Source organism: Wohlfahrtiimonas sp. XWW7, from assembly GCF_056716055.1.
The window spans coordinates 57,672-288,357 of the sequence record NZ_CP168032.1 but is presented as its reverse complement, the minus strand read 5'-3'; the positions used below and the strand labels follow the sequence as shown (position 1 = coordinate 288,357).

Sequence of the window (230,686 nt, the reverse complement as noted above, 5' to 3'; positions counted from 1 at the left end):
GAATTGTTAAATCACAATATCCCAATGTAAAATTTACAGTGCTTGGCAGTATTGATCCTCATAACCAAGGGGCATTGTCTCAAGAACAATTGGATACATTATTAAATGAAAAGTTATTTGAGTATCCAGGTTATGTTTTGAATATTCAGGACTGGATTCATCAATCATCAGTATTTGTTTTACCATCGTATCGTGAAGGTGTGCCAAGAAGTACGCAAGAAGCAATGGCGATTGGTCGTCCTGTAATTACAACGGATGTTCCAGGTTGTAGAGAAACAGTTAGCGATGGCGTGAATGGCTTTTTGGTGCCTAAATGGAATGCTGAAGCTTTAGCAAAAAAAATGATTTATTTCATTGAAAATTCTGAACAAGTTAATCAAATGGGGCAGGAAAGTCATAAAATTGCATTAGAGCTGTTTGATGCTGACAAGGTGAATCATAAATTGTGTAAACTATTGGGCATTGAAATTTCTAAGTCATAATTTTTACGGGAGCATCATGATCAAAAAAGCTATTTTGCCTGTTGCTGGCCTCGGCACACGTTTTTTACCTGCAAGCAAAGCCATTCCAAAAGAGATGGTGACAGTTGTGGATCGCCCTGTGATCGAATATGTGGTGAAAGAAGCTGTCAAGGCTGGCATTACTGAGATTATTTTAGTGACTCATTCTTCCAAAGCTTCGATTGAAAACTATTTTGATCGTAATTTTGAATTAGAGACAACTTTAGGCAATAAGAAAAAATATGATCTATTGGCAGAAATTACCAATATCGTGCCAGACAATGTCAAAATCATAGCAGTGCGCCAACCTGCACCATTGGGACTTGGGCATGCTGTATTGTGTGCGAAAAGCGTTGTGGGTGATGATGATTTTGTAGTGTTATTGCCAGATGTGCTCATTAAAAACAGTGGTGCAGATCATGATCTAACCACGATGATCGAACGCTTTAATGCGTCAAAATTTGCACAAATTATGGTGGAAGCAGTGCCTGATCATTTGGTTGATCAATATGGCATTGTGGATGTTGCGAGCATTCCAAGTGAAGGGCAAAGCATTGTGATGCAAGGCATAGTGGAAAAGCCAGCAGTTGCAGATGCGCCTTCTAATTTATCCGTCGTTGGCCGTTATGTATTGCCTGCAAAGATCATGGCATTATTAGAAAAAACTCCCAAAGGTGCAGGTAATGAAATTCAGCTAACGGATGCGATTGCTATGCTGCAAGCTACAGATATGATCGAAGCCTATCGCATGCAAGGGCAAACATTCGACTGTGGTAGTAAATTAGGTTATCTCAAGGCGGTATTGCATTATGGTATCGAGCATCCAACTTTAGGGGATGATTTTAAAACTATGATCAAGGATCTAGATTTATCATGAAAATAGCGATTTGTGGTGCGACATTGCAAGCAGCCACGATGGTTGCTGTATTTGCAAGATATGGTCACACAATTGTTTGGCATCATGACAACGATGTGGATGATCCTTTGCTTGAAATATCTGATCCATCTTTACAGGCACATTTATCTAATTTGTATGATAAAGGCATCATTCAGTTGTCTGATAGCATAGAAAATCTATCAGAACATACAGAATGTTATCTATTTTGCTATGGGCCAATGGCCATTGAGCAAGCGTTAATGTGCGCCCAACAAATTGCTAAGTTTGACTTAAAGCATCGCTTAATGATCAATGGTTCAACTTTTGGATTACATGGCACAGAGAAGTTGCAAGCAATTTTACCTGATGATCATTGGGCATATTTGCCAGATACCATTCAAGAAGGTAATGCAATTGGTAGCTTTGTGAATGCAACTCAGATGATTGTTGGCTTAATCTCTGATGATACAAAAATGATGATGAAAGAGCTGCTTCGCCCGATGTTTCCATTGGATCATCAAATTTTATTCATGCCAGTTTTAGATGCAGAATTTGCTAAACTCAGCATTTCAGGCATGTTGGCAACGCGCATTAGCTATATGAATGATTTAGCCAATGTGGCTGAAAAATTGGGCGTAGATATTTTGAATGTGAAGCAGGGAATGGCGGCAGATTCTCGAATTGGTGCAACTTATTTATCACCAGGTGCAGGTTTTGGTGGTGAAAATTTTTCACAAGATATTTTAATGCTCTCTAAGGAAGTTTCTAAAATGGGCGGTAAAAGTCGTTTATTGGAACAAGTTTGGGAGATCAACGAGGATCAAAAGGAAGTTTTATTCCGTAAATTATGGCATTACTATCAAACAAATCTCAAAGATAAAACCATTGCCATTTGGGGCGCTGCATTTAAGGAGAATACTGCAAGCATTCATAATTCACCAGTGCATAAAATGATTGATGCACTGTTGGCGCAAGATGTAAAAATTCAATTGTATGATCCACAAGCCAATCACGAGATTTTTGAGCTTTATAATGATTGCATTGAGATCTGCCAAGATGAATATCAAGCATTAAAGAATGCTGATGCGTTGTGCGTTTTAACGCCATGGGCACAATTTTATAATCCTGATTATTCATTGATGAAAACATTAATGAACCATCCATTGATTTTGGATGGCCGAAATATTTATGATCCCGAATTTATGCGCAATCAAGGTTTTATTTATGAAGGAATTGGGCGCATATGACATTACAACAATTAGCAGATCATTTAAAACAGACGAATTTGTCCAAATTATTTAAAAATCCTGAAAGATTTCAGCAGTTTTCACGCAGTTTTGAAGGTTTAACATTTGATTTTAGTAAGCAAAGGTTAGATCACAATGCGCTAGATACATTGATGACGTTGGCAGAAGAGAAAGCTCTGAAATCTTGGATTCAGCGCCTCTTTTCTCAAGAATGTATTAACGATACAGAAAATCGCGCAGCAATGCATTGGGCGCTGCGTTTGCCTGAAAATTGTGAGGAACATGCAGATTTAGCGCGAGAAGTTCATGGGCAATTGCAACGAATGTATCGTTTAGTTGAACAAATTCATAAAGGGCAATATCGTGGTGCAACGGGCGAAGTTGTCACAGATGTTGTGAATATTGGCGTGGGCGGTTCTGATTTAGGGCCGCTGATGGTGACGCATGCGTTATCGGATTTTAAAGTGCCAACAGCTAAGCCTTTAACGATGCATTTTGTATCTACAATGGATGGCAGCCAGTTATCGGATTTATTGCACCAATTACGCCCAGAAACGACATTGTTCATCATTTCATCCAAATCATTTGGCACGATCGATACATTGTCCAATGCAGAAACTGTACGATCATGGTTAATTAAAGCATTGGGGCAAAGTGATGCTGTTTTACATAATCATTTTGTGGCGGTTTCCACTAATGTTAAAAAAATGACAGCTTGGGGCATTCATCCTGATCGACAGTTTTTAATGTGGGATTGGGTGGGTGGTCGTTATTCCTTATGGTCATGCATTGGTTTGCCCATTGCTTTAACAATTGGTGTGGATGGATTCAAAGAGTTTTTAGCTGGTGCGCACAGAATGGATCAACACTTTCAATCTGCTGATTTTGAGGAAAATTTCCCTGTATTATTAGCGATGATCGGTGTTTGGAATGCCAATTATCTGAATATGCAAACCCATGCAGTTTTGCCTTATGATGGCAGAATGAAATATTTTGCTGCGTATTTGCAGCAGTTAGAGATGGAATCCAATGGTAAATCCACTCAACGCAATGGGGAAAATGTTGAATGGACAACGTGCCCGATTGTTTGGGGCGAAGTTGGGCCTAATGCTCAGCATGCATTTTATCAGTTATTGCATCAAGGTACACAAGCGGTGAGTTCTGATTTCATCGCGCCCATTCAGCGTTATACCGCAAAGCAATTCACTTATGCGGATAATGAAGATGAGTTGATTGAGCAACATCATTTGGCTTTAGCGAACTGTTTGGCGCAATCTCGTTTATTGGCATTTGGCAGTCAATCATTATCAAAAGAGGAGTTGGTTAATTTACCTAAATATCAACATTATGAAGGGAATCAGCCAAGCTCTACATTATTAATGGATGAATTAAATCCACATACTTTGGGTATGTTGATTGCTTTGTATGAACACAAAGTATTTGTGCAATCTGTCATTTGGAATATCAATCCTTTTGATCAATGGGGCGTTGAAAAAGGTAAAGCAATTGCTAACCAAATTTTACCGATTTTAAATGGGGAATCATCGAGCATAGATGATTTGGATGCATCAACGCAGGGATTAATACAATTATTAGTGGGGAAATCACATGGCTAGCATTTTAGTAACGGGCGGCGCGGGTTATATTGGTTCGCACACATGTATTGAATTATTGGAAGCAAATCATGAAGTGATTGTACTGGATAATTTATCCAATAGTTCAGAGGAATCTTTGCGCAGAGTGCAGCAATTGACAGGCAAATCATTAACTTTTATTCAAGGTGATATTCGTAGCTCTGATGATCTGGATGCAATTTTTACACAATATAATATTAATGCCGTGATCCATTTTGCAGGTTTAAAAGCTGTAGGTGAGAGCCAGAAAATTCCACTGGCATATTTTGATAATAATATTTCAGGTTCCATCACTTTAGTGAAATCGATGGAAAAAGCTGGCGTATTCAATTTGGTATTCAGTTCATCTGCTACAGTTTATGATGAAGCGAATGTTTCGCCATTGAATGAAGATATGCCAACGGGCATGCCAAGCAATAATTATGGTTATACAAAATTGATTGTAGAGCAAATGCTTGAAAAAACAGCGTTGGCGGATGATCGTTGGTCGATTGCGTTATTGCGTTATTTTAATCCTGTGGGTGCGCATAAAAGCGGTTTAATTGGGGAAGATCCTCAAGGTATTCCTAACAATTTAATGCCGTATATTACGCAAGTTGCCGTTGGCAAGCGTGAAAAATTATCTATCTTTGGTAATGATTATGACACAGTTGATGGTACAGGCGTTCGTGATTATATTCATGTGGTGGATTTAGCTTCAGCGCATTTATGTGCATTGAATAATCGTTTGCAAAATAAAGGTTGCCGAGCTTGGAACATTGGTACGGGCAATGGTAATTCTGTTTTGCAGGTGAAAAATGCTTTTGAAGCGGTGAATAATGTGCCTGTTGCTTTTGAGTTTGCACCGCGCCGTTCAGGTGATGTGGCAGTTTCTTATGCTGATAATACGCGAGCTGTGACAGAATTAGGCTGGCAAGCAAAACATGATTTGAACGATATGCTGGCAGATAGCTGGCATTGGCAGAAGAAAAATCCTAAGGGATATCAAGAATAAATGATCCATAAAAAAGCGCAGAATTCTGCGCTTTTGGGTTTTTTATGCTTGAATAATATGGGTTAACTCATCCACATATTTTTGCATTGGTTTTGGATTTTTATCACTTCTGCTTTCGATGTTTAAGCGTAACAATGGTTCTGTATTGGATGCTCTAACATTTAAGCGCCAAGCACCAAAATCTAAACTAATGCCATCAGTTTTATCAATGAGAGGATTTTGATCAGCAAAATGATCCATAATTTTTTGGATTGTCACTCGAGTATCTTCAACTTTGAAGTTGATTTCTCCGCTGCATGGGAATTTAGCAATCATATTTTCAACGAGTGAAGATAATGATTGTTTTGTGTCTGACATCACAGAAATGGCCAATAACCATGGAATCATGCCACTATCACAATAAGAAAAATCACGGAAATAGTGATGTGCACTCATTTCACCGCCATAAATGGCATTGTGTTCACGCATTTTTTCTTTAATGTAAGAATGGCCTGATTTAGATTGCACTGCGATACCTTTATATTGATCAACAATATCAAAAGTATTCCAAACCAATCGAGGATCATGGACAATTTTTTCACCTGATTGTTTCAATAAAAATGCTTGAGCCAATAAACCTACAATGTAGTAGCCTTCGATGAATTGCCCTTTTTCATCAAATAGGAAACAGCGGTCAAAATCGCCATCCCAAGCAATGCCTGCATCTGCCTGATGCTCAATGACTGCATTGGCGGTTGCGGCACGATTTTCCACCAAAATAGGATTAGGGATGCCATTGGGGAAATTACCATCTGGATCATTATGAATTTTAATCAATTCAACAGGAATATTGAGCGCTTTAAATTTATCTTCAATTGCATCCACAACATGGCCAGCAGCACCATTGCCTGCATTCATCACTAATTTCATTGGGCGAATTTTAGCTGGATCAATGTACGTTAATAAATGCTCAATATATTCAGGCAAAATATTATAGTGTTCTGTTGTGCCTTTAATATTGACTTCATTAAAGTTGCCAGATTCTGCTAATGTTTGAATCGCTTTTAATCCACTTTCTGCACCAATTGGGCGAGCATTTTCACGCACTAACTTCATGCCGTTATAATCCATAGGATTATGGCTGGCTGTGATTTCAATGCCACCTTGAACATCTAAATGGAACGCACCAAAGTAAACTTCTTCAGTACCTGTTAAGCCCAAATCTAAAACGTTGACACCAGCATCATTCAATCCTTGAATCGTTGCTTGCTTGAGTGATTCGCTTGTTAAACGAACATCACAGCCCACAACAATGGTTTTTGGTTGATAAATTTGACCATAAGCACGGCCAATTCTGTAGGCGATCTCTTCGTTGAGTTCTGTACCGAGTTTGCCACGAATGTCGTAGGCTTTGAAGCAGGTTAAGTTCATCATAAATTTTTACTTTGAATAAATGGTTGTGAATAATGTGCCTTGAGGCTTTACGTTGCTAGATGTGATGTTATAGCTGATACTTTGAATATTATTTGGAAGGTTTTTAAACTTAACTCCCATGAGATATTGATTATTGATCGCTAGGGTAATTAATGGACGTGATATTTCGTATAGCTTACCATTTGCCCCCATTATTTTTAGATGTATATATTTATGATCAGAAGTTAAATCCTGTGAGGATGACAGAATCAATGTCGAACCATTGTGATACCACTGTTTGAATATAGATTTTTCTGAATTTATAACTTTAGCAGGATATCTCTTGATAAGAGAATAATCATACTCCATGGGAAGTATTGTGATTTTTGAAGTTTGATAAAAATCTCCCATTGCTTGAGTATCAACATGTTGATCTAAAGCATCTCTTTTTCTGAGTGAAGGAGGATAGTAAAAATCGGGTAGAATGATAGATGTTAGTTTCTTTTCTTTTGTTGTAGAAATTTCTTCTAATATCAATTTTTCTTGATAGTGTAATGATAAATAAGACTTAAATATTAATGAAGCAGAGATTATAAATATACACGATAAAACTATATATAAAGACCATAATAGCTTCCGAAAATATTTAATTTGTGTAGACAATAAGAAATGAATAAGTATGCCATTAGATAATAACAAAAATAGAATCGGACCACTTAAAGATCGTGAGGATAATAGTGGTGACATAACCATTGAAGAAAGGCTTAAAAATGATAATGAAAAAAGAGTTAGACAAATAGTTCTGAGCTGTTTAGGTAAATTGTTTTTACAAGCAATCCAAAATAATAAAGAGGTTGGTAGGATAATCGGGGTCATTTTAGTGAGCCCAGTTGGTAATGTATAGGCTACAAATTGAAAAATTCGTGTAAAAAAGCTTAAGGCATAAAAATCATCAAATGCTCCACTATGAGCTCTGGCTGAGTTACCAGGACTAAATATCATGAAGCTAAAGGAAGTGACAACAAGGACAGAGGATAGCCAAACTTTGTAGTCAGAGTTTTTTTTGTAGATAATGAAAGAAGTACTTAAGGAAAAAAGTAGGACAATCCAAGTCGTATTTTCACTGCTAAATCCGACTATGCTGGAAATTAATATAAGCAGAATGTATGAAATATAATTACGTTTTTGATAATACAGAGTGAGTAGGAATAGATATATAACAATTAATAGGTTGGTATAAAGATAGTTAGCAGCTCCAACAACCCAAAATAAAGTTTGCCCAAGTGTCGGATTAGTTACCCAATAAATAATAAATAGTAAAATAAAAGACAGAATAGAATATTTCTGTTTGAGGATATATGAGGGTAGATAGGATATTAAAAAAATCATCAATATCGCAGAACAAGAGATAATAGAGCTTTGTACGGCTTTATTAGGGATATGTAGTAATGCAACACTGATGTAATCAGCAAAAAATCTGCCACTCCATGTAAGATAATGATTGATATGTTTATCGAGGCTAAGGCCTAAATTGTAATATGAGAAATCATCGGATTGCATAGGGCTTAGATAGGTAATGTACGCAACCAACAAAAAGCCAATGATTATTGGCAAAGAGAATAAGATTTGTAGAGATCTGCTTTTTTGAAATGTATCATTAATCATCGTGTTTTCTACTCTTTAAAATAAACTTAGGGCGCTGTTTGGTTTCAATGTAAATTCTTCCAATATATTCACCAAGTACTCCGATGCCGATTAATTGAATGCCACCTAAAAACAGAATGGATACAAGTAGTGAAGGGTAACCAGGCACAGGGTTTCCAAAGAATAGTTTATTGAGCATCATATAAACACCATACAGAAACGCAAAGCTTGCAACAAAAAATCCTATATAAGTCCAAATGCGAAGTGGTGCAGTTGAAAAACTTGTAATGCCTTCTAAAGCTAGGTTCCATAGTTTCCAACCATTGAATTTTGTATTACCTGCGGATCTTTCTGCGCGTGTATATTCAACAATTGCTGTTTTACCACCAACCCAAGATAAAACGCCTTTCATGAATAGATTGCGTTCTGGCAGTTGTTTGATGTTTTCGACAACTTCGCGAGACATTAAACGAAAGTCACCAACATTCTCTTCAATTTTTGGCTGGCTAATTTTGTTGTGTAACTTATAGAATAGCTCTGCTGATTTTCTTTTGATAGCGCTGTCACTTGAGCGATCGACTCTTTTTGCTAACACGACATCGAAACCTTCTTGCCATTTTTGAATCAACTCAGGAATGATTTCAATAGGATCTTGTAAATCGACATCGATAGGAATCACAGCATCGCCAGTTGCATGTTCTAAACCAGCAAATAACGCAGGTTCTTTACCGAAATTTCTTGTGAAACTTAAAGCTGTTACTGAAGAATCTGATTTTTCTAGCATATTAATGAGATTTTCAGTTTGGTCGCGGCTGCCATCATTAATGAAGACCATTTCTATGTCATAATCTTTTAAAAATTCTGCATCTTTAATTGCGTTATAAAAGATGGGAATGGCTGCTTCTTCATTATAAACAGGGATGATTAGGGAAATTTTCATAATATTTTATTGTCACATTTATTTAAATACGATCCATTTTGAATAGAGATAACCTAACATCAAGCTGATTATTGAAAATGAAATGAGCGTCATAATAGGATGTAGGTTAAATTTATCTGCAATTAACCCAGTAGTATAACTCAACATGCCCATAAATAAGGTGAATAAAATATATCGCAGGCTTGTTGGGCTTTTATTAAATGTAAATTTAGCATTCATAAAAAAAGAAAAAGTAACCGCAACCATAAATCCAATCAAATTGGCTGTAGATTGGCTAAAATCCAGTAGTGCAATACAAACACCAAAAAATAACCAATGCAAGCAGGTATTCAGAACACCAATAGATATATATTTTAAGAACATAATGATTCTAATATTTGATTATTAAGAGTCGCATTGTAAACTTTTGGGGATAATCATGTAAAATCATTCTACTTAATTATCAACATCTGGAAAATCATGTCTAACAAAACTTTCTTAATCATCGATGGTTCTAACTTTTTATTCCGCGCTTATCATGCTTTGCCACCTTTAACGACAAGAGCTGGCCGTCCAACTGGGGCGATTCGCGGTGTGATTACGATGTTTCAAAAGTTATTGGATAGTTTTGATCCTGCATATGTTGCTGTCACTTTCGATGCGAAAAGTAAAAGTTTTAGAAGTGATATTTACGCTGATTACAAAGCGCATCGTCCGCCGATGCCAGATGATCTGCGTGAACAAATTGCACCCTTAATGGATGTTGTGGATTTGATGGGTTTGCCACGTTTAATCATCGATGGCATCGAAGCAGATGATGTGATTGCAACATTATCCATTGAGGCTAAAGAGAAAGGCTTTAATGTGATCATTGCATCGAGCGATAAAGATTTGGCGCAGCTCGTGGATGATCAGATCAAAATGTATGATGGCATGAAAAATCAAATGATTGATCGTGATGGTGTGTTTGATAAACATGGCGTTTATCCTGAATCCATTCGCGATTATTTATCATTAATGGGCGATAAAGCCGATAATATTCCAGGTGTTGAAGGCGTTGGGCCAAAAACAGCGGCCAAATGGTTGGCAGAGTATCAAACGCTGGAAGGCATTATAGAAAATGCTGAAAAAATTAAAGGTAAAGTTGGTGAGCGTTTGCGTAACTCGATGGATCAGTTGGCGCTGTCTAAAAAGCTTACAACTTTGGTGATGGATGCAGAATTGCCATACAAAGTAGAAGAGTTGGAATTGCGTGATGCAAATGTAGAAGGGTTAACAGAGCTTTATACAGAGTTTGAGTTCCACTCTTTATTGAAGCAATTGCTGGCAGGAAAGCCCAATAGTACATTTAAGCCAATGTTGAATACAATTGTGTCAGCACCTAGAACAACAGAATGGATCATGCCTCGCAAGCCTGATTTTCAGGATTACCGTGCGATTACAACATTGAAGGATTTGGATGCTTATATTGCGCGTATTCCTAAAGCTTATCGTTTAGCCATTGATACAGAAACCGATGGATTGGATTTCATGCAAGCGAAATTAGTTGGCATTTCGTTATCGATTGCAGCAGGTGAAGGCATTTATATTCCTGTTCAGCATGATCTATTGGTTGCACCTGAGCAGTTGTCTTTGCAAGATGTCATTGCACGCTTGAAACCAGTGTTAGAAAATCCTGAAATTGCTAAAGTCGGGCAAAACCTCAAGTTTGATTGGCACATTTTGCAACGCTACGGTATTACGTTAAATGGCATTGCAGATGATACGATGCTCGCGAGTTATGTTTGGAATGCCACAGAAAAGCACAACATGGATGATCTTGCGCTGAAATATCTTGATCATACAACAACACCATTTGAAGAGATCGCAGGCAAAGGTCGCGCGCAAAAGACTTTCAATGAAATACCATTAGAAACTGCAACGCACTACGCAGCGGAAGATGCCGATATCACATTGCGTTTATGGCAAGCTCTGAAGCCGAGAGTGGATTCTATTGAATCGTTGAAATCACTGTATGAAACGATCGAAATGCCATTGTTAACGGTTTTAGCGAAAATGGAACATGATGGGATTTTGGTGGATGTAGATCATCTAGAAGCATTCAGTGCAGAGTTGGCAGAGCGTTTAACGAAGTTAGAAAACGAAGTTTATCATTTGGCAGGTGAAGAGTTTAACTTGAGTTCGCCGAAGCAGTTAGGTGAAATTCTATTTGGTAAATTGGGCTTGCCTGTGATTAAGAAAACGGCGAAAGGGCAGCCTTCCACGAATGAAGAGGTGCTTCAAGAATTGGCGCTTGATTTCCCATTGCCAAAGCACATCATTGAATATCGTGAATTATCTAAGTTGAAATCCACTTATACAGATGCTCTAGTTGCAGAAGTGGATGCGACAACCAAACGCATTCATACATCATTTAATCAAGCTTTAACTTCAACTGGGCGATTGTCTTCATCGAAGCCAAATCTACAAAATATTCCTGTGCGTACAGAAGAAGGTCGAAAAATTCGCCAAGCTTTCATTGCGAAAGATGGTTATAAAATGATCTCTGCTGACTATTCACAAATTGAATTGCGTTTGATGGCGCATTTTTCAGGCGATGAAACATTGATTGCGGCGTTTAAAAATGATTTAGATATTCATAGAGCAACAGCTTCAGAAGTTTTCCATACGCCATTAGAGGAAGTTTCAGGTGAATTGCGTCGTTCAGCGAAAGCGATTAACTTTGGTTTGATCTATGGAATGGGCGCATTTGGTTTGGCGAAGCAGTTGGGCATTGCTCGGGCGCAAGCGCAGGATTATATTCAGCGTTATTTCAGCCGTTATCCGAGCATTTTGCAGTTCATGGAAGATGCTAAAGATAAAGCCCGTCAATTGGGTTATGTGGAAACATTGTTAGGTCGCCGTTTGCCATTACCTGATATCAATAGTACGAATCATATGATGAAATCAGGCGCTGAACGTGTTGCGGTGAATGCACCATTGCAAGGCACAGCTGCGGATATTATTAAATTAGCGATGATCGAAGTGGATCAACAATTAGTAGCATCAGGTTTAGATGCAAAAATGTTATTACAAGTGCACGATGAATTGATTCTAGAAGTTGTGGAAAAAGATGCGGAAGCAGCAGCAACATTACTTAAAAATGCGATGGAAAAAGTCATTGAATTAAAAGTGCCATTAAAAGTTGAAGTGGCAATTGGTGATAATTGGGATGAGGTTCATTAAAATATTATGGAAATACCTTTTTTAGCAAAAATGAAAAAAGCTCAGAAAATATTATTGGCTGGTGCGGGTGGTGGCTATGATATTGCTAATGGTGTGTTTTTATATCTTTATTTAAAAGCACAAGGCTGTGAAGTTTATTTAGCCAATTTATCATTTGCAGCTGTGGGTAATAGTGATTGCAAAGAGTTGGTTGCAGGCTGTTATGAGGTTTTAAGAACATCAAAAATTTCTGAAGATGTTCGTTATGGTGATTATTTCCCTGAAAAACATATTCTAAATTGGTTATATGAAGTACATAATGAAACGCCTGTAATGTACGCATTTTCTAATCAAATTGGTGTAATTCCTTTAAAAAATGCATATCAAGCAATTGTGGAAAAATATGAGATTGATACTGTTGTTTTAGTTGATGGTGGCACAGATAGTTTAATGTTTGGGGATGAATCGGGTGTTGCAACTATTGTCGAAGATGCATGTTCAATCTTGGCAGCAACAGAAGCTAAAGTCCCTGATGTGTATTTAATGTCAATAGGTTTTGGCGTAGAAAATTTTCATAAGTTAAATCATTATGCTTGTTTAGAAAATATTTCAACGTTAACTAAATTGGATGCATTTTTAGGTTGCCTATCTTTAACCAAAAATATGAAAGAAGGGCAAGAGTTCTTAGCGTTGACAGATTATTTAAATGATCAGCTAAAACACCAGAGCATTGTTGTGAACTCGATTGCCCATGCTATGAGAGGAGAATATGGTGATTTTCATCACTCTAAACGCACTAAAAATTCTGAACAATATATTAACCCATTGATGCCAATCTGTTGGTTTTTTGAGGCGAGAACTATTGCCCAAAAAATAGTCTTTAGAGATAGAGCACTAGATACTTACACAATGCAAGGTGTTGTTCAAGCATATCGTTTATATTACGCAACGCATACCTTGCGATCAGACATGAAAATACCATTAGTTTAGTAATATAAGCGCGATCCATTGGATGGCGCTTTTTTATTGTATAATTATAAACTTACAAATAATAAGAATAAAATTATGAAAAATTTCACACAACTTTTGCCCGCAAATTGTAGGGAGTTAAAATAAACATATGCAAGATATATCAAAACCCAAGAAGCCAACAATACAAAAATGGAAGAGAGCCCTTGTTATATTTTTAGTTGTTGGGATCATTATTAGTATTGCAAATATGTTTTCGATGTGTGCTTCAAAAGATTATACAAAACGTACTTATGTTGCTGAAGGCATGGTACTGTCGGCAGGTGCGAAAGCTGCAAGTGCTGATTTTTATGAGCAAGAAAAAAGATTTCCGATGAATAATCAAGAAGCAGGTTTAGCTGAGCCGAATCAAATAACAGGACAATCTGTGAAAGCGATAGAGATCTTGCCGCAAGGTAAAATCAAAATTATTTACAATGATAAGTTGGCTGATAATGCGCTTCTGTTTTTAAAGGCGGCGTTTAATGATCATGGTGAAATAATTTGGCAATGCCATGAAGTCCATCGATTAGAAATGAAAATGTTGCCGGGTAATTGCCGTGAACAGGTTGGGCTGTATAGAGAATCATCAGGTTCGACCATTGCTTATTAAAAGTATTGTCTATAATGTTGTGAATATGCTTTATGGGTAAAAGGGAAATTATGAAAATCATTACATGGAATGTGAATTCCGTTAATGTGCGCCAAGCGCATTTAGAAGAGTTATTGAAAGATGTGAAGCCAGCAATCATTGGTTTGCAGGAATTGAAATGCGAAACAGCAATGTTTCCTTTCGATGCTGTAAAAGCCTTAGGTTATCACGCAATTGCAAGTGGGCAAAAAGCTTACAATGGCGTTGCATTGATCAGCCAAATTGAGCCAAAAGATGTGGAGATTCAATTGCCGAATTTTGAAGATGATCAACAGCGTTTGATTGCAGCAACGATTGGTGATTATCGTGTGATTAATGTTTATGTGCCAAATGGCCAAGAAGTTGGCTCTGAAAAATATGAATACAAATTAAAATGGCTTGCAGCTTTTCATGATTATTTAAAAAGTGCTTTAGATCAATATGAAAATGTCGTTGTGATGGGCGATTTTAATATTGTGCCAAAAGATGAAGATGTTTATGCACCTGAATTGTGGCAAGGCAAGATTCTCTGTTCTGATAAAGAACGTGCCGCATTCAATGGCATGTTGGCTTTGGGATTTGTGGATGCATTGCGTGTATTTGCGACACAAGATCCAATGTTCACTTGGTGGGATTATCGTCAAGGCCAATTTGAAAAAGATGAAGGTATGAGAATTGATCATTTCTTATTATCTAAGAATGTTTCCTCACGATTAATGAAATCCGAAGTTTTGCGGGATGTACGAGCAAAAGAGCGACCTTCCGATCATGCGCCTGTGGCTATTTACTTAAAGGATTAAATAAATTATTGTATAAAGAGTTTATCGTATAGAAATACTTGAAATATCAAAGGGGAATTGAATGTTTACGGGAAGTATCGTTGCTATTGTTACACCAATGTATCCAGATGGTCGCGTTGATTATGGAGCTTTAGAGAAATTAGTTGAGTTCCATGTTGTCAACAAGACAGATGCAATTGTAGCAGTGGGCACAACTGGTGAATCAGCAACACTTGATTATGAAGAACATCGTCAAGTTATCCGTAAAGTTGTGGAATTTGCCGATGGTCGTTTACCAGTCATTGCGGGAACAGGCTCAAACTCAACATTAGAAGCGTTGAAATTAACGCATTGGGCAGCGGAAGATGGTGCTCAAGCATGTTTATTGGTGACGCCTTATTACAATAAACCAACACAAGAAGGTTTATATCAGCATTATAAGTTGATTGCTGAATCTGTGGATATTCCGCAAATTTTATACAATGTGCCAGGTCGCACGGGCGTTGATTTGTTACCAGAAACAGTTGAGCGTTTATCGAAAATTGATAACATCATCGGCATCAAAGAAGCTTCAACATTAGAACGTATGGATGTTTTATTGGATAAGCTAGATGAAGGTTTTTCAGTTTGGACAGGCGAAGATGGTTTAGCATGTGAAGCGATTTTACGTGGTGCAAAAGGTGTGATTTCAGTATCCGCAAATGTTGCGCCATTACAAATGCATAAAATGACTCAAGCTGCTATGGCTGGTGATCGTGAAAAAGCTGAAAGCTTGAATGGCGAAATTTCAGAATTGCACCGTTTATTATTCATTGAAGCGAACCCAATTCCTGCGAAGTGGATCTTGAAAGAAATGGGTAAAATCCAAGGCGGAATCCGTTTACCATTGATGAGTTTAGATAAACAATATCATTTAACTATGCAGGATTTGATCGCAAAATTACCGTAAGCGTAATTTATTGCTATAATATCGCACAATTTTATGAAGTTAATATGTTTATCAAAACTATTCGGAAATTTATATGAAATATAACAAAGCGTTAATAGGTGGTCTTGCCGGCTTGATTGTACTTTCAGGTTGTTCTACGAGCTCAATTCAACCTAAAGGTCGATTGGACTATTTACAGGCATCATCTGTTAATCCATTAGAGTTGCCACCAGATTTAGTGGGTCGTAGTGGCAATGTGGATAGCAATAATCGCACAACACAGATGTTAAGCGATTATCAAAAACAAGTGAATAACCGTAATAACTTGTCGAATCGTGTATTGGTTTCATCGGATGCTGTTCGCATTGAGCGTTCAGGCGAAACTCGTTGGATCGCAACAACTTTACCAGCAGAATATGTATGGTCTAGATCTGTTCAGTTATTCCAAGAAGTAGGCTTGCCAATTGAAATTCAAAATCCAGAAGCGGGTATTTTGGAATCTGGTTGGGCTGAAAATAGAGCGGATGTTCCAGATTCATGGATTCGTCAATTGTTGAAATCAACAATGGATAGCGTATTCTCATCGCCAACGCGTGATAAATTTAGAATTCGTTTAGAGCGTGGATCAAAAGGTGAAGTGCTTGTTTATGTAACGCATTATGGTATGAAGGATCAAACTTCAGGTCGTGATAATGAATTCCATAAATGGGTTGATCGTCCAAGAGATTCTGAATTAGAAGCAGAAATGATCTCTCGTTTAGCAGCTAAGTTAGGTGTTGCAAATCCAAAAGAAGTAAAAAATGCCAATTCAATGGTTATGGATGAAACATCAAATGGTGTTGTGATCAACCGTCCTTTAGAGTCTGTTTGGATTCAAGTGGGTAATGTGCTAGATGATGGTGCAACATTCAAGATTGAATCACAAAATAGTCGTGATCATAGTTATATGGTTTTACAGCGTGATCCGAATAAAACTAAAGGCGGCGGCATTAAATTCTGGCAGGAAAAAGAGTCCATTTACTATCGCTTTAAAGTGACAATGAATGCACATGGCAAGAATAGCACAGCGATTAACATTGAATCATTAGATGGTATGCCAAAAGATGAAATCATGCAGCGCTTGAGAACAAGCTTGCATTAATTGAATCAATCATTATTTAAAAAGCGCCTGTTTGACAGGCGTTTCTTTTTTGTGCGATGGAAATTATGAAAAGAATCCAAAAATTATCTCCTCAAGTGATCAATCAAATAGCCGCAGGCGAAGTGATCGAGCGTCCTGTTTCTGTGGTGAAAGAGCTTGTGGAAAATAGTATTGATGCAGGTTCTACTGAAATTCTTGTGGAAATTCATGAGGGCGGCGCTAAGAAAATCACGATTCGGGACAATGGCAGCGGTATTCATGAAGAGGATCTTTTGCTAGCGCTCACAAGCCATGCGACAAGTAAAATTCGTGATTCTAATGATTTGATTCGTGTACAAAGTTTGGGATTTCGAGGGGAAGCTTTAGCAAGCATTGCCTCTGTTTCTGAATTGACATTAACAACGCGAACAGAAGATGCGAATCACGGATTTAAAGTCACAGGTGTTGGCAATGATGAAATTGAAAAGCCAATGCCAGCAGCGCATCCATTCGGTACAACGATTGAAGTTAAAGATCTTTTTTATAATGTTCCCGCACGTAAAAAGTTTTTAAGAACAGAGCGCACAGAATTTAGTCACATTGAAGAGCTCGTGAAGCGTTTGGCCTTGGTGCGTTTCGATGTGGCATTTAAGCTCATGCACAATGATAAAGTTGTCTTTGATACTAAGGTTTGCCAAACTCAAGAAGAGAAAGAGCGGCGGATTGGCACGATTTTCAGCCAAGAGTTTTTAGATCAGAGCTTTTACTTTACGCACACAATTGAAGATTTACGTGGCACATTAACTTTGCATGGTTGGATTGCTAAACCGACATTTTCACGCAATCAAACGGATTGGCAGTTTGTTTACGTGAATGGGCGAATGGTTAAGGATCGATTGATCGCGCATGCCATTAAGCAGGCTTATCAAGATGTTTTGTATGGCCATCGTCATCCTGCATTTATTGTCTATCTAACAATGGATCCTGAAGGTGTGGATGTGAATGCGCACCCTGCCAAGCATGAAGTGCGTTTTCGTGAAGCGCGATTTGTCCATGATTTCTTATTCAGAACGATTCATCAGGTTGTGGCGAAACCACTGTTAGAAATGCAAGGCAGTGCTCAATCTATTGATTCGCCTGCTGAATTTGTTCAGCCAACATTAGAGCCTGTGCAGCAACAGAGTCGCTTGAACTTTAATCCTTCTTATAGTGCTAATCATGCATCTTCAACTTTTCAAGGCTCGCGTAATGATCAGCCTGTGAATGTTTATGCTGCGTTAGGTTTGGATCAAAAGACAGAACAAGTGAATCCTGTACTATCTACGTTTCAGCCGCAATCATTGGCGGGTGAAAATGAACAGGTGGATGATGCGCCGTTAGGTTATGCGCTTGGGCAATTGCATGGTGCATATATCTTGGCGGAAAATCAGCAAGGTTTGGTTTTGGTGGATATGCATGCAGCTCATGAGCGCATTATTTATGAACGATTCAAGCGAAATATTCACGATAATCAAACGCTAGTTCGCCAACCATTATTAATCCCAAAAGTGATGCAGATGCAAGGCAAGCATGTTGCGGCGGTTGCAGAATTTCAAGAGGAATTAGCGCAAGTTGGCATTGTGGCGGAAGTATTTGGGGATCATGAAATTGTGGTGCGTGAAGTACCAGCTGCATTGATCAATGCGGATATTGATCGTTTAATCACGGCGGTGATTGATGACTTTGATCGTTATGGTTCAAGTGAAAAAATTAAAGCAGCAGTGAATGAAATTTTAAGCACAATGGCTTGTCATAGCGCGATTCGTCATCACCGTAAAATGACATTGCCAGAAATGAATGCGCTATTGCGTGATATTGAGCGAACGGAAAGAGCAGATCAATGTAATCATGGTCGACCAACATGGACTTCTATTGGCATGGTGGATTTAGATCGTATGTTTTTGCGCGGACAATAAGGAGATAATATGCAGTTATATGGTGTTTTAGGCAATCCCATTGCCCATTCAAGATCCCCAATGATTCATGCAATGTTTGCACGTAATTGTGGCATTGAGTTGGAGTACAAAGCTTTTTGCTTAGCGAAAGATAACTTTGAAGGTGAATTGGCAGAGTTGATTCATCAAGGCTTGTTGGGCGCAAATGTGACTGTGCCTTTTAAGGAGAATGCTTTTAGATTTGCTCATGAATTAACGATCGAAGCAAAAGAAGCAAGTGCTGTGAATACTTTGCGTTTCTCTGATGATAAATTTATTGGGCACAATACAGATGGCAATGGTTTGCTATGTGATTTAGTGGAGCGCCATCATCTGCAATTGTCCGATCAACGCATTTTAGTGCTAGGTGCTGGCGGTGCAACGAAAGGCATTTTAGGACCTTTATTGCGCGCTCATCCTGCTGAAATTGTGATCAGCAATCGCACGTATGAAAAAGCTGTGCAATTGGCTGAAGATTTTAGCAAAGAAGGCAATATCCATGCGTGTGAATGGCAGAAATTATCAGGCAAATTTGATGTGATCATTAATGCAACGAGCAGTTCATTGAGCAACGAATTTACGCCGCTGCCTTGTGAAATTGATTCGGATACGATTGGCTATGATTTGATGTACGGCACGAAACCAACAGTATTTATGGAATATTTGGCTGATAATGGCGTGGAAAAATCTTTTGATGGTTTAGGAATGCTCGTAGAGCAAGCGGCACTCAGCTTTGAGTTTTGGCACGGTGTGAAGCCAGAAACAGAAATGGTTTATCAAGATTTACGCCAAGTTCTGTTATCATATAACGCAGATTATTGAATGAATAGGATTAAAGATCATGAGCGATAAAGAACAGATCGACTTTGGCTACCAAACCGTTGATAAAGATAAAAAAGAAGAGAAGGTTGCTGAGGTTTTCCATTCAGTTGCATCTAAATATGATGTGATGAATGATGTGATGAGCTTTGGTATTCATCGTTTGTGGAAACGCACGATGATCGAATTAACAGGTGCGCGCAAAGGGCAAAAAGCCTTAGATTTAGCAGGTGGAACAGGCGAGATTGCCATGAAAGTTGCTAAGCGTGTGGGTGATTCTGGTCATGTGGTTTTGTCTGACATTAATTCATCTATGTTAGAAGAAGGTCGCAAACGCGTGATTAATTCAGGATTTATTAATAATATTTCATTTGAATTAATTAATGCGGAAGAGATTCCATTTCCAGATAATACTTTTGATTTAGTGACGATCAGCTTTGGTTTGCGTAATGTTACGGATAAATTGAAAGCATTGAAAGAGATGCAACGCGTGATTAAGCCAGGCGGACGTTTAGTTGTGATGGAGTTTTCTAAAACGAATAATCCAGCATTGACGAAGCTATATGATTTTTATTCATTTTCAGCATTGCCATTCATGGGTAAAATTATTGCAAATGATGAAGAGAGTTATCGCTATTTGGCGGAATCCATTCGTATGCATCCAGATCAAGAAACAATGAAATCAATGATGTTAGAAGCAGGCTTTGATGAAGTTGAATATAAGAATTTAACAGGCGGAATCGTTGCGATTCATCGTGGTTTTGTTTATTAATTGATGTCATAAGGTTGGCTATGTTTTCACGTTGGTTGAGAGTTTTAAGAATTCATTGGATATTGATGCGTCACGGTTTATATGAGCTTGTCTTTTTAATTCCAATATTTAGATTATTTGTTTTTTTAAAGCCTTTGGCCAATCTTTTAAATAAACATAAAAAAACGCCATTACCAGTGCGCATTCGTTTAGCGCTAGAAGCATTGGGGCCAACATTTGTAAAGTTGGGACAAGCCTTGTCCACAAGAAGTGATCTGTTTCCAGATGAATACATCGAAGAATTCTCAAGATTGCAGGATAATGTCCCAGCGTTTGATTCTGCCGTTGCAATTCAAATCATCGAGAAATCATTAAAAAAACCTTTATTAGAAGTTTTTGAAAGTTTTGATGAAGTGCCGATGGCAGCAGCTTCCATTGCGCAAGTTCATAGCGCAGTATTAAAAAATGGCGATGAAGTTGTGGTTAAAGTTGTGCGCCCGAATATTCAGAAAGTCATTTTGCGTGATGTACAATTGATGGAAATGATTGCTTATGCGGTGGAAAATTACATCACAGATGGCGATCGTTTACGTCCCGTTGAAGTTGTGCAAGAGTATAAACGCACGATTTTAAGCGAACTGGATTTAACGAGAGAAGCTGCCAATGGTTTGCAGTTGCAACGTAATTTTGAAGGCTCTACAGAATTGTATGTGCCGAAAATTTATATGCAATATACATTTAAAGACATTATGGTGATGGAAAAAATCTCAGGTATTCCTGTGGATCATGTTGATGCTTTAAAGTCTCTCGGCGTTAATATTCCAAAATTAGCTGAATTAAGTGTAGAAGTATTTTTTAAGCAAGTGTTCGTGGATAGTTTTTTTCACGCGGATATGCATCCAGGAAATATTTTTGTGGATGTTAAAGATCCGCAGAATCCTTCGTACATTGCGCTGGATTATGGCATTATCGGAACATTGGGTGAAGAAGATAAACATTATTTGGCGAGCAATTTCTTGGCGTTTTTCAATCGAGATTACCGTAGAGTTGCGGAATTGCATGTGGAATCAGGTTGGGTACCAGCGGATACTTCGATAGAAGAGTTGGAGTCAGCAATTCGTTCTATTTGTGATCCTATTTTTAATAAGCCTTTGAGTGAAATCTCTTTTGGTGGACTGTTATTGTCACTGTTTCAAACAGGCCGACGTTTTAAAATGGTGGTTCAGCCACAGCTAGTGTTATTGCAAAAGACTCTATTTAATATTGAAGGCATTGGCCGTAAGCTATATCCTGAATTGGATTTATGGAAAACAGCAAAACCTTTTTTAGTGAAGTTTGTAAAATCTCAAAAAGGTGTGAAAACAGTTGCGAAAAAATATCAGCGAGCCATTCCAAACTGGGTTGATAATTTGCCAGAAGCGATGCAAAATGCATTTTTAATCTCACAAGATATGGTGAGAGGCAAACTAAAAGTTGATATTAATGATAGAGTATTAGAAAAATATCAGAAGATTCAGGCAAAACAAACAACAAGAAAAATTTATGCTTTAATAGGTGCTGTGGTATTTGTTTCCACTATTATTGGCTGGGGCAATCTAGAAGAATGGATTGGGGGTTGTTTGATAATATTGTCAATACTGGCATTTTATCAGGCATTGAGGGAGTAAAGAGATTGTAAAGATGCCATGCATCGAAAAAATTTCGTTATAATCATTCGGTGATTTGCATCACAAGTCGTTAAAATTACTAAGATAATGGGAGTTATTTAAAATGAAAAAATTGGCTTTGTTAGCAGCATTGACAGTAGCAACGATGAGTGCGGGTTTTGCTCAAGACATGGAACAAGTTAAAAAAGTTCGTAAGGCAATGTTTCAAGTAGCAGCGTGGGAAATGGGGACTTTAGCAGGTATGGCTAAAGGTGAAATTCCTTTTGATGCAGCAAAAGCAGAGAAAGCGGCAAAAGTCATGAATTCAATGGCAGTTTCTTTGGATGAAGTATTTGTTCCAGGTAGTTATGCTGGCAGTAAAGTGACTAACAACATCAATAGCAACCAAGAGAAATTCCAAAAAGATTTAGCTAACTTTGTAACAGAAAGCAATGCGATGATTGCAGCATCAGCTTCTGAAGATACATTGAAAGCACAAATGGGTAAATTGGGCAGTACTTGTAAGAGCTGTCACGATACTTTCCGTGCAGACTAATTAATCAATTATTATAAAGTGTAAAATGAGGTGGTTTACAGTGTAGCCACCTTGTTTCCATCGTTTTTTGGGGAGAGAGTATTAATGAAAACTATGGTTCGTAAGATTAGCCGCTTGGCGGCCATCACTGGATTACTTGCATTGAGCGCAACAGCTGTCGCAAAAGAAGTTAGAATTTATAATTGGACGGATTATATCGACCCTGATTTAATCACGGAATTTACAGCTAAAACTGGCATAGATGTTGTTTATGATACATTTGATAGTAATGATGTGTTATTAGCAAAGAGTTTAGCAGGTAACTCAGGTTATGACATTGTGGTGCCTTCTGATTATACTGTTGCTTATTTAATTCAAGCGAACAAATTAGATCCCATTAATACTGAAAAATTACCCAATCTTAAAAATGTTTGGCCCTTTGTGAATGAGCGTTTAGCAGAATTTAAAGGCATGAATGAACATTCAGTGCCATATTTCTGGGGAACAACGGGCGTTGCATATGATGCAAAAAAAATTAAAGAGTTGGTGCCAGATGCACCACTAGATTCATTAGAATTAATCATGAATCCTAAGTATGCAGAAAAATTGGCAAGTTGTGGTATTTACATGATTGACAGCCCAAGTGAAATGTTGCCAGTGATCAATATGTATTTGGGGATTCCTGCTGAATCCACAGATAAAGCTGATTTAGCAAAAGCATATGATGCGATGAAACAGATTCGCCCATATATTAAAAAATTCCATTCATCTGAATATATTACAGCGCTTGCCAATGGTGATGCTTGCGTAGCTTTAGGTTGGTCGGGTGATATTTATTTGGCGAAAGCCCGCGCTAAAGAAGCAGGCACGAATGTGGATCTACAATATTTTATTCCGAAAGAAGGGAGTTTAATTTGGTTTGATCAGTTCACAGTATTGCAAGATGCACCGAATAAAGATGAAGCTTATGAATTCATCAATTTTATGTTAGAGCCTGAGAATAATGCGCGTGCTGCAAACTATGTTGAATACGCAACTTCCAATGAAGCTGCTTTTCCTTTTGTGGAAGAACATTTAATTAAGGATCCAATCTTGTATCCAAGTCAAGAAGACTTAAATAAACTACACATCAAGCAACCTTATAAGCACTCTGAGCAGAAAAAGTTGGTAAAATTCTGGCAGGACTTAAAGAATAGAAAATAAAAGGGAAATTGCCATATGGATATACTGCGTCGTGAAGAAATTCTAAGTTCTATCATTAGTCGTCGAGCAACGCTGAATGATCATAGTTTGCGTGTGCAATTTGAATTGAAATATGGCGATTCTGCTAATTTGTCTGGCGCAATATTGGACTATTTTATTGCTTCTGATTTGAGCCATAATATAAAACGTTTGGATATGGTAAAAGAGTGCATGTTTCAATTGAACGACAATTGGTTATTATTCTTTTATGATAATATGGACCAGAAAGTGCTACCAAGTACGCCAATACCAGAAAGTTGTAAAAGTGTATTGACTGAAGATATCCAAGGCACATTTGATTTTATCTCAAATCCTTACTAGATCTTTAATATGACGATAATAATAAAATTAATAGGTGCCGATGCTCGTTTTAGTGCAAGCGTTGAGCAACTTCTAAAATTAAAAACCAAAGGCCGATTTGCCTTGGGTGAGCATGGCGATGTGACATTGATCGATGCAGATTCGATTGATGGAAGAAAAGCGATCGAAAAACAGTTGGATAATCACACAATCATTTTAACGGTATCGCCTGAACATTTTCAGCATAACTTAATTGTGCGTAAACCAATTAAAATTGAAGAGTTGTTAGCCGTATTGGATAGCGTGGTGGCAACGCCGAAGAAGGTCGTGCCGAAGGAAGAACCTGCACAACCCAAGGCTAATGCATCTACAGGTAATCCTTTTGCTAAGTTTATGGATCCTGATTATCTAACAAAGCGTAAGCAACAAGAAGTTGAGCCTGTGATTGAGCCTGTAGAGAAAAAGGTTGAAAAAGAGATTGAGGCGATTGCTGAAATCATTCATCAGGAGCAGTTAGAAGGTAATGATAGCTCTTTCACGCATTGGAAAGAAGAGTTGCGTGAGATTAAGAAAATTACGCCTTATGTTTATGATAATGATTATTTTGCGAGTATAGAAAAATCTCAGTTGCATGAAATGTCTAGCATTTATTCCCATGCAGATGAGATTTACTATGATATGTCCAGTTATGCGTGCCTCAATATTTTTAAGAAAATTTATACAGGGCAGTTAAAAAATCATATTCATTATTTTGAAATTAAGTCTGGCATTACATTTCTTTTTGGTGATGGCGTGATATTATCGAATTTGGAAGTTGAAGATATTGTCGCTTTTTCTACTATGTCTAAAAACGAAGTGACCATTAAGACGATAGATTCTAGAACAGAATTTATGGAATTAATTAACAAATTTGACAGTTATCATTATAGTGATGCTTTGGCAGCATTGAGTCGGGCAATTTTATTAGCAGCTAAAGGTCGCATTATTAATAATAAAAATATCAAAGATCCTTTAGGGTTAATGAGAAAAAAAGAGTCGTACAATATTGCAATGGATGTCCCATTTTCCAAAGAAATGGATAGTATTTGGGGCTTTAGAAATGTTTCTTTAAGAGATACTGCAGAATTATTGCCCGAGGTTAATTTGTATTATATTTTCTCATATTATACTTTATGTGATTTATATGGTTTTTTTGATAATGAATTAGTGGATAATAAATCAAAAAATCAATTAGATTTAAATGCATTATTATCAGAGTTACAAAAGTTGTAAATATAAGAGTCGGATAGGCTCATCGAGTATAAAAAGGTAAAACATAAAATGAACCAGTATAAAATGCTTTTTGTTGGACCAGTTGCGAGTGGTAAAACGACAGCAGTGCGCAGTTTATGTGGTGATAGCATTATCACAACATCTAAAAAAACTAGCGATGAAGTATCATCGATTAAAGGTGATACAACTGTTTCGTTAGATTATGGTGTTTTGCATTTAGATAGTTTGAAATTACATATTTATGCAGCGCCAGGGCAAGAACGCTTTAGTTTTATGCACGATATACTTGTCAAAGGCAGTATTGGTGTTATTCTACTATTGAGCATGCAGCACATCAAAGTCGAGGAAGTCGGGCAAATATTATACGAATATCTACAAGTCATAGAAAAAAATCCTTGTGTCATTGGTGTAACGCAAACTGAGAACTTTGATGCGAATCAGATTGAATTATTTTTAAATGCAATTTTTCAATATCACCCATCTCTTTCTGATACAATAGTTGTGGACGTTAGGAAAAAACATGATGTTCTTAAACTGGTTGAGAAGATGGTTGTAAAGGCTAACGAGCGATGACAGTGAAAAAGTACATTACAGTAACAGCGCAAGGCGCACTCTACGCAGTACAGCAGACAACTACAAATCAAGCGGTTCGTAATGTTCTGTTAAAGTTGTTGAGTTTGGATAAAAGTCCTGAATTGTCAGATGATATGATTTGTCAGTTAACGGGTTTTGAAAATGATCAAATAAAGCTCGCAAAAGCGATATTTTATCAGTTAGAAATCATGCACTTCATCCAATCAGAGACAAAAGAAGTTGCTGTACCAGTGATCAACTTCGAAAATGATCTGCCATCGTTATTATCTATGTTTTCAAGCTTAGATAAAGCGTTATTGTCAGATCAATTGGGTTTCTTGCTAGGAAATGTGGGTTTTCCTGAGGAAGAGTTAAATCAAATAGCAGCAATGAGTACTCGTTTATCGAGTTTATATCAAGACAGTTATGATACAGTTTCTAAAATTGTGAATGGCCACAGCCATATTGGTGTTGGTATTACAAACTATCAAGGTATGACTCAATTGGGTATTTATGCGATGGACGTTTCGGGTAATAAGTTTACCTTGACGATTGCGGGCATACCTTTTTTGAATCAAAAAGCTTTTCGAGATTTGATATGGGTGTTAGTATATCGATATGGCAATGTTAGGTTCAAAAAGAACTAGAGATATAATAAAAGGATAAGTATATGCGTGAAGAAGTGTTGAACTCAATCTTAAGTGAATTGAATGGTACATCAGCGGATATAGAAGCTTCGGCAATTATTTCGACAGATGGTTTGATCATGAGTTCACTCTTGCCTGCAAGTATGGATGAAGATCATGTTGGTGCGATGAGTGCTGCAATGTTGTCATTAGGTGAGCGTATTGCTAAAGAATTAGCGCGTGGTGAGTTGGAGCAAGTACTTGTAAAAGGTGCTTCAGGTTACGTCATTATGACATCAGCGGGAAGCGATGCTGTATTATCAGTAATGTGTAAAGCAAATGCTCGTTTAGGTTTAATTTTCCTAGACATTAAAAGAGCATCTGAAGCAATCAAACCAATGCTGTAAGATTGAATTAAAAAAGCCCACTTGTTTGAGTGGGTTTTTTTATGCCTTTAAAAAATGAAATCTTTTGTATAATGATCCTTTTGGATTAATTTGGATTGATAAGATGATGGAAGAGAGAAAAATTTATCCGCTGATCATTCTAGGATCAGGACCTGCTGGCTATACCGCCGCTTTATATGCCGCACGTGCAAATTTGAAGCCTGTCATCATTACGGGAATTCAGCAAGGTGGCCAGCTGATGACAACGACAGAAATTGATAATTGGCCAGGTGGTGAAGAAGGCTTAACAGGACCTGCTTTAATGAGTAGGCTTTCAGAGCATGCAGAGCGTTTCGGCACAGAAATGATCTGGGATCACATTGAGAAAGTAGATCTTTCGGGTAAAACCTTCATCTTGGAAGGTGGCAGTGAAACTTATGAATGTCAAGCGTTGATCATTGCGACAGGTGCAACCGCTAAATATTTGGGATTGCCATCGGAAGAAGCATATAAAGGTAAAGGTGTTTCTGCTTGTGCAACTTGTGATGGTTTCTTCTATAAAGATCAAGAAGTCGCAGTTGTTGGTGGCGGTAACACAGCAGTAGAAGAAGCGCTGTATTTAAGTGGCATTGCCTCTAAAGTTCATTTGATTCATCGTCGTGATACTTTCCGTGCTGAAAAAATAATGATCGAAAAATTGTATCGTAAGGTTGAAGAAGGCAAAATCGAGCTCCATTTAGAGAGCACGCTAGATGAAGTTGTGGGTGAGAATAATTTAGTCAATGGCATTAAAATTAAACATGTTCAAACAGGTGATATTCAATCAGTATCATTGTTGGGCGTATTTATTGCAATTGGTCATCATCCAAATACAGATATGTTTGCAGGGCAATTAGATATGGTGAATGGTTATATTAAAGTGCGTTCAGGTATCGAAGGCAATGCAACAGCAACAAGTGTGGATGGCGTATTTGCATGTGGCGATGTGATGGATTCTATTTATCGTCAAGCAATTACATCTGCGGGAACAGGTTGTATGGCTGCTTTAGATGTCGAAAAATACTTGGATAAAATTAATTAAGGGGATCAATCATGCGCTATAACAAAATGGAAACATTGGATCTAAAAGGCAAAACAGTATTAATTCGTGAAGATTTAAATGTGCCGATTCATGATGGCAAGATTACATCGGATGCACGTTTAGTGGCATCCATGAAAACAATCGAGCAGGCTTTAAAACAAGGCGCTGGCGTTTTAGTTATGTCTCATTTGGGTCGTCCAGATGAAGGTGTTTACAATGCAGAGTTCAGCTTAGAGCCAGTTGCAGCATGGTTAACGAATGCTTTAGGACAAGAAGTGCCTTTAGTGCGCGATTGGATTGATGGCGTATCAGTTGAATCAGGTAAAGTTAAATTGCTAGAAAATACTCGCTTTTTAGTGGGTGAAAATAAAAATAATGCAGAGTTGGCTGGCAAAATGGCTGCATTGTGTGATGTATTTGTGATGGATGCATTTGCAACGGCGCATAGAGCAGCTGCTTCAACAGTTGGCGTTGGTGATCAAGCTAAAGTTGCATGTGCAGGTTTAGTATTATCAGAAGAATTAGACTCTTTGAAAAAAGGTTTAGTTGCACCTGAAAGCCCGATTGTTGCAATTGTGGGTGGCTCTAAAGTTTCTACAAAATTAACAGTATTGAATCAATTGTTGGATAAAGTAGATGTATTGATCACAGGCGGCGGCATTACGAATACGCTATTATTAGCGCAAGGTTTGCCAGTAGGTAAAAGCTTGGTGGAAGCTGATTTAGTTGAAGATGCAAAAGCATTATTGGCAAAAGCAAAAGCAACGGGAAAAAACATTCCATTGCCAGTGGATGTTGTTGTGGGTAAAGCTTTCGATGCGAATACTGAAGCGACCGTGAAAAAGGTTGCTGATGTAGCAGAAGATGACATGATCATGGATATTGGACCAGAAACAGCTCAATTATATGCTGAGTTGATTTTGAAATCTAAAACAGTTGTATGGAATGGTCCTGTTGGTGTATTTGAGTTTGCAAGCTTTGCAGAAGGCACAAAAGCATTGGGCGAAGCCATCAAGCAAAGTGGTGCATTTTCTATCGCGGGCGGTGGCGATACAGTTGCAGCGATTGAGCAATTTGGTTTAACATCTGACATCTCGTACATTTCAACAGCAGGCGGTGCATTCCTTGAATTCTTGGAAGGTAAAGAATTACCAGCCGTTGCAATGTTGGAAAGAAGAGCAAACTAAAAGGAAAATTATGAGTGATGAAATCTTAATTAATAAAACGCCATATGAAACTCGCGCAGCAGTCATGCGAGATGGCGTCTTGCAAGAAATATTAATTGAGAGGACAGATCGTAACCTTTTAGTGGGCAATATCTATAAAGGCAAGGTTGTCAGGGTATTGCCAGGAATGGAAGCAGCATTTGTTGATATCGGATTAGAGCGTGCTGCTTTCCTTCATGTGAATGATATTCATACAGTGAAAAATTCTTTGGAAATTGAAAAAGAGTTATTGCCTGATGAATGTGATGAAAATGTTGAAAAACCTGTGATCATTCCGCCAAAAGCAGACATCACAGCGATTTTGTATCAAGGACAAGAGATTGTTGTCCAAGTGATCAAAGATCCGCTCGGTACAAAAGGCGCAAGATTAACGACGCAAGTTTCTATTCCTTCCTGTTATTTAGTATATTTGGCGGAAAGCGATGTGATTGGTGTTTCGATCCGCATTGAACAAGAGGAAGAGCGCCAGCGATTAAAGGATCATTTAAGTAATTTTCAAGAAGAATTGGGTGGTGCTTATATTGCGCGCACAGCAGCTGAAGGTGTGGATCCTTGGGTGCTCAAAGCAGATATGCAATTTCTATCTCGTCTTTGGGACAATGTTTCCGTAAAAATGAAAGCATCCAAAGCGGGGGATTTAATTTATGGGAATTTTCCATTAGAACTGCGTATTTTGCGTGATTATGTTGGCCGCGGCATTCAGCAGATTCGTGTGGATGCAACAGAGCCATTTGAGCGCATGTTGGGCTTTGCACAAGATTTCTTGCCTGAAACTTTGGGTAATATGCAGCTCTATAAAGGTTCTCGACCAATTTTTGACTTATATAATATCGAAGAAGAGATCGAAAAAGCATTGTCGAATCATGTGGCTTTGAAATCTGGTGGCTATATTATTATCGAACAAACAGAAGCGATGACGACGATTGATGTCAATACAGGTGCTTATGTTGGTCATCGTAATTTAGAAGAGACAATTTTTAAAACAAATTTAGAAGCCGCGCAAGCCATCGCACATCAGGTACGTTTGCGTAATTTGGGCGGTATGATCATCATTGATTTCATTGATATGATCAATCCAGAGCATCAGCAAAGTGTTTTGGATGAATTGCAGCAGCATTTATCGAATGATAATGCGCGCACAACCATCAGCGCTGTGACAAGTTTGGGCTTAGTGGAAATGACACGCAAGCGCACAAGAGAAAGCTTGGAGCATATTCTTTGTGAAAAATGTCCAACATGCCAAGGCAAGGGTTATATTAAAACAAAAGAAACTATTTGCTATGAGATTTTTAGGGAAGTTGTGCGTGAAGCGAAGCAATATCCGAACATTAATAGTATTTTAATTTTGGCATCTTCAGATGTGATCGAGCAATTACTCGATGAAGAAGCCCATCATTTAGCAGAATTACAAACATTTGCTGGATTGAATATCAAACTACAAGCGGAAGCACTCTATAATATAGAGCAATTCGATATTATTTTATTGTAGGTTAATGCCATGAAAAAAATCGTCGTTGCCATCACAGGCAGTATTGCAGCTTATAAGTCTGCGCATTTGGTGCGTTTGTTTAAAAAGTCAGATTGTGAAGTGCGCGTTGTGATGACGCAAAGTGCGAAAGAGTTCATTACACCGATGACAATGCAAGCTTTGTCTGGCAATGTTGTTGTGGATAATCTATTGGATCCTGCTCATGAAATGGGTATGGGGCACATTGAGTTATCTCGCTGGGCGGATGCGATTGTGATTGCGCCTTGCAGTGCCAATATGTTAGCAAAATTAGCGAATGGCATTGCGGATGATTTAGTGAGCGCAATGTGTTTAGCATCACCTAAGAAAATTCACATCGCGCCAAGCATGAATCGATTCATGTGGGATAACCCAATGACACAAGCTAACGTTCAAAAGTTATTGGCAAGTCATTTGTACTTAATGATTGATCCTGAAAGTGGCGAGCAAGCTTGTGGTGAAGTTGGGCAAGGCAGAATGGCAGAGCCAGAAGCCATTCACGATAGAATTTTAGCGGATTTAAATCCAAAAGATTTGCCATTATCAGGTCAAAAAGTTGTGATCACAGGCGGGCCAACGAGAGAAGCCATAGATCCTGTACGTTACATTAGTAATCATTCCAGCGGGAAAATGGCATGTCGTTTAGCGGATGCGTTTGCTGAGCAAGGTGCGAATGTCACTTTAGTGCTTGGTCCATGTGAAGCAAAGCCAAAGTTACCCATGAATATTGTGCCTGTGGAAAGTGCGCAGAATATGTTGGATGCAGTTTTGATTAACATTAATGATGCTACTGTATTTGTGGGTGCGGCTGCGGTTGCAGATTATCGTGTTGCAAACATTGCTACAGAAAAAATGAAAAAAACAGATGATCAAGATGGCTTAACATTATCATTTGTGAAGAATCCTGATGTATTGGCGACAGTAGCAGCATTGCCGAATAAACCATTTGTGATTGGCTTTGCAGCAGAAACGCAGAATGTCGTTGAATATGCCACAAAAAAATTGAATGCAAAACATCTAGATTTAATTTGTGCCAATGATGTTTCTCAAGGCAAAGTTTTTGGCGCGGATGAGAATAGTATTGTCATTATTGATACAAATAATGAAAAAATCGAGTTGCCACATTCATCAAAGCAAGATCAGGCGAAACAAATCGTCGATTTGGCAATAAAAAAGTTCATGTCTAAAAATTAGTTGTATCTAAAATACAACAATTTAACTAATTGATATTGAATATTTTTTTGTGAATTTAAATTTTTGTTGGAATATTAATACAACAAAATGTATTAAAAATGAAAATAAAAGTTGCATTAAAGTCACAAATAGTATTAAATTAGCCACATGGATAAACATGAGCTGAAACTCATTATCTAATTTATTTTTAATCAATTTGGAGCTTACAAAATGAAAAAGAGCTTAGTTGTAGTAGCATTAGCGGGCGCAATGGCGTTCACAGCAGCATCAGCTGAAACAGTATTATACGGTTCTATCCGTTTAGGTGCTGAAGTTGGTAAAAACCATTATGGTAAAAATCAAGTTAAAACAACACCAGAAAAACGTGGTTTAGAAATGGCTGATTACGGCTCACGTGTTGGTTTGAAAGGTTCTGAAGATTTAGGTAACGGCGCTAAAGTATTGTTCCAAGCTGAGTTCGGCTTTGACGGTATGTCAGGTGGTAAGGGTTTTTCTAACGAATTGCGTTTAGCATGGATTGGTGTTCAAGGCGAATGGGGTACAGTAGCTTTGGGTCGTCAGAACAACCCATTCACAGAATCTTTGAATGCTGGTACAGAAGCTGATAGCTTTAACGGCGACTTAGGTGCGACTTCTGCGTTGCGTTATGCAACTGGTACAGTTTTAACAGCAGCTGGCAACAATGTTAAAGATGGTAAAGTAGTAAGCACTCAAGGTACTTTCTCTTCAATGCCAACTCGCGTAGGTAACTCTATTGCTTACGTTTCTCCTTCATTCTCTGGCTTCAACTTTGTAATCGCTGGTATTGCAGAAGCACCAAAAGGCGAAGTAAAAGATAAAGCAGGTAATGTAATTGTTAGTGCATACAATTCAAATAATAACTCAAGCAAAGGTTTCGACATGTATACTGTTGGCTTGAACTATGAACACGAATCAGGTTTCTATGCTAAAGCAGCATACATGGGTGCTGATTTAGCTGAAAACATGAAACGTGCAAATATGTACGGTTTGAATGTTGGTTTTGAAAATGAGCAGTTCGGCGTGAACGCAGACTTCGGTGCTGGTGAGCGTGGTAAAAAAGGTAATGTTGGTACTAAAGTAACTTCAACTGGTTGGGATATCGGTGGTCACTTCTCGTTTGGTCCTGATTACTTCAGCACAATTCGTGCGACAGTAGGTCAAGCAGAAGTTAAGTATAAAAATAATAGCACTACTAAAGATACAATGACTGTATGGGCTGTTGGTTTCGAGCAAAAATTATCTACTCGTACAAAAGTATGGGCTGAATATGGTAAAGAAAACCGTAAATTTGGCAAAGGTACTACTGAGCAAACTAAACAAAACCGTGATGCATTCTCAGTTGGTATCCGTCACGATTTCTAATCTGACTTTTATCAGAGTATAAATTTGTATTAGATAGAGCCCGCATAGCGGGCTTTATTTTTATCTAAAATTTAAGGGGAAGAAATGATTGGTGTATTAGGCAGCGGTTCTTGGGGCAGTGCATTGGCCATTCACATTGCGCGCGTAGAAAACGTAATGCTGTGGGGACATAATCAGGATGACATTAAAACCATCCAAGAAACTCGTTATAATCCTAAATATTTACCGAATATTCAGTATCCAGAGAATATTATCGCCACAAGTTCCTTGGAACAGTTGGTTGAACAATGTGATCAATTGGTATTTGTTGTGCCTTCTTTTGCTTTATTGGATATTTTGCAGCAAATTAAATCTTTTGGTCAAAAGGATCTAGCATTCATTAATGCGACAAAAGGTTTAGAGCATGATAGTAATCGCTTTTTTTCAGAAATGATTGATGAAATGTTTGATTCACCTGTGCAAGCTGTATTATCTGGCCCAAGTTTTGCATCTGAAGTGGCTCGCCATTTACCAACAGCTATTACGATTGCTTCTAAAAATGAGCGGGATGCGAAAAATTTTTTACCATTGTTTCATCATCATCACATGCGTGTTTATTTGAATTCTGATCCGATTGGTGTTCAATTAGCAGGCACATATAAAAATGTGATTGCGATTGCGGCGGGGATTTCAGAAGGCTTAGGCTTTGGTTGCAATGCAAGGGCAGCACTCATCACGCGTGGTTTAGCAGAAATGACTCGTTTGGGTGTTTCATTGGGAGCATCCTTAGAAACATTTTTAGGCTTGGCTGGCGTTGGTGATTTAACTTTGACGGCCACAAGCACAGAATCACGTAACTATCGTTTTGGTAAATTCATTGGTGAAGGTTTAACAAAAGAGGAAGCCTTTGAAAAAGTCTTTCAAGTGGTGGAAGGTGCGAACAATGTGATCAATATGAAAGCATTGGGGGAAAAACAGAGCATTGAACTGCCGATCGTTGCTGAAGTGTATAAGATTTTGATGGAGAACTTAGATCCAAAAATTGCACTGAGTAATTTATTGGAGCGTTCTGCAAAAAGTGAATAAGAAAAAAGCCTCTGTCATAGAGGCTTTTAGTATTTTGTGGTTATTGTAAAGCTCGATTATTTGTAACGAGTTTTAGCAAAATAACGATCGAATTGCGCTTGAGTGTTTAAAGCAATGCTTTTTGCTTCATTTGCAGTTGTTAAAGCTTCATCAGCAGTTTTTTGTGCATTTGTTGCGCAGCCTGTTGCTACTAAACCTAAAGCGATCAAACTAGTTACTTTTAATAAACCTTTCATGTATAACTCCTTAGTAAGTTAGGTCACAAATTGACATTTATATCATGCCTTTTTTTTAGATATAAATCAATTCTGATGGTAATTATAGTGGATTTATTTCCAACTGGAAGATGCTGTGAAAAATATTTATTTCAAAAATTGAATGATCTCTGGATAGAGCATATCATTTTGAAATATATAGCTACTATGATCATGATTTTCTAATATCAATAAGTTAGATTTTTGAATATTTTCATGAATTTTTTCAAAAGTTCCTGCTTTATAGAGATCATTTTCACCGCCGACGATTAAAGTTTTCGCTTGAATTTTTTGCAAATCTTCGGCTTCAATATTGGGTTCATCCAACATCATTTTATAGAGAGGATTGGGATCATTTCTATATAAGCGCTCCACATAGCGCGTACAAGCATCTGTAAAGTCACTTGGCTTTAAATTAGGGCCAAGAAGAACGGCTTTATCAATCAATTCAGGTTGCTGCATTGCCAATAACATCGTCACGATAGAGCCATCACTGAAGCCAATGATATTCACAGGCGAGAGTTTTAATTCATGAATGAAAGCTAAAAGATCATCCGTCATTGTTTGATAATGGAATTGATCTGTCATTTGGCTTTGGCCATGATTACGGCTATCCAGCGCGTAGCATGTAAATTGGTGAGACAGTTTCTTGATCAGTGGATCAAAAATATGGTGATCTTCACCATTGCCGTGTAAAAAAATTAATGGCAATCCAGAACCTTGCTGTGTATAGAAGATCTGAGTGCCATTAATATTAATGTACGCCATAAAGTCATCCTAGAATATTTTAAAGTATGACTGAGCATCATAATCAATTATGTTATTTTTCCCAAGCAGGCGGTAAATTATAAAAAGCAGGGAAGTTATTTTTCACATAATCTTTATAGCCTTGGCTGTTCACAATGTCTATGATCGCTTTTGCCCAATCGCTTTCTCTGTTTTGATCTGCAACCACAATCCAATTCACAAATGTTTTACCAGGTTCTGTGCGGAGAATATCGCTGTCTGGAATATTGGCATCTTGAGCAAAGTTACCATTGATGATGGCAAATTCAACATCGCTGCGTGCACGAACAACTTGCGGTGCATCGATAGCAAGAATCTTCACACCTTTTGGATTGGCAATGATGTCTTGCTCACCCACAATGATAGGATCAGCATTGGGATCTAATTGAATCCAGCCTAAGGATTCTAAGATTCTTAATCCACGTGCAAAGTTAGTTACATTCGATGGAATAGCAATTTGGCTACCTGCTTTAACATCATCGAGAGATTGAGATTTTGCTTTATAAATCGCTAACGGTGCTGTTGGCACTTGTACTAATGGATATAAATTGGTTTTTGCTTGTGCATTGTATTCGTCTAAATAAGGCTTATGTTGGAATAGGTTTAAGTCAGCAGAACCATCCACAACGCTTTGATTAGGCAAAATACCATTGGTGCTTTCTCGTAATTCATATTTGTAACCACGCTTTTGTAATTCAGGGCCAATATAATTACGAATCATATCGGCAAAATCTCCAGGGGAAGAGATGATTTTAATTGTTTTTTGTTCTGTTGCTGAATTGTTCGTTGCTGTTGTATTGTCAGAACACGCAGTGATAACAAATATGCTGGATAGTAACAATAAGAATTTTTTCATGATATTTACCTTAAAAAAGATGATTATGCTAATTGTGGAAGGTCAGAATAGTGTGCAACGGCAACATCGGGATGTGAGCGCAAGCGGCCTTTTAAGAAGTTCTTGCCAATTTCTGTGAACAACGGATTTTTAGGATCTTGGGTGATTGCAAAATTGCTTGGCTGTAAATGCGCTGGCAATTCTAAAAGAGGCACAGTTGCATTTAATTGTGAGGTTAAAAAGAATGCCAATGAATATCTATCCACATTAATGGGCGGAGTTGTGACTCGATGTTGTGTGGCTTTGAGATAACCTTGGGAAGCAATTTCCAATAATTCACCAATATTGACAATGAATGTGCCTTTAATTGGTGTTGCAGGCACCCATTCATCATCTTTTAACACTTCTAAGCCTGAATGTTCATCTTGTAATAATAGCGTTAAATATCCGCCATCTTTATGCGCACCAACGCCTTGTTCTGCTTGTTCTGTCCCTGGATAATGAATGGCTTTACAAAGCACAGAAGGGTTCGTTGAATAAGTATGTGCGAATACATCAGGCGATTGCCCTAATGATTCTGCAAAAGCTGTGAGTAGAACTTTTGCCAAAGTAACTTTTTGACGCTGTAATTCTAATAATGTCGGTTTTAAATCAGGGATAGATTCAGGCCATTGATTGGGGCCTTGGATGCGAAGCCAAGGTTGATTCTGTGGAATTTGCTCTAAAGGAATGGCTTTATATTCAGGCATATAATCCAGTTGCTCGCGGGAATCAGGTTTTTCCCGTGTGATTTCATCTTTAAGCTTGGTATAACCGCGAAAATGTGGCGATTTCACCATTTGAATGTCTAATTTTTTTTCAATGGGCAAAGCAAAGAACTGCTTAGAAAGTTCTAAAGCACGATCTAATAGTGTTTGTTCAATGCCATGATTTTTAAGATAGAAAAAGCCAATGTTGTGTGTAACATCGCCGAGTGTCTGAATGAATTCAGCTTTTGCACTTCCGCCTTCACGGAATTTAGCAAAGTCCAAAATGGGTAAATTGTGTTGAGTCATGAAATCTCCTTGTCATATCAATTCGGTGTTTGCCGTTGTTGATATTCGCTTGCCTCTGCTATTTAGAGGGTTCTAAACAAGGAGATCCTTGGGTTTAACCATAAGGATGGACGCTTTAGCTGTTATGCCCGCAAGCTGTGTTTCAAATCGGCATGTGTCTATTTTTAATTCACTTAAACATATATGTCAAGTATTTTTTATTTTTGCTGGAGTTTCCATAAAGAAGCATATAATCCTTCTTTAGCGATCAAATCAGTATGTGAGCCAGTTTCTACGACTTTACCGTGGTTGATCACAACTAAACGATCCATCTGTGCGATGGTGGATAATCTATGAGCAATTGCGATGACTGTTTTACCTTTCATTAAAGTTTCTAAATGCTCTTGAATCACAGCTTCTGATTCTGAATCTAAGGCGGATGTTGCTTCATCTAAAATTAATATGGGAGCATTTTTGAGTAAAACACGCGCAATGGCGATTCTTTGGCGTTGTCCGCCTGATAATTTCACACCATTTTCACCCACAATGGCATCTAAACCTTGATTGCCATATTGATCCACTAAATCATAAACAAATTCATGTGCTTTGGTTTGTTTGAGTACTTGAGCAATCATTTCATCAGTGGCTGTTGGATTGCCATATAAAATATTGTCACGAATAGAGCAGTGTAATAAAGCGGTATCTTGTGCCACAACGCCAATATTGCCACGTAAACTTTCTTGTGTAACGTTCTGGATATTTTGCCCATCAATTGCAATGGAACCAGATTGAGTGTCAAATAATCGCAATAAAAGATTAATGAGCGTGGTTTTACCTGCACCAGAAGGGCCCACTAAAGCAACTTTTTCGCCAGATGCAATGTTTAAATTTAAATTGTGATAGATGGGTTTTTCAGGATGATAAGCAAAGTTAATATCAGAAATTATAATCTGACCTTTTGTAACATTGAGCTGCTCCGCATTTTGATGATCCATGATTTCACGATCTGCTGTCATGATTTTGATCCCATCTTGCACGCTGCCAATGTCTTCAAAAATGGCGCTCACTAATTTCATCACCCAAGTGGACATTGTGTTGATGCGAATCACTAAACTCAATGTAAATGCAATCGCACCTGCTGTAATGAGCGCATTTTGCCACAATAAAAGTGAAACCAATACAGTCACAGCGATGAGCAAGCTATTGAGAATCATCAGCGAGAAATCCAATGCTGTGATTAAGCGTGTGGAATACAGTGCCATATTGGTTTGGTGCGCCATTAATTCGCGTGTTTTTTCTTGTTCTCTGGCTGAATGGGAGAATAGTTTCAGCGTCAAAATATTGCTGTAAGTATCCACAATGTGCCCCATTAAACGAGAGCGAGCTTTGGCTGATTGATGAGAGCGTTCGCGGGTTTTCGGTAAGAAATATTTTAATAATAGTATGTAAGCAATGATCCAAGCGATCATGGGTAATGCGAGCCAAACATTCAACTCAATGAATAAGACAACGGTTGTCACTGCATAGATGATGACGCGCCACATGGAATCTGTCAGCATTAAAATAGAGTTACGAATGGATTGCCCTGTGCTCATGACTCGGCTTGCAATGCCGCCAGAAAAGTTACTGTGGAAAAAGTTTAAGCTCTGTTTCACTAAATAGTTATGTTGTTGCCAGCGAATGAGAGAAGTAAAATTTGTAGTGATGATTTGATTGATCAATACATTATGGATGAGCGAAACGATGGGGCGAATCAATGCGATCACAATAAACATCCAGATGAATGTGGATTGATGTTCTGTGAATAAATCCGCAGGTGTTTTGACAGATTGGACGATATCCACAATTTCGCCGATATATTTGAACAGTACGATTTCTAAGATTGCCGTAAAAAATCCTACGACAAATAGAATCATCATAGGGATTTTGACTTGCTTGAGATAAAACCAATAAAAGCCAGATAAGGATTTTGGTGGGGCAATATCGGGAGAAGATCGAAAAGGATTGATGATGCGTTCAAATAGATTGAGTTTTTTCATAAGAGCTTAAGCTATGGCATTAACAAGCATCATAGCTTAAGCTAAATAAGAAGTATTATCAAATGACAATTGAAATGACTAAATATAGATAATATGTTGCGCTATCTGTCGGCAATTAAATGCTGATGAAGATAGAAGCCGTGCCATCAGGACGATATTCCTCATAATCTACATCATAACGTCGATTCAATTCGCCTTTTTCTTCCAGTTGCCAAATGTGTTGCCACATTTCAAATATGCTGCTTGGTTGATTCATCGTGACAATAAATTCACGATATTGTTCTCCTAAAGTAATGGCATGATCTTTCGGCTGTTCTGTCGGAATGGCAATGGAAAGATCATAATCACCTTGATAATTATTGTCATAATTATGATAAACACCATAAACGCTGCCTGTATGATCCTCTAGCTGTTTCAAAGCTTTTGCCCAGAGATCTGTGATTTTTTCAATGATATCTGGATCATTAAAGTTATTGGTGCGCAGTGATAATATTGGTTGAAGCATCATTGTCATCTCTTATAAAAATAATTCGTAAGCAGGATTATCAGTTTCTTCAATATAGTCGTAACCTAATTGTGATAAAAACTCTTGGAAGAACGGTTCTGTTTCAGGTGGTACATTGATGCCCACTAAAGCTCGACCATAATCCGAACCGTGATTACGATAATGGAATAACGTAATGTTGAGTTGAATATTCAATGCAGTTAAGAATTTAAAGAGTGCATTTGGCTGCTGCGGGAAAATGATGCGAAGTAAGCGCTCATGCTTCACGCTGCGTGGTTTTTTACCGCCAACCATATGACGAATATGTAGTTTAGCCAATTCGTTATCACTCAAATCTGTCACTGAAAGATTATGGGATTCCAATGCTTTGATCACTTCCTCTTTTTCAGTTTTGCCATGTTGCAATTGAATGCCAACATAAACGATGGCTTGGCGATCACTAGAATAACGATAGTTAAATTCTGTAATATGTCGCTGACCAATCACATTAACGAAGTTCAAGAAACTTCCTGGCTCTTCTTGAATTGTGACGGCAAATAGTGCTTCTTTGCCTTCGCCCAACTCTGTGCGCTCTGCAACATATTGCAAGCGATCAAAGTTAATATTCGCGCCACTTAATACATTGCCAATATTTTTAAAGTGACAGTCTGGATTTTGTGCCAAATATTTTTTAAGTCCTGCAACACCTAAAGCGCCAGAAGGCTCAGTGATTGCGCGTGTATCTTCAAAAATGTCTTTCATAGCAGCACAAATTTCATCTGTTGTGACACAAATAATGTCATCCACCAGAGTTTTAGCAATTTCAAACGGATTTTCGCCAATCTGTTTAACGGCTGTACCATCTGCAAATGTGCCCACTTGCTTTAATTTGATGCGTTCATTCTTGATCAAAGCTTCTTTCATAGAAGCAGATTCAACAGGTTCAACGCCGATCACTTTGCAATGTGGTGCGATGAATTTTATGTAAGCAGCAACGCCAGCAATTAAACCACCGCCGCCAACAGGCACAAAAATAGCATCTAAATCGGGTTGCTGCTCAATCATCTCTTTACCGATTGTGCCTTGCCCAGCAATCACATTCCAATCATCAAAAGGATGAATCAAAGTTTTGCCGCTCTCACTGGCTAAGCGTAGTGCATATTCGCTGGCATCATCAAAGTTATCGCCATATAGCACAACATTCGCACCGCGAGCTTGGCAAGCTTGTACTTTTAATGCAGGCGCTGTGATTGGCATAACGATGGTTGTACTAATGCCCAATGCTTGGCCACTTAGTGCAACGCCTTGTGCATGATTACCTGCGGAAACACAGATCACGCCTTTATGGCGAGCTTCTGCTGATAATTGATAGATACAGTTGTAAGCACCGCGAATTTTGAAAGAGAAAACAGGTTGAGTATCTTCACGCTTAATCCAGATATTGGTATTGAGATGTTTGGATAAGCGTGGCATGAAATCAAGAGGAGTGCGCTCAGCGACATCATAGACGCGAGCAGTTAAAATATTGCGGATTAAATTATCCATGAGAAACCTTTATGTGTAGTCGAGTAAATTTCTGATGAATCTACGAAGATAGCATTAGTTTATTCAAAAAAATAGGGGTAAACGGAATCTAGCAGATATGCTTTATTGTCTTCGGGGTGATTACGGAGCTTGGTGGCAGAGATATTGATTTGTCCGCGTTCAGGATCAAATAATTCCACGGGTAAATCAAAATACTCTTGATACAATGGCGCATCTTGTGGCTCGCTACTGAATACAATATTGGGTTCTATGTGATGCTTGGCCAATGTCGCTTTAACGCGGTTGGACCATTCTAACCAACCATTAGGATATGTAGGAATGCCATCTTCATTAAAATCAATGGGATGAAGATTTGGATACATTGTTTGTAATGGTTTGAACCAAGCCATTCGATCAGCTCGGCTCGGCATTTTGATCATTTGACTCTGTTCAAAGAGTTTGTGGTCACGTTCTGTATCACTGCAAACAAAAACATAGAGTTCATTGACAGTTTGCAAAGCTTTTTCCATCATAAGGATATGGCCAGGGTGCAAAGGGAAGAATTTGCCGAAAATTAGGCCAGTTTGATATTTTTTCATAGATTTCTATAACCGTTCGCTATACTAATAATATGAATGATTAGTATAACAATTGAATAATAAAGGAAGATAGATGCACGGATTGTTTCTCGATATTATCACAGACTGGGGCACTTTTATGGGGGCGTTTACGATCCTCTATTTTTTAGCCGTTTTGATTGTGACCATCATCATTATCAATAATGAAGAGAGCGCAACAAAGACGCTTGGCTATCTGACATTGATTTGGTTTGTGCCGCTTTTTGGCGTGATCCTTTATTTCTCTTTGGGCGTGAATTATCGAAATAAACAGATGTATTCCAAAAAGCTTGAGATGAATCGCGGGCTTGAACAAGAGGCTGATGATTATATTCAAAGAATTTCAGCAGAAGCATTGAGCAATGATAGTCAGTCTGTCAATCAATTTAAAAGTATTGCGCAATTGGTCGGGCATGATTTTGCTGATCAAATTAGTGTTGGCAATAAAATTGATGTATTGATCGATGGCGAGAATGCTTTTCCTGTCATTATAGAAGCATTGAAGAACGCTAAAGAAACCATTCATTTAGAATATTACATCATTCGTAATGATAATATTGGCAATCAGATCAAAGATATACTGATCGAAAAAGCTAAAGAGGGTGTGAAAATCCGTCTCATCTATGATGACTTTGGTAGCAAAGCCATTCGTGGTACATATGTGGAAGAATTACAAGATGCGGGCGTAGAAGTTTATCCTTTCCGTAAGATTATTCTGGTGGCATTAGCCAACCGATTGAACTACAGAAATCACCGTAAAATCATTGTGATAGATGGTAGAGTTGGATTTGTGGGCGGCATTAATATTGGTGATGATTATATCAATTTACCAACTTCTAAAGTTTATCATCGTGATATGCATATGCGCGTAGAAGGGCCAATGGTTTATTCATTGCAATATATTTTCTTGGGTGATTGGCAATTTTGTGCCAAAGAAAAATTGACGTTAGATACTACGCTGTTTCCCACACATATGCGTCAAGAGAATGGCAAAGTGGCTCAGATTGCAGCAAGTGGACCAGATTCTACATATCCGATGATTATGTACACAATTTTACGTGCGATCATGTTGGCTAAAGAAGAAATTTTGATCACAACGCCATACTTTGTGCCATCGGAAGCTGTGATTGAGGCGATCAAAAATGCGGCATTAAGTGGTGTGAAAGTTAAATTATTAGTGCCTTATGAGACAAATTCATTAGTAACACAGTTGGCATCGAGCTCATATTATTCTGCTTTTATGGCGGCTGGGGTTGAAATTTATCGTTATAAGAAAGGCTTTATTCATGCGAAAACTTCTGTATTTGATGGGCAGTTCAGCATTATTGGTACGGCGAACATGGATAATAGAAGTTTTAACTTAAATTTTGAAGTCAACGGCATGATTTATGATGAAGAGTTGGGTCAACAAATGCGTGATGAATTTGCTAAAGACTTAACGCATTCAGTGCGTTTAGATCCAATGGAATGGGAGAAACGCAGTTCTGTTAAGCGCTTTATTGAAAAAGTGGCTAGGTTAACTTCCTCGTTATTGTAATTTTTGAGTTGTGAAATCAAAGCTCCTTCGGGAGCTTTTTTATGATCTGCTTTAATTTATGACAACTAGGTTGTCATATTTTATTTTGATCAGTAAAATACGCGTTTGCAGTATGCATGAAGTAGGGAGTAAAGATTTTATGTGCGTATTTAGATCAAAATCGACAAATTTATGGCTCTATCCGTTGAGTATGTTGATTCTCAGTCCGATTTTATATCTAGCATTTTCGACATTGGAAAATGGTGTTTTGAGGGTTGAGGAATTTCATATCCTTTTATTATTGGGTGGCGCTTTAGTCAGTGGTTTTTTGGCTTATCAGCAAAAAGATAAGCGAATCTTTTGGCTGTGGGCAATGATGTGGTGGATTGTATTATTTGGCAGGAGTATCAATTGGGGGCGATTGATTTGGCCAGAATATCCACGGGAAATGTATCGCATGATAGCTATTGCGCTTGTTTTAATGCTGTGTGTGCCACTGTTTGTATCACGCACACGTAATTTTATTGTGAATGTGATCCGTGAATATGGCGTGCCTTGCCATATTTTGGCGGTATTAATTGTGATGTTTATGATTGTGGATCAGGTTGAACATATCAGAGTGCCGTTTAGTTATTTATATTCATTATTGAATATTCAGGATTTAGGTTTACTAGAAGAGATCACCGAAACATTTTTCATTGCAGGTTTATTTGAGTACATTCGTTATTATAAATAAATTTAAATCAGCATCTTTTTGTGGAAATCCTTACAGTTTATGTGAGGATTTTTTATTGTCGCTAGAGAAATTTTAAATGCATTTGATTTCATCAGTTGCTTGATGAAAGCATTCATTATAGAGTAGTAAAATCTATTTCATAGAGCATTAGTTTTTAATTTTAGATTGAGCATATAAGTTAATAAAATTATCATGATGTTGTAGATAAAATTATTATTATCATATAGTTATCGCAATAGTTGCTACAATCAAGAATAGATTTCACACAATCATTTTTTAGGATAGGTGCTATAATTGTTTTTCTCGAGATGAATCGAGACAAACATTGAAAAATGTTTAACGCGTGGAAATTGATATTTGTATCTTTGATTTTCTCGCTTTTTTATTTTTGGAAATTCAGAAAAACGTGGGTGAGGGAAAGTAATGATTCGGTACATTGTAAAAAGCAGTGGTGAAAGAGAAGATTTTGACGCTGATAAATTGAATAAATGGGCCGAGTTTGCCGCACATTACGAAGTCGATTGGAGTACGATCGTATTGGAAGCTTATCGTAAATGTTACGATGGCTGCACCACGTTAGAATTGCATAAAGCAATGATTGATGCGTGTGTTGAGCGCGAAGATCATAGACATTTAAAAATGGCGGGCCGTTTCCTAATCGGTTCTATCTATAAAGAAGCTTTTGGCGGTTTTCGTAAAATTCCTTCATTGACAGTGTTCTATAGCCACATGATGCGTTTAGGCCATTGGGAAAGAATGGATTACTCTGAAGAAGAGTTAGTGGATTTAGATCGTATCATTGATCATAGCATCGATATTAACTATAACTACACAACTTTGCGTCAAATGAAAGATAAGTATTTGATCCAAAATCGTGTGACTGGTCATTGTTTAGAATCTCCACAGTTTATGTTCATGGGCATGGCGATGCAGAATATGCAAGGTCAGCCTAAAGAACGCCGTATGGACGATATCAAAAAATTATATCGTTATTTAAATGAATTAAAGATCAACACGCCAACGCCGATGTTGATCAACATGCGTACGCCACATAAAGGTTATGCATCTTGCTGTGTTTATACAACAGCGGACAATGTAGATAGTTTATCAACGGGCGATCACATTGCTTATATGATGACATGTGCATCAGCTGGGATTGGCGCGCATTTGTTAACGCGCTCAAAAGGTGATCCTGTTAAGCAAGGCCGCGTCATTCACCAAGGTAAATTGCCTTATTACCGTATGATTCAAAGTGCTGTGCATGCAAACATGCAATCAAGCCGTGGCGGCAGCGCAACAGTTTATTACAACGTATTAGATCCAGAAATCTTTGATCTATTGGTATTGAAAAACCCAACAACAGTGACACAAAAACGTATTCGTGACATTGATTACGCAATGTTATCTAACCGTTTATTTGTGGAAAAAGTTGCGAAAAACGAAGATTGGATGCTGATCAGCTACCAAGTTGCCCCTGATTTATACGATGCTTTCTATGCTAATGATTATGATCTATTCAAGCGTTTGTATGAGGGTTATGTTGCAAAAGATTGTAAGAAACAGATCGTAAAAGCACGTGATATCGCAGTGAAAGCATTGACAGAATCTGCTGAAACTGGCCGTATTTATATGACATACATTGATGAAATGAATCGTCATACACCATTTAAAGATACAATTTACTCAAGTAACTTGTGCTTGGAAATCGCATTACCAACAAAGCCATTCCGTGATATTCAGGATCTATATTCTGAAAATCCTGAAGGTGAAATCGGCTTATGTAGCTTGGCGTCAATCGTTGTTGGTCGTGTTGAAGCAGATGAATATGAAGATGTTGCGTATTACACAGCATTGATGATTGATAACGTCATTGAGTTGATGGAATATCCATTCCCATCATTGAAAACAACAGCTCAAGCGCGTCGTTCAATCGGTGTTGGTATCACAAATCTTGCGCATGAAATGGCAAGAAAAAAATTAAGCTATGCATCTCATGAAGGTAAAAACTACATTCATCAGATCGCAGAGCGCCACAGCTATTGGTTGCACCGTGCATCTTTACGCTTAGCGAAAGAGAAAGGTAATGCATCTTGGATCAGTAAAACTAAATATCCTGAAGGTTGGTTGCCAGTAGATTCTTACTGTAAAGCGGTGGATGCAGTACATAGTCAAGATTTAATGTTTGATTGGGAAGCATTGCGTGCAGATATTAAAGCGCAAGGCGGTATTCGCCACAGCGTATTGGAAGCGATGATGCCAGTTGAATCATCGAGCCAATTAACAAACACAACGAATGGTGTTTATCCGATCCGTAATTTGCGTGTGATGAAAACATCGAGCAACAATAAAAACTTGTTGCTTGCGCCAGATTTAGAGGATTTAGGCCCATTCTATGACATCGCATGGAACTTAGATTCTAAAGATTTGATTGATATGTATGCGATCATTCAGAAATTTACAGGTCAAGCGATCTCTGCGGACTTGTACTTGAATCTAAAAGACGAAGCGAATATTTCAACGAGTAAACTGCTTAAAGATTACATCTATATGATGAAAATGGGCTGTAAAACTCGTTATTACTTGAATAGTGCGTCAGGTATTGTCCACGAAGCTTTTGTTGAAACAGTTGAAGACAAAGGTTGTGCGGGCGGTGCATGTACTCTGTAGGAGATTATGATGGAAAAAAATGAAATGACTTCTATCTTTAACCAAGATAATACATCATGGCAAACAGGCCGTTATCCTTTGGTTTTAGGTGAGCCATTGGGGTTGTATGACAGCGTGAATGTACCTTATCCAAAGTTATTTGATTTGTATAAGTTACAAAAATCAATGGATTGGACAGAAGATGAAGTGAATCTTGAGCAATCTCGCATGGATTTGATCAACTGTTCTAAAAATAACTATGACATCATGGTTAAAACATTGGCATTCCAATGGGAATTAGACTCTGTCGCATCACGTGCGATTGCGCCATTGTTTGCACCATTTGTGACAAATAGCGAATTGTGGGTTATGTTGTCTAAGCAGTCAGAAATTGAAAATTTGCATGCTTTGACATACTCAGAAATCATTCGCCAGTGTTTGTCTGATCCTAAAGAAGTTTTTGAAGCAGTGATGAAGAATGACGAAGTATTGAATCGTTCAACAACTGTGATCGAAGCGTTCGATAAATTGGCTGAATATGGTGCTTTATATAAATTAGGCAAAATTCAGAAAGATGATTTAGCGTTGAAACAAGTCGTATTGAAAGGCTTTGTAGCTCTATATTGCTTAGAAAAAGTCGAATTCATGAGTTCATTTGCTTGTACTTTTGCATTGGCAGAGCAAAATATCTTCCAAGGCATTGCTAAATTAGTTCAAAAGATTGCACAAGATGAGCAAGTTCACGTGATGATGGATGAAGCAATCTTAGAAATTATGTTAGCAGATGAAGAATGGATTAATGTATTCAACACGATCCGCGATGATGCTGCAAAAATCATTTCAGAAGTGATCGAGCAAGAGTTCTCTTGGAATAAATATTTGTTCAGCGAAAACCGCTCAATCGTTGGTTTGAATGAAACTTTATTGAATGAGTGGGTTTTATATAATGCACAAGATTTGTATCGCTTCTTAGGCATTGATAATCCATATCCTGTGATCAAAAACAAACCATTGGTTTGGATGGATAACTGGTTGGATTTGAATAAAACACAAAATGCTAACCAAGAATCTGATAACACGAATTACCGCTTAAATAGCGTATTAGATGACTCAGAAAATGAAATCTTTGATATTTAATTAAAGAATAAACAGATTAAAAAAGGGCTAATTTTTATTAGCCCTTTTTTATTCTTTTAATATCAAAGGTTTTTATTGCTTTTTATATTTCACCGTATAGTTATCAATAAATTTTTTAGATGATAAGCCAAATTGTTCTAAATATTTTTGTATATTTCTAATTGTTAGATCAGTTGTGGAAAGTTGCATTATATGTGTGTGAAACTTGTTTACTTGTTCAGTTAATTCTGAAAGTTTTTGAGGTGTAATAATTCTAGCGCTTTCATCTAAATATGCATCATATTGTAAGATGGAAGATTGATGAATCATTATCGCTGTAACATGGCAACTATTATCATACTCACCTTTAAACCACTGGATGGCAGTATTTAATTGGCCACAATCTTTTTTACTAATTTCATTAGTAACAGTACCATTTTTACATTCTATTACTAAATAATTCAGTTCTCCTAAAGACCATAGGACATCAGGACCTTTGTTTGTTTCTAGTTCAGGTCTTTGGGCATGGAGTCCTATTAGGAAGGCAAGTTGTTTAAAAGCTTCTTCAAATGAATTTGCAGTTTCTGGTTGAAAACAGAGTTTACTAAGGGTGGCTTGGCTGTCTATGATAAACATGTTTTTATTATCATATGAATGAATTTGTTTTAAGATATTTTCAGGTTGGGTAGAATGATATATATCCTTTTTATATGCAATACCTTGAATAGGTGTCATAACTTGAGGGTTTAGAGATTTTGCGGTTTTCTGTATTTCTTGTGCATTTATTTGGTCTAAAAAATTAATATATTTAGCCTGAATTTGTTTTAAATATCCCTGAGATAATTTATCAAATGCTGCTAAATTGGTATTGAGGAACTGGGAAATGATAAAATTAGATTGTTCATAATTTTTATATAAAGCTTGGTCGTAAGCATATCTAAGCATTGCTGATACTCTATCAACAATAGGTTCTGAATATTTTAATTCTGCTAAAGCACCACGGCTTTGGGTTAGCCACCCAGAATTTTTTTGTAAGCATAGATTTAAAATATCAGTTAAGTTATTTAAATCTAAAGTATCCATTATTTGTTCAGTAATTTGCTCTGATAATTCTAGTTGAACACGTGTTCCTGGTGAAAAATGTTCTATAGCTCCATTGATGTACAACTGTTGTGTTAAATTTTTCCCCATCAGAATAATGGCACAGTAATCATCATTTGATCTGATACCCCGCCCCATTCCTTGTTCTATTTTTTGTATAACTTTGCTAAGCAAATTATTTTTTAATACGAGGGATTGTTCTATTTTATCAATCTCTCTATTTGGTGTAGGTAATTCATCAATAAAGAGTACTCGGCAAGCATCGTGAGGCAGATCTACGCCATCGTATCTATTGACTAAAATAGTTAAGCCATTAGTTCGTTTTTTTATACTATCAATTTCATCATTGATATTAGATTTGTCGATCATATTATCATACAAACCATCCCATAATTTTAGCCTTTGATAAGATGGTACTAAGACCATAACATTATATGTTTCTGATAATTTTTTTGCGTAATTTCTCATGTTATCATCAGTTATATTTGGGTTTATTACTTGGGGTAATAATATGATTCTATCGCCAATATCTCCAGCGGAGTCAGGGAAAATACAGTTTTGAACGTGATTTTCAGAGACGGCAAAGTGACTAGCTAATATAGAATCATCAGCTAACGTTGCAGTCATAAATATTTTTCTTTCAGCATTCATAAATGCAGGTATTTTTTGAATAGGTACATTAAAAGGTGATATTTCTATAGTGTTGCTAGTGATGACACATTCACATAAGTGAAGGCTTTCTTTTAATAACTCCCATTTAAACAATAAATACTCTTCTTCTTTATCTTGTATAAGAATGTCTATTATTTGTTTAATTTTATTTTGCCACTCCCAATAAGGAACTTGTATTGCTTGGCTATTATCACCTTGTTCAATTTCTTGATATTTTGTATAGTTAATTTGCTTTAAGCTCGTAGATAGTAAAGATAATATGGATTTATATCCATTACTAGTACAAGGGATTTTAATGGTAAATTGTTCTTCGACAGAATTAATGCAGGCGTGAGCATCATCTATAATAATACTAGATATATTAAGTTTTATATTACCCTCACCTACTCCAAATTTAGATTTTCCATTCACCAATGTATGTATATTGGTAACCAAAATTGCTTTTCCAGATGTGAATTTATAGTCTTGTGGATCTTTCGTTGTTCTAAGTCCTAATTCACTTGCTGTTTTAATTACTTGTTCAACTAGATAGTTATCTGGGCAAATGTAGACAGCAGGAGACTTTTTCTCATTTAGGCAACTTTTTAAAATTAATAATCCTACAACTGTTTTTCCACTACCTGTATTCATTTTAATTGTTGTACTTGGAATATCTCTGAGATTAAACCATTTTGACCAAACTTGTGACTGAACATCTCTTGGGTATGGATATTTACCGATATTTTTGTCAGGGAGTGCATTAAATATTTCTCTAGGATTAATTAATGTATCTGATTTATTGTTGCCTGTACCAATTTTTGAAAAGTCTATTGAAATCATTATATTTACCTGATTTTATATAAAATATTATCATGTTAGTATATAGAAAAGTTTGAAAGATGGTGAAATGAATGAGTTGTATACATATTGAGAATGAACCTGATGATGTGATTGAGCTATTAGAACAAATTACAGATGCCAATATCCAAGAGTTGAAAGATCGTAATTGCACAACTGAATTATCAAACCTCAAAGCAATGGCACAAGATGTTTTAACTATGCTCCAAACAACGGCTTCAGGTGGATATTTGGTGGATGTTTCTAGAATTCAAAAAATTATAGAGCAAATCTAATATATGAAAGAATTAGAGAACTCCTTATTTAGTATTATTTCAGATGAATCTTGGCAAGAGTTTCTAGTAATTAATCCGATCTTGCATCGAGAGATTAATGAGGCTTTAAAAGCCCAAGCTTATCCTGCAATATACTATGAAAATAATGTGATTTATCCAATTCCTTATAGACTATTTTATGGTGTTAGTTGCCAATTAAAACGCTCGAAATCAATGGATGCAGAATTATTTTGTGTCATAGAGAAAGTACTTTTAACTCGACATCATAATGGTTTTATTAGAGCAGAAGCAGTTATGTATTTATTGCAGAAAAACATATTAGAAAACTATTCTTTTGTTGCAGCTTATTTGATTCGTTTATTAGGTGAATATGTTAAAGAAATTTGGCAAATGATTTATCAATCATAAGAGTTATTTCAGGTGGATTCCGTGAGACAATTTGTATTATCTAATCCTAAATTTATGCAAAAAACTTTAGATCGCACAATCACATATACAAATGAATATTATCGTTATGATTATAAAAATTATAAGGATGCGGAAGGCTATCAGATGATTCAATATTTAAAGGCTATGATTTAAAGTTGCCTCATATTTGAATTTCCACAATAATCAGGCAATATATGTATCAAGTAATAAGTAAGCATTTAATATAAATAGAATAATTTAGAGTCAGGAATAGATATGAGCCAAGATTATATAGAGATAAAAAAAAGTAAAATAGCCTTCTATTTCGGTATATTTTATAAGTTAATAGCTTTGGTTATTGTTGCATTGATTTTGATAAAAGGATTTGAGTTTTCAATAGGTTATATTATTTTGTTTGGTGTGATTTTATCGATTATTGTGATACTTTATGAAGTTATTGTTAATGCTCATCGTAGCATGAGAATTTATAGCGATAGATTAACGATAGCTTTTGGTTTTTTCTCAAAAAAATCTTTTGACATCTCTTTTGAAAATTTGTCAGGCAGCTCTTCGATACAGCCTTATTTTCATAATTTATTAAATTATGGAGCTTTATTGTTAAATCTTAAAGATGGTTCTTCGTATATCATTAATGATATTGTTTCTCCGAGAAAAGTACAGGAACAGCTATGGAATAAATTTGATGCTCATCCTGAAATTAACACAGAAGTTTTAGGTGTTATCAATGTTCAGCTGACAGCAAAATTGATGAAGATTTTATTGGGGATTTTGGATGTATTTATTCTAATCATTGCTCTATTCACAATTACTCGATTAGAGCTTTGGGTTGCTGTAATTGTAATAGTTTGTACAGTGTATTTTTTGACGATGATGACAGTCAATTTGCTAGATAAGAAATTGCAATATAATGGATTTGCTCAATTAACAAATAAAACAGTCATCCTTTTACAGGGGTTTAAGGTAATAGGCTATAGGATAGTTTATTTACAAGATTGCTATAAGATATTGATTGATGAATTGAATAATACTCTGTTGGTACAAACTGAGAATTCTGTGAGTGCAATCCCATCTTTTAATCAATTATCGCTTTATGAAACAGCAAAGTTAATCACGGAATGGCATCCTCATATAGAAATTGATTATGTCCCTCATTTTTCATATTAAAGATTTATGAAGAAGTGGCCAATTGCATTTCCCCAATAATCAGGCAATATATGCTTCGGGAGTAAGTGGTTCATCCATTTATTAAAGGAGCATGATTCATCATGAATCGCTATGATTGTTTATTGGAGAAAATCCAAGAAATCGCGCCATTCCTCGTTCAAAATTCAGCGCAATGTGAGCAAAACCGCATGGTTTCACGTGAAAACATTGAGGCGCTACAAGCCATCGAATTGCATAAGGCATTCATTCCAAAAAAATATGGTGGATATGAATTATCTCTGCCTGAATTTTCCAATTGCATTACAGAATTAGCCAAAGCTTGCGGAAGTACAGCTTGGGTTTATGGCTTATTTTCTGCCAATAATCACACGTTGACGTATTTCTCTGAACAATTACAAGATGAAATCTGGAAAGATGGCACGAATACTTTCACAGCCTGCACAATTGCGCCAATGAACACCGTTGAAGAAGTGGATGGCGGAATCATCATCAATGGTGAAATGGGTTGGAGCAGCGGTATTGATTATGCGGATCGTGTGATCATCGGTTGCAATCGAATTAATTCAGCAGGGCAGAAGGTTTATTCATTGGCAGTTGTGCCAAAAGGCGATTACGAGATCATTGATGATTGGTATGCAATGGGCTTAAAAGGCACAGGATCGAAAACAATCCGCATGACGAATGTGTTTATCCCTGAATATCGCATTGAAGCCATCATGGGCTTAATGAGTGGGAAATCTTCGGGTGCATGTTTGTATCCTGAAAGCATGATCTATTCAGCGCCATTTCGCCCATATTTCTCGAGCGTATTTGCTGCGGTTGGTTTAGGTGTTGCAGAAGCATCGTTGACAGCATTTCAAGATAAAACGAGAAATCGCATTCGTGCTTATACTGGTGCTCATGTTGGCTTATCAACGCCGACATTAATGCGACTGGCAGAATCCACTCACCAAATTACAGCTGCACGATTGCTGTTAGAAACAAGCTTGCAAGAGATTAAAGAGTTTAGTGCACGCAAGGAATATCCAAACCGTACAACTTGGATTAATTGGCGCACGAATCAAGCTTATGCACTGAAAATGTGTCAAGAAGCAGTGGAGCGCTTAATGGATGCAGCAGGTGCTTCTGCATTGTTGGAAAATTGCATTTTACAAAGATTGCTTCGTGATATTACGATCATCACAGCACATGCTTATACGGATTATGATATTTGTGCACAGATTCTCGGGCGAGAATTGATGGGTTTAGAACCTGATCCTGCCATTTATTAGCTGCATCTTCACACAATCTACATATTAATCACATCTTGGCTTTCTATAATTCTCAACATTAGTTTTACAGTGAGTGAGAAAGCCATGAATTCAATAAAATTAAATATTCTAGGGCAATGTGCGGTATTTATTTTAAGTCCGTTGGTTGTGCCTGCATTTTTATCTAGTTGTTTGTTAATTGGGGCGATTTTTGAGCCTAAGTTATTACAAGTATTTTCCATTCCGATGATGTTTTCATTAGTTTTGGGAATGTTGCCTGCGGTTATTGTGGGAATGTTGTCAGGTATTCTTCGTCATTTTCTAAAGTTCAAAAATCATTCCATGAATATGATGATCTGGGTAATTGTTACAATTGTATTAAGTTCATTGATAACAGCAAAATTTATGACAGGCATTAGCATGCATTTTGTGAGTTTAGCTTATGCTGCAGGCGCAATTTCGGCAATGATTGCATGTAGTTCGATTTTGCTTTTGGAGCATTTCAGAAATAGAGTGATTCTGTCTCGTTTTTATCATAAAAATACAGCATATGTGCGTTCAGTAAAAATATAATTCATTGAATTTATTTAAATTTTATAGGTTTTACAGTTGGATATATTCAATTCAAATAAAAGATAATAATTATCATTCTCATTAAATTGGGCTATGATAAGTGAACGATCCACTTTAAATTTTGAGCCATTATGTCTATTTTTGATAAACGAGTGACTTATAAGCCTTTTGAATATCCTGGCATTTACCAATTCACAGATGCCATTAACAATGCATTTTGGGTGCACAGTGAAGTTGACTTCACCGCAGATACTCAGGATTTCCATGCACATTTAAGCAAAGCTGAACAATCAGCCATAAAAAATAGCTTGCTTGCCATTGCACAAATCGAAGTGGCTGTGAAATCATTCTGGGGCAACTTGTATCACCATTTTCCAAAGCCTGAATTCAATGGATTGGGCAGCACATTTGCAGAGTGTGAATTCCGTCATTCAGAAGCGTATTCAAGATTATTGGATGTGCTCGATTATAACGATGAGTTTGAAAGCTTAATGTCTGTACCTGTGATCAAAGCTCGGGTTGAATATTTAACTGAAGCTTTAGAGTTCGCCAATAACAGCACAGATCGTAAGAAATATGTGATTTCTCTGATTCTGTTCTCATTGTTGATTGAGAATGTTTCGTTATTCAGCCAGTTTGCAATCATTTTGTCATTCACGCGCTTTAAAGGTTGGATGAAGAATGTGAGCAATATCATTGCTTGGACTTCGGTGGATGAACAAATTCATGCGAACGCTGGGATTTACATCATCAATATTATTCGTAAAGAATTTCCTGATTTCTTTGATGAAGAGATGACAGAGCATGTGCGAGAAGTTGTGAAGCATTCCTTGCAAATTGAAGGTGAAATCTTGGATTGGATTTTTTCAGAAGGCGAAATCGAAACAGTGAATAAGCATGATTTACTGAACTTCATGAAATTCCGAGTGGATGAAAGCTTAGTGAAAATTGGCATGGATAAGATTTATCACATCAGCCATGAGAATTATCAACCAATGGCTTGGTTTGAAGAGGAAGTTTTTGCCAATAGCTTGGATGACTTCTTTGCTAAGCGCCCAACGGATTACACAAAGCACGATAAAAGCATTACAGCGGATGATCTTTTTTAATGATGACAAATTACTTATTACCGTTTGATACGGAAACTCAAAACATTCAACACGAAAAATTATGGTGGCTCAATTCAGAAAGTGAGCAGATTTTGAATCGTGGTTATTTATTGAAAGGCGAAACTGTGAAAGGGGCGATTCATCGCATCACGAAAGCCGCTGCGGATCATTTAAAACGACCAGAATTGCAATCACAGTTTGAAGAGATCATCGAGCGTGGTTGGATGAGTTTAAGTTCGCCAATTTGGGCAAATATGGGTACAGAGCGCGGTTTGCCAATCTCCTGCTTTAATGTGAGTTTGCCAGATAAGATTGAAGGCATTACGCATAAATTAGGTGAAGTGATCATGCAAACCAAGATTGGTGGCGGTACTTCTGGCTACTTTGGGCATTTGCGTGAGCGTGGCAGTGCAGTGACTGATAATGGTAAAAGTAGTGGTGCTGTGAGCTTTATGAAGCTTTTTGATACTGCGATGGAAACGATTTCTCAAGGCGGTGTTCGCCGTGGTGCATTTGCGGCGTATTTAGACATTGATCATCCTGATTGTGAAGAGTTTTTGCAGATTCGTAACATTGGTAATCCGATTCAGAATCTCTACTTTGGTGTGTGCATTCCTGATTATTGGATGCAAGAGATGATTGATGGCGATCGTGAAAAGCGTACATTGTGGGCAAAAGTGCTCGAAAGTCGCCAAGAAAAAGGTATGCCATATTTATTCTTTTCGGATAACGTGAATCGTCATAAACCACAAGTTTATAAAGATCACAATATGCGCATTTATGGTAGTAATTTATGTACGGAAATTATGTTGCCATCGAGCCAAGATGAATCCTTCATCTGCTGTTTATCTTCTATGAATCTAGAGTTGTATGATGAGTGGAAAGACACAAAAGCTGTGCAATTAGCGATCCATTTCTTGGATGCTGTATTGCAAGAGTTCATTGAAAAAACAGAAGGTGATTACTATTTAGGTGCAGCCAATCGCTTTGCGAAACGTCATCGTGCTTTGGGTTTAGGCGTTTTAGGTTGGCATTCATATTTACAGCGCAATCGTATTCCATTTGAAGGCATGCAAGCGAAGTTGCTCACAGGTTCTATTTTCAAAAATATCTCTGAGAAAGCAGAAGAAGCCACAAAAGAATTAGCGATGTTATATGGCGAGCCTGAACTGTTAAAAGGTTATGGTAGAAGAAATACCACAACAATGGCAATTGCACCGACAACTTCATCATCCGCAATTTTAGGGCAAAGTTCGCCAGGCATTGAGCCATTCAGCAGTAACTATTACAAAGCAGGTTTATCTAAGGGTAATTTCATGCGTAAGAATCGTTACTTGAAAGATTTATTGGCTGAAAAAGGTTTAGATAATGAAGAAACATGGCGCACCATCATGTTGGCAGGCGGTTCTGTTCAGCATTTGACAGAATTAACTGAAGAAGAACGCGCGGTATTCAAAACATTTAAAGAGATTAGCCAGCTAGAGATCATTCAGCAAGCGGCGATTCGCCAAGAGTATATTGATCAAGGGCAGAGCATGAACATTAACATTCCTTCAGCATTGCCGATCAAAGAAGTGAATCAGCTATTGATTGAAGCTTGGCGCTCGGGCGTGAAAACGGTTTATTATCAACGCAGTCAAAGTGTTGCGAAAGAAATGGTGGCAAACTTAGTGGCTTGCACAAGTTGTGAGGCATAACTTGAGCTGAATGTGATACATATCATCACAGAATGATCGAAAAGGCGTTATTGTATTGATTCCAAATGAATAGGGAAGTTTACATGGCAACGATGAAAGTATTAATTGCATATTCTAGTCGGTTCGGTCATTCTTTGAAGATTGCTGAAGAGATGAGCAATGTATTCAAAAATAATCATGTTGCTGTGGATATTTGTAATTTAGAGACAGTGACAACATTGCCTCGTCCTATGAATGAATATAATGCAGTGATCATTGCTGCATCGATTCGTTATGGCAAGTTTCATGAAAAACTCAATGAGTTTATTGTGCAATATCGTAATGAATTAAAAAACACATTGGATGTGTTCATTCCCATTAATCTTGTGGCACGTAAACCCCATAAACGCTTATTAGAAAATAATAATTATGTGAATAAGTTCTTGGCGGAAGTTGGTTGGCAACCTTCTAAGATTAATATCATGCCAGGTGCTTTGGAATATCCTAAATACAACTTTTTAGATCGCTCTATGATCAAATTCATCATGTGGATGACGAAAGGCGAAATGGATACATCGAAAACCATTGATTACACAGATTGGGATGAAGTTCGCGCATTGACAAAAGAGATTCATCAATCTCTATTGAGTAAATCTATTTAATCTATTGGTCAATAGTATGATATTTTCATCATACTTATAAATGAAAATGAATCACCATGCTGGATATTGATATGAAAATGAAAAAAGTATTAACAAGTTTATTCTATGGATTGGGATTAATGACAACGGTATCGATAGCTTATGCAGATAGCAATTTTAATGTTTCTAAAAATAATTTTGTGGAGATTTCTGATTATAGTTTAGAAGCTTTGGATGAAGCCAAATCCATTGAAATTATGACCTATACAATGCCGAGTGTGATGGGAAAAGAGACGAAAGCCACTGCATTGGTTTTGTTTCCTCATGGCGAAAAGCCGAAGGATGGTTGGCGCGTTGTGGTTTGGACGCATGGCACAGTTGGTGTGAGCGATGGTTGTGCGCCGAGTTTAGGGATGTTGAATCAAGGTTTTAAAGTAGCAGCACGAGGATTACTGGATGCAGGCTATGTTGTGATTGCGCCTGATTATGAAGGTTTAGGTATGCCAGGCATTCATCCTTATTTGAACTTAGAAAGTGAAGCAACGGCTGTGATTTATGGCGTTAAAACATTACAAGATAAATATGAGCATGATTTTAATGGTGAATGGATGGTGGCAGGACAGTCGCAAGGTGGTCAAGCTGCTTTAGGTACTGCGGAATATGCTAATGATGATCCATCATTTAAAGGAGCTGTGGCAGGTGCACCAGCATCGAGCTTGGATAAAATCATCGAAGAAGTCGCGCCTGTTGCTTTGAGTCGATTGGAAGCACAAGAGGATCGAGTATCATTAGATTTAGAAGAGCGAAATTCGATCTATTCTTATGCAACATTATTGTCATATGGTGCATTCATTGGCATGAGTATTCGAGCGGAAAATCCTGAGTTTCAGTATTTAGAATTATTCCAAAAACCAGCTCAGAATATTGCGCAGCATGTTGCAGGGACAACAGGTGAAAATGGATTATGTTTGGGGCCATTACGCGAATTGTTTAAAGAGGACATTATCCAGTTTTTAAGAAAAAATCCGAATGCAAAATTGATGTCATATCCTGGATTGGATTTAGAGTCTTTTGAGGATAATGCCGTGTTACAGCAATTTTTTATAGATAACCAACCAGGTACAAAGCGCTTAGATAAACCAGTATTGGTGATACAGGGTGAAATGGATACTAATGTTCCTGCAATTGTGACAGAAGCATTGGTGGAAAATCTTAAAAAGCTAGGTTCTGAAAATGTGGATCTGATTTTGGTGCCAGATGCTGGGCATCGTGATGCGATCATCTGGCGTAATGATGAATTGTTAGAGTTTATTCAGAAGTACATGCCCGCGAAATAATCATCGAGTTTGATTGGCAAGCTTGATCCAATGGCGCAAACCAAAAATGGATACAAGGAAATAGATGCCAAATAGCGCGCTGGATGCATAATCACCTTGATTAAGCAGCAGCGCCGCAGTAATTAAATTGGCTGGGATTAATAAACACCATTGTTCTGCCCACAACTTAGCTGCCATCCATATTGCAACCACGCTTAAAGCTGTGGCGATTGTATCGCCAATGGCAATGTCTTCATGGGTGGATGTAAAGCTTTTTAATAGGAAATAGATGATCACACAAGCCAAAAAGAGAAAGAATGAAACTCTACCCATTTGGTTTTGTGGCATTCGAATAATCGTAATGGTTTGATTTTGATTCCATTTGATCCAACCATTAATAGAGGCTAAAAAGAAATAGATGTAAACAATGCTCATTGCGTACATTTGGCTTTGGTAGAAAATATAAATGTAAAGTGCAGCCATGATGAGACTTGCGATCCACATGGATTTTTTAGCTGTAAATTCTAAATAAAGATAGATTAAACCAATGATTAAGCCACTGAGATCTAAATAGTGGTGATGAATATATTGCAGTAAAGAATCAAGCATAAATTAATTTGTTGAGCAGCCACCAATTTTACCCAAAGTGATTAAGCATAAACCACTCGATAGGAATTGCCAGATGCCTTGAACAGTTCCTGTGATGATTAAAAGGGTGCCAGGCACGATATTGCGAATTGTATCAAAAGGATGGAGAATGATGCCGACAAATATTCCAACAATTGAATAAAGGAGCCCAAAAAAGACTTCGATTAAATCAATCACGATGCCCAATAATGCATCTAATATTTGTGTCTTTTTTCCAGCTGCTAAGAGCGAGATTTGATACATCAAATAATTTAATTCTTTTTGTGGATAATTGATGAGTGATGTCCATGCATATACTAAATGGGAAACAGCATCCCAGCGAAATAAGTTTAATTTGCCAGCGCCATGATGATCATAAGTGACAAAATGAAATCCATTGGCCCAAGTGCCCAGCATGTATGCTCTTTCTAAATTACGGCTGCCGAATAATCGAAACATTGGGCGCTTATTTTTCCAAGGGCGAGCGCTAGAGCGATCTAAGTAATCATGTAAGTGTGTATTGATCCATACGGTATTTAAACGATGCCCGCCGCCTTTTTCTTGTTGTATGAGATGTTGAGATTCACAAGTTGTGTGGCGATTGCCTGTCAAAAGTTCTACTGGATGACGCAATGAGCAGTAACCTTTACCGATATTCTTATTGATGGCATAAGCATTGCTAGGGATTAATAGTAGGATGATGCAACGAATCACCCGAAAAAGGGATTTCATAACGACCTTTGATTAACTTTAACGGCGACAAAGGTTAATGATTATAACAAAGTCATAACCAATAGTTATGATCAAAAAAAAGCCTTGCGATTGCAAGGCTTTTGAGAAAATCAAAAGTTATACTTGTAATGCATAGATCAAGTCGATCATGAAGGCAATTTCTTCTTTGTTTTCTAGGATTTTCCAATCGCTAACACCGATATCATCTAAAATTGATGGGCCATTTGGCAAATCTTTCATATTTCTTAATGCATTCTTAATGGGTTCTGCGTATTCAGCCATTTTTGGTGACAGAACGAAACAGTGTGCAACACTTTCAATATCATAAGGTTCTGTCGATACCAACGGTACAAGATCATTTGCAATTGTTTTACTCAAACCTTTAAAAATGTTCGATGGGATCATCGCAATGTCAGCATTGCCAGATAATAATGATTTAACCGCTAAGATATGGTTGCTCACATCGACAAACGTGAAATCATCTTTTGTTAGGTTTGCAGGTTCTAAAAGAATTGCACCTAGCATACGAAGATCAGCATTATCAGCAGCGGATGCTTTCACGCCCGAAGGAATGTCAGAAACTTGTTTAATGTCTGAATTTGCCTTAGTCACAATCGTTACTTCAGCAACATCACTCATTGGTTGAGCTAAAGCAATAAATTTTTGCTCACGAACTAACCAACCAGCATCGTAAGGGTTTGCGTATAAGAAATCAATTTTACCATCTAGAAGTGCTTGTTTTTGCTTCTCAAATGATGAAAAGTCTGTCGTTGTGATGGGTGCATCAATTTGCTTTTGTAACCATGTTGCAAAGATATACCAACCTGGTAGACGCTGTGGTGCAATGTCTGGTGCTATTGAAAAAGAGATTGTTGACATATAATACTCCATGTTATTTTTTATCGTTTTTGCACTGCTCTGAAGATTTAGTATTAATTCTATCAGAAAGTAGAAAAATTGATCGTTAATTTTGTGCTTTTAAAGGCAATGTAATGTAGTTAGTTACAATTTACATCTAATATGAGGGAAATATGGAACAATTTTTAAAGGTTGCACTTATGGCCGCTGAAGAGTCGAAGAAGCTAATTCGCAAGGCATATGAAGCACAAGGCTTTAACATTACTATTAAGGGTGATTATACACCAGTTACAGAAGTGGATGTTAACGTAGAAACATTAATTAGATCAATCATTATTGAAAATTTTCCTGAGCATGGTATGTGGGGCGAAGAAGGTGGCATGATTAATCCTGAATCTGATTACCAATGGTTGGTTGATCCGATTGATGGCACTAAAGCCTTTATTCGTCGTCGTCCATTTTTCTCAACGCAAATTGCTTTGATGTATAAAGGTGAGATGATTTTGGGCGTATCTTGCGCGCCTTGTTTTGGTGAAGGTGAGATTGCTTATGCAACTAAAGGCAATGGCACATTCATTGATGGTCAAAAAGTTTCTGTGAGTGATATCAGCGAATTGCGTGATGCAGTATTTTCATCGGGCAATATTAAATCATTAACGAAAAGTGATGCAGGTTGGCTGAAATATGGAGAGCTCTTAAGAGCAATCAATAGTACACGTGGTTTTGGTGATTTCTTACATTATCATTATACGGCGGCGGGTAAAGTGGATGTTGTTGTGGAATCAGATGTGACAATTTTAGATGTTGCGGCTTTATCTATAATCGTGGAAGAAGCGGGCGGAAAAGTGACAGATCTTAAAGGTAATCAATTAACACTAGAAAGTACTAGCATCGTGGCAACTAATGGTTTATTACATGATCAAGTTTTAAGCTATCTATCTTAGTCGCCTAAGGATTATATGAAAAATATTTTCATTGCTATATGTTGTTTATTCGTTGTGGCAGGCTGTACCTCGTCGCCACAACGAGCATCTTATATGACAGATGCACCTTTAGAACAGCGTCTTAATAAAGTGCGAGCAAAGCAGGGTGATCCTGTATTTATTCGCATTTTTAAAGAAGAGAGAATGTTGGAAATTTGGTATGGCAAGAAAAATGGGAAGTTTAAGCGTTTTACTGATTACCCAGTTTGCTACTATTCTGGTCCTTTAGGGCCGAAGAAACGACAGGGTGATAAAGTTTCTCCTGAAGGTTTTTATAAAGTTACGCGTAGAGCATTGAATCCATATAGTCGTTATTATCGCTCTTTTGATCTAGGGTTTCCGAATCAATATGATCGTTTTAAGGGCTATACAGGTGATTATTTAATGGTGCATGGTGATTGCGTTTCTGTAGGTTGCTATGCAATGACAGATCAACAAATGGATGAAATTTATAAACTCGTAGAATCTTCATTAAGAAATGGTCAGGATTCAGTTTCGGTTCATGTATTTCCATTTAGAATGACAGATGCACGTTTAAGTCGTGAAAAGAACTCGCCTCATTATCAATTTTGGATGGAATTGAAAGAAGGTTATGACTATTTTGAGAAATATAAACGTGTTCCGAATGTTGGCATGAGCAGTGGAAAATATACTATAGGCCGATAGGTTGCTATTTTATTTAGAATCAGGTATATTTCTGCCCTGCAAAAGAATTGGAAGAGTGGCCGAGTGGCTGAAGGCGTTCGCCTGGAAAGCGGATATACGTTAATAGCGTATCGAGGGTTCGAATCCCTCCTCTTCCGCCAGATTTGAAAGTCCTTAACGAATGTTAAGGACTTTTTTATTGCCTTAAAAAATCAGCAAGAATTTCCATATCTTTAATGTTTATAAAAGTATCAGGAAATAAATACGAACCTTGAAATGGGCCAATATCTATTGTGTGCCATTCTAATTGTATATTAGGGCGGAGCTTTAATAGTGGTTGCTCAATCAATGTTGTGCAATATAGATTATTTTCTTCTCGACTTTTTAATACATAAGGCTCGCCAATTTTGGATTGAATTGTATCTGCTAAAATGATTTTTTCATCATCATTGAGAAAATTTGGGCGAATGATGAGAAATGCATGAGCAAACTTGGGTGATGTGAAAATATCAAAAGATGTTGTGATCACCTGATTGGGGTGATTGGGATCATCATCCGTTGTTGAATGTACCACAATGATTTCAGGCTCAATTTGTGTGATGATGCCAATATGAGAATATTTTACTTTGCCGATTTTTTGAATGGCAAAGCTATCCATTGTTGTGCCAGAACGTAGAATGATATCGCCAATGGCTAAAGTGTTTTGATTGGCAGAAGAAAAAGCGCATAAAAAAAGTGCTGTGATGATGATCACAACACTTTGTGGGATTTTTTTCATAAATTATAGAGCGATTTTCCAACCTTTATCGGTTTTGATTGTATTCATGTCGCCAGCATCTTCAATGCCATCTTTTTTGAATTTCACGATGAAAGTTACTTTTGCACGTGTTTTATCATCATTATATTTAACATCTTTGATATCGATAGAAGATACGCCACCATTAGCTTCAGCTTGTTTTTTTGCTTCGGCTGCTGCCATGCCTAATTTGCCAGTAACCATTTGCTGTACCGCTGGATCTTCAGCATCTTTGCCTAAATCTAAAGTTTTGATTAAAGCTTCTGAATCACCTTTATATGTGCTTTCAACAAAATGTTTAGTGATGCCTTCAGGGCTATCAGTAGAGCCAGAACAAGCAACAATAAATAGCGCAACTAATGTTAAAGCAGGATATAAAAGAATTTTTTTCATACGATACTCTTTAAAGTGTTAAAAATTTGAAGGGCAGGTATAATATCACAGCTGCAAACTTTTCATGCAGCAAATATATCGTTATTCTGTTAAATGATATATAATTAGGAGTTTATTAATTCAGTCAGACCGTGGAGAATTAAATGGTTGTTATTACCCTGCCAGATGGTAGTCAGAGAGAGTATCAAAATCCTGTATCAGGTTTTGATATTGTAGATAGTATTGGTCCAGGCCTTGCAAAAGCAGCAGTGGCAATGGTTGTTGATGGTACGCAAAAAGATCTCTCTACGGTATTGACGACGAACGCTACGGTAAGAATTCTCACGTTAAAAGATGAAGAAGGTTTAGATGTTGTGCGCCACACATTGGCTGCACAAGTTTTAGCGCGTGCAGTTAAAAACTTGTATCCAGATGCGTTATTGGCAATTGGCCCAACAATCGATACAGGTTTTTACTATGATATTGATTTTAAAACGCCTATTACACCTGAGGATCTACCTGCGATTGAAGCGGAAATGCGTAAAATCATCAAGGAAGGCTTGGATGTAACGCGTGAAATGCATCCTCGTGCAGAAGCGATTGCGTATTTTGAAAAGCGTGGTGAAATTTATAAAGCAGATATTATTGCGCGTGCACCAGAAGATCAAACGGAGATTTCGTTGTATCGTCAAGGTAATGATGGGCAGGATGTCTTCACAGATTTATGTGTAGGTCCTCATTTAGCGACAATTAAAAAAGCAAATATCGCGTTTCAGTTAATGAATATTGCGGGCGCTTATTGGCGTGGTGATTCTAATAACAAAATGTTGACGCGTATTTATGCTGCTGCATTTGCAACAGATAAAGAATTGAAAGCACATTTAACTTTCTTGGAAGAAGTATCTAAGCGTGATCACCGCCGTATCGGTAAAACACAAGACTTATTCCATCTGCAAGAAGAAGCACCAGGCATGGTGTTTTGGCATCCTAATGGTTGGCAGTTATGGCAAACCATTGAGCAATACATGAGAAAACGCCAGAAAGAAGAAGGTTATCAAGAAATTAAAACGCCAATGGTCGTGGATCGTACCTTATGGGAAAAATCAGGACATTGGGAAAATTATCGTGAAAATATGTTTACGACATCATCAGAAAATCGTGATTATGCCGTAAAACCAATGAACTGTCCTTGTCATATTCAAGTGTTTAATCATGGTTTGCATTCATATCGTGATTTGCCTTTGCGCTTAGCAGAGTTCGGTTCTTGTCATCGTAATGAGCCTTCTGGTGCATTGCATGGTATAATGCGAGTTCGTGGTTTTGTTCAGGATGATGCTCATATTTTCTGTCGCATTGATCAGGTGGTGAGCGAAGTTTCAAATTTCCACGCATTTGCAATGAGTGTATATGACCGTTTTGGTTTTGAAAATATCTCAATTAAATTAAGCTTGCGTCCTGATGAGCGTGCGGGCTCTGACGAAGTTTGGGATAAAGCAGAAGAAGGGTTGCGTGTTGCTCTACGTGCTGCGGGCGTTGAATGGGAAGAGTTACCTGGTGAAGGTGCTTTCTATGGTCCGAAAGTTGAATATCACATTAAAGATGCTCTAGGTCGTTCATGGCAAGTGGGTACAATTCAGTTGGATTTTGTACTGCCTGAAAGATTAGAAGCAGAATTTGTGGATGAAGATAATACGCGTAAACGTCCTGTAATGTTACATAGAGCAATTTTGGGATCATTTGAACGCTTCATTGGAATTTTGATTGAGCATCATGCTGGATCATTCCCATTCTGGTTAGCGCCAGAGCAAGTGTTTGTTGCAGGCATTACAAGTCATCAAGATGATTATGTGAAAGATATTGAGGCTAAACTTAAAAAAGCAAATATCAGAACGAAAATTGACTTGAGAAATGAAAAGATTGGATATAAAATCCGTGAGGCTACGATTGCGCGAATTCCATACATTTTAGTTGTCGGTAAGCGTGAAGCAGAAGAAGGTTTGGTTTCTGTGAGAACGCGCGAAGGCGAAGATATGGGAACTATGTCGTTAGATGCAGCAATCGAACTAATGAATAAAGATTAATACTTAATTTGGAGATAGAGTTATTAGCACACAGAATGAACATAGATTGAATGATGAAATCACATCACGTGAAGTACGTTTAATCGATGCAGAAGGTGAGCAAAGAGGTGTAGTGCCTCTTGCGGAAGCTCTGGATATGGCTTATGATAGCGATCTTGATTTGGTGGAGGTTTCTCCGACCGCTGTTCCGCCTGTTTGTAGAATTATGAATTATGGAAAATTCAAATTTGAACAACAGAAGAAGCAGCATGAAGCTCGTAAGAAACAAAAGCAGATTCAAGTGAAAGAAATCAAGTTCCGCCCAGGAACTGATGAAGGGGATTATCAGGTAAAACTACGCAACCTGATACGTTTCCTAAGTGATGGTGATAAAACCAAAGTAACGCTACGTTTCCGTGGTCGTGAAATGGCTCACCAAGAGTTGGGAATGAAGCTTCTGAACAGAGTTGAGGAAGATTTAAAAGAATATGGTGTGGTTGAACAGCGTCCTAAATTTGAAGGTCGTCAAATGGTTATGGTTTTAGCACCTGCTAAGAAATAACCCGATCACTGTATACATTCCTATTATTTTTTATTTTTAGAAATGCGAGTTGAATACTATGCCTAAAATGAAGTCAATCAGCGGCGCTAAAAAGCGTTTCCGCAAAACAGGTGCAGGCGGTTTTAAGCGTCACGCATCACACCGTAGCCACATCTTAACTAAGAAATCAACAAAACGTAAACGCCATTTACGTCATGCTACTTTAATCGCTAAAGTAGATACAAAAATGGTTCGTCGTATGTTGCCTTACGCATAATTGAGGGAGTTAGATCATGGCAAGAGTTAAACGTGGTGTTATCGCTCACGCGCGTCACAAAAAAGTTTTAAAGAAAGCAAAAGGTTACTACGGTGCACGTTCACGTGTTTATCGCGTTGCTAACCAAGCGGTTATCAAAGCTGGTCAATACGCATACCGCGATCGTCGCCAGAAAAAACGTGATTTCCGTTCTTTATGGATCGTTCGTATTAATGCTGCTGCACGTGAGTGTGGTTTGTCTTATAGCCGTTTCATCAATGGTTTGAAGAAAGCAAACATCGAAATTGATCGTAAAGTTTTAGCTGATATCGCTGTATTTGAGAAAGAAGCATTTGCAGCTTTAGCAGAACAAGCAAAAGCAGCTTTAGCTTAACTATCAGTAGATTAGTATTTAATACTAATTGACTGAACCTTCAAGATTGATATTATCAAAGGAAAAGTAAGCATAGGCTACTTTTCCTTTTTTTATGGATATAACTATGTCACTAGAAAACATTCTTAAGACAGCATTAAGTTCAATTGCTGAAGCCAAAGATTTATCAGATATCGAAGCCGTTCGTGTGGGGCACTTTGGTAAGAAAGGTGTGATCACTGCGCTAATGCCTGAGCTAGGAAAATTAAGCCCAGAAGAGAAAAAAGTCAGAGGGGCTGAAATCAATGCCGTTCGTCAAGAAATTATTAGTGCGCTCGATAGTAAAAAAGCAGCATTGGAAGATGCGCTTTTATTAGACAAATTAGAATCGGAAAGAGTAGATGTGACTCAACCTGGCCGCGGTCAGGAGCAAGGCGCATCTCACCCAATTACGATTACTTTAAACAGAATTAAATCATTGTTTGGATCGTTAGGATTTGAAGCAGTGGAAGGTCCTGAAATTGAATCAGCTTTCTATAACTTTGAAGCTCTGAATATTCCAGCGCACCATCCTGCGCGTGCAATGTTTGATACATTCTATTTCAATACAGATATGTTGTTAAGAACACACACATCGAATACACAAATTCATGTGATGGAAGCGCAAAAACCACCCATTCAAATGATTGGTTATGGTCGTGTTTATCGTTCTGACTCGGATCAAACACATAGCCCAATGTTCCATCAGGTGGAAGGTTTGGTTGTGAATAAGAATGCAAACTTCAGTGATCTTAAAGGTTTATTGACTGAATTTATGCAAAAATTCTTTGAAGAGGATTTGAAATTACGTTTCCGTCCATCTTTTTTCCCATTTACAGAACCTTCAGCAGAAGTTGATATCGAATGTGTGATGTGTCACGGTGAAGGCTGTCGCGTTTGTAAGCAAACTGGTTGGTTAGAAGTGTTGGGTTGCGGTATGGTTCATCCTAATGTTTTACGCGCGGTGAATATTGATCCGAACGAATACCAAGGCTTTGCATTTGGTATGGGCGTAGAGCGTTTAGCGATGTTACGTTATCGTGTGAATGATCTTCGATTATTCTATGAAAATGATTTAAGATTTTTGAATCAATTTAAATAATCTCCGAATCCTAATTTTAAACAAAGAATTATTGTATGAAAATATCTATTTCGTGGTTAAAAGAGTGGATTGATGAAATTCCACAAAATACATCCAATCATTTGACAATGCTTGGCTTAGAAGTTGACTCAGAAGAGTTAGCAGCACCTGAATTTACAAAAATCGTTGTCGGTGAAGTACTAACGGTTGAGCCGCATCCAGATGCTGATAAATTGCGTGTGACAACAGTGAACGTTGGTGAAGCAGAGCCATTACAGATCGTATGTGGTGCACCTAATGTTGCTGTGGGTATTAAAATTCCAACAGCGGTGATCGGTGCAGTATTGCCAGGCGATTTCAAAATTAAGAAATCTAAGTTGCGTGGTGTTGAATCTATGGGTATGTTGTGTTCAGCACGTGAATTAGGTTTGAGTGATGATCACGCTGGTTTAATGATTTTGGCAGCAGATGCGCCTGTTGGTAAAGATTTCCGTGAATATTACAATCTGAATGATACGATCTATGAAATCGATTTAACGCCGAACCGTGGTGATTGTTTAAGTGTTTATGGTGTTGCACGTGATGTTGCATTGAGCACAGGTACTGCAATTAAGGCACTGCCAGAGCATAAAATTGCAGCAACAATTACTGATAAGATTGATGTTAAGGTTACAGATACGCAAGCTTGTCCTCGTTATTTAGGCCGTATGATTACAGGCTTAAATATGAATGCTGAAACACCATTATGGATGAAAGAGCGTTTAAGAAGAGCAGGTACTCGTCCTCATGGCATTTTAGTGGATATCACTAACTATGTAATGTTGGAATTGGGCCAACCTTTGCATGCGTTTGATGCATCTAAAATCAAAGGTACAATCAAGGTTCGTCAATCGGAAGCGGGTGAAAAAGTTGTCTTGTTGAATGAAGATACTTTGACATTGAAAGCCAATACATTATTGATCACTGATGATGAAAAAACTGTTGCATTGGCAGGGATTATGGGCGCTGCAAATAGTGTTTGTGACGATCAAACAACGTCAGTATTTTTAGAATCAGCATGGTTTAATCCTTTAGCGATTGCAGGCCGTGCGCGTGAATATGGTTTGCATACAGATGCATCTCATCGTTTTGAACGCGGTGTTGATTTCAATTTGCCAATGACAGCTTTGGAATATGCAACGCATTTATTGGTAACATTAGCCAATGGCCAAGCTGGTGATCTTACAGTTGCTGAAGATGCAGCTTTATTGCCTAAGAAAGATGCAATTAAAGTACGTTTTGAGCGCATTAACCAAATCGTTGGGCGTTCATATTTAGTAGAGCGCATCACTGAAATTTTGAGCCGCATTGGCCAAGTAACTGTTGCAGATGATCATGTTGTATTGGTTCCACCATCGCATCGTTTTGACATTGAAATCGAAGAAGATTTGATTGAAGAAATCGCACGTATCGATGGTTATGACAACATTGGTGCATTGTTCAACAATAGCATTTCCACAATGACGCCTTTCACAGAATTCAAAACACCTGTGAACAACTTCAAAAATGTATTGGTGGATCGTGGTTATAACGAAGTGATCACAATGAGCTTTGTTGCACCAAAGTGGCAGTCAATCATTGATCAGTCACAGACGCCAATCGCTTTGAAAAATCCAATCTCAGCAGATTTATCTGTCATGAGAACAACTTTGGCTGCTGGTTTAATCTCAACGATTGATTACAACTTAAAACGCCAACAAAAACGTGTGCGTGTATTTGAATCAGGTTTGACTTTCAAAGGCAATATAGATAATGTTGAGCAGAAAGCATATCTAGGTGGCGCGATCACTGGTGATTTATTGCCAGAACAATGGGGTGAAAAAGCACGTAAAGTTGATTTCTTTGACATTAAAAATGATGTGGAAGCAATGCTTTCATTGTCAACAGATGCCAAAGATGTTGCTTTTGTTGCAAAAGCTTTTGATTTATTGCATCCAGGGCAAAGTGCTGAAATCTTGATTAAAGGTGAATCAGCTGGTTATATTGGTAAAATTCATCCAAAAGTTGCAAAAGCATTGGATGTTTCATCTGAAATTTATCTCTTTGAGTTAAATTTAGCTGTGATGCAAATGACAGTGCCAACAGTATTTAAACCATTATCTAAGTTCCCGTCATCACGTCGTGACTTAACATTGGTGGTGCCACAAGATATGACTGTGGATACTGTGATTAGTGTTATGAAACAGAATCAAGCATCTCTACTTCAATCTGTTCAATTATTTGATATTTATAATTTTGCGAAAGAAGATAGAAATGAAAAAAGCTTCAGCTTTGGCCTTATTTTCCAAAATGATGCGGAAAATATCAAAGATGAAGAAATTGATACTATACTTAATGATATCCTAGAGAATCTTAAGCAGATTCAGGTATTTTTACGTCAATAGAAATAGAATTGTAGGGGGTACAATGGCAACTTTAACTAAGGCTGAAATCGTTGAGCACTTATATCATGATTTTAACCATATTCAGCGCGAAGAAGCGAAGCAATTCGTAGAAGATTTCTTCAACGAAATTCGTGATGCTTTAACAAAAGGTGAATCGGTAAAATTATCAGGTTTCGGTAGTTTTGAATTGCGTGATAAAAGTGAAAGACCAGGTCGTAACCCAAAAACAGGTGAAGATATTCCAGTTTCAGCACGTCGTGTTGTAACATTCCGTGTTGGTCAGAAATTGAAAACACGTTTGGCGAGTATTACAACTGAAGAGTAAGTTACATTTAATCGTATAAAATAGAGATCCCACAGTAATTGATGACTGTGGGATTTTTTTATGAGAACATTTTCATTGCTTCTTGCAAGAATTTGTTGGCAGCGGGCGGTAATTGTCTTCCTAAGCGGCTCATGATTTTCGTTTGTGTTTGATTAAAATATTGATGTTCGAGTTTTTTGAGAATCAAATTTTGATCTTCTTCATAGAGCATGAAATTGGGCAGCAGTGCAATTCCACCATCACTTGCATAGCTCTTTAATAGATGAAGATGATTGCACACTAAGCTAGGTTTTAGGCGAATATTATCATCATTGGCAGCTTTATGAATGATCTGCTGAACACCATGTGAGATGTGACTTAATGCGAGACGATGCTGTTTCAATTCTGAAAGCTTTATGGGATGTTGAGCATTATTCAAAGCATGATTTGGGTGGATGAACATCATTAGTGGATGATTGACTTCAAGATGTGTACGAATATTAGGGTCGAGTTCAGGGTTAAAAGCAATGCCGATATGGGCTTCATTTTCTATGATACTTCTGACAACATTATTACTGCCCACAACATCGACTCGAATTTCAATATTGGGATGCTTATCAGAAAAGCGCGCGATCACCTGTGATAATAAGCGTAGATAACCTTCACCTGTTGTAATGACCAATTTCCCCTGATCTAAGCCCTGTAATGAGGAAAGAGAGGCAACCAGATCTTCTTGTTGCTCTAATGTTTGTTGGAAATATTGTAAAACTAATTTACCAGCTTCAGTTGGTACAGCGCCCCTTAAATTTTTTTCTATGAGGGCAACTTTTAACTCCTTCTCTAATAAGGCAATTTGTCGGCTAACTGCAGAGGGTGCAACATCCATCATGTCTGCTGCATTGCGAATGCCACCATATTTAACAGCTTGATGAAAATAATAAACTCTATGATTTTTAACCATGGAAAACTCTCCTGTTGCTTAAAAAGCAACGAAATACAAAATATGCTCTATTGTTGCATAAAAATACCATGCTTATACTGCTTAAAACAAATAAACAAAATATCTGTAGGAGGATAGTATGAAGAGTGGCATTGTGTCCGTCATTGGCTTAGGTAATATGGGGCGTGGAATGGCAGAAACGTTGTTACGCAATGGCTACAAAGTCATGGGTTATGATTTGTCTGAATCAGCGCGTACGGAAGCTGAAAATATTGGCGTGATCATCGCTCCTTTGGCGCAATTATTAAAGGAGAGCAAGATTGTCGTACTATCTTTGCCAAAAGCCGAACATGTAGAAGCGTTAGCATTGGGCGCAAATGGTATTAATGATTTGGGGCATGAAGGCTTAATCATTATTGATACGACAACATCAACTGCGGAAGTGAGTCGCAAAATTTATGCTGAACTGAAAAATAAAGGCATGACGTTTATTGATGCACCCGTTTCTGGCGGTCCTGCTGGTGCAAAAAGTGGCACGATGACGATGGTTGTCGGTGCAACAGCGCAAAATTTTGAAAATATTCAACCATTTTTGGCGGATTTAAGTGCTGTGCAAGTGAATGTTGGTGAATGTGGCGCAGGTAATGTTGTGAAAATTTGTAATAATTTATTGGCAGCAGCACATTTAATTACTACAGCAGAAGCCGTTGCACTTGCAAATCAATCAGGTGTTTCTCCCGAACAATTATTAGCAGGTTTGAATAAAGGTTCTGGTCGTAGCGCAGTCAGCGAGGTGAATTTTCCACGCTGGGTTTTAAATGGTGCATTTGATTCAGGTTTTACGATGGGCTTAATGCGCAAAGATGTAGGTTTGGCAAAATCTTTGGCTCAGTTGGAAAGCATGAATTTACCTTTGAGCGAGAAGGTTATGGAGTTATGGGAAAAAAGTACAGAAACATTGGGTGATCAAAAAGATTTCAATGCCATTGTTCAAATGACTGATGCAGATTTGTTTGAGGAAAAATAGTATGAACCAAGAAATTTTAAGTTTGTTAAATCAATGGGTACCTGAAGCAAAAGCTGTGGGCAGTTTTATCAATGGTGAATGGATTGAGGGTCACGGTGAAGCGATTACGGTATTTAAAGCACATGATAATACTGTGTTGTATCAATACAATGATGCCGATGTTGCTATGATTCCAACATTGAATGCATGTACAGCTAAGGCGCAAGCTGAATGGATTGCGTTAACAGGTGCACAACGTGGTCGAATGATGTTTGAGATTGGTCGTTTGATTCGTGAGAATGCTGAACAATTAGCATTGTTGGAATCCAAATCATCCAATAAACCCATTCGTGATGCTCGTGGAGAAGTGGCAAAAGTTGCTGAGATGTTTGAATATTATGCAGGATGGACAGATAAATTACATGGTTCTGTGATTCCTGTGCCAACTTCCCATTTAAATTATGTTGTGTATGAACCATTGGGAACAGTTTTACAGATTACTCCATGGAATGCCCCAATTTTTACTTGTGGTTGGCAGATTGCGCCAGCAATCGCAGCAGGCAATGCTGTGATTTTAAAACCCTCTGAGCTTACAGCACTTAGCTCATTGATTGTAGGTGTATTAGTCGAAAAAGCAGGTGTGCCTAAAGGTTTGGTAAATATAGTCTCAGGTTATGGGCATACTATTGGACAAGCATTAATTTCTGATGCTAATATCAAAAAAGTTGTATTTGTAGGTTCACCATTAACAGGTGAGAAAATTGCAGTTGCAGCAGCAAAAAAAGGTGTGCCATCGGTTCTAGAATTAGGTGGTAAATCAGCCAATATTGTATTCGCTGATGCCGATTATGAAAAAGCGCTACGTGGTGCTCAAAATGCGATTTTCGGAAGTGCAGGACAGAGCTGTGTTTCAGGCTCGCGAGTATTGATTGAAAAATCTATTTTTGATCAATTTGTGAGAGATTTAGCACAAACTACAAATCGTTTTGTTGTGGGGAATCCTGAGGATGAGACGACTCAGATTGGCCCAATTCATAATCTCAAACAGTATCAGCATGTGTGTAACATGATAGAAAAAGGCTTGGCAGAAGGCGCTGTAATCCCAGAAAACAGTGCTGAATCCATGCCAGATGTTGACGGCTATTATGTGAATCCAACGGTATTGGTGGGTAACAATGCTATGGCATGTGCACAAGAAGAAATTTTTGGCCCTGTTGTTGTCGCAATTCCATTTGAAACAGAAGCCGAAGCAATTGCGATCGCCAATGATAGTCAATTTGGCTTGGCGGGTGCTGTTTGGTGTCAAGATGTCGCGAAAGCACATCGTGTTGCTGCGAAAGTTAAAGCAGGAACATTCTGGATCAATGGTTACAAAACAATTCATGTTAGTTCACCTTTTGGTGGGTATGACGCAAGTGGTTATGGTCGTTCTTCTGGCTTGGAAGCATTGCATGCTTATAGTCAAGTTAAGAGTATTTGGGTAGAGCGAGCAGAACAGCCATTAGTGAATTTTGGTTACGGCGCACAAGAGGAGTAGTGCAATGTAATTCAAAGTAGGGAAGATTCAAAAGGAGACTGAATTATGAACAAAACAACGGGTTATTCATTGCTGTTAAATTGGCGATTACATTTAATTGTCATTGTAACTTCTGTGATTGCTGAGTTTATTGGAATACTAAAATTTGATATTGGCATTGGAATTGTCGTTTTATTGCCATTATTGTATGCTTTTGTATTCTCTGTTTTTTTCAATGGCAATATCGTTCCAAAAGCAGGAAAAATCATTGGTCCAGCCTCCAGTGTTGCGACTTATTGGGTGTTAATTTGTGTGATGCCATTCATTGCTAAATTTTCTGTAGGCATTGGTCCTAAGATCAATGACATCATTGCAGCAGGGCCTGCTTTGGTGCTTCAGGAATTAGGTAATGTCGCGACAGTATTAGTGGCTTTACCTGTAGCAGTTCTGTTATTTGGTATGGGGCGGGAAGCTATTGGTGCGACACATTCGATAGCACGCGAGCCAAACATCGCATTGATTGCAGATCGTTTTGGGATTAAAAGTCCTGAAGGTATCGGCGTGATGGGTGTTTATGTTATGGGTACGCTGTTTGGTGCGATCTATTTCTCACTATTAGCAGGTTTTATGGCTTCGTGGGATGTGTTTGATATACGTGCTTTAGCAATGGCTTGTGGGGTTGGTAGCGGTAGTATGATGGGTGCATGTTCTGCATCATTGGCCGAGGTTGTGCCTGATCAAGCAGAAGATGTGGTGGCATTTGCAGCAACATCAAACCTATTAACTTATGGTACTGGCTTATTTGTGAGTGTATTCATTGCGCTACCATTGGCTGAATTTTGTTACAAAGTTTTAGCAAAATTCCGTAAGCCTGCAAAAGAAGATTCAAATGTTGAGAAAGCTCTAGAAGATGAAGTGGCGAAAATGCAAGTGAGTGATGATGAAGAAGTACCTTTGTCATTAGCGCAAACATTGGTGGCTCTATTGGCGATGTCTGCGATCTTGTTGATCACAAACTGGGCGGGAACAGGTATTAATCCACTGGAAGCATTGCCTGGAATGTTGATCATTTTTGGATTCTGTGCAGCAGGTGTTTTAGTTGGCAAAGTGATTCCTTTCAAAGTTCCTGCCATTGCTTGGATTTCATTAGTCGCGATTTTCTTTGCTCTGCCATTTATGCCGACAGATAGCTATGTGCTTGAGGCAACAAGTAAATTAGGTTTATTGCCGTTGATTACGCCAGCTTTAGCCTATGCGGGTATTGCGATTTCTAAGCGTGAAGTGACATTGTTTAAGAAGTCAGGCATTAAGATTGCGGTTGTTGCATTATTAACATTTACAGGAACATTCATTGGTTCTGCAATGATTGCGAATGCATTGTTGTAATGCAACAATCCTCTTAGATTACATTCAGTAATTTATGATATGAAAAGGGCTCGATGATTCGAGCCCTTTTTTGATATGTAGTATGAATGTATTAGTTAAGTTGCAGTGATTTCTTAGATTCCATCAAGAGGTCAATGACATCTGGAGCTGTGATGATGATTGATTCGGAGATCAAATCTTCTTCTTTAACACCATTATGAATCATGCATGCTTTACAAACTTTCAATTGACCACCTGCTTTGAGAAATGCAGGTAAAAGTTCGCTTAATGGTTTAAAGGGTGCGCCAATATCAATTTTCTCATCATAATTTTTTTGCGCTAGAGAGACAGCGTGAGAAAGTAATACTATTTCTGCACTATAGCCTTTTGCCAGTGCTTCATTGCCCATTGTGAAAGCAATCGTAACATTATTTGAATCAGCTTCATGCTGGGTTAATGTGATCAGTAAATCTGTCATGGATTATTCCTCATCGTTGATAAGTTTACGCATTAAATGTGTAATATTCTTGATAACGTCTTCTTTAGAAATGAGTTGATTTAAAAACATGTTCCCCACGCAGCATGTTGCTCCAAAAATCATCATCAGTGTAACATCTGGCACCTGACGATTTTTAGGTAAAAATGGTGCTAATGAAGCGGCTAATGTTCGGCAGAAGAAGGCTTGAAGTTCTAAGTCAATTTTTGCATATTCAGGATAAGCTTGAAGTGCGGCAATGACGGAAAAGCAAGATTTACCATGCTCTGAAAAGCAACTCATATATGTTTTAGCAAAGACATCAATGGCATCGTCTAAAGAGTGTGCTTCTTGATTAATGCCTTCTCTCATATTGCGGGACAAGTTTTTTAAAACATCTTGGAAAAGCGTGTACAGCAAAGATTTACGATTGCCAAAATGTCGATAGGGAATTGGCTTAGTGACGCCCGCTTTATCAGCGAGGGAAATCAAGGTTAAAGCATCAGTGCCTTGCTCATCAATGATTTGATGAGCAAGCTCTAATAACTGTTCGTAACGTTCATCTTTGTGTAATCGACTTTTCAAGGGATGATCCTTTATGGTGTAGAAATTAAATCAACTTTTGGGAAATCAATGGTTGGATCAACAATGTTATTGACCCAATTGCTGAAAGTATTCAATGCAGTAAAAATCGCAATTTGAATGACTTGTTCAGGTGTAATTCCATGTTCAGCTGCATCTTTTAAGATCGCTTCATTGAGTTTACCGCTATTTTTCAAAATGTTAAGCGCAATATTTAGGATTATTTGATTTTTGGGATCAGTATTAATGCCTTTTTGAGCATCTAGGCATATTTCAGCAGATAAACCTGCTTTTTTAGCAGAGAAAGTATGTCCGCTAACACAATAATGGCAGCCATTTTGATTGGCAACAGCTAATGATATCAGTTCTTGTTGTTCATTGGTTAAAAACGTGCTCTCCGTAATTTTATTTTCAAATGTTAAATAAGCATCTAAGCTTGTGCCATCAATCCCTAATGCACCAAAAAAGTTAGGAATCATGCCATAATTTTTTTTGAAATTTTCCAAGATTGGTTTTGCGATTTCATCTGCTGTATCTAATGTTGCTAAAGGGAAGTTTGACATAGTTTTCTCCTGTGAATCAATATTAAGTTACTAATGGTTACAATTAATGTTACTGATAGTAACTTTATTGAAATAAAAATGCAAGGCTCGTATAAATAATTTGGTTTTATTGATTGTAAAATTCTCAATTAATTAGGATTGTGGTAGATTAGGAGCACGTTGTAATCACAAGTTTTAGAGAAAATTGAATGAGTAAGAAAAAACCTGCGTTTAATCCGCAAATCGCAGCCAATAAGAAAGCGTTTCACGATTACTTCATCGAAGAGAAGATTGAAGCGGGAGTTAGCTTAGAAGGTTGGGAAGTCAAAAGTATTCGTGCTGGTAAAGCTCAGATAAAAGAGGCTTATGTGACGTTTAAAGATGGTGAAGCATTTTTATTTGGTGCACATATCTCACCATTAATGTCAGCTTCAACACATGTGAAACCTGATCCTATTCGCACGCGTAAATTATTGTTACATAAATACGAAATTGATCGTTTGTTAGGTAGTATTGATCGTAAAGGATACACAATCGTCCCTTTAAGTTTGTATTGGAAAAAAGGTATGGTTAAGGCTGAAATAGGCTTAGCAAAAGGTAAGAAAGAGCACGACAAGCGAGCATCCATTAAAGAGCGTGAATGGAATATTGAAAAACATCGTGTATTGAAAGGAAACTAAGTGAAATCTATTTCTAAAAATCGTTTAGATGAGATCGTTGCTAATGCGCGTAAAGAAGCAGATAAGCGTGCTTCAGGTTATCGCGAGCGAGCATTGGGCATGTATCCTTGGATTTGTGGTCGTTGCACTCGTGAATTCACACGCGCGAATTTGTTTGAATTAACAGTGCATCATAAAGATCATGATCATGACAACAATCCACCAGATGGAAGTAATTGGGAATTGTTGTGTTTGTACTGTCATGATAATGAGCATCAGCGTCAAGAAGAGGCTTTGCGTGCGCAATATGTCATCACAGAAGATCAAAAAGTTGATGTAAAACATAATCCTTTTGCAGGATTAGCAGATATGATCAAAAAATAGGCGCAAATAAGATTTGACAGCTTTATAAATCACGCTATAATGTGCTCCTCTTTTGAGATATGCGCCCATAGCTCAGCTGGATAGAGTACCTGGCTACGAACCAGGCGGTCGGAGGTTCGACTCCTTCTGGGCGCGCCAATTGATAGAAACCCTGAAATTTATTTCAGGGTTTTTTGGTATTTGTGCTTTGAAAAGCTAAGTGATAATTTTTGATCAAAATGTGACAGAAATTTGACAGATTAAAAATACACGCTATAATGAGCACCTCTTTTGAGATATGCGCCCATAGCTCAGCTGGATAGAGTACCTGGCTACGAACCAGGCGGTCGGAGGTTCGACTCCTTCTGGGCGCGCCAATTGATAAAAACCCTGAAATTTATTTCAGGGTTTTTTGGTATTTGTCTTTTATAAAATCATCATAATAAAAAAGCGCTCACAGGGAGCGCTAATCTTTTGCTTAAATTCTATTAAAGAGTCTTGATGGAAGCGATCATATCGTTAACCATCTTCTGAGCATCACCATAAACCATGTTAGTATTATCTAGATAGAATAGGTGGTTTTCAATGCCTGAGAATCCTGCACCTTGTCCACGCTTCACAACGAACACTTGTTTTGCCATATCTGCATTTAAGATCGGCATGCCGTAGATTGGGCTTGATTTATCTGTTCTAGCAACTGGGTTCACAACGTCGTTCGCACCGATCACTAATACAGCATCTGTATCTTTAAACTCTTCATTGATTTCATCTAAATCAAAGATTAAGTCATAAGGAATGCCAGCTTCAGCTAACAATACGTTCATGTGGCCAGGCATACGACCTGCAACAGGGTGAATTGCAAACTTAACATCAACATCTTTATCTTGTAAAAGTTTTGTCAATTCAGCAACTTTATGTTGTGCTTGTGCAACTGCTAAACCATAACCAGGAATGATGATAACTTTTTGAGCATAAGCCATTGTCATTGCTGCATCGCCAGCAGAAACTGGTTTTAAGCTGCCCGCAATTTCTTCTGTGCTTGCTTGTGCTTCACCGAAGTTAGAGAACAATACATTAGACAATGAGCGGTTCATTGCTTTTGCCATTAAGATCGTCAATAACGAACCTGCTGCGCCCACAACCATACCTGATACGACTAAACCGTAGTTATTGGTTGCGATACCTTCAAATGCAACGGCTAAACCTGTTAATGCATTGAATAATGAAATCACAACTGGCATATCTGCGCCACCAATTGGAATCGCAATTAAGATACCTAAAGCAGCCGCAACAATGAATAAAAGAACGATCAGCATATAGCTTGGTGTTGTATCTTGTGCAGATACATTTGCTAGCATGATGACGAATAAGATTGCTGACATTAAAAGAATGCCGTTAATCGCATTACGACCTTTAATGCGCACAACATTGTTCATGCGACCATCTAATTTCATCCATGCAATGATTGAACCTGTGAATGATACTAAACCGATTAATCCACCAATACCAGCTAGCAATAACATTGGCGGTAATTCGCGGAATGTGCCAGCAACATTATGAGATTCAATTAATGTGCCTGTGCGCAACAATGTGATTGCCGCGATACAAGCTGCAGATGCGGAGCCTACGCCATTATAAATCGCGATCATTTGTGGCATATCCGTCATCGCAACATTTTTTGCAGTCACATTAGCGATGATGCCACCAATTAAGATTGCGAAAATCATTAAGAAATAATTGCCATGAATTGCTGGATGGATGAATGTTAGTACTGTTGCAAACGCCATCGCATAACCTGCCCATACAATTCCTGAACGTGCAGTGGATGGATGACTCATGCGTTTTAATGCAAAAATAAATGTCATTGCTGTCGCAAAGTAACCGAGATTAACGATAAATTGTAATAATCCTGTTAATACCATGATTTAGTTCCCCTTTTTATCGCTTGGTTTGAACATTTCTAGCATACGTTCAGTGACAACATAACCGCCCACAGCGTTTGCTGCACCAAATACAACAGCGATAAAGCCTAATGTTGTTTGCCAAAAGCCTTCAGCTTCGCCCAATGCAATCATTGCACCAATTAATACAACACCATGGATGAAGTTAGAGCCTGACATTAAAGGTGTGTGTAGAATTGCAGGTACGCGAGAGATGATCTCAAAGCCCACAATCGCAGCTAAAGCTATTACGAAAAGTGTGATCATAGTTATTTCTCCAAAGTTTGACGAACGCGTTCATGCACAATTTCACCGTCTTTTGTTAAAAGACATTGTGCAATAACTTCATCGTCATAATCTAAAGTTAATTGTCCTTCCGCCATGAATGGTGAGAGTAAATTTAATAAGTTTTTCGCATACATTTCTGAGGCATGTAAAGGAGCGCGTGATGCAACATTAACAGGGCCAGAAATTGTTATGTGATTGTAATGAACAATGCTATCTGCTTTTGTTAATTCGCAGTTACCGCCAGTTTCAGCTGCTAGATCAATGATTACTGCACCTTCTAACATGCCATCCACCATATCTTTGGTGATGATCGTTGGTGCTTTGCGACCAGGAATCGCAGCAGTGCTGATCACCGCATGTGCTTTACTTAAATGTTTTTTCAAGGCTTCAGCTTGCATTGCGACTTCTTCAGCGGTTAATTCACGAGCGTAACCACCTTCGCCTGCGGCATTAACGCCTGTATCAATGAGTTTTGCGCCCAAAGATTCAACTTGCTCTTTAGCATCAGGGCGAATGTCATAAGCTTCTACTTGTGCACCTAAGCGGCGAGCTGTACCGATCGCTTGTAAGCCTGCAACGCCTGCACCAATCACTACAACTTTAGCTGGGCGAATTGTGCCTGCTGCTGTTGTTAACATTGGGAATAAGCGAGGAGATAATGATGCTGCCATCAATACGCCTTCATAACCAACGATTGTTGCTTGTGAGGATAAAGCATCCATACTTTGTGCGCGTGTGATTCTAGGAATCAACTCCATTGCTAAAGATGTGATCTTTTGTGCTTTTAAAGCATTCACAACTTCAGGGCTTTGATATGGATTCAATAAACCTACCAAAATTGTGCCAGGTTTTAAGGATTTGATTGTTTCAATGCTTGGTGATTGCACGCAAAGAACAATGTCATTCTCACTGAATTTAGGTGCTTCTACTGTAATATCTTGATAGCTAGAATCTGGGAAGTAAGCTTCTTTGCCTGCATTCGGCGTTAAAGTTACTGAAAATCCAAGATCTTTAAATTTTTTTGCGACTAAAGGATCAAGCGCAACACGCTTTTCTTTAGCTGCTCCTTCTTTAAGGACAATAATGTTTTGTGTCATGTTTACACCTTAAAAATTGCGATTAATTGTCGGTTTGATAATCCTATCATATTTTTAAATTATCCGTATTTACATGAAATAATTTATTAATTTTGTGCAATCTTTGTACTAATTAGCATTGCTAGGAGTTTGTAAATTAGAAGAAATGATCTTTTGTCTAAAGGTATTGAGACGAATAGAATTGTCTTCCTCTTTTTGAATTTCATAGATGATTTCATAAACCACCGAAGGCTCGTCTAAATTGCTTGGAATATCGGGAGCTTCCACTGAATATTGAGCTAATACACCACAAAGGCGTTTATTTCTTGATTCATCAAAATATAGCTCTTGGTTATTGTCATAAGTTTGTATAGTGAGATTGACATTCGGTGATGAGCGTTGAACCAATTGAGGTAAACCTTGAGCGAGTACTTTATCTAATAATCGCGTGACTTCAGAATGAGTACATTCCTCAATTAATGGAGATGGCAAAGGTGCCTCAGTATTGGTGATATTTTCTTTGGGAATATCTGTGGGCGCTTGATTAGATGTAGATTTTTCGATGTCTTGATTGATAGTTTCTGTGTGATTTGGTTTTGGTGGAGTTATAGCGATAGGCTGCTCAACTGTATTGTTGTCCTTTAAAAAAGGAACTTCTATATAGCCTGATTGCCAAGCATATAGGGTGCCACCTGCAACTATTGATAAGAGTAGTGTGACTGGCAATATTTTGGATTGTTTTTTAGTTTGCTCTGTGGATTCACTATTACTCGAATCTTTAGATTCAGATGATGCCATTTCTTCTTGGGTGTTCAGCTGGCTAGTTTCATTATGAGCATTTTCATAGAGCGCAGGATCGGATTTGGCGATTAAACCAATATCCAAGAGCTGTCCTAAAAAATGAACGCATTCCTGCTCTGTGAGATGTTCTTTCAATACATGCTGTGTGCCATTAAATAAAATGGTTGTTTTATCATCGCTCAGTCTAAAAACGGCTTGTGCGCGTTTTTTGACTTCTTCGGGATTGAAATTGCTGGCTATTTCTCCATCAAAATATATTTTATAGCTCTGTTGCATTGAATACCTCTATTCATCGTTATAGTTTGTATTTCCGTAATCAATAGTTGTGAGATCTGTAAATCTTGAGAACTTACCTTGGAATGCAACTTTGACTGTGCCGATTGGTCCATTACGCTGCTTACCAATAATAATTTCTGCGATGCCTTTTTCAGGACTTTCAGGGTTGTATACTTCATCACGATAAACAAAACAGATCAAATCGGCATCTTGCTCGATTGCGCCTGATTCACGTAAGTCACTCATGATTGGTCGTTTATTTGGGCGTTGCTCCAAACTACGGTTTAACTGTGATAATACAATAACAGGAACTTCTAATTCACGCGCCATTAATTTTAATGAGCGAGAAATCTCCGAAACCTCAGCGACACGCTGATCGCCAAGGCCAGGAACTTTCATTAATTGTAGGTAATCCACCATGATGAGTCCGAGATCTTTATGATCGCGCTTTAATCGGCGGGCGCGAGCACGCATTTCAGAGGGGCTTAATCCACCTGCATCATCAATGAATATTTTAGTCTGATTCAATTGCTTGGTTGCGCTCACTAAGCGTTGCATTTCATGAGCATCCAATTTACCTTTACGCAAATTAGTTTGTTCAATTCGTCCTAATGAAGAGAACATACGCATGACTAACTGTTCTGCTGGCATTTCCAAGCTGAATACAGCGATAGGTTTTTTAGTAGATAGCGCAACGGCTTCGACAATATTCATCGCAAAAGTGGTTTTACCCATTGATGGACGACCTGCAACAACTATCATGTCACCATTTTGCAAGCCAGAAGTCATATTATCAAATTCGGATAATCCTGTTGGTGCACCTGTGATGCCATCTTCAATTTTACCAAGCTCTTCTAAGCGCTGGAGGGATGCTTGTAATACTGTATTAATATCTAATAAGCCTTCACCTGCTTTTGTGCCTTGTTCTGCGATGGCAAAAACGCTTTTTTCAGCCTCTTCTAATAATTCGGCACAAGTTCTGCCTTCTGGATTGAAACCGTTATCGACAATTTTGGAACCAGCGCCAATGAGTTGGCGAACGATGGATCGCTCACGAATGATGTCGGCATAAGCTGTAATATTGGTTGCACCTGTTGTTTCTGATGCAAGCATTGCTAAATATGGGCGGCCGCCAGCATCTTCTAATTTACTTTGTTGCTCTAAATGATCCGCAACAGTAAGAATGTCGATGGGTTTTCCGCTTTCTGCTAATTCTTGAATGGTCGTAAAAATTAGACGATGATCACCACGATAAAAATCGATGGGATTAAGTTTTCCATCAATTCTTTGCCAGCCTTCAATATCGTAGAGTAGGGCACCTAATAGTGCTTGCTCTGCTTCTATAGAATGAGGTGGGATTTTAAGTTGTTGAATTTGTTGATCATCCATGATTGTTCAATGTTCCAAACATAAGGTGAAAATATAAGTGTACTGATTCTAACATAGATCCATTATCTTGCGTCTAATCAGACTTTTTGATATTTATCTTGCATGTAGTATTATATGTCGTTAGAATTATTCTCATCTATTGAATTTTTAGAAGAATTTATCTTGCGGATTCGCAATGTTTTTTGTGAATCAAAGGTGTAGCGTTTAAAATTAAAAGAAAGAGGTAGTATGGATACTCTCGAAAATAAGCAACCGAGTATCATTGAATCGGTTGATGATACCTTATTGTATGAGCAATATATTTCTGCACATAATGAGCTTGTGTGTGAAAATCGTAGAAATTTATTAAAGCTAGCGACAGGGGCGGTTGCAACAACGTCTTTAATGGGACTTTTTGCAATGCAGCCAGCGTTGGCTAAAGAAGCGGTCACTAAAGAACGTGAATTAAGAATTTATACACCTGCTTTGGGTGAAACAAGCCGTATCATTTATTGGATTCCTGGTGAAGGTTATATTCGTGAATCTTTAGATGAAATTTCTTGGGCATTGCGTGATCGCAGAACAAAAACAGCAAAATTATATGATCCGCATGTTTTAGATCAGTTGTATGCGTTGCGTTTACAATTGGATTATCATAAACCAACACATGCATTGAGCGGATATCGTTCACCTCAGACAAATGCTATGTTGAGCCGTACTACTCGCGGTGTAGCTAAAAATAGCTTCCACATGTTGGGCCGTGCAGTTGATATGAGAATGCCTGGTAAATCAACATCTGATATTAGACGAGCTGCACTATCATTGAAAGCTGGCGGTGTTGGTTACTATAGTCGCTCTAACTTCATACACATTGATAGCGGACAAGTGAGAGCTTGGGGTCGTTAATTTTTAAAAAGTATAATCAGCCATGGTAACATGGCTTTTTTTTCGTACATTGTTTATATATTTAGTTTAGGAAACATCATGAAGGATCATCAAAAGGCATTTATTGAGTTAGCCATTCAATACGAAGCATTAAAATTTGGCGAGTTCACTTTGAAATCTGGTCGCATTAGCCCGTACTTTTTTAATGCAGGTGCTTTTAACACAGGTGAAGCATTGGCAAAGTTAGGTGAATTTTATGCTGAAATGATTAATGATCACCAATTATCATTTGATATGATGTTTGGACCTGCTTATAAAGGTATTCCTTTAGTTTCAGCAACAGTTTCTGCACTATATAATAAGTATCATCAAAACTATCCTTGGAGTTTTAATCGTAAAGAAGCAAAAGATCACGGTGAAGGTGGGATGATTGTTGGCTCAGCATTACAAGGTGATGTTTTGTTGATTGATGATGTAATGACAGCAGGTACTGCAATTCGTGAATCTATCGAGTTGATCGAAAAGTCTGGCGCAAAACCAACGTGCGTTGTATTAATGTTGGATCGTCAAGAGCGTGGTCAATCAGAGTTATCAGCAGTTCAAGAAATGCGTCAGAATTATGGATTAACTGTATGTTCTTTGATTTCAATGAATGATTTAATCAGCTATTTAGAAGCATCTAGTGATAATGTTGTAACATTGGAAAAAATGAAAAAATACCGCGATCAGTACGGAGTGTAAAATGACATTGCCTGATGCTCAGAAAATTAAAATTAAAAGCTTAACTCGTAAATATGATGGTTTTTTTAAGATAGATGAATTGATTTTTGATCATCCAACCTTTAACGGTGAAATGATCGAAGATGTTCGTCGTGAAGTATTTGTTAGATTGGATGCAGTTGCTGTTCTGCCTTACGATCCTGTTCATGATTCTGTGTTATTAACACGTCAATTACGCATTGCATCTGCAGGTAAAATGGAGTCGCCATGGATTGTTGAACTCATTGCAGGATTGGTGGACAAAACTGATGAAGCTTTTGTTAATGTTGCTGAGCGTGAGGCTATGGAAGAAGCTGGCTTGAATATCAGTAATTTGACGCCTATTTGTGATTTTTTCCCTTCAGTGGGTGGCAGTAATGAGAAATTATATTTATTTTTAGCGCTGACAGATTTATCTCATGCTGGTGGTTACTTTGGTTTGGCTGACGAACATGAAGATATTGAAGCTTTTGTGGTATCAAGAGAGCAAGCAATGACAATGATTGAACATGGCGAAATTCAAACTGCATCAACAATTATTGCTTTGCAATGGCTTCAATTAAATCATCATAGATATCAACGAAAATAATCATTCGAGGTCATTATGATTTTGTATATGCATCCTGATAATCCACAAACAAGGTCGATTAATCAGGCAGTAGAAATTTTGCGTAAAGATGGAATTTTGGTTTATCCCACAGATTCTAGCTATGCCTTTTGTTGTATGATTGGGAATCAGCAAGGTATGGAGCGTATTCGTCGGATTCGTGAAGTGGATGATGATCATTTTTTTTCATTGGTTTGTCGAGATTTATCTGAATTAGCAACTTATGCTATGGTTGATAATAGTCAATATCGCCTATTAAAGGCTGTGTTGCCAGGTTCATATACTTTTATTTTGAAGGGATCGAAAGATATTCCTAAAAAATTATTAACACCAAAACGTAAAACAATTGGTTTACGTGTGCCAAATCATCAGATTACTCGAGATTTATTGGAAGCATTGGGAGAACCTTTGTTATCAACAACAGTGACGTTGCCTAATTATCAATCGGATGATTTGCGTGAAATTTATCAGATAGAAGATCTGTTAGAAAAACGTGTAGATGCTATAATCGATGCTGGAGATTGTAGTCATTTGCCCACAACTGTCATTGATTTAACATCTGGCGTGCCTGAAATTATCCGAGAAGGTGCGGGGCCAATAGATATTTTTATCTAAAATGATACAAAAAATATGCAATTTAATTTTAAATGGTATACAATACTTTCCTTTTTATGGTTACCAATTAATTGGTTTTGAGCAATAGGTTTATCAATTATGAATATCGTACAGCAATTAGAGCAAGAGATGATGAGCCGTCAACTTCCTGAGTTTTCAACAGGAGATACGGTTGTTGTCAACGTTAAAGTTAAAGAAGGGAACCGTGAGCGTGTGCAAGCATTCGAAGGCGTAGTTATCGCTAAGCGTAATCGCGGTATGGGTTCAGCGTTCACAGTTCGTAAGATTTCTCACGGTGTTGGTGTTGAACGTACGTTCCAAACATTCAGCCCATTAATCGCTTCATTAGATGTTAAACGTCGTGGTGATGTTCGCAAAGCGAAAATTTACTACTTGCGTAATCTTGAAGGTAAAGCGGCTCGTATTAAAGAGAAGCTTACTTATAAAGCTAAATAATTTTAAACAATTATTTTTTAAAAACCCTAGAATACTCTTCTAGGGTTTTTGTGTTTCTGGACTATGAAAAAAATAATTTATTGTATAACAGATGGAAAAATTGGTCACTTTAGGCAGAGTGAAGGTTTGGCAAAAGCATTGCAGCAATTCAAACCGAATGATTATGATATTCAAGTTCTACCAAAATTCTCATTATGGCAATGGTTCAGAAGTTTTGGACAATGTGTCAAGAGTATAGAATCTAATAGTATTGTTATCGGTGCTGGCCATAAAACACATTTTAGTTTGCTGTATTACAAGTGGAAATATGCCTCTAAATCTATTGTGATTATGAAACCATCATTGCCTAAATCTTGGTTTGATTATTGTATTGTGCCAAAGCATGATGGTTTATCTGAGCAAGGTAATGTATTGGTGACAGAAGGTGCTATGAATGCATTATCATTAATGTCGTCAGATAAAGAAGCACAAATTTTAATTCTAATTGGCGGTCCAAGTTCTGCATGTGAGTGGCAAAATGAAGATATTTATGAGCAGCTATTTTATAAACTTCAATGTGTTGATCTCGATACAACAATTATCTTATCGACATCGCGAAGAACGCCTGATGATTTTATTCAGAATTTACCCAAAAAAATTATGGATAAAATTGAATTGATTGATTTTAAAGCTGTTGATGCTTCATGGCTACCCGAGCAATTATTAAAAAGTGCGGAAGCTTGGGTAACCTCAGAATCTATCTCTATGATATATGAAGCATTGAGTGCAGGATGCATAGTAAAAACAATTGATGTAGCAAAGTTAAAAGGTAAAATGATGCAGAATTTAGATCATTTGATTTCTACCAACAAGGTGAACAGTAATGTAGCTCACTTTGAACGATTAAATGAATCAAGTCGCATTGCGGAAAAATTATTAAAATTAGGATTACAAACATGATGAATTACCTAAAAGGAAAAATGACGCAGCAAAATATTGCGTTATTTCTCTTTGTCGCATTTTTTTGGTTATATATAGCAAAAATGGGTGTTTATAACGGTATTGTTATTACAACCACATTGTGGGGGATTTATTTTTTTGTACGTCATAGACAGAGTGTATGGCAATATTTTAAAGATAGTTCTTTTATATATATTTTCGCATTGCTGGTGATTCCGATAGTCATTTCAGCTTGTTTTAGTATTTTGCCAAAAGATAGTTGGAAAACAGTTTTAAATTTTTCTCGATTCTTTTTTATAGGTAGTTTGGTAATTTTATTTAGCATTGCTACTTTAAATAAAATACGTTATGGGGTTTTAGCTTTTATTGTATTAATTACTGTAGATGCAACCATTGAATGGTTGACGGGCTATCATCTTATGGGAGAAAGTAGAGATCGAAATCGTATTATGGGGTTGTTTCAGTTCTATCATTTAGGTTATGTTTTAGCGACATTGACTCCTATCATTTTTTATCAAACGATGATTTCGTTTAGAGAGAAGAAATGTAGCAGATATTTTTGGTCTATCATTTCAATGTGTTCAGTATTGGCTATATTTGTTGCAGGTGCAAGAGCTGGTGTAATTACTCTTTTAGTGAGTATTGGTTTGCTTGTTTTATGGATGATTTTTCAGAAAAAAATATCATTAAAAATAGTTTTGGCATCTTTAGTTATGCTTGTGGTAATGGGGGTTGGAATTTCTCAAATACCGATGGTAAAAAATCGTTATATCAACCCTTATCAAGAAACGGAAAAAGTTGAAATTGGCAGCTATGAATGGTTTGATAAGCTTTCTTCTGCGCGATTAGTGCTTTGGGAATTTGCTTGGAAGCAGTATCGTGAAAACCCAGTTGTCGGTGCAGGAACGGGAACTTTTCATAAAGAATTTTCTTCTCAGCCAAAAGAGTTAAAAAGACAGCATGATGAAGCCTTTTTTCCTCATTTTCATGGGCTTGAAGTATTATCTCAAACGGGAACGATAGGTTTTATTGGCTATTTGCTAGCTGTTTGTACCGTATTGGTGATGCTGTTAACAGCAAAGCAATTTTCAATTTGGTTGGCGGTTGCCTTTTTGGCAATGATGCCTATCAATTTACATGTCGCATTTTATGGTAGTTTCTGGGCTGTGTTGATTTGGATACCATTAATTTTAGGGCTGAGAGAGCGTTATTTATTAATGCAAAAAGATCCAATAAATACTTGAAACCATATAGAATAACACCATTATTGATCTGTAAATTATTGAGGGAATTATTTATATGTTTAAACGTATGATGTTGTGGGCTGTGACGAATATTGCGGTGATTGCGGTTATCACAATTATTTTATCTGTCACTGGTTTAGGTGGCGCTCTGAATGGTGGCCAAGGTTTATTGCCAATGTTACTAGCAGCGGCTGTTGTTGGCTTTACAGGCTCAATCATTTCATTGTTGATGTCAAAAAAAATGGCGATTCATGGAATGGGTGTTCATGTAATCCAACAACCTGAAAATCAAATGGAAGCTTGGTTGGTTGAAACAGTGAGAAAACAAGCGGAAGCAGCTGGTATTGGTATGCCTGATGTGGGTATTTTTGATTCCGCTGATCCTAATGCTTTTGCAACGGGTGCAAATAAAAATGCATCATTGGTTGCCGTGAGCACAGGTTTATTGCACAACATGAACCAAGATGAAGTGGAAGCTGTGCTTGGGCATGAAATTGCACATATTGCGAATGGCGATATGGTGACATTGACATTAATTCAAGGTGTCGTGAACACGTTTGTTATTTTCTTGTCACGTATTGTTGCGGGGATTATTACAAATGCATTGCAAGGCAATAATGATGATGACAGTGATGCGCCAGTAGAAAATAGTGGCACATTCTTTATTGTGTCATTCATCTTACAAATTGTATTTGGCTTCTTGGCATCTATGATTGTTGCTTGGTTTAGTCGTCAAAGAGAGTTTAGAGCAGATGAAGGTGGTGCGCGTTTAGCGGGTAAATCTAAAATGATTGGAGCATTGCAAGCTTTGCAAAATCAACATGCTAATGAAGATTTGCCTGGTAATTTGGCTGCATTTGGTATTTCGGGTAAATTTACAAGTTTATTCAGTAGCCATCCGCCATTAGAAGTAAGAATTGAAGCATTGCGTAGTAATCAGCAATTTTAATTAAATACAGTATATAAAAAAAATAGCTCATCTGTTGATGAGCTATTTTTTTGAGTTAGATTTAATGTTTAATCAATTTCATAAGGATTAGCAATCGAGAGTTTTTCTAGAATTTCGATCTCTAAGCTTTCCATCTCTTCAGCTTCTTCCTCAATAATATGATCATAACCCAATAAATGTAAAACGCCATGCGTTGTCATGTGAGCTAAATGATTATCAAAAGTTTTACCTTGCTCGATAGATTCAGATTCAACGACTGTTAGGCAAATAATTAAATCACCCATGAAATAAACATAAGAATCAGGAATTTCATAATTTGCAGGAAATGATAAAACATTGGTTGGCTTATCTTTGCTGCGATAATCATTATTGAGTGCTTGAATTTCTTCTGAGTCTGCAAAACGAATGGTTAATTCAACATCATCTTCTTCAATATCGATGAAGGATAATGCATTATTCACCCAATGTTCTAATTGCTCTTGTGTTGGGATATTGGGATATTCAGTTGCATTTTGCACGTCTAAAATGAGGTTAGTCATTTTTTGCATCCTCAGCAGCTTGATAAGCATTGATAATTTTTGCAACCAAAGGATGGCGCACAACATCTTTGGAATCAAAGAATGTCATAGTAATGCCATCGACATTATTCAAAACTGTCATGGCATTTTTCAAGCCAGATGTAACATGTTTAGGTAAGTCTATTTGCGAAACATCGCCTGTAATCACTGCTGTAGAGTTAAAGCCTAAACGTGTTAAAAACATTTTCATCTGTTCTACAGTTGTGTTTTGTGCTTCATCTAGGATGATGAAAGCATCATTGAGTGTGCGGCCACGCATGAATGCTAATGGTGCAATTTCAATAACATTACGTTCAATGAGCTTTAACACGGTTTCAAAGCCTAACATTTCATACAAAGCATCATATAAAGGGCGCAAGTATGGATCTACTTTCTGGGTTAAATCACCTGGCAGGAATCCTAGTTTTTCACCTGCTTCAACAGCAGGGCGAACTAAGATGATTCTACGAATATTTTGACGTTCTAAAGCATCCACCGCAGAAGCAACGGCTAGAAATGTTTTCCCTGTGCCAGCAGGTCCGATACCGAAGTTAATTGCGTTGTGTGCGATTTCCGATAAATAATGTTTTTGGTTGGTGCTACGGCCACGAATCAATCCTCGTTTGTTTTTGAGCACAACTTCTTGGCGATTTTCTCTGCTCTCTTCAATAAAATCATCTCGATCAAATTGCGTGCTGTGCAAAGCTAAGCGAACAATATCTTCATCCAAAACTTCTTCAGCAGTTGAATCATATAAATGTTCTAAGATTGTTTTAGCTTCAGATTCAGCAGATGCTTCACCTGTAATTTTGAATTTCGGTCCACGATTGGCAATTTCAACCGCAAAATGCTTTTCAATCAATTGTAAATGTGAATTTAGGTTACCGCATAAATTAGCAAGGCGCTCATTATTGTCGGGAAAAGTTAGCTCAAGCATTAATAATCAATCATCCAAAAATGAGATTCATTATACACGGAGAAGAAAGGGAGTCTAAGCCTATTTCTCTAGTAGAAATAATCAGCTATAATCAAAAGAGTATCAAGCATTCATTTCAAACAAGAGAGAATTTGGCGTGGCAATAAATCCAACACAAACAGATGCAAACCCAAGCACTCAATCACAGAGCCTTACATTAACACGATTATTACAAAACAATCTTGTAAGAGCTTTGATGGCTAAGTCAATTATTACAAGAGAGCATTTAGACCGAGCAGATACCTTAATGCAGGCAGAAAAATACTCTTTAGTCAAAGCGCTATTAGTGATGAATATTTCTGCCAATGAGATTTATAAAGTTGCGCAAGAGATCTCGAATATTCCAAGATTTGATTTACGTGCCTTTGATCAAAGCACTAAACCACCAGAATTTTTGACAACAGAAGAGATGGAAAAGAATCTTGTTTTTCCATTGCGCTTAAATAATGGCGTACTATTTGTTGCTGTTGCTGATCCATCGGACCATAGAATTTTAGAAACACTGCGTTTTAAATCACGAGCGATTATTGAACCGATATTGATTGCGCCTTCTCAATTAGTGGCGCAATTTCAGGCACAAGGCGGAGTGAATCGTGAAAAGCTACAGAACCTTTTCAGTCAAATGGAAAAGCAGAAGCCTGATGATAAAGATTCTGATGCGGCAGTAACTTTTGATCTACTCAGTGAGGCTGATAACTCACCGATTGTGCGATTCATTAATGGTGTATTGGCTGATGCGATTACAAGAGGTGTTTCGGATCTTCACTTTGAACCTTATGAGCATAGTTATCGTATTCGTTTTAGAATTGATGGCGTGTTGCAAGAAGTCTATTCGCCACCTGATGCATTCAGAGAGCAAATTGCAGCGCGTATCAAAGTTATGTCTCAATTGGATATTACAGAAAAACGTGTACCACAAGATGGTCGTATTAAAGTTTCCTTAAAAGGCAAGATCATCGATTTCCGTATCAGTGTCTGTCCAACCCTTTGGGGTGAAAAAGTTGTAATGCGTATTTTGGATAGCTCTGCTGCGAATCTGAATATTGAAATTTTAGGTTTTACAGATATCCAAAAGAAAAATATTTTTGATGCGATTGCAAAACCACAAGGCATGATTTTGGTAACAGGCCCAACGGGTTCGGGTAAAACGGTTACGCTGTACACATGTTTAGGGATTTTGAATAAGCCAACAACAAATATTTCAACCGCGGAAGATCCAGTTGAAATTAACTTGGAAGGGATTAATCAGGTACCTGTTAATCCTAAAGTAGGGTTAGATTTTGCTTCAGCGTTGAAATCATTCTTACGTCAAGATCCAGATATTATCATGGTGGGTGAGATTCGTGACTTAGAAACAGCTGATATTGCGATCAAAGCTGCACAAACTGGTCACTTGGTTTTATCTACCTTGCATACAAACTCCGCGCCAGAGACATTGACACGTTTGATCAATATGGGTGTGGAAACATTTAATATTGCATCTACTGTACATTTGATTATCGCTCAACGATTGGCGAGAAGATTGTGCAGTTACTGTAAAGAGCCTGTGCGTATTGATCCTAGAACTTTAGAAGGATTAGGCTTTACAACGGCGCAATTAACGGGTGAAATTTTTGGGCCTGTGGGTTGTGATATGTGTAATAAAGGTTATAAAGGTCGAGTTGGTATTTATGAAGTGATGCCAATTTCTGATACGATGGAACGCATGATCTTAGATAAAGCGAGTGCTGTTGATATTGCAGACCAAGCAGAGCTAGAAGGCGTTGATAGTATTCGTAAGTCTGCGATTAAAGCAGTTGTTGCGGGCGTCACAAGTGTTGACGAACTATTACGCGTAACGACAGATTAATTAACATTTGGAGATGAAGGATGAAGAAAGTAGTTAATTCACCACGTGCACCAAAGGCTGTAGGGCCTTATTCTCAAGCGCAAATTTTTAAAGATTTATTATTCACATCAGGTCAGATTCCATTGGATCCAGAAACTGGTGCTGTGGTTGGTAATGATGTTAAAACTCAAGCACAACGTGTTTTTGAAAACTTGAAAGCAGTATTGGATGAAGCAGGTGCATCATTTGATACAGTGTTAAAGGCAACATGTTATTTGAAAGATATGGAAGATTTCGTAGCATTTAACGAAATTTATGCACATTATTTGGGTGAAAGCTTACCTGCACGCTCATGTTTTGAAGTTGCACGTTTACCGAAAGATGTTCTATGTGAAGTAGAATTAATTGCATACGTTCAATAAATGCGTTTAGATCAATTTCTTCAAAAAACTTTAGGTGTTTCTAGGCAAGATGCGAGAAGCATCCTAAAGAGTAAAAAAGTGGTAGTGAACGGAGAAATGGTCAAGCAGGCAAAGCATCAACTCGATCTGTCTCAGGATCGAGTTTTTTATTGTGATGATGAGCTTGTTTACCAAGAGTTTTTCTACTTTATGTTGAATAAGCCTAAGGGCTTTGTTTCAAGTCATACGCATGATGGTGGCACGCCCATTTATGATTTATTGGAAGAGTATTCTTTTGTGGATCTACATTGTGCGGGGCGATTGGATGTAGATACGACAGGATTAGTTTTGGTCACAAATGATGGACAATGGTCACATCGTGTCGCGCATCCTAATCAAAATTGCTTTAAGCGTTATTTGGTGACTTTGGCTGAAGAAATCACGCCATTATCCATTCAGCAGCTAGAAGATGGTGCTGAATTGCATGAAGGTAAAGCTTTACCTGCAAAAGTAGAAGTGATTTCACCTCAACAGATTTATTTAGAAATCAGTGAAGGGAAGTTCCATCAAGTTAAACGCATGTTGAAAGCTGTGGGCAATGAAGTGGTGGAGTTGCACCGTGATCGAATTGGTAATATCAATTTAGGTGATCTAGCTGAAGGTGATTATCGTGAACTAACAGAGGCTGAAATTGAGGAGTTTTTATCATGAATGATGCATTCAGCGCTTTATCCAATTATGCACACAAATATTCAGGTTTAAACTCACTGTGGTTTGTGGATGAAAATTATGATGTTTCTGAGAATCCTATTTTGATCTCATCTACAGAAGCAATTACTAATCGCTTTGATATTGCTGAGTATTTAAAACAATATGGTTCTGTGAATTTGTCTGATTATGATTGTGCACAATACGAGAATGCAAGTTTTGATGTTGTATATTTAAGAGTACCTAAAGCTAAAGCATTGTTGAATCATTTGATTTTGGAATCTATGCGAGTTCTCAAACCGAAAGGTAGATTGATTTGTGTGGGATTCAATGATGAAGGTATTAAAACTACTTTCAAAAAAGTGGAAAAAGCATTTGGTGAGTTGGTTGAGCAAGAGTTATTAGGTAAAGGTTTAAGAATTGCAGAGTTTTCTTTGATTAATCCAAAAATCGATTCCATTGAGGATCGAGGCTATCAGATTATTAAAAAGATTCCTAATGAACTTAATTTAGACTTATCTAGTAAAGCTGGTATTTATGGTGCTGAAAAGATAGATCAAGGCAGCTTATTTTTGTGTGATGTTGTGCGTGAGCATTGTGCAGGTCGATCATTTGATAATATTTTGGATATCGGTTGTGGTAATGGTTTAATTTCTTTAGTGTTAGCCCAAAGTTTTCCATCCAGCTCATTCATCGCGACAGATAATAATGTGACAGCAACAACATTGTGTGAGTTAAATTTTTCTCAGAATAATATGAAAGGTTCTATTGTATTGGATGATTGCGCAGATACTTTGACTTCTAAGCAATTTGATTTAATTGTGAGTAATCCGCCATTTCATCAAGGATTTGATACCTCAGAAAACTTAACCATTCGATTTTTAGCAGCAATAGAACGTTTGTTAAATAAAAAAGGAGAGGCTTGGTTTGTGATGAATCGTTTCTTAAAGATTGAATCTTTAGCAAAACGTACTTCTCTACAAATGGATTTAATGAGTGAAAACTCACAGTTTAAAGTGTTAAGATTTAAACGATAATCATTAAAAAATCAGGACATAAAAAATCCCGCAAATACTTGCGGGATTTTTAGTTCATTAGATTATTTGGTTTGCATTAGTCTTTTTGAGGACCTGCTGCAACCAAAGATGCACCTAAATCTGTATCTGTATAGCGTGAGAAGTTTGTGATAAAGCGACCTGCTAGATCTTGTGCTTTACCTTCCCATTCAGATTCAGCCGAATAAGTATTGCGAGGATCTAATAAATTAGTCTCTACATTTGGCAATTCTGTAGGCATTTCTAAATTGAAGATTGGCAATGTTGCTGTTGGTAATTGGTCGATTTCACCGCTCAAAATAGAGTTGATGATTGTGCGTGTATCTTTCAAAGAAATACGCTTGCCAGTACCATTCCAACCAGTATTTACCAAGTATGCTTCTGCGCCTGATTCTTGCATTCTTTTCACTAATACATCTGAGTATTGAGTTGGGTGAAGTAATAAGAATGCTGCACCAAAACATGCGGAGAATGTTGGTGTTGGCTCTGTGATGCCGCGCTCTGTACCTGCAACTTTTGAAGTAAAGCCAGACAAGAAATAGTATTGAGTTTGTTCAGGAGTCAATTTTGAAACAGGTGGGAATACACCAAAAGCATCAGCTGTTAAGAAGATGACTTTCTTAGCTGCACCAGCTTTAGAAATTGGTTCAACAATGTTCTCAATATGATTGATTGGGTAAGAAACACGAGTATTCTCAGTTTTTGAACCATCATTAAAATCAATCGTACCATCTTCTAATACAACAACGTTCTCTAACAATGCATCACGACGGATCGCGCCATAGATTTCAGGTTCAGCAGCACCAGATAAATTGATAGTTTTAGCGTAACAGCCACCTTCAAAGTTAAATACGCCATCATCGTCCCAACCATGTTCATCATCACCGATGAGTTCGCGGTTTGGATCCGTTGATAATGTTGTTTTACCTGTACCAGAAAGACCAAAGAATACTGCAACGTCGCCTTCTTTGCCAACATTGGCAGAACAGTGCATAGATGCAATACCTTTCAATGGCAATAAGTAATTCATTACAGAGAATAAACCTTTCTTCATTTCGCCGCCGTACCAAGTACCACCAATTAACTGAATATTTTCAGTTAAGTTGAATGCAACAAAGTTTTCAGAATGTAAGCCATGTTCTTTCCAGTTTGGATCTGTGCATTTTGCACCATTCATTACTGTGAAGTTTGGTTCAAAAGTTGCTAATTCTTCCGCGTTTGGACGAATAAACATATTTGTTACAAAGTGAGCTTGCCATGCAACTTCAGTGATGAAGCGTACGCTTAAGCGTGTATCTTTGTTTGCGCCACAAAAAGCATCAACAATGTATAGCTTTTTGTTTGTTAATTGGTTTGTTACAACGTCTTTCAAAGCAGACCATGATTCTTGTGACAAAGGATCATTGTCATTCTTTACACCGCCAGTGCCATTCCACCAAACAGTATTTTCAGTTGTTGCATCTTTAACAATAAACTTATCTTTCGGAGAACGGCCAGTAAATTCACCAGTATCCACTGCCAACGCACCTAAGTTTGTTAAGGTTGCTTTTTCAAAACCAGTTAATGATGGATCCATTTCTGCTTCATATAGTGCATCATAGCTAGGATTATGGATAATCTCAGATGCTACAATGTTATGTGATTGCAAAAATGCCTTAATCTTGTCGATCATTTCAATCTCTCCGGGATGATTGTCAGTGTAAAGTAAAAAATATTAAAGTTCGATATTATACTCGAATGCTACTCTTTTACTACAGCTGATTGGATTTAATACTAAAATAACTGAGTTTTAACCTTTTGAAATTTGTATTGGAATTTGTATTTAAACTTATCCCAATAGCGCTTGACAAAGCTAGCTTCTTCGATGGTATTACCTGCATATAACTGAGTTGTTAAAACGGTTTTATTACCATTTTTAACAATATATTTACCAATCGGAGCGCCTTTTTCAATCGGTGCTAATAATGGTTTTTGAACTTCAATCGTTGATGTTAAATTCGCATATTGCCCACGCGGATAAGTCACATAAACGTTTTTATCTGATATTAATTTCACGTAATCAGAAGTGCCTTCATGAACTGGCGATTCTAAGATTACTTGATCTTGATCATATAATTTCTTGTGTTCAAAGTTAAGAAATGCATAGTTAAGTAACTCTGTGGATAGTTGAGCTCTCTCTTTTTCATTATTGGTGCCTAAAACAACAACAATGACCCGAAAACCATTACGAACTGCGCTAGATGCTAAATTATAACCTGCCGAATTGGTGTGGCCAGTTTTAATGCCATCTACGCTTGGATCTGTCCATAATAAAGTGTTACGGTTTTTTTGTGTAATGTTATTCCATGTAAAAGATTTCTGTGAGTAAATCTTATAATGGCTTGGAAAATCATGAATTAAGTGGCGAGAAAGTACAGCTAAATCGTACGCACTGCTGTAGTGATTTGCATGTGGTAAACCCGATGCATTCATGAAATGAGTATCTTTCATGCCAAGTTCTAGTGCTTTTTTATTCATCTCCATCGCAAATGTTGGTTCGCTACCATACAGATATTCCGCGAGTGCAATGGATGAATCATTCCCTGATTGAATCACTAAGCCTAAAACAAGATCATGCACAGTGATTTTTGAGCCTGCTTCAGCAAACATGCGCGAACCTTCTTGAGATTGTGCATAGGGTGAAATTGTTACTTGAGCATCTTCTTGGATCACACCTTTTTCAATAGCTTCAGCCACTAAGTAGCTCGTCATTACTTTAGTGACACTAGCGGGCTCTAGGCGTTGATTACCATTATAATCGGCCAGTACTTCACCTGTATCGTAATCCATGATTACCCATGCTTTTACAGGAACATTGATCGGGATAGGTGGTAATTGTTGTGCAAAACCCGACCCTGTTGTTGAAAGGACGGAAAGACACACTAAAAGAATTTTTTTCATGAACCTACTCTATGCTTTATGGTTGAAGATTAAATGTTTTAGCAGATAGCCCCTGATTCTTCAAAGAAAAAGCAGCTGCTTCTGCATCATGTTGAGTATTATAACGATGAACGATCACTCGGTAAAATTGACCATCGTAATGAACTTCTGCTGGTAATTGATATGTTTGTCGAATTTGATCTTGATAATTGGCTGCATTATATTCGCTACTGTAAGCATTGAGCTGAACAGTGTATGAGCCATTATTTTGATGTATTGGTGGTGGAATGTAGGGGGCTTCATTCGTTACTTCGATTTTATCCCCACGAGAGTCAGAAAAAGATAGCTCAGGCGTATAAGTATGACCATAAGCTGCTTTGTCGCTATTGAGATGTTGATAAGGTTTTAAAGCTTCTACTTTAACCTTAGCAGTGCCTTTTGCAATGACGCCTAAATCTTTTGCCGCTTGATAGGAAAGATCTATGATTCTGCCTTTAGAGAATGGTCCGCGGTCATCGACTCGTAAATTGACTGATTTACCATTCTCCAGATTGGTTACTTTGACATACGTTGGAATTGGTAAAGTTTTATGTGCAGCAGAATAGCTGTACATATTATATGGCGTGCCGCTAGATGTGCGTTTACCATGAAAATCTTTTCCGTACCAAGATGCCATGCCTACTTCGCTGTATCCTTTAGATGTTTCTTTAACTTTATAGGTTTGTCCCATCACTTTATAGCTTTTAGGATTACCATATTTGCTCACAGGCTCTTCTTTTGGGATCGCACCATTTTTAGAAGCTTTATGCGGTGATTTACTACCGCAACCAGCGAGCACTAAAGAGAAAATCAGTATCAGGATAACATTGCGATTAGGCATAAATTATTTCCTTGAGTCAATAGCATTGGCTAGCTGAGAAACGGCAAGTGCATACATATTAGAGTGATTGTATCGTGTAATTACATAAAAATTGTAGAAACCAATCCAATATTCATTATTACCAGGTGAAACTTCAAATTGCATTAATGTCACAGGATTGCTTGTATTAATGGCAGTTTGAACGCCTAATTGTTTTAATGTTGTTAAATTAGTTTTAGGTGGGCGAACTGGGCCACGTTGGAAATAACTGTTAACAGCTTGAGGATTTGAAATGCTTACTTCAGATGCTAACTGTCCATTTCTCTGCCAACCATGTTTTGCCAAATAATTTGCAACAGAGCCAATGGCATCGACAGGGTTGTTCCACAAATCTTTAATGCCATCACCATCGAAATCAACGGCATAAGCCATATAGCTAGATGGCATAAACTGAGGATAACCCATCGCGCCTGCATATGATCCTTTAAAGCTGAAAGGATCACGTTGCATGTTATAAGCGATGGTTAAGAATTTTTGTAACTCATTAGAGAAAAAATCAGCGCGACGAGGATATTCAAAGCTTAACGTTGACAATGCATCAACAACAGCCCAATTACCTCGATTACCACCATAACTTGTTTCTACACCAATGATAGCTGTAATTACAGAAGCAGAAACGCCATATTCAGCTTCTGCACGTTGTAATGCAGATTGATATCGATTGTAAAAATCAACACCGCCATTAATTCTACTTTCTGTGATGAAAATAGGGCGATAACGACCCCAGTTCATTTTTTCTGCTGGGCGATTCATTGCATCGATAATTGTTGGTTTGATGGAAGCTTTATTGAGCGTATCTGTTAACCATTTTTTATCAATGCCTGTTTTATTGTGTGTTTTTTCAATGAAATTTGCTACATCAGAGCGTGATGCTAAATTTGTTTCTGCGCGTACAGAATAGGCAGGTTCACTTTTGGTTTCTGTTTTTTTGATGGGCGCAGTTGTATTGCTCGTACAAGCTGAGATGAATAGGATTGTAGAACTGGCTAAGAGTAAATTTAGTCGTTTCACGTGGTGTATTCCTTTTCTTTTTTAGGCTCTGGGTGTGCGAAAATGCTCATTATTATACCAAACGATAGGAACAAGGTCACAATGGATGTTCCGCCGTAACTAATAAATGGCAACGGTACGCCAACGATTGGTAATAGTCCACTTACCATACCAGCATTGACGAAGATGTAGAAGAAAAAACATGAGGTGATTGCAGCGCCTATTAGTTTATTGAAAGGATCCCGAGCTTTATTGATGAGATAGAATGCTCTCAGAATAATTAATAAATATAAGCTTAATAAAATGGCAATGCCGACAAAACCAAACTCTTCTGCTGTGATGGCATAGATAAAATCTGTTGAAGACTCAGGCAAGAATTTAAGAGATGCTTGAGTACTATTGAACCAGCCTTTGCCGTAGATTCCACCTGAGCCAATTGCTATTTTGGATTGAATGATTTGATAGCCTTTGCCTAAAGGATCAGATTCGGGATCTAATAAAGTTAAAATTCTACCTTTTTGATAGCCTTGTAAGCCAAACTCCCAAATAATGGGTAAGGCAATGCCAACTAAAATTATTGTAATAATAATGTATCGCCACTGTAATCCACTGAAAAATATTGCTGTGACACATGCAAATAGTATTAATAAAGCTGTCCCAAGATCGGGCTGATAAAGCACTAAAGCAAAAGGAGCCACAGTGATGATGAGAGCAGTAATAATGACAAAAAAACTTGGCGGTAAATTGCGATTACTTAAATAATAAGCCACCATCATTGGCGCGGCTAATTTCATTAATTCAGAAGGTTGAAATCTTACGACTTTAAGATCTAACCATCGATGAGAACCGTTGACTTCTATGCCGATAAAATATATCAAAACTAATGCAATGATACTGATGGTAAAGACATAAGGTGTTAAGCTTTTAATGACATAGGGCGGTGTAAATGCAATGATGAGCATGGCAAATATGCCAATGCCCATACGAACAGCTTGGGCTTGCACAACCGCTAAACTACCACCAGAAGCACTGTACAGAATGGTTAAGCCGCAGGCACATACTGCTAATAATAATAAAAATAAGGTTGTATCCAAATGAAAAAAAGCCAATAAGCCCCGAGGCTTTAATGATGGATTTGGATCATAGTAGCTCATTATTCACCCGCTCTAGCATTGGTGGATGGTGTTTTTAATGGTGCTGTAAAATCTGATACCCAAGCATTGATAACTTCTTTGGCAATGGGTGCGGCAACACCTGAACCAGATCCACCATTTTCTAGAAACACAGTCACCACAATGGTTGGGTCTTCTGCGGGAGCAAAAGCGGTAAACCATGCGTGATCGTGATGCTTTTTAGCTAAAGCCTTTTTATTGTATACAGCATTTTGCGCAATAGATTTCACTTGCGCTGTTCCTGATTTTCCTGCAATTTTATAATTGAGTCCTGTGCTAATGCGACGTGCCGTGCCTTGACTGCCATGTACTACGCCAATCATCCCATCAATCACACCAGCCCAATATTCAGGTTTACTGATGAGAACAGGTTCTGCTGGCGTGGGTTGAATATTAGTTAGCGCTTGTGTTGCGGGATTGCGTGTTGCTTTTAGAATATGCGGAGTATAGGCTTTACCTTTTTGAGCAACGATTGCTGTGGCTTGATTGACCTGTAGAGGTGTTGTTAGCCAGTAGCTTTGACCAATGCCTGCTGTCACTGTTTCGCCATCAAACCAAGGTTGATTGAAAGTTTGGCGTTTATAGGCAGGTGTTGGCATTGTTCCGTGACTTTCGCCCAATAAATCAATCCCTGTAGGTTTGCCTAAAGAGAATTGTTTCAAGAAATCAGTCATTGGTGTGATGCCCATTTTGTAAGCGAGATCGTAATAATAGACATCGCAGGATTGTACCAAGGAAAGGTATAAGTTTACTTTACCATGTCCCCATCTTCGCCAGTCTCTAAATTTATGTTTGCTGCCTGGTACTTGGTAAAAGCCTTGGCAAGATACAGTGGATGTAGGTGTGATGATGCCATGCTCAAGCCCAGCTAGGGCGATTTGTGGCTTAATGGTTGATCCAGGAGGGTAGCGACCTTGCATCACACGATTGAGGAACGGTTTGTCAGGATCATTATTCAATTGGTTAAAATCTGTATGACTGATGCCATTAACGAATAAATTAGGATTGTAATCTGGTTTAGACACAAATGCGAGAACCTCGCCAGTTTTTGGATCAAAAGCTACGATGGCGCCAGTGTAACCCGTTAATACTGATTCTGCGACTCGCTGTAATCGCATATCTAATGTTAGATAAATATCTTGGCCAGGAATTGGAAGGGTTTGTTCTAATCTACGGATAATTCTACCGCTTGAATTCGTTTCAACCTCTTCAAATCCCATCGTGCCACGCAGAATATCCTCAAAGCTTTTTTCAGCGCCTTTTTTACCAATATGGGTCAGCGTGAGATATTGATTTTGTATATTTTTAGCCTCAATATCTTTATTGTCATTGGCGTCTATTCGGCCTACATAGCCTAATGCGTGAACTGCACTATTCATTTCAGGATAGTAACGTGTGAGTTGCGATGTAATTTCAACGCCATCCAATTGATAAAGATTGACAGATAAAGTATTGATCTCTTCTTCTGTTAATTGCTCTTTAATGGGCACGGGTGTTTGGCGAGAAGTCACACGGTTAATGCGTTGATATTTTGCGATCTCTTGTTCAGAAATGGGAATCCATTGTTGAAGTTTTTGAATAATTTCTTCCACAGATTGAGATGTATTTTGTTTGGTAATGGTTAAATTGAAGGAGGGTATGTTTGTTGCTAAAACGACACCGTTGCGGTCAAAAATATGTCCGCGTGTTGGTGGAATGGGGATCAGTTGAATTCTATTAGAATCCGATAATGTTGAGTATTTTTTGTGTAGATTGACTTGTAGATTAAAAAGTTGTGCAAGCAATAAACTAAAGCAAATTAAAATTAAAATAATGACAAAAAATGTACGGTTGCGAAAGACACTCTGAAGCTGGGTCTTGCTTCTTTTTTTTCTCTCAATTGTTGCTGAAAAGAAAGACATGGCTATTATCTAGAAGTAATTTTTAGCATATAGCAAAGCTCAAAGAGCAATGTATAAACTAAAGGCCAAACAAGAATGGATGATACAACGGAACCAAAAACCCAAAAATTAAAAGAGGTTGTTTGTCCCAACATGTTGTTAATGATCAAAGATAAGAATATTTGTAATATATAAAAGCCTGCAAAAGCGGCAGATACTTCAGAGATAGAGAGTTTGGTGAGCCATTTTTTATTTCTTTTTGTAATGTAGGCTGTAATTGCAAAAACAAGTGCATTTAAGCCAAGAGGATAAAGCAGGGCGATATCCATGATGAGCCCAATCAGCCAAGCAGATCCGACGCTGAATTGTGTTTTTGTTGAGTAAAGCCAAAAAAGTACCACCATTAAGAGAAAATGTGGACGAAAAGGCTCTAAGTAATTGGATAGCGAGATCAGTTCTAATGTTAAGCCAAATAGGACAGAGATAATTAATGCAATGTAATATTTCATTATTCAACCTCTTTAATGGGTACGATGGGCGGTTGTGCGACGATGGACTTTAGCACAAGAACTTCTCGAATTTTATTCAATTCGGCTGTTGGTTTTGCGGTGATTTTAGCAAAATGATTGGTAGGATCGTGTTCAATGTTGCTAACAATCGCGACAGGATAGCCTTGTGGGAAGCGTTGATCTAATCCTGATGATATTAGCAAGTCGCCAACTTTTATGTCTTCTTCAATGGGAATATTGAGGATATTTAATGACTGATAGCTGCCAGTGCCTTGTGCTAAACCTCTAATGCCATTGCGATTGACTTGTACAGAAAAAATATGTTGGGGATCGGAAATTAAAATGGCTTGGCTAGACATTGGGTTGACATCAATGATTTGCCCAACAACGCCAGATGTATCAATGATGGGTTGATTCACTTTGATAAGATCTTTTGTGCCGCGGTTGAGTTCAACAATGTGACGATAAGGGTTTGTACTTGTTGAAATGATTTCTGAGATGATTGATGGGTATTGTAAGTTGTTGGATGAACGGAGTAGTAATCGTAAGCGGCGATTTTCAGCTAGTAAGGAAGCGTTCTTTTGCACTTCAAATTCCAATGTGTATTGTCGATCTTGCAGTTTATTAATTGTGTCGATGAGTTCAGATTTATCGCTGAACCATATTTTAATATTTTTTCCTGCGGTACTTGGCAATTCCGCTAACAGTTTGATTGGATAAATCGTTGTATTGACTATTGATTTTGTTGGTTTTGTATAATCAGTTCTTGCATCTACATATAATAAGACAATGGAAAGCAGAGCAGCTAATACCATTTTTATGGTTAAGATGCTCTGATTTGGGAGTAATTGTTTCTTTTGTGTAGAGATGTTTTGCATTAAGGTTTATTCAAGTGCAAACGCATTTAAACCATATAATCCTTGCATTTCTAGGGCTTTGCCGCCACCACGAACAACACATGTTAAAGGGTCATCCGCAATGATAGCGTCTAAACCTGTTTCTTCGGCAATTAACTTGTCGATGTTGCGTAATAATGCGCCACCGCCAGTGATCACAATGCCGCGCTCAGAAATGTCTGCTGCTAGCTCAGGAGGTGTTTGTTCTAGAGCCAATCGAACTGCGCTAACGATACCTTGTAGTGGTTCCATTAACGCTTCAAGAATTTCATTTGAAGTCAAAGTAAATGTGCGAGGAATCCCTTCACTTAAATTACGGCCACGAACTTGAGTTTCTAAAACTTCATTGATTGGATAAGCTGTACCAATATCTTGCTTAATGCGCTCAGCTGTTGGTTCACCGATCAACATGCCGTAATTGCGACGAACGTATTGGATGATTGCTTCATCAAAGTGGTCGCCACCGATACGAATTGAGTTCGCGTAAACAATACCTGTCAATGAGATGACAGCAACTTCTGATGTACCGCCGCCAATATCTAAAATCATAGAGCCAGTAGCTTCATGAACAGGAATGCCAGCGCCTAAAGCGGCTGCCATTGGTTCAGGGATCAATTTGACTTCTAATGCGCCTGCCGTTTCTGTTGCTTCTTTAATTGCTCGTTTTTCAACATGTGTAGCACCAGATGGAACGCATACAATAATGCGAGGATTTGGGCGAACAAATGCGCGTTTTTGCAAAACTCGGCCAATAAAATTGCCAAGCATGTCTTCCGTTCTTTCAATGTCTGCAATAACACCATCTTTAAGTGGACGATAAGCCTCGATACCATCAGGTGTTCTGCCTAACATGCGTTTTGCCTCATGGCCAACTGCCGCAACTCTTTCGCGGCCAGTTTTTTTATCTTTTTCCATAGCAACAACTGAAGGTTCATTTAAAACTATGCCTTGTCCGCGAACATAAATCAGAGTGTTAGCTGTCCCTAAGTCGATTGAAAGGTCACATGAAAAAAGAGACTTTAGTCGTTTTGGTATCATAATTAGTCCATCTGTCATAAGAAGGTTAAAGTTAAGGGAGTCATTTTACATGCTTTTATGGGAATATAAACATGTTTGCTATAAAAAAAAGCCACAATGAGTTAGTATACAACACAATTAATATTGCTCGTGAAAGTAAAGGTCGTTTATGAAAAAGAAAATGATTGCTGGTAACTGGAAGATGAATAGTGATAAAACTATGGCGGCAACAATAGTGGCTGGCATTATGGATGCGGCTAATGAAAGTGTTCATGATGTTGTAATTGCGCCATCATTTGTTTATTTATCACAAGTTGCTGAAAAAATTGTCGGGTCAAAAATTCAATTAAGTGCTCAAAATTTAGCTGAGCATGACTCAGGTGCATATACTGGAGAGGTTTCTGGTGCTATGTTGTCAGATATTGGGTGTACTTATGTTTTGGCAGGGCATTCTGAACGTCGTCAATTATTTGGTGAAACCAATGATATTGTTGCTGTAAAGGTTGAGAAAGCACTTGAGAATGGTTTGGTGCCAATTTTCTGTGTTGGTGAAACTTTAGAAGAGCGTGAAAGTGATGAATGGAAAAATGTTATCCTTGCACAAATGTCTGCTGTGATTGAACGCTGTGGAATCGATGCATTTGAGAAAATCATTGTTGCATATGAACCTGTTTGGGCAATAGGAACAGGAAAGTCTGCAAGTGCTGAGATTGCTAACGAAGTTCATGAGTTTATTTACTATACATTAGAATCTAAAAGTGATAAAATTCGCCCTTTGTTAAGAGTTCTTTATGGTGGAAGCGTGACAGCAGAAAACTCTGCTCAGTATATGTCTCAAGCGTATATTGATGGTGTTTTGGTTGGCGGTGCTTCTTTAAAGCCAAGTGTGTTTTCGGAAATTATTCGAAGCGTAGAGTAAATTTGAAGGTCTAATATGGTATTAACAACAATCATTACAGTAATACATGTTTTAGTGGCAATCGCTATTGTTTGTTTGGTTCTAGTGCAACATGGTAAAGGTGCTGATGCTGGTGCTGCATTTGGTAGTGGCGCATCTGGTACAGTATTTGGTGCAGCAGGTAAAAGTAACTTTTTAGCAAAGTTAACTAAATGGATGGTTGTTGTGTTTTTTGTAACAAGTTTTTCAATGATGGTTTTGTATGGTAAAGCAGCAACGAGTGAAACAGAAAGTGTTTTAGATGCGCCAGCAACATCTCTTGTTCCAAATATTGATGGTAGTAAGTAGTTCTAGCACATAAAATGTGCAGACAAAAAAAATAATTAAGATATACTGTTCAAGTTAATTGCCGGCGTGGTGGAATTGGTAGACACGCTACCTTGAGGTGGTAGTGCTGCAAGGCTTCCCGGTTCAAATCCGGGCGTCGGTACCATAATAATAAATATATGGGTGCATCCTTATGGCTTTAGATAATCGAAAAGAAGTCGACTACAATTGGGTTGGTCGAGACAAGCTGGGGAATCGTGTTGAAGGAACATTGAAAGGTTCTTCACCTACTAAAATTAGAGCATTGTTAAATGCTCAAGGCATTCAGCCGTTAAAAATCGTTAAAGCAAAAGTTAAAAAGGGTAAGGGCGGTAAAGTAAAGCCTGAAGATATTATGTTGTTCACGCGACAGTTGGCAACTATGCTTCAAGCAGGTTTACCTTTATCTGAAGCCTTGGCTATGCAGGCTTCGGGAGCTTCTAAGATTGCTTTGAGCGAATTGTTGTATGCAGTAAAAACAGATGTGGATCGTGGTGGTGGTTTGTCTAATGCATTGGCAAAACACCCTTTTGTATTTGATAAGACATATGTTGGGCTTGTTGCGGCGGGTGAGCGCTCGGGTACGCTTGAAAAAATACTCTCTCAATTAGCAGAATTTCTAGAAAAAAATAGTCGAATTAAAAAAACGATTAAGAAAGCTTTGGTTTATCCGATCATTGTTATCTGTATCGCTTTAGGTATTACAGCATTAATTCTTTGGAAAGTTGTGCCTGTATTTGCTGATATGTTTAAAGAACAAGGTCGTGAACTCCCCGCAGCAACGCAGTTCGTTGTGAATATTTCAGAGGGAATTCGTTCTTGGACGTTTGTCTATATTATTATGGGGATTGGTGTCTTTATTTTTCTATTCAAACGACTATTGCGCACTAACGATAAATTTAAACGTAAATTTGATGAGCAAACATTGAAGCTTCCTGTGTTTGGTAACTTAATTGTTTTATCTAACAGTGCTAACTTTGCAAGTACATTGGCAACCATGTATGAAGCAGGTACGCCAATCATTGCATCACTCAATACTGTTGCAAATTCAACAAGTAACTCTGTTTTCCAAGAAGCTATAGAAAAAATTAAAGGTAATGTTGCCATCGGTCAGGAATTGAATTTTGCCATGAGGCAATCGAAAATGTTCCCAGATATGGTGAGTTATATGATTGGTATTGGTGAAAAATCGGGTAACTTATCCGAAATGTTGACAAAAGTATCTGACCTGTATATGGAAGATATTGATAATGCTGTAGGCGCGATGATGTCATTAATTGAACCAATTTTGATTGTGATCTTGGGTTCATTGGTTGGTGGTATTGTTGTTGCAATGTATCTACCACTGTTTAGTATGGCAGAAGGCGCATAATTAGAGATATTAACGAGTGACTTTGATCCAAAACTTAGATCTTTTGATATATATATTGGTGTTTGTATTAGGCGCTGCTATAGGCAGCTTCCTTAATGTTGTGGCTTATCGTTTGCCTAAGATTATTTTTGACCAAAATTATCAGCTCATTTCTGAGTTTTTAATTGAAGAATCTGAAAAGAAACATCGATTTCTGAGTGGTATAAAAATATTAGATAAATTATTGGCTCGTTCAGATGCTAAAGAGCTGCTCAATAAGTCAGATGTTTTGCCGAAAAAAGGATTGCGGTATTTAGCATTTCCGCCATCGTCTTGTCCTAATTGTGATCATAAAATTAAATTCTATGAAAACATTCCTGTTTTAGGTTGGGTCTTTTTAAGAGGGAAATGTTCGGGTTGTCATCAGAAAATTTCTCCTCAATATCCAATCATTGAGTTTGTCACAGGCTTATTGTCAGTGTTTGTTGTCTGTGTTTTGGGTTTAACTGTTGAAGCTCTGTGTTTTTTATTTTTTGTATGGATTTTAATTTCTCTGACATTAATAGATTTGGAATTTAGAATTTTACCAGATGAATTGACGAACCCTATGATTTGGTTGGGGTTGATTTTAAGTTATTTTTCTATTATTACACTCTCATTTAAAGCTGCATTTTTAGGCGCAATTATAGGCTATTTGTCGCTTTGGTTGATTAATCAATTTTCATTGTTGGTATTTAAAAAAGTTGGTGTGGGCGCTGGAGATTTTAAATTATTAGCAATGATTGGTGCATGGCAAGGTGTTGGTAATCTGTTCAATGTCATTCTTATCTCATCCATCGCAGGTGCTATCATTGGTATTCTGATGCTATTTTTACGCAAAGATGAGGACAAATATATTCCTTATGGTCCATTTTTAGCCTTGGGATCTATCATTGTGCTGTTGTTTGATTTACATGCAGAATCTTTCTTTTATTTGGGCTGATGTATAGCTTTATGAAGCGTATAGTTTTATTAACAGGTGGCATTGCTTCTGGTAAAACATTTGTTTCTGATTATTTATCAAAGCTGAATGCTCATGTGATCGATACAGATGTTATTGCGCGCAATCTATTGCTTTCAGGTGCATCTATTTATTCTAATTCGGCTCTGAAAAGCGTGAAAGATTGCTTTGGTAACGAAATATTTGTTAATGACCAATTAGATCGCAAAAAATTACGAAACATTATTTTTAATGATTCTGATGCTAAAAAATCATTAGAAGAGATCATGCATCCTTTGATTTATCGTTCTGTTATTGAACAATTGGATAATGATACTGGGTCCTATCATTTGATTGTCATTCCATTATTAAACAGTCAATCCCCTTATTTGAAATTGGCTCATGATATTTTGGTGATTGAGGTGGATCCTATCACGCAGAGAGACAGAGTGATGATACGTGATGGAATTGATGAGGTTTTATCAGATCGGATAATTAGTTCTCAAGCAAGTAATCAAGAACGGCGAAATTTAGCGAGTACAATTATTGTGAATACGAACGAATCGTACACTCGAAATATATTGAAACAATTAGATAAACAGTATAGTCTAGCTCCATTGTAAGAGGCTATGGTGAAATAGTTTATGATTTATGAGTTTCCTTTGAGCGAAGGGGTTCGTCGCTTATTAAGAGCTGAAATGTTATTCAAACAAAGTAAAGCTCATATTGAATATGATGATCCTTATAGTACGATTGCGGCACTATCTGCATTGGTTGATTTGGTTGAAATTATTTCAAAAAATAATCTAAAAATAGAAATGATTAAACAGCTAGAAAAACTTCAATTTAAAGATGAAGTCAGTGCTGATGAGAAATTAAAAATTAAAGATTTAATTCAAAATCTTGTTTTTGGTAGTGTTAAAACTTTCGATGAAATTAAAGAAAATATTTTTTTAAACGTAATTCGTCAGCGTTTAAAAGTAACAGGTGGAATCGGTAGTTTTGATCTGCCTAATTTGCACCATTGGTTAAGATTTTCTCATGAATTGCGAAGTGAGCATATTGAGCGTTGGTTCTTATTGTTTGGGCCAACGGAAAGTGCTTTGAAGTATTTATTGTCGACATTAAGACAAATCAAAGATGAAGAAGTTTGTGAGTTTAAGCAGGGATTATTTTATAAAACTGTGAAATGGGATGCTGAATTGGTGAGAGTTGATGTTAAAGATGCATTAATTTACCCTGAATTCAGTGGGAATAAACAGCAGTTAAGTATTCGTTTAATGGAACAATCATCACCTTTTGATCCTGTTGTGCAGGTGCAAAGGGATTTGGAGATGATTGTTGAACGTTGTGGTTAAAAGAGGACATTTATGAGTCAAGAAAAGAAAATTGCATTGGTAACAGGTGCAACGCGTGGTATTGGTAAAGCAATTGCAGAATCATTAGTTGCAGCAAATTATTTTGTCATTGGTACAGCAACTTCTGAAAATGGTACAGCAACGATCCAATCTTTCTTGGGTGAAAATGGTGATGCATTTGTATTGAATGTTGCAGATGCAGAGAGCATTGAAACTGTATTAAAAGCGATCTCTGAAAAATATGGTTCTATCTCTGTATTGGTGAATAATGCAGGTATTACTAAAGATCAATTGTTAATGAGAATGAAAGACGAAGATTGGTCAGATGTTATTACTACAAATTTAACAAGTATTTATAAGTTATCTAAAGCGGTAATGCGTGATATGATGAAGGCTCGTTTTGGTCGTATCGTGAATATTACATCCATTGTTGGTGTAACAGGTAATGGTGGTCAGACGAACTACGCGGCAGCAAAAGCAGGTGTGATTGGCTTTACGAAGTCAATGGCAATTGAAGTTGCAAGTCGTGGTATTACAGTGAACTGTGTGGCACCTGGTTTCATTGATACAGATATGACAAAAGATTTACCAGAAGCAGTAAAAGAATCATTACTCAAAAGTATCCCTATGAATACATTGGGTAAGCCTGAAGATATTGCGAATGCTGTTAAGTTTTTAGCAGCTGAAGAAACAAGCTATATCACAGGTGAAACTATCCATGTAAACGGCGGAATGTTTATGCCTTAAGGCAAGATGTTAAAAAGTCTTGGACTTTAGCAAACATTTTTTTTAAAATACATTTTGGTAATTTGATACCTATTTTTTTATTAAGTTAAGGATTTTTAAAATTATGAGCGATATCGAAGCACGTGTTAAGAAGATTGTTATCGAACAACTTCAAGTAAAAGAAGAGCAAGTAAACAATTCATCTTCTTTTATTGATGATCTAAGCGCGGACTCTTTAGATACAGTTGAATTAGTAATGGCTCTTGAAGAAGAGTTTGATTGTGAAATTCCAGATGAAGAAGCTGAAAAAATCACTACAGTTCAACAAGCAATTGACTACGTGACAGCAAACTTAGATAAATAATTTTATTCAATGTCATAATTTGAATAATCTGGTCAGAATTGTCAATAGAGCGGTTTTCATAGACTTCACAAGTTTTATGAAGCCGTTTTATTTTTTATGGAATTAAAATTTAAGGAATTGTTATGAAGCAGCGAGTAGTTGTCACAGGCTTAGGTATCGTTTCTGCATTAGGAAGTTCCGTGGAATCAGCTTGGACGAATATTTTAGCTGGAGTCAGTGGTGCAGCGCCCATTACTGCATTTGATGCTACTGGCTATCCTGTTACTTTTTCAGCATCAACAAAAGATTTTGACGTATCAAAATATATGAATCCAAAAGATGCTAAACGAATGGATCTTTTTATCCAATATGGTATTGGTGCTGCTGTTGATGCAATTAAAGATGCAGGTTTAGAAATCACTGATGAGAATGCTGATCGTATTGGTGCAATGTTAGGTTCAGGCATTGGCGGATTACCTGGTATTGAGGAAAACTGTGAGACTTTATTGAATAAAGGCCCTAATCGTATCAGTCCTTTTTATGTGCCTCGTTCCATTATTAATATGTTGCCAGGGCAATTATCTATATTGACAGGTTTTAAAGGTCCTTCCATTTCACCTGTAACAGCGTGTGCTTCAGGTACACATTCCATCGGCATGGCTGCAAGAATGATTGCTTACGGTGATGCGGATGTTATGATTGCTGGCGGTGCAGAGATGGCAACGACGCCAACAGGTATTGGTGGCTTTGCAGCAGCAAGAGCATTATCAAATCGTAATGATGAACCAACAAAAGCTTCTCGTCCGTGGGATAAGGATCGCAATGGTTTTGTTTTAGGCGATGGCGCAGGTGTAATCATCTTGGAATCTTACGAACATGCAGTAAAGCGTGGTGCACGTATTTATTGTGAGTTGGTTGGTTTTGGTGCTACAAGTGATGCTTACCACATTACCTCGCCCATGGAAAATGGCGAAGGTGCGGGTCGTTGTATGACAATGGCATTGAATGATGCGAAATTAAATGCTGATGCTGTGGACTATATCAATGCTCATGGTACTTCAACAAAACTGGGTGATATGGCTGAGTTAACAGCAGTTAAATCAATTTTTGGTGAGCATGCATACCAATTAGCAATGAGTTCAACAAAATCGATGACAGGGCATTTACTGGGAGCTGCTGGTGGTATTGAAGCTGTATTCTCTGTATTATCCATTCGAGATAATGTTGCGCCACCCACGATTAATTTAGATCATCCAGATGAAGGTTGCGATTTGAACCTTGTGGCACATACAGCGCAAGAGAGAAAAATCGACGTTGCAATCTCAAATTCATTTGGATTTGGTGGTACAAACGGTACATTAATTTTCCAAAGAGCTAAAGATTAATGAAGTTTTTGCACTACATAAAGAAAGTACTATTTTTTATAGTGAAATATGTTCTTTCTCGCGCGATTTTGCTGGTTTTATTCATCGGATTATTCGTTGGTTTGACGCAGTTTGGTTATAATTTTTTAAATTATATGAAATCTCCTATGATTGCCGATAATAAAACTGTATTAATTGACGTAAAATCAGGCATGAATGCAGACTCTGTTTTACGTGCATTGAAAGCAGAGTTGCCAAATACCAATACACAATTTTTAAAAATTTATGGCCGTTTAACAGGCACACTTAATGACGTTAAAGTCGGTGAGTATGAAGTGACTGATAATATGCGTCCTGCTGATTTTTGGGCGATGGTGACGAAAGGTCGTAGTGTTCAATATAGTTTTACAATTGTGGATGGTTGGAGTTTTAAGCAAATGCGAGAGGCTTTGGCTAAATCTCCAGATGTAGTGCATACAATTTCAGATGATCAAACGCCAGAAGAAGTTATGGCGTTGATTGGTTATGAAGGCCAGCCTTATGAAGGTTACTTTATGCCTGAAACTTATCTTTTCCCTCGTGGTTATACAGATGTCGATGTTTTAAAACGCAGTTATGAATCTATGAATCGTTTTGTGGATGAAGTTTGGGATAAACGAGATATAGATTTACCTATTCAAAACAAGCATGAATTATTAACACTTGCGTCTATCATTGAAAAAGAAACTGGTGTTGCCCATGAAAGACCAGAAATTTCAGGTGTATTTGTTCGACGTTTGAATAAAGGTATGCGTTTACAGACAGATCCAACAGTGATTTATGGTTTGGGTGATAAATATCGAGGCACAATTTATCGCAGTGATTTACAAAGAGATACACCGTATAACACTTATACAAGAGATGGCTTGCCACCAACGCCAATCGCAATGCCAAGTGTTGCAGCTGTTTATGCCGCAGCAAATCCCAAAGAAGGCAATAGTTTATATTTTGTAGCGAAAGGCGATGGATCAGGTGAGCATGTGTTCAATGCAACATTGGATGGGCATAATAAATCAGTTCGTGAATATCGTGCACGATTGAATAGTGGAAAATAATCATGTCAAAAAATCTTGGGCGTTTCATTACGTTTGAAGGTACGGAAGGTGCAGGTAAAAGCACGCAAATCCCAATCATTAAAGATTGGTTGATGAATCAAAATATTAGTGTTATCACAACTCGTGAGCCAGGCGGAACAGATCTTTCTGAAAAAATTCGTCATTTATTATTAACAGAAAATATGTGTGCTGAAACAGAGTTGTTGTTGATGTTTGCAGCCCGTAAAGAGCACATTGAGCAAGTGATTAAACCAGCGTTGAATCGTGGCAATTGGGTTTTATGTGATCGTTTTACAGAAGCAACATATGCTTATCAGGCAGCAGGTCGTTCGATTGGAAGAGAGCACATTGTCTATTTAGAGACATGGTTGCAGGAAAGTTTAAGGCCAGACCGCACATTTTGGTTTGATATAGATGTTTCACAAGGCATGGCTCGTGCTAAAAAACGTCAAGCTTTGGATCGCTTTGAGAGCGAGCAGATTGATTTTTTTGAGACTGTTCGTTCAGGTTATTCGGAATTGGCAAAAGAGAGAACCGAACAGTTTGTGAAAGTAGATGCATCATTATCCATTGATGATATTACAATGCAGATTGAAACTGCTTTGCAGAAATTTCTATGAGTAATATTGTGACAAAATTTGCATATTTGCCTTGGTTTGATGATCAATTGACAGAAATGGTCAATCGTTACGATTCAGGGAAATTCCCTCAATCATTGCTCATTACTGGCGAACAAGATATTGGTAAATCTATTTTTGCCAATGATATTGCTAAAAGTATTTTGTGTTTAGATCGGAAAGATCAACGTGCTTGTGGGAAATGTCAAAGCTGTTTATGGATTGACAAAAATAGTCATCCCGATTTATTAAGCATTGCCTCAGAAGAGAAGAGTCACTTTATTAAAGTTGACCAAATTCGTCAGTTGATCCAATTTGCACAGATGACGAGTGAAACTGGCCGCAAAGTGATTGTGATCCATAATGCACATGAGATGAATCTCAATGCAGCCAATGCATTGTTAAAAACATTAGAAGAGCCTGTGGCAAATTGTTATTTGATTTTGGTTTCCAGTTATCCTAAAAAGCTACCCATTACGATTACTAGTCGATGCCAGAGACAATTATTGTCAGTTAATGGGCAGAATGAAACGATCCTGCAATGGTTGGAATCGCAAGGATTAACAGCATCGAGAGAAGTTTTACAGCAATTATTGGCATTGAGTTACGAGCGACCAATTTTGTCGTACAAATTTTTGTCATCCGATGTAATGGTGACAGTGAATGAGCTAGATAAGCTCTTAGTTCGCTATTTGCAGCACAGAAATAATTTGAAAGAGTTATCTGAATTCATTGACAAAAATTGGCAGTTTGCAGCTCATTTGATTTTATATTGGTTGGCGCAGGCTTTAAAAGGTAATCAAGGTGCAGGATTGGTCTCGCAGACTCTGTCAGAGCGCCCAGCAACAGCGCTATTAGAGTATTATGAGGCTTTTATAAAAATCATTGAGTTATCGTCTACAAGTGTTAAACAAGAGTGGATGATTCAAGAATGGTTATTAAAGCTATAAAAAGTATATTTATGTAATTAATTGATGTTATTGGTTATTTATTAGTTGGTATTCTTATTGCTTAAGTCTAGGCATGTAAAAAACAGATAAATAAATTTTACTGAATAATAAATAATAATAGTATCTCCGCTTCTGCCCACATTCTTATGAATGTGGGCTTTTTTTATGTTTAAAATTTTATGGTATAGTGTTTCGCGGAGATAGTATTCTATGGATGACATTTTATGTCATGATTCATTGGAAGAAACTCCGTTTAAACGAGTGATGTTAGTATAATAAAAATATAATTCAATATAAGTAATTGTTTTTATATTAAATTTTAATATTTGGCATGTCTTATGCTTAATGTTAGGCGTCACTAGACAATAATAATTAATTTTTTGGAGAGAAAATTATGTTACAGAAAGGTTTTACATTAATCGAGTTAATGATCGTTGTTGCTATTATCGGTATTTTATCAATGTTCGCATTGCCAGCTTACCAAGATTACACTAAACGTACTTATGTTTCTGAAGGTATTGCATTAGCAACAGGTGCTAAAATGGCAGTTACTGAATACTTTTCTACACAAGGTAAATGGCCTACAGGAAATACTCAAGCAGGTTTGGCTGATGCGGGTGATATTAAAGGACAATCGGTTGCTTCTATTGAGGTTACTGATGGCAGTGCGGCTGATGCAGTAAGTACTATTGTTATTACTTATACTGAAAAAGTAGCAACTGGTGCAACATTGACTTTATCTCCATCAGGTAGTGGTATTGGCGCTAATAATGCTGATGCTGCAGGTTCTGTAAATTGGACATGTACTGCTAAATCTACAGCGATGAAAGATAAATGGTTGCCTGTTAATTGCCGCGATACAATTTCAGGTTCATAATTTCTAATTTAATGTAAATATTAAAGACCCCCGCTTGCGGGGTTTCTTTTTGCCTATAGAATTTGAACAGGAAATTAAAGTTAAATAAAATACTTTTTCAAATAATCAATTTCGTCTCTTACTTTAGCAGCTTCTTCAAACTCTAGGTTTTTAGCATGTTCCATCATCTGCTTTTCTAGCACTGCAATTTTTTGAGTGACAATTTTCGGATCTTTGATTTGATTTAAATCAATGTCATGTGCCTGATTTTGTCGGTCATGATCATTATCCTCAATATCACGCGCATCCTGCATAATATCCGCGACTTTTTTATGGACAGTTTTGGGCACAATGCCATGCAATTCATTGTATTCTTCTTGTTTTGCTCTCCGTCGTTCTGTTTCACCAATCGCTGCTGCCATCGCTTTCGTGATTTTATTGGCATAAAGAATTGCTTTACCTTCTGAGTTACGCGCAGCGCGGCCGATGGTTTGAATTAATGATCTTTCTGATCGTAAGAATCCCTCTTTATCCGCATCTAAAATTGCTACGAGTGAAACCTCAGGAATATCTAAGCCTTCACGCAATAAGTTAATGCCCACTAATACATCAAATACACCTAAACGAAGATCGCGAATGATCTCTGTGCGTTCTACTGTATCAATGTCGGAATGGAGATAACGAACTTTTACTTGATGCTCATTCAAGAAATCTGTGAGATCTTCACTCATGCGTTTGGTTAATGTCGTGATTAATACACGCTCACCTTTAGCAACGCGTTGATAGATTTCGCTTAATACATCATCCACTTGTGTGTCCGCTGGGCGCACTTCTAAGATAGGATCTAATAATCCTGTAGGGCGCACAACTTGTTCTGCAATATTATCTGCATGATCAGCCTCATACGTGCTTGGTGTTGCGGATACAAACACAGATTGTGGCATGAGTTTTTCAAATTCATCAAATCGTAGTGGACGATTATCTAAAGCCGAAGGTAAGCGGAAGCCATAAGTTACTAAATTTTCTTTACGAGAGCGATCACCTTTATACATTGCACCTAATTGCGGAATTGTCACATGTGATTCATCTATGAAAAGTAGTGCATCAGGCGGCAAGTAATCAAACAATGTTGGTGGTGCATCGCCTGCATTTCTGCCAGATAAATAGCGAGAATAGTTTTCGATGCCTTGGCAATAGCCAAGTTCTACGATCATTTCGATATCGAATCTTGTGCGTTGTTCTAATCTTTGTGCTTCCACTAATTTATCGTTAGCACGAAGATATTGCAGTTGCTCAACTAACTCTTCTTTAATTTTTTCGATGGCAGCCAATAATGTTTCTCTTGGCGTGACATAGTGGCTTGAAGGATAAACTGTTAAACGTGGTACTTTACGTTCAACACTTCCAGTTAAAGGATCAAAAAAGCTTAATCGTTCCACTTCATCATCAAATAACTCAATGCGGACTGCGTAACGTTCACTTTCAGCAGGGAATACATCAATGACATCGCCACGAACTCTAAAATTACCACGTTCAAGTACAACATCATTTCTTGTATATTGTAGTTCAGCTAAGCGTTTTAAAATGCTGCGTTGGTCAATTCTTTCACCCACAGTTAGATGAAGGATCATTTTCATGTAATGATCTTTATCGCCTAAACCATAAATGGAAGAAACTGTTGCAACAATAATTGTATCGTTGCGTTCCAAAATAGCTTTGGTTGCAGATAATCGCATCTGTTCAATGTGATCATTCACTGAAGCATCTTTTTCGATATAAGTATCCGATGCTGCAACGTAAGCTTCTGGTTGATAGTAATCATAGTAGGAAACAAAGTATTCCACGGCATTATCAGGAAAGAACTCTTTCATTTCACCATATAACTGTGCCGCTAATGTTTTATTGGGCGCAAGAATGATGGCAGGTCGTTGCGTTTGTGCAATGATGTTTGCCATGGTGAATGTTTTACCTGAGCCTGTTACGCCGAGTAAAGTTTGTGCAGCCAATCCATTATCTAATCCGTTGACTAAACTTTGAATGGCTGTGGGCTGATCACCTGAAGGTTGATAGCTACTTTTTAGATCAAATCGGTTCATTTATATAAATATTTACAAGTAGAGATTGAATTTTAATGGTGGCGTCTCCATTGATAAACAAGTGTGAAATTTTAAATTGTATGATTTAAAAAATCAGTTACGATGGTACAGTTTACCAGTCGTTATCTAAAAATTATTTTGGAGTCGTTATTATATTATGTCACATTCCCAAGAAATTCATCAGCGTCCAATTATTGCGATTCGTGATTTAGTGGTATTTCCTACTTTAACAGTGCCACTTTTGATTGGTCGTCCGCTTTCTATGGGTGCTTTGCAAGCTGCCGAAGATTTTAATAATGAAGTATTGCTCGTGACTCATATCTCTATGGATAGTGAAATTGTAGATATGGAAAGTGTTTATGGCACTGGTGTTGTTGGTCGTATTATTCAAAAAGTACAAATTGAAGATGGTACTTATAAAGTGCTCGTTGAAACAACTGAGCGTATTAAATTACAAGCGATCAACAAAGTTGTGGCAGATGATAGCGAAGAAGATTTGGATTATTGCATTGCTGATTATACGCTTGAACCAATCGAAGAAGATTTGTCAGAAAATTTATCTAAAGTGTATGGCAATGTGATTCGTAATTTATTCAATAATATTTCAACACTCACAAAAATCCCTGAAGATTTATTGAAGAACATCAAACATGAAGATGATTTGAAACAGTTGGCAATTAAAGTCATTAATTATTTGCCTGTTTCAATTGCGAAAAAGCAAGAAGTTCTAGAAGAACCAGCTTTGGGGCAATTGGTGAAAAATTTAGTATCACAATTGACTTACGAAGTGGATGTTTTAGAAACACAAAATCGTATTCAAGCTTCTGTGCAAAAGCAGATGAGTAAGAATCAGCGTGAATATTATTTGAATGAACAGATCAAAGCGATTCGTACAGAATTGGATGATTTGAATGATTCTGGCTTGTCTGAATTGGATCAGTTGGAAGAAAAAATTATTGCAGCAAAAATGCCAAAAGAAGCAGAAGAGAAAGCGTTAACAGAGTTGAAACGCTTGAAATCTATGCCAGCAATGTCATCAGAAGGAACAGTCGCGCGTACTTATATTGATTGGTTGTTGAAAATGCCATGGAATAAGCGTTCACGTTTAAAATATGACATTGTGAAAGCAGAGGATCGTTTGGATAAAGATCATTCTGGCTTAGATAAAGTGAAAGAGCGTATTTTGGAATATTTGGCTGTGACAAATCACACGAAAAGCGTGAAAGGTAATATTTTGTGTTTAATTGGACCGCCTGGCGTTGGTAAAACAACACTGGCTCGTTCAATTGCAGATGCAACAGGCCGTGAATTAGTGCGCATGAGTTTGGGTGGCGTGCATGATGAATCAGAGATTCGTGGCCATCGTCGTACTTATATTGGTGCATTGCCAGGTAAAATCGTACAAATGCTCGCAAAAGCTAAAACTAAGAATCCATTAATGTTGTTGGATGAGATCGACAAAATGGGCTCGGATTATAAAGGTGATCCAGCACATGCGATGTTGGAAGTTTTGGATCCTGAGCAAAATTCTACGTTCAATGATCACTATTTGGATGTGGATGTTGATCTGTCTGAAGTGATGTTCATTGCGACATCTAATAGCTTCAATATTCCAGGGCCATTGCGTGATCGTATGGAAATCATCGAATTATCAAGTTATACAGAGCTTGAGAAATTGGATATTGCTAAGAATTACTTGTTGCCAAAGCAGTTGAAAGAGCACAAGTTAAAAGAAGATGCGATTAAGATTTCAGACAGCATTATGTTAGACATTATTCGTTTATATACGAAAGAAGCTGGTGTTCGCTCTTTGGATCGTGAAATTGCAAAAGTTTGCCGCAAAGTGATCAAAGAGATCATGAAGAAATCTGACGGTAAAAAAGGTAAAGCGATAACTAAAGTGAATGATCATAAGCCTGTAACGCTTACGAAAAAAATGTTGGAGTCATATTTAGGTATGCCTCGCTATCGTTTTGGTGTGAAAGAGAAAGATGATCAAGTGGGTTATGTGAATGGCTTGGCTTGGACGCAATTAGGTGGCGAGCTTTTAGGTATTGAAGTGGAAGTGATGCCAGGCAAAGGCAATTTGATCACAACAGGTAGTTTAGGTGATGTGATGAAAGAATCTATGCGCACCGCGATGAGTTTAATTCGTTCACGTGCTCAATCTTATGGTTTATCACATGATTTTGCAGATAAATTGGATATTCATGTGCATGCACCAGAAGGTGCTGTACCAAAAGATGGACCAAGTGCTGGTGGTGCGATTACTGTAGCCATTTTGTCGGCCTTATTGAATCAAGCAATTCGTTCTGATATTGGGATGACAGGCGAGGTTACGTTGCGTGGAAATATCCTAGCAATTGGTGGTTTGAAAGAAAAACTCTTGGCAGCAGCTCGTGCAGGATTGAAAATAGTTCTGATCCCTGAAGAAAATATCAAAGATTTAGAGGATATTCCTGCTGAAATTAAGAAGCAATTAACGATTATTCCTGTGTCGCATTTCGATGAAGTGATTCAACACTCTTTTGTGAAAAATATCGAAAAAAATGATGAATTTCAAAGATATAATGCATTAGAGGACTTTTCAGTACCTATGAGCAACATCAAAAGTACAGAGAAACACTGCTAAAATTTCTTGACTCGTTAGTAATTGCAACGTATAAAGCATATTGTATCCCTCCAAATGAGGGGGATCAGTATGTTTGAACTTGTATATAATAACTAGGTAGGTATTTTATGAATAAAACAGAACTAATCGCAGCAGTTGCAGAAAAAGCAGACATCAGTAAAGTAGCAGCAGCTAAAACAGTTGATGCAGTAATGGAAACAATCAAAGAAACTTTGAAAGATGGCGATAGCGTTACTTTGATCGGTTTCGGTACGTTTTCTGTACGTGATCGTGCTGCGCGTGTTGGCCGTGACCCACGTAATCCAGAAAAAACAATCCAAATCAAAGCATCTAAAGTACCTGCATTCAAAGCTGGTAAAGGCTTAAAAGATGCTGTAAATGGTCCAGAAGCTAAGAAAGCTAAGAAGAAGTAATTTCTTCTCGGATCGAAGCTCTAAGTCAGAAATGATTTAGAGCTTTTTATTATCTATAATATCTAGCATAACTTAATAATATCTTGATTATATTGGTGGAAGTTGTTAACTTAAACAACTTATAAAACACAGATTATAGGATTATTATAATGAATTTTAAATTAGCGGTTTTAGGCGTGATTGGTGCAGCTGTTTTAGGTGGTTGTACTGCAATTGTTGGCGAGCAAACATTACAAGAACGTGCTGCATTTGCATTGGGTGTTGATAAAAGCAAAGTAACAATTTCAGATGTTAATAAAGGCGCATTAAGAATCGACTTTATCGCTACAGTTGGTAAGAAGAAAACTCCTTGTTATGTAACAACAAGCTATGGCTTTACATCTGATGCGTTGTGTTCAGGTAAAAGTAATGCATTATTAGATGCAGCAGGTAGAAGATAATATAGCGACTATTTTAATTTAAAATGGGTTGTCTTAAATAAGCGCAAGATGTGATAATCTATGCGCTTATTTTATTTTTACTGAATATGTCATGAGTCAGAATTCTTTGTCATCGCTGTTTGAGTTATTACCACAAGTTGAGCTAAAACGTGCTCACTTTTTTCGTCGTGCTTTGCATCAATTAAGAAAAAAAAATGCATCATCTGAAGAGATCGAAAAACTAGCTCAAGAGATGAAAGAATCTTGTGCCAATGTTCAGGCTAAATTACATCAATTCCCTGAAATTACCTATAACGAAGCATTACCAATCGCGCGTGCGCGAGATGAAATTAAAGCGGCTTTAGCGGATCATCCTGTGGTTGTGATTTGTGGTGAAACAGGTTCAGGGAAAACCACGCAATTAGCCAAATTTTGCTTAGAATTAGGTTTAGGCGCAAAAGGCTTAATTGGGCATACGCAACCAAGACGATTGGCAGCAAGAAGTGTTGCAGATCGTATTGCAGAAGAGCTCAAAGTGCCCATCGGCGGTTTTGTGGGCTATAAAATGCGATTCTCGGATCAAACAGCGCCAGAAACCACTGTGAAATTAATGACAGATGGTATTTTGCTGGCTGAACTCACCAAAGATCCATTCTTAAACCAATATGAAGTCATCATCATCGATGAAGCGCACGAGCGCTCGCTGAACATTGATTTCTTATTGGGGATTTTAAAGCGCATTTTAGAAAAGCGTAAAGATCTCAAAGTGATCATCACATCAGCAACCATTGATCCTGAAAAGTTTGCAAATTTCTTTTCAACGCCAAAATCCAAAGTGCCCATCATTAATGTTTCAGGCAGAACTTATCCTGTAGAAATTCGTTATCGTCCATTGTTGCAAGATGATGATGGTGATGATCAAGATATGATCGAAGGCATCGCAACCGCTGTGCGTGAATTATCACAAGAGCAAGCGGGCGATATTTTAGTATTCTTGCCAGGTGAACGTGAAATTCGTGATGCAGCAGATGTTCTACATAAAGAATTTTCTCGATATTACGATGTATTGCCACTCTTTTCTCGTTTAAGTAATGCAGAGCAAAATCGCATCTTTGCACCGCACCATAAACTTCGCATTGTACTGGCAACGAACGTAGCTGAAACATCGTTAACAGTACCAGGTATTAAATATGTGATTGATACAGGTGTTGCGCGCATTAGTCGTTATAGCCCACGATCGCGTTTACAGCGCTTATTGATCGAGCCGATTGCGCAAGCTTCAGCCAATCAACGAAGTGGTCGTTGTGGTCGTGTGAGCGAAGGGATTGCGATTCGATTATTCAGCCAAGATGATTTTGAAAATCGTCCATTGTTCTTAGATCCTGAAATTAAGCGTACACAATTAGCATCTGTGATTTTACAGATGGCGCATTTGCGCTTGGGTAATCCTGAAGATTTCACATTCATTGAACCGCCAGAACTTCGCCAAATTAAAGAAGGTTACATGGCACTCCGTGAAATCAAGGCGATTGATGAAGCAACACATTTAACACAATTGGGTCGAAAGCTTGCTTTATTACCAATCGATCCGCGTTTTGGTGCGATGATTTTTAAAGGCATTGAGCATGGCATTGGGCAAGAGATTCTGATTTTAGTGGCTTTGTTATCCATTCAGAATCCGAATGAGCGCCCGATTGATAAGCAGCAAGCAGCCGATGAAAAGCATCGTTTGTTTAAGGATAAAACTTCAGATTTTATCGGCTATTTGAATTTATGGTTCTGGTATCAAAATCAAGTGAAGGGCAATTCACAATCTTATTTGCGTGAATTGTGCCGCAAGCACTTTATCTCATTCATGCGTATGCGTGAGTGGTTTGAGTTGTATCAGCAAATCCGCGATATGCTTAAAGCTTCTAAGATCACTTTGAATGATTTGCCTGCGATTTCAGGCGAACAAGAGAGCGATTATCAATTCCCAACCTTTGCCACAGATATGATTCATCAATCCTTATTGGTGGGGTTATTGGATCACATTGGTGCGCTTGGGGAAGATAATGCTTATCAAGGTGCGATGGGGCAAAAGTTCCGTGTTTTCCCAGGGTCAAGCTTATATAAAAAGCCACCAAAATGGTTAATGGCGATGGAAATCGTGGAAACCTCACAAGTTTATGCGCGCATGTGTGCGGGCATTAATCCTGAATGGTTGGAATCCATCGGTTCACATTTGATCAAAAAGCAATACAACGAGCCTCATTGGAGTAAGAAGCAAGGGCAGGCTGTTGCAGATGAAACTGTATTTTTGTTTAACCTAGCGATCATTCGCAATCGTCCTGTGAGCTTTGGACGCATTAATCCTGAGTTATCTCGTGAGTTGATGATCAAGGAAGGCTTGATTCAGGATGACATTGCAACGCGCGCGCATTTTTATCGACAAAATCGAGCAACCATCGACAAAGTTGAGGAGATGGAAGATAAAACGCGCCGCCGTGATATCTTGGCGGAAGAAGTTGTGCTGTACGAATGGTATGATTCGCGTTTGCCGCAGGATTGTTATTCAGTACAAAAGCTCGAAAAATGGTGCCAAGTTCGTAAAAATAATGATGCTTTGATCTTCACGGAAGCAGACATTCTTGCGCACGATGGTAATCTGAATCTCGATGATTTCCCAGAAGTTTTGGAATTGAATGGTTTAAAGCTTAATACGCAATATCTATTTGATCCTGCCCATCAGGATGATGGTATGACATTGTTAGTGCCGATAGCAGCACTCAATTTATTGGATCAAACGCGTTTAGATTGGTTATCGCGTGGTTTGATTTTAGAGAAAATTACAGAATTGCTTCGCACGTTGCCAAAAAGTTATCGTCGCCAATTTGTGCCATTACCTGATTTTGCGGATAAGATTTTTAACGAGATCGAATTTGCAGAAGGCAATCTCTATTACCAATTGCAAACCATCATTAAAAAGTTGCGCCAAATTGAAATTGAACCGCATGAGTTTGATGAGTCAGCATTGGATAAACATCTGCGCATGAATATTCGCATCATTGATGCTGGTGGTAAAACATTGGGGCAAAGTCGTGATTTAGAAAGCTTGAAACAGCAGTTTTCCCATAAAGCGGAAACGGCTTTTCAGGCATTGGCAGCATCCCCGAATCAATCTAAAAAGCAGAAACAAAAGCAGAAAAGTGTTGAGGCTAGTGAAAATAATTCTGTGGCACAATCAGATGAAAAAGTATTCACAATAGATAATTGGGCGATTGAATCGGAAGTTAAATTCACACGTAATGGCATTCAATTGGTGGGTTACGTTGCACTAGAAGAAGTTGAAAATGGTGTAAAAGCAAAATTGTATGATCGCCAAAGTGAAGCAAACCGTGCACATTTACAAACATTGATTGATTTAAGCTTAAAAGCGCTTCGCTCCGAGGTTAAATACCTACAAAAGCAATGGCCACAGTTTGGCAAATTGGCTTTGATGTTCCGTCAAGTGGGTAACGAAACGATCCTCAAAGATGATTTGATGAAAGCTTTGATTCGCGATTATTTGGATGAAGCAAAGTTGCCAAAAGATGCCGCAACTTTTAATGCATTACTGAATAATATGCGTAAAACAATCGTGAGTGAAGCAACGGATTTAACGAAGCTTGTGATCGAAATTTTCCTAGAAAGTGAAAAGGTTTCTGATGCGCTACGCGCGATGCATCCGATGAATCGAGCCATGATCGAAAAGCCAATCCAAAAGGCGAAAGATCGTTTGATTTATGCAAGTTTCATCAGCAATACACCGCAAGAATGGCGTAAGCAATTGCCTCGTTATATGAAGGCAATGGCAGTTCGTGTGGAGCGCTTTAGCCAAAATATGAACCGTGATGGCGATCATGCCATAATCATTGAGCAGCATTTATCGCAGCTCAAAACTGCAATCATGAAAGTCGGAGAAATTGCAGAAGTTGTGGAATATCGCTGGATGATTGAAGAATTAGCAGTTTCACTGTTCGCACAACCCATGAAAACAGTTGTGCCTGTTTCTGAAAAACGCTTAGAGAAAATCTGGGAAAAGCTTGATTTGATGATGAAGAATCAGAGGTGATTTTCTGATAAAGTGATTAGACATAAATTAGCTAAATACTAAGCTTTGGCACTATAGAGAGAATAATAAAATGTCTAATTACTATGAATATGCACCACCCATTTTTAGATGGATATTAGGTAATACCAATATTAAACCATGGGAAATGTTTCCGTGGTTTTGGGGCTTCTTTTTATTATTATCAATTGTGATCATTATTTTTGCTTGTATAAGGTTTGTTAGAAACAAAAATAAAATCATAAATATTATGTTGCTGATGATAGGAGCTACTGGATTATGCGTGACACCTTTTTTGGATAAATTCTATTTAGATTATGAGTGGCGTAATGCTTTAAGCCAGCCAGGTTTTTATATTAATAAACAAGTTAAAGCCAATAATTATGTTGATGTACAAACTTTTTATTCTGATGGTAAACATGTGACAAAAGAACATTTTTTAGAATTGCCCTCCTTAAAAATAGACAAAGATAGATATACACATACAGAGTTTAAAACTAAAGATAACTATTGTAATGATACCGAGCTAGGACCTTATCAATTTATTGAAAGTGGATATATCAATGATCGTGGAAATAAAGGTCAACTTGCAATTTCTGGAAAGTCTTTAAAAAATCCTAATAAAAAAATGAATGAGGATTACGGTATTTATTATAGAGAAAAAAGAGAAGATGGATGCTATGAAGGTACTCGAGATCATATTCAATCTCGCTACTATGTAATGCGTGAAGAACAAACACGAGTAGGTTTAGGTTTAGCGCGTCAAAGAACAGTTATTGTTGATTCAGAAACAGGCGAAATTTTAGGATATATGAATTATTTTTATACTGATCTAAATACCCTATTTAAGCTTACATTAGGCCGTTTAGATAATGTGTTACCACATGGAACTAATTACAAAGTTGGATCAGCGCCTGGTAATAAAATAATCGGATATAGAAATCCTCCTCCCAGATATAGTGAACCTAAAGCTGAACGCTTAATTCGTTATGTCTTAATTCCAACTTATTATTATGAAAATCCAGAAGGAGGCGTGTTGTAGCATGCACTCAAATAATCCATTCAGAACATAATTCTTTTGTATAATGCTAATCTAATTTAATCGACTGAAAAATAAGTATTAAAAAGTAAAAATAAAGGATTTGAATGGATTTTATATTGTTAGTTGGGAAGTTTATTGGCGCGGCGATTGTGGCTGTGATTATTGTTGTGTTGTTGGCGATTTTTGGTTTCCGTTTTTGGATTGGCCGAATGATGAAAAAAGCGATGGCAATGCCAAATCATGGTATGCCAATCATCAATCAGCCACGAGTGAAATTAACGGCGCACCGTGGTGAAACTGCTCATCAAGCAATGATTGATCAATTGATTCATGAAGCCGAGCATTTAGGTTTCCATTTAGTTCAGCCTAACCATTTATTTATGTCAGATTTACCTGCGGGCATTTATGTTTACTTCCTGCAAAATAGCACTAAAACCCAACACATTGCGATTTATGATAGTGAGCAACTAGAAAAGCCAATGATCGACATGATGCAATGTTATCAAGATAAAACCATTCGTGGCGTTTCCAATAGCCCATTTGCATCTTTGCCATATCCAAGCAATGTGCAAACAGAGAAATTGCCGCCAGACACATCATTAACTGAGCTATTGCACTATATGACCACGGAGTTTTCTAAAGATGGAATTTTTGCTGTGCAAGGCGAAAAATTAAGCTCCATCATTGAGCAATTATATGCAATGCAGCAGGATTATTTGATTCATTTAAATTTTGCTGATTATGCTTATGCAAAATCTCAAGTGGATAAATTTGCGAAAGAGAATCCTAAACAAAAGCAAAGCGCTGAAGATGTTCAAGAGATGATCCAAATGATTCAAGACAATATGCGCGAAGGTTATGAGCATAATATTCCATTTGTGGTGATCGATCGTTTTCTCAAAGAGAACAAAATGGATGCCGCAGAATGGCAGGATTATGATGAAAATATTGTGATTGTTCATGAAAGACAAACGGCAGAAACCTTGTGGGAAGATCATTTTCAGAATTACTTCATTGAGTACGAGCATGATGCAAAAGAAGATGATTGGGTAGAGAAATCATTAGTGGATGATTCGGTGATGGCACAATTAAATGACTTACAAGATCGCTATATGCATCGCCCATTTGATTATGTGAATGCACTCTTGCCATTGTTACCGAAAGAGCGTCAATATAAAAAACTTGGCAGTATTAAATATCCCATCAATGCAGAGTTATATTATTTTGCATGAAAATCATGATGAATCATTTGAAAAGCCAAAAATATTTGGCTTTTTTATAACGTTCTTTGATTTCAGAAAATAATATGATATACCAATAGAACTATTGGTCATAAAACCCAAAAGGTTACAAACGTTCAAAGCACGCACTCTTGCTTATCAACGCCAATAGGTTTAACGAATTCTATCAATAAAAATAATGACGTTATTCCGTCTAAAAGGGTGTTTTATGTCGACAGTTTTTGAGGATACGTTGCAACCTATGGATGCAACCACGACAACAACAGAAGCAGAGCCGCGAAATTCTTATGTTCGTGTTGCAATGGCGAGCTTCATCGGTACAGCAGTTGAGTTTTATGATTTCTATATTTTTGGTTTAGCAACGGCACTATTCATTGGTCCACTGTTTTTTCCATCCACAAATCCTGAAGCGCAAACGCTATTAACATTTTTAACTTTTGGTGTCGCATTTGTCGCGCGTCCTGTAGGTTCTGCGCTGTTTGGTCATTTTGGTGATCGCATTGGTCGAAAAACGACATTGGTGGCTTCGTTGCTGATTATGGGCATCAGCACGACTTTAATTGGCTTCTTGCCAACGTATTATTCTATTGGTTTTGTTGCACCAATTTTGTTGTGTATTTTGCGCTTTGGGCAAGGTTTAGGTTTGGGCGGAGAATGGGGCGGCGCAGCATTGTTAGCCACAGAAAATGCACCGAAAGGCAAGCGTGCATTATTTGGTATGTTCCCGCAATTAGGTCCGCCGATTGGTTTTGTAGCAGCGTGTGGAATTTTCATTGCGATTGAACAGATGTTAACGCCAGAAGCTGTTAATTCTTGGGGCTGGCGCATACCGTTTATTTTAAGTTCCGCATTGGTGATTATCGGGTTATATGTGCGTTTAAGCATTATTGAAAGCCCTGCATTTAAGAAAATCGAAAAGTCAGAAAAACGTGTTCAAATCCCATTAATGGAAATGTTCACAAAGCATACAAAAATGCTAGCAGTTGGCTCGATCAGCATGGTGGCTTGTTATACATTGTTTTTCATCATCACTGTATTCTCTTTGCAATATGGTACAGTTACGACACATGTTTATACACGAACAGAATATTTAGTGATGTTATCCATTGCGATTATGTTCATGGCAATCGCATCACCAATTTCAGCATTGTTGTGTGATCGTTATGGTCGTAAACCTGTTTTATTGGTGAGTTATATCATCATTATGGCTGCGGGTTTGCTATTTGGTTTATCTGTGACAAGTGGCGATGTTGTATTAACAACCATTTATTTATCTTTTGGATTATTCGCAATGGGCTTTAACTTTGCGCCAATGGGGGCATTTTTATCTGAAATTTTCCCAACGCAAGTGCGTTATACAGGTGCATCGATGACATATAACTTGGGCGGGATTTTAGGCGGATCATTACCACCATTTGCCATCACATATTTAATGGGCTTTGAGAAAGGCATTTATTATGTAGGCTACTATTTGGCTGTGGTTGGTATTGTGAGCTTTATCGCAATTACTTTTTCTAAAGAAACAAAAGATATCGATTTGATGGATAATTAATTAGAGATTTGAAAAGCATTATCAAAAGAAAGCCGCTCAATTAGGATGGCTAAATACCCATTTGTGCTCTGCAATTAGCAGGAAGCCAACGTGCTAATAAAGCTGCAGATTTCATGCTACATTTCCATTGAAAGCTTCCACCACCATTATTTTCTGTAACTAATGTTAAAAAGTTATTTTTTTGCATAACAATTGGTAAATCGGGCCATGTTGGATGGATCGGATTGGCATTAGGAATCACTTTTTCATTAAAGAATATATGAATAAAAGCAATTTTATTTTCTGATTCTGGGGTGCTAGCATCCACATAAATACCACTTACAGCTTGCCCTGTAATTTCTTTTCCTTGTGGATGAATCGCTGCACCAGATGGAAAATTGCCTGATGCTACTAAGTGCTCCATGACAGCTATTTTCATACCTCCAGCTAAATTTAATCCTTCAGCAACATAAGCGCGCTTTGTGTAATCTTGATAAGAAGGCATTGCAATCATGGATAAAATACCAATGATTGCAACAACGATCATTAATTCAATTAGTGTAAATCCTTTATTAGTCATAATATTCCTTATTACTTAATAATATCAACTTCAGATCTACAGTTAGCAGGCAGCCATCTTGATAAGACGCCTGAGCCTTGCATGAAACATTTCCAAACAATGCTACCATCAACTTCTCTGCCATCTAGCATAAGAACATTATTGGACGTTAATACTTCAAAAAATTGAGGTGGTCTTGTTGGCGTAGTTGATGGATTAGAAACAACTTTTTGATTAAAGTAAATAACAATTTTTGTTGAGAAAAAACTATTCGAATCGCTTTGAGTATTTGAAGTCCATATGGCATCTACGGCTTGTCCTGAGATAGATTGACCTTGTTGAACTTGAGATAAGTCAACGCTACCAGATGATGCATGTTGAACCATAATATCCGTTTTCAAACTATTGGCTAGTGATAATCCTTCAACAACATAGGCACGTTTGGTGTAATCTTGATATGAAGGTAAAGCAATCATGGATAAAATACCAATGATTGCAACAACAATCATTAATTCAATCAGTGTAAATCCTTTATTTTTCATGACATCGCTCATTTTTGGATAATTCAATCATTCTAGTCAAAAGTATTGGTGAAGTACAATAATTACTCAGAGCTTTTCAGTTCTAATTTACCACTGTTAATCGCTTCAATGAGTTGCTTCGCACGAGCATCATTTGGATAGCTTTTTTGATAAATTTTTAATTCTTTTAAAGCTTCTTCTGTATTACCTTCAAACAAAGCTGACATTGCCAGAGACCAGCGAGCAGCTTCATTGCCAAGTTCTAATGCTTTATCTAAGTAGGGTTTTCCTTCCTTGGCTTTACCTGCTTCTGATAAAAATGCGCCCATAAAAAAATATCCTCTGGAATCATTAGGTGTTTTTTCTATGAAACGATCTGCATAACTGATTGTTTGCTCAGCAGCCCCTTTAATGTCCAAATTATGGCCAATGCGTGCAATTTGCATGGCTAAATAAAGTGTACTGGGTTCATCGGCTGAATCAGTCATAGTTTTAGCAATTTCTAATAAAACTTGTGTTTCTTTTTGAGCGAGCGCTTTATCTTGTTCAGAATCAAATTGTGTGGGATATGTGCCTGCATTTTTGGAGAGCTCTTCAATGCGATCTTGTAAGTATTGAAGATTAATCGTTGCGCCTTGTTCTTTTTTGATGAGCAATTGATCAATATTGATGGGCTCATAAGGTACAGCATAGGAAAATGATAATAGCAATGTGGATGTTATTAAAAATTTCGACCAAGATAATTTCATAATCATTCCTTTTATTATGAATTTGATTGACTCTAATATTATGAACCATTTTGCTTAAGTGGTAGCATGTTTTACATCATATTGAGTGAATATTAATGCTATGGATGATGCATGAAACAAGGATTACAGAAATTAATGGAAAATATAGATTTTACACTGCTCTTTTTATTAGTGATCGCTGGATTGGGTTTGCTGAGTAAAAACGATACTGTGTTGATCGCAATGCTCGTGTTGATTGTGATGAAAATAACGCCACTGAATCAGTTTTTACCGTTGGTGGAAAAGAAAGGCTTATGGTTGGGCGTGATCATTTTAACCATTGGCGTTATGGCGCCTTTAGCCAGTGGGAAAATTAATTTGCTGGAAGTGCTAGGTTCATTGAAAAATTGGCAGTCCATCGCAGCTGTTCTAGTGGGAATTGCTGTCGCGTGGCTTGGTGGGGAAGGCGCATCTTTATTAGAATCTCGCCCAATGTATGTCCCTGAATTATTGATCGGCACAATCATCGGCGTTGCAGTATTTAATGGTGTACCTGTTGGGCCATTAATTGCGGCAGGATTATTATCTTTATTGGTACGATGGAGCTAATCTTTCGCGTATAATGATGACTTTATTGAAAGTTGTGAGGGCATTATGCCAAAAGATTTTTTACAAAATATGGCAGGTAAAATTCAGGAATCATTGCCAGAAGGTTTGAAAAATACTCATGCAGAGATTGATCGAGTTGTGAAAGAGCAACTTGAAAATGTTCTGCCAAACTTTAAGTTCGCAAAGCAAGATGAATTTGAAATCCAACAGAAAATCCTTTTAAAAACTCGTAGTGAAGTGGATGATTTAAAAGCGCGCGTTGCAGAGTTAGAAGCAGTGATCCGCACATTACAAACTTCAAAAGAAGATTAAAATTATGTCTAAGCTCAATCAAAAAAGTTCATGGTGGTTAACAGTTGCCAAGTGGCAGGATCAACGCTGGTTATGGATTCTAGGCGGTTTAATTGCAGTGGCATTGGAGCTGATTGCTGTCTTTTATTTCCAAGAACATTTGGGACAAAGACCTTGTGAAATGTGTGTTTATATCCGTTTTGCAATGATTGCGATGGCTCTATTTGCATTCATCACAGCGATTTATCCAAAGAATATTATTTTAAAATTGATCGGTTATATTGGTGTTTTTTGGGCAATTATCAGAGGTTTTTTATGGAGCTTGAATTTAGAAATGATCACATTGGATCGCTTGCGTCCAGATTATAATCCTTTTACAAGCAGCTGCTCTATTAATGAAGCATCGTTTCCATTGGGTTTGCCAATGCATAAATGGTTTCCTTCACATTTCATGCAAACGGGCATTTGTGGCGAAGATACATGGTCATTGTGGGGCTTAAATATGGCTGAATATATGATGATCATTTATGGCATATTTGCATTGGTTTTAGGCATTATGATGGTTTGCTGGTTAAGTAGGCTATTCTTAAAGAAAGCATAGTTCTTATTAATCGAGAAAAGCCTCAGATTGAGGCTTTTGTTTTGTGGAGAAAAATATGAAAAAGATTCTATTATTGATCACATGTCTATTCACTTTGCAATTGGGGTGGGGCGAAGATGCTAGCTACTTGCGTGATCCTGCTGCTTATCACGAACTAATGAAGGATCATTCGATTCAATTAGTGGATGTGAGAACAGCGGATGAATTCAATGATGGTACGATTGGTCAAGCACAAAACATTGATTATTTATCAGAAGATTTCACAGTGCAATTGAAAGGTTTGAATAAAGATGAACCTGTTTATGTATTTTGTCGTTCAGGTAATCGTAGTGAAAAAGCACGCAATATCATGTTGGATCTAGGCTTTAAAGAAGTTTACGATTTACAAGGTGGTTACAATGCATGGACAGAATGGGAAACAGCTAAGGAGCAAAAATAATGAAAGTCATTCGTTGGATTTTAGGCAAAATCATTTTAGGTTTAGATAAATTAACAGCACCAGCACCGATGATCCGTTCTGTTGCGGAACAAAAGCAGCTAGATGATGCAACGGCACAATTAAAATTGTATCAATTTCACGCTTGTCCATTTTGTGTAAAAGTGCGTCGTGAAATTCGCCGCTTGAATTTGAAAATTGAGTTGGTGGATGCATTGAATGATAAAGCCGCTGAAGCGCGCTTGATCAATGAAGGTGGCAAGCGTCAAGTGCCTTGTTTATACATTGTGAATGAAGACAAATCTGTGACTTGGTTGTATGAATCAAGCGCAATTATGATTTACCTTCAAACATTAGCAAAAGGCGAATAGTTATATTTATCCATAAGCTTTCTCGCCGTAGGCGAGAAAGTGGGCATTTGAGGTTGTTCGGAGTTATCCCAATTTATCCAAATAACCTGTGGATAAAATTGTGAGGAAAAAGTGAAGATCTTTTTATAACTTTGTTAACTGCATGAAAATAAAGATAATAAAAGATCTTCTTTTGTTGTGATCAATAGTTAGTCAATGAGGATAACTGTTGAAAAGCCTTTATTCAAAAGTATGATGAAATCTAAAGTTGTGATCATTGAGGATATTGAGTTTGTTTTAGAAATTAAAGCGATTAAAAATCTCTATATTCGCGTGAAAAAAGATGGCAAAGCTTATGTGAGCGTGCCAAAAAGATTGTCTCAAGCTCAGATTCAAGCAATGTTATTGCAGCATTTGCCTTGGGTGAAAGCACAATTGGTAAAATTGTTGACGATGCCGAAGGTTCAAGCGTTACAATATCAGGCTGATGAAAAGCATTATTTGTGGGGCAAGGCTTATGCTTTAGTCTTAGAAACGAATCATAAAAAAGCACAAGCCATCATTGAAGATCATCGAATTATTTTGCAAAGCAATGGTGATTTAACCACTGAGCAAAAAATAAAATTATTAGATCATCTTTATCGTACTGAACTTCAAGCTGTTCTGCCTGAACTGATCTCGCAATGGGAAGAGAAAATGCAGGTGCAATCATCTGAATGGCGATTGAAGAAAATGAAAACTCGATGGGGAACTTGTAATACTCGTGCTAAAAGAATTTGGCTCAATACAGAGCTCGCAAAGTATCCTTTTTTACACTTAGAATATGTTTTAGTACATGAATTGGTGCATCTTTTAGAACGTAGTCATAATCATCGGTTTAAAGCATTTATGACAGAATTTATGCCAGATTGGGCAGAGCGAAAACAAGCATTGAATCTTTTTGCGATGAAGTTTTGTTAAATTCATGTCACTGTCATAGTGCTAGTTTATATTGAATCCATTTTGTTATTAATTTAGGGGCGATTAATTTGTCTAGTTCAACATCTGCTTGGCAAGTATTTTTGATCTTTTTGAAGTTAGGTTTAACCTCTTTTGGCGGACCTGTTGCACATTTAGGTTATTTTCGTGATGAGTTTGTTGGTAAAAGACAATGGCTGAGTGATCAACAATACGCAGATATTGTTGCGTTGTGTCAGTTTTTACCTGGGCCAGCCAGTAGTCAAGTGGGTATTGCGATTGGTTTATCTCGGGCAGGGCACTTGGGTGCATTATGTGCTTGGCTAGGTTTTACGATGCCGTCAGCCATTTTGTTGATTATTTTTGCATTGGGCGTAGCGCAATATAGTGATATTGCAACATCAGGAATTTTGCATGGATTAAAAATTGCAGCAGTTGCGATCGTTGCACAAGCATTGTGGGGAATGGGAAGAAATCTCTGTCCAGATAAAACGAGAATAACAATTATGGTGATTACAACCTGCTTTGTGCTCGCTGTACCTTCTGCATTTGGGCAAGTGATGGCAATCATGATTGCAGGGATTGTTGGCATTGTGTTGTTTAAGCCCAAAATCAGTGATCAGGCTGCATTAAAACTACCGATTTCTATGAAAATGGGTGGTTTTTGGTTATCAATATTCTTTATATTACTAATCATATTACCTGTTTTTGCATGGTTATTGCCGAGTACAACGCTTGCGATTGTGGATGATTTTTATCGCGCAGGCTCATTAGTTTTTGGCGGTGGGCACGTTGTATTGCCTCTGCTACAAGCAGAAGTGGTAGAAACAGGAATGATGAATAAAGATCTATTCTTAGCAGGTTATGGTGCAACACAAATTGTTCCTGGGCCTTTATTTACTTTTGCAGCGTTTTTGGGTGCAAGTATGAATGATGCACCGAATGGTTGGTTAGGAGGAATGATTGCATTAGTTGCAATTTTCTTACCATCATTTTTATTGGTGTTAGGCGTTTTACCTTTTTGGGAGCAACTGCGTTGTCATTCGCGAACAAAAGCGGCGTTAATGAGCGTGAATGCTGCTGTTGTCGGTTTATTATTAGCGGCTTTTTATCAACCCATTTGGATCAACACAATTTTAAATGCCACAGATTTTAGTTTGGCTTTAATTGCATTTGTGGCGCTGATGTATTGGAAGTTGCCAGTTTGGTTCGTGGTGATAGCATGTGGTGGATTAGGCTGGTTAAGTAATTTTCTGATAGCGTAAATATGCCCAATAAATCACAGGGATTGCGAGTAAGGCGGCGCTAGATGGCATACTGATCCAAACGCCATCTAATTGATAATAATTAGGTAATATGAATAAAAATGGCACTTGTATCAGCAAGTTGCCAATGGAAATCACTAATGCTTTAGTGCCTTCACCAATTGCTTGGAAAAACACTGTAACCATCACAAATGCACCTTCTAAAAATAACACAGGTAGATGGTAATTAATGGCATGAATGGTGACTTTGGAGAGCTCTTTGTCATTTGTAAATAGCGCTGTAAAAAACTCAGGGAATATTTGTAATAAGACAGTGAGCACGATGCCGTAACTCATGCCCACAAAAACCATCATGCGGATAATGGCGCGTGTGGATAAATAATTTTCTCTACCATATAAGCGGCTGATAATGGGTTGGACGCCATTTGCAATGCCTTCCATGCCAAGATAATAAATCGTGATGATATAACCCGTGATGGTATAAGCAGAAACAGCTACTGTGCCACCATATTTAACGAGCATTTTATGGTGCAGCATCATAATAAAGCCGACATAGATATACATGAAAAATGTGGAGGCACCATTGATGATAATGTGCTTAATCAATTTGAAGTTTGGCTTAAAGTGATGCGATTTAAGCGGCTCACCACTTTTGAAAAAGATGTAATATAAACCTAAAAACATCGCACAGGATTCGCCAATAATATTGGCAATGGCGGCACCCAATACAGAAAATTCCCAAACCACAATAAAAAGATAAGAGAATAAAATATTGATGGAAACCCCAATTGCCATGTATAGCGTTGCATAATAAGGTTTGCCCATATTACGAACAAGAAAAGGTAAAGCTAAGCTCCCAATCACTAAAGGGGCACTGACTGCAAATACACGGATGAAATCAATGGCCATGTAAGCAGTTGTGACAAATTTCTGGCTTACGCGATACTCAGGATCGCTGAGCATATAAACCAATGTGGGCGCTGAGATATATAAAATAACACCAAAGATTAAGCCAGGCATGAGAATTAATGTGAGAGATTGCCCAATAATATTACGAGCTTTTTCATTTTCTTCAGCACCTTTTGCAATCGAATATAGGCTGCCTGTGCCGACACCAACCAGTAAGCCAAATCCAAATAAGACGGTAACATATGACCAGCCAATATTAACGCCCGCAAGTCCTTCGGCGCCGATAAAATGGCCGATGAAAAAACCATCAATGAGTTGATATGCTCCGCTGATTAGCATTGCGCCGAGCGTTGGAATCACATAACTAATGAAGAGTAAACGTAATGTTTTTTGCTTCACAAAAATCTCTGATATTTAGGGCGTTAAGGTGATTATAGGCTATATTGATAAATATTTGGGCAATAAAAAATGCCACAGTGAATTGTGGCATTGTAGATAGAATTTATTTTCGTGTGAGTAGATGATCTACGCTAAACTTACCAGCGCCTTGCACTAATATGTAAAAGAATCCGCCAGCCATTGCTAAGTTTTTCATTAAGCCGATTGAATCATCTGGCGCACCATGGAAGATAAAAGCAGAAGCAATACAGAATAATGCTAAAAATAAAGCAATCATTCTTGTTTGGTAACCGATTAATACTGCTAATCCACCACCTAATTCTAATAGAATCACGAGGCTTAATAATTCGCTTGGGATCCCTTTAGCTTCCATGTAAGCTGCTGTGCCAGCATAGCCTGCAATTTTATTCCAGCCAGCAACTATGAAGATATAAGCCATGAGCGCTCTGCCTAATAATGTCAAAGTGTGGTTGATATTAGCGCGATTCACCCAGTTTTCAATTGTGCGATCAAACGTTAACATTATTTGCTATCCATATCGAAATTAAAATCATTAGAGTTAGAACGAATTCTAGGGCCATACATTTTTGCGGTATATTCTGCATTTTGTGCAGGTGTTAAAATGCTTTGCACTTTTGCTTCATAGATAGGATTAACAGGTTCTTGTTGAGAAATGCGGCCCAGTTGTTTCAATTGTGTTACCTGCTCAGTGGTTAGATCATCCAAAACTTTATAAGCAGGATAGGGTTGAGCTGCTGCGATGCCTGTTAACATTGTTGCTGTTAAGGAAATAATTGTAACTCTCAATAATGTTTTCATGTGAAACTCCTTTAAAAAATTAAGTGCTGTATCAGTGGTTGCTATGTTAATGAAATCAGTTTTTTGTTACTATCGCTGACAGGAAAATCATTTGTGCCTGATAGGAATAAATAGCGTATGAAGCCATTACAATCATTGGAGTTGGATGATATTCAAGTATTTTGTCGTGCAGCGGAGAGCATTAGTTTTACAGATGCTTCTATTTCATTGGGCGTAACGCCATCCGCTGTCAGTAAAGCGGTGCAGCGTTTAGAGAAAAAACTCAAATTGAAACTTTTTTATCGTTCTACGCGCTCTATCCGCTTAACAGAAGAAGGGCGAAGTTATTATGAAACTTGTCGAAAATCTCTTGAAAGCATTCAGGAGATAGAAAATCATCTTTTAAACAATGCGGTGCCACGTGGAACGCTGCGTATCAGCTTGCCAGATAGCTTGGCCATTAATAAGTTAATTCCTGTGATCAATGGTTTTATGGAAAAGTATGATGAAACATTGAAGATGGAAGTCTTTTTGAGCACAGCTTATGTGGATTTTATGCGAGAAGATTTTGATCTGGCGATTCGTATTGGTGATGTGACCGATTTGAGTTTAGTGGCAAGGTTATATACGAGAATTGAGCAAAAAATCGTGACATCACCAGAATATCTGCGCAAATATGGCACACCACAAACCTTGAATGATTTACATCATCATAAATGTATCGGTTTAAAGTTTCCAAGTGTTAGCACGCCAGTACCATGGAGAGTTAAGGGTGGAGAGATCTTAAATTTAGATTTTGGTATGTTATATAACGATCCATTTGGTGCAGTGATGAGCGTGATCAATGGTTATGGCATCATTCAACTGTTGGATTTTACAGTAGATCATGCAATAGAAAGTGGGGAGTTGGTTGAATTATTTCCTGAATACCGTTTAGAACCTTTGGATATTCACATTGTTTATCCTGCAACAAAATATGTACCTGCGAAAGTCAGAGCTTTCATAGATTATCTTTTTGAGCATCAAGCACTTTTATAATTCAAATGAGCAAAGTTTGATATCAAGAATTATTTGTGATAGAGTTTTTGCCATTGAAAAATTTATCTTTGGGGCAGGGTGCGAAGCAATTCAATTCCCGACCGGCGGTGATAGTCCGCGAGCGCAAGCTGATTTGGTGAAATTCCAAAACCGACAGTTATAGTCTGGATGGTAAAAGATAAATCACATCTCTATTCGCGTGCCTATGATTTGGCATGTTGTCTATTATGTGTTTTTTATGCCCCAAAATAAATCTAATGATAGAGGGCATATGAACAAGCTAACTGAATCAGATCATCAATTTTTGGAGAGAGCCATTGCATTGGCAATGATTCCTGTTGGGTCAGTTTCACCAAATCCTTATGTGGGTGCTGTCATCGTTAAAGAGGGCAATATCATTGGTGAAGGTTTTCATGCCAAATCAGGTACGGCCCATGCTGAAGTGGTAGCGATTCAAAATGCTAAAAATAATCACGAAAGCACAGTTGGTGCAACCATTTATGTTTCTTTAGAGCCTTGTTGTCATTATGGTAAAACAGGCCCTTGCACAGAAGCAATCTTGAATGCTGGCATTACAAAAGTTGTGTATGCAACGCAGGATCCGAATCCATCTGTAGCAGGCAAAGGCGAAGCTTTTCTTGTCACACATGGTATTGAAGCAGTTTGTGCAAATCTTGAATCAGCGCGTCAAATCAACAAAATATTTTTCCATAATCAGTTAACACAATCTTCATTTGTGACATTGAAAGCGGCCATGAGTTTGGATGGTAAAATTGCATCTAAATCAGGTGATTCGCAGTGGATCACAGGTAATGAAGCTCGCTTGAAAGGCCATCAATTGCGTGCAGGACATGATGCTATTTTGATTGGCAAAAAGACATTATTGAATGATGATCCAAACTTAACGGTACGAATTCCTAACCAAAATTATCCAAATCCCATTCGCGTGTTGTTGCTCCGTAATTTCAATGGCATTGAACATGCAAATTATCAATTATTTAATACAGATATTGCACCAACATGGATCATTTATCCTAAAAATCAAAGCATTCATGAGACTTTAAAGGCTGAATTAATGGCCAAAAATGTGCGTTTAATTGAGTTACAAGATGATGAAATCATTGTCGATTCAGTATTAACACAACTTTATGAAGAAAAGATCATGAGCGTGTTATTAGAAGGTGGCAGCAGTATTTATAACGCTTTTATTACAGCGCAAAAAGTGGATGAGTTTGCACTTTTTTATGGTCCTAGATTAATTGGCGATGCCAAAGCGCCAAGTTTATGGGGTCACAGCAATATTACAGATTTATCTGAAGCACCGATTTTATCCATTCATGTAACGGAAAAATTAGGCAATTCTATTTATGTACAAGCAACCTTGAAGGAGGTTGAATAATGTTTACAGGCATTATTGAAGAAGTAGGTGCCTTGCAGGCTAAACAACATCGTGGCGATGTGATTACGATTAAAATTGGCTGCAAAGCAGTTTTAGAAAACGTCAAGATTGGCGATAGCATTGCGAGCAATGGTGTTTGCTTAACAGTAACGAAATTTGATGATCATAGTTTTTGGGCAGATTTAACGCCAGAAAGCTTAAAGCGTAGCACATTTGCTACCGCTAATATTGGTAGTGCGATTAATTTAGAGCGTGCAATGTTAGCCAATAGTCGTTTAGATGGCCACATCGTTTCTGGGCATGTGGATACAATGACAACATTGCAATCTCTGCAAAAGCTTCAAAACAGTTATGTTTTGAACTTTGCTTTAGCAAGAGACTATCAAAAATTAGTGGTTGAAAAAGGTTCAATCGCAATTAATGGGATCAGCTTAACAGTGACGGATGTGACGGCGAATTCATTCAGTATCAGCGTGATTCCACACAGTTTTGAATTGACTAATCTTCATCAGTTGAAAGAAGGTAATCGTGTCAATATCGAATTTGATCAGTTGGGCAAATACATCTTGAAAGAGAAAGCGCAATCAAATTTGAGTTATGAAAAATTAGCAGAATGGGGATATTAAGATGAAAGCGATGATTCAGCGAGTAGAAGCTGCAATAGAGGCTTTGCAACGTGGTGAGATCATTATTGTAATGGATGATGAATCCCGAGAAAATGAAGGCGATATGATTGTTGCTGCGGAATATTGTTCCGATGTACATATGAACACAATGATCCGCAAAGCAGGTGGATTGGTTTGTGTACCAGTATCACGAGAGATTGCAAAGCGATTAGATCTTAATCCTATGGTTGTGAACAATCAAGATGAATATCAGACAGCTTTTACTGTGACGGTTGATTATGTGACAACGCACACAGGTATTTCTGCGGCGGAACGTGCTTTGACTTGTCGTAAATTGGCGGATATCAGTACAAAACCTGTGGATTTTAAACGTCCTGGACATATTTTTCCATTGATCGCTAAAGATGGCGGCGTTTTGGTACGCCGTGGTCATACAGAAGCATCCGTAGATTTGATGGATTTGGCAGGTTTAACGAAAGCTGCTGTCATTTGTGAGATTCTAAAAGAAGATGGCACTATGGCGCGCCATCATGATCTTGTTGAGATCAGCCAAAAAGAGAAGATGTGTTTCATTACAATTCAAGATATCGTGGATTATCGTGAATGGCTGAATATGAAGGCTCAGGGCATTGAGCCGATTAGCTCTGCACAATTACCAACAGCGTATGGTAATTTCACAATTTATACATTCCCAAACAGTGAAGGCAGTGAGCCACATATTGCATTGCGTAATGAAAACTTTGATGCGAATAAACCTTTAACAATGCGTATTCATTCAGAATGTTTAACAGGTGATATTTTCCATTCCATTAAATGTGATTGTCAGGCGCAATTGAATTTTGGTTTAGAAACTATTGCTAAAGCTGAAAATGGCATGATGATTTATCTTCGCCAAGAAGGTCGTGGCATTGGTTTAGCAGAAAAAATCCGTGCGTATGCATTGCAAGATCAAGGTCAAAATACGATCGATGCAAATTTATCTTTAGGGCATCCTGTAGATAGTCGTGATTTTACGATTGCGGTTGAAATCTTAAAGTATTTCGGACAAGAAAAAGTCAAACTCATCACGAATAATCCTGAAAAAGTCGAAGCGTTGCGTGCCAATGGCATTGAAGTGGAAGAACGCATTCCAACGCCTAAATTTGTGACTAAAGAGAATCAAGATTATTTAGCAACTAAAGCTGCTCAAATGGGACATTATTTATAGTTTTAATATTTTATTGAAGTAATTTTATTAAAAAATTTTTATTAGGAGATTCATTATGCAAATCATCGAAGGTCAGTTATCCATTCAAAACAAAAAAATTGTAATTGTTGCGGGTCGTTTTAATAGTTTGATTTCAAAGCAGTTGATTGATGGTGCTGTAGATGCATTGAAAAGACACGGTTTGAACGAAGATAATATTCAGTTGGCTTGGGTGCCAGGTGCATATGAAATTCCTTTGATTGCACAACAATTCGCGAAAAAAGCTGACATAGATGCTATCATTTGTCTCGGTGCTGTGATTCGTGGCTCAACACCACATTTTGATTTTGTTGCAAACGAAGTATCTAAAGGCATTGCGCATGTGAGCTTAGAGCAACAAAAACCAATTGCTTTTGGCGTATTAACAACAGATAGCATCGAGCAAGCTTTAGAGCGTGCGGGAACAAAAGCAGGTAATAAAGGGGCTGATGCGGCTGTGACTGTGATCGAAATGTTGAGCTTAATGGCACAGATTGAGAATTAATAGGATGTAAAAAGAGAAGGGTAAATGACAAATAATAAAAATAAAGAGCCAGTTAAACAATCATTTGCCCTTTTTTGTGTTCGCAATTTTCGGTGTGGTATTTCTCTATTGTGTCTAGCTTGTTTAACTGTCATTGTTGTTGGCAATGGCATTATTCATTCACAAGTTAAAGAGATTCATGCTGTCGATGGTGCTGATGTTGTGATTGTTTTGGGTTATCAGATCGAAGGTGATCCGTTAGTGCCCACAAAGGCATTGAAAAATCGTCTGGATATGGCTTATCAATATTGGAAAGAAGCTCCAAAAGTTAAAATCATTGTTTCTGGTGGTAAAACACAAGGCTTAGATAAAAGCGAAGCAGAAGTAATGCAAGCTTATTTGATGAAACGCGGTATTCCTAAAGAGAGTATTTTGTTGGAAGATGATTCCACACGCACAGCCCAGCAATTTATCAATTCTCAGAAGTTAATGGAAATTCACAATGCAGTGGTTGTGACTAATGATTTTCATTTACCAAGATCCTTAATGCTAGCCGCTCGTTCAGGCATTGATCATGTTTCTGGATTGGCAGCCGCAACGCCAACGGATACTCGTTCATTATTTGTGGCTTATATTCGTGAGCCATTTGCCTTGTTAAACTCTTGGTTATTTGATCATCCATAAGGATCCATTCATGAATGGCTAAGTTGGGATAGAAACATTCAATAACCACATCACAATGGGCAAGGTGATTAAGCTTAAAATCGTACTGATGAATGTTGAGCTAGAAACCAATTTAGGTTGAGTATTAAAGAATACAGCTTGTAATGTTGTATTTGCCGCAGCTGGCATTGCTGCCAACAGAATTAGAATAGTTTTGTAGGTTTCTGACAAGGGTAAATACATGACCAAACCATAAGCTAAAATTGGTGAAATTACCATTTTTACGATGAGTGATATGGATAGCTTTGGTAAATCAATTTCTCTAATTTGAATCATTGCTAATTGCATGCCCAAAATAATCATGATCAATACAATGGATGAATCACCGATCATGGAAATTGATCTCATAATCGAATCAGTCAATGGAATGTGTAATAGCTGGAAAGCAACACCTAGCAATGCTCCATAAGCAACGGGCATTTTGATCACTCTAATGAGAGCAAATTTGACAGATGAGTCGCTGTTTTGACGATCGCTGCCTTTTGCGGCATAGTAAATGCCAATTGTACTCATCACAAATTGTTGTAGCACCATTAGAATAATGGCTAAGTCAAAACCTTGTGCACCAAAGAACATTAAAACTACAGGTACACCATAATTGCCATTATTCATAAAACAGGCGCTGAGTATCATTCCGCATCGAATATTTTCAGAGTAATTCATGAGTTTTGACCAAATGCTGATGATCAGCACTAAGCCTAAACATAAGGCAAAGATATAAATGACTAAATAGAAATAATCGAAGGTGAGTTCATGGGTGTAAAAAGTTCTGAAGGCTAAAAAAGGTGACAGAACATAGAGCGACATTTTGGATAGATTTTGAATATCGAATCGCAGAACTTTTTGTGCGATGAAGCCCACAACAAAAATAGAAAATATTGGGAAAAGAATCAAAAAGAAATCCATGCTCAGCCTTTATGTAAATCTCGCTAGAAATTGCTCAAGAAAATTACAATAGCACTATCAGCATGGAAAATGTATGACTAATTCAAAATAACAGCTTTTTCCAACAGTGGTGATAAGCCTGCTGATTTTGCCAGTGCAATATCAATAGAATGATTTAGATGACAACGATATTGAGGTTCATAACCTTCTAAAATAGCATGTTGGCTAATACTACGAATGAGGCGCTTTGCATGACCTTGCTGACGAAAATTTGGCAAAGTGATAACTGTTAAATCCATAATTTTATGATGATGATCACAGGATTCCATGCTCGCTACGGCAACCAATTGATGATAGAAAAATACACCATAAACTAAATCGTGATTCAATTGGATGTTGCGTTGAGCAAACTCATCTTTAGGTAATCTTTCACAAAATGTTGCAAAGATTTTATGATCATTTTCTGTTAATTCACGAATTAAATAGAGTTTTGGTCGTGATTTTAATGTTTCGCGTTGCTGTTCTGTATAGTAAAACAATTGATCACGATTATGCCAATTGAGAATTTGCCAATTGAAATCCTTGTGAATGACGAGTGAATCAGCAAGGTTTTGTGATAATAGAATTACTTGCTTTTGACCCATCGTTAACTTTGTTGCCTGATGTTGAGGATCTAAGTTTGGATCTATAAACACTGAAAGATGATCGGATTCCAAAAGTAAGTCACACTGTTGATATTGATTGAGCCAGTAAGTCAAAATGTTCTTAGAAAAGTGGGCTTGATTCAAAGTCTGCATAGTAATTCCATCAAGGCGTTAGAAATGTTGATTAAGAATGTCTCTCAATTAAGGTTGAATAGCATATTATTTTTAGACTAAATAGTCTATCAATAAATCAAAATTTACAATTGATGCAATATAATGTGAGGTAACTTGTTAAAATAATCACGATTTGGGGAAATTAGGGTAATCAAATGATTAGGGAAAAAACTGCAAAGCAGAGGGAAAAAATGCGGCATATTTTGGATGCTGCAGTAGTTTGTTTTGCCAAAAAAGGCTTTCATTTAACAACAACAGCAGAAATTTGCAGAGAAGCTGGCATGAGTCCTGGCCATGTATTTCATTATTTTTCCAGTAAGCAGGAGATAATCGAGGCAATTGCCGTTGAAGATCGTGAAATTTTTGCAGAGCTTTTCGCAAAATATGTGGATGAAACCAAAGTCGTAGAATCCATCATCGCAATTATTAAAGGTGTGATTGAATTCATTAATATTTATCCTAATGTGGCAAGGCTATGTATAGAGATCAATGCAGAAGCCACCAGAAATCCTGAAGTGATGAGAATCTTTTTGGAGAATGAAGCCATTAATAAACAGATCATGAGTGATTTGGTGGCTATTGGTATTCAAAATGGTGAAATTGCACAAGATCTTGATGCTGATATTATCGCTGATTGGTTATTTATTCTAACGAATGGTGTTTTTTGTTATAGCGTTGCGGATCAAAGTTTTGATTGGGATGCACATACAGTATTTTTAGAAAAAATTATTCGTAAAACATTATCACCATAATTTTTGAGATCTTAATGATGAAGGAAAAGAGAGCAGTGAAGTCAGCCCTTTTAATGAAATAGATTTTTAATTATTTTTAAAAGGGCGGTAAATATGCATTACAAAAAAATTGATTTTTCCACTTGGCATCGTCAAGAGCATTTTTGCATCTATCGAAAGATAGATTGTCAATTCAGTTTAACAATAGAGTTAGATGTTTCAAATGTTGTAGCTTTTTATAAGGCGAAAAATTATAAGTTTTACCCTGTGATGATTCATTTAATCTCTCAGGCGGTGAACGAACTTTCTGCATTTAAAATGTCTTGGAAAGATGATGCGTTGATCGAATGGGATCAAGTGCATCCTGCTTATACAGTCTTTCATCCAGAAATTGAGACTTTTTCATCATTATGGACGGAATATCATGCAAGTTTATCTAACTTTATGGAAGCGTTTACAGATGATGCATTACAATATCAAAAAAACACAACGCTATCAGCTAAGCCAAATCTGCCAGATAATCACTTCAATATTTCAAGCTTGCCGTGGATTAGCTTTAAAGGATTTAACCTAAAGTTTTCAGAGGTTAAAGATTACTTTGCGCCAATATTTACTATAGGCAAATTTTATGAAATAGATGGTAAAGTTTTATTACCAATTGCGGTTCAAATGCATCATGCTGTATGTGATGGATTTCATGTGGCAAAATTACTTAAAATTTTACAAGACAAATGTGATGAATTAAATTTATAAATGACTTTATTAAAAGCCTCATTGATGCTTAATAAATGAGGTATTTTATAGCGATTAAAATAAATTTTTAAGGATTTTTCAATTTGATGATAATCAAAATGAAAGGGATTATTTAAAGATGGATTTGAATTTATTATAAAATTTCCAGTTTTTATTGAATGTCTTTCATGAAATATCTGTTTGTGACGAACGAATTATGATGAAGGATTGTAGTAGATTATATGATTAAAATTTTAATACTAATCATCTTATCTTCACTAGCAAGTACGTGGGCAACTGACATTGATGTGGATTCTGTGCCACGTAAAGATGGCAGTAACATAATTTATTATCACCATGTTATGGAAGATAATTACGATACGTTATTAGTGATTATTCAAGGTGGTGCATGTATTGCTGTACCGAAGCAGCGCGAAAGAATGAAATTATTTGAAGATTTGGATTATAAAGCAGATGTTCTGTGGGTGGAAAAATATGGTTTAACCAATGAAGGTTATGATTCCACATGTCCCATGGCTTATATTGAGAATAATTCACCATTGCAGCGTGTTAGTGATTATGTGACAGTTTTTGAGCATCTATCAGGGCAATATCAAAAGATTATTGTGTTAGGTGCACGTGAAGGTGCCGCAGTTTTGAGTTTATTGGTCGCAGATGAGAAAGTGCCAATTAATGCTGCAATTGCGATTAACAGCGGTGGTGGATCATATCCTAACGATATGCTTTGGCAAATTGAAACCATTGATCATTCGACGGCTGATGAATCGGATCATCCTGTGATTTCTAGATTTCTACAGCAAGCCAAAAGTGGAGATCTTCCAAAGGATGTGAGTTTCCACGATCATGGTTATCGTTGGTGGTATGAAATGTTGAATACTAATATGTATCAAACATTAAAAAATAGTGAAAAACCCTTGTTGTTAATACAAGGATTGGCGGATCGTCAGTTGCTCATAGAAAATCAAGAAGATGCTTATTATAAATTGATACATCGTAAAAATGTCACTGTTTATTATTATGAGCAATTGAATCACGAGCTAGCGAATAGCTTTGATCAACCTGATGTACCAAATGTTGTTAAAGATGTTCAAGCCTGGTTAAAGATGATAGATAAAGATTAAGAAAGTTGAATCTAATCTTATTGGCAATACAATTACGCAACAAATTTATAGATTATAGTGAATCTATATTCATCCAGTTTTTCGATATTGGCTCAATGAAACGCCTGTGTGCTTTTTAAAATAACGACATAAATAAGATGGATCATTGAAATTCATAGCATCTGCAATGGATTCAATGGAGTATTGTGTTTGTGTGAGCAGCCGTTTAATTTCTAAAATGACTTGTCGATCAATTAATGTTTTGGGTGCATCATTGAAATGCGATTGTGCTAATTGAGATAAGTAGTAAGGTGTAATGGATAATCGATTGGCATAAAAAGCAACCGATCGCTCTTTTTGACAATGTTCACCAATTAATGCCCAAAATCGCCAGCAAATTACTTCTTGTCGGCTATATTTTGTGGACTGTGTGTTTTTAAGATCGACTTGTGTTGCCATGACCAAGAAAAAATTTTGTAGATGATTACATAGCAGTGTTCGTGCATAAATATCACCATTTTTATGTGAAAATATGCTCTGCGTGATCCAATTCTGTATGAATGCAGCATGATTTTCATTTGCGATAAAATGAGGATGATGATGCAGATACGAAAATAATGCACTTGGTAAAACATAGGCAACTTCTGAGGCAAATGATCGTGCCATTAGACAATAAAATAGCGAAAAATCTTGGGAGTAATCATCCATAATGGCAATGGCATCATCAGATAAAAATAGTACATCGCCTTTTTGCATAGAATATTGTTTAAAGTTAATCGACATTTTTGCATTGCCAGATTGGCAAATGAATAAGTTTGCATACGGCAATTGTAATGGCGCAGGATCATATGACTGAACTGTGCTTATACCAATCCAATAATCTTGTTCAGGCTGCTTTGTAATGTTCAGTGATTGAAACATGGTATTTGTGATATTGACTATTTTTATAAGGGTTGATTATTGAATAATTTATATTAGTTGTCAAAAGTACCGAAATTACGAAAGTAAGGCTCTTATTTATCGCGTGTTTTCTCTTTAAACTGCACATAGTGATTCAATGTTAATAAAGGAGAATAGTGTGATTATCACAACAGAGCGTTTAGTATTGCGTGCATGGAAAGAATCGGATGCAGCTGCATTATATGAATATGCCAAAGATGAAAGAATTGGTCCGATTGCGGGCTGGCCAGCTCATAAAAGTGAGTCAGAAAGTTTACAGATCATCCAAGAGATTTTTATGCGCCCACACATTTTTGCTATTACATTGAAGGGCGAAGATAAAGCCATCGGTTTGATTGGTTATATGCTTGGCCGTGATGCGAATTTTACGATTGGTGATAATGATGGTGAAATCTCTTATTGGATTGGTGTGCCATATTGGGGTAAGGGCTTAGTGCCAGAAGCCACAAAAGCTATGATTGATTATGGCTTTCAACAGATTGGTTTGGATAATTTATGGTGCGGTTATTATGTGGATAATGAGCAATCGCATAAAGCACAGGCAAAATGTGGTTTTCGATATCAACGCACAGAAGAGAATGTCTATAATCCTGCAATGAATGATTATCGCAAAGAGTACATTACGCGATTAACTCGCAATGAATGGGAAAGAGCAAGCTAAAGCCAATGTTAGAAGTATTTTCAATGCTATCCTGAAATGATCTATAATTACGCCATATATGGAAACGTCAAGGAGAAACTGTATGAAAAAATTAGTATTGTTGAGTAGCTTAGCTTTCATTTGCTCTATGGCATCAGCTCAGGAAAAAGAGGGTGGTTTTAAAGAAGGTTTTAAAATGATGACAGACAGCGTGACAGAAAATGTTAAAGAAGGCTGGGATGTCACAAAAGAGAAAACAAGTGAATTATCTCAAGATGCGAAAGAAGGTTTAGAAAAAGCAAGCGATAGCATTAAAAATAAAATTGATGATATGCATTCAAGTTACAGTGTTTCTGATGCAAATACGCTGAAAAAATACTTAACTGTGGAAGTGAAAAGTGCAAAAGTGATTGAAAATAATCAATTTGCAGTGACAGTTTTGTTGAAAAATGCGATGAATAAACCTGTTAAATTCGATGGCATTATGGGCAAAACGGATTTAATTGTACTGAATGATGAAGGTATTGCTCATTTTGCAACCAATGAAACTTTTACAGAAAGCAGAGCATTGGTTGTACCTTCAAATGCAGGCATTAAAGTAACTTGGACATTTAAAGATGCGGATAGTCAACCAGTTACATTGCGTTTATTTGGTGTGAACTTTCCATTAGCTGCTCAATAAAAATTGGCTATTTGCTGATTGAATGAGTAAAAGCCTCTGAATTTCAGAGGCTTTTTCTATTTAGGGCTGAGTAATATTATTGCGCTAATGCTTTTTTGATGTCATCAACCATTGATTGTGTTGATTTCAATCCACCGCCAGACAAATACCAAACGTTAGGATCTAAATAAACGATCTTGCCATTTTTGAATGCTTGAGTATTTTTCACTAAATCATTTTCAATCAAATCCTTAGCTGCTGTTTCGCTATTACCCACAACGGCACTACGATCGATGACGAAAATGTATTCAGGATCTAAGTTCATCACATATTCAAATGTGATGTTTTGACCATGACGAGAAACTTCAATTTTATCATCCGCTGGTTTGAAACCTAAAGTATCATGGATAAAGCCAAAACGTGAGCCTGGACCATAAGCGCTGATTTTGCCATCATTTGCTAAGACAATGAGCGCTCTATCTGACATATCTTTTGTTTGTGTTTTGATTGCTTCGATTTGAGCTTTCAAGTCATCCAATTGTGCTTTTGCAGTATCTTCTTTCTCGAATAATTTACCTAAAGCGATTGTATGATCTTCTAAAGAAGTCATGTAGTTATTGATATCGATATTGAAGTTTACGCTTGGTGCAATTTCAGAGAATTGGTCGTATAAATTCACTTGGCGATCTGATAATACAATAAAATCAGGTTTTGCTTTGTAAACTGCCTCAAAATCAGGTTCTTTCAATCCACCGAAATCAGTGTATTTTGCATCTTTATATTTGGATAAATAAGCAGGAATATTTGCTTTTGGAATACCGATAACATCAACACCTAAAGCTTCTAATGTATCCAATGAGCCAAAGTCAAATGCCACAACGCGTTGAGGATTCATATTCACAGTTGTTTCACCAGCATTATGCTTGATTGTCATTGTTGCTGGTTTAGCTTCAGTTGTTGCAGAAGTTGTTGATTGTGTTTCTGATGTTGCAGTGGTTGCTGTTGCCTCAGCTGGTTGATCGTTTCCACATGCTGCTAATAAGAGAACTAACGTTGAAGCGAGTGCCGCTTTTTTAAATGACTTCATTCTAACTCCTTGAAAAATTCGGATTTTAAGAAAAATAGACGCAAATGCGTTGATCATTGATTAACTGTATCGGTATCTCCATGTCGTAAATATCTTTTAAGACATGAGAGTCGATAATTCTCCCTGTTTCTCCCTCATGAGCGAGTGCGCCATCTTTGAGGGCTATTATGTGATCGGAATAACACGATGCAAAGTTGATGTCATGAATCACAACGACAATCGTTTTATTCTTTTCGCGCACTAATTTTTGTAACACTCGCATAATTTCTACAGAATGTTTCATATCTAAGTTATTCAGAGGTTCATCTAAAAAGATGACATCAGTATTTTGTGCAACCACCATTGCTATGAAAGCACATTGTCTCTGTCCGCCACTTAATTCACCAATATATTTATTCTGAATGTGGCTTAAGCCCATATATTCAATTGCTTGATCAATATAGTGCTGATCTTCTTTGGTGATACGGCCTTTGCAATGAGGAAAACGGCCAAAAGAGACGAGCTCTTTCACTGTAATGCGAAGATTTAAATGGTTAGCTTGCTTAAGAATGGAAATTTTTTGTGCTAAAAGATCATTATTCCAGTCTTTAATATTTTGGCCATCGATGATGATTTCACCTTGATCTGGCGATGCTAATCGACTCATCATACCCAATAATGTGCTTTTTCCTGCGCCATTGGGTCCAATCAATGAAGTGATTTTATTGGAAGGAATTGTGATGGAAACATTATCAACGACTTTGCGTTGACCATAGGATTTGGATACATTCTTAACTTCTACCATTATTTGCTTCCTCGTAATAGTAAATAGATAAAGTAAATTCCACCGATGAAATTAATGATGACGGATAAAGTGGTGGAAAAAGTAAAAATTCGCTCAACAATCATCTGGCCGATGGCCAATGAGATAATGCTGACTAAGATCGAGCCAATGATTAAGACAGAGTGTTTATAAGTTCTAAAGATTTCATAGGTGAGATTAACGACGAGTAAGCCTAAAAATGTGATTGGTCCGACTAATGCTGTCGATAATGCTGTTAAAATTGCCACAACAAATAGCGAAACTTTAACGACAGTTTGATAAGAAACGCCAAGATTGACAGATTGATCTCTGCCTAAAGATAGGACATCTAAATAGCGAAGGAAGGGAAGGAAGGCGATGAATGTAACGACTAAAAGCCCGAAAGACCAAACAATCAGTTTGACTTGAACATTATTAAAACTTGCGAACATCTTATCTTGTGCAATTAAGAATTCGTTAGGATCAATTAATACTTGCATAAATGTGGATAAACTATTGAATAGTGCACCCATGATGATGCCCATTAACAATAGAAAATAGACAGAGCGACCTTCTTTTCCGAGCATTAATTTAAATAGAATGGCTGAGAATAATACCAATGTACCAACAGAGATAAAGAACATCCATTCATTGCTGATCATCGCATAGTTGCGCCCGCCAAGCATGAATATTAAAACGGTTTGTACTAAAAGAAATAGCCAATCTAAGCCAATAATATTAGGCGTTAGAATACGATTATGTGTCACAGTTTGGAAAATCACAGTGGAGAATGCAATAGCACTACCAGCAATGATCATTGCTGCTATTTTTTGACTGCGTTTATTGAAAGCATAAGCAGCATCTTCTGTGAATTTATCCCAATCAGTGAAGAGATATTGCCACTGTAAATCGAGTTTAAACAATAGAAAGAATGTGACGCTTACGAATGTTAAACCTAATAAAATAAGGAGTTTGGTGCGATTACTCATGATGTTGATGCCTTTTTAAAGAGTAACCAAACAAATAGTGTGCTGCCTAAAATACCAATTGTTACACTGATTGGGATTTCTGCTGGGGCGATTAAAATACGGCCAATGATGTCACAAGCGAGAATGATAATAGCGCCTAATAAAGCAGTGTAGGGCAGAGTATCACGTAGGTTGTCACCACGATAAAGGGATACGATGTTTGGGACAATTAAGCCTAAAAATGGAATCATGCCCACAGTTAGAATCACACAAGCTGTGATCATTGCCACAATGGCTAAACCGATATTGATCACTTGTTGATATTTTAAACCTAAATTTTTGGCAAAATCCTCGCCCATGCCAGCAATAGAAAATTGGTTTGCGTAGAGATAAGCAATGATCATGAGTGGAATGGAGAGATACATTAATTCGTAACGGCCCGCTAAAACCATTGAGAAATCGCCCATTAACCAAGATGAAATGTTTTGAATTAAGTCATGTTTGTAAGCGATGAATGTTGCGATTGAGCTGATAATTCCACCGAACATTAAGCCAACTAATGGCACAAAAACCACATCTTTATAACGAATATGATTCAGTATTTTCATGAAAATGAATGTGCCTAATAATGAGAAAATGAAGGCTAAAGACATTTTGACGAGTAAACCAGAACTTGCAAATAACAGCATGGAAATGAGAATGCCAAGTTTTGCAGATTCCATTGTGCCCGCCGTTGTTGGCGAAACAAAGGAGTTTTGGCTAAGTTTCTGCATGATTAAACCCGCGATGCTCAAACTTGCGCCTGCAATCAATATAGTGATCAAGCGCGGTACGCGGCTGACTAAGAATACTTGTAGCTGTCTTTCAGTTAATTCTAAACGTAGTACTTCACCCACAGAGATGTTTGTGTCGCCAACAAATAGAGAAATCACAGATAATGTAATAAGTATGAGAAAAAGATGCCATTTCCTCATGCTAATCAATGTCCTTCATAAATGAAACTCATGCACGAATGATAATCATTGTATTTTACATGATATTTATCTTTTTCATAGATGTTTAGCGATATTCGCTGCGAGAAACATGTAGAATGTAAACTTGGGTGGCTGTATATAATCAATAATAAAAAGGCAGATTATGTTGAATCAACAAATTCTTGTAATGCTCATTTGTCTAGCACTGAAGGCACCAATATTTGCTGAAGTTTATCCGCATAAAATTAAAAATTTACCTAAAGAACAAGCTGAATTTTATGAAATTCCTAAGCTTCAAGCTCAGGATCTTGAGCAAAATTTATACGCTTGGGGATTGGGCATAAGTTCCCCAAAAGAGAATTATTATGAAATTGGGCAAGCGCTTGCTCATGCTAATTATCAATTGGGTATTAGAATGCAGTTAGATGAATTGAGTACATGGCAGGCAAAACAGAAGGCCAAAAGAATCTATGATTATTTAAGTGAGGATGAACAGCTTTTAAAATTCATTAATCCATTCATCCAGATTAATGGTAAAAAGCGGATTAATATGTGTAATCGTTATGATGATCAAGGTTGTATTCAAGAAACTATTGGCAATTCTGATCAAATTTCTGCGCTGAATAGAGACAATTCTGTATTGCAAAAGCGTTATGAAGCTATTCCACAGAACATCAAACAATCTATAGGTTATATTCATCCTTATAGTTATCCAATTGCGGCTTTTCCAGACATTGGCACTATTTTAAGTTTGTTAGATCTAGATTTAGCCAATGCTGTGATTGATTTGTCTAATGGGCAGAAAATGCGAGGAATAGAACGATTAGAAAGAATCAGCTTTTTTGCCAATTTGTCACACAGTGGAACATTAACATTGCCTTCAATGCAGTTAAATATTCAACAAGCTTTGAATCAAACAATCAATGGATTATTGGATGAAAAATTGTTGGATCCTAATGATGAAGTATTGGAGCGATTATATGAATTAGATATTGATCGCTTTGATCAAAAATTTCGTGATGCTTTGAAATGGCAAGCGAAATACATGATGCAAAACAATTTATTTCTCTATCAGGATTATAAAGAGAACTTGATGGAGATAAAAGCTGATGATGTGATCAGCTTGGAGGATGATCTGATCATCGCGGGTTTATTTTATAAGCGTTATAAAGCATATGAAGCCGCATTAGATGAAATGACATTGGAGCCCAATAGTTTTCATCAAGTCACTTTACACGTCGAACATTTGCCATTCAATATTACATTAACATCGCCTTATGAATATTTAATGCAGGCGAAGTATCAAAAAGCGTATGAAAAATTATTGCGTGTAAAGATCAAAATTTTGAAAGGTGAATCTTTTGAAGAGGATGATGAGATTAAACGAGATCAAGAAAAATCACGATTATATATAGAGTTTAAAGAGAAAGCAGAAGAAGGTGCACCAACATTGCCACAATCTATGCGTTGGTTTAATAAAGATCGCCGATTTTTAGAGCGTTTAGAGGTTGATATTCCTTAGTTTAAATAGTAAGTTGTGAGTTTCGCCCAATTGTTGGGTATCACTTTTCTCATCGTTATCAAAGTTGTTGTTATGGAAAATAAAGAATCTTTCGCATCTTGGGCGGTTGCTGTGTTTATGTTAGCAGTGATCACTGTTCAAATGGGCGCAGTATTTGCTAAAAAATTGTTTGAATTGGTTGGTGCAGAAGGTGCAACTTCTTTGCGTTTGGGGTTTGCTGCATTGATTTTATTGGTGGTATTTAAACCTTGGCGAATTGATTTTAAAAAAGGCAATATCAAGAACTTTTTGGTTTATGGTTTAGCTTTAGGGGCGATGAATTTTTTCTTTTATAACGCATTGAAAGAGATTCCTATTGGTATTGCGGTTGGCATTGAATTTATTGGTCCATTGTCTGTGGCGCTGTTTTATTCACGTCGACCGATAGATTTTATTTGGATTGCTTTAGTCATAGTTGGATTAATTTTATTATTACCGCTTGGCGATGAAGTGGATAATGTGAATTTCAAAGGTGTATTATTCGCATTGATTGCTGGTTTTTGGTGGGCTATTTATATTATTTTTGGTAGAAAAGTGGGTAAAGATTATGGTTTGCCTATAGTTTCTGCGGGTATGATTGTTGGGGCAATTTTATTTGCACCCATTGGATTATTGACCGAAGGTAGTTATTTGTTCACACCAACAGTTTTAATGTTGGGCATTGCTGCAGCACTTTTATCATCAGCCATTCCATTTGCATTGGAGTTGATTGCAATGACTCATATTCCTGCCAAAACTTATGGAATGTTAAGCAGTGCGGAACCTGCTGTAGGTGCTTTATTTGGTATTCTCTTTTTAAGTGAACATCTTTTTGCCATTCAATGGGGCGGATTGGTTGCAATTATTGTGGCTTCTATTGGCGCAACATTAACAGCACGCGGGCGATAACAGATAGTTAACCGTATTAATAATATATTGGATAATTGCCTTGACCAAATGTGGGCGGGCGGTTAACATATTCGCGTGTTCCACTACCAATTATTCTATGCCTGTTATACACAAAGATAACACCACACATTTTTTAACTTCTTATTTTTTATTGCTACTCCATTAGCGTCTTTATCTTTCAGTTACTAAAAATCATTATTTAAATTAAGAAAGATAGAGGATTATCATGTTTAATAAAGCTTGGATTTATGTTGGGCTCACAAGTGTGTTTGAGCTCATTTGGCTGTATGGCTTTAATCGCGCTGAAACACCATTTGAGTGGGCAATTGTCATTGGGTTTATCGTATTAGATCTCAATTTTTTAGCAAAAGCTTGTCAATATTTAGCCGCTGGCACTGTTTATGCTGTGTTTGCAGCTACAGGCACAGTTGGAACGATCTTAATGGACACATTCGTATTAGGCACTAGCATTTCTGTTGGAATGATGGCATGTATGGCTTTAATTTTGATCGGTGTCATTGGTTTGAACTTATCTGATCCATCATCAGATGAGGAGGAAAGCCATGGATAATTATCAAAGTATGATCGGCTGGGGCTTGGTTGCCTTAGCCATTTTAGCTGAAATGATCGGTATATTTGGTTTGAGTTTATATAGCCGAGGTAAAACGATCGTAAATACACTTTTATATTTCGGTGGTTTAGCTGCATCATTCGTAGCGCTGTACTTTTCATTTAAATATCTACCTGTGAGTATTGCTTATACTGTATTAACGGGTGTTGGTACTGCCGCAGCTGTTGCTATCAATATTATGTTTTTCAATGAATCGAAAGATATTAAACGATTGCTCAGCTTGGCTTTGATCATTGCTGGTGTTTGTGGTTTGAAACTACTATATACAGAAGATGATGCAAACGCTACAAATGCTATGCAACAAGAACATACGGTGAATGCAGCAACATCATCGCATGTTTTGATTGAGAAAAGCGGTGCATAGCTCTCATTATTAATGAAATATTAAGTCTAAAATGAAACCACTCATTATTTTGAGTGGTTTTTTATTGTATATGGCATATATTAAATGAGTTATTTTATTATTCATTATTATCAAGGAAAGACTATGATCAAACATATTGTATTGGTGCGTTTTGCTAAATATGTGACAGCGCAAGAAATTGAAACAGTATTTAAGAAAATTGGTGCGCTGGAATCTGTATTGCCAACAATGAAATCATTTGATTATGGTAAGTATCATGGTTCAGCTGAGCGCCATAAAGGGTTTGATTATGCTTTTTATATGGTCTTTGATGATGCAAAAGAGCGTGATGAATATTTAGTTCATCCTGAGCATGTGAAAGTTGGTGCAGAGTTAAGAGCATTGTTAGATCAAGAGGGTACAGATTCATTTATGGCATTTGATTATGAAGTGAATACGATATAAATTTCTCTATAAAATAAACATGCCCGAATGAATCGGGCATGTTTGCTAACTTAGAAATTTTGTAATTTTACTCATTTAACCATGCACGGCCAAGTTTGTCAGCGGTAATGATTGCTGCGTAAACATCTTGTGCTGTGATTTCAAAAGGCATGTTGTGAATAGTTTCACCTTGAGCACAACTGAGTTCTGCAACAGCTTTGAGTTTGTCATGATAGTTGGGTGCAGTTGCCTCAAATCCCAATTGAGCAATGGTTACAGGCAAACCAACTTGTGTGCAGAAATCTAAAACTTCATCGATTTCATCCAGTGGTGCATTTTCTAATACCAATTGTACCAATGTACCAAAGGCAACTTTTTCACCGTGATACATGCCGTGGCACTCTTCGATCACAGTAAAGCCATTATGGATTGCATGAGCCGCTGCTAAACCTGCGCTTTCAAAACCTAAGCCACTTAATAATGTATTGGCTTCGATTACATTTTCTAAGGCTTTTGTGCTGACTTTACCTTCTGCGGCTAATTTTGCCTTATAGCCTTCTGCCAATAATGTTTCATAGCATAAAGTTGCTAGTGACATTGCTGCGAGCGTGCTAGAACCACCTGCCATTGTTGTTTTTGAAGCATCTGAACATGCGCGAGCTTCAAAATATGTCGCTAATGCATCGCCCATTCCTGCGACTAATAAACGTGTTGGTGCATTAGCAATGATCGTTGTATCCATGATGACAACATCAGGGTTTTTAGGATAAATGAGATAGCTTTCAAACTCGCCGTGATCTGTATAAATTACAGACAATGCACTTGTTGGGGCATCTGTTGAAGCAATTGTTGGAACAATCACGATTGGTAAATGAGCATAGAATGCGACTGCTTTTGCTGCATCTAAAGTTTTACCGCCGCCAATCCCTATAACGATTGTTGCACCACTTTGTTTTAAAAGTTCACCCAAACGATTGATCTCATTTTGAGAGCATTCACCTTGGAAGATCGCTTCATTGAATTTCACATCGCCTTGCTTAAAGCTTTTCGTGATGATCTCTTCAACTAATCCAAATACAAAATGATCTGCGATCACAAATGCATGGTCAGCTAAAGGTTTAACATGTTCTGCTAAATGATGAAGTGCATCTGGGCCTTGAATGTACTTACCTGGGGATTGCATTACTTTTAACATGGAGATCTCCTTACATTGATAAAACAAAGTGATTAAGAAACTCTTTTCAAGAACAGTATAACCATTCGCAATAGGATGATGGTTTGATATATGTCACAAACCGATAACATAGATAAACAGAGGGCTGTATAGATATTTTGCTATTTTCCTTCATAAGGATTATCGCTTGTAATGATCAATAAAACCATCTTTATTTTGCCATGTAATGGAACTTTGGGTATGTATTATATGTTTATCTCGAAAATGCTTAGTTTAGGCTAAATTGATAGCTGATTGTTTTTGCGTAATCGTTTTAGAATGTCTTGCGCCTCATCATTTGTGCATTTTGTCCAAGATTTAATGGAGGCAATGTATTTTTCTTCAGTAGTAGGGCGGCTGCGTTCATTAATTTTATTTAAAATCTTTTGACACTTTTCATAATTTTGATTCAACAATGGCGATGTCACTGCTGCTTGATAACTCACAGAACCCGCATGAATGGATATTGTTTTGGCGAGTTGTAGGTATTGAATCACATCATCTGTTGTGAGTTTGGATAGATTATCTTTTTGTGTAATCACAGAACTCTCAATCACCGCTTTAAGGCTTTTTTCCTTTGAAGGGCGATTGGCTTTGCTGAAAATATTTTGAATTTGCTGTTCCATTTTGGGTGATAGAACTTGTGTGATCTGCTTTTTAATTGATTGCGCCGCTTGGGGTGATGATTGAACAGGCAGGGAATAACTTACTTGAGTTTGTGTGATCGTAAAAAATCCCAATGATTCTAAATGCGCTAAGAAATCTGTGATGTCAGGTAAATCATCACTGGATTGCCTGCCAAATACAGCACTACTTTTAATCAAGTTAATGAGTTTTTCTTTATGCTTCGGGCGATTGCTTCTTGATAGCGCTGTTTTAGCTAGTTTGACCAATTCAGGATTAATATCACGATCACTGATATTTTTCTCTTTGATTAATACTTGATTTCGCGTTCTCGATATTCGATCAATGTGTTTGCCAAGTTCTGTTAAATGATCAATCAATGGATCGTAACCTTTATCATTGGAAATAATATGAAAACTCAATGTTTCATCATTCGATAATTTGCCAATGTAATATGAGATAAAAAAATCTAAAGCATTATTGGCAGATTCTTTGAGTTGTACGATATGCAATCTCTGACCTAACTCAATGGCAGTTTTGAGCCAAAAAGCAGGGAAGTTATTCTGATGAGCGCCATGAAAGAGATAAATTTCGCAATTATCATCAATGAATTCATCGAGTTCATCTTCTGTGGATTGGAGATTTTCAAAATCTAAAAAGTATATATTTTTTCTCATATTTTATAGTTATACATTAAAACAAATCCCGATAGCTAAGATCGGGATTGTATTTATTTATGGAAAAGATCAACTATTTTTTTTTAACATCATCAAAGAAGTCTTTTACACGATCCAGCCAGCCTTTTTCTTGTGGATTATGTTTTTCCCCAAGTGTTTCGCCAAATTGTTTTAAGATCTCTTTTTGTTCCGCTGTTAATTTCACAGGTGTTTCAATGTTCACTGTGCAGAGCAAATCACCTTGGTGATCACCACGGATGGATTTTACACCTTTTGCACGTAAACGGAATACTCGGCCCGTTTGTGTTTCAGCAGGAATCTTAAGGTTTACGCGACCATCCAAAGTCGGTACTTCGATTTCGCCACCTAATGCAGCAGTTACAAAACTGATAGGAACGATGCAATGTAAGTTCTGTCCATCACGTTTAAAGATAGGATGTGGGCGAACATTAATTTGAACATATAAATCACCATTCGGGCCACCATTTCCGCCAGCTTCGCCTTTACCTTCTAAGCGGATATTGTTGCCAGTATCTACGCCTGCTGGGATTTTAACTTCCAATGTTTGAGTTTTGTATTCGCTGCCAGAGCCACGGCAAACTTTACAAGGATTCTTGATGATTTTACCACGACCATGACAAGTTGGGCATGGTTGCTGAACAGAGAAGAAACCTTGTGAGCGGCGAACTTGACCTGCACCATGGCATGTATCACAAGTTGTAATTGAGGTGCCAGGTTCTGCACCTGTGCCATCACAATGATCACATGTGCTGCGAATATTAGTTTGGATGCGTGAAGTTGTACCAAATACGGCTTCTTCTAGGGAGATATCTAATTGATAGCCAACATCATCACCTTTATATGCGCGTGGTCCAGAACTGCGAGCACCACCGCCACCAAAGAATTGAGAGAAGATGTCATCCATGTCGCCAAAGCCACTGAATCCACCAAAACCACCGCCGCCGAATCCGCCAGCACCGCCTTGGCCATTCACAGCATCATGACCGTATTGATCATACATGCGGCGTTTTTCCTCATCCGATAAAATGTCATAAGCGCCTTGAACTTCCTTGAATTTCTTTTCCGCTTCTTCTTCATTCCCAATGTTTTTATCAGGATGATACTTGCTTGCCATTCTACGATAAGCTTTTTTGATTTCGTCTTGTGTTGCAGATTTTGCAACACCTAGGATTTCATAATAATCGCGTTGTGACATAATTTCTTTGCTTCCTTAACTGTAAAACTAATAATTTATAAATAATAATTCGCAAGATTACTCATAAGTTATGAGTTTCTAACTTGAAGAAAGCAATATCCCAAAATGGGATATTGCTTCACTAGATAATTTATCGAAATAAATTATTTCTTATCATCTTTAACTTCTTCGAACTCTGCATCCACAACATCATCTTGCTTGTTGTCAGGATTTTGGCCTTGTGCCGCACCTTCTTCACCAGCTTGTTGTTGTGCTGCGTATGCTTTTTCAGCAACTTTACCAGCAGCTTCTGTCAAGGCTTCAGTTTTCTTCTGAATTGTTTCAAGGTTATCACCTTTTACAGCTTCTTGAAGTTCAGAGATTGCTGATTCAATTGCAGCTCTTTCGTTCGCATCAACTTGCTCACCCAAATCTTTCAAAGATTTTTCTGACATGTGAATCATTTGTTCAGCAGAGTTACGCGCAGCAACTAATTCTTGGAACTTCTTATCTTCTTCAGCATTCATTTCTGCGTCTTTGATCATTTTGTCGATGTCTTCCTGAGATAAACCAGAGTCAGACTTGATCACGATAGATTGTTCTTTGTTGGTTGCTTTATCTTTTGCTGATACGTTGATTACGCCATTCGCATCGATATCAAAAGTTACTTCGATTTGTGGAACACCACGTGGTGCTGGTGGAATGTCTGATAACTCAAATTGACCCAAAGTTTTGTTTTGAGAAGCTTGAGGACGTTCACCTTGCAATACGTGAATTGTTACGGCTGGTTGGTTATCTGTTGCAGTTGAGAATGTTTGGCTTGCTTTCGTTGGGATCGTTGTGTTTTTGTCGATCAACTTAGTCATTACGCCACCCATTGTTTCAATACCCAATGATAATGGCGTGACATCTAATAACAATACGTCTTTAACATCACCACCTAAAACACCGCCTTGAACCGCAGCACCCGATGCAACAGCTTCGTCAGGGTTAACGTCTTTACGTGGATCTTTACCAAAGAACTCTTTAACTTTTTCTTGTACTTTAGGCATACGAGTTTGACCACCAACCAAGATAACTTCGTCGATTTGTGAAACTGTCAAACCAGCATCTTTCAATGCAACTTTACATGGTGCCAAAGTGCGTTCGATTAAATCTTCTACTAAAGATTCTAATTTTGCACGTGTTAACTTGATGTTCAAGTGTTTTGGACCAGTGCTATCAGCAGTGATGTAAGGCAAGTTGATTTCTGTTTGTTGCGCTGAAGACAATTCAATTTTTGCTTTCTCACCAGCTTCTTTCAAGCGTTGCAATGCTAAAGGATCGTTGCGTAAATCAATGCCTTGTTCTTTTTGGAACTCTTGCACTAAGTAATCGATAACAGCAGCATCGAAGTCTTCACCGCCCAAGAAAGTATCACCATTTGTAGACAATACTTCGAATTGCTTTTCACCATCAACGTCAGCGATTTCAATGATAGACAAGTCGAATGTACCGCCACCTAAATCATATACAGCGATTTTAGCGTCTTTCTTCGAGCCTTTATCCATGCCGTATGCTAATGCAGCTGCAGTTGGCTCGTTGATGATACGTTTAACTTCTAAGCCAGCAATGCGGCCAGCATCGATCGTTGCTTGACGTTGTGAGTCATTGAAGTATGCAGGTACTGTGATAACTGCTTCAGTTACTTTTTCACCCAAGAAATCTTCAGCAGTTTGTTTCATTTTCATTAAAACACGTGCAGAAACTTCAGGTGGTGCTAATTTTTTGTCGCCCAATACGCTCACCCAAGCATCGCCATTGTCAGCTTTGATGATTGAGTATGGTACTAAATCGATGTCTTTTTTAACTTCAGCATCATCGAATTTACGACCGATTAAACGTTTGATTGCAAATAATGTGTTTTTGGGGTTTGTGACAGATTGGCGTTTAGCAGGTTGACCCACTAAAATTTCACCACTTTCTGTGTAAGCAATGATAGAAGGCGTTGTGCGATCACCTTCTGCATTCTCGATCACGCGAACTTTTTCGCCATCCATTACTGCTACACAAGAGTTTGTTGTACCTAAGTCAATACCAATAATTTTACTCATATTCAGTTGCTCCTAAAAATGCTTTAAATAAACTGTAAATTTCTAATGTTTATTAAGATGGGGTAGGGTTTTAGGATTTCAAGTAAAAATATGAAAATTATTTCTATAATTTATGATTTGCTATTGACGAGCACCAAATACTGCACTACCAACGCGAATCATTGTAGCGCCTTCAGCAATTGCCCATTCTAAATCGTGGCTCATGCCCATGGATAATTCTGTCGCGGTCGTTGGCATTAAACCTTGAGTTATGGCTTGTTCATTTAAGTTTCTTAAATGAGCATAACCTTCACGTACGGATTTTTCATCATCCGCATTTAAGCCAATTGTCATTAATCCACGAATTTTAAGCATTGGAAATTGCTGTAAAGTTTCTAAGAAAGGGAAGAGCTGATCCGTTGCTAAACCCTGTTTGCTGTCTTCTTTCGATACATTCACTTGAATGAATATTTCGCGTGTTTCATTCTGCTTTTCACATTCTGCATGTAATTTTTCAACTAAAGATGTGCGATCCACTGATTGAATGCATTGCACATAAGGAAAAATTGCACGAACTTTATTGGTTTGCAGATGGCCAATAAAGTGCTGCTGATAAGGCATGATGATTTGATCAGCGCGTTGAATATGAGGGAATTTTTCCGTCACTTCTTGTGCGCGATTCTCTCCAATTAAGCCAAAGCCAAGATTAATGGCTTCTTGAATGCATTCAATTGGCTGAGTTTTCGTTGCCAATAGCAATAGTATATCTTCAGGTTTTCTGCCTGAAGTTTGTGCTGCATTGGCAATGCGATCCAAGATTTGGTTTAAATTGTTTTGAATGCTCATGATATTTTTTTAGGATCAATGTCTAACGATTTTAATTTGCGATATAAATTAGTGCGCTCCATGCCAACTTTATCTGCCAATTTTGCAATGTTGCCTTCACAGGATTTAAATTGTGCCAATAGATAAGCCTTTTCAAACTGTTCACGTGCTTCACGTAATGGTAAATCCAATGGCAATAGATCTTCTGAAATTACACGAGTTTGGTTTTTTTTGGTGAGCAAATCATTGACTTCATTTAATGTGACTTCTTCACTTTTACCTAAAATTAGCAACTGTTGAACGATGGATTTCAGCTCTTGTACATTGCCATGCCATGTATGATTGCGTAATCGATTTTGTACGGCAATCGGGAAATGACGATATTGCAAATGCTCTTCTTCCACAAAATGATGGATGTAAAAAGCAATTAAATCAGGCACATCTTCAGGGTGAGATGATAAAGGTGGAATATCTAACGGTAAAATATTGAGCTTATAATAAAGTGCTTCGCTGAACTCTTTTTCATCCACGAGAATGGATAAGTCATCGCGGGAAACAGCAATGAAACGAATGTTTTTAGACAATAAGTTTTTGCCATTGATTCTAAAGTATTCATTGTCATTGATAATATTGGCTAGTTTATTTTGTGCCTCTAAACTTAATTGAGATGCATTTTCTAAAATAATACTGCCGCCATTAGCCTGCTCTAAAATGCCTTGAGTGATCAAAGAACCTTCTTCTTTACCTAACAAAGTTTCTTCAATATTATCTTCGTTTAACTGGCCTAAATTCACAGCAATGATTGGGCTTTGGTTGCGATCAGATAATGAATGAATATAGTGTGCAAATAGATGTTTACCTGAACCTAACTCACCTTTCAATAGCACCGTACGATTCCCTGATTCAGCAATTTGTTTTGCCTTCATACGGAGCGATGACATCATTGGGCTTTTGCCTACGGGCTCGATTGTTAGTTGCGGTGTTAGTGCCTGTGGTTTCAACGTTGGTTGAATGATTTGCTCTTTTAAAGCGCGTTTGACAACTGCAACCAATTTTGCCAATGTTAGTGGCTTTTCTAAAAAGTCAAAAGCGCCGAGTTTTGTGGCTTCAATGGCGTGTTCTAATGTGCCATGTCCGCTCATCATGACAACTGAAAATGGCAAGCTTTGGTAAGCTTTTTTCCATTCATTCATTAAAGAAATACCATCAATATCTGGCATCCAGATATCAAGTAGAATGAGATCGGGCTTACTATCTTGAATGGCTTTTTGCGCTTCGCCACCATTGGAAGCTGTGCGCACAGTAAAACCTTCATCCTCTAAAATATCTTTGATGAGGTCGGTAATATCTTCCTCATCATCTACCACTAAAATGTTCGTATTTTTTAAATCGCTCATTGTTATTCACTCGCTGATTTTTTAGTTGTTGCTTTTTTGGTTGTGGCTTTCTTTGGTGCAGCTTTTTTGGCAGGTGCTTTTTTAGCTGCGGCTTTCTTAGGTTTTTCCTCAGAAGTATCCGCATCTTTTTTCGTTGCCTTTTTAGTCGTAGCTTTCTTCGTTGCAGTTTTCTTGACTGGTGCCTTCTTTGTGGTTTTCTTACCTTTTTTAGCAGGTGCTTTTGCTAGCAATTCTTGGCATTCTTCTAGCGTTAAATTCTCAGGATCTTCACGATCCTTTGGAATGCGCGCATTTTTCTCGCCATCTGTTACATAAGGTCCCCAGCGACCATTCAATACTTGAATGCCTTCAGCCTCAAATGCTTTGATGAATTTTGCAGCTTCTGCGGCTTTATGTGCTTCAATGATTTCTAAAGCACGAGGTAATTCAACGGTATAAGGATCATCTTCTTTTAACGAAACGAATTTTTTACCGTATTGAATGTAAGGCCCAAAACGGCCGATATTTGCACGAATCAATTCATCATCCTCAGTGCGACCTAAATCGCGTGGTAATGTGAATAACTCTAATGCCTCTTCTAATGTAATGGTGCTAATGCGCTGATCCTTACGGAGCGATGCAAATTTTGGTTTGTCTTCGTCATCTTTGTCACCAATTTGTGCAAAAGGTCCAAAGCGGCCAATACGCACAGAAACAGGTTTTCCTGATTTTGGATCAGTGCCTAGTTCACGAGCTTGTGCAACATCTGCGCGTGAGACAGACGCTTCTTTCTCTTTACATAACTGCTGGAATGGTGACCAGAATTCTTCCATTAATGGAATCCATGCTAGTTTGCCTTCTGCGATTTCATCGAGATCATCTTCCATCTTTGCAGTGAAATCATATTCCACATAACGGGTAAAATGTTCAGTTAAAAAACGCGAAACGATTCGGCCAACATCGGTTGGGAAGAATCGGCGATTATCTACTGTGACATATTCACGGTTTTGTAATGTAGAAATGATAGAAGCATAAGTAGAAGGACGGCCAATGCCATGTTCTTCTAAAGCTTTAACCAATGATGCTTCTGAGAATCTTGGTGGTGGCTCAGTAAAATGTTGTGTCGCAAGAATGTCTTCAATGTTGATTAAATCACCCACTTCCATATTGGGTAGGATTTTTTCATCATCGGCATCATCTTTTTTATCATCAAAGCTTTCTGTATAAACGATGATGAAACCAGGGAAGAGAATGGTTGAACCATTGGCTCTGAATGTATGGAGTGCTTTTTGTCCTAAATCAACCGCGATAGTATCCATAATCGCAGAAGCCATTTGAGATGCAACAGTGCGTTTCCAAATTAATTCATATAAACGAAATTGATCTGAAGATAAATAGTTTTTCAATTCATCAGGATGGCGGAATGCTGATGTGGGTCGAATTGCTTCATGTGCTTCTTGAGCATTTTTAGATTTAGTTTTATAAACGCGCGGTTCTTCAGGTAGATAATCGTCACCATAACGACCTTTCACAAATGCACAAATTTCATCCACGGTTTCTTTAGCTAATGTCACGGAATCTGTACGCATATAAGTGATTAAGCCGATGGTTTCTGAACCAATGTTAATCCCTTCATATAATGTCTGCGCTGTACGCATTGTACGAGTTGTGGAGAAGCCCAATTTACGCGCAGCTTCCTGTTGCATTGTGGATGTTGTAAATGGTGCTGTTGGATTGCGTTTACGTTGTTTGCGATCGATGTTGTAAACAGGGATTTGTGCACCAAAGGCTTGAATTAACGTGTTTTTAGCATTGGTTGCCATGCTTTCATTTGTGAATGAAAATTGCTCAACTTTCGTGCCGTTAAATTCTGTTAAACGACCTTTGAATTGTGATTCACTTTGCTTGAGTTGAGATTCAATGGTCCAATATTCTTCGGCAATAAATGCTTCGATCTCATTTTCGCGTTCACAAATCATACGAAGTGCAGGTGTTTGCACTCGGCCAGCAGATAATCCTGGGCTAATTTTTTTCCACAATAACGGCGATAAGTTAAAGCCAACAAGATAATCAAGCGCACGACGAGCTTGCTGTGCATTGACCATATCCATGGAAATGTCACGAGGTTGTTGAATGGCTTCTTTGATCGCATTTTTGGTGATTTCATGGAAAACAACACGAGCAACTTGTTTATCTTTGAGTTTATTTTTCTCTTCTAAATATTCTTTGATATGCCAAGAGATCGCTTCACCCTCACGATCTGGATCCGTTGCCAATAATAAAGTATCAGCGTCTTTGATCTCTTTAACTATCTCGTTGATATGTTTTTGATTTCGTTCAACCACTTCATAATGCATGGCGAAATTATGTTCAGGATCTACAGCGCCTGATTTAGGAATCAAGTCTCGAATATGGCCAAAAGAGGCAAGAACTTTATAGTCTTTGCCTAGGTATTTATTAATCGTTTTAGCTTTAGCCGGGGATTCTACGATAACGAGAGTTTTACTCATGAATGTTTAAATTTCCTTCAATAGTAATTCGGTATTTAAAAGGTCAAAGCTTCAATAATTAGTTAGAATTTAGATGTAAGCTTTTATGGGGTTTTGCTGAAAATGTTGTGATAATACACTTTCATGCACTTAATGAAAACTAAATAATAAGCTACAATGCTTACCTTAATCTTTCAAGTCATAGGATAAAAGATCAGATGCGTCGTCGTGAAGAAAAGCAGAAAAAATCGTTTGGATGGCTCTATATTGTTGTGATTGCTGTATTTATTGGTTGGGTCATGATGGATGATTATGGTGCAGGAGTTTTTGAAAACGAATCGATTGAGGTTCCGATGCCATGATGAATAAACCTGGCGCAAAAGGATTGAAAAGATTAGTGAATGCCACTCAATATTCGATCAAAGGTTTAAAAGCAGCTTTTAAAAATGAAGAGGCTTTTCGTCAGGAGGTTTATTTATTGCCAATTATTTTAGTATTGGCAATTTGTTTATCCAAAACAGGGATAGAGTTTGCTTTGTTGTTTGGAAGTTATTGGTTGGTACTGATGGCAGAACTTGTGAACTCGGGCATTGAAGCGGTTGTCGATCGTATAGGCTTAGAAAAGCATCCTTTATCAGGACAAGCTAAAGATATTGGTTCGGCAATTGTAATGTTAGCAATGGTATTAACGGTTGTGACTTGGGTTTCAGTCACTGTTTTTCGCTAACTTAATCTAGATAGAAGGTAAAAGTGTTAGTACTTGGAATTGAAAGCTCTTGTGATGAAACAGGAGTTGCATTGTATGATAGCGAGCAAAAATTAGTTGCTCATCAAATTTATTCACAAATTGAATTGCATGCTTTATATGGTGGCGTTGTGCCTGAATTGGCTTCGCGTGATCACATTCGTAAATTGCCATTATTGGTGGATGCTGCCTTGGAAGAAGCAGGCAAAGAATACAGCGACATTGATGGGATTGCTTTTACAGAAGGTCCAGGATTGATTGGTGCTTTGATGGTGGGCGCATTGTATGCAGAAGGTTTGAGTTATGCATTGAAAAAACCTTTGATTGGCGTGAATCACATGGAAGCGCATTTACAAGCTGTGCATTTAGAAGATGAAGTACCTGAATATCCATTCATGACCTTATTAGTATCGGGCGGTCATTCGCAATTGGTGTTGGTGAAAGAGTTTGGTGAATACGAAATTTTGGGTGATACATTGGATGATGCTGTGGGTGAAGCCTTTGATAAAACTGCAAAATTAATGGGTTTGCCTTATCCTGGTGGCGCTAAATTAGCAAAGATGGCGGAAACAGGCGATGAAAAAGCTTATGATTTCCCGCGCCCAATGATCCATAGTGGCGATTTGAAATTTAGCTTCAGTGGTTTGAAAACTAAAGTGGCTATGACAATCAAAGATTCCACAGAGGCAGATTATCCAAACATTGCTGCAAGTTTCCAACGTGCAGTGATTGATACATTGGTTGCAAAAACAAAGCGAGCAGTTAAGGAGTATCAAGTAAAATCAATAGTGATTGCTGGCGGTGTTGCTGCTAATAAATTATTAAGAGCAGAACTGGCAAAAGTCATGGAACCAATGGGGATTCGTGTATTTTATCCGCGCCCATTATTCTGTACAGACAATGGTGCGATGGTTGCTTATGTTGGTCACGAACGCTTAGTTCGTAATCAAGGCAGTTTAAATTACGATGTTAAACTCAAGGCGCGTTGGCCGTTATCACAATTATCAGTCAAGAAAGAGAGTGAATAATAATGAGTAAAATGAATTGGCAACACTTACTAACCAGAGAAAGATTGGGCGTTGCTAATTCAAATGATACGCAACAATGGTATCGTTCAACCTTCCAAAAAGATTATGACCGATTAATTTTTTCGGCGGCGTTTCGTCGTTTACAAGATAAAACGCAAGTTTTCCCATTGGCACAAACGGATTATGTTCGTACGCGCCTAACGCACAGTTTAGAAGTGAGCAGTGTTGCTAGAAGCATTGGAATGTTAGTTGGGCAGCACTTAGCCAATAATTTTAGTATTGGTGATTTTAGAGCATCGGATATTGGTACAATTTTATCGGCGGCTGCGTTGGCGCATGATATTGGTAATCCACCTTTTGGCCATGCTGGAGAAGATGGGATTGGGCAATTCTTTGCAGAAAGTTCAGCAGGGAAAAAGGCCTTAGAGGAAATGAAACCTGCTGAGCAGCAAGATTTATTAAATTTTGAAGGTAATGCGCAAGCATTTCGACTGCTCACAAAATTACAAAATGTTGATAATGATGGTGGCATGCAGTTGTCATTATCAACGCTTGCAAGCTTTATTAAATATCCTTGTGGCAGTTTGGAGCGTAAAAAACTAGATAATATTGCGTTGAAGAAATTTAATTATTTCCAAGCTGAAAAAGAATCTTTTCGTTATGTTGTAGATGTGCTAGGTTTATTGCCATTGATCACTGAGGATGATATTCCTGTAGCTTGGGCTCGTCATCCTTTAGTTTATTTATTAGAAGCAGCCGATGATCTATGTTATTCATTGGTAGATATCGAAGATGCTTATCGTTTATCTCTTGTTTCGAGTGAAAAAGTGATTGAGTTTTACGAATCCATTATTAAACCTTATGGTGGATTCCCTAATAAAGTGAAGCGCATTTCACGAGATAAAGACAAAATTGAGTATTTAAGAGCGTTCGCAATGGGGCTTTTAATTGATGAAGTAGTTGCTGCATTTATTCAACATGAAGATGAAATTTTAAGTGGACGATGCAAGGTTGATCTTCTAGCTTTGATTCCATCCGCTCATGCGTTAGCCAATATTAAATCTTATGCATATGATCATATTTATGTATCTAAGCCTGTGTTAGAAGTTGGGATCGCAGGACATGAAATCATTGAAGGTTTATTAAAAGCATTTGTCGGTGCGATCAATCAAGAGTATTATCTAGGTTCAACATCAAAATCCCGTATGTTGATCAGTTTTCTACCAGATCAATTTTTAGGTAAAAATAGAAAGCTGGATGATGATCCATATATAAGAATGCTAAAAATAACAGATTTTATCTCGGGAATGACGGATCGTTATGCAGTCCATGTTTATCAAATGATCTCAGGGGTTCATTTGACTACCTAAAAGATTTAAATTCGGGTAGAATAGCCTCGTCTATAGCAGTGTGTGTATTGATTTTTATCAATGTAATTATAGTAGTTTCGCGTAAAATAAAGCACGTTGCTATATGTTGTAACTATATAGTTTTATTACATAGCCTTTTAATTTTATTTCGGGGGAAGTATGGGAGAAACCGTAGATATTAGGGATACCCAGTACAACTACAGCGTGATTCGTAAGTTCGCAATCATGACTTTAGTATGGGGTGCGATCGGTATGACCGCAGGTGTTTGGGCTGCTTTAGAGCTAGCTTGGCCTGCGTTAAACTTTGATCTAGCTTGGTTAAGTTTCGGTCGTATTAGACCAGTGCATACAAACTTAGTTATTTTTGGTATGGGTGGTTCAGCATTGATGGCAACATCATTCTATGTTGTACAACGTACATGTCAGGTGCGCTTAGCATATGGCAAAGTGGCTGAATTTGTATTCTGGGGTTGGACAATCGGCGTGTTTGGCATCATGATCAGCTATCCTTTGGGCTTTACACAAGGTCAAGAGTATGCTGAATTTGAATGGCCATTAGACTATGCAGTAGCAATCGTTTGGGTTTGTTATTTCTGGGTATTCTTCAACACGTTATTACGTCGTAAGCAAGAACACATCTATGTAGCAAACTGGTTCTACTTAGCATTTATTTTAGCGACAGCACTTTTACATATCTTCAACAATATCACGATTCCTGTAATCGATGGTTGGACATTGAAATCATATAACGTATTCTCTGGTGTTCAGAGTGCGATGGTTCAATGGTGGTATGGTCACAATGCTGTAGGTTTCTTCTTGACAGTTGCGTTCTTGGGTATGATGTACTACTTCGTTCCTAAAGAAGTTAACCGTCCTGTTTATTCTTATCGCTTGTCAATTATCCACTTCTGGGCATTATCATTCTTGTATATGTGGGCTGGTGCTCACCATTTACACTGGACTTCATTACCAGATTGGACTTCTTCATTAGCAGCAACATTCTCAATCATCTTATTGTTACCATCATGGGGTGGTATGATCAATGGTATCATGACGTTGTCTGGTGCTTGGGATCAAGTGCGTACTAACCCGATCGTTCGTTTCTTCGTAGTTGCATTGTCTTTCTACGGTATGAGTACGTTTGAAGGTCCATTGATGAGCTTGAAATCAGTAAACGCATTATCTCACTACACAGACTGGACAGTAGGTCACGTTCACTCAGGCGCTTTAGGTTGGGTTGCGATGATTACATTCGGTTCTTTATACCACATGATTCCACGTATCTTCGGTGCTAAGTTATACAGCGAAAAATTAGTGTTTGCTCACTTCTGGTTAGCAACTATTGGTATCGTATTGTATGTTGCAGCATTGTGGGTTGCAGGTATCGGTCAAGGTATGATGTTGCGTGGTTTCGATCCTAACTACGGTACTTTAACTTATAAGTTCATTGAAACAGTTCAATTCATGCACACACCTTATATCTTACGTGCATTGGGCGGTAGCATGTTCTTATTAGGCGGCTTAATCATGATTTATAACTTCATCATGACTATGAAGCAAGGTACAAAAGCACAAGCGGACAAACATGCAGTAATTCCTGCTGTTGCTGCTCATGCTTAATACGGGGAGAAACTAAATTATGATTAGACATGAACAAATTGAAAAAAACTCTGGATTGATGTTGGTTTTAACATTGGTCATCATCAGTATTGGTGGCTTGATTGAAATCGTTCCATTGTTTTTTATTAACGACACAATCGAAGTTGTTAAAAAAGAAATCACAGAAACATCGCGTGATGAAAATGGTAAGCGTGTTCGTACTAAACGTGAAGTGGATGCGATTCGTCCATACACACCATTAGAGCAATTAGGCCGTAACATCTACATTAGAGAAGGTTGTTATGCTTGTCACTCACAGCAAATTCGCCCAATGCAAGATGAGTATTTACGTTATGGTTACTACTCATTAGCGGCTGAATCTCAGTTCGATCACCCATTCCAATGGGGTTCTAAACGTACTGGTCCAGATTTGGCACGTGTTGGTGGTAAATACAGCAATCGTTGGCAGTCTGAACACTTGAAAGATCCAAGAAGTGTTGAGCCTAAGTCAATCATGCCTGGCTATCCATACTTAAGTAAAAATGATCTTTACTATAAAGATGTTAAGTCGCACATGAAAGCATTGCGTATTACGGGTGTTCCATATTCTTCAAATGAAGAAGAGTACAAAGCTAACGTAGAGCGTTTTGGTGCAAACGTTGCTGATCTTCTAGTGATTGATACAGCTATCGAAAACTTGGAAAAACAAGCGAAAGATGGTAACTACGATCCAGGAAGAGAAGGTATCTCAGAAATGGCTGCCTTGGTCGCATATTTACAAGTATTAGGTACTATGTATCAGTTTAAAGATGATGATGGTATCGAGTACAGTAAATTCCGTTAATAAAAAATAAGTTGAGGACATAAAATGTTAGATTTTTTCTATTGGTTTACAGATCACGGTAACAGCAAGATTGCAGCTGTAGTTATCTTCTTCATAGTATTTGTAGGCATCATATTTTATGTCTTCACTAATAAAGACCGTAAGGCTCGTTACGATGCATATCGCAGTATTCCGCTCATGGATGAAGAGGATCTTAGCGGTTTGAATCAAGCTCGTAGCGATCAGAGTAATATCCGTAACGATCGTTAATTTCGGTTGTTACAGTTAATTTTGGGGACTTTTTATGAGTGAAAATATTGATAAAAAACAAGAAGTAGAAACCACGGGGCACGTGTGGGATGGTGTGCAGGAGTTTAATAATCCTCTGCCAAGATGGTGGTTATTATCTTTCTACGGTACTGTAATCTTCAGTTTGATTTATTGGGTAATTTATCCAACTTGGCCTTTGCCAAATGATTGGACTAAAGGTATTAAAACTGTTCAAGTTAAAGAAGATGGCGAAGTTAAAGATGTTCATTGGAATACTCGTACTTTGTTAGCAGAAGAGTTGCAATCTTCTAAAGAAGCACAAAATCGTGAAGCTTTCTACGGCAAATTGGGTGCTTTGAAAAAATTAGAAGAGATCCAAGCGACTGAAAATGAAGGTTTGAAAGAGTTTGCTTTAAGTACTGGTGCTGTAATGTTTGCGGATAACTGTGCAACATGTCATGGTGCAGGTGGTGAAGGTAAATTTGGTTTGTATCCTAACTTAACTGACGATGCTTGGTTATGGGGCGGACATTACTCGGAAATCGAAAAAACCATCACAATGGGTCGTACAGGTAACATGACACCAGCAACTTTAACAGGTTTGACTGATGATGAAATTACTGATGTATCTAAGTATGCTTTAACTTTGTCAGGTAACTATACTGCGGATGAAGCATCTGAGCGTGGTAAGGCTGTTTTTGAAGGCAAAGGTACTTGCTCAACATGTCATGGTGCAGATGGTAAAGGCCTTGTCATTATGGGTAGTGCTGACCTAACAGATCAAATTTGGGAATTAGTACCTGTATTTGATGCAAAAACTGACGATGAGAAAGTTGCGATGATTCGTAAACAAGTTATCGAAGGTGTAACGCCTGCAACAGATCGTGTAATGCCAACTTGGAAAGATCGTTTAACTAAAGAACAAATTAGAGCATTGGCTGTTTATGTTCATGAGTTAGGCGGTGGTCAGTAATACTGACACAAATTAAGAAAGTTATAAATATTAAGGGACTCACATCAAATGTTGAGTCCCTTTATTTTTATTCGTAATTAAAGAGTAGTACAATGTGCGTGGGAGTAAGAATCAAGAGTAACCATTAGATTAAGTCAGAGGGAGGGAGCTGTGTCAAATCAACAGCCAGAATCGCTTTATCAAAAGCGTATTCCAATCTTTACAAGAGATGTAAAAGGGAAGTTCCGCACATTTAAGTCTGCGGTTTTGTACTTTGGGTTAGCTGTATTCTATTTACTGCCATGGTTGCCGTGGCCAAGAGGGGAGAATATTCCAAATCAAGCAGTACTGTTTGATTTAGCCAGTCGACGATTCTATGTTTTGGGTTTAGATGTTGATATTCAAAATATTATGTGGCTTGCTGGTGTATTGATGCTATTTGCATTCTTTTTGTTTTTTATCACCAATATTGCAGGACGTGTCTTCTGTGGGTATTTCTGTTTTCAAACAATTTGGACAGATTTATTCATCAAAATAGAAGGATGGATTCAGGGGGGTCGTAATAAACGACAAAAATTATATGATATGCCTTGGGGGGGTGAAAAACTTTTACGCGTTGGTGGAACATGGTTGACGTGGTTAGTTGTTGCAGTTTGGACAGGTTTTACATTCACCGCATATTGGACGCCAGCTACTGAATTATTTGTAACATTCTTTAGCGGACAGGCACCATTTGCTGCATATGGTACAACTTTATTCATCACAACAACGACGTTCATTATGGCAGGCTTTGCACGTGAACAAGTATGTTCATATATGTGCCCATATGCACGTTTCCAAGGTGTTATGTTTGATAAAGATACTTTGGTTGTGGCTTATGATGAAAAACGTGGTGAAGGTGCTAATGGTCGTGCAAAACCAGTGAAAGAATTGCGTGATCTGAATACGCGTCATGAAGCTGGGCATGGTGATTGTGTAGATTGTGACCTGTGCGTTCAAGTGTGTCCTGCAGGTATCGATATTCGTGATGGCCTGAACTATAAATGTATTACTTGTGGTTTATGTATTGATGCATGTAATACGATGATGACGAAAACAGGTTATCCAACAGGATTGATTCGTTATGACTCATTGAATGGTTTGGAAGGTAAGAAAACGCACTTTATGAAACCACGTAATATTGGCTATGGTTCTGTAATTTTAGTGGTAATGGGCGTATTGGCATGGAGTATTATGACAAGTGCTCAGATGTCGTTCTTACTTGAGAAAACAAGAACGCCAGCCTTTACACGAATGAGTGATGGTTTAATTCAGAATAGATATACTTTGAAATTAAATAACTTAACAATGACGCCAAAATCAGTAGAGGTTAAGTTAGTTGATCCTAAAGATATTACATTGAGTATCCCTGAGAATAATGAAACATTGGCACCAGGCATTCGTCGCAATTGGTCTATGTTGATTCATCAAAAAGTTCAAAGTGCACCTACTCAACCTGTAAATATTGAAATTTTAGTTAAAGATGAGCAAGGAAAAGTTATCGAAACACATAATTTATCTTCAACATTTGTGACTAAATAAAATATAATAAGCATGAAAAAATAGAGCGTAAGCTCTATTTTTGCTTATCTAAAAACTTGAAATTAGGAGAAAAGTAAGTATGCATGACGTATTAACCATAACCACTATAGGCGTTTTCGGAGTTTTAATAGTAACGCTACTTTTACATCATCTATTTCGCTTTACTCGTTTACAGGCATCTGTTATTTCAGGTTTGATGAGTATCGCTATATTAGTACCATATTTAATCATGAATTGGACGGGGGGCGATGTTGCTGCACTCTATTTTTCATGTAATATTTTAACGAGCTATGCTTACTATTTAGTGGGCAAGAAAACAAATGCCCTAAAAGGTAAAGATGGTAAAAGAACTCATTGGGTACCTATTACTATTTTTGGTTTCTTTGTGATTCTAACAATTATAGATGGTGCATTCGTATTTATGGCTGAATCTGGCTTGCGTGTTGAATACTATGACAAGCAAGGTAGTTTAAAAACTGTTAACACAAGATTCCCAGGCGAAGTGCCTAATGCGTATCATAAACAAGAAGCATATTTTAATGAACATAAAGCAAACATGCGTGTGCAAGCAGAGCGTGGTTGGAAAGTACGTTATCAATTTGATACAAATCCACCTAAAATCTCAGAAGATAACGTGATGAGTTTTTTAGTGGTGGATAAAGAAGGTCAACCAATTGATGGTGCTGAAGTAGAAGTTAAATTGAAACGTTTAGCAGAACAAGAATTAAATCGTACCATTACTTTTAAAGGCATTGGTGATGGTATTTATGAAGCGCCAATTAATTTTGAGCGTTTAGGTCGTTGGGACTTTGAAATTCATGTTGTGCGTGGTGAAGATACTTATCAAGATGTCAATGATAATGTGATTGAAGTTATTGGTGATCTTAATGCCAGTGCAGCATCTTAATAGTTAATGATTTGAGTCTAAAATAATGTCTAGTAATATCTCTCAACAGTGTTTTCACTGTACTCAGCCCATTGTTGGCAGTGTTCCATTTGTTGTTAATATTAATGGAAAAGATGAGCCGATGTGTTGCATCGGCTGTAAAGCGGTCGCAGAAATGATCTGTGATTCAGGATTGATGCATTATTATGAGTTTCGTACAGAAGCTGCAATGCGCCCTGATTCTTTGAATGATTTAGTGCCTGAAGAACTTAGAAAAGAGTTGGATTTTTACGATCATCCAGAAATCTCAAAGCAATTCATCAGCAGTCAAAAAGATGGTGATTCAGATGTTGCTAAACTCAGCTTAATTATTGATAAAATTGTATGTGCAGCTTGCGTATGGTTGATCGAGCATCAAATTAAGCGATTGCCAGGTATTCATAAATTTGATATCAATTACTCAACGCATCGTGCCTATCTTGAGTTTGATCCTTCTAAAACATCTTTATCAAAGATTTTACTAGCCATTTATAATCTGGGTTACGAAGCTACGCCTTATGATGAACAAACTCAGCAGAAAAAATTGAAAAAAGAGCGCCAAACACTATTTTTAGAGTTTGGCGTTGCGGCTATTTTTTCCATGCAAGTGATGATGTTCTCTTTTGGTTTGTATTTTGGACATTATCAAGGTATCAGTGAAGAGGCTCGTTTTATTTTACGTTGGGCGAGTTTTTTAATGAGTATTCCTTGTGTTACTTATTCTAGTTGGACATTTTATAAATCCGCTTTTTATGATTTGAAACATAAGCGGTTAACGATGAATGTTAATATCTCTTTGGCCATTATTTTGGGTACTTTAGCGAGTATTTGGAATACGGTTTTAAATGTTGGAGAGATCTATTTTGAATCTGTCACCATGTTTGCATTCTTGTTATTGGGCGCACGTTTGATAGAGATGAATGCGCGTCATAAAGCATTGATGATGACAGATCATATCTTAAAGCTAAAACCTCACATTGCTGAAAGAATGGTAGATGATCAATCGAGTGAAATGATTGCTGTTAGTCAAATCAATGTGGGCGATGTTTTGCGCGTAAAACCAGGTGATTCTATTCCAACAGATGGTGTTTTATTACAGGATTCTGCATGGATAGATGAATCACTCTTAACAGGTGAAAGTTTGCCTGTCGAAAAGCGGTTAAATGATGATGTGATTGGTGGTTCGATTAATCAAGAGCAGACATTGTTGATGAAAGTTTCTAAAATTGGTGGCGATACAGTTTTCTCACAAATGACTCTGATGATTGAGCGTGCCATGAGTGAAAAGCCTAAATTTGTGAAGTTAGCTGATTTGGTATCGACATGGTTTGTGTTGATCTTATTATTAGCATGTGCAGGCACATATATTGCATGGCTTTACATAGATGCATCACATGCATTTGAAGTGATGTTGTCTGTATTAGTCGTTTCTTGTCCTTGTGCTTTAGCGTTGGCAACACCAGCGGCGATTAGTTCAGGTAATCAAGCTATGATTGAAAAAGGTTTGATAGGTACACGATCAGGCACAATCGAAGCTTTGGCAAAAGTGACAGACATTGTATTTGATAAAACAGGTACCTTAACGCAAGGGAATTTAACGCTTGTTCAGGAAAAAATTCTGACAGATCGTCTCTCTAAAGCAGAGTTGATGCAAATTATTTGCTCATTGGAAGCAAGTTCAAATCATCCGATTGCGGCTGCGTTTAATAGAATTCAAAAGCAAGAAAATTTACCATTATTCAGCGTTTCTAATTTAGATAACATTGTGGGCAAGGGCTTAGAAGGAACGATTAAAGGTGAACAATATCGAGTGGGGCGCATAGATTGGTTCAAAACAGAGGTAAAATATAGTTTAGATGATGGCATTTGGATTGCATTAGGCAAGGGCGACACTTTATTGGCATTATATTGCTTGAAAGATGAATTAAAAGTAGATAGTGAAGCAGTTGTTCAGAAGCTCAAAGAAGAAGGTTATCGGTTACATATTTTAAGTGGTGATCGTGTAGAAACAGTACAAGCGATGAATGAGCGCTTAGGCATTGACAATATTCATGGGGATCAAACGCCAGAAGATAAGCTAACATATGTCACAAAATTACAGTCTGAAGGTAAAATTGTTGCAATGTTGGGTGATGGTATTAATGATGCACCAGTATTAGCTCAAGCTGATGTTTCTATTGCAATTGGTCAAGGTGCGCTTTTAACACAGGCAACAGCCGATATGATTTTGATGCATTCAACTGAAATGCAGCCGTTATTGGATGGGATTAATGTTGCAAAACGGACCAATAAGATAATTATTCAAAATTTAGGTTGGTCTTTGCTATATAATATTTTAGTTCTGCCAGCTGCGATGATGGGTTATATTGTGCCTTGGATGGCTGCTTTAGGTATGAGCTTAAGTTCATTATTAGTGATCGGTAACACATTACGAATTCGTGAGGGAGAAAAAGAGTGAAGATTTTATACTTTCTTCTGCCATTATCCTTTTTATTGTTAGTATTCATCGCCATTGCATTTGTTTGGGCGGTTAGATCTAAGCAATTTGATGATATGGAAGGGCCCGCACATCGCATTCTATTCGATGGAGAAGATGATGAGTTCTATCGTTTAGGAACCGAAAAAGAAAAGACTTTAGAAGAGAAGGATGAGAAAAAATGAGTCAATTGAAAGCCTCTGATATTAAGAGAATTGCTACATTATCACAGATTGCAATCAGTGATGATGAGCTTCCTATGATCGAAGAAAAATTGGAAAGCACATTGGCAATTTTGAATCAGTTGCAGAATGTAGATACTACAAATGTAGAGCCAATGAGCGACCCATTTGACCGCGCACAACCTTTTAGAGAAGATATTGTTACGGAAAGTAATCACAGAGATGATTATCAAGTTGTCGCGCCTTCCGTAGAGAAAGGTTTGTACTTGGTACCAAAAGTGATCGAATAATCATCCACAATTATCTATGAGTCAGAATTAGTTATTATGAAAAATTACAGTATTAAAGAATTGCGTGAAGCACTGGATACAAAAGAGGTATCGAGTGTAGAAGTGTTTGAACACTTTAAATCAGAGATCGAAACACATGATCACAAGATCAATAGTTTTATCACAAAAACATATGATCAAGCGTTAGAGCAAGCCAAAAAAGCTGATGAAGTGATTGCAAAAGGCGAGCAATCAATGTTGACAGGTATTCCGATTGCCCATAAAGATCTTTATTGTACAAAAGGTGTGAAAACAACAGCAGCATCTAAAATGCTAGAAAACTTTGTATCACCTTATGATGCAACTGTGGTTGAAAAATTAGACCAATCTGGCGTGATGGTGCTTGGTAAATTGAATATGGATGAGTTCGCAATGGGCGGCACAAATCGTACCAGCCATTTTGGTACCGTTCATAATCCTTGGAATTTTGATCATGTTGCTGGCGGTTCTTCAGGTGGATCAGCAGCCGCAGTGAGTTCAGGTTTTGTATTGGCAGCGACAGCTTCTGATACTGGTGGTTCAACGCGCCAACCAGCAAGCTTTTGTAATTTAACAGGCATTAAAGCAACATACGGTCGTATTTCTCGCTGGGGCATGATTCCTTTTGCTTGTTCGTTTGATCAAGCTGGTGTGATTGCAAAAACAGCGGAAGATTGTTCTTATATGTTTGAATCAATGGCGGGTTTTGATGCAAAAGATTCAACATCACATAATATTTCAGTACCAAAATATTCAGGTTTATTGAATCAATCCATTGAAGGTTTGCGCATTGGTATTCCTAAAGAATTTTTATCGCCTGATTTAGATCCAGCAATTGCAGATGTGATCCAAACAGCTTTGAAGCAATATGAAGCATTGGGTGCAACTTTAGTTGAAGTGACATTGCCAAATACAGATGTGGTTGTGCCTGTATATTACACAATTGCACCTGCAGAAGCATCGAGTAACCTAGCTTGTTTTGATGGCGTTCGTTATGGCTACCGTTGTGATGAGCCAAAAGATTTACAAGATCTTTATATGCGTTCTCGTGCCGAAGGTTTTGGTGAAGAGGTTAAAAAACGTATCTTTATGGGAACGTATGCATTGAGCGCTAGTGCTTATGATGCTTATTATGTGAAAGCACAAAAAGTTCGCCGTTTAGTTGCCAATGACTATAATTCTGTATTGAGCCAAGTGGATGTGATTATGGGGCCAACAGCACCAGAGTTACCATTTAGACAAGATAGTACAGGCAGTACTCAAGTTTATTTAAGTGATATTTTCACTGTAGGTGCAAACTTAGCAGGCTTGCCTGCAATGTCGATTCCTGCAGGTTTTGTAAATGGTTTGCCCGTAGGTTTGCAAATTATTGGCCGTGCGTTTGATGAGGCAAAACTTTTCAATGTTGCACATGCTTATCAAAAAGAGACTGATTGGCACACAAAACAGCCTAAATTGGATTAATCAACGACGATATTAAAATCGGTTTAAATGACTTAATCAATAATATTATGGGAATTATTAAACCGATTTGATTATATAGAATAGAAGGAATAGACCATGACTTGGGAAGTTGTCATTGGATTAGAAGTACACACACAATTAACGACAAATACAAAGCTATTTTCAGGTTCTAGCATTCAATATGGCTCAGAGCCAAATAGCCAAGCAAGTTTGTATGATTTAGCGATGCCAGGTACATTGCCTGTATTTAATCGTGCAGTGTTGGATAAGGCTATTTTGCTAGGTTTAGCAATTGATGCTCACATTGCACCGAAAACAGTATTTGAGCGTAAAAACTATTTTTATCCTGATCTACCTACAGGCTATCAAATTAGCCAATTGGCATTGCCGATTGTGCAAAATGGTCATTTAATGATTGAAGCCGATGATGGTGGCGAGAAGAAAATTCGCATTAACCGCGCGCACATGGAATGTGACGCAGGTAAATCTTTGCATGACGAAGTTTATGGTATGACAGGTATTGATTTAAATCGTGCAGGTACACCATTATTAGAAATTGTGACAGAACCAGATATTAATTCAGCAAAAGAAGCGATTCAATATTTGCGTAAACTGCATCAATTAGTGACTTGGTTGGGTATTTGCGATGGCAACATGCAAGAAGGTTCATTCCGTTGTGATGCGAACGTTTCTATTCATAAGCCAGGTACACCATTTGGCACGCGCGCAGAAATCAAGAATATTAACTCTTTCCGTTTCATTGAAGATGCGATTAATCATGAAATTGAACGCCAAATTGAGATCATTGAAGCAGGTGGTGAAGTGGTTCAGGAAACACGTTTATATGATCCTGATAAGAACGAAACCCGCTCAATGCGTACAAAAGAAGAAGCAAATGATTATCGCTATTTCCCAGATCCTAACTTGTTACCAATCGTTGTGACAGATGAAATGATCGACAATGTGCGTGAAATTTTCCCTGAATTGCCAGAAGCATTGGCTGGGCGTTTAGTTTCTGAGTTTGGTTTATCTGAATATGATGCATCTGTATTGATCCAATCTCGTGCAATGTGCGACTACTTTGGTGCAATGGTGAAATTAGGTACAGAGCCAAAAATGACTGCAAACTGGTTATTAGGCGAAGTATCTGCAACATTGAATCAAAAAGGTTTGTTGATTGATGAATTCTCTGTGAATGCAGAGCAATTGGCTGGATTATTAGCACGTATTCAAGATAAAACAATTTCTAATTCAATTGCTAAAAAAGTATTTGAAACAATGGTTGAATCAGGTGAAACTGCTGATTCAATCATTGAGTCACAAGGTTTGAAACAAGTGACGGATACTGGCGCAATTGAAGGCTGGGTGAATGAAGTGATCGAGAAGAATCCTAAGCAGGTTGAACAATACAAAGGTGGTCAGACTAAATTATTAGGTTTCTTTGTTGGCCAAGTTATGAAATTGAGTCAAGGTAAAGCAGATCCAGCCGTTATTAATCAATTGGTTGCGGATAAGTTGAAATAGTCCGTAGGACAATTGAATATATGCAAGTCAAAGCCTAGTGAATACAATCACTGGGCTTTATTTTTTCTTGTCTAATAAAATATCATAAAGTGGATAAAGTGTACTTTCTTCCAATTCTATCCGTGCAGTCAAAGTGTAGAGCAACTTATTATATTCATAGACAAAAGTTTTTTTGTCCCATTCTTCAATGTTTAACGAGCTATATTTCTCAATGAATTGTAATAAATCTGTCCCAACACTTGCGACTTCTTGGCGGATAAACTTGATCATTTCCACTTCTAAGGAATCTGGTGAATGTATATGTTCGAGAATACGGTATAACGTCACTGTTTCTGCATTCATATGTTCCAATATAAGGGATGATAGCACTTTGAGCTGTTGTTGAGCTTCTTGCCATTCTCTCTTTTGTGTCAAATTTTTAACAGAATTACTGATTTCAACGATATCTTTGTGCTCTTTGACTAAATTTGTGATCAGTTCTGGGTTATAATCTGTGCCCATTGAACTGTCATTGTTACTCAGAATACTTTGACCGTTATATTTATCAGGTTCGTATTTGGGGCTATTGAGTCCGAAGAGTGTCAGCCTAGATAAAAATTGTTGTAGCATATTAGGCCTCAGGGCAGCAAATGAAAATGAAATGTTAATATTAATCTATATTATTAATATTTTATTAAAAATGAAAGAAGAAATGAAAGGTTTCTTTTAATACATGGTCATCGATACAACGGAGGATGGAAATGACTAATCGTAACAATACTATTTATTACACAAAAACAGATGAATCACCACTATTGGCAACGTATTCGTTTTTGCCAATGGTTAGAGCGATTGTGAAACATGCAGATGTAAATGTAGAGTTAGCAGATATCTCTTTAGCTGGTCGTATTATTGCGTTATTTCCAGAGCGTTTAACAGCAGAGCAAAAAATTGATGATGCATTGAGCATGTTGGGCGACTTAACAAAAGTTCCTGAAGCAAACATTATTAAATTACCAAATATTTCTGCATCCATCCCTCAATTGAAGCGTGCAATTAAAGAGTTGCAAGCGAAGGGTTACAACGTACCTGATTATCCTGAAGCACCAGCAAATGCTGATGAAGAAGCCATTAAAAAGTCTTATGCAAAAGTGTTAGGTTCAGCGGTAAATCCTGTATTGCGTGAAGGTAACTCAGATCGTCGTGCACCAGAAGCTGTCAAAGCTTATGCGCGTCAAAATCCACATCGCATGGGCGAATGGAAAAAAGATTCTAAAACAGATGTTGTCAGTATGACTTCTGGTGATTTCTACGGTTCAGAAAAAGCTGTAACAATTGATGCAGTAACTGAATATTCAATCGTTTTTGAAAATGCACAGGGCGAAGCAAAAACATTGAAAGCATTTGCGCCATTACAAGCTGGTGAAATTATTGATTCATCAGTCATGAATGTAAAGCAATTGAAGGCATTTGCGAAAGAAGCAATTGCTCGCGCTAAGAAAGAAGGTGTTTTATTATCAGCTCACTTGAAAGCAACCATGATGAAAGTATCAGATCCAATCATTTTTGGTGCTTTAATTGAAGTTTACTTTGAAGAATTATTTACAAAATATGCAGCTGAATTTAAAGCATTGGGCGTAACAGCTCGCAATGGTTTGGGTGATTTGAATCAGAAGATTGCAGGCCATGCAAAAGAAGCAGAAATTAAGGCAGACATTCAAAAAATTATTGATGAATCAGCAGCATTAGCGATGGTTAACTCTGATTTAGGTATTACTAATTTCCACGTTCCTTCTGATGTGATTGTGGATGCTTCTATGCCAGCAATGATTCGTGCAGGCGGTAAAATGTGGGATAAGAATGGCCAAACAGCAGATACAATCGCAATGATTCCTGATCGCTGTTATGCATCTATCTACAAAGTAACTGTGGATGATTGTAAAGCGAATGGTGCGTTAGATCCTAAAACAATGGGAACTGTACCAAACGTTGGTCTAATGGCGCAAAAAGCACAAGAATATGGTTCACATGATAAAACATTTGAAATTGCTGAAAATGGCACTGTTAAAGTGATCAATAAAGGAGGTGATGTTTTGATGGCACAAGCTGTAGAAGCAGGCGACATTTTCCGTATGTGCCAAGTGAAAGATGCACCAATCCAAGATTGGGTTAAATTGGCTGTCACGCGTGCTCGTTTGTCTGGCATGCCAGCAATCTTCTGGTTGGATGAAGATCGTGCTCATGATCGTGAATTGATTAAGAAAGTAGAGAAGTACTTGAAAGATCACGATACAAATGGATTAGACATTACTATTTTGTCACCAGAAAAAGCAACAGCAAAAACATTAGAAATTATTCGCCAAGGTAAAGATGTGATTTCTGTAACAGGTAACGTATTGCGTGACTACCTAACAGATTTATTCCCAATCTTAGAATTAGGAACATCTGCAAAAATGTTATCAATTGTTCCATTAATGCAAGGTGGCGGTTTATTTGAAACGGGTGCTGGTGGTTCTGCACCAAAATTAGTGGAAGACTACATTGCAAATGGCCATTTACGTTGGGATTCATTGGGCGAATTTATGGCATTGGCAGAATCATTACACCATTTAGCGCGCACAACTGATAATAAACGTGCAGCTGTGATCGCAGCAGCGTTAGAAAAGGCAAATGCTGAGTACTTAGTGGAAAATAAATCTCCACAGTCTAAACGTGGTCAATTAGATACTCGTGGTTCACACTTTTATTTAACTTTGTACTGGGCAAAAGCATTAGCAGAACAGAGTGAAGATGCTGAATTAAAAGATTTATTCACTGATTTTTATAAGAATCTATCTGAAAATGAAGCAAAAATTGCACAGGAATTGATTGATGCTCAGCAGCCAAATCAAGAATTGAAAGGCTACTATTTGCCAACAGATGAAGCATTAAATTCTTTAATGAGACCGAGTTCAACTTTAAATCAATATGTTACAAGCTTATAATTTGGTTTAATTTCAGGTAGAATGTTGCCGCCGCCACTGCGCTGTTTTTTATGGTGCAGTGGCTTTTTATTGATTGGAGGAAACATTTTGGAATTGGAAGCTGTAAAAACAATTACAGAAATCCCAGTGGATATCTATAACACACTGCTTGCTGCAAGCTTAGTGTTATTGCTGGGTAGCTTTTTAACTAAAAAAGTGGCGATTTTTAATCGTTTGACATTACCACCGCCAGTTGTGGGTGGCTTGCTAGCCGCAATTGCAATGTTGTGCATGAGAAGTTGGGGCGATGTACAAATTAATTTTGATTCAAGTTTAACGACACCATTAATGTTGATGTTCTTTGCAAGCATTGGTTTGAATGCAAACATTAAGCAATTGATGAAAGGCGGCAAAATGATCGCTATTTTCTTAGTGGGCGTTGTGGGTTTATTGGTCATTCAAAATAGTGTTGGCGTTGGTTTAGCAACAGCATTGGGTGAAAATCCATTGTTGGGCTTATTAGCGGGTTCTGTGACATTATCTGGTGGTCATGGTACTGGTGCTGCTTGGGCTGGAACATTTTATAAAGAGTATGGCTTTGATAAAGATCTAGCGATGGGCATTGCGATGGCATGTGCGACATTTGGCTTGGTTTTGGGTGGTTTAATTGGTGGCCCAATTGCTAAGTTCTTAATTAATCGTGAACCTAATAAAATTGAAACAGATCCTACACAAAGTGCTGAAAGTTTATCTGCTTTTGATCGTCCAACTGTACGTCGTGCAATTACAGCATCATCGATGATTGAAACAATTGCTATGTTAGCAATCTGTTTAAGTGCAGGTACAGCATTAGAAGCTGCATTGAAAAATACTAGTTTTGCATTGCCAACATTCGTTTGTGTATTGTTTGTGGGCGTGATCATTAACAACGTTGTGAACTTTGTGCCTAATTATGAGATCTTTGAGCGTGCAGTATCGATTGCTGGTAATGTTTGTTTATCATTATTCTTAGCAATGGCTTTGATGAGCTTAAAATTATGGGATTTAGCAACTTTGGCAATCCCAATGTTGGTAATCTTAACAGTTCAAACGATCATTATGGCTTTATATGCGGTATTTGTAACTTACCGTTTAATGGGCAGAGATTATAATGCTGCTGTATTGGCTGCGGGCCATTGTGGTTTTGGTATGGGTGCGACACCAACAGCGATTGCTAATATGCAAGTTGTGACAGAGAGATATGGTCCAGCGCCTGTAGCATTCATCGTTGTACCAATGGTAGGTGCATTCTTCATTGACTTGGTGAACGTGATTGTGATTCAAGGCTTCTTGAAGCTACCAATGTTCACTGAATTATTGACAGCAGTACCAACACCATAATTGACAAAATAATGCAATTTAAAAGCCATTTAGAATATTCTAAATGGCTTTTTTGCTTACTCTATATTAAAAACTTGGGTGATGCTTTGATCATTGTTCACTTGCATGATCTGTAATGAACCTTTCTTCTCAGGACCCATTCCTGGAGAATTATATGGCATGCCAGGTAGTGCAATGCCTTTAATATTAGGTTTTTCTGTCCATAGCTTCTTAATGGATGCAATTGGTACATGTCCCTCAATCACATATTTATCCATCACAATAGTATGACAACTTGCACCTTGTAGTGTTCCATATTGTTTTTTGATTTCAACAATATTGGGATGATTCACCATCTTTATTTTAACGCCTTGCTTTTGTAAATACTCTCCATGTGCGGTACAACAGCCACAATTAGGATCTTTATACATGGTCATTTCAGGTAATTGATCGGAATTTGCAAAGACAGCAGTGGTGGAGAATATGATATAGGTTGCAGCTAATGTAGATGCAATGATTTTGTTTTCATGTAGCATAATAAAGCCTCATATTTATAAAATATATGAAAATAATTTGTGAATAGAATTAGAACAGATTATTTTTTGGAGGCTTTAATTCAACAGAAGAATAATACTGTAAGCTTGCCTGATCATTCGCAAAGAGCTTAGGGGAGATTTGGGGAGAAAGCTCTTTTTTCAAAGAAAGTGCGATGACCGAGGACAAAGCTTCACAGTGTTTAGCGCAACTTGTTGAAGGTTGCATATTACAATTGTCATCATGACATGGCATTAATTCCATAGAGACTTCATGATGCAATTGATTATCTAAAGAGGAAGATAATGCAGGCGAAGTAAAAAGAGACCAACTAAATAGCAGGATAATAATGCTAATGATATTGACTCTATGATGCTGCATATCTACTTAAATTTCCTCTATAGATACTTAACGTTGACGAGATTTAGAATAGCATCATTAAAATGAATGAATAGTGGATTTACAGCTTATTTACTATTTTTACAATTACTTTGTCGTGATATTTATAAAAAAAGCGCCCAAATTAGATTTGTGCGCTTTGTATCGATCATTTATCTAGGTGAATCTAGATCGCGTAATATAACTCAAATTCCGCAGGATGTGGAATTAAATTCACACGTTCATGTTCTTTCATTTTTAAGTTGATGTAAGCATCGATGAAATCATCATTGAATACATTACCTTGTTTTAAGAATGCACGATCAGCATCCAATGCATCCAATGCTTGTTTTAAGCTGAAACAAACTTGTGGAATGTCTTGTTGTAACTCTTTTGGTAAATCATATAGATCTTTATCCATCGCTTCACCTGGGTGAATTTTGTTTTGGATGCCATCTAAACCAGCCATTAACAACGCTGTAAATGCTAAATATGGGTTCGCTGTTGAATCAGGGAAGCGAACTTCAATGCGGCGTGCTTTTGGGTTATTAATATAAGGAATACGAATCGATGCAGAACGATTCTTTGCAGAATAAGCCAACATTACAGGCGCTTCATAATGTGGTACTAAACGCTTGTAGCTGTTTGTGGATGGATTTGTGAAAGCATTCAAAGCGTGGGCATGTTTGATCACACCGCCGATGAAATATAATGCAGTATCAGATAAACCTGCATAATTTTCACCAGTGAAAAGGTTTTTACCATCTTTCATTAAAGAGATATGAACATGCATACCTGAGCCATTGTCACCATGAATTGGCTTTGGCATGAATGTTGCTGTTTTGCCATATTGGTGGGCTGTATTTTTGATCGCATATTTCAATAATTGAGTTTCATCAGCTTTTGCCACCAATGTATTGAATTTTACACCGATTTCACATTGGCCAATGGCAACTTCATGATGATGAACTTCGGTTGGAATACCTAGAGCTTCAATTGCTTCACACATTTCAGAACGTAATTCGTGTAAACGATCAATTGGTGCCAATGGAGAATAACCGCCTTTAACGCCACCACGATGCGCTAAATTGTTCTCCATTTGGTCGCTGTTCCATGGCGCTTCTTCCACATCTACGACATAACCAACATTGCCCATTTGCGTGTTATATGAAACACTGTCAAATACGAAAAATTCATTTTCAGGACCAAAGAATGCAGTATCCGCAATGCCTGTGGATACCAAATAGTTTTGTGCTAACTTAGCAATAGAACGAGGATCACGTTGATAATATTGTAATGTTGAAGGTTCAACAATGTCACAATACAACATTAGTGTTTTGCGATTATAAAACGGATCGATGCGAGCAGTTTTAGGATCTGGCATTAAGATCATGTCTGAATCTTCTACGCCTTTCCATCCCTGAAAGCTTGAACCATCGAACATTTTGCCTTCTTCGAAAACATCTTCGTCGACTTGGTGAGCAGGAACAGTTAAGTGATGTTCTAAACCTTTCAAATCTGTGAAACGAAAATCAACGTATTCAACAGATTCATCAGCAATAAATTCTAGAACAGATGAAGCGGTAAACTCAGACATGGTGTGCATTCCTTTTAGATAGCGGAAAGAAATAATTGTAATCAAATTGTGCGGTTACGCCAACTTTTTTACATTCATTGTAATAAGATTAATAAACCATTCAATGAGCCAATGCCCACTGCTAAGCTAATAAAAACATTATTCCAACGGATGTAAGAGAGTAATACGAACACAAGCGCGATCACTTCTGCGATTAATCGCGTTGCGGTAAATTGTTCGGAAAATAGATTTAGACTTGCCATAATTAAAATGGTCATTACAGCCATAGGTAGAGCAAAGTTGAGTGCAAGTAGCCAACGTTGCCTTAATAATCTTTGGGGAACTAAAGTTGGGAAAGCTCTTAAAATTAGTGTGATTATGCCCATCAAAACAATGCCGATTAATAATAATGGGGTTGGTAACATTTTAGTAAGCTCTCTTTGATGAAAAATAGTGAATCATAATGCCGATAATGGCAAGCGTTAAAGCGCCGATCAATAAGGCTTTAGGAAATAGTAAATACGCAACTAAAAATGCAGGAATTGCAATGAGTGTTGGGAAATAGACTTTTTTCTGCTTCCATTGTTCATACCATAAAATGATAAATAAACAGGTCAATGCAAATTCTAAATTAGGGATTAATTTACCTAATTGATGACCTGCCAAAACACCTAAGATTGTGCCTGTTACCCAATAAGAGTGAACCAGTGCAGAAATTTTTAAAAAGAGTGATTTTTGTTTCTCTTTAGGCAATGTTGTCATTAACGAGAAAGCTTCATCCGTTAAGCAAAATAGGCAATAAGTACGTTTGAGTTTTGATTCGGGTAACGCATCCATTAATGGCAAGGCATAAAAGATATGTCTAATATTAATGGCAAATGTATTGATGGCTAAGTCCAAAACGGATGCGCCTGTTGCCACAGGTTGTACTGCTGCATATTGTGCTGCACCTGAAAATACAACAATGCTGATGAAGATAGAAATCCAATCAGGAATGTTTGCCGCACTGGATAAAACGCCAAATGCCATTGCTGCTGGGAGATAGCCCATTGCAACAGGCATAGAAATTTTGAATGCTTCACGCCATGTTGAAGGTGAAATGGCGCTTTGCGAAGTTGTTTGTGACATTATCGATTCTATAAATGAATAAATGATGAACAGAGATTCTATTAAAGTTATCTAAAAATGTATAGCCTACTTCACTAGTATATTTTTCAAATGCATTAAATTTTGTGCGTTAAGGTTATTTTAAGGTTCAGTTTTTAAACTTCTTTCCCATGATTTTTTATAAATATTGATTGAGATTGAAGATGATAAAAATACCTACTCGATTACATTTATCGCTATTTAATGCAGTGTTATTGTTTTCTATTATTTTTGTTCTGACACAAAATATTGCATTTTGGGTTGAATTTGGGCGACTGATGACATTTGATTCAGCGCGCAGTTATCTATTCACAGCATCTGTCAGCTTGGTGCTTTGTTCAGGATTAGTGATCATTTTATCTTTGCTATTGTGGTCGCGTTTAACGTATCCAATGCTTGCTGTTCTTTTGGTGCTCAGCACTCTTTTTAACTATTATTCGTATCATTATCAAATTTATATGGATCGAGATATGCTTACTAATGTGATCGAAACCAATACATTAGAAGTGTATGATTTGATCAGTTTTAAAATGTTGAGTTGGTTGATCATTGGTGCTGTGATTCCATTTCTAATGCTCACAAGAATTAAAATTAAACCCGCGAAATGGTGGCAAAATGGCTTACAAAGATTAGGATTGATTATGGGCGCCATCATAGTTGTAGGGGGAATAGCACTCGTGTTTTATAAGGATTATGCATCGTTTTTTCGCAATCATAGGCAGATTGTCAAATTGATTATGCCAAGTAGTTATATCACGAGTTATGTTTCATATGCTCGGAAAAATTATGCACAGAATATGCCATATACGACCATTGGGGATGATGCTGTTCTGGATGCCAAGAAAAATCAAAAAAAGACATTGTTCATCATGGTTGTGGGTGAAACAGCACGTAAAAATAACTTTTCGTTAAACGGTTATGAAAAAAATACTAATTCTCTGTTGTCACAACAAGAAAATTTGGTTAGCTTCCAAAATGTTGTCTCTTGTGGCACTGCAACTGCAATCTCTGTACCTTGTATGTTCTCTCAATTAACGCGTGATGATTTTGATAAGATCACAGCAGAACACCAAGATAATGCTTTGGATATTGCACAAAAAGCAGGCTATAAAATATTATGGCGTGAAAATGATCATGGTTGTAAAGGTGTTTGTATTCGATTACCAACAGAAGATGTTGCAGATTATGCTGTGAAAACTGGTGATTCAGGCAGTTTTTATTATGATGAATCGCTGTTAGAAAATTTAGATCAATATATTGATCAACAAAAAAATAGTGATGATAATTTAATGGTTGTATTGCACATGAATGGTAGCCATGGCCCAACGTATTATCAGCGCTATCCTAAACAACATAAAAAATTCTCACCAAGTTGCGAGACAAGTAAAATTGAAACTTGTGATGGTGATACTTTAGCCAATACCTATGATAATACTATTGCTTATACAGATTATGTATTGAATGAAACCATTGAATTATTAAAGCAATATAGCGGTGATTATGATGTGGCAATGCTATATGTTTCTGATCATGGTGAATCATTGGGTGAAAGTGGTTTTTATTTGCATGGTGCACCTTATGCGATCGCCCCGAAAGAGCAGATAGAGATTCCTTTGATTTTTTGGAGTAATTCTGAATTTATGGCGCAACGTAATATTAATTTGAGTTGCTTAAACGATCGAGCGAATAATTCCCAGTATTCTCATGATAATATATTTCATACATTACTCGGATTATTACAAGTAAAAACAAATGTCTACCAAAAAGATTTGAATATTTTTAAAGAGTGTTAACACGAATGAAATTATTGGTCATTGAAGATGATTTACTGTTACAACGTGGTTTAGAAAAGGCATTGATCCAAGAAGGTTATGCTGTGGATATGGCAGGAACATTAGAATCAGCCCGCCAATTATTGGCAGATGATGCGGGCTTTTACAGTGCAATTTTATTGGATTTAGGTTTACCAGATGGCAGCGGATTGTCTTTATTGAAATCCTTACGTGAGCATCAGAGCGCAGTACCTGTTTTAATTTTAACAGCACGAGATGCATTGAATGATCGCATTGTGGGCTTGGATTCAGGTGCAGATGATTATTTAGTGAAGCCTTTTGAGTTAGCAGAACTGTATGCAAGATTGCGTGCCATCATTCGTCGTCATTGTGGGCAAGCAGATAATTATTTAGAAATTGCAGATTTTATTTTGAACTTAACGAATAAAACGATTGCTCATGCAGGCGATGCTTTAGAATTAACTGTACGTGAATATGCGATTTTATCGAGGTTATTATTAAAATATCAGCAAATTGTACCGCGTGAGCTATTAATGCAAGATCTATACTCTTGGCAGGATTCTTTAGGATCGAATACATTGGAAGTTTATATTCATCGATTACGGCAAAAGATCGGTAAAGAAAGAATCCAAACAGTTCGTGGTTTAGGTTATCAATTGGTGGGCGCAGTATGAATTTAAAAAAGCGATTGATCATCTCTTTGGGTATAATTTTAACCATCTCATGGATCATTATCACTGTGTGGATTTGGCATGAAACAGATGAACAGATGGATATTATTACTGATCCTATATTAAGCGATATGGAGAAGTTTGCGCTCATTAAATTTGAGGTGAAAGAGATTTTTGTGGCTGTCACAGTGCCTATTTCTATTGTGATGCTGTTAACTTGGATCATCGTTGCATCTGTGACCAATCGTTTCATTAAACCTTTTTCACAATTGGCTGAACAATTGGAAAAGCGCAATGCAATTAATTTGAGTGACGTGAAAATTGTCACCACTTCGAAAGAGTCTGAAATCATTGTTCAACGCTTGAATCAATTATTAGCAAAAATTACGGATCGTATTGAGTATGAGAAGCAGTTTACGGCAGATGTTGCCCATGAATTAAGAACGCCATTGGCGGGCATGCGCCTGAATTTGGAGTTGATGGATGATGTGCCTGAAAAGGCATTATTCATTGCAAAAATTGATGATTTATTGGTAACGATTGAGCGTTTATTACAATTTGCCCGTGCAAGCCATGAATTGCATTCACATGATGCGAAGCGTTTGAATGTGAATGAAGAGCTCATTGAGCCATTGAAAGCTGAATACGAAGGTAATTATCCAAATCCATTGAAATGGAATGTACCTCAAGATTTAATGCTCAAAGGCGATCCTAGCTTAATCTATTTATTAATGAAAAATCTTCTGGATAATGCAAAGTTTTATGCTGCTCATGGCAAGGAAACAGTGGTTTCATTTCAAGAAGTTGCCGACATGATTGAATTAACAATCATAGATAATGGCAATGGTATTCATCCCAATCAATTGGCTGAAATGAGTAAGCCTTACAAACGCTCAGATGAAACACGCAATGGTTTTGGTTTGGGCTTAAATATTGTGGAAAGAATAGTGCAAGCCCATGATGCCAAAATGATTATTCAGAATAGAACAGATGATGAAACAGGTTTGATGATTCGGATTCAATTTCTTTCATAATGAGTCATAGCAAGTTGCGTGATAGTTTGCTAATCTCTCGTATTCCGCCTTAATAATTGATGATTGATTCGCCATGATGTTGCTTAATTTGCTTTGGATTCTCGCGCCGCTTTTTATCGGATTTTTTACCGTTGTTCGCTCTAAAAAGATTTTAAAATTAATAGATCATAGTTTGATGGCTTTAATTTATTTGATCTTATTGGTGATGGGATTAAATCTTGCGGCTATGGAGAATTTGGATAGTGAATTGAGTAAAATTCTCTGGCAAACTGCAAGTTATATCGTCTGTATTTTGGGCATGAATATGCTCTTTTTCTATTATTTAGATAAAAATTTACCCGTTAAAACTGAAAAAGCCGAAGGTTATCAATCATCCACTTTGAGCTTAGTTTGGAATGCCATTAAATTATTAGGTTCAATTGTGATTGGCGTTGTATTGGGTAAGTTGTTGTTAGCAAATATCTCGATTGCTGTGCCAACATTTAAACACATTGCGGATTTATTAGGACAAGGCGCTTTGATGACTTTATTGTTGTTTGTTGGGATCCAATTACGCAGTAATGGCATCAGTTTAAAGGCGGTTTTTCTGAACCGCTATGGTTTGATTTTAAGTGGCGCGATCATTATTTCATCGTTTTTAGGTGGCATGTTAGCAGCTTGGTTAAATGGTCGTCCATTATTGGAAGGTTTAGCTGTTAGCTCAGGTTTTGGCTGGTATTCATTATCTGCATCTGTTTTACAAAAAAGTTTAGGGCCAACAGTTGGCAGTGTTGCGTTCTTCAATGATCTTTTCCGTGAATTCTTTGCGTTTGCTGTGATTCCATTGATCATGGCGCGTTTACCTTTATCTGCTATTGGTTCAGGCGGTGCAACATCATTAGATTTTGTGTTGCCATTGATCCAAAAAACAGGCGGCATTAAAGTTGTACCAATCGCCATTAGCTTTGGTTTTATTGTGAATGTTATCTCTCCATTTTTATTGGTATTATTTAGTAGCTTAGCGCAATAGTTTCGAGTTGTTTTACAACTTTTACAATTAAATACAAGCGCCTCACAACTTTATAGATAGAGCGATCATAATGTTGATAACAAATCACTCAATCGGAGGTTTTATGAAAAAGTTATGGACATTGTTATTGGGTCTATCGAGCTTTTGGGCAGTTGGCCAAGCGCAAACTAAAGAGATTATCATTCAATCAGAATTATCATCGCCTGTTGTTTTAGTGAATGATCAATCACCCAATTATTTAAAAGTTTCTCTCAAAGGTTTTCCTGTCAAAGCGACAGAACGCCCGCCATTAAACTTGGCGTTGGTTGTGGATCGTTCAGGCTCAATGTCAGGTGATCGTATTGAAAAGGCAAGGGAAGCGGCGATTATGGCTGTAGAAGTTTTAGGGGAAAATGATACTTTATCCATTATTGCTTATGATAGTGGCGTGGATGTGATTGTGCCTGCGACTCAAATCAAAAATAAAAAAGAGATCATCCAAAAGATTAACAAACAACTAACGCCACGAGGTGCAACAGCGCTATTTGCAGGTTTAAGTAAAGGTATTGGCGAAGCTTCTAAAAATTTAGATCCTAATAAAGTGAATCGCATTATTTTATTATCAGATGGACAAGCAAATGTTGGCCCAACATCCACAAAAGAATTAAGTGAACTTGCAAAAATTGCAGCGCAAAAAGGTATTGCAGTGAGCACATTTGGGATTGGCAACGCTTATAATGAAGATTTAATGACGACTATTTCTAATTACAGTGATGGTAATCATGCTTATGTTGCCAATGTGAGTGATTTAGAATTGATCATGGAGAAAGAGTTTAAGGATTCTATGTCCGTTGCTGCACAAAATTTTGAGATCATTATTGAATTAAAAGAAGGCGCAAAACCCATTCGCTTGTTGGGTCGTGATGGCGAAATCAGAGATAACAAGATTACTGTGAACATGAATCAAGTTTATGCGAATCAAGAAAAATATGTGTTATTAGAATTAGAGCCGATGGATGGTGTTTTAGATGAAGAAAAGTTACTCGCAAATGTGGATGTTCGTTATACCAATGCAGTGACGAAACAAGCGCAAGAATATAAAATGCCAGTCAATATTAGCTATACAGATAACCAAGAATTAGTAGCAGATAATGTACAAGAAGATGTTCTAGTTGAATCAATTGTTCAGAAGATCGCAATGGATCAAGAAAAGGCCGCTGAATTGATAGAGGAAGGTAAGATGCAAGAATCTTTTGAAATATACACGCAATCGCTCAATTACACACATGATGCTAGTTTTAATTTCTCTTCTGAAAAAGCTAAGAAAAGATTGGATGATGTAAAAGACCAGATGATGAGACAGAAATTTGAATCACCACAAGCAAATCCAAATGAAATTCGTAAATCTTTGAAAGAATCGAGCTTTAAAGCTAAAAACCAACAAGAATAACTGTAGTATTATTTGAGTTAACAATAAAACAAAGGAACCTAAAATGTTCAAGAAAACTTTATTAGCAACGGCATTAATCAGCACATCATTAGCAATGGCAAATACAAATACTGTTGTGAGCAATGATGATAATCGTGAAGCGCTTTCTATTACGATTTATAACGAATCATTGGCGCTTATTAATGAAACACGCAACATTCCTTTTAAAGCGGGTTTAAATAATGTGGAATTGAAAGGCGTTTCTGCACAAATTAGAGCTGAAACCGCTTTACTCACATCCTTATCCAAAATGCCATTCAATGTGATTGAACAGAACTTTGATTATGATCTGTTGTCGCCACATGCTTTATTGGAAAAAGCAGTTGGGCAGGAAATTGAAATCATTCGTACAAATCCATCAACTGGTGCAGAAACTCGTGAAACAGCAACGTTATTATCCAACAATGGCGCGCCAGTTTTACAGTTTAAAGATCGTATTGAGATCGGTGCATTTGATAAGTTTGCGTTTAAATCCATTCCTGAAGGTTTGCGTGATCGCCCAACATTATCAGTATTGTTAAACAGCGAAAAAGATGCTGATAACAAAGTGCAATTAACATATTTAACAGGTGGTTTCAGCTGGAAAGCTGATTACACAGCAACATTATCAAATGATGAAAAGCACTTAGATTTATCAGGTTTAATCACATTGAATAACCAAAGTGGCACAACTTTTAATAATGCTAAATTGCAATTGGTGGCGGGCGATGTGAATCAAGTGGCAGAGCCAGCACCATATATGAGAGCTAAGAAAGTAATGATGGCTATGCCAGAAGCAAGTTATGACATGGCTGGTGGTGCGGTAGAAGAACAATTTGGTGATTACCATTTGTATAAAATTCCATTTGCAACCAACTTGAAAAATAACCAAACGAAGCAAGTGGCGCTGTTATCCACTCAAAATGTGCCAGTACAAAAAGAGTACACATTTGATCAGTATTATGCTTATGTAACGCCAGATGGCCATAATCAGAAAGCGACGATTTTATATCGTTTAGAGAATAAGCAAGACAATAATTTGGGGATGCCATTACCAAAAGGTACCTTTAGAATGTATAAGAATGATTCTTCAGGCAATGCTTTATTAGTGGGCGAAGATACAATTAATCATACGGCAGAAAATGAAGAGTTTATCATCAATACAGGCGATGCTTTTGATATTTCTATGATAAAAAAATTGAAGAATCATCAATCAGTCTCAAAAGGTGTGAATCAATATACATATAATGTCGTTTTCAATAATGCGAAAGATGAAGCTGTTGAGGTTTATTTCTCATCATCTGTGAATCAATATGAAAACATTCAAGTGATTAAAGCATCACAATCCGAAGTGAAAAGTGGATCTGCTGACCGAGTTAAATGGAAAGTTGCAGTGCCAGCTAAGGAAAAAGTTACGTTGACTTATACGTTACAAATTTCTGATAAAAATGTGGCAAATTCTAAAATTTCTTTGATCAGTAAATCTGCTCGATGAAATCTGTGATAGCCACGCATCGTTTTTCTCAAAGTCTCATCACGTTTATTGTGATGAGCTTTTTGGTGATCGTGATTGTGGCTTATTTAGGTAGCCAAACGATTGGCTATCATGCATTGCGTCAACAAAATGCAATGGCAGAAAAAGGAGAGATTGTACTTTCGCAAACCGCTCAAGTGATCAATGCTGTGATTCAACAAGAGGAATCTAAGTTACTAAAACGTGATCTAGCAGCGGTTCAGCAATCTTTTACATTGGATGGTCATCGTTTGATTTATCCAGATACAACACAATCTTTATCCATGAAAGAGGCAGAATTTATACAGCAAATTACTCCAGTAAAGGATAATTCTGCGTTGTTATATCAATCCTATTTAAGTGAAGGTACTTCTGCGCCTAATCATGGCTGGTACATCCGCCATGATCATGAGCTGCCGTTGTGGATTTTTTGGATGAAGGATCAGGATTTGATAAGAGGTTATTCTGTCTCTTATCCTTATTTGATGAGTCAAATTTTAAATCATTTAGTGGATCAAACTGATGATGAAAATACTTTAATCACTATTGAAGATAACGGACAGTTACTATTTCAGAATCAATCCAATGAGATGGCAACAATGCGTTACGCATCTGAACAATTGTCATTTCCATTTAATTATTGGCAGTTGAACTATTATGCCGTGCCTTATAATGGTTGGTTAATTTATACATTGGGCGGCATTGCCATCATGATTTTATGTGGCATTTTGGGTTGGTTATTTTGGCGCTTGTATCAGGAATATCAAAGAATTCAGAATCAAGCACGACAGCAAGTGAATTTTGTGAGCCAAGTTTCCCATGAATTGAAAACACCTTTAACAAATATCTCTTTGTTTGCAGAATTACTGAAAGAAGAGCCTTTGAATGATGCTTCACAAAAATATAGTGAGATCATTCATTCAGAAAGTCAGCGTTTAACACGATTGATTCAAAATATTTTAAGTTTTACCAAGAAACGAGAGCCAACATTATCGCACTTTGATTTGGTGAGTTTGATGAAGCAAATCGCAGTGACTTTTCAGCCATCCTATGAAGCTAAAAATTTAATATTGAATTTGCAATTGCCTGAAACTTGCCAGATACATTCGGATCAAGACGCAATTACGCAGATCATTAATAATCTCCTCAGTAATGCTGAGAAATATGGTGCAATTGGCAAAGTCGTGGATGTGACTATAGAGCAAAATGCGCAGGGTATTTTCGTTAAAGTACGCGATTATGGTGAAGGCATTAGCCATAAACATTTATCCCAAATCTTTAAGCCTTTTTATCGCGTACACAGTCAAATCACAGAAGGCGTTTCTGGCACAGGCATTGGTTTGACGATTGCACAACAATTAGCTGAATCTATTGAGGCTAAGATCTCAGTGATAGCAAAAGATCAAGGTGTTGAGTTTTGTCTACATTTGCCCGATTCAGGCAAGTACAATCTATAGAGAATATGATGAAAATATTAATTGCAGAAGATGACCCGAATATCCGTTTTGGTTTAGCGCAAGCTCTGAAAAATGAAGGCTATGAGTTATTAATAGCGGAAAATGGGGCAATTGCATTGGAGATTTTTCAATCGGATTTTCCTGATTTTGTGATTTTGGATATTATGATGCCGATCATGGATGGCTATACAGTTTGCAAAGAGATTCGCAAAGTGAACGAACAGATTCCTATTCTATTTTTATCGGCAAAGGATGAAGAGATTGATCGCGTTGTGGGATTAGAATTGGGTGCGGATGATTATATTGGCAAACCTTTTGGTATTCATGAGATTCGCGCGCGCATTAAAACGATTGCGAAGCGTTGTTGTTATCAACAACCTAAAGTTGAGCAATCCACAGCAAGTTTTGCTTTTGGTGCATGGCAGATATATCCACAAAAATTAATGGCAGTGAAAGATGATGTAGAGGTGATTTTAACGCTGAGAGAAGTGACAATTTTGGAGTATTTTTATCAGCACCCGAATGAAGTGATCACTCGGGATGCTTTGTTCAATGCAGCTTGGGGATATGATCATTTACCCAATAGTCGAACATTGGATCAACACATTTCAAAACTGCGTAAGGTCATTGAACCCAATCCTCAAATACCAACATTAATTTTGACTGTCCACGGATTGGGCTATCGTTATGTGAGCGACATCGTAATGAAAGTCCATTAAGCCTTTGATTTGGCAATTGAGAAAACTTGCAGGTGTAACATTACTGAGCAATTCACAATAATCATATAAGTAAGCTGTATAAACTTCGTAGGAACGGCGATATTCTCTTTGATTGTCAGGCGTTAATTTCAGTAATGATTGTTCATAATGATCCAATAATGCTTCTCTTGCATCTTCGTAAGAGTGCTGGGTAATTTCACCATCGACATCGAACCTTAAAGTAAACAGCGGCGATGTTTCAAAATGAATTTTTCCCAACAGTAATGTCTCTAAGTTTTTTGTCTGAACATCCGTGACATCAATCTTACATTCATTAGATTGAATGCAATGACGAGAGCGATATCTGATCCATTTTTGTTGGATTTGTGCAAAACGGTTGCGATGTTGGGGTTCGAGTTGTCTAATGACCAACTGATAATATTTATTCAATTCATGATCTAATTGAATATAATCTTCAGGGATTTCAGATTCATAATTCACAAGAATGAAATCACTCGCCATCGTTGTGGGAATAGCTCCGATGAGTAGACATATCAAGAATAAATTTCGCATAATTAATGGCTCTGGTAATGTTGCATATCTGCAATTATATCGAGTGATAATTTTGCTGAACAATAGTTATAATCAATGATGTTACGACTTTTAAGTAGCAAACATAATTGATTTCTGTAAGATTTCCAAACAATGTAAGATTTTTGTAACTTCATTTGTTCTTTGATATCAATGTTTTGATAAAGTTGGGTATATTGATCTGTTAATCTGTGAGAAATATTTTCTTCAAATGATCGTCCGAGATAGTTCACATCGGATTGTTGGAAGCTAATGATGTCACTACGGATTTTATCGTGCATAAACCGAATCATTTCTAATTGATTGGGGCGTAATAGCTTAAGAAAGTTGTTGAATCTGAAGGTGAGGACAACTTTGCACTGATTAATATTGCCCTTGTAAGCGGATTCATGGAGCTGACAGCGCAATTCTCTATACTGAATCCAAAATTGCTGGCCTTGTGTGAGAAGAGTCTGCTGCTGTGGCGGTAGATGGCCGAGTGCATCTTCGTAGTAATACAAATACTGATGATCTGCTTCTTCCAGTGTTAAAGCATTGCTTTGTTGCATCACAATTAGCAATATTCCATAGCAACATGCGAATAGTTTTTTCATTATCCAATGCTCCTAATTAATTGAAAAAGTTAAGCAACGAAATATCTTTGAGTTAAGGTATTTTTATTTAAGTTATTATTATTTTACAATATTTTAATTATTTTTTCTGATATTTATTTTTATAATCTAACAATCGATCAATACAATGATTAACGGATAATAGATTACTGATTTTAAATGTAGTTATTTTGTAAAAATAAAAAATAAGCACCCTGTAAAGAGTGCTTACCAATTTAATTTTTTTTATCTGACTAATTATAGATCAATATCACGATGACAATCTTTTGAGTAGATATAGCTGAAATCTTCTTCACCAACTTGATAAGCCACTTGTAAATTATAAGGGCCCATAAAGATGTAATCACCTTCTTGAACTGGCATCCATTGATTATCTAAGTTATACATACCGCGACCAGATGTAATCAATGCACCATGTTCTTGAACATGAGTTTCAATGTAACCATGAGATCCACCTTTTTTGAAAGTCAGGATATGCATGTTCATATCAAAGCCTAATTCAGCAGGTAACATGCTTTGGAAATGCACATTTTCCATACCTTCATAATGAACGATTTCAATATTTTTGATGTTATCGGCAATCACGCGTGCAGAATAACCTTCTAATGGGACATAACGGCGCTTGTAGAGGAATAATTTGCTTTTTTCACCATTGTTATCATTTTTAAGATACATCGTCACACCAGCAGGGCAATATAAATAACCACCTTGATCCAACTGATGCTCATCTTTATCAGAATATGCTTTAATTTTACCTTCCAATACGAATACGAAAGTTTCAATCTCTCCGCCACCGAAACCGCGCATGTTTTCGCCGTTAGGATGCATAGTTACAACGTAATCAACAAATGATGCGCCCATCTTTGGTGAACCTAAAATTGTCATATCACAGTTTTCAAAACCTGGAACGCGGTTATTAACCCAGCCATTTGGCTCCAATAATGCGCAGTTACCATGTTTTACAAATGAACGTGTTTGTAATACGCCGTTTGGAAAGCCTAGCTGATTATTAATATAACCCATTGATTATCTCCTTTAGAACAATAAATATAGCTCGCAGAATAGTTTATGCCATTTTTCTGCGTTCTAATGCGTTAATGAATAAGAAAAATAGTGTTGCGATGATTAAGATTGCAACTGCTACATAAAAGCCTGTAATTTTGGTACCAGTCATATCTGCCAAGAGGCCAGTTAATGGTGGCGCGATGACAGATGAACTCATGCCAAAGAAGTTGAATACACCGAATGTTGTGCCATAGCCTGTTTTTGAAGCATTGTCTGCAACATAAGAGATTAAGATCGGTTCAACGGTTAATTTGCCCAATAAACCGTAGAAAACTAAACCTGTCAACAGCATGGTGATTGTGCCAGCTTGTATTGTGATCAATAGCATGATAGCGGCTAATATTTCTAATGTCACAATGAAAGCAATGCGTTTATTGTTAAATTTATCTGAAATTTTACTGATAATCAAAGCACCTGGAATTGCTGTAAAGGCAACGATGGATGATGCTGAACCAATGGATGCACCTTCAAAACCACGCTCTGTTTCTAAGAAGTTGGGTAACCAGCTGACAATCATGTAATACGCATAACATGTTGCAAAATACATGATGTATGATGCGATCATTCTACGAGAGAAGAAGCGCTCAGCAATTGTGCCTTTGGGTGCTTCTACAGCAGTTGCTGCCGTTGTATTTTTAGCTTGAACTTTTGTGCGATCAGATGGTTTGATGATGATCACAAATGCGATGATCATTAAAACCAATAAACCCGCAATGATGTACAACATATATGACCATGGAATATTCATAGTTTTAACCAATACAGATGTACCAATTAAGCTAATGCCCATACCGAGTGCTGAACCAGTGTTGATGATGGCGGTTGCAAATCCACGATGTTCTGATGGGATATTTTCCGCAGTGAGCGAGTAAGCAGAACCATAATATGAGCCACAGCCTAAACCTGCCAATACACTGCCTAAATAGATCATTTGGATATTGGTTGCAGAACCCACAACAATAGCTGCAATGACAAAGAGTGTGAAGCCAGGAATTAAGACTGCACGTTGCCCGAATTTATCCACCAAAATCCCAGCGGGAATTTGCATGGCGGTATAGGCAAAGAAGTAACAGCTTGCGATGAAGCCTAATGCTGCGTTGGATTGTGTGCCAATTGTGGCTTGGACTTCAGGGAAAATAGCTGTTAAAACAGGGCGGTAAATCCAAATAATGACCCAGCCCAAACAGAGTAAGATGACGATTTTATGCCAATATTGTAAACCTTGGAGGCCTGTTGTTTTACCTTCAGTTGAGAGATTCATGTATAACTCCTTAATGTCGATAGACAACTAGGCAGAGCTCGATATGATGAGCTCTGTCAGTTCAAATGTTAATTATTCATAGTAAGCCAATTCATATAGCGTTTGTGCGAGTACTTTCACACCTTCCGCTAAATCTTCGATTTTGGTTGCTTCAGCTGGGTTATGGCTCACACCGTTAATGCTTGGCACAAAAAACATGACCGTTGGTACTTTGGGGGCAAAAATTTGAGCATCATGCCCCGCGCCACTGTGCATTACACGGAAATTGTAATTGTCACGCTGGCAAATGCCTTCTAATTTGGTCACTAAATCTTGATCCATAGGAATGGGATCTTCATCCATCCAACGATCAATTTCTATGATTAAACCTTGCTCTTTAGCAATACGTTCCATGTCTGCTTCAAGCTCAGTGGTGAAATCAACCAATGCTTGTCTATCAGTGTGACGACAATCAATTGTAAAATTTGTATAACCAGGCACGACGTTAACAACGCCAGGTTTTGGTTCAACTTTACCAAAAGTTAACACTAATGGATCGCCCACTTTTTTTGCTTTATTAATGGATTCAAAGCAGATTTGGCTGAAACCATATACAGTATCTTTACGATAACCCATTGGTGTTGTACCTGCATGATTGGACTGTCCTTTCAATGAAACATTGTAGCGGCGCTGTCCAACAATGGCATTGACTACGCCAATTTGTTGGCCTTCCATCTCTAATACATTGCCTTGTTCGATGTGAATTTCTACAAATGCTTTAATGTCACTGCGCATGGGTTTTGTATTATCACGGAAGTCAAAACCAGCGTTGCGCATTGCCTCTACAAATTGATTGCCTTTGCTATCTGCGATATTTTTTACATCGTCATTATTTGCGATACCAACAATATTTTTACTGCCCCAGAAAACGTAAGGGAAACGGCTGCCTTCTTCTTCAGCCATAGATACAACTTCTAGTGAACGAAGTGGTTGACCATATTTTTCTTTTAAATATTGAATGGCTAAAAATGCCGCTTCAATGCCATATTGGCCATCTAAATTACCACCATTCACAACAGTATCTATGTGTGAACCTGATAAAATGGTTTCGTTAGGATATTTACTACCTTCAACACGGCCAAATAAGTTGCCCACTTCATCAAAATTTGCTTCAAAACCATTGTCGATGAATCTTTGCTTTAAAGCATTTTGTGCATCAATCCACTCTTGTGTGTACAAAAGGCGCGTCATTCCGCCAGTTGGATCGGCACCAATCTTTGATAACCATTCAGAAATTTCAGTCAAGCGTTCTGTAAAATCTATCATCATCATGCTCCTTAGTTATTAACTTGCAAATGGATCTTTGTTGTCATAAGAATTAACATAAATAGCATCAGAAATGAGATAGTTGTAAATTTCATCTACAATCTCTACGCCATTTTTGAGTGCTTCACGTTCTGCAATTTCAGTGTTTTGACCAGGATAGAAAACCATATCAACGCCTTCAGCTGGTTTGATTTCATTCAATTCTTTCATCATTCGGCTGATGCCTTGGCGAACCACTTCAGCACCTGCAAATTTAGCTGGGTCAATCACAATGTGTAATTGGCCTAAATTACGACCTTCTTTTAAATCATGATACATGGATGAGACATTTTTGCCGAAAGGCAAGCCTAATAAAACACCTGCTAATACATCCACCATCATCATTAAACCATAACCTTTTGGTCCTGCGATTGGTAATAAACCATGCACAGCATGTGCATCAGTTGTGGGCTTGCCGCTTGCATCCACTGCCCAAGTATCTGGAATTGCGACATTACGAGAACGAGCATCGAGCACTTTGCCCCAAGCTTGTACTGTAGTTGCCATGTCAAAAATGATTTTATCTGTGCCTTCGCCAGGTGCTGCAAATGCGATAGGATTTGTGCCGTAATATACTTCAGCGCCATTGAAAGGAACGGCCATAGGATCCGATTGGCACATTGAAATACCAACAAAACCAGCATTGGCAGCCATTTCTACAAAATATGATAATGCGCCGCTGTGGCCAACTTTACTCATACCAACAACTGCAATGCCATTCTCTTTTGCCATTGCAATCGCTTCATCCATTGCTAATTTAGCCGCAACATGGCCAGAACCATTGTCGCCGTGGAAAATAGCGCTACATGGACCTGTTTTTTCAAATTTAAAATTAGGATGGGTATTGGTTCCACCTTTACTGATACGTTCTGCGTAGTATTCAACACGAACAGCGCCATGAGAATGAATGCCGCGTAGGTCTGCATGAACCAATACATCCGCAACAATGCTAGCATGTTCTTCTGTTAAACCTGCTTGCATTAATTTATTTTTCATCAGGGAATGCAATTCTTGGTGAGTCAGCTTCATAGTCCTTCTCCAAAATGTCCATCGATGGCTAGAATATGCGACATTTTATCGAAAAATGACTTGATCTGAGTTAAGATTCACCAAGTCCTCGATCTTTTCATTCAAATGAATTGTATTGTTAGAAATAATCTAACAACACAGTTCATGAGGGTTTTGACAGATTTAGGTTAATGATGAATTGCTTAATGCAGAGTTTTGATCGTCTAATATGCTTTCGCTTTCAGCTGCCCAGCCTTTGTGCGCTAATGGGATAAAAGCAACAGCAATTGCAAGCATTGCAACGAACCAAAGGTAATAAGCAACACCCATTGGTGTGATTTTTAATAGGGCAATAGCAACAGCGGGCGTGATTGCACTGAAAATCGCGTATGACAAATTGTATGAAAATGATAAGCCACTGAAACGAATATTAGGTGGAAACATACGTGTTGCCATAATGGGTGGTAATGATGTGCAACCAGCAAAGAAGCCCATAATGCCGTAAAGAGCAATGACGGTGATTAATGTACTTTGAGATAGAGCATTGCTTGCGTAAGGTGTTAATACGGACGATAAAGTTGAGTAAAAGATTGTGGATGTCACAATTAATCCGCCCCAAAATACTATCGAAACTTTACGTGTTTTTAATTTATCTTCAAAAATACCAGCTGTGATACAGCCAATGACTAAACAGACCGCTGCAATTAATCCAGAAATACGCGTGATCATTGGATCAATACCGTAAATACCTTGTAGCACTTTGACGGGTGTAAATAAAATACCCAGCATAATGGTTGTGGATAATGACCACGTTAATAAACCTGTTAATACACAAGCAAAGCGATGTTTTTTGACAACTGTAACAATTGGGATCTCTTTAGATAATGATTTATTTTTAGCCATTTCTTGGAATACTGGTGTTTCTGATAAGAATCGACGTAAATAAACAGCCACTAAACCAAAAATACCGCCAATGATGAATGGAATTCTCCAAGCATAATCAGTGATTGCAGCGCGGTTATCTGCGTAGATTACATCAATAGATAATGAAATAGAGAAGCCGAGTAAAATACCGCCAGCAATACCGCCTGTTAATACGCCAATGCCTAAGCCATAATGTTTTTTAGGTGAATGTTCAGCGATGAATACCCAAGCGCCAGGCATTTCTCCGCCAATTGCAGCACCTTGTAATACGCGAAATACGATCAATAAAATGGGGGCTGCAATGCCAATGGTCGCATAAGTTGGCATTAAACCGATTAATAACGTAGGGATCGCCATCATAAAGATACTTAGAGTAAACATTTTTTTACGACCTAAAGTATCGCCAAAGTGAGCCATCACCATGCCGCCAATTGGGCGCGCTAAATAACCTGCTGCAAAACCACCCCAAGCAAAGATATCACCCCAAATTCCCGCAGCTAAATCAGCGGGTAAAAAGAGAGGTTTAACAACAGTTTCTATATACAAGGCATAGATGACAAAATCATAGAATTCTAATGTGCCACCTAATGCAGCAAGTGATAATGTTTTTTTATCCTCTCGTGTTAAGGACTTTTCGGGCTGTATTGCCTCGGATGTGCTCATGGTTTTACTCCTTCTGTTTTAAATTTATGATGTGTAGATGAAAAAAAGCCCGCTTTTTGCGGGCTTTCGGTTATGTTTTGCTAGTTTATTTTGGCATCACAAAATTCTCCGAGTCCCGCAGGGCTTGAAGTAAAAGTAAAAGAAATAAACTAGTGCAGTAATTTTGTTCATGTCATATTTTTTACAATGCTTCTTGCCGAAATGCAAGCACATTAACCGAAAAATATTCATATCATTGAGCGTGTTTTAGATAGATCAATGCTATTGCAGGATAGTCAGTGTTTTGTGCAGTTAAAATATAAGAAAAAATTGACTTTTAAAATAATTGTACTACTATGCTAGTACAGTTTACGGAGGGATCAATGAAGAATGATGATTATCAATCGCTTTGTGAGGCGTTAGTATCCATTGATGATGCAAAAGGGATGAATGATTTTTTAAAAGACCTTTGCACGCCCAATGAATATGCCGCATTTGTAGAGCGTTGGAGAGTATGTAAGTTGCTTGCGACAGAACAGCATTCGTATCGTGAAATTCATGCCCTGACAGGGGCGAGTTTAACCACAATAGGGCGTGTCGCACGTTTCTTGAAAGATGAAAATAACAACGGATATGCATCAGTTTTAGCAAAAATTAACCAAAAATAAATTTATATAGAGGAGTAGGGCAATGAAAAAAACAGTATTGGCAGCAGCATTGGGATTAATGACAGTATTCAGTGCATCTTATGCAGAAATGAAAAAAGTTTATGTGAACCAAATTGTAGAACACCCTGCTTTGGATCAAACTGCGAAAGGCATTAAAGATGGCTTAGAAAAACGTGGTTATAAGCAAGGTGAGAACTTAGATTTTCGTGTAGAATCTGCGCAAGGTAACATTGCATTAGCAAGCCAAATTTCTACAAAATTTGTGAACCAAGGTGCTGATGTAACAGTTGGTATTGGTACACCTTCAGCACAAAGTTTAGTGAAAGCAGCCAATGAAGGTAAAACAAAAATGGTTTTCTCTTCGATCACTGATCCTTTAAGTGCGAGTTTGGTGACAAAATTATCGGGTTCAAATAGTAATGTCACAGGCATGTCTAACAAAGTAGATGTCACGCCACAATTTGAATTATTCAAAGAATTATTACCGAATTTGAAAACAATCGGCTTTATTTATAATCCAGCAGATGCGAACTCAATTCAACAATTGCAAGATGTTAATGTTGCAAGTGAGAAATTAGGTTTAACAATTGTTCCGCAAGCAGTGAATAAAACATCAGATGTGCCACAAGCAGCAACACGCTTGGCAGGCAAAACAGATGCTTTGTTTGTGTATGGTGATAACACAACATTGGCTGCATTAGAAAGCGTTATTATGGCAGCAAATAAAGAGAAAAAACCTGTATTTGTAGCAGATACAGATGCAGTTGAATTAGGTGCTTTAGCAGCATTAGGTCCAAATCAGTATGATTTAGGTTTAGATACAGCGGTGATGATTGCAGACATTTTAGATGGTAAAGATATCAATAGCATTGATGTTGGTTTCCCGAATGGTTTAGAATTGTTCATCAATCAAGATGCTGCAGATAAATTGGGTTATACATTCCCTGATGCAGTTAAAGCAAAAGCAGCAAAAGTAATCAAGAAGGATTAAGTTAGTCAATGATAAGTTTCGGTGAATTGGAGATGAGCCTTATTTTAGGGCTCATCTATGGGATTGTTGGTATGGGAATCTATCTCACATTTCGTGTGATAGATTTTCCTGATTTAACATGTGATGGAAGTTTTGTATTAGGTGCGGCGATTTCAAGTATTTTGATCAAATATGGTTACAATCCCTATTTTGCATTATTGATCGCAATTATGGGTGGAATGGCAGCAGGTTCTGTAACGGGGATTTTGAACTGTTACTTTAAAGTGACAGATTTATTGGCAGGTATTTTAGTGGCATTTATGCTCTATTCAGTCAATATTCATGTTATGGGCGGTATTCCTAATATTTCCTTAATGGGTGCAACAACCATTTTCCCTTCATCGTACTTTGAGTTATTTGGCTACAGCTTTTCGTATTCATTGATCTATTTAGCAATCATTGCCATTGTTTTAGTGGGGGCTTTTACATGGTTATTGAGCACGAATTTGGGCTTATCTTTGCGTGCTATTGGTCAAAATAAGCGTTTGTGCTTAAATGGCGGCGTTAATGTTAAATGGATGATTATTTTGGGCGTAGCGCTTGGTAATGGTTTGATTGCATTGGGTGGTGCATTATTTTCCCAACAGCAAGGCTTTGGCGATTTAACATCGGGCATCGGCACAATCATCGCAGGCTTTGCGGCTGTAATTATCGGTGAAAAAGTTTTACCATTCAGATCTATCTGGGTGAAGTTGTTAAGCTGTATTATTGGTTCGATTGTGTATCGCGTTGTGACATCTATTGCACTCAATACGGAGTTTTTAAACCTACAAACGTCAGACTTTAATCTCATTGCAGGCGTATTAATTATTGTGATTATGGCGTTACCAGGAAGAAAAAATGCTTAAATTAGAATCAATCGATGTCATTGTTGCCAAAGGCACAAAATTAGAAAGAGAAGTACTTTCAGGTTTGAGTTTGGAAGTTAAAAAAGGTGAGTTTTCTGTGATCATTGGTGGCAATGGCGCAGGTAAGTCCACATTATTTAATGTGATTTCTGGTTTTATGAAGCCTGAAAAAGGTCGCATTTTAATCAATGACGAGGATGTGACAGGGCATTCTCAACAAAAACGTGCGAAAGATGTTTCTATTGTGATGCAGGATCCTCGTGTTGGCACGATGGAGCGTATGACAATCTTAGAAAATATGTCATTTGCAGCAAAACGCGGTCAATTTCGTGGTTTAGAGTTTTTTAATAGCAAAACAAAGCGTGAGTTTTTCAGAGATCGATTGTCTTTGTTAAATATGGGATTGGAAAATCGTTTACAAGATTCAGTGATGAACTTATCAGGCGGTCAACGCCAAGCTTTAAGTTTAATTATGGCGATTTTATCTGATTCTAAGATTTTATTATTGGATGAAATTACAGCAGCACTCGATCCTAAAATTGCTGAAAATGTGATGTACTTAGCGAATAAAATTGTGGAAGAAAATCATCTAACATGTTTGATGATCACGCATAATATGCATCATGCAATTAAATATGGTGATCGCACAATGTTGTTGAAAAATGGCCAGTTCTTAAAAACATTCAGCAAAGAAGCAAAGCACAATCTCACTGCGCCTGAATTGGCGGCAATGTTTGAAGAGGATTTAGATTAGTTTCTAAAGATTAAAGCTGAAAGAGCTCTGAGTGATCAGAGCTTTTTTATTGCAAATAGAACCACAATAATACATTATAGTCACAAATACATGAATTCATTAATAAAATATAATAAGGGAATAGTATGAAAAAAAGCATGATGGTATTGGCTATCCTGTTAATTAGCCCGATGATAGCAATGGCAGAAGACGATAATAGAATTTGTGATGCTAAAGACCAAAGCTCTGCTGAACAGTTATTAAAAACTGTTTTTGCTTGTCAAAATACTAAACGTACAAAAGAGCTGATGAATGTCGTATTTTTAGGCACAAATGTCAATGATAAAATTTTGGGTGTGAATGAAGAAGATGGCATGTTGATCCCTGATATATTGCAAGATCGCTCAATCTCTATCAAAGATTGGCGTGTGAAAAAGCTTAGGGATTTTACAGATATGGATAAAAAAGATCTCAATACTATTGAAGTAATTAGCGTTGGGCAACCAATCATGCATGATCAAAACCCGTTAAAGTATCAATCAGAACAAACTTTTGAGAAAGCATTGGTTCGTTATCAATTTAAAAGTGTTGATGCAAAGATTCAAAAAAAAAGTGACACCAAAACAGGTCGTCATTTAATCGTTTTTCTTAAAGGTAAAGCCTATTTAAATTTATTGGATTATGATCTTTGGGAATTGAATCAGTAACGATGATGCTCTATGTGTTCTCTCATCTCTTTGATCCATGGTTGATAAGGTTGCATTTGGTTTTTAATTGTAACGAATACTAGATGTAATGGTGGTGCTTTGAAAATTGAAGGCTATAATCGAGCCTTCGAAGGTAATTAATCGGAGCATTGAATGATCACTGTAACAACCTTGAGAAAGATGAAAGAGAAGGGCGAAAAAATCGCGATGTTAACTTGCTATGATGCATCTTTTTCAAAAGTTATGAATAATGTTGGTGTTGATGTGTTATTGATCGGCGATTCACTGGGAATGACGATCCAAGGGCATAACAGTACTTTGCCCGTGACAATGGAACACATGATTTATCACACACAAAATGTTGCCAACGGTAACCAAAAAGCATTACTTGTGGCTGATCTTCCATTTGGCGCTTATGAAAGCTCAGTAGAAATAGCCTTTCAAAATGCTGTGAAGTTGATGAAGGCTGGCGCACATGTTGTGAAAATTGAAGGTGGATTGGATCAAGTGGAGAAAACAGCTTATTTTTCTAAGCGTTCAATTCCTGTATGTGCCCATTTAGGTTTAACACCTCAATCTGTGAATACTTTGGGTGGATATCGTGTGCAAGGTCGTCAACAAGATGTGGCGAATGAAATGATAGAGTCAGCTAAAGCGCATGAAAGTGCTGGTGCTGTAATGATTGTATTGGAATGTATTCCTAAAGATTTAGCGAAAATAATATCAGAGCAATTAAGTATTCCTGTGATCGGAATTGGTGCAGGCGTGGATTGTGATGGGCAAGTTTTAGTGTTGCAGGATATGCTCGGGATTTATCCTGATCCACCCAGTTTTTCTCATAATTTTTTGCAAGATCAATCCTCGATTGAATCTGCGATTAAGGCTTATGTCGATGCGGTGAAATCATCACTGTTTCCAACAGATCAACATTCATTTAACTAGAGAGAATTATGAAAATTATTCAAACAGTTGCAGAAATGCGCGCGTTTAGAGCAGCTTTATCGAATGTAGCTTTAGTACCAACGATGGGGAATTTACATGATGGGCATTTGTCATTGGTGAAAACAGCAAAAGACAATGCTCAACATGTGATCGTTTCTATTTTTGTGAATCCGATTCAGTTTGGTCCTAACGAAGATTTGGCAAGTTATCCTAGAACTTTATCAGAAGATTGTGAGAAATTAAAAGCATTGGGTATAGACGCAGTATTTGCACCGAATGCAGAAGAGATGTATCCAAAAGGCATTCAATCTGTGCGTGTTGTACCATCAAAAGTTCAAAATGAATTATGTGGTGCATCAAGAGAAGGGCATTTTAACGGCGTTGCAACTGTAGTGACTAAGTTGTTTAATATCGTGCAACCCAATATTGCTTGTTTTGGTGAAAAAGATTTTCAGCAACTGCACATCATTCGTGAGATGGTGGATGAGCTAAATATGCCCATTAGAATCATTCCTGTGGCCATTGAGCGAGAAGCATCAGGCTTAGCATTATCTAGCAGAAATGGTTATTTATCTGATGCTGAAAAAGAAAAGGCTATTGAATTATCACAGTGTTTATCGAATATGAGAACGATGATTATACAAGATGGTGAATCGGTAAATTTACGTGAGATTGAATCTCTAGCCATTCAAGCATTGAATGATCAAGGTTGGCATCTGGATTATATCTCCGTAAGAGATCAACATTCTTTAATGATTGCAGAGCATAATAATGGACGATTGATTATTCTTGCAGCTGCAAAAATTGGTCAAACAAGATTGCTTGATAATTTGAAAATATAAGTACAAATAAAAAACTCTTCCTGTATTGGGGAAGAGTTTTTTGAAATATAGTAGGCGTTTATGCTTTTTTAAGCCCTAAAATAACATGTGGTGCTTTGAATAAAGCTTTAGTTTTTGTGCCTGTTGTCAGTGCCATTTTATCAACAGTTTCATTGGTAACTAATGCAACTAATTCAATACCTTCATCGGTTGTTAGCAGCACTTCGCTGTCAACAGGACCTGATTGAATTGCTGTGACTGTCGATGAAAATTGATTGCGAGTTGAAAACTCATACTCATCTGAATCAACAGCTAAAATCACCCAAGATGCTTTGATCAATGCGATCACTTCTTGGCCAACCGTTAATTCAAGACGACGAGTGTTGCCTTGCGTGATGCCAGCAACGATCTCTAAGCCATTGCCGATATCAATGATGATTTCATCATTGCCTGAACCCGCAGATTGAATGGCTTCGATAGTCCCTTTGAATTGATTGCGTGCTGTTGTTTTCATTCAAACTCCTTTGTTAAAAAGTGTATCATTGTTCGATATTATAGCGTTGATTGCAGAAATTGATTGTCAGATAATAATCTTAGATTAAATTGTATATGGATAGGGCGTATGTTTTCTCAGGTAAAATCAATGGATCATGCATTATGGCAATTTTGGCAGTATAATCAACCCTTCAATTATCGATTGCACAGTCGATTCAGTCATGCGATTAATTGGATCAATGATGAAGGTGAGATGATGACGTTTTTATCCCGTGATCTACCAAATGGCCCAAATACGATGATTATGAACATTGAATCATTTAATGATTGGGTTTTATCTGAATGCACATCTTTAAAAATACAAGATCAGTATATGTTGTTATCAGGGCAGACCATTGATCTCAATGATGTACCGAAATGGCAGGTTGACTTACCAGTGATTAATGATCTTAATCCCATCATGATTCAAAAAATTCAACAATTTTTGGATGAAAATAATGAAGCATTATTAGATCTAGAGCAGATGATTTATCACAAATTAGATGATAATTTTTCAGCAATGATCCATGCAATTGAGCAAAAAAATAATGAGGCTATTATTCAACATGCATCGGCAAGTATTGGTTTAGGTTTGGGCTTAACGCCATCAGGTGATGATCGTTTAGTCGGATTTTTATTGGGATGTTATTTGCAATCACCGAAGAATCTATGTGCGATTCATGCATTACAAATTGCCATAGACAATAATCGTGACAGAACTAATGAGATTAGTTATTCGATGCTAAAACATGCCAAAAATGGCCGATTTAATGAATGGCTCGTGAATTTAGGCGATGATATTGCAGAGACTGATATAGATTTATTAGATCAGGCAATGATGCAGGTTTTTAGTATTGGTTCGCGATCAGGTGGTGATATGCTCAAGGGATTGCAATTATCCCTTGAACAGTTTTAATCATTAGAAATTAACGTAACGAGATGGATTGATAGGGTTGCCATTCACTCGCACTTCAAAGTGCAAAACGCTTCTACCATCTGGGCTTGTGCCCATTGTGCCGATCTGTTGTCCGCTAGAAACTTTTTGACCTTCACGAACAGAAATTGAGGATAAATAGCCATAAGCTGTGTAAACATTATTGGCATGTTTGATCATGACTAATTGACCAAATCCACCACTGCCTTGTCCTGCATAGGCGACAATACCATTATTAGCACTGTTGACTGTTTGGTTCATGTTACCCGTAATTTGAATACCTTTGTGTCCAGGTAAGTTTGGATTGAAAGAGCGCACCACTTTTCCGCGAGTAGGTTTCTGCCAACCGCCCATTTTAGGAATGGGTTGATTAGTATAAGTGGATGAAGCTTGAATGCTGTGATCACTATTTCTTTTCGCTGTAGGTTTGTAATTATTATTAGAAGCATAACTAGAGCGACTATCTTTAACTTTTGCACCACCTCGCACTTTTAGTGTTTGGCCAGCACGAATATGATTCGGATTGGAGATGTTATTAATGCGACTGATCTCGGCAACTGAAATATTATGACGACTAGCAATACTACTCAAAGAATCGCCAGAGCGAACAGTATATGTTCCGTAGCTAGAACACGCGGTAATGATCAGAATAAAAGGAATCAGTAGAGTTGTACGCATAGAGTTCATTGTATATTTATTATTGATCCTGAATGAGAGACAAGTTCGCAAAATAACGGCTTTACGGTTTCTTGTAAAGGATAATTTTGCGAACTTGAGGGTTTATTGCTAAATGTTATTCAGTTGCACAAATTGCTGTCATATTGACAACGCGACGTACAGTTGCAATATTCGTGAGTACTTGAACAGGTTTTGCAAAGCCTGTTAAGATTGGCGCAACCACAACGCTACCAGTGATTGATTTCGCAAGGTTATAAGAAACGTTTGCAGAGTCAATGTTGCTGAATACCAATAAATTTGCATTGTCAGACAATCTATTGCTCGGCAAATATTCATCACGATATTGTTTGAATAGTGCCAATTCTGGTTGCATTTCCCCTTCAACAGACAATGTTGGCGCTTTCTCTCTCAATATTTCTAACGTCTTTCTCATTTTTAATGAAAATTCAGTGTCAAATGAGCCAAAGTTAGAGTGAGAAACTAAAGCAATATTAGGTTTAAGGCCAAAACGTTCAACAATCTTTGCACCAGATAGCGCAATGTCCGCCAATTGTTCGGCATCAGGATTAGCATTGACATGCGTATCTGTAAAGAATAATGGGCCATCTTGCGCCAATAAAATACTAACAGCAGATGGTTTGGTGTTGGGATCTTTCAATCCAACTGTATCTGTAATGTGTTCTAGATGATTTTGATATTGACCTAAAGTGCCTGCAACAATGCCATCAATGAATCCTTGATTCAACAACATGCCAGTCAAAACGTAAGGACGCATTTGCAAGCGGTGATAAGCCCAATCTTCAGTGATACCTTTGCGGCACATTTTAGCGTAGTAAGCTTTATGACAAACTTCTAAATGTGGCGGATCACGATAATCAATGATCTGTACAAATTCACGTTCAGTGCGAGAAATCGTATCTTCTGGTTGCAATACTTTTGTCGGTAAGCTGATAGATAATTCTGCTAATTTAGCTTGAATGACATCTGCACGGCCGACTAATACAGGGTTTGCTAATTGTTCGCTATGAATGATTTCAGCTGCGCGCAATACACGCTCATCTTCACCTTCAACATAAGCAATGGTTCGATAGTTCTGTTTTGCTTCATCAAACAAAGGTTTCATGATCATAGATGAGCGATAAACCAATGATGTTAATTCTTCTCGATATGCATCTAAATCTTCGATTGGGCGAGTTGCAACACCTGTTTCCATTGCTGCTTTTGCGACCGCTAAAGGTAATTCAATGATTAAGCGAGAATCAAAAGGTTTTGGAATGATGCTATCACGGCCAAAACGTGCTGTTTGACTTTTGCGACTGCCCGCATTAATGCTTGCACTTTGTTGTGCTAAACGTGCAATGGCATTCACACATGCAACCTTCATTGCTTCATTGATTTCTGTTGCACCACAATCTAATGCACCACGGAACAAGAATGGGAAACATAAAACATTATTGATCTGATTTGGATAGTCAGAACGGCCTGTTGCTACGATTGCATCATCACGCACTTCATGAACCAATTCAGGACGAATTTCTGGCTCTGGGTTTGCTAATGCAAAAATCACAGGGTTTGCTGCCATTGTTTTAACCATATCTTGAGTTAAAACGCGAGGCGCTGATAAACCTAAAAATACATCTGCATCAACAATTGCTTCAGCCAATGTATTGTGTGGTGTTTCACGTTGATATACTTTGTTGTATTTGTTTAATGTCTCTTCTGCTCGGCGAGTATTGATAATGCCGTCAATGTCTGAAACTAAGATATTCTCTTTCTTTAAACCCATTGTGACTAACATGTTTAAACATGCTAATGCAGCAGCACCTGCGCCGCTGACAACTAAGCGAACATCTTCAATGGATTTGTTCACAAGTTTAAGTGCATTCATTACGCCAGCCGCAACAATGATTGCTGTACCGTGCTGATCATCGTGGAACACAGGAATATTCATGCGTTTTTTAAGTTCAGTTTCAATTTCAAAACATTCTGGTGCTTTGATATCTTCTAAATTAATGCCACCAAATGTTGGTTCTAAAGCCGCAACCGCTTCGATGAATTTTTGTGGATCTTGTTCATCAACTTCGATGTCAAAAACATCGATGCCTGCAAATTTTTTAAATAAAACCCCTTTGCCTTCCATCACAGGTTTGCCTGCTAAAGCACCAATGTTGCCTAAGCCAAGCACAGCTGTACCATTGGAAATTACTGCAACTAAATTGCCTTTTGCTGTGTAATCTAATGCCGTTAAAGGATTGGCTTTAATTTCTTCACAAGGATAGGCAACTCCAGGAGAATAAGCTAAAGATAGATCGCGTTGATCGCTGACAGGTTTGCTAGGGATAACTTCAACCTTACCAGGTTTGGGGAAGCGATGATAATTCAATGCTGCCTTTCTAAATTCTGCTTCTTTCTTAACCTTATCGTTGGTCATAAATTCCTCCAAAACCATTTTGTTGTGTAAAATTTGTGCAGATTGCACATTATTTTAAGGCATCGATCTTAACAAAAAATGTAATTATTGACTATACTTATGGAAGACATAGTATAAAGATAAGAGAAGTAAAGAATAGATCATATTCATCATGGATTTATGATATAATGATCTGTCAAATTTAAAGGGAGGTTTAATGAATAAATCTTTAGTTTTAAGAGCTAATTCATTGCCTGCTGTCAGTGATGACTTCAGTGCATATGCTTCTGCAATTGCAGATATCCCAACTTTAAGTGCAGAAGAAGAGAAAGAGCTTGCAACGCGTTTGATTGAGCATAATGACATTCAAGCGGCACAATTATTAGTTTTGGCACATTTAAAATTTGTTGTTCATATTGCTAAAGGCTTTACAGGTTATGGTTTGCCTTTGGTGGATTTGGTACAAGAAGGTAATGTTGGTTTGATGAAAGCCGTTAAGCGCTTTGATCCAAAATACAATGTTCGCCTCATTTCTTTCGCTGTTCACTGGATCAAGTCAGAAATTCATGACTTTGTGATTCGTAACTGGCGAATTGTTAAAGTTGCGACCACAAAGGCGCAGCGTAAACTATTTTTTAATTTGCGTTCATCTAAAGAATCTTTAGGTTGGTTGAATGAAAACGAAGCTGAAAATATTGCGGCTGATTTGAATGTTAGTGTAGATGAAGTGAAAAGAATGGAATCTCGCTTATTTTCTAATGATGTTTCATTTGATTTAACAACAAGTGATGATGATAACGAACATTATTCACCCTCAGAATGGTTGGCGGATGAAAATATGGATCCATCAGTACAAGTTGAACAGGATGATACAGAACAAAAAAGCTTGGAAGCCTTAGCAAATGCTATGGCAAGCTTAGATGATCGTAGTCGTGATATTGTTCAGCGTCGTTGGATGGAAACAGATGATAGTAAAAAGCCAACATTGCATGAATTAGCTGCTGAATATGGTGTTTCAGCAGAGCGTATTCGTCAGATTGAAGCGCAAGCAATGACGAAGTTGAAAAAATTCCTGATTGAATAAGAAATTGGATGATTATGAAATCTAGAAAACTCTTAGCTGTAATTCTTGGGGCAATTATTTTGCCCCTATCTGGCTGCGCACCGCTATTAGTATTTGGCACTGTGGGTACAACTGGTGTGATCATGGCTGATCGTAGACCAAACTCTGTAATGCTAGAAGATCAAGAAATTGAATTGAAAGTGGATAAAGTCATCAGAGATTTGCCTTATGGCTCAAAAAACCATATTAATAAAGTGAGTTATAATCGCGTTGTATTATTAGCGGGGGAAGTTCATACGCGTGAAGTAGGATTAACATTAGAAGAAGGCGTGCGAAAAATTCCTGGCGTCACAAATGTCTATAATGAGTTAGTGATTGCGCCACCATCATCATTTGGTGAACGTTCACAGGATACTTTTTTGACCACAAAAGTTAAAGGTGAAATAGCATTATTAACCATTTCACCTGATTTTTATGCAGGTAATGTTAAAGTTGTAACAGAGCGTGGCATTGTCTATCTAATGGGCTTATTAAAACCAACTGAAATGCAACCTGTCATTGATCGTGCGAGAAGTGTTTCAGGTGTGATCGAAGTGGTTCCATTGTTCCAAACCTATTACCCAGAAAAGAAGGATAAGTAATGAAATATGATGTGATTGCTCTTGGCGCAGGTTCAGGAGGAATTTCTGTTGTAGAGCGTGCTGTGAGTTATGGTGCAAAGTGTTTAGTGATTGAAAAAGGCAAAGTTGGCGGCACATGTGTCAACGTTGGCTGTGTACCTAAGAAAATTATGTGGAATGCATCTCATGTTGCAGATACGATTCGTAATGCATCAGGCTATGGTTTTGATGTGGACCTGAAGAACTTTTCTTGGAAAACTTTGAAGGAAAAGCGCGATGGTTATATCAATGGTATTACTAATTGGTATGGCGGTTATTTGGAATCTTTGGGCATCGACTATGTGGAAGGTGCTGCAAAATTTGTGGATGACCATACAATTGAAGTAGATGGTCAACGCTATACAGCTGAACATATCGTGATTTCAACAGGCGGCCGACCAAAAATTCCAACGGATGTTAAAGGTGCTGAATTTGGTATGACATCTGATGAATTCTTTACGTTAGAAACTCAGCCAAAAAGCATCGCAGTTATTGGTGCAGGCTATATTGCTGTAGAGATAGCGCAGTTGATGCAAGGTTTGGGTTCTGAATCACATTTATTCTGCCGTAAAGAGAACGTTTTAAGAACATTTGATCATTTTGTGACAGATGAGTTGAAATTAGAATTGGAAAAGAATTTATCTTTCCACACTAATTCTACAATTACAGAAATTGAAAAAACTTCAACAGGTTTTGCAGTAATTTCTAATCATGGTCGTACAGAAGTTGAGCAAGTGATTTGGGCTGTGGGTCGCGATTTAAATACTGATGATATCGGTTTAGAAAATACATCCATTAAAATGGTAGACGGTGGAATCATTCCAGTTGATCAATATCAAGAAACTAACGTAAAAGGTGTATTTGCATTGGGTGATATTATTGGTTTATTTCCATTAACACCTGTAGCAATTGCAGCTGCTCGTCGTTTAGCTGATCGTTTATATGGTGGAAAAGAAGGTCGTTATCTACCTTATGAAAACATCGCGAGCATCGTTTTTTCACATCCACCAATTGGCACGGTTGGCTTGACAGAAGTGGAAGCAGAGGCAAAATATGACAAAGTGAAATGTTATACAACCTCGTTCACTTCGATGTATTCTAGCTTTACGCCACATCCAGTAAAAACTGCTATGAAATTAGTTGTTGTGGGTGATGAAGAAAAAGTTGTGGGTGTGCATATGATCGGCCCACAAGTTGATGAAATGTTACAAGGTTTTGCAGTTGCTGTTCGTATGGGCGCAACGAAACAAGATTTCGATGATACTGTTGCACTTCATCCAACTTCGGCAGAAGAATTGGTGACAATGCGCTAAACTTCAAATGAATTTTATATTACAATAAGCTCTTTCGTCATTAGAAAGAGCTTTTTTATGTTGGCTGAATTTTTTTCTGGGCTTGATTGGCATATTATCTTAATACTAATAGGTTCTATCGGGCTTGTGCTTGCTTTTGAATTCGTAAATGGATTTCATGATACCGCTAATGCTGTGGCTACAGTGATTTTTACTAAATCAATGAAACCTGGCATGGCGGTTTTTTTGTCGGGGATTTTTAACTTTCTCGGGGTAATTTTAGGTGGTTTAGGTGTGGCTTATGCAATTGTCAACTTACTGCCTATGGAATTATTGGCAACAGCACAATCCACCAAAGGATTGGTGATGGTATTTTCGCTATTGATAGCGGCCTTGATCTGGAATTTAGGCACATGGTTTTTTGGTATTCCAGCATCTAGTTCTCATACATTGATTGGTTCTATTTTAGGTGTTGGTTTGGCGAATGCTTTGATAGAGCATGGCTCTTTAGTAGAAGGTGTAAACTGGGCAAAGGCATATGACGTATTTTTCTCACTTCTATTTTCTCCAATCATTGGTGCAGGTGTTGCAGGATTATTTTTGTTGCTATTAATTAAGTGGAAACCGAAAAGCAATATCCATAAAACACCACACATTCGCCATAATATTGAAAAGAAAAAGCGTCCGCCATTTTGGCCGCGTTTTTGTTTGGTTTGTTCTGCTATGGGAATGAGTTTTGCTCATGGTCAAAATGATGGTCAAAAAGGGATTGGTTTAGTGATGCTGGTATTATTCAGCATCGTACCTGCACAGTTTGTTGTGAATATGCAATCGAACATTTATGACATTCAACAAACTAAAGTGGCTGCTGAATTGATTATCACTTCATACCAAAAAAATGAAGCAGTGATGAAAAAATTATTTCCTCAACCAGTGAAAGAAGAAGAGACTTTATTTAGTTGCGAGCCTTCTCAAATGGTGGATCATGCAAGAACATTGGCGGATTTATTAGATGGTATTACAAGCTATGATGAATTAACAACAGATCAGCGTTGGTTGGTTCGTAACGAAGTATTATGTTTGGGCAATGTGACTAAGAAATTAGAAAAATCCTCTGAATTGTCAGAAGAGTATCGTCAAACCTTTAAAAGTATTTCTAAAGATTTAACGAAAACAACACAATATGCTCCAATCTGGGTAATTATCGCTGTTGCTGTTGCATTAGGATTAGGTACGATGATTGGATGGCGCCGTGTAGTTGAGACAGTTGGCGGTAAAATTGGTAAAAAAGAGATGACGTATGCGCAAGGTATGAGTGCTCAAATTACTGCTGGCGTTTCGATTGCATCTGCAAGTTATTTAGGGTTGCCAGTATCAACGACACATATTTTATCTAGTGCTGTTGCTGGTACGATGGTCGCGAATAAATCAGGTTTGCAAGCATCAACTGTGCGTAGTATTTTAATGGCATGGGTATTAACATTACCTGTTTCAATTATTTTATCATTTACGCTATATTATATTGGTAACCATTTATTTATTAATTAAGTTTGTCATGAGTAAGTTATTAACAGTAAAAGAAGGGGTTGAGGCATTAATTCGTCAAGAGTTAATCCTTTATCCTACAGAAGGTGTGTATGGCATTGGTGGCGATGCACGAAATGTTGAGTTAGCAAAAAAAATCTGTAAGATAAAAGGGCGGCCGCTGAGTAAAGGATTGATTGTTTTAACGGACTCACTGGAACGATTGCAAGATTGGATTGTACCATTGACAGAAGAACAACAAGCATTGATGAAGACTTTGGATCATGGTTTTCATCATACTTGGTTAGTGCCAAGAACTGCGGCTTGTCCCGATGTTTTATCGGGAGATTCGCCTGACTTGGCGGTGAGATTAACAACGCATCCTGTTGCAAAGGCATTGTGTGAAGGTTTTGGGGCACCTTTAATTTCAACGAGTGCTAATATTCAGGGAGAACCTGCTATAATGTTGGAAGAGGATGCTTTGAATTTCTCAGATTCTGAAGTTACTGGAGTTGTTGTTGGTGCATTAGGTGGAATTCCACAGGCAACCAAAATTCAACATATCATTACGAAAGAGGTTTATAGAGCTTAGTTTTGATAGGAATCAATTTGGGAATATAAATACCTTTTAGCGTTTGTGATTGTGGTATGTACGTCATAATATAATTAAATAATTTGTGTATATAAGGAATCATCTATGGATAACAATGTAGACTACAAAATTCCACCGAATATGGAACTTTCTGATTTGCCAGAAGGAACGACAGAGTATGAGGAAAAAACTTTAACATACTATGAAGGTTTCCAGCGTCGAATTTATGTTGTGGATGAGGAAGTGCCTTATCCAGATGGTCGTTTGATTGTTTCAAGAACAGATACACGCGGTATTATTACACATGCGAATAGAGCGTTCGTGGATATGTCAGCATGGACAGAAGAAGAATTAGTGGGGTCTCCACATTCTATCTTGCGTCACCCAGATGTTCCACCTGTAATCTTTAAAGATTTGTGGGACACGATTCAATCAGGCAAACCTTGGCGTGGTTTTGTGAAAAACTTGCGTAAAGATGGTCGTTATTATTGGGTTTATGCGACTGCAAGTCCTAACTATGAAGACGGCCATATTATTGCTTATACATCTGTTCGCCGTAAACCAGCACGTGAAGGGGTGAATCAGACCTTAGAAGTGATTGGTAAAATTTGGTCAGGTGAGTTAGTACTTTAATCAGTATGAATTAAAAATAAAATCCCGCAATGCGGGATTTTTTATGTAAATCTGTTTTAAATTATTCCTCTAATATCTCGCCCTATGGGCGAGATATTAATCTTCTAGTTATTCTTAGGCTTCTTTTTTATTATTTATAGCATGTTACTATAATTGATTAATGCTTTTTGCATGGGTTTGGGTAGTAGATCAAAGTCTAAACTATCCAACCAATTTTTAATTTCTAAAACTAATGCAGTATTGCCTTCAATGGTTAAAGCACGATTGAAGAATAATGTATCAGGATCTTCTTTTCTAGAGATTAATAAAACTAAAGGATTGAATGTGGATTTTAATATAACATCTGCTTTTTCAGAGGCATTCAATGCCACGAGTTTTTGGTCTCGCAATGTGATGGTGGTTGAATAATGAATATCTTCCACATGAATTTGAAAAGTTTTTTGATCTAAAAAATCCAACTCTCCTTCAGTAATAGCTTCTTTAAAGAAGTGATTCATTGCAAAGTTAATACATTGAACCTTTAATTGATTCGGCATTATTTTTAAATGATATTTGCATAATTTTGGCAAAACATTAGGTAAATGTTTTGAAACTTGAGCGGGTATTTGCATAACGACCTCAAAATTGATTCCAATCAAACCATTCATACTGTAAACAATCTATCGTAGTAGCGGTTTGATATTGATCATAAATGAGGCGTTATGGAACTATTATGCCCAGCGGGTAATTTGCCTGCTTTGAAAACCGCATTTGAAAATGGTGCGGATGCTGTTTACATTGGTTTGAAAGATGAAACGAATGCTCGCCATTTTCCTGGGTTAAATTTTACGGAAAAACGATTACAAGAAGCAGTGAAGACTACGCAAAGCTTTGGTAAAAAGCTCCATGTTGCCATTAATACTTTTGTGAATCCTGCCTCTTTTCATATTTGGAAAAGTGCCATTGATCGTTCTGTGGGCGAAGGTGTGGATGCATTGATATTGGCAGATATTGCTAATTTGGATTATGTTGCGAACAAACATCCTGATATGGAAGTACATTTGTCTGTACAAGCTTCTGCAACTAATCTTGAAGCTATCAAATTTTATCAGCGTGAATTCAATGTAAAACGCATAGTGATTCCAAGAGTTTTACCAATCCATCAAGTCAAAAAGCTTGCCCAAGAATCACCTGTGCCATTGGAAGTTTTTGCTTTTGGCGGATTATGCATCATGGCAGAGGGGCGCTGTTATTTATCCTCTTACACAACAGGAAAGTCACCTAATACAGCAGGAGCTTGTTCTCCAGCAGAATTTGTAGAGTGGAGAGAAATTGAAAATGGTGGCAAAGAAACTCGTTTGAATAATGTTTTGATTGATCGCTTTTCAGAATTTGAACATGCAGGATATCCAACTTTATGCAAAGGCCGATTCAACGTTGAAGATTCGCTTTATCATGTGATGGAAGAGCCTACGAGTTTAAATACGATTTCATTGATTCCTGATTTTTTCAAAATGGGCATTGCTTCAGTGAAGATAGAAGGGCGCCAACGAAGCCCAGCTTATGTTGCTAAAGTTGCAAAGACTTGGCGGGAAGCGATAGATTGCTATCAAAAATCCCCGAATGATTTTCAAGTTAAAGCACAATGGGATCAAGCATTGAATGAGATTTCAGAAGGCAAGCAAACAACATTGGGCGCTTATAATCGCCATTGGCAATAAAGAATGAGGAAAATAATATGAAATTATCTTTAGGCCCAATTCTGTATTGCTGGGCAAAATCTAGAGTTTATGATTTTTACGATACTATCAAAACAACTGATGTGGATACTGTATATCTCGGAGAAATGGTCTGTGCTAAGCGCCAAGAATTATTGCTCAATGATTGGCTAGAGATTGGTAAAGAGTTGCAAAAACATGGTAAAGAAGTTGTACTAACATCATTAGCATTAGTGGATAGTCCATCAAAATTATTAGATGTTAAAAAATCCGTGAATAATGGTGAATTTATCATTGAAGCCAATGATTTTTCTGCTATTAATTTATGTGTTGAACATCAATTACCTTTTGTGGTTGGGCATGCTTTGAATATTTATAATGCAGAAGCTTTGGCTGTGATGCTGCGAAATGGTATGCAGTGTTGGTGTTTTCCTGTGGAACTTTCACAGTCATGGTTGCAGGATATTCAGAAAAAATGTGACACTCAGGGAATATGGCAGCAATTTGAGAAAGAAATTTTAGCTTATGGTTATTTGCCTTTATCTTATTCTGCACGATGTTTTACTGCTCGGAATGTAGGAAGAGATAAAGCAGATTGTGAGATTGCTTGTATTCATGATCCATCAGGTAAAGCAGTATTCACACAAGATGATCAACGTATTTTTACGATGAATGGTATTCAGATGCAAAGTGGACAGTGTTATAACTTAATGAATGAATATTCAGCATTAGAATCGTTAGTCGATATTATTCGCTTGTCACCATTGGATGAACATATCATAGATGTCATTGAACAATATCGTGCGCGAATGGCGGCAAAGGATTATATACCACAAACATTAACGCATAATGAATGTTCTGGATTTTGGACAGGAGAAGCAGGGATGAAGTAAATCGCTACTGAATTTTATCATCGCTCCCTTAGGGAGCGATGTAGTTAATTTACCAGCTTTTAAAGTTAGTAAATTTAGTGCGTTTCGCAAAAAAGTCGATGCTGTCATCAAAAGATCGTTGAATTGCCATTTTAAATTCTAAAATAGTCGGTTCTTCTTTTGCAAGAAAACGTGTGTAGTCTGTTGAGAGTTTTGGTAAAGTATCTTGTGCCATCGGGTGCATTGTCGTGAAACCGCTCCAGACAATATCTTCATCAATACCAACTAAACGATTTAGTACTCTTTGATAGAACATCGCTGGCCCTAATCCTCGGATAAAAATAGTTCGGTTGGTGGAGTTTGGAACTAAATCTGTGGAGATAAGATTTGAAATATCATATACAGTCGATAAACGCAGTTCTTTGGTTAATAAATCAGAATAGTTAAAAAATTCATATTGAGCATTTTTGAGTTCTTTAATGATGAGTTCAGAACTGACTTTATATTGTTTTTGTGCCAAAACACCATAGGTTCGATAGATAGCAGTAAATTGTTTTTCTAAATTATCTTGTATGACTTTTAATCGGTCTTGATCACACATCGTTAAAATATTTTTAATTGCCATGATGTTACCTCTGATTATAATTTTGGTTTGAAGTATCTAATGAATATAGTAGCCTATTTCTAATTTTTAAATTAAATTGTTAAATATTATTTTGATTTTTATTAATTTTTGTCAGTAAATGTTTTTATATGAATATTTTGGAATGCTTCTAGGTATTCATCTAAAGTAATTAGGTTCATGCTAGAAAAAGCACCTCTTTGTATTATTTCTTGATTTGCTAGTTTTCGAGCAAGAATAATGGATGCGAAGCATGGAATATTCGGGCCTTCATTATCATAACCAATGATTTCCCAATTGATGCTTAAAGGTTTGTGATTATGATCAGATCCGTTAAGCTTAATCTGCATACCGCTTAATCCATCACCAAATCGTTCAAAGTATTGGGCGATTTTGTAAAAAGTATCTACATATTTGATGGGATGATTCATCAGTTGCCATCGTTTCAACCATGATACAGCCCATGAACTGATTTGAACTAAGCCAATACCAACGCCAGCTTTAAATGTGACTTGTTGAACAGTTGGGTAGTTTTTAGGAAACAGAGCTAAATCTGGTACATTGCAATTCGCAACCCAACGTTTATTAGGTAGATGATAAAACTGATGATGGGCTAAATTTTGTAAGCCGTAAACAGACTGCCATTGCTGATCTTTCCAAATTATAAATTTTTGACCACAATAGCTGAGCACAGCTGACAATGTACTAATGCCAGGCACCTTTTCTGAGGCACTTAATGTAATATCTATGCTTTTGAGATCAGAATATTCGGACATATAGTGATTCACAACGGCGCTGCTTAAGCTAGGTACAGTGCTTGCACCAGAACAGATAAAGAGGCTTTTTTCTTGGGCAATATTATTAAATTGCACAATGTTTTCAACAAACTCTCTAGAATCTGCCAAATCGATATAATGTATATTAGCTGCTATGGCCGCTTCGGCAATATGATAGGATTGATTTTGAAATGGCCCAATGGTTGAAATGACCAAGTGAATATTATGGCTATTGAATGTGGTCATTAAATTATCATGCATAGCATCTATTTGCATGTATTGGCAGTTCAGTGATTCAGCTAGCTTTTTAGCTTTTTGACCATCTCTACCTGCAATGGTTACAGATATATTAGGATCCTGACAGAGAGCTGTTGCTATCAATTGTCCAAAATTACCATAGCCTCCTAATATTAGAACATTGAATGTATTGTGCATTGTGATCCTATGTTATGTTTGAATATATGTATTCAGTATATAGAATTATTTTGCAATAGATAATGTTTAGAATTGTAATTTAATTAATTATTAATGTTAGTAAATGTATTTGATTTGTGTTTTTAATGTTTGATTTAGATCGAGGTTTTAATAATATTTATTCTGTATAATGTTTACCAATTAGTCGTTATGAGCATATCAATATGCTAACAACGATTTTCAGATAATAATAATGATGAATAGTATCAATAAGTTGGGGGCAGAAATGAAGCGCCATAATATATATCTACAATTAACTTTCCTTTTAGGAACATTAAGTGTGTTACCAACGG

Annotated in this window: 231 protein-coding genes, 4 tRNA genes and 1 riboswitch (2 of these 236 only partly in view); of the genes, 157 read left to right on the top strand and 78 right to left on the bottom strand. The window is 37.5% G+C overall.

The annotated features are described in order from the left end of the window. The 5 genes in view from ACA100_RS01440 to galE are tightly spaced (at most 16 nt apart) and all read left to right on the top strand, a layout consistent with a single transcriptional unit that may run on beyond the window. Nucleotides 1–482, top strand: partial view of a glycosyltransferase family 4 protein gene (locus ACA100_RS01440; RefSeq protein WP_481078245.1) — the final stretch only. The gene continues 661 nt to the left of window position 1, outside the view; only the last 482 of its 1,143 coding nucleotides appear in the window; its start codon lies off the left edge, out of view; it ends in the stop codon at nucleotides 480–482. 16 nt (nucleotides 483–498) lie between these two features. Continuing rightward, entirely contained in the window at nucleotides 499–1,377 is an 879-nt protein-coding gene (gene galU, locus ACA100_RS01435) for a UTP--glucose-1-phosphate uridylyltransferase GalU (protein ID WP_481078244.1), read from the top strand. Next, complete coding sequence (locus ACA100_RS01430) at nucleotides 1,374–2,624, top strand: nucleotide sugar dehydrogenase (protein WP_481078243.1); 1,251 nt, start codon at nucleotides 1,374–1,376, stop codon at nucleotides 2,622–2,624. Before galU ends, ACA100_RS01430 begins: the two co-directional genes overlap by 4 nt. After that, nucleotides 2,621–4,240, top strand: a complete 1,620-nt coding sequence (gene pgi / locus ACA100_RS01425; RefSeq protein ID WP_481078242.1) for a glucose-6-phosphate isomerase — start codon at nucleotides 2,621–2,623, stop codon at nucleotides 4,238–4,240. Before ACA100_RS01430 ends, pgi begins: the two co-directional genes overlap by 4 nt. Next, nucleotides 4,233–5,252: a UDP-glucose 4-epimerase GalE gene (galE, locus tag ACA100_RS01420; RefSeq protein WP_481078241.1), complete on the top strand. Its 1,020-nt coding sequence runs from the start codon at nucleotides 4,233–4,235 to the stop codon at nucleotides 5,250–5,252. Before pgi ends, galE begins: the two co-directional genes overlap by 8 nt. Nucleotides 5,253–5,294: 42 nt before the next feature. On the opposite strand, the gene ACA100_RS01415 is transcribed toward galE, so the two are convergent. From ACA100_RS01415 to ACA100_RS01400, 4 genes are read right to left on the bottom strand one after another with little or no spacing between them, the layout of a single operon-like run. Further along, a complete protein-coding gene (locus ACA100_RS01415; RefSeq protein ID WP_481078240.1) occupies nucleotides 5,295–6,665 on the bottom strand; it encodes a phosphohexomutase domain-containing protein in 1,371 nt (456 codons plus the stop codon). Between the two features lie 6 nt (nucleotides 6,666–6,671). Continuing rightward, the gene (locus ACA100_RS01410) at nucleotides 6,672–8,309 is read right to left on the bottom strand and encodes a DUF6056 family protein (RefSeq protein ID WP_481078239.1); all 1,638 of its coding nucleotides are present in this window, start codon (nucleotides 8,307–8,309) and stop codon (nucleotides 6,672–6,674) included. Continuing rightward, nucleotides 8,302–9,228, bottom strand: a complete 927-nt coding sequence (locus ACA100_RS01405; RefSeq protein WP_481078238.1) for a glycosyltransferase family 2 protein — start codon at nucleotides 9,226–9,228, stop codon at nucleotides 8,302–8,304. The genes ACA100_RS01410 and ACA100_RS01405 overlap by 8 nt, the downstream gene beginning before the upstream one ends. Before the next feature lie 18 nt (nucleotides 9,229–9,246). Then, on the bottom strand, nucleotides 9,247–9,591 hold the full coding sequence (locus ACA100_RS01400; protein ID WP_481078237.1) for a GtrA family protein: 345 nt from the start codon (nucleotides 9,589–9,591) through the stop codon (nucleotides 9,247–9,249). A gap of 96 nt (nucleotides 9,592–9,687) precedes the next feature. Here ACA100_RS01400 and polA point away from each other — a divergent pair, with 96 nt between their 5' ends. The 23 genes from polA to ACA100_RS01285 all read left to right on the top strand — a co-directional run bounded on the left by polA (nucleotide 9,688) and on the right by ACA100_RS01285 (nucleotide 34,456). Further along, nucleotides 9,688–12,432 (top strand): DNA polymerase I, encoded by a 2,745-nt coding sequence (gene polA / locus ACA100_RS01395; protein ID WP_481078236.1) that lies wholly within the window; start codon nucleotides 9,688–9,690, stop codon nucleotides 12,430–12,432. A 6-nt stretch (nucleotides 12,433–12,438) separates the two neighbouring features. Further along, nucleotides 12,439–13,401 carry a DUF1152 domain-containing protein gene (locus ACA100_RS01390; RefSeq protein WP_481078235.1) on the top strand — a complete coding sequence of 321 codons (963 nt, stop codon included), beginning with the start codon at nucleotides 12,439–12,441 and terminating at the stop codon, nucleotides 13,399–13,401. Between the two features lie 130 nt (nucleotides 13,402–13,531). After that, nucleotides 13,532–14,032, top strand: a complete 501-nt coding sequence (locus ACA100_RS01385; protein WP_481078234.1) for a pilin — start codon at nucleotides 13,532–13,534, stop codon at nucleotides 14,030–14,032. Between the two features lie 50 nt (nucleotides 14,033–14,082). Continuing rightward, the gene (xth, locus tag ACA100_RS01380; protein WP_481078233.1) at nucleotides 14,083–14,850 is read left to right on the top strand and encodes an exodeoxyribonuclease III; all 768 of its coding nucleotides are present in this window, start codon (nucleotides 14,083–14,085) and stop codon (nucleotides 14,848–14,850) included. A 61-nt stretch (nucleotides 14,851–14,911) separates the two neighbouring features. After that, nucleotides 14,912–15,778, top strand: a complete 867-nt coding sequence (gene dapA, locus ACA100_RS01375; RefSeq protein WP_481078232.1) for a 4-hydroxy-tetrahydrodipicolinate synthase — start codon at nucleotides 14,912–14,914, stop codon at nucleotides 15,776–15,778. A 73-nt stretch (nucleotides 15,779–15,851) separates the two neighbouring features. Further along, the gene (gene bamC / locus ACA100_RS01370) at nucleotides 15,852–16,898 is read left to right on the top strand and encodes an outer membrane protein assembly factor BamC (RefSeq protein WP_481078231.1); all 1,047 of its coding nucleotides are present in this window, start codon (nucleotides 15,852–15,854) and stop codon (nucleotides 16,896–16,898) included. Between the two features lie 65 nt (nucleotides 16,899–16,963). Beyond that, nucleotides 16,964–18,832, top strand: coding sequence for a DNA mismatch repair endonuclease MutL (gene mutL / locus ACA100_RS01365; RefSeq protein ID WP_481078230.1), 1,869 nt, complete (start codon nucleotides 16,964–16,966; stop codon nucleotides 18,830–18,832). Between the two features lie 9 nt (nucleotides 18,833–18,841). Then, entirely contained in the window at nucleotides 18,842–19,672 is an 831-nt protein-coding gene (gene aroE / locus ACA100_RS01360; protein WP_481078229.1) for a shikimate dehydrogenase, read from the top strand. A 19-nt stretch (nucleotides 19,673–19,691) separates the two neighbouring features. Further along, on the top strand, nucleotides 19,692–20,441 hold the full coding sequence (ubiE, locus tag ACA100_RS01355) for a bifunctional demethylmenaquinone methyltransferase/2-methoxy-6-polyprenyl-1,4-benzoquinol methylase UbiE (protein ID WP_481078228.1): 750 nt from the start codon (nucleotides 19,692–19,694) through the stop codon (nucleotides 20,439–20,441). 20 nt (nucleotides 20,442–20,461) lie between these two features. After that, the gene (gene ubiB / locus ACA100_RS01350) at nucleotides 20,462–22,087 is read left to right on the top strand and encodes a ubiquinone biosynthesis regulatory protein kinase UbiB (protein ID WP_481078227.1); all 1,626 of its coding nucleotides are present in this window, start codon (nucleotides 20,462–20,464) and stop codon (nucleotides 22,085–22,087) included. A 103-nt stretch (nucleotides 22,088–22,190) separates the two neighbouring features. Beyond that, nucleotides 22,191–22,622 (top strand): c-type cytochrome, encoded by a 432-nt coding sequence (locus tag ACA100_RS01345; protein ID WP_481078226.1) that lies wholly within the window; start codon nucleotides 22,191–22,193, stop codon nucleotides 22,620–22,622. 84 nt (nucleotides 22,623–22,706) lie between these two features. Next, nucleotides 22,707–23,804 carry an extracellular solute-binding protein gene (locus ACA100_RS01340; protein WP_481078225.1) on the top strand — a complete coding sequence of 366 codons (1,098 nt, stop codon included), beginning with the start codon at nucleotides 22,707–22,709 and terminating at the stop codon, nucleotides 23,802–23,804. 15 nt (nucleotides 23,805–23,819) lie between these two features. Continuing rightward, on the top strand, nucleotides 23,820–24,164 hold the full coding sequence (locus ACA100_RS01335; RefSeq protein ID WP_481078224.1) for a hypothetical protein: 345 nt from the start codon (nucleotides 23,820–23,822) through the stop codon (nucleotides 24,162–24,164). Between the two features lie 9 nt (nucleotides 24,165–24,173). Then, nucleotides 24,174–25,415 carry a hypothetical protein gene (locus ACA100_RS01330; protein ID WP_481078223.1) on the top strand — a complete coding sequence of 414 codons (1,242 nt, stop codon included), beginning with the start codon at nucleotides 24,174–24,176 and terminating at the stop codon, nucleotides 25,413–25,415. A gap of 48 nt (nucleotides 25,416–25,463) precedes the next feature. Beyond that, complete coding sequence (locus ACA100_RS01325; RefSeq protein ID WP_481078222.1) at nucleotides 25,464–25,988, top strand: GTP-binding protein; 525 nt, start codon at nucleotides 25,464–25,466, stop codon at nucleotides 25,986–25,988. Beyond that, nucleotides 25,985–26,635 (top strand): hypothetical protein, encoded by a 651-nt coding sequence (locus tag ACA100_RS01320; protein WP_481078221.1) that lies wholly within the window; start codon nucleotides 25,985–25,987, stop codon nucleotides 26,633–26,635. The genes ACA100_RS01325 and ACA100_RS01320 overlap by 4 nt, the downstream gene beginning before the upstream one ends. Nucleotides 26,636–26,658: 23 nt before the next feature. After that, nucleotides 26,659–27,021, top strand: coding sequence for a roadblock/LC7 domain-containing protein (locus ACA100_RS01315; protein ID WP_077927347.1), 363 nt, complete (start codon nucleotides 26,659–26,661; stop codon nucleotides 27,019–27,021). Nucleotides 27,022–27,127: 106 nt separating this feature from the next. Continuing rightward, nucleotides 27,128–28,081 (top strand): thioredoxin-disulfide reductase, encoded by a 954-nt coding sequence (gene trxB, locus ACA100_RS01310; protein ID WP_481079087.1) that lies wholly within the window; start codon nucleotides 27,128–27,130, stop codon nucleotides 28,079–28,081. 11 nt (nucleotides 28,082–28,092) lie between these two features. Beyond that, complete coding sequence (locus ACA100_RS01305; protein ID WP_481078220.1) at nucleotides 28,093–29,268, top strand: phosphoglycerate kinase; 1,176 nt, start codon at nucleotides 28,093–28,095, stop codon at nucleotides 29,266–29,268. Between the two features lie 10 nt (nucleotides 29,269–29,278). After that, a complete protein-coding gene (gene rng, locus ACA100_RS01300) occupies nucleotides 29,279–30,796 on the top strand; it encodes a ribonuclease G (protein ID WP_481078219.1) in 1,518 nt (505 codons plus the stop codon). Nucleotides 30,797–30,805: 9 nt separating this feature from the next. Next, nucleotides 30,806–32,008 (top strand): bifunctional phosphopantothenoylcysteine decarboxylase/phosphopantothenate--cysteine ligase CoaBC, encoded by a 1,203-nt coding sequence (coaBC, locus tag ACA100_RS01295; RefSeq protein ID WP_481078218.1) that lies wholly within the window; start codon nucleotides 30,806–30,808, stop codon nucleotides 32,006–32,008. A 210-nt stretch (nucleotides 32,009–32,218) separates the two neighbouring features. Continuing rightward, nucleotides 32,219–33,391 (top strand): porin, encoded by a 1,173-nt coding sequence (locus tag ACA100_RS01290; RefSeq protein ID WP_481078217.1) that lies wholly within the window; start codon nucleotides 32,219–32,221, stop codon nucleotides 33,389–33,391. A gap of 84 nt (nucleotides 33,392–33,475) precedes the next feature. Next, nucleotides 33,476–34,456: an NAD(P)H-dependent glycerol-3-phosphate dehydrogenase gene (locus ACA100_RS01285; RefSeq protein ID WP_481078216.1), complete on the top strand. Its 981-nt coding sequence runs from the start codon at nucleotides 33,476–33,478 to the stop codon at nucleotides 34,454–34,456. Between the two features lie 56 nt (nucleotides 34,457–34,512). Here the strand turns inward: ACA100_RS01285 and ACA100_RS01280 are convergent, their stop codons facing one another. The 8 genes from ACA100_RS01280 to ACA100_RS01245 all read right to left on the bottom strand — a co-directional run bounded on the left by ACA100_RS01280 (nucleotide 34,513) and on the right by ACA100_RS01245 (nucleotide 42,011). After that, nucleotides 34,513–34,692, bottom strand: a complete 180-nt coding sequence (locus ACA100_RS01280; RefSeq protein ID WP_481078215.1) for an alanine-zipper protein — start codon at nucleotides 34,690–34,692, stop codon at nucleotides 34,513–34,515. A 126-nt stretch (nucleotides 34,693–34,818) separates the two neighbouring features. Next, the gene (locus tag ACA100_RS01275) at nucleotides 34,819–35,478 is read right to left on the bottom strand and encodes an alpha/beta fold hydrolase (protein ID WP_481078214.1); all 660 of its coding nucleotides are present in this window, start codon (nucleotides 35,476–35,478) and stop codon (nucleotides 34,819–34,821) included. Nucleotides 35,479–35,530: 52 nt separating this feature from the next. Further along, nucleotides 35,531–36,352: a MetQ/NlpA family ABC transporter substrate-binding protein gene (locus ACA100_RS01270; RefSeq protein ID WP_481078213.1), complete on the bottom strand. Its 822-nt coding sequence runs from the start codon at nucleotides 36,350–36,352 to the stop codon at nucleotides 35,531–35,533. 23 nt (nucleotides 36,353–36,375) lie between these two features. Next, nucleotides 36,376–37,386: an isopenicillin N synthase family dioxygenase gene (locus tag ACA100_RS01265; protein ID WP_481078212.1), complete on the bottom strand. Its 1,011-nt coding sequence runs from the start codon at nucleotides 37,384–37,386 to the stop codon at nucleotides 36,376–36,378. Between the two features lie 197 nt (nucleotides 37,387–37,583). Further along, nucleotides 37,584–39,404 carry an ABC transporter ATP-binding protein gene (locus ACA100_RS01260; protein ID WP_481078211.1) on the bottom strand — a complete coding sequence of 607 codons (1,821 nt, stop codon included), beginning with the start codon at nucleotides 39,402–39,404 and terminating at the stop codon, nucleotides 37,584–37,586. A gap of 115 nt (nucleotides 39,405–39,519) precedes the next feature. Next, nucleotides 39,520–39,912, bottom strand: a complete 393-nt coding sequence (locus tag ACA100_RS01255; protein ID WP_481078210.1) for an AraC family transcriptional regulator — start codon at nucleotides 39,910–39,912, stop codon at nucleotides 39,520–39,522. Nucleotides 39,913–39,921: 9 nt separating this feature from the next. Then, nucleotides 39,922–41,433 carry a threonine ammonia-lyase, biosynthetic gene (gene ilvA, locus ACA100_RS01250; protein ID WP_481078209.1) on the bottom strand — a complete coding sequence of 504 codons (1,512 nt, stop codon included), beginning with the start codon at nucleotides 41,431–41,433 and terminating at the stop codon, nucleotides 39,922–39,924. A gap of 59 nt (nucleotides 41,434–41,492) precedes the next feature. Then, on the bottom strand, nucleotides 41,493–42,011 hold the full coding sequence (locus tag ACA100_RS01245; RefSeq protein WP_481078208.1) for an adenylyltransferase/cytidyltransferase family protein: 519 nt from the start codon (nucleotides 42,009–42,011) through the stop codon (nucleotides 41,493–41,495). Between the two features lie 73 nt (nucleotides 42,012–42,084). Here ACA100_RS01245 and cls point away from each other — a divergent pair, with 73 nt between their 5' ends. From cls to ACA100_RS01225, 4 genes are all read left to right on the top strand, one after another. Next, nucleotides 42,085–43,566: a cardiolipin synthase gene (cls, locus tag ACA100_RS01240; protein WP_481078207.1), complete on the top strand. Its 1,482-nt coding sequence runs from the start codon at nucleotides 42,085–42,087 to the stop codon at nucleotides 43,564–43,566. A 139-nt stretch (nucleotides 43,567–43,705) separates the two neighbouring features. After that, nucleotides 43,706–44,281 carry a hypothetical protein gene (locus tag ACA100_RS01235; RefSeq protein ID WP_481078206.1) on the top strand — a complete coding sequence of 192 codons (576 nt, stop codon included), beginning with the start codon at nucleotides 43,706–43,708 and terminating at the stop codon, nucleotides 44,279–44,281. Between the two features lie 423 nt (nucleotides 44,282–44,704). After that, the gene (locus tag ACA100_RS01230; RefSeq protein ID WP_481078205.1) at nucleotides 44,705–46,948 is read left to right on the top strand and encodes a ribonucleoside-diphosphate reductase subunit alpha; all 2,244 of its coding nucleotides are present in this window, start codon (nucleotides 44,705–44,707) and stop codon (nucleotides 46,946–46,948) included. A 6-nt stretch (nucleotides 46,949–46,954) separates the two neighbouring features. Beyond that, a complete protein-coding gene (locus ACA100_RS01225; protein WP_481078204.1) occupies nucleotides 46,955–48,064 on the top strand; it encodes a ribonucleotide-diphosphate reductase subunit beta in 1,110 nt (369 codons plus the stop codon). A 72-nt stretch (nucleotides 48,065–48,136) separates the two neighbouring features. Here ACA100_RS01225 and ACA100_RS01220 read toward each other — a convergent pair whose 3' ends face one another. After that, the gene (locus tag ACA100_RS01220; protein WP_481078203.1) at nucleotides 48,137–50,635 is read right to left on the bottom strand and encodes a DEAD/DEAH box helicase family protein; all 2,499 of its coding nucleotides are present in this window, start codon (nucleotides 50,633–50,635) and stop codon (nucleotides 48,137–48,139) included. 71 nt (nucleotides 50,636–50,706) lie between these two features. Between ACA100_RS01220 and ACA100_RS01215 the strand changes: the two genes are divergently transcribed. The 10 genes from ACA100_RS01215 to ACA100_RS01170 all read left to right on the top strand — a co-directional run bounded on the left by ACA100_RS01215 (nucleotide 50,707) and on the right by ACA100_RS01170 (nucleotide 59,107). After that, nucleotides 50,707–50,928: a hypothetical protein gene (locus tag ACA100_RS01215; RefSeq protein WP_481078202.1), complete on the top strand. Its 222-nt coding sequence runs from the start codon at nucleotides 50,707–50,709 to the stop codon at nucleotides 50,926–50,928. 3 nt (nucleotides 50,929–50,931) lie between these two features. After that, nucleotides 50,932–51,336: a hypothetical protein gene (locus tag ACA100_RS01210; RefSeq protein WP_481078201.1), complete on the top strand. Its 405-nt coding sequence runs from the start codon at nucleotides 50,932–50,934 to the stop codon at nucleotides 51,334–51,336. A gap of 21 nt (nucleotides 51,337–51,357) precedes the next feature. Next, complete coding sequence (locus ACA100_RS01205; RefSeq protein WP_481078200.1) at nucleotides 51,358–51,510, top strand: hypothetical protein; 153 nt, start codon at nucleotides 51,358–51,360, stop codon at nucleotides 51,508–51,510. Between the two features lie 102 nt (nucleotides 51,511–51,612). Then, entirely contained in the window at nucleotides 51,613–52,521 is a 909-nt protein-coding gene (locus ACA100_RS01200; protein ID WP_481078199.1) for a YdbT family protein, read from the top strand. Between the two features lie 101 nt (nucleotides 52,522–52,622). Beyond that, nucleotides 52,623–53,792 (top strand): acyl-CoA dehydrogenase family protein, encoded by a 1,170-nt coding sequence (locus ACA100_RS01195; RefSeq protein WP_481078198.1) that lies wholly within the window; start codon nucleotides 52,623–52,625, stop codon nucleotides 53,790–53,792. A gap of 84 nt (nucleotides 53,793–53,876) precedes the next feature. Beyond that, nucleotides 53,877–54,344, top strand: a complete 468-nt coding sequence (locus ACA100_RS01190; protein WP_481078197.1) for a hypothetical protein — start codon at nucleotides 53,877–53,879, stop codon at nucleotides 54,342–54,344. Between the two features lie 131 nt (nucleotides 54,345–54,475). Then, a complete protein-coding gene (locus tag ACA100_RS01185; protein WP_481078196.1) occupies nucleotides 54,476–55,453 on the top strand; it encodes a ribonucleotide-diphosphate reductase subunit beta in 978 nt (325 codons plus the stop codon). A gap of 2 nt (nucleotides 55,454–55,455) precedes the next feature. Then, a complete protein-coding gene (locus ACA100_RS01180; RefSeq protein ID WP_481079086.1) occupies nucleotides 55,456–57,150 on the top strand; it encodes a ribonucleoside-diphosphate reductase subunit alpha in 1,695 nt (564 codons plus the stop codon). An 83-nt stretch (nucleotides 57,151–57,233) separates the two neighbouring features. Next, nucleotides 57,234–57,791 (top strand): menaquinone-dependent protoporphyrinogen IX dehydrogenase, encoded by a 558-nt coding sequence (gene hemG / locus ACA100_RS01175; RefSeq protein WP_481078195.1) that lies wholly within the window; start codon nucleotides 57,234–57,236, stop codon nucleotides 57,789–57,791. 71 nt (nucleotides 57,792–57,862) lie between these two features. Beyond that, on the top strand, nucleotides 57,863–59,107 hold the full coding sequence (locus tag ACA100_RS01170) for an alpha/beta hydrolase family protein (RefSeq protein ID WP_481078194.1): 1,245 nt from the start codon (nucleotides 57,863–57,865) through the stop codon (nucleotides 59,105–59,107). Here ACA100_RS01170 and pnuC read toward each other — a convergent pair whose 3' ends face one another. The 3 genes from pnuC to ACA100_RS01155 all read right to left on the bottom strand — a co-directional run bounded on the left by pnuC (nucleotide 59,108) and on the right by ACA100_RS01155 (nucleotide 61,324). Then, nucleotides 59,108–59,695: a nicotinamide riboside transporter PnuC gene (gene pnuC, locus ACA100_RS01165; protein WP_481078193.1), complete on the bottom strand. Its 588-nt coding sequence runs from the start codon at nucleotides 59,693–59,695 to the stop codon at nucleotides 59,108–59,110. 3 nt (nucleotides 59,696–59,698) lie between these two features. Continuing rightward, on the bottom strand, nucleotides 59,699–60,445 hold the full coding sequence (locus tag ACA100_RS01160) for a hypothetical protein (protein ID WP_481078192.1): 747 nt from the start codon (nucleotides 60,443–60,445) through the stop codon (nucleotides 59,699–59,701). Nucleotides 60,446–60,562: 117 nt separating this feature from the next. Further along, on the bottom strand, nucleotides 60,563–61,324 hold the full coding sequence (locus ACA100_RS01155; RefSeq protein ID WP_481078191.1) for a PhnD/SsuA/transferrin family substrate-binding protein: 762 nt from the start codon (nucleotides 61,322–61,324) through the stop codon (nucleotides 60,563–60,565). 152 nt (nucleotides 61,325–61,476) lie between these two features. On the opposite strand from ACA100_RS01155, the gene ACA100_RS01150 reads away from it, so the two are divergent. From ACA100_RS01150 to ACA100_RS01140, 3 genes are all read left to right on the top strand, one after another. Beyond that, nucleotides 61,477–62,247, top strand: a complete 771-nt coding sequence (locus tag ACA100_RS01150; RefSeq protein ID WP_481078190.1) for an inositol monophosphatase family protein — start codon at nucleotides 61,477–61,479, stop codon at nucleotides 62,245–62,247. A gap of 15 nt (nucleotides 62,248–62,262) precedes the next feature. Further along, a complete protein-coding gene (locus ACA100_RS01145) occupies nucleotides 62,263–62,952 on the top strand; it encodes a L,D-transpeptidase family protein (RefSeq protein ID WP_481078189.1) in 690 nt (229 codons plus the stop codon). 49 nt (nucleotides 62,953–63,001) lie between these two features. After that, nucleotides 63,002–63,092, top strand: a tRNA-Ser gene (locus ACA100_RS01140). A gap of 35 nt (nucleotides 63,093–63,127) precedes the next feature. Here ACA100_RS01140 and ACA100_RS01135 read toward each other — a convergent pair. Further along, a complete protein-coding gene (locus ACA100_RS01135; protein ID WP_481078188.1) occupies nucleotides 63,128–63,709 on the bottom strand; it encodes a C40 family peptidase in 582 nt (193 codons plus the stop codon). 3 nt (nucleotides 63,710–63,712) lie between these two features. After that, a complete protein-coding gene (locus tag ACA100_RS01130; RefSeq protein ID WP_481078187.1) occupies nucleotides 63,713–64,120 on the bottom strand; it encodes a DUF4878 domain-containing protein in 408 nt (135 codons plus the stop codon). A gap of 143 nt (nucleotides 64,121–64,263) precedes the next feature. On the opposite strand from ACA100_RS01130, the gene thrS reads away from it, so the two are divergent. The 7 genes from thrS (at nucleotide 64,264) to ACA100_RS01095 (ending at nucleotide 71,197) form a co-directional block, all read left to right on the top strand. Further along, on the top strand, nucleotides 64,264–66,180 hold the full coding sequence (gene thrS / locus ACA100_RS01125) for a threonine--tRNA ligase (RefSeq protein WP_481078186.1): 1,917 nt from the start codon (nucleotides 64,264–64,266) through the stop codon (nucleotides 66,178–66,180). A 46-nt stretch (nucleotides 66,181–66,226) separates the two neighbouring features. After that, a complete protein-coding gene (gene infC, locus ACA100_RS01120; protein ID WP_481078185.1) occupies nucleotides 66,227–66,721 on the top strand; it encodes a translation initiation factor IF-3 in 495 nt (164 codons plus the stop codon). Between the two features lie 58 nt (nucleotides 66,722–66,779). Beyond that, nucleotides 66,780–66,977, top strand: coding sequence for a 50S ribosomal protein L35 (rpmI, locus tag ACA100_RS01115; protein ID WP_481078184.1), 198 nt, complete (start codon nucleotides 66,780–66,782; stop codon nucleotides 66,975–66,977). 16 nt (nucleotides 66,978–66,993) lie between these two features. Continuing rightward, nucleotides 66,994–67,350, top strand: a complete 357-nt coding sequence (gene rplT / locus ACA100_RS01110) for a 50S ribosomal protein L20 (protein WP_077925910.1) — start codon at nucleotides 66,994–66,996, stop codon at nucleotides 67,348–67,350. A gap of 106 nt (nucleotides 67,351–67,456) precedes the next feature. Then, complete coding sequence (gene pheS, locus ACA100_RS01105; RefSeq protein WP_481078183.1) at nucleotides 67,457–68,470, top strand: phenylalanine--tRNA ligase subunit alpha; 1,014 nt, start codon at nucleotides 67,457–67,459, stop codon at nucleotides 68,468–68,470. 35 nt (nucleotides 68,471–68,505) lie between these two features. Further along, a complete protein-coding gene (gene pheT, locus ACA100_RS01100) occupies nucleotides 68,506–70,872 on the top strand; it encodes a phenylalanine--tRNA ligase subunit beta (RefSeq protein WP_481078182.1) in 2,367 nt (788 codons plus the stop codon). A gap of 22 nt (nucleotides 70,873–70,894) precedes the next feature. Beyond that, nucleotides 70,895–71,197, top strand: coding sequence for an integration host factor subunit alpha (locus tag ACA100_RS01095; protein ID WP_481078181.1), 303 nt, complete (start codon nucleotides 70,895–70,897; stop codon nucleotides 71,195–71,197). Nucleotides 71,198–71,255: 58 nt separating this feature from the next. On the opposite strand, the gene ACA100_RS01090 is transcribed toward ACA100_RS01095, so the two are convergent. Beyond that, nucleotides 71,256–72,137: a LysR family transcriptional regulator gene (locus ACA100_RS01090; protein WP_481078180.1), complete on the bottom strand. Its 882-nt coding sequence runs from the start codon at nucleotides 72,135–72,137 to the stop codon at nucleotides 71,256–71,258. Between the two features lie 118 nt (nucleotides 72,138–72,255). On the opposite strand from ACA100_RS01090, the gene ACA100_RS01085 reads away from it, so the two are divergent. From ACA100_RS01085 to ACA100_RS01075, 3 genes are read left to right on the top strand one after another with little or no spacing between them, the layout of a single operon-like run. Then, nucleotides 72,256–73,143, top strand: a complete 888-nt coding sequence (locus tag ACA100_RS01085) for an NAD(P)-dependent oxidoreductase (protein ID WP_481078179.1) — start codon at nucleotides 72,256–72,258, stop codon at nucleotides 73,141–73,143. 1 nt (nucleotide 73,144) lies between these two features. Further along, the gene (locus ACA100_RS01080; RefSeq protein WP_481078178.1) at nucleotides 73,145–74,659 is read left to right on the top strand and encodes an aldehyde dehydrogenase family protein; all 1,515 of its coding nucleotides are present in this window, start codon (nucleotides 73,145–73,147) and stop codon (nucleotides 74,657–74,659) included. A gap of 45 nt (nucleotides 74,660–74,704) precedes the next feature. After that, entirely contained in the window at nucleotides 74,705–76,024 is a 1,320-nt protein-coding gene (locus tag ACA100_RS01075) for a DUF3100 domain-containing protein (protein WP_481078177.1), read from the top strand. 91 nt (nucleotides 76,025–76,115) lie between these two features. Here the strand turns inward: ACA100_RS01075 and ACA100_RS01070 are convergent, their stop codons facing one another. The 3 genes from ACA100_RS01070 to ACA100_RS01060 are packed head-to-tail and all read right to left on the bottom strand — an operon-like array spanning nucleotide 76,116 to nucleotide 77,623. Further along, a complete protein-coding gene (locus ACA100_RS01070; protein WP_481078176.1) occupies nucleotides 76,116–76,481 on the bottom strand; it encodes a DsrE family protein in 366 nt (121 codons plus the stop codon). 3 nt (nucleotides 76,482–76,484) lie between these two features. After that, on the bottom strand, nucleotides 76,485–77,063 hold the full coding sequence (locus tag ACA100_RS01065; RefSeq protein WP_481078175.1) for a TetR/AcrR family transcriptional regulator: 579 nt from the start codon (nucleotides 77,061–77,063) through the stop codon (nucleotides 76,485–76,487). An 11-nt stretch (nucleotides 77,064–77,074) separates the two neighbouring features. After that, nucleotides 77,075–77,623: a carboxymuconolactone decarboxylase family protein gene (locus ACA100_RS01060; protein ID WP_481078174.1), complete on the bottom strand. Its 549-nt coding sequence runs from the start codon at nucleotides 77,621–77,623 to the stop codon at nucleotides 77,075–77,077. 188 nt (nucleotides 77,624–77,811) lie between these two features. On the opposite strand from ACA100_RS01060, the gene smpB reads away from it, so the two are divergent. The 4 genes from smpB to ACA100_RS01040 all read left to right on the top strand — a co-directional run bounded on the left by smpB (nucleotide 77,812) and on the right by ACA100_RS01040 (nucleotide 79,001). After that, nucleotides 77,812–78,282, top strand: coding sequence for an SsrA-binding protein SmpB (smpB, locus tag ACA100_RS01055; RefSeq protein ID WP_481078173.1), 471 nt, complete (start codon nucleotides 77,812–77,814; stop codon nucleotides 78,280–78,282). Next, on the top strand, nucleotides 78,283–78,645 hold the full coding sequence (locus ACA100_RS01050) for a YajD family HNH nuclease (RefSeq protein ID WP_481078172.1): 363 nt from the start codon (nucleotides 78,283–78,285) through the stop codon (nucleotides 78,643–78,645). Between the two features lie 61 nt (nucleotides 78,646–78,706). After that, nucleotides 78,707–78,783: transfer RNA gene (locus ACA100_RS01045), tRNA-Arg, on the top strand. 141 nt (nucleotides 78,784–78,924) lie between these two features. Continuing rightward, nucleotides 78,925–79,001, top strand: a tRNA-Arg gene (locus ACA100_RS01040). A gap of 111 nt (nucleotides 79,002–79,112) precedes the next feature. Here ACA100_RS01040 and ACA100_RS01035 read toward each other — a convergent pair. The 5 genes from ACA100_RS01035 to dnaB form a co-directional block, all read right to left on the bottom strand. Continuing rightward, complete coding sequence (locus ACA100_RS01035) at nucleotides 79,113–80,546, bottom strand: NAD(P)(+) transhydrogenase (Re/Si-specific) subunit beta (protein WP_481078171.1); 1,434 nt, start codon at nucleotides 80,544–80,546, stop codon at nucleotides 79,113–79,115. 3 nt (nucleotides 80,547–80,549) lie between these two features. Beyond that, nucleotides 80,550–80,831, bottom strand: a complete 282-nt coding sequence (locus ACA100_RS01030) for an NAD(P) transhydrogenase subunit alpha part 2 (protein ID WP_481078170.1) — start codon at nucleotides 80,829–80,831, stop codon at nucleotides 80,550–80,552. A gap of 2 nt (nucleotides 80,832–80,833) precedes the next feature. Then, the gene (locus ACA100_RS01025) at nucleotides 80,834–81,949 is read right to left on the bottom strand and encodes an NAD(P) transhydrogenase subunit alpha (RefSeq protein ID WP_481078169.1); all 1,116 of its coding nucleotides are present in this window, start codon (nucleotides 81,947–81,949) and stop codon (nucleotides 80,834–80,836) included. Nucleotides 81,950–82,057: 108 nt separating this feature from the next. Further along, a complete protein-coding gene (locus ACA100_RS01020) occupies nucleotides 82,058–83,005 on the bottom strand; it encodes a hypothetical protein (RefSeq protein ID WP_481078168.1) in 948 nt (315 codons plus the stop codon). Nucleotides 83,006–83,014: 9 nt separating this feature from the next. Continuing rightward, a complete protein-coding gene (gene dnaB / locus ACA100_RS01015; RefSeq protein ID WP_481078167.1) occupies nucleotides 83,015–84,394 on the bottom strand; it encodes a replicative DNA helicase in 1,380 nt (459 codons plus the stop codon). A 228-nt stretch (nucleotides 84,395–84,622) separates the two neighbouring features. Between dnaB and ACA100_RS01010 the strand changes: the two genes are divergently transcribed. The 8 genes from ACA100_RS01010 to htpX all read left to right on the top strand — a co-directional run bounded on the left by ACA100_RS01010 (nucleotide 84,623) and on the right by htpX (nucleotide 90,827). Next, nucleotides 84,623–85,279, top strand: a complete 657-nt coding sequence (locus tag ACA100_RS01010) for a peptidoglycan L,D-endopeptidase MepK (RefSeq protein WP_481078166.1) — start codon at nucleotides 84,623–84,625, stop codon at nucleotides 85,277–85,279. A 78-nt stretch (nucleotides 85,280–85,357) separates the two neighbouring features. Next, nucleotides 85,358–85,999, top strand: coding sequence for an orotate phosphoribosyltransferase (gene pyrE / locus ACA100_RS01005; protein ID WP_481078165.1), 642 nt, complete (start codon nucleotides 85,358–85,360; stop codon nucleotides 85,997–85,999). Between the two features lies 1 nt (nucleotide 86,000). Further along, on the top strand, nucleotides 86,001–86,606 hold the full coding sequence (locus ACA100_RS01000; RefSeq protein ID WP_481078164.1) for an NUDIX domain-containing protein: 606 nt from the start codon (nucleotides 86,001–86,003) through the stop codon (nucleotides 86,604–86,606). Between the two features lie 15 nt (nucleotides 86,607–86,621). After that, a complete protein-coding gene (locus ACA100_RS00995) occupies nucleotides 86,622–87,239 on the top strand; it encodes an L-threonylcarbamoyladenylate synthase (RefSeq protein ID WP_481078163.1) in 618 nt (205 codons plus the stop codon). 99 nt (nucleotides 87,240–87,338) lie between these two features. Then, nucleotides 87,339–87,695 (top strand): 50S ribosomal protein L19, encoded by a 357-nt coding sequence (rplS, locus tag ACA100_RS00990; protein WP_481078162.1) that lies wholly within the window; start codon nucleotides 87,339–87,341, stop codon nucleotides 87,693–87,695. Between the two features lie 63 nt (nucleotides 87,696–87,758). Continuing rightward, nucleotides 87,759–88,634, top strand: coding sequence for an ELM1/GtrOC1 family putative glycosyltransferase (locus ACA100_RS00985; protein ID WP_481078161.1), 876 nt, complete (start codon nucleotides 87,759–87,761; stop codon nucleotides 88,632–88,634). Then, on the top strand, nucleotides 88,631–89,878 hold the full coding sequence (locus tag ACA100_RS00980) for an O-antigen ligase family protein (protein ID WP_481078160.1): 1,248 nt from the start codon (nucleotides 88,631–88,633) through the stop codon (nucleotides 89,876–89,878). Before ACA100_RS00985 ends, ACA100_RS00980 begins: the two co-directional genes overlap by 4 nt. A 55-nt stretch (nucleotides 89,879–89,933) precedes the next feature. Continuing rightward, entirely contained in the window at nucleotides 89,934–90,827 is an 894-nt protein-coding gene (gene htpX, locus ACA100_RS00975) for a protease HtpX (protein ID WP_481078159.1), read from the top strand. Nucleotides 90,828–90,895: 68 nt separating this feature from the next. On the opposite strand, the gene ybeY is transcribed toward htpX, so the two are convergent. Beyond that, nucleotides 90,896–91,366, bottom strand: coding sequence for an rRNA maturation RNase YbeY (ybeY, locus tag ACA100_RS00970; protein WP_481078158.1), 471 nt, complete (start codon nucleotides 91,364–91,366; stop codon nucleotides 90,896–90,898). Further along, the gene (locus ACA100_RS00965) at nucleotides 91,359–92,321 is read right to left on the bottom strand and encodes a PhoH family protein (RefSeq protein ID WP_481078157.1); all 963 of its coding nucleotides are present in this window, start codon (nucleotides 92,319–92,321) and stop codon (nucleotides 91,359–91,361) included. Before ACA100_RS00965 ends, ybeY begins: the two co-directional genes overlap by 8 nt. A gap of 142 nt (nucleotides 92,322–92,463) precedes the next feature. On the opposite strand from ACA100_RS00965, the gene pilB reads away from it, so the two are divergent. The 4 genes from pilB to ACA100_RS00945 are packed head-to-tail and all read left to right on the top strand — an operon-like array spanning nucleotide 92,464 to nucleotide 96,334. Continuing rightward, nucleotides 92,464–94,209, top strand: coding sequence for a type IV-A pilus assembly ATPase PilB (pilB, locus tag ACA100_RS00960; RefSeq protein WP_481079085.1), 1,746 nt, complete (start codon nucleotides 92,464–92,466; stop codon nucleotides 94,207–94,209). A 20-nt stretch (nucleotides 94,210–94,229) separates the two neighbouring features. Next, nucleotides 94,230–94,610, top strand: coding sequence for a RidA family protein (locus ACA100_RS00955; RefSeq protein ID WP_481078156.1), 381 nt, complete (start codon nucleotides 94,230–94,232; stop codon nucleotides 94,608–94,610). Then, entirely contained in the window at nucleotides 94,611–95,300 is a 690-nt protein-coding gene (locus tag ACA100_RS00950) for a pseudouridine synthase (RefSeq protein WP_481078155.1), read from the top strand. Beyond that, a complete protein-coding gene (locus tag ACA100_RS00945; RefSeq protein ID WP_481078154.1) occupies nucleotides 95,297–96,334 on the top strand; it encodes a class I SAM-dependent methyltransferase in 1,038 nt (345 codons plus the stop codon). The genes ACA100_RS00950 and ACA100_RS00945 overlap by 4 nt, the downstream gene beginning before the upstream one ends. Before the next feature lie 76 nt (nucleotides 96,335–96,410). On the opposite strand, the gene pckA is transcribed toward ACA100_RS00945, so the two are convergent. The 9 genes from pckA to ACA100_RS00900 form a co-directional block, all read right to left on the bottom strand. After that, a complete protein-coding gene (pckA, locus tag ACA100_RS00940) occupies nucleotides 96,411–98,024 on the bottom strand; it encodes a phosphoenolpyruvate carboxykinase (ATP) (protein ID WP_481078153.1) in 1,614 nt (537 codons plus the stop codon). Nucleotides 98,025–98,125: 101 nt separating this feature from the next. Beyond that, complete coding sequence (locus tag ACA100_RS00935; RefSeq protein WP_481078152.1) at nucleotides 98,126–99,292, bottom strand: D-alanyl-D-alanine carboxypeptidase family protein; 1,167 nt, start codon at nucleotides 99,290–99,292, stop codon at nucleotides 98,126–98,128. Nucleotides 99,293–99,308: 16 nt separating this feature from the next. Beyond that, nucleotides 99,309–100,151 (bottom strand): septal ring lytic transglycosylase RlpA family protein, encoded by an 843-nt coding sequence (locus ACA100_RS00930; RefSeq protein ID WP_481078151.1) that lies wholly within the window; start codon nucleotides 100,149–100,151, stop codon nucleotides 99,309–99,311. Nucleotides 100,152–100,154: 3 nt separating this feature from the next. Next, nucleotides 100,155–101,201 (bottom strand): lytic murein transglycosylase B, encoded by a 1,047-nt coding sequence (gene mltB / locus ACA100_RS00925; protein ID WP_481078150.1) that lies wholly within the window; start codon nucleotides 101,199–101,201, stop codon nucleotides 100,155–100,157. Next, nucleotides 101,198–102,334: a rod shape-determining protein RodA gene (gene rodA / locus ACA100_RS00920; protein ID WP_481078149.1), complete on the bottom strand. Its 1,137-nt coding sequence runs from the start codon at nucleotides 102,332–102,334 to the stop codon at nucleotides 101,198–101,200. The genes mltB and rodA overlap by 4 nt, the downstream gene beginning before the upstream one ends. Beyond that, on the bottom strand, nucleotides 102,334–104,253 hold the full coding sequence (gene mrdA / locus ACA100_RS00915; RefSeq protein WP_481078148.1) for a penicillin-binding protein 2: 1,920 nt from the start codon (nucleotides 104,251–104,253) through the stop codon (nucleotides 102,334–102,336). The genes rodA and mrdA overlap by 1 nt, the downstream gene beginning before the upstream one ends. A gap of 5 nt (nucleotides 104,254–104,258) precedes the next feature. Further along, nucleotides 104,259–104,741: a rod shape-determining protein MreD gene (gene mreD, locus ACA100_RS00910; RefSeq protein ID WP_481078147.1), complete on the bottom strand. Its 483-nt coding sequence runs from the start codon at nucleotides 104,739–104,741 to the stop codon at nucleotides 104,259–104,261. Then, on the bottom strand, nucleotides 104,741–105,619 hold the full coding sequence (mreC, locus tag ACA100_RS00905) for a rod shape-determining protein MreC (RefSeq protein WP_481078146.1): 879 nt from the start codon (nucleotides 105,617–105,619) through the stop codon (nucleotides 104,741–104,743). Before mreC ends, mreD begins: the two co-directional genes overlap by 1 nt. 6 nt (nucleotides 105,620–105,625) lie before the next feature. Beyond that, nucleotides 105,626–106,675, bottom strand: a complete 1,050-nt coding sequence (locus ACA100_RS00900) for a rod shape-determining protein (RefSeq protein ID WP_481078145.1) — start codon at nucleotides 106,673–106,675, stop codon at nucleotides 105,626–105,628. A gap of 148 nt (nucleotides 106,676–106,823) precedes the next feature. On the opposite strand from ACA100_RS00900, the gene tpiA reads away from it, so the two are divergent. The 14 genes from tpiA (at nucleotide 106,824) to ACA100_RS00830 (ending at nucleotide 117,577) form a co-directional block, all read left to right on the top strand. Continuing rightward, nucleotides 106,824–107,573 carry a triose-phosphate isomerase gene (gene tpiA, locus ACA100_RS00895; protein ID WP_481078144.1) on the top strand — a complete coding sequence of 250 codons (750 nt, stop codon included), beginning with the start codon at nucleotides 106,824–106,826 and terminating at the stop codon, nucleotides 107,571–107,573. Between the two features lie 15 nt (nucleotides 107,574–107,588). After that, a complete protein-coding gene (secG, locus tag ACA100_RS00890) occupies nucleotides 107,589–107,900 on the top strand; it encodes a preprotein translocase subunit SecG (RefSeq protein ID WP_481078143.1) in 312 nt (103 codons plus the stop codon). Between the two features lie 60 nt (nucleotides 107,901–107,960). Next, nucleotides 107,961–108,045, top strand: a tRNA-Leu gene (locus ACA100_RS00885). 27 nt (nucleotides 108,046–108,072) lie between these two features. Continuing rightward, the gene (locus ACA100_RS00880; protein WP_481078142.1) at nucleotides 108,073–109,290 is read left to right on the top strand and encodes a type II secretion system F family protein; all 1,218 of its coding nucleotides are present in this window, start codon (nucleotides 108,073–108,075) and stop codon (nucleotides 109,288–109,290) included. Between the two features lie 16 nt (nucleotides 109,291–109,306). Next, complete coding sequence (locus tag ACA100_RS00875; RefSeq protein WP_481078141.1) at nucleotides 109,307–110,251, top strand: prepilin peptidase; 945 nt, start codon at nucleotides 109,307–109,309, stop codon at nucleotides 110,249–110,251. Nucleotides 110,252–110,262: 11 nt separating this feature from the next. Then, nucleotides 110,263–110,871 carry a dephospho-CoA kinase gene (coaE, locus tag ACA100_RS00870; RefSeq protein WP_481078140.1) on the top strand — a complete coding sequence of 203 codons (609 nt, stop codon included), beginning with the start codon at nucleotides 110,263–110,265 and terminating at the stop codon, nucleotides 110,869–110,871. Nucleotides 110,872–110,892: 21 nt separating this feature from the next. Then, on the top strand, nucleotides 110,893–111,606 hold the full coding sequence (gene zapD / locus ACA100_RS00865; protein WP_481078139.1) for a cell division protein ZapD: 714 nt from the start codon (nucleotides 110,893–110,895) through the stop codon (nucleotides 111,604–111,606). Nucleotides 111,607–111,618: 12 nt separating this feature from the next. Then, nucleotides 111,619–112,353 carry a 3-oxoacyl-ACP reductase FabG gene (gene fabG, locus ACA100_RS00860; protein WP_481078138.1) on the top strand — a complete coding sequence of 245 codons (735 nt, stop codon included), beginning with the start codon at nucleotides 111,619–111,621 and terminating at the stop codon, nucleotides 112,351–112,353. A gap of 103 nt (nucleotides 112,354–112,456) precedes the next feature. After that, the gene (gene acpP, locus ACA100_RS00855) at nucleotides 112,457–112,696 is read left to right on the top strand and encodes an acyl carrier protein (protein WP_077926727.1); all 240 of its coding nucleotides are present in this window, start codon (nucleotides 112,457–112,459) and stop codon (nucleotides 112,694–112,696) included. A 122-nt stretch (nucleotides 112,697–112,818) separates the two neighbouring features. Beyond that, entirely contained in the window at nucleotides 112,819–114,060 is a 1,242-nt protein-coding gene (gene fabF / locus ACA100_RS00850) for a beta-ketoacyl-ACP synthase II (protein WP_481078137.1), read from the top strand. Continuing rightward, the gene (gene mltG / locus ACA100_RS00845) at nucleotides 114,060–115,133 is read left to right on the top strand and encodes an endolytic transglycosylase MltG (RefSeq protein ID WP_481078136.1); all 1,074 of its coding nucleotides are present in this window, start codon (nucleotides 114,060–114,062) and stop codon (nucleotides 115,131–115,133) included. The genes fabF and mltG overlap by 1 nt, the downstream gene beginning before the upstream one ends. Nucleotides 115,134–115,135: 2 nt before the next feature. Then, nucleotides 115,136–115,753, top strand: a complete 618-nt coding sequence (tmk, locus tag ACA100_RS00840) for a dTMP kinase (protein ID WP_481078135.1) — start codon at nucleotides 115,136–115,138, stop codon at nucleotides 115,751–115,753. A gap of 8 nt (nucleotides 115,754–115,761) precedes the next feature. Next, nucleotides 115,762–116,700, top strand: coding sequence for a DNA polymerase III subunit delta' (gene holB / locus ACA100_RS00835; RefSeq protein WP_481078134.1), 939 nt, complete (start codon nucleotides 115,762–115,764; stop codon nucleotides 116,698–116,700). A 394-nt stretch (nucleotides 116,701–117,094) separates the two neighbouring features. Beyond that, nucleotides 117,095–117,577, top strand: a complete 483-nt coding sequence (locus ACA100_RS00830; protein ID WP_481078133.1) for a pilin — start codon at nucleotides 117,095–117,097, stop codon at nucleotides 117,575–117,577. An 80-nt stretch (nucleotides 117,578–117,657) separates the two neighbouring features. Here the strand turns inward: ACA100_RS00830 and uvrB are convergent, their stop codons facing one another. Further along, complete coding sequence (gene uvrB, locus ACA100_RS00825; RefSeq protein ID WP_481078132.1) at nucleotides 117,658–119,652, bottom strand: excinuclease ABC subunit UvrB; 1,995 nt, start codon at nucleotides 119,650–119,652, stop codon at nucleotides 117,658–117,660. A gap of 157 nt (nucleotides 119,653–119,809) precedes the next feature. On the opposite strand from uvrB, the gene lon reads away from it, so the two are divergent. The 7 genes from lon (at nucleotide 119,810) to ACA100_RS00790 (ending at nucleotide 131,041) form a co-directional block, all read left to right on the top strand. After that, nucleotides 119,810–122,284, top strand: a complete 2,475-nt coding sequence (lon, locus tag ACA100_RS00820; RefSeq protein ID WP_481078131.1) for an endopeptidase La — start codon at nucleotides 119,810–119,812, stop codon at nucleotides 122,282–122,284. Between the two features lie 107 nt (nucleotides 122,285–122,391). After that, nucleotides 122,392–122,697 (top strand): HU family DNA-binding protein, encoded by a 306-nt coding sequence (locus ACA100_RS00815; RefSeq protein WP_481078130.1) that lies wholly within the window; start codon nucleotides 122,392–122,394, stop codon nucleotides 122,695–122,697. Between the two features lie 149 nt (nucleotides 122,698–122,846). Then, nucleotides 122,847–123,137, top strand: a complete 291-nt coding sequence (locus tag ACA100_RS00810; RefSeq protein WP_481078129.1) for a hypothetical protein — start codon at nucleotides 122,847–122,849, stop codon at nucleotides 123,135–123,137. Nucleotides 123,138–123,228: 91 nt separating this feature from the next. Continuing rightward, nucleotides 123,229–127,209 carry an ATP-dependent RNA helicase HrpA gene (hrpA, locus tag ACA100_RS00805; protein WP_481078128.1) on the top strand — a complete coding sequence of 1,327 codons (3,981 nt, stop codon included), beginning with the start codon at nucleotides 123,229–123,231 and terminating at the stop codon, nucleotides 127,207–127,209. A 70-nt stretch (nucleotides 127,210–127,279) separates the two neighbouring features. Then, the gene (locus ACA100_RS00800) at nucleotides 127,280–128,248 is read left to right on the top strand and encodes a hypothetical protein (RefSeq protein WP_481078127.1); all 969 of its coding nucleotides are present in this window, start codon (nucleotides 127,280–127,282) and stop codon (nucleotides 128,246–128,248) included. A gap of 104 nt (nucleotides 128,249–128,352) precedes the next feature. Beyond that, nucleotides 128,353–129,480, top strand: coding sequence for a hypothetical protein (locus ACA100_RS00795; protein ID WP_481078126.1), 1,128 nt, complete (start codon nucleotides 128,353–128,355; stop codon nucleotides 129,478–129,480). Between the two features lie 250 nt (nucleotides 129,481–129,730). Further along, nucleotides 129,731–131,041 (top strand): MFS transporter, encoded by a 1,311-nt coding sequence (locus ACA100_RS00790; protein WP_481079084.1) that lies wholly within the window; start codon nucleotides 129,731–129,733, stop codon nucleotides 131,039–131,041. A gap of 49 nt (nucleotides 131,042–131,090) precedes the next feature. Here ACA100_RS00790 and ACA100_RS00785 read toward each other — a convergent pair whose 3' ends face one another. The 3 genes from ACA100_RS00785 to ACA100_RS00775 all read right to left on the bottom strand — a co-directional run bounded on the left by ACA100_RS00785 (nucleotide 131,091) and on the right by ACA100_RS00775 (nucleotide 132,849). Further along, the gene (locus ACA100_RS00785; RefSeq protein WP_481078125.1) at nucleotides 131,091–131,600 is read right to left on the bottom strand and encodes a pilin; all 510 of its coding nucleotides are present in this window, start codon (nucleotides 131,598–131,600) and stop codon (nucleotides 131,091–131,093) included. Nucleotides 131,601–131,611: 11 nt separating this feature from the next. Beyond that, nucleotides 131,612–132,121, bottom strand: a complete 510-nt coding sequence (locus ACA100_RS00780; protein ID WP_481078124.1) for a pilin — start codon at nucleotides 132,119–132,121, stop codon at nucleotides 131,612–131,614. 62 nt (nucleotides 132,122–132,183) lie between these two features. Continuing rightward, entirely contained in the window at nucleotides 132,184–132,849 is a 666-nt protein-coding gene (locus tag ACA100_RS00775; protein ID WP_481078123.1) for a tetratricopeptide repeat protein, read from the bottom strand. Between the two features lie 135 nt (nucleotides 132,850–132,984). Between ACA100_RS00775 and ACA100_RS00770 the strand changes: the two genes are divergently transcribed. The 7 genes from ACA100_RS00770 to chrA all read left to right on the top strand — a co-directional run bounded on the left by ACA100_RS00770 (nucleotide 132,985) and on the right by chrA (nucleotide 137,337). After that, entirely contained in the window at nucleotides 132,985–133,437 is a 453-nt protein-coding gene (locus ACA100_RS00770) for a DUF441 domain-containing protein (protein WP_481079083.1), read from the top strand. A gap of 45 nt (nucleotides 133,438–133,482) precedes the next feature. Then, nucleotides 133,483–133,749 carry an accessory factor UbiK family protein gene (locus ACA100_RS00765; RefSeq protein WP_481078122.1) on the top strand — a complete coding sequence of 89 codons (267 nt, stop codon included), beginning with the start codon at nucleotides 133,483–133,485 and terminating at the stop codon, nucleotides 133,747–133,749. 4 nt (nucleotides 133,750–133,753) lie between these two features. Continuing rightward, entirely contained in the window at nucleotides 133,754–134,329 is a 576-nt protein-coding gene (locus ACA100_RS00760; RefSeq protein ID WP_481078121.1) for a disulfide bond formation protein B, read from the top strand. A gap of 55 nt (nucleotides 134,330–134,384) precedes the next feature. Next, nucleotides 134,385–134,768 (top strand): rhodanese-like domain-containing protein, encoded by a 384-nt coding sequence (locus ACA100_RS00755; protein ID WP_481078120.1) that lies wholly within the window; start codon nucleotides 134,385–134,387, stop codon nucleotides 134,766–134,768. Then, a complete protein-coding gene (locus ACA100_RS00750; RefSeq protein WP_481078119.1) occupies nucleotides 134,768–135,136 on the top strand; it encodes a glutaredoxin family protein in 369 nt (122 codons plus the stop codon). The genes ACA100_RS00755 and ACA100_RS00750 overlap by 1 nt, the downstream gene beginning before the upstream one ends. Nucleotides 135,137–135,367: 231 nt before the next feature. Next, nucleotides 135,368–136,075 carry a M48 family metallopeptidase gene (locus ACA100_RS00745; RefSeq protein WP_481078117.1) on the top strand — a complete coding sequence of 236 codons (708 nt, stop codon included), beginning with the start codon at nucleotides 135,368–135,370 and terminating at the stop codon, nucleotides 136,073–136,075. A 62-nt stretch (nucleotides 136,076–136,137) separates the two neighbouring features. Next, nucleotides 136,138–137,337, top strand: coding sequence for a chromate efflux transporter (gene chrA / locus ACA100_RS00740; protein ID WP_481079082.1), 1,200 nt, complete (start codon nucleotides 136,138–136,140; stop codon nucleotides 137,335–137,337). Here chrA and ACA100_RS00735 read toward each other — a convergent pair. The 3 genes from ACA100_RS00735 to ACA100_RS00725 all read right to left on the bottom strand — a co-directional run bounded on the left by ACA100_RS00735 (nucleotide 137,314) and on the right by ACA100_RS00725 (nucleotide 139,464). Continuing rightward, entirely contained in the window at nucleotides 137,314–138,645 is a 1,332-nt protein-coding gene (locus ACA100_RS00735; protein WP_481078116.1) for an MATE family efflux transporter, read from the bottom strand. The genes chrA and ACA100_RS00735 overlap by 24 nt on opposite strands. 103 nt (nucleotides 138,646–138,748) lie before the next feature. Next, on the bottom strand, nucleotides 138,749–139,168 hold the full coding sequence (locus ACA100_RS00730) for a DoxX family protein (RefSeq protein WP_481078115.1): 420 nt from the start codon (nucleotides 139,166–139,168) through the stop codon (nucleotides 138,749–138,751). Beyond that, the gene (locus tag ACA100_RS00725) at nucleotides 139,168–139,464 is read right to left on the bottom strand and encodes a hypothetical protein (protein ID WP_481078114.1); all 297 of its coding nucleotides are present in this window, start codon (nucleotides 139,462–139,464) and stop codon (nucleotides 139,168–139,170) included. Before ACA100_RS00725 ends, ACA100_RS00730 begins: the two co-directional genes overlap by 1 nt. Before the next feature lie 117 nt (nucleotides 139,465–139,581). Here ACA100_RS00725 and ACA100_RS00720 point away from each other — a divergent pair, with 117 nt between their 5' ends. The 6 genes from ACA100_RS00720 (at nucleotide 139,582) to ACA100_RS00695 (ending at nucleotide 144,899) form a co-directional block, all read left to right on the top strand. Further along, on the top strand, nucleotides 139,582–140,481 hold the full coding sequence (locus ACA100_RS00720) for a LysR family transcriptional regulator (RefSeq protein ID WP_481078113.1): 900 nt from the start codon (nucleotides 139,582–139,584) through the stop codon (nucleotides 140,479–140,481). 60 nt (nucleotides 140,482–140,541) lie between these two features. Continuing rightward, nucleotides 140,542–140,665, top strand: a riboswitch (FMN riboswitch). Between the two features lie 87 nt (nucleotides 140,666–140,752). Continuing rightward, complete coding sequence (gene ribD, locus ACA100_RS00715; RefSeq protein WP_481078112.1) at nucleotides 140,753–141,880, top strand: bifunctional diaminohydroxyphosphoribosylaminopyrimidine deaminase/5-amino-6-(5-phosphoribosylamino)uracil reductase RibD; 1,128 nt, start codon at nucleotides 140,753–140,755, stop codon at nucleotides 141,878–141,880. After that, entirely contained in the window at nucleotides 141,880–142,506 is a 627-nt protein-coding gene (locus ACA100_RS00710) for a riboflavin synthase (protein WP_481078111.1), read from the top strand. Before ribD ends, ACA100_RS00710 begins: the two co-directional genes overlap by 1 nt. A gap of 1 nt (nucleotide 142,507) precedes the next feature. Further along, nucleotides 142,508–143,713 (top strand): 3,4-dihydroxy-2-butanone-4-phosphate synthase, encoded by a 1,206-nt coding sequence (gene ribB / locus ACA100_RS00705; RefSeq protein ID WP_481078110.1) that lies wholly within the window; start codon nucleotides 142,508–142,510, stop codon nucleotides 143,711–143,713. Between the two features lie 55 nt (nucleotides 143,714–143,768). Beyond that, complete coding sequence (gene ribH, locus ACA100_RS00700; RefSeq protein WP_481078109.1) at nucleotides 143,769–144,236, top strand: 6,7-dimethyl-8-ribityllumazine synthase; 468 nt, start codon at nucleotides 143,769–143,771, stop codon at nucleotides 144,234–144,236. Nucleotides 144,237–144,260: 24 nt separating this feature from the next. After that, on the top strand, nucleotides 144,261–144,899 hold the full coding sequence (locus ACA100_RS00695) for a YdcF family protein (RefSeq protein ID WP_481078108.1): 639 nt from the start codon (nucleotides 144,261–144,263) through the stop codon (nucleotides 144,897–144,899). An 18-nt stretch (nucleotides 144,900–144,917) separates the two neighbouring features. Here ACA100_RS00695 and ACA100_RS00690 read toward each other — a convergent pair whose 3' ends face one another. Then, nucleotides 144,918–145,844, bottom strand: coding sequence for an AEC family transporter (locus ACA100_RS00690; RefSeq protein ID WP_481078107.1), 927 nt, complete (start codon nucleotides 145,842–145,844; stop codon nucleotides 144,918–144,920). Between the two features lie 77 nt (nucleotides 145,845–145,921). Then, entirely contained in the window at nucleotides 145,922–146,620 is a 699-nt protein-coding gene (locus tag ACA100_RS00685) for a GNAT family N-acetyltransferase (RefSeq protein ID WP_481078106.1), read from the bottom strand. Between the two features lie 176 nt (nucleotides 146,621–146,796). Between ACA100_RS00685 and ACA100_RS00680 the strand changes: the two genes are divergently transcribed. The 3 genes from ACA100_RS00680 (at nucleotide 146,797) to ACA100_RS00670 (ending at nucleotide 149,246) form a co-directional block, all read left to right on the top strand. Beyond that, a complete protein-coding gene (locus tag ACA100_RS00680; RefSeq protein WP_481078105.1) occupies nucleotides 146,797–147,393 on the top strand; it encodes a TetR/AcrR family transcriptional regulator in 597 nt (198 codons plus the stop codon). Between the two features lie 93 nt (nucleotides 147,394–147,486). After that, nucleotides 147,487–148,125, top strand: a complete 639-nt coding sequence (locus ACA100_RS00675; protein ID WP_481078104.1) for a CatA-like O-acetyltransferase — start codon at nucleotides 147,487–147,489, stop codon at nucleotides 148,123–148,125. A 221-nt stretch (nucleotides 148,126–148,346) separates the two neighbouring features. Further along, nucleotides 148,347–149,246, top strand: a complete 900-nt coding sequence (locus ACA100_RS00670; RefSeq protein ID WP_481078103.1) for an alpha/beta hydrolase — start codon at nucleotides 148,347–148,349, stop codon at nucleotides 149,244–149,246. 69 nt (nucleotides 149,247–149,315) lie between these two features. Here ACA100_RS00670 and ACA100_RS00665 read toward each other — a convergent pair whose 3' ends face one another. Further along, nucleotides 149,316–150,146, bottom strand: a complete 831-nt coding sequence (locus tag ACA100_RS00665) for an AraC family transcriptional regulator (RefSeq protein ID WP_481078102.1) — start codon at nucleotides 150,144–150,146, stop codon at nucleotides 149,316–149,318. Between the two features lie 157 nt (nucleotides 150,147–150,303). Here ACA100_RS00665 and ACA100_RS00660 point away from each other — a divergent pair, with 157 nt between their 5' ends. Next, complete coding sequence (locus ACA100_RS00660; protein WP_481078101.1) at nucleotides 150,304–150,846, top strand: GNAT family N-acetyltransferase; 543 nt, start codon at nucleotides 150,304–150,306, stop codon at nucleotides 150,844–150,846. An 82-nt stretch (nucleotides 150,847–150,928) separates the two neighbouring features. Continuing rightward, entirely contained in the window at nucleotides 150,929–151,507 is a 579-nt protein-coding gene (locus ACA100_RS00655; protein ID WP_481078100.1) for a hypothetical protein, read from the top strand. Between the two features lie 76 nt (nucleotides 151,508–151,583). Here the strand turns inward: ACA100_RS00655 and ACA100_RS00650 are convergent, their stop codons facing one another. The 4 genes from ACA100_RS00650 to ACA100_RS00635 are packed head-to-tail and all read right to left on the bottom strand — an operon-like array spanning nucleotide 151,584 to nucleotide 155,296. Then, on the bottom strand, nucleotides 151,584–152,573 hold the full coding sequence (locus tag ACA100_RS00650; RefSeq protein ID WP_481078099.1) for a siderophore ABC transporter substrate-binding protein: 990 nt from the start codon (nucleotides 152,571–152,573) through the stop codon (nucleotides 151,584–151,586). Between the two features lie 25 nt (nucleotides 152,574–152,598). Beyond that, nucleotides 152,599–153,357 (bottom strand): iron ABC transporter ATP-binding protein, encoded by a 759-nt coding sequence (locus ACA100_RS00645; RefSeq protein WP_481078098.1) that lies wholly within the window; start codon nucleotides 153,355–153,357, stop codon nucleotides 152,599–152,601. After that, nucleotides 153,357–154,343: an iron chelate uptake ABC transporter family permease subunit gene (locus tag ACA100_RS00640; protein WP_481078097.1), complete on the bottom strand. Its 987-nt coding sequence runs from the start codon at nucleotides 154,341–154,343 to the stop codon at nucleotides 153,357–153,359. Before ACA100_RS00640 ends, ACA100_RS00645 begins: the two co-directional genes overlap by 1 nt. After that, the gene (locus ACA100_RS00635) at nucleotides 154,340–155,296 is read right to left on the bottom strand and encodes an ABC transporter permease (RefSeq protein WP_481078096.1); all 957 of its coding nucleotides are present in this window, start codon (nucleotides 155,294–155,296) and stop codon (nucleotides 154,340–154,342) included. Before ACA100_RS00635 ends, ACA100_RS00640 begins: the two co-directional genes overlap by 4 nt. Nucleotides 155,297–155,459: 163 nt before the next feature. On the opposite strand from ACA100_RS00635, the gene ACA100_RS00630 reads away from it, so the two are divergent. The 5 genes from ACA100_RS00630 to ACA100_RS00610 all read left to right on the top strand — a co-directional run bounded on the left by ACA100_RS00630 (nucleotide 155,460) and on the right by ACA100_RS00610 (nucleotide 159,184). Then, nucleotides 155,460–156,818: a hypothetical protein gene (locus tag ACA100_RS00630; RefSeq protein WP_481078095.1), complete on the top strand. Its 1,359-nt coding sequence runs from the start codon at nucleotides 155,460–155,462 to the stop codon at nucleotides 156,816–156,818. A gap of 72 nt (nucleotides 156,819–156,890) precedes the next feature. After that, the gene (locus ACA100_RS00625) at nucleotides 156,891–157,745 is read left to right on the top strand and encodes an EamA family transporter (RefSeq protein ID WP_481078094.1); all 855 of its coding nucleotides are present in this window, start codon (nucleotides 156,891–156,893) and stop codon (nucleotides 157,743–157,745) included. A 226-nt stretch (nucleotides 157,746–157,971) separates the two neighbouring features. Next, nucleotides 157,972–158,316 (top strand): DMT family transporter, encoded by a 345-nt coding sequence (locus ACA100_RS00620; protein ID WP_481078093.1) that lies wholly within the window; start codon nucleotides 157,972–157,974, stop codon nucleotides 158,314–158,316. Further along, nucleotides 158,309–158,740 (top strand): DMT family transporter, encoded by a 432-nt coding sequence (locus tag ACA100_RS00615; RefSeq protein ID WP_481078092.1) that lies wholly within the window; start codon nucleotides 158,309–158,311, stop codon nucleotides 158,738–158,740. The genes ACA100_RS00620 and ACA100_RS00615 overlap by 8 nt, the downstream gene beginning before the upstream one ends. Before the next feature lie 123 nt (nucleotides 158,741–158,863). Next, nucleotides 158,864–159,184, top strand: coding sequence for a Dabb family protein (locus ACA100_RS00610; protein WP_481078091.1), 321 nt, complete (start codon nucleotides 158,864–158,866; stop codon nucleotides 159,182–159,184). Nucleotides 159,185–159,251: 67 nt separating this feature from the next. Here the strand turns inward: ACA100_RS00610 and ACA100_RS00605 are convergent, their stop codons facing one another. The 7 genes from ACA100_RS00605 to ACA100_RS00575 form a co-directional block, all read right to left on the bottom strand. Then, complete coding sequence (locus ACA100_RS00605) at nucleotides 159,252–160,358, bottom strand: glycerol dehydrogenase (RefSeq protein WP_481078090.1); 1,107 nt, start codon at nucleotides 160,356–160,358, stop codon at nucleotides 159,252–159,254. A gap of 257 nt (nucleotides 160,359–160,615) precedes the next feature. Further along, on the bottom strand, nucleotides 160,616–161,677 hold the full coding sequence (locus ACA100_RS00600; protein WP_481078088.1) for a PIN domain-containing protein: 1,062 nt from the start codon (nucleotides 161,675–161,677) through the stop codon (nucleotides 160,616–160,618). A 73-nt stretch (nucleotides 161,678–161,750) separates the two neighbouring features. Then, nucleotides 161,751–162,893, bottom strand: coding sequence for a molecular chaperone DnaJ (gene dnaJ / locus ACA100_RS00595; RefSeq protein ID WP_481078087.1), 1,143 nt, complete (start codon nucleotides 162,891–162,893; stop codon nucleotides 161,751–161,753). 143 nt (nucleotides 162,894–163,036) lie between these two features. Then, nucleotides 163,037–164,965 carry a molecular chaperone DnaK gene (gene dnaK / locus ACA100_RS00590; protein ID WP_481078086.1) on the bottom strand — a complete coding sequence of 643 codons (1,929 nt, stop codon included), beginning with the start codon at nucleotides 164,963–164,965 and terminating at the stop codon, nucleotides 163,037–163,039. Between the two features lie 120 nt (nucleotides 164,966–165,085). Further along, on the bottom strand, nucleotides 165,086–165,790 hold the full coding sequence (locus ACA100_RS00585; protein ID WP_481078085.1) for a YggS family pyridoxal phosphate-dependent enzyme: 705 nt from the start codon (nucleotides 165,788–165,790) through the stop codon (nucleotides 165,086–165,088). Continuing rightward, entirely contained in the window at nucleotides 165,787–167,166 is a 1,380-nt protein-coding gene (locus tag ACA100_RS00580) for a sigma-54-dependent transcriptional regulator (RefSeq protein WP_481078084.1), read from the bottom strand. The genes ACA100_RS00585 and ACA100_RS00580 overlap by 4 nt, the downstream gene beginning before the upstream one ends. Before the next feature lie 2 nt (nucleotides 167,167–167,168). After that, a complete protein-coding gene (locus tag ACA100_RS00575) occupies nucleotides 167,169–169,655 on the bottom strand; it encodes a DNA topoisomerase I (protein WP_481078083.1) in 2,487 nt (828 codons plus the stop codon). Between the two features lie 197 nt (nucleotides 169,656–169,852). Between ACA100_RS00575 and ACA100_RS00570 the strand changes: the two genes are divergently transcribed. The 15 genes from ACA100_RS00570 to gatB all read left to right on the top strand — a co-directional run bounded on the left by ACA100_RS00570 (nucleotide 169,853) and on the right by gatB (nucleotide 184,881). Further along, nucleotides 169,853–169,996 carry a hypothetical protein gene (locus tag ACA100_RS00570; protein ID WP_198932422.1) on the top strand — a complete coding sequence of 48 codons (144 nt, stop codon included), beginning with the start codon at nucleotides 169,853–169,855 and terminating at the stop codon, nucleotides 169,994–169,996. After that, nucleotides 169,993–170,361: a diacylglycerol kinase gene (locus ACA100_RS00565; protein ID WP_481078082.1), complete on the top strand. Its 369-nt coding sequence runs from the start codon at nucleotides 169,993–169,995 to the stop codon at nucleotides 170,359–170,361. The genes ACA100_RS00570 and ACA100_RS00565 overlap by 4 nt, the downstream gene beginning before the upstream one ends. 23 nt (nucleotides 170,362–170,384) lie before the next feature. Continuing rightward, on the top strand, nucleotides 170,385–171,407 hold the full coding sequence (gene tsaD / locus ACA100_RS00560; RefSeq protein ID WP_481078081.1) for a tRNA (adenosine(37)-N6)-threonylcarbamoyltransferase complex transferase subunit TsaD: 1,023 nt from the start codon (nucleotides 170,385–170,387) through the stop codon (nucleotides 171,405–171,407). A 2-nt stretch (nucleotides 171,408–171,409) separates the two neighbouring features. Continuing rightward, a complete protein-coding gene (locus tag ACA100_RS00555) occupies nucleotides 171,410–172,777 on the top strand; it encodes a deoxyguanosinetriphosphate triphosphohydrolase (RefSeq protein ID WP_481078080.1) in 1,368 nt (455 codons plus the stop codon). A 159-nt stretch (nucleotides 172,778–172,936) separates the two neighbouring features. After that, nucleotides 172,937–174,397, top strand: coding sequence for a cytochrome-c oxidase, cbb3-type subunit I (gene ccoN / locus ACA100_RS00550; protein ID WP_481078079.1), 1,461 nt, complete (start codon nucleotides 172,937–172,939; stop codon nucleotides 174,395–174,397). A 22-nt stretch (nucleotides 174,398–174,419) separates the two neighbouring features. Then, complete coding sequence (gene ccoO / locus ACA100_RS00545; RefSeq protein WP_481079138.1) at nucleotides 174,420–175,220, top strand: cytochrome-c oxidase, cbb3-type subunit II; 801 nt, start codon at nucleotides 174,420–174,422, stop codon at nucleotides 175,218–175,220. Between the two features lie 24 nt (nucleotides 175,221–175,244). Then, the gene (locus ACA100_RS00540) at nucleotides 175,245–175,469 is read left to right on the top strand and encodes a cbb3-type cytochrome oxidase subunit 3 (protein ID WP_481078078.1); all 225 of its coding nucleotides are present in this window, start codon (nucleotides 175,245–175,247) and stop codon (nucleotides 175,467–175,469) included. A gap of 34 nt (nucleotides 175,470–175,503) precedes the next feature. Further along, the gene (ccoP, locus tag ACA100_RS00535) at nucleotides 175,504–176,442 is read left to right on the top strand and encodes a cytochrome-c oxidase, cbb3-type subunit III (RefSeq protein ID WP_481078077.1); all 939 of its coding nucleotides are present in this window, start codon (nucleotides 175,504–175,506) and stop codon (nucleotides 176,440–176,442) included. A 150-nt stretch (nucleotides 176,443–176,592) separates the two neighbouring features. Continuing rightward, on the top strand, nucleotides 176,593–178,002 hold the full coding sequence (gene ccoG / locus ACA100_RS00530; RefSeq protein ID WP_481078076.1) for a cytochrome c oxidase accessory protein CcoG: 1,410 nt from the start codon (nucleotides 176,593–176,595) through the stop codon (nucleotides 178,000–178,002). Between the two features lie 79 nt (nucleotides 178,003–178,081). Further along, nucleotides 178,082–178,909 (top strand): FixH family protein, encoded by an 828-nt coding sequence (locus ACA100_RS00525; protein WP_481078075.1) that lies wholly within the window; start codon nucleotides 178,082–178,084, stop codon nucleotides 178,907–178,909. A 25-nt stretch (nucleotides 178,910–178,934) separates the two neighbouring features. Then, nucleotides 178,935–181,385 carry a heavy metal translocating P-type ATPase gene (locus ACA100_RS00520; RefSeq protein ID WP_481078074.1) on the top strand — a complete coding sequence of 817 codons (2,451 nt, stop codon included), beginning with the start codon at nucleotides 178,935–178,937 and terminating at the stop codon, nucleotides 181,383–181,385. Next, a complete protein-coding gene (gene ccoS / locus ACA100_RS00515; protein WP_481078073.1) occupies nucleotides 181,382–181,588 on the top strand; it encodes a cbb3-type cytochrome oxidase assembly protein CcoS in 207 nt (68 codons plus the stop codon). Before ACA100_RS00520 ends, ccoS begins: the two co-directional genes overlap by 4 nt. Further along, nucleotides 181,585–181,875, top strand: coding sequence for an Asp-tRNA(Asn)/Glu-tRNA(Gln) amidotransferase subunit GatC (gatC, locus tag ACA100_RS00510; protein WP_481078072.1), 291 nt, complete (start codon nucleotides 181,585–181,587; stop codon nucleotides 181,873–181,875). Before ccoS ends, gatC begins: the two co-directional genes overlap by 4 nt. 36 nt (nucleotides 181,876–181,911) lie before the next feature. After that, the gene (gene gatA, locus ACA100_RS00505) at nucleotides 181,912–183,357 is read left to right on the top strand and encodes an Asp-tRNA(Asn)/Glu-tRNA(Gln) amidotransferase subunit GatA (protein ID WP_481078071.1); all 1,446 of its coding nucleotides are present in this window, start codon (nucleotides 181,912–181,914) and stop codon (nucleotides 183,355–183,357) included. Between the two features lie 96 nt (nucleotides 183,358–183,453). Further along, the gene (gatB, locus tag ACA100_RS00500; protein WP_481078070.1) at nucleotides 183,454–184,881 is read left to right on the top strand and encodes an Asp-tRNA(Asn)/Glu-tRNA(Gln) amidotransferase subunit GatB; all 1,428 of its coding nucleotides are present in this window, start codon (nucleotides 183,454–183,456) and stop codon (nucleotides 184,879–184,881) included. Between the two features lie 57 nt (nucleotides 184,882–184,938). On the opposite strand, the gene ACA100_RS00495 is transcribed toward gatB, so the two are convergent. Then, a complete protein-coding gene (locus ACA100_RS00495) occupies nucleotides 184,939–185,382 on the bottom strand; it encodes a hemerythrin domain-containing protein (protein WP_481078069.1) in 444 nt (147 codons plus the stop codon). 239 nt (nucleotides 185,383–185,621) lie between these two features. On the opposite strand from ACA100_RS00495, the gene ACA100_RS00490 reads away from it, so the two are divergent. Together ACA100_RS00490 and gltS are read left to right on the top strand one after the other, a co-directional pair. Next, nucleotides 185,622–187,844: an NADP-dependent isocitrate dehydrogenase gene (locus tag ACA100_RS00490; protein ID WP_481078068.1), complete on the top strand. Its 2,223-nt coding sequence runs from the start codon at nucleotides 185,622–185,624 to the stop codon at nucleotides 187,842–187,844. A gap of 93 nt (nucleotides 187,845–187,937) precedes the next feature. After that, nucleotides 187,938–189,203, top strand: a complete 1,266-nt coding sequence (gltS, locus tag ACA100_RS00485) for a sodium/glutamate symporter (protein ID WP_481079137.1) — start codon at nucleotides 187,938–187,940, stop codon at nucleotides 189,201–189,203. A gap of 56 nt (nucleotides 189,204–189,259) precedes the next feature. On the opposite strand, the gene ACA100_RS00480 is transcribed toward gltS, so the two are convergent. The 5 genes from ACA100_RS00480 to ACA100_RS00460 all read right to left on the bottom strand — a co-directional run bounded on the left by ACA100_RS00480 (nucleotide 189,260) and on the right by ACA100_RS00460 (nucleotide 192,798). Then, nucleotides 189,260–189,718 carry a DUF411 domain-containing protein gene (locus ACA100_RS00480; protein WP_481078067.1) on the bottom strand — a complete coding sequence of 153 codons (459 nt, stop codon included), beginning with the start codon at nucleotides 189,716–189,718 and terminating at the stop codon, nucleotides 189,260–189,262. Nucleotides 189,719–189,767: 49 nt separating this feature from the next. Beyond that, a complete protein-coding gene (locus tag ACA100_RS00475) occupies nucleotides 189,768–190,097 on the bottom strand; it encodes a hypothetical protein (RefSeq protein WP_481078066.1) in 330 nt (109 codons plus the stop codon). A gap of 184 nt (nucleotides 190,098–190,281) precedes the next feature. Then, a complete protein-coding gene (glnA, locus tag ACA100_RS00470; protein WP_481078065.1) occupies nucleotides 190,282–191,691 on the bottom strand; it encodes a type I glutamate--ammonia ligase in 1,410 nt (469 codons plus the stop codon). Nucleotides 191,692–191,765: 74 nt separating this feature from the next. Continuing rightward, complete coding sequence (locus ACA100_RS00465; protein WP_481078064.1) at nucleotides 191,766–192,095, bottom strand: AzlD domain-containing protein; 330 nt, start codon at nucleotides 192,093–192,095, stop codon at nucleotides 191,766–191,768. 1 nt (nucleotide 192,096) lies between these two features. Next, nucleotides 192,097–192,798 carry an AzlC family ABC transporter permease gene (locus ACA100_RS00460; protein ID WP_481078063.1) on the bottom strand — a complete coding sequence of 234 codons (702 nt, stop codon included), beginning with the start codon at nucleotides 192,796–192,798 and terminating at the stop codon, nucleotides 192,097–192,099. A gap of 182 nt (nucleotides 192,799–192,980) precedes the next feature. On the opposite strand from ACA100_RS00460, the gene ACA100_RS00455 reads away from it, so the two are divergent. From ACA100_RS00455 to ACA100_RS00420, 8 genes are all read left to right on the top strand, one after another. Continuing rightward, entirely contained in the window at nucleotides 192,981–194,609 is a 1,629-nt protein-coding gene (locus ACA100_RS00455; RefSeq protein WP_481078062.1) for a phosphoethanolamine transferase, read from the top strand. 5 nt (nucleotides 194,610–194,614) lie between these two features. Next, nucleotides 194,615–195,283 carry a response regulator gene (locus tag ACA100_RS00450; protein WP_481078061.1) on the top strand — a complete coding sequence of 223 codons (669 nt, stop codon included), beginning with the start codon at nucleotides 194,615–194,617 and terminating at the stop codon, nucleotides 195,281–195,283. Next, complete coding sequence (locus ACA100_RS00445; protein WP_481078060.1) at nucleotides 195,280–196,314, top strand: ATP-binding protein; 1,035 nt, start codon at nucleotides 195,280–195,282, stop codon at nucleotides 196,312–196,314. Before ACA100_RS00450 ends, ACA100_RS00445 begins: the two co-directional genes overlap by 4 nt. A 73-nt stretch (nucleotides 196,315–196,387) precedes the next feature. Continuing rightward, nucleotides 196,388–197,323, top strand: a complete 936-nt coding sequence (locus tag ACA100_RS00440; protein WP_481078059.1) for a LysO family transporter — start codon at nucleotides 196,388–196,390, stop codon at nucleotides 197,321–197,323. Nucleotides 197,324–197,426: 103 nt separating this feature from the next. After that, entirely contained in the window at nucleotides 197,427–198,752 is a 1,326-nt protein-coding gene (locus ACA100_RS00435) for a vWA domain-containing protein (RefSeq protein WP_481078058.1), read from the top strand. 43 nt (nucleotides 198,753–198,795) lie between these two features. After that, entirely contained in the window at nucleotides 198,796–200,265 is a 1,470-nt protein-coding gene (locus tag ACA100_RS00430) for a DUF4139 domain-containing protein (RefSeq protein WP_481078057.1), read from the top strand. 5 nt (nucleotides 200,266–200,270) lie between these two features. Further along, entirely contained in the window at nucleotides 200,271–201,740 is a 1,470-nt protein-coding gene (locus tag ACA100_RS00425) for a sensor histidine kinase (protein ID WP_481078055.1), read from the top strand. A gap of 8 nt (nucleotides 201,741–201,748) precedes the next feature. After that, nucleotides 201,749–202,459, top strand: a complete 711-nt coding sequence (locus tag ACA100_RS00420) for a response regulator transcription factor (protein ID WP_481079136.1) — start codon at nucleotides 201,749–201,751, stop codon at nucleotides 202,457–202,459. On the opposite strand, the gene ACA100_RS00415 is transcribed toward ACA100_RS00420, so the two are convergent. The 7 genes from ACA100_RS00415 to ACA100_RS00385 form a co-directional block, all read right to left on the bottom strand. After that, nucleotides 202,394–203,011, bottom strand: a complete 618-nt coding sequence (locus tag ACA100_RS00415; RefSeq protein WP_481078054.1) for a lysozyme inhibitor LprI family protein — start codon at nucleotides 203,009–203,011, stop codon at nucleotides 202,394–202,396. The genes ACA100_RS00420 and ACA100_RS00415 overlap by 66 nt on opposite strands. 2 nt (nucleotides 203,012–203,013) lie before the next feature. After that, on the bottom strand, nucleotides 203,014–203,622 hold the full coding sequence (locus ACA100_RS00410; protein ID WP_481078053.1) for a hypothetical protein: 609 nt from the start codon (nucleotides 203,620–203,622) through the stop codon (nucleotides 203,014–203,016). A 255-nt stretch (nucleotides 203,623–203,877) separates the two neighbouring features. After that, on the bottom strand, nucleotides 203,878–204,663 hold the full coding sequence (allE, locus tag ACA100_RS00405) for a (S)-ureidoglycine aminohydrolase (RefSeq protein WP_481078052.1): 786 nt from the start codon (nucleotides 204,661–204,663) through the stop codon (nucleotides 203,878–203,880). A 43-nt stretch (nucleotides 204,664–204,706) separates the two neighbouring features. Next, nucleotides 204,707–205,966, bottom strand: a complete 1,260-nt coding sequence (locus tag ACA100_RS00400) for an MFS transporter (protein WP_481078051.1) — start codon at nucleotides 205,964–205,966, stop codon at nucleotides 204,707–204,709. Nucleotides 205,967–206,038: 72 nt separating this feature from the next. Then, a complete protein-coding gene (gene allC, locus ACA100_RS00395) occupies nucleotides 206,039–207,274 on the bottom strand; it encodes an allantoate deiminase (RefSeq protein ID WP_481078050.1) in 1,236 nt (411 codons plus the stop codon). A 15-nt stretch (nucleotides 207,275–207,289) separates the two neighbouring features. Then, nucleotides 207,290–208,339, bottom strand: coding sequence for an ureidoglycolate dehydrogenase (gene allD / locus ACA100_RS00390; RefSeq protein ID WP_481078049.1), 1,050 nt, complete (start codon nucleotides 208,337–208,339; stop codon nucleotides 207,290–207,292). Between the two features lie 162 nt (nucleotides 208,340–208,501). Next, nucleotides 208,502–209,905 carry an MFS transporter gene (locus ACA100_RS00385; RefSeq protein WP_481078048.1) on the bottom strand — a complete coding sequence of 468 codons (1,404 nt, stop codon included), beginning with the start codon at nucleotides 209,903–209,905 and terminating at the stop codon, nucleotides 208,502–208,504. 362 nt (nucleotides 209,906–210,267) lie between these two features. Between ACA100_RS00385 and ACA100_RS00380 the strand changes: the two genes are divergently transcribed. The 7 genes from ACA100_RS00380 (at nucleotide 210,268) to panC (ending at nucleotide 215,654) form a co-directional block, all read left to right on the top strand. Beyond that, nucleotides 210,268–210,552: a YerC/YecD family TrpR-related protein gene (locus ACA100_RS00380; RefSeq protein WP_481078047.1), complete on the top strand. Its 285-nt coding sequence runs from the start codon at nucleotides 210,268–210,270 to the stop codon at nucleotides 210,550–210,552. A 22-nt stretch (nucleotides 210,553–210,574) separates the two neighbouring features. Continuing rightward, on the top strand, nucleotides 210,575–211,543 hold the full coding sequence (locus tag ACA100_RS00375) for an ABC transporter substrate-binding protein (RefSeq protein ID WP_481078046.1): 969 nt from the start codon (nucleotides 210,575–210,577) through the stop codon (nucleotides 211,541–211,543). Between the two features lie 8 nt (nucleotides 211,544–211,551). Then, on the top strand, nucleotides 211,552–212,430 hold the full coding sequence (locus ACA100_RS00370) for an ABC transporter permease (protein ID WP_481078045.1): 879 nt from the start codon (nucleotides 211,552–211,554) through the stop codon (nucleotides 212,428–212,430). Next, entirely contained in the window at nucleotides 212,423–213,184 is a 762-nt protein-coding gene (locus ACA100_RS00365) for an ABC transporter ATP-binding protein (RefSeq protein ID WP_481078044.1), read from the top strand. Before ACA100_RS00370 ends, ACA100_RS00365 begins: the two co-directional genes overlap by 8 nt. A gap of 125 nt (nucleotides 213,185–213,309) precedes the next feature. Beyond that, nucleotides 213,310–213,870, top strand: a complete 561-nt coding sequence (locus tag ACA100_RS00360) for a hypothetical protein (protein ID WP_481078043.1) — start codon at nucleotides 213,310–213,312, stop codon at nucleotides 213,868–213,870. Between the two features lie 153 nt (nucleotides 213,871–214,023). Beyond that, complete coding sequence (gene panB / locus ACA100_RS00355; protein ID WP_481078042.1) at nucleotides 214,024–214,812, top strand: 3-methyl-2-oxobutanoate hydroxymethyltransferase; 789 nt, start codon at nucleotides 214,024–214,026, stop codon at nucleotides 214,810–214,812. An 8-nt stretch (nucleotides 214,813–214,820) separates the two neighbouring features. Then, nucleotides 214,821–215,654 carry a pantoate--beta-alanine ligase gene (panC, locus tag ACA100_RS00350; protein ID WP_481078041.1) on the top strand — a complete coding sequence of 278 codons (834 nt, stop codon included), beginning with the start codon at nucleotides 214,821–214,823 and terminating at the stop codon, nucleotides 215,652–215,654. A gap of 58 nt (nucleotides 215,655–215,712) precedes the next feature. On the opposite strand, the gene ACA100_RS00345 is transcribed toward panC, so the two are convergent. Continuing rightward, nucleotides 215,713–216,147, bottom strand: coding sequence for a TOBE domain-containing protein (locus tag ACA100_RS00345; protein ID WP_481078040.1), 435 nt, complete (start codon nucleotides 216,145–216,147; stop codon nucleotides 215,713–215,715). Between the two features lie 108 nt (nucleotides 216,148–216,255). On the opposite strand from ACA100_RS00345, the gene ACA100_RS00340 reads away from it, so the two are divergent. Then, nucleotides 216,256–217,083: an oxamate carbamoyltransferase subunit AllH family protein gene (locus ACA100_RS00340; RefSeq protein ID WP_481078039.1), complete on the top strand. Its 828-nt coding sequence runs from the start codon at nucleotides 216,256–216,258 to the stop codon at nucleotides 217,081–217,083. 3 nt (nucleotides 217,084–217,086) lie between these two features. Here the strand turns inward: ACA100_RS00340 and ACA100_RS00335 are convergent, their stop codons facing one another. Continuing rightward, the gene (locus ACA100_RS00335; protein WP_481078038.1) at nucleotides 217,087–217,779 is read right to left on the bottom strand and encodes a peptidoglycan DD-metalloendopeptidase family protein; all 693 of its coding nucleotides are present in this window, start codon (nucleotides 217,777–217,779) and stop codon (nucleotides 217,087–217,089) included. 115 nt (nucleotides 217,780–217,894) lie between these two features. Then, nucleotides 217,895–220,210 (bottom strand): NADP-dependent malic enzyme, encoded by a 2,316-nt coding sequence (locus tag ACA100_RS00330; RefSeq protein ID WP_481078037.1) that lies wholly within the window; start codon nucleotides 220,208–220,210, stop codon nucleotides 217,895–217,897. A gap of 196 nt (nucleotides 220,211–220,406) precedes the next feature. Here ACA100_RS00330 and rpoH point away from each other — a divergent pair, with 196 nt between their 5' ends. The 6 genes from rpoH to ACA100_RS00300 all read left to right on the top strand — a co-directional run bounded on the left by rpoH (nucleotide 220,407) and on the right by ACA100_RS00300 (nucleotide 225,952). Further along, nucleotides 220,407–221,273, top strand: a complete 867-nt coding sequence (gene rpoH / locus ACA100_RS00325) for an RNA polymerase sigma factor RpoH (protein WP_481078036.1) — start codon at nucleotides 220,407–220,409, stop codon at nucleotides 221,271–221,273. Between the two features lie 14 nt (nucleotides 221,274–221,287). Further along, entirely contained in the window at nucleotides 221,288–221,893 is a 606-nt protein-coding gene (locus ACA100_RS00320) for a BON domain-containing protein (protein WP_481078035.1), read from the top strand. Beyond that, nucleotides 221,893–223,224, top strand: a complete 1,332-nt coding sequence (gene gorA, locus ACA100_RS00315; RefSeq protein ID WP_481078034.1) for a glutathione-disulfide reductase — start codon at nucleotides 221,893–221,895, stop codon at nucleotides 223,222–223,224. Before ACA100_RS00320 ends, gorA begins: the two co-directional genes overlap by 1 nt. Nucleotides 223,225–223,284: 60 nt before the next feature. Beyond that, nucleotides 223,285–224,751, top strand: coding sequence for an inorganic phosphate transporter (locus tag ACA100_RS00310; protein ID WP_481079135.1), 1,467 nt, complete (start codon nucleotides 223,285–223,287; stop codon nucleotides 224,749–224,751). 7 nt (nucleotides 224,752–224,758) lie between these two features. After that, nucleotides 224,759–225,319 carry an L-threonylcarbamoyladenylate synthase gene (locus tag ACA100_RS00305; RefSeq protein ID WP_481078033.1) on the top strand — a complete coding sequence of 187 codons (561 nt, stop codon included), beginning with the start codon at nucleotides 224,759–224,761 and terminating at the stop codon, nucleotides 225,317–225,319. A 105-nt stretch (nucleotides 225,320–225,424) separates the two neighbouring features. Beyond that, nucleotides 225,425–225,952, top strand: a complete 528-nt coding sequence (locus tag ACA100_RS00300; RefSeq protein ID WP_481078032.1) for a PAS domain-containing protein — start codon at nucleotides 225,425–225,427, stop codon at nucleotides 225,950–225,952. Between the two features lie 134 nt (nucleotides 225,953–226,086). On the opposite strand, the gene ubiT is transcribed toward ACA100_RS00300, so the two are convergent. Then, on the bottom strand, nucleotides 226,087–226,563 hold the full coding sequence (gene ubiT, locus ACA100_RS00295; protein WP_481078031.1) for a ubiquinone anaerobic biosynthesis accessory factor UbiT: 477 nt from the start codon (nucleotides 226,561–226,563) through the stop codon (nucleotides 226,087–226,089). Nucleotides 226,564–226,653: 90 nt separating this feature from the next. Here ubiT and ubiU point away from each other — a divergent pair, with 90 nt between their 5' ends. Continuing rightward, nucleotides 226,654–227,652, top strand: a complete 999-nt coding sequence (gene ubiU / locus ACA100_RS00290; RefSeq protein WP_481078030.1) for a ubiquinone anaerobic biosynthesis protein UbiU — start codon at nucleotides 226,654–226,656, stop codon at nucleotides 227,650–227,652. A gap of 17 nt (nucleotides 227,653–227,669) precedes the next feature. Further along, a complete protein-coding gene (locus ACA100_RS00285; RefSeq protein WP_481078029.1) occupies nucleotides 227,670–228,542 on the top strand; it encodes a U32 family peptidase in 873 nt (290 codons plus the stop codon). Nucleotides 228,543–228,591: 49 nt separating this feature from the next. On the opposite strand, the gene ACA100_RS00280 is transcribed toward ACA100_RS00285, so the two are convergent. Together ACA100_RS00280 and ACA100_RS00275 are read right to left on the bottom strand one after the other, a co-directional pair. Beyond that, nucleotides 228,592–229,146, bottom strand: a complete 555-nt coding sequence (locus ACA100_RS00280) for a hypothetical protein (protein ID WP_481078028.1) — start codon at nucleotides 229,144–229,146, stop codon at nucleotides 228,592–228,594. Between the two features lie 101 nt (nucleotides 229,147–229,247). After that, complete coding sequence (locus tag ACA100_RS00275) at nucleotides 229,248–230,354, bottom strand: saccharopine dehydrogenase family protein (protein WP_481078027.1); 1,107 nt, start codon at nucleotides 230,352–230,354, stop codon at nucleotides 229,248–229,250. Between the two features lie 265 nt (nucleotides 230,355–230,619). Between ACA100_RS00275 and ACA100_RS00270 the strand changes: the two genes are divergently transcribed. After that, nucleotides 230,620–230,686 carry the 5' end (the start) of a pilus assembly protein gene (locus ACA100_RS00270; protein WP_481078026.1) on the top strand. 3,572 nt of this gene lie beyond the right edge of the window, so the window shows 67 of its 3,639 coding nt (coding positions 1–67); the start codon lies at nucleotides 230,620–230,622; its stop codon lies beyond the right edge, outside the window.

Bases quoted from the DNA above. Each gene is read 5' to 3' on its own strand.
- htpX (WP_481078159.1), top strand. From the start codon at position 89,934: ATGTTTAAACGTATGATGTTGTGGGCTGTGACGAATATTGCGGTGATT.
- ACA100_RS00880 (WP_481078142.1), top strand. From the start codon at position 108,073: ATGGCTTTAGATAATCGAAAAGAAGTCGACTACAATTGGGTTGGTCGA.
- rplT (WP_077925910.1), top strand. From the start codon at position 66,994: ATGGCAAGAGTTAAACGTGGTGTTATCGCTCACGCGCGTCACAAAAAA.
- ACA100_RS00570 (WP_198932422.1), top strand. From the start codon at position 169,853: ATGCGTCGTCGTGAAGAAAAGCAGAAAAAATCGTTTGGATGGCTCTAT.
- mreD (WP_481078147.1), bottom strand. From the start codon at position 104,741: ATGAAATATTACATTGCATTAATTATCTCTGTCCTATTTGGCTTAACA.
- uvrB (WP_481078132.1), bottom strand. From the start codon at position 119,652: ATGAACCGATTTGATCTAAAAAGTAGCTATCAACCTTCAGGTGATCAG.
- panB (WP_481078042.1), top strand. From the start codon at position 214,024: ATGATCACTGTAACAACCTTGAGAAAGATGAAAGAGAAGGGCGAAAAA.
- ACA100_RS00335 (WP_481078038.1), bottom strand. From the start codon at position 217,779: ATGCGTACAACTCTACTGATTCCTTTTATTCTGATCATTACCGCGTGT.
- ACA100_RS01330 (WP_481078223.1), top strand. From the start codon at position 24,174: ATGACGATAATAATAAAATTAATAGGTGCCGATGCTCGTTTTAGTGCA.
- ACA100_RS00770 (WP_481079083.1), top strand. From the start codon at position 132,985: ATGGAAAATATAGATTTTACACTGCTCTTTTTATTAGTGATCGCTGGA.
- ACA100_RS01190 (WP_481078197.1), top strand. From the start codon at position 53,877: ATGAATTCAATAAAATTAAATATTCTAGGGCAATGTGCGGTATTTATT.
- gatA (WP_481078071.1), top strand. From the start codon at position 181,912: ATGAAAAATTACAGTATTAAAGAATTGCGTGAAGCACTGGATACAAAA.
- rplS (WP_481078162.1), top strand. From the start codon at position 87,339: ATGAATATCGTACAGCAATTAGAGCAAGAGATGATGAGCCGTCAACTT.
- ACA100_RS00790 (WP_481079084.1), top strand. From the start codon at position 129,731: ATGGATGCAACCACGACAACAACAGAAGCAGAGCCGCGAAATTCTTAT.
- ACA100_RS00415 (WP_481078054.1), bottom strand. From the start codon at position 203,011: ATGCGAAATTTATTCTTGATATGTCTACTCATCGGAGCTATTCCCACA.
- ACA100_RS01025 (WP_481078169.1), bottom strand. From the start codon at position 81,949: ATGACACAAAACATTATTGTCCTTAAAGAAGGAGCAGCTAAAGAAAAG.
- mrdA (WP_481078148.1), bottom strand. From the start codon at position 104,253: ATGTCTTTCTTTTCAGCAACAATTGAGAGAAAAAAAAGAAGCAAGACC.
- ACA100_RS00555 (WP_481078080.1), top strand. From the start codon at position 171,410: ATGAGTAAAATGAATTGGCAACACTTACTAACCAGAGAAAGATTGGGC.
- ACA100_RS00695 (WP_481078108.1), top strand. From the start codon at position 144,261: ATGACAAATAATAAAAATAAAGAGCCAGTTAAACAATCATTTGCCCTT.
- ACA100_RS00600 (WP_481078088.1), bottom strand. From the start codon at position 161,677: ATGAGAAAAAATATATACTTTTTAGATTTTGAAAATCTCCAATCCACA.
- ACA100_RS00750 (WP_481078119.1), top strand. From the start codon at position 134,768: ATGAAAGTCATTCGTTGGATTTTAGGCAAAATCATTTTAGGTTTAGAT.
- ACA100_RS00475 (WP_481078066.1), bottom strand. From the start codon at position 190,097: ATGCAGCATCATAGAGTCAATATCATTAGCATTATTATCCTGCTATTT.
- ubiU (WP_481078030.1), top strand. From the start codon at position 226,654: ATGGAACTATTATGCCCAGCGGGTAATTTGCCTGCTTTGAAAACCGCA.
- ACA100_RS00755 (WP_481078120.1), top strand. From the start codon at position 134,385: ATGAAAAAGATTCTATTATTGATCACATGTCTATTCACTTTGCAATTG.
- ACA100_RS01385 (WP_481078234.1), top strand. From the start codon at position 13,532: ATGCAAGATATATCAAAACCCAAGAAGCCAACAATACAAAAATGGAAG.
- ACA100_RS00730 (WP_481078115.1), bottom strand. From the start codon at position 139,168: ATGTTAACGTTTGATCGCACAATTGAAAACTGGGTGAATCGCGCTAAT.
- ACA100_RS00330 (WP_481078037.1), bottom strand. From the start codon at position 220,210: ATGACCAACGATAAGGTTAAGAAAGAAGCAGAATTTAGAAAGGCAGCA.
- ACA100_RS00630 (WP_481078095.1), top strand. From the start codon at position 155,460: ATGTTGAATCAACAAATTCTTGTAATGCTCATTTGTCTAGCACTGAAG.
- secG (WP_481078143.1), top strand. From the start codon at position 107,589: ATGGTATTAACAACAATCATTACAGTAATACATGTTTTAGTGGCAATC.
- dnaK (WP_481078086.1), bottom strand. From the start codon at position 164,965: ATGAGTAAAATTATTGGTATTGACTTAGGTACAACAAACTCTTGTGTA.
- ACA100_RS00365 (WP_481078044.1), top strand. From the start codon at position 212,423: ATGCTTAAATTAGAATCAATCGATGTCATTGTTGCCAAAGGCACAAAA.
- ACA100_RS01090 (WP_481078180.1), bottom strand. From the start codon at position 72,137: ATGGTTAAAAATCATAGAGTTTATTATTTTCATCAAGCTGTTAAATAT.
- coaBC (WP_481078218.1), top strand. From the start codon at position 30,806: ATGAAAAAAATCGTCGTTGCCATCACAGGCAGTATTGCAGCTTATAAG.
- ACA100_RS00955 (WP_481078156.1), top strand. From the start codon at position 94,230: ATGAAGAAAGTAGTTAATTCACCACGTGCACCAAAGGCTGTAGGGCCT.
- ACA100_RS00785 (WP_481078125.1), bottom strand. From the start codon at position 131,600: ATGACTAATAAAGGATTTACACTAATTGAATTAATGATCGTTGTTGCA.
- ACA100_RS00370 (WP_481078045.1), top strand. From the start codon at position 211,552: ATGATAAGTTTCGGTGAATTGGAGATGAGCCTTATTTTAGGGCTCATC.
- ACA100_RS00965 (WP_481078157.1), bottom strand. From the start codon at position 92,321: ATGCTTGAGCTAACTTTTCCCGACAATAATGAGCGCCTTGCTAATTTA.
- ACA100_RS00580 (WP_481078084.1), bottom strand. From the start codon at position 167,166: ATGAGCGATTTAAAAAATACGAACATTTTAGTGGTAGATGATGAGGAA.
- ACA100_RS00675 (WP_481078104.1), top strand. From the start codon at position 147,487: ATGCATTACAAAAAAATTGATTTTTCCACTTGGCATCGTCAAGAGCAT.
- ACA100_RS00670 (WP_481078103.1), top strand. From the start codon at position 148,347: ATGATTAAAATTTTAATACTAATCATCTTATCTTCACTAGCAAGTACG.
- ACA100_RS01400 (WP_481078237.1), bottom strand. From the start codon at position 9,591: ATGTTCTTAAAATATATATCTATTGGTGTTCTGAATACCTGCTTGCAT.
- ACA100_RS00765 (WP_481078122.1), top strand. From the start codon at position 133,483: ATGCCAAAAGATTTTTTACAAAATATGGCAGGTAAAATTCAGGAATCA.
- ACA100_RS00525 (WP_481078075.1), top strand. From the start codon at position 178,082: ATGCATGACGTATTAACCATAACCACTATAGGCGTTTTCGGAGTTTTA.
- ACA100_RS01290 (WP_481078217.1), top strand. From the start codon at position 32,219: ATGAAAAAGAGCTTAGTTGTAGTAGCATTAGCGGGCGCAATGGCGTTC.
- ACA100_RS01195 (WP_481078198.1), top strand. From the start codon at position 52,623: ATGAATCGCTATGATTGTTTATTGGAGAAAATCCAAGAAATCGCGCCA.
- ACA100_RS01020 (WP_481078168.1), bottom strand. From the start codon at position 83,005: ATGCAACAGAGCTATAAAATATATTTTGATGGAGAAATAGCCAGCAAT.
- panC (WP_481078041.1), top strand. From the start codon at position 214,821: ATGAAAATTATTCAAACAGTTGCAGAAATGCGCGCGTTTAGAGCAGCT.
- pnuC (WP_481078193.1), bottom strand. From the start codon at position 59,695: ATGCTTGATTCTTTACTGCAATATATTCATCACCACTATTTAGATCTC.
- gatB (WP_481078070.1), top strand. From the start codon at position 183,454: ATGACTTGGGAAGTTGTCATTGGATTAGAAGTACACACACAATTAACG.
- ACA100_RS00285 (WP_481078029.1), top strand. From the start codon at position 227,670: ATGAAATTATCTTTAGGCCCAATTCTGTATTGCTGGGCAAAATCTAGA.
- ACA100_RS00815 (WP_481078130.1), top strand. From the start codon at position 122,392: ATGAATAAAACAGAACTAATCGCAGCAGTTGCAGAAAAAGCAGACATC.
- ACA100_RS00625 (WP_481078094.1), top strand. From the start codon at position 156,891: ATGGAAAATAAAGAATCTTTCGCATCTTGGGCGGTTGCTGTGTTTATG.
- ACA100_RS00495 (WP_481078069.1), bottom strand. From the start codon at position 185,382: ATGGGCACAGATTATAACCCAGAACTGATCACAAATTTAGTCAAAGAG.
- ACA100_RS00575 (WP_481078083.1), bottom strand. From the start codon at position 169,655: ATGAGTAAAACTCTCGTTATCGTAGAATCCCCGGCTAAAGCTAAAACG.
- ACA100_RS00465 (WP_481078064.1), bottom strand. From the start codon at position 192,095: ATGTTACCAACCCCATTATTATTAATCGGCATTGTTTTGATGGGCATA.
- ACA100_RS00375 (WP_481078046.1), top strand. From the start codon at position 210,575: ATGAAAAAAACAGTATTGGCAGCAGCATTGGGATTAATGACAGTATTC.
- ACA100_RS00795 (WP_481078126.1), top strand. From the start codon at position 128,353: ATGGATTTTATATTGTTAGTTGGGAAGTTTATTGGCGCGGCGATTGTG.
- ACA100_RS01390 (WP_481078235.1), top strand. From the start codon at position 12,439: ATGGAAATACCTTTTTTAGCAAAAATGAAAAAAGCTCAGAAAATATTA.
- ACA100_RS00775 (WP_481078123.1), bottom strand. From the start codon at position 132,849: ATGAAATTATCTTGGTCGAAATTTTTAATAACATCCACATTGCTATTA.
- ACA100_RS00360 (WP_481078043.1), top strand. From the start codon at position 213,310: ATGAAAAAAAGCATGATGGTATTGGCTATCCTGTTAATTAGCCCGATG.
- ACA100_RS00540 (WP_481078078.1), top strand. From the start codon at position 175,245: ATGTTAGATTTTTTCTATTGGTTTACAGATCACGGTAACAGCAAGATT.
- hrpA (WP_481078128.1), top strand. From the start codon at position 123,229: ATGAGTCAGAATTCTTTGTCATCGCTGTTTGAGTTATTACCACAAGTT.
- rpoH (WP_481078036.1), top strand. From the start codon at position 220,407: ATGAATAAATCTTTAGTTTTAAGAGCTAATTCATTGCCTGCTGTCAGT.
- ACA100_RS01075 (WP_481078177.1), top strand. From the start codon at position 74,705: ATGAACAAAACAACGGGTTATTCATTGCTGTTAAATTGGCGATTACAT.
- ACA100_RS01335 (WP_481078224.1), top strand. From the start codon at position 23,820: ATGGATATACTGCGTCGTGAAGAAATTCTAAGTTCTATCATTAGTCGT.
- ACA100_RS00640 (WP_481078097.1), bottom strand. From the start codon at position 154,343: ATGAGTAATCGCACCAAACTCCTTATTTTATTAGGTTTAACATTCGTA.
- ACA100_RS00440 (WP_481078059.1), top strand. From the start codon at position 196,388: ATGATGTTGCTTAATTTGCTTTGGATTCTCGCGCCGCTTTTTATCGGA.
- ACA100_RS01070 (WP_481078176.1), bottom strand. From the start codon at position 76,481: ATGACAGATTTACTGATCACATTAACCCAGCATGAAGCTGATTCAAAT.
- ACA100_RS00445 (WP_481078060.1), top strand. From the start codon at position 195,280: ATGAATTTAAAAAAGCGATTGATCATCTCTTTGGGTATAATTTTAACC.
- rng (WP_481078219.1), top strand. From the start codon at position 29,279: ATGAGTGATGAAATCTTAATTAATAAAACGCCATATGAAACTCGCGCA.
- ACA100_RS00385 (WP_481078048.1), bottom strand. From the start codon at position 209,905: ATGAGCACATCCGAGGCAATACAGCCCGAAAAGTCCTTAACACGAGAG.
- ACA100_RS00720 (WP_481078113.1), top strand. From the start codon at position 139,582: ATGAAGCCATTACAATCATTGGAGTTGGATGATATTCAAGTATTTTGT.
- ACA100_RS00780 (WP_481078124.1), bottom strand. From the start codon at position 132,121: ATGAAAAATAAAGGATTTACACTGATTGAATTAATGATTGTTGTTGCA.
- ccoN (WP_481078079.1), top strand. From the start codon at position 172,937: ATGGGAGAAACCGTAGATATTAGGGATACCCAGTACAACTACAGCGTG.
- ACA100_RS01320 (WP_481078221.1), top strand. From the start codon at position 25,985: ATGACAGTGAAAAAGTACATTACAGTAACAGCGCAAGGCGCACTCTAC.
- ACA100_RS00800 (WP_481078127.1), top strand. From the start codon at position 127,280: ATGTCTAATTACTATGAATATGCACCACCCATTTTTAGATGGATATTA.
- ribH (WP_481078109.1), top strand. From the start codon at position 143,769: ATGCAAATCATCGAAGGTCAGTTATCCATTCAAAACAAAAAAATTGTA.
- dnaB (WP_481078167.1), bottom strand. From the start codon at position 84,394: ATGGATGATCAACAAATTCAACAACTTAAAATCCCACCTCATTCTATA.
- ACA100_RS01200 (WP_481078199.1), top strand. From the start codon at position 51,613: ATGAGCCAAGATTATATAGAGATAAAAAAAAGTAAAATAGCCTTCTAT.
- mltG (WP_481078136.1), top strand. From the start codon at position 114,060: ATGAAGTTTTTGCACTACATAAAGAAAGTACTATTTTTTATAGTGAAA.
- thrS (WP_481078186.1), top strand. From the start codon at position 64,264: ATGGTTGTTATTACCCTGCCAGATGGTAGTCAGAGAGAGTATCAAAAT.
- ACA100_RS01275 (WP_481078214.1), bottom strand. From the start codon at position 35,478: ATGGCGTACATTAATATTAATGGCACTCAGATCTTCTATACACAGCAA.
- ACA100_RS00645 (WP_481078098.1), bottom strand. From the start codon at position 153,357: ATGGTAGAAGTTAAGAATGTATCCAAATCCTATGGTCAACGCAAAGTC.
- ilvA (WP_481078209.1), bottom strand. From the start codon at position 41,433: ATGGATAATTTAATCCGCAATATTTTAACTGCTCGCGTCTATGATGTC.
- ACA100_RS00605 (WP_481078090.1), bottom strand. From the start codon at position 160,358: ATGTTAAAAGTAATGCAATCCCCAGGTAAGTACATTCAAGGCCCAGAT.
- ACA100_RS00830 (WP_481078133.1), top strand. From the start codon at position 117,095: ATGTTACAGAAAGGTTTTACATTAATCGAGTTAATGATCGTTGTTGCT.
- ACA100_RS00650 (WP_481078099.1), bottom strand. From the start codon at position 152,573: ATGAAGTCATTTAAAAAAGCGGCACTCGCTTCAACGTTAGTTCTCTTA.
- ACA100_RS01245 (WP_481078208.1), bottom strand. From the start codon at position 42,011: ATGAAAAAATATCAAACTGGCCTAATTTTCGGCAAATTCTTCCCTTTG.
- ACA100_RS01430 (WP_481078243.1), top strand. From the start codon at position 1,374: ATGAAAATAGCGATTTGTGGTGCGACATTGCAAGCAGCCACGATGGTT.
- ubiB (WP_481078227.1), top strand. From the start codon at position 20,462: ATGTTTTCACGTTGGTTGAGAGTTTTAAGAATTCATTGGATATTGATG.
- ACA100_RS01345 (WP_481078226.1), top strand. From the start codon at position 22,191: ATGAAAAAATTGGCTTTGTTAGCAGCATTGACAGTAGCAACGATGAGT.
- aroE (WP_481078229.1), top strand. From the start codon at position 18,842: ATGCAGTTATATGGTGTTTTAGGCAATCCCATTGCCCATTCAAGATCC.
- ACA100_RS01095 (WP_481078181.1), top strand. From the start codon at position 70,895: ATGGCAACTTTAACTAAGGCTGAAATCGTTGAGCACTTATATCATGAT.
- ACA100_RS01080 (WP_481078178.1), top strand. From the start codon at position 73,145: ATGAACCAAGAAATTTTAAGTTTGTTAAATCAATGGGTACCTGAAGCA.
- cls (WP_481078207.1), top strand. From the start codon at position 42,085: ATGCACGGATTGTTTCTCGATATTATCACAGACTGGGGCACTTTTATG.
- rodA (WP_481078149.1), bottom strand. From the start codon at position 102,334: ATGAGCTACTATGATCCAAATCCATCATTAAAGCCTCGGGGCTTATTG.
- ACA100_RS00430 (WP_481078057.1), top strand. From the start codon at position 198,796: ATGTTCAAGAAAACTTTATTAGCAACGGCATTAATCAGCACATCATTA.
- trxB (WP_481079087.1), top strand. From the start codon at position 27,128: ATGGAAGAGAGAAAAATTTATCCGCTGATCATTCTAGGATCAGGACCT.
- polA (WP_481078236.1), top strand. From the start codon at position 9,688: ATGTCTAACAAAACTTTCTTAATCATCGATGGTTCTAACTTTTTATTC.
- ACA100_RS00490 (WP_481078068.1), top strand. From the start codon at position 185,622: ATGACTAATCGTAACAATACTATTTATTACACAAAAACAGATGAATCA.
- ACA100_RS00320 (WP_481078035.1), top strand. From the start codon at position 221,288: ATGAAATCTAGAAAACTCTTAGCTGTAATTCTTGGGGCAATTATTTTG.
- pheT (WP_481078182.1), top strand. From the start codon at position 68,506: ATGAAAATATCTATTTCGTGGTTAAAAGAGTGGATTGATGAAATTCCA.
- galE (WP_481078241.1), top strand. From the start codon at position 4,233: ATGGCTAGCATTTTAGTAACGGGCGGCGCGGGTTATATTGGTTCGCAC.
- ACA100_RS00280 (WP_481078028.1), bottom strand. From the start codon at position 229,146: ATGGCAATTAAAAATATTTTAACGATGTGTGATCAAGACCGATTAAAA.
- pyrE (WP_481078165.1), top strand. From the start codon at position 85,358: ATGAAGGATCATCAAAAGGCATTTATTGAGTTAGCCATTCAATACGAA.
- ACA100_RS01215 (WP_481078202.1), top strand. From the start codon at position 50,707: ATGAGTTGTATACATATTGAGAATGAACCTGATGATGTGATTGAGCTA.
- ACA100_RS00685 (WP_481078106.1), bottom strand. From the start codon at position 146,620: ATGCAGACTTTGAATCAAGCCCACTTTTCTAAGAACATTTTGACTTAC.
- fabG (WP_481078138.1), top strand. From the start codon at position 111,619: ATGAGTCAAGAAAAGAAAATTGCATTGGTAACAGGTGCAACGCGTGGT.
- ACA100_RS00900 (WP_481078145.1), bottom strand. From the start codon at position 106,675: ATGATACCAAAACGACTAAAGTCTCTTTTTTCATGTGACCTTTCAATC.
- ACA100_RS00745 (WP_481078117.1), top strand. From the start codon at position 135,368: ATGATGAAATCTAAAGTTGTGATCATTGAGGATATTGAGTTTGTTTTA.
- gatC (WP_481078072.1), top strand. From the start codon at position 181,585: ATGAGTCAATTGAAAGCCTCTGATATTAAGAGAATTGCTACATTATCA.
- ACA100_RS01220 (WP_481078203.1), bottom strand. From the start codon at position 50,635: ATGATTTCAATAGACTTTTCAAAAATTGGTACAGGCAACAATAAATCA.
- ACA100_RS00460 (WP_481078063.1), bottom strand. From the start codon at position 192,798: ATGTCACAAACAACTTCGCAAAGCGCCATTTCACCTTCAACATGGCGT.
- rpmI (WP_481078184.1), top strand. From the start codon at position 66,780: ATGCCTAAAATGAAGTCAATCAGCGGCGCTAAAAAGCGTTTCCGCAAA.
- ACA100_RS00995 (WP_481078163.1), top strand. From the start codon at position 86,622: ATGATTTTGTATATGCATCCTGATAATCCACAAACAAGGTCGATTAAT.
- ACA100_RS01185 (WP_481078196.1), top strand. From the start codon at position 54,476: ATGTCTATTTTTGATAAACGAGTGACTTATAAGCCTTTTGAATATCCT.
- ACA100_RS01230 (WP_481078205.1), top strand. From the start codon at position 44,705: ATGATTCGGTACATTGTAAAAAGCAGTGGTGAAAGAGAAGATTTTGAC.
- ACA100_RS00585 (WP_481078085.1), bottom strand. From the start codon at position 165,790: ATGAGCATTCAAAACAATTTAAACCAAATCTTGGATCGCATTGCCAAT.
- ubiT (WP_481078031.1), bottom strand. From the start codon at position 226,563: ATGCAAATACCCGCTCAAGTTTCAAAACATTTACCTAATGTTTTGCCA.
- zapD (WP_481078139.1), top strand. From the start codon at position 110,893: ATGATTTATGAGTTTCCTTTGAGCGAAGGGGTTCGTCGCTTATTAAGA.
- ACA100_RS00950 (WP_481078155.1), top strand. From the start codon at position 94,611: ATGCGTTTAGATCAATTTCTTCAAAAAACTTTAGGTGTTTCTAGGCAA.
- acpP (WP_077926727.1), top strand. From the start codon at position 112,457: ATGAGCGATATCGAAGCACGTGTTAAGAAGATTGTTATCGAACAACTT.
- hemG (WP_481078195.1), top strand. From the start codon at position 57,234: ATGGCAACGATGAAAGTATTAATTGCATATTCTAGTCGGTTCGGTCAT.
- lon (WP_481078131.1), top strand. From the start codon at position 119,810: ATGTCACATTCCCAAGAAATTCATCAGCGTCCAATTATTGCGATTCGT.
- ACA100_RS01150 (WP_481078190.1), top strand. From the start codon at position 61,477: ATGGAACAATTTTTAAAGGTTGCACTTATGGCCGCTGAAGAGTCGAAG.
- gorA (WP_481078034.1), top strand. From the start codon at position 221,893: ATGAAATATGATGTGATTGCTCTTGGCGCAGGTTCAGGAGGAATTTCT.
- ACA100_RS01085 (WP_481078179.1), top strand. From the start codon at position 72,256: ATGAAGAGTGGCATTGTGTCCGTCATTGGCTTAGGTAATATGGGGCGT.
- allE (WP_481078052.1), bottom strand. From the start codon at position 204,663: ATGGGTTATATTAATAATCAGCTAGGCTTTCCAAACGGCGTATTACAA.
- ACA100_RS01225 (WP_481078204.1), top strand. From the start codon at position 46,955: ATGATGGAAAAAAATGAAATGACTTCTATCTTTAACCAAGATAATACA.
- ACA100_RS01315 (WP_077927347.1), top strand. From the start codon at position 26,659: ATGCGTGAAGAAGTGTTGAACTCAATCTTAAGTGAATTGAATGGTACA.
- pheS (WP_481078183.1), top strand. From the start codon at position 67,457: ATGTCACTAGAAAACATTCTTAAGACAGCATTAAGTTCAATTGCTGAA.
- ACA100_RS00520 (WP_481078074.1), top strand. From the start codon at position 178,935: ATGTCTAGTAATATCTCTCAACAGTGTTTTCACTGTACTCAGCCCATT.
- tpiA (WP_481078144.1), top strand. From the start codon at position 106,824: ATGAAAAAGAAAATGATTGCTGGTAACTGGAAGATGAATAGTGATAAA.
- ACA100_RS01035 (WP_481078171.1), bottom strand. From the start codon at position 80,546: ATGGTATTAACAGGATTATTACAATTTATCGTTAATCTCGGTTACTTT.
- glnA (WP_481078065.1), bottom strand. From the start codon at position 191,691: ATGTCTGAGTTTACCGCTTCATCTGTTCTAGAATTTATTGCTGATGAA.
- ACA100_RS01130 (WP_481078187.1), bottom strand. From the start codon at position 64,120: ATGAAAAAAATTCTTTTATATCCTGCTTTAACATTAGTTGCGCTATTT.
- ACA100_RS00480 (WP_481078067.1), bottom strand. From the start codon at position 189,718: ATGCTACATGAAAACAAAATCATTGCATCTACATTAGCTGCAACCTAT.
- ACA100_RS00345 (WP_481078040.1), bottom strand. From the start codon at position 216,147: ATGAAAACAACAGCACGCAATCAATTCAAAGGGACTATCGAAGCCATT.
- ACA100_RS01000 (WP_481078164.1), top strand. From the start codon at position 86,001: ATGACATTGCCTGATGCTCAGAAAATTAAAATTAAAAGCTTAACTCGT.
- ACA100_RS01305 (WP_481078220.1), top strand. From the start codon at position 28,093: ATGCGCTATAACAAAATGGAAACATTGGATCTAAAAGGCAAAACAGTA.
- ACA100_RS00710 (WP_481078111.1), top strand. From the start codon at position 141,880: ATGTTTACAGGCATTATTGAAGAAGTAGGTGCCTTGCAGGCTAAACAA.
- ACA100_RS00380 (WP_481078047.1), top strand. From the start codon at position 210,268: ATGAAGAATGATGATTATCAATCGCTTTGTGAGGCGTTAGTATCCATT.
- galU (WP_481078244.1), top strand. From the start codon at position 499: ATGATCAAAAAAGCTATTTTGCCTGTTGCTGGCCTCGGCACACGTTTT.
- ACA100_RS00930 (WP_481078151.1), bottom strand. From the start codon at position 100,151: ATGCCTAATCGCAATGTTATCCTGATACTGATTTTCTCTTTAGTGCTC.
- ybeY (WP_481078158.1), bottom strand. From the start codon at position 91,366: ATGACTAACCTCATTTTAGACGTGCAAAATGCAACTGAATATCCCAAT.
- ribD (WP_481078112.1), top strand. From the start codon at position 140,753: ATGAACAAGCTAACTGAATCAGATCATCAATTTTTGGAGAGAGCCATT.
- ACA100_RS00620 (WP_481078093.1), top strand. From the start codon at position 157,972: ATGTTTAATAAAGCTTGGATTTATGTTGGGCTCACAAGTGTGTTTGAG.
- ACA100_RS00275 (WP_481078027.1), bottom strand. From the start codon at position 230,354: ATGCACAATACATTCAATGTTCTAATATTAGGAGGCTATGGTAATTTT.
- ACA100_RS01160 (WP_481078192.1), bottom strand. From the start codon at position 60,445: ATGAAATCCCTTTTTCGGGTGATTCGTTGCATCATCCTACTATTAATC.
- ACA100_RS01145 (WP_481078189.1), top strand. From the start codon at position 62,263: ATGAAAAATATTTTCATTGCTATATGTTGTTTATTCGTTGTGGCAGGC.
- ACA100_RS01340 (WP_481078225.1), top strand. From the start codon at position 22,707: ATGAAAACTATGGTTCGTAAGATTAGCCGCTTGGCGGCCATCACTGGA.
- allD (WP_481078049.1), bottom strand. From the start codon at position 208,339: ATGAAGCTGACTCACCAAGAATTGCATTCCCTGATGAAAAATAAATTA.
- ACA100_RS01280 (WP_481078215.1), bottom strand. From the start codon at position 34,692: ATGAAAGGTTTATTAAAAGTAACTAGTTTGATCGCTTTAGGTTTAGTA.
- tmk (WP_481078135.1), top strand. From the start codon at position 115,136: ATGTCAAAAAATCTTGGGCGTTTCATTACGTTTGAAGGTACGGAAGGT.
- ACA100_RS00985 (WP_481078161.1), top strand. From the start codon at position 87,759: ATGAAAAAAATAATTTATTGTATAACAGATGGAAAAATTGGTCACTTT.
- ACA100_RS01235 (WP_481078206.1), top strand. From the start codon at position 43,706: ATGTGCGTATTTAGATCAAAATCGACAAATTTATGGCTCTATCCGTTG.
- ccoP (WP_481078077.1), top strand. From the start codon at position 175,504: ATGAGTGAAAATATTGATAAAAAACAAGAAGTAGAAACCACGGGGCAC.
- ACA100_RS00810 (WP_481078129.1), top strand. From the start codon at position 122,847: ATGAATTTTAAATTAGCGGTTTTAGGCGTGATTGGTGCAGCTGTTTTA.
- ACA100_RS01405 (WP_481078238.1), bottom strand. From the start codon at position 9,228: ATGAAAATTTCCCTAATCATCCCTGTTTATAATGAAGAAGCAGCCATT.
- ACA100_RS00980 (WP_481078160.1), top strand. From the start codon at position 88,631: ATGATGAATTACCTAAAAGGAAAAATGACGCAGCAAAATATTGCGTTA.
- ACA100_RS01255 (WP_481078210.1), bottom strand. From the start codon at position 39,912: ATGATGCTTCAACCAATATTATCACTGCGCACCAATAACTTTAATGAT.
- ACA100_RS01180 (WP_481079086.1), top strand. From the start codon at position 55,456: ATGACAAATTACTTATTACCGTTTGATACGGAAACTCAAAACATTCAA.
- ACA100_RS00300 (WP_481078032.1), top strand. From the start codon at position 225,425: ATGGATAACAATGTAGACTACAAAATTCCACCGAATATGGAACTTTCT.
- ACA100_RS01325 (WP_481078222.1), top strand. From the start codon at position 25,464: ATGAACCAGTATAAAATGCTTTTTGTTGGACCAGTTGCGAGTGGTAAA.
- ACA100_RS00340 (WP_481078039.1), top strand. From the start codon at position 216,256: ATGTTTTCTCAGGTAAAATCAATGGATCATGCATTATGGCAATTTTGG.
- ACA100_RS01135 (WP_481078188.1), bottom strand. From the start codon at position 63,709: ATGAAAAAAATCCCACAAAGTGTTGTGATCATCATCACAGCACTTTTT.
- dapA (WP_481078232.1), top strand. From the start codon at position 14,912: ATGTTTACGGGAAGTATCGTTGCTATTGTTACACCAATGTATCCAGAT.
- mreC (WP_481078146.1), bottom strand. From the start codon at position 105,619: ATGCAAAACATCTCTACACAAAAGAAACAATTACTCCCAAATCAGAGC.
- ACA100_RS01170 (WP_481078194.1), top strand. From the start codon at position 57,863: ATGAAAATGAAAAAAGTATTAACAAGTTTATTCTATGGATTGGGATTA.
- ACA100_RS01270 (WP_481078213.1), bottom strand. From the start codon at position 36,352: ATGAAAAAATTCTTATTGTTACTATCCAGCATATTTGTTATCACTGCG.
- ACA100_RS00435 (WP_481078058.1), top strand. From the start codon at position 197,427: ATGAAAAAGTTATGGACATTGTTATTGGGTCTATCGAGCTTTTGGGCA.
- ACA100_RS00690 (WP_481078107.1), bottom strand. From the start codon at position 145,844: ATGGATTTCTTTTTGATTCTTTTCCCAATATTTTCTATTTTTGTTGTG.
- dnaJ (WP_481078087.1), bottom strand. From the start codon at position 162,893: ATGTCACAACGCGATTATTATGAAATCCTAGGTGTTGCAAAATCTGCA.
- ACA100_RS00665 (WP_481078102.1), bottom strand. From the start codon at position 150,146: ATGTTTCAATCACTGAACATTACAAAGCAGCCTGAACAAGATTATTGG.
- ACA100_RS01010 (WP_481078166.1), top strand. From the start codon at position 84,623: ATGGATACTCTCGAAAATAAGCAACCGAGTATCATTGAATCGGTTGAT.
- ACA100_RS00725 (WP_481078114.1), bottom strand. From the start codon at position 139,464: ATGAAAACATTATTGAGAGTTACAATTATTTCCTTAACAGCAACAATG.
- ACA100_RS00935 (WP_481078152.1), bottom strand. From the start codon at position 99,292: ATGAAAAAAATTCTTTTAGTGTGTCTTTCCGTCCTTTCAACAACAGGG.
- fabF (WP_481078137.1), top strand. From the start codon at position 112,819: ATGAAGCAGCGAGTAGTTGTCACAGGCTTAGGTATCGTTTCTGCATTA.
- pckA (WP_481078153.1), bottom strand. From the start codon at position 98,024: ATGATCGACAAGATTAAGGCATTTTTGCAATCACATAACATTGTAGCA.
- ACA100_RS00565 (WP_481078082.1), top strand. From the start codon at position 169,993: ATGATGAATAAACCTGGCGCAAAAGGATTGAAAAGATTAGTGAATGCC.
- ACA100_RS00610 (WP_481078091.1), top strand. From the start codon at position 158,864: ATGATCAAACATATTGTATTGGTGCGTTTTGCTAAATATGTGACAGCG.
- ACA100_RS01410 (WP_481078239.1), bottom strand. From the start codon at position 8,309: ATGATTAATGATACATTTCAAAAAAGCAGATCTCTACAAATCTTATTC.
- pgi (WP_481078242.1), top strand. From the start codon at position 2,621: ATGACATTACAACAATTAGCAGATCATTTAAAACAGACGAATTTGTCC.
- ACA100_RS00680 (WP_481078105.1), top strand. From the start codon at position 146,797: ATGATTAGGGAAAAAACTGCAAAGCAGAGGGAAAAAATGCGGCATATT.
- xth (WP_481078233.1), top strand. From the start codon at position 14,083: ATGAAAATCATTACATGGAATGTGAATTCCGTTAATGTGCGCCAAGCG.
- ACA100_RS00635 (WP_481078096.1), bottom strand. From the start codon at position 155,296: ATGAGGAAATGGCATCTTTTTCTCATACTTATTACATTATCTGTGATT.
- ACA100_RS00615 (WP_481078092.1), top strand. From the start codon at position 158,309: ATGGATAATTATCAAAGTATGATCGGCTGGGGCTTGGTTGCCTTAGCC.
- ACA100_RS00450 (WP_481078061.1), top strand. From the start codon at position 194,615: ATGAAATTATTGGTCATTGAAGATGATTTACTGTTACAACGTGGTTTA.
- ACA100_RS01260 (WP_481078211.1), bottom strand. From the start codon at position 39,404: ATGAAAAAACTCAATCTATTTGAACGCATCATCAATCCTTTTCGATCT.
- ACA100_RS00305 (WP_481078033.1), top strand. From the start codon at position 224,759: ATGAGTAAGTTATTAACAGTAAAAGAAGGGGTTGAGGCATTAATTCGT.
- ACA100_RS00420 (WP_481079136.1), top strand. From the start codon at position 201,749: ATGAAAATATTAATTGCAGAAGATGACCCGAATATCCGTTTTGGTTTA.
- ACA100_RS00400 (WP_481078051.1), bottom strand. From the start codon at position 205,966: ATGAATCTCTCAACTGAAGGTAAAACAACAGGCCTCCAAGGTTTACAA.
- ACA100_RS01265 (WP_481078212.1), bottom strand. From the start codon at position 37,386: ATGACTCAACACAATTTACCCATTTTGGACTTTGCTAAATTCCGTGAA.
- ACA100_RS00945 (WP_481078154.1), top strand. From the start codon at position 95,297: ATGAATGATGCATTCAGCGCTTTATCCAATTATGCACACAAATATTCA.
- ACA100_RS00410 (WP_481078053.1), bottom strand. From the start codon at position 203,622: ATGAAAAAACTATTCGCATGTTGCTATGGAATATTGCTAATTGTGATG.
- ubiE (WP_481078228.1), top strand. From the start codon at position 19,692: ATGAGCGATAAAGAACAGATCGACTTTGGCTACCAAACCGTTGATAAA.
- coaE (WP_481078140.1), top strand. From the start codon at position 110,263: ATGAAGCGTATAGTTTTATTAACAGGTGGCATTGCTTCTGGTAAAACA.
- smpB (WP_481078173.1), top strand. From the start codon at position 77,812: ATGAGTAAGAAAAAACCTGCGTTTAATCCGCAAATCGCAGCCAATAAG.
- ACA100_RS01155 (WP_481078191.1), bottom strand. From the start codon at position 61,324: ATGTCAACAATCTCTTTTTCAATAGCACCAGACATTGCACCACAGCGT.
- ACA100_RS00455 (WP_481078062.1), top strand. From the start codon at position 192,981: ATGATAAAAATACCTACTCGATTACATTTATCGCTATTTAATGCAGTG.
- bamC (WP_481078231.1), top strand. From the start codon at position 15,852: ATGAAATATAACAAAGCGTTAATAGGTGGTCTTGCCGGCTTGATTGTA.
- ACA100_RS01415 (WP_481078240.1), bottom strand. From the start codon at position 6,665: ATGATGAACTTAACCTGCTTCAAAGCCTACGACATTCGTGGCAAACTC.
- ribB (WP_481078110.1), top strand. From the start codon at position 142,508: ATGAAAGCGATGATTCAGCGAGTAGAAGCTGCAATAGAGGCTTTGCAA.
- ACA100_RS00655 (WP_481078100.1), top strand. From the start codon at position 150,929: ATGAAAAAATTAGTATTGTTGAGTAGCTTAGCTTTCATTTGCTCTATG.
- ACA100_RS01210 (WP_481078201.1), top strand. From the start codon at position 50,932: ATGAAAGAATTAGAGAACTCCTTATTTAGTATTATTTCAGATGAATCT.
- ACA100_RS01030 (WP_481078170.1), bottom strand. From the start codon at position 80,831: ATGATCACACTTTTCGTAATAGCTTTAGCTGCGATTGTGGGCTTTGAG.
- allC (WP_481078050.1), bottom strand. From the start codon at position 207,274: ATGATGATAGATTTTACAGAACGCTTGACTGAAATTTCTGAATGGTTA.
- ACA100_RS01285 (WP_481078216.1), top strand. From the start codon at position 33,476: ATGATTGGTGTATTAGGCAGCGGTTCTTGGGGCAGTGCATTGGCCATT.
- ACA100_RS01060 (WP_481078174.1), bottom strand. From the start codon at position 77,623: ATGTCAAACTTCCCTTTAGCAACATTAGATACAGCAGATGAAATCGCA.
- mutL (WP_481078230.1), top strand. From the start codon at position 16,964: ATGAAAAGAATCCAAAAATTATCTCCTCAAGTGATCAATCAAATAGCC.
- ACA100_RS00760 (WP_481078121.1), top strand. From the start codon at position 133,754: ATGTCTAAGCTCAATCAAAAAAGTTCATGGTGGTTAACAGTTGCCAAG.